This is a genomic window from Streptomyces sp. NBC_01546 (genome assembly GCF_045208355.1).
Classification (GTDB): domain Bacteria; phylum Actinomycetota; class Actinomycetes; order Streptomycetales; family Streptomycetaceae; genus Streptomyces.
On the sequence record NZ_CP109379.1, the window covers coordinates 7,650,310 to 7,874,722 of the forward strand.

212 protein-coding genes and 7 pseudogenes (2 of these 219 running past the window's edge) are annotated in these 224,413 nt (G+C 70.8%); 108 read left to right on the forward strand and 111 right to left on the reverse strand.

Going from position 1 to position 224,413, the window contains the following annotated elements; translation table 11 throughout:
* The 11 genes and pseudogenes from OHA89_RS34860 to OHA89_RS34910 all read right to left on the reverse strand — a co-directional run.
* Window positions 1-313: the 5' end (the start) of a HAMP domain-containing sensor histidine kinase gene (locus OHA89_RS34860; RefSeq protein WP_266611861.1), read on the reverse strand. The gene continues 1,085 nt to the left of window position 1, outside the view; only the first 313 of its 1,398 coding nucleotides appear in the window; it begins with the start codon at window positions 311-313; its stop codon lies off the left edge, out of view.
* Window positions 310-1,008 (reverse strand): response regulator transcription factor, encoded by a 699-nt coding sequence (locus OHA89_RS34865; protein WP_266611863.1) that lies wholly within the window; start codon window positions 1,006-1,008, stop codon window positions 310-312. Before OHA89_RS34865 ends, OHA89_RS34860 begins: the two co-directional genes overlap by 4 nt.
* A 123-nt stretch (window positions 1,009-1,131) precedes the next feature.
* Complete coding sequence (locus tag OHA89_RS34870; protein ID WP_257558584.1) at window positions 1,132-1,743, reverse strand: TetR/AcrR family transcriptional regulator; 612 nt, start codon at window positions 1,741-1,743, stop codon at window positions 1,132-1,134.
* 132 nt (window positions 1,744-1,875) lie between these two features.
* Complete coding sequence (locus OHA89_RS34875) at window positions 1,876-2,736, reverse strand: 3-hydroxybutyryl-CoA dehydrogenase (RefSeq protein ID WP_266611867.1); 861 nt, start codon at window positions 2,734-2,736, stop codon at window positions 1,876-1,878.
* Window positions 2,737-2,819: 83 nt separating this feature from the next.
* Window positions 2,820-3,992, reverse strand: a complete 1,173-nt coding sequence (locus tag OHA89_RS34880; protein ID WP_406367886.1) for an acyl-CoA dehydrogenase family protein — start codon at window positions 3,990-3,992, stop codon at window positions 2,820-2,822.
* A gap of 50 nt (window positions 3,993-4,042) precedes the next feature.
* The gene (locus OHA89_RS34885) at window positions 4,043-5,215 is read right to left on the reverse strand and encodes an acyl-CoA dehydrogenase family protein (protein WP_257558587.1); all 1,173 of its coding nucleotides are present in this window, start codon (window positions 5,213-5,215) and stop codon (window positions 4,043-4,045) included.
* Between the two features lie 102 nt (window positions 5,216-5,317).
* On the reverse strand, window positions 5,318-7,393 hold the full coding sequence (locus OHA89_RS34890) for an acetate--CoA ligase family protein (RefSeq protein WP_406367887.1): 2,076 nt from the start codon (window positions 7,391-7,393) through the stop codon (window positions 5,318-5,320).
* A 1-nt stretch (window position 7,394) separates the two neighbouring features.
* Entirely contained in the window at window positions 7,395-7,586 is a 192-nt protein-coding gene (locus tag OHA89_RS34895; protein WP_266611875.1) for a ferredoxin, read from the reverse strand.
* Window positions 7,583-7,936, reverse strand: coding sequence for an NADH-ubiquinone oxidoreductase-F iron-sulfur binding region domain-containing protein (locus tag OHA89_RS34900; protein WP_406368712.1), 354 nt, complete (start codon window positions 7,934-7,936; stop codon window positions 7,583-7,585). The genes OHA89_RS34895 and OHA89_RS34900 overlap by 4 nt, the downstream gene beginning before the upstream one ends.
* 407 nt (window positions 7,937-8,343) lie before the next feature.
* Window positions 8,344-8,892 (reverse strand): annotated as a pseudogene (locus tag OHA89_RS34905) (Fe-S-binding domain-containing protein); the annotation flags it as partial.
* On the reverse strand, window positions 8,889-9,329 hold the full coding sequence (locus OHA89_RS34910; protein WP_266611880.1) for a hypothetical protein: 441 nt from the start codon (window positions 9,327-9,329) through the stop codon (window positions 8,889-8,891). The pseudogene OHA89_RS34905 and the gene OHA89_RS34910, both read right to left, overlap by 4 nt.
* A 407-nt stretch (window positions 9,330-9,736) precedes the next feature.
* On the opposite strand from OHA89_RS34910, the gene OHA89_RS34915 reads away from it, so the two are divergent.
* The 9 genes from OHA89_RS34915 to OHA89_RS34955 all read left to right on the forward strand — a co-directional run bounded on the left by OHA89_RS34915 (window position 9,737) and on the right by OHA89_RS34955 (window position 19,058).
* A complete protein-coding gene (locus OHA89_RS34915; RefSeq protein ID WP_406367888.1) occupies window positions 9,737-10,936 on the forward strand; it encodes an aromatic ring-hydroxylating dioxygenase subunit alpha in 1,200 nt (399 codons plus the stop codon).
* A gap of 68 nt (window positions 10,937-11,004) precedes the next feature.
* Window positions 11,005-12,135 carry an extracellular solute-binding protein gene (locus OHA89_RS34920; RefSeq protein WP_266611883.1) on the forward strand — a complete coding sequence of 377 codons (1,131 nt, stop codon included), beginning with the start codon at window positions 11,005-11,007 and terminating at the stop codon, window positions 12,133-12,135.
* A 1-nt stretch (window position 12,136) separates the two neighbouring features.
* The gene (locus tag OHA89_RS34925) at window positions 12,137-13,042 is read left to right on the forward strand and encodes an ABC transporter permease (protein WP_266611885.1); all 906 of its coding nucleotides are present in this window, start codon (window positions 12,137-12,139) and stop codon (window positions 13,040-13,042) included.
* Window positions 13,039-13,974 carry an ABC transporter permease gene (locus OHA89_RS34930; protein ID WP_406367889.1) on the forward strand — a complete coding sequence of 312 codons (936 nt, stop codon included), beginning with the start codon at window positions 13,039-13,041 and terminating at the stop codon, window positions 13,972-13,974. The genes OHA89_RS34925 and OHA89_RS34930 overlap by 4 nt, the downstream gene beginning before the upstream one ends.
* A 5-nt stretch (window positions 13,975-13,979) precedes the next feature.
* Window positions 13,980-15,113: an ABC transporter ATP-binding protein gene (locus tag OHA89_RS34935; RefSeq protein ID WP_406368714.1), complete on the forward strand. Its 1,134-nt coding sequence runs from the start codon at window positions 13,980-13,982 to the stop codon at window positions 15,111-15,113.
* 61 nt (window positions 15,114-15,174) lie between these two features.
* Entirely contained in the window at window positions 15,175-16,491 is a 1,317-nt protein-coding gene (locus OHA89_RS34940) for a flavin monoamine oxidase family protein (RefSeq protein ID WP_406367890.1), read from the forward strand.
* Between the two features lie 55 nt (window positions 16,492-16,546).
* The gene (locus tag OHA89_RS34945; RefSeq protein WP_266612587.1) at window positions 16,547-17,884 is read left to right on the forward strand and encodes an aldehyde dehydrogenase family protein; all 1,338 of its coding nucleotides are present in this window, start codon (window positions 16,547-16,549) and stop codon (window positions 17,882-17,884) included.
* A gap of 103 nt (window positions 17,885-17,987) precedes the next feature.
* Window positions 17,988-18,437 carry a hypothetical protein gene (locus tag OHA89_RS34950; RefSeq protein ID WP_406367891.1) on the forward strand — a complete coding sequence of 150 codons (450 nt, stop codon included), beginning with the start codon at window positions 17,988-17,990 and terminating at the stop codon, window positions 18,435-18,437.
* A 105-nt stretch (window positions 18,438-18,542) separates the two neighbouring features.
* Window positions 18,543-19,058 (forward strand): SRPBCC family protein, encoded by a 516-nt coding sequence (locus OHA89_RS34955; protein ID WP_257558599.1) that lies wholly within the window; start codon window positions 18,543-18,545, stop codon window positions 19,056-19,058.
* Window positions 19,059-19,077: 19 nt separating this feature from the next.
* On the opposite strand, the gene OHA89_RS34960 is transcribed toward OHA89_RS34955, so the two are convergent.
* Window positions 19,078-19,443, reverse strand: a complete 366-nt coding sequence (locus tag OHA89_RS34960) for a MerR family transcriptional regulator (protein ID WP_266611892.1) — start codon at window positions 19,441-19,443, stop codon at window positions 19,078-19,080.
* Window positions 19,444-19,637: 194 nt separating this feature from the next.
* Between OHA89_RS34960 and OHA89_RS34965 the strand changes: the two genes are divergently transcribed.
* A complete protein-coding gene (locus tag OHA89_RS34965) occupies window positions 19,638-20,510 on the forward strand; it encodes an enoyl-CoA hydratase/isomerase family protein (protein ID WP_266611893.1) in 873 nt (290 codons plus the stop codon).
* A gap of 220 nt (window positions 20,511-20,730) precedes the next feature.
* Here OHA89_RS34965 and OHA89_RS34970 read toward each other — a convergent pair whose 3' ends face one another.
* Entirely contained in the window at window positions 20,731-20,997 is a 267-nt protein-coding gene (locus OHA89_RS34970; protein WP_215142832.1) for a hypothetical protein, read from the reverse strand.
* Between the two features lie 196 nt (window positions 20,998-21,193).
* Between OHA89_RS34970 and OHA89_RS34975 the strand changes: the two genes are divergently transcribed.
* Window positions 21,194-21,934 carry an intradiol ring-cleavage dioxygenase gene (locus tag OHA89_RS34975; protein ID WP_266611894.1) on the forward strand — a complete coding sequence of 247 codons (741 nt, stop codon included), beginning with the start codon at window positions 21,194-21,196 and terminating at the stop codon, window positions 21,932-21,934.
* A gap of 15 nt (window positions 21,935-21,949) precedes the next feature.
* On the opposite strand, the gene OHA89_RS34980 is transcribed toward OHA89_RS34975, so the two are convergent.
* Window positions 21,950-22,504 (reverse strand): YbaK/EbsC family protein, encoded by a 555-nt coding sequence (locus tag OHA89_RS34980; RefSeq protein WP_406367892.1) that lies wholly within the window; start codon window positions 22,502-22,504, stop codon window positions 21,950-21,952.
* 42 nt (window positions 22,505-22,546) lie between these two features.
* A complete protein-coding gene (locus tag OHA89_RS34985; RefSeq protein WP_266611896.1) occupies window positions 22,547-22,870 on the reverse strand; it encodes a putative quinol monooxygenase in 324 nt (107 codons plus the stop codon).
* A gap of 374 nt (window positions 22,871-23,244) precedes the next feature.
* Between OHA89_RS34985 and OHA89_RS34990 the strand changes: the two genes are divergently transcribed.
* Window positions 23,245-24,459, forward strand: coding sequence for a S8 family peptidase (locus tag OHA89_RS34990; protein ID WP_215142840.1), 1,215 nt, complete (start codon window positions 23,245-23,247; stop codon window positions 24,457-24,459).
* A gap of 132 nt (window positions 24,460-24,591) precedes the next feature.
* On the opposite strand, the gene OHA89_RS34995 is transcribed toward OHA89_RS34990, so the two are convergent.
* The 7 genes from OHA89_RS34995 to OHA89_RS35025 all read right to left on the reverse strand — a co-directional run bounded on the left by OHA89_RS34995 (window position 24,592) and on the right by OHA89_RS35025 (window position 34,571).
* Window positions 24,592-25,569 (reverse strand): ABC transporter substrate-binding protein, encoded by a 978-nt coding sequence (locus OHA89_RS34995; protein ID WP_257559578.1) that lies wholly within the window; start codon window positions 25,567-25,569, stop codon window positions 24,592-24,594.
* 37 nt (window positions 25,570-25,606) lie between these two features.
* Window positions 25,607-27,541 carry an ABC transporter permease subunit gene (locus OHA89_RS35000; RefSeq protein ID WP_406368717.1) on the reverse strand — a complete coding sequence of 645 codons (1,935 nt, stop codon included), beginning with the start codon at window positions 27,539-27,541 and terminating at the stop codon, window positions 25,607-25,609.
* 181 nt (window positions 27,542-27,722) lie between these two features.
* On the reverse strand, window positions 27,723-28,817 hold the full coding sequence (locus OHA89_RS35005) for a glycine betaine/L-proline ABC transporter ATP-binding protein (RefSeq protein ID WP_215142842.1): 1,095 nt from the start codon (window positions 28,815-28,817) through the stop codon (window positions 27,723-27,725).
* Window positions 28,814-30,364 carry a GMC family oxidoreductase gene (locus tag OHA89_RS35010; RefSeq protein WP_406367893.1) on the reverse strand — a complete coding sequence of 517 codons (1,551 nt, stop codon included), beginning with the start codon at window positions 30,362-30,364 and terminating at the stop codon, window positions 28,814-28,816. Before OHA89_RS35010 ends, OHA89_RS35005 begins: the two co-directional genes overlap by 4 nt.
* Before the next feature lie 15 nt (window positions 30,365-30,379).
* The gene (locus OHA89_RS35015) at window positions 30,380-31,864 is read right to left on the reverse strand and encodes an aldehyde dehydrogenase family protein (protein WP_257558607.1); all 1,485 of its coding nucleotides are present in this window, start codon (window positions 31,862-31,864) and stop codon (window positions 30,380-30,382) included.
* Between the two features lie 162 nt (window positions 31,865-32,026).
* Entirely contained in the window at window positions 32,027-33,310 is a 1,284-nt protein-coding gene (locus OHA89_RS35020; protein ID WP_266611897.1) for a ClC family H(+)/Cl(-) exchange transporter, read from the reverse strand.
* A 34-nt stretch (window positions 33,311-33,344) separates the two neighbouring features.
* Entirely contained in the window at window positions 33,345-34,571 is a 1,227-nt protein-coding gene (locus OHA89_RS35025) for an acyltransferase (RefSeq protein ID WP_266611898.1), read from the reverse strand.
* Window positions 34,572-34,910: 339 nt separating this feature from the next.
* Between OHA89_RS35025 and OHA89_RS35030 the strand changes: the two genes are divergently transcribed.
* The gene (locus OHA89_RS35030; protein WP_266611899.1) at window positions 34,911-36,008 is read left to right on the forward strand and encodes a sugar ABC transporter substrate-binding protein; all 1,098 of its coding nucleotides are present in this window, start codon (window positions 34,911-34,913) and stop codon (window positions 36,006-36,008) included.
* A gap of 16 nt (window positions 36,009-36,024) precedes the next feature.
* On the opposite strand, the gene OHA89_RS35035 is transcribed toward OHA89_RS35030, so the two are convergent.
* From OHA89_RS35035 to OHA89_RS35045, 3 genes are all read right to left on the reverse strand, one after another.
* Complete coding sequence (locus OHA89_RS35035; protein WP_257558612.1) at window positions 36,025-36,291, reverse strand: DUF6225 family protein; 267 nt, start codon at window positions 36,289-36,291, stop codon at window positions 36,025-36,027.
* Window positions 36,292-36,353: 62 nt separating this feature from the next.
* Window positions 36,354-36,803 (reverse strand): hypothetical protein, encoded by a 450-nt coding sequence (locus OHA89_RS35040; protein ID WP_266611900.1) that lies wholly within the window; start codon window positions 36,801-36,803, stop codon window positions 36,354-36,356.
* Between the two features lie 144 nt (window positions 36,804-36,947).
* On the reverse strand, window positions 36,948-37,544 hold the full coding sequence (locus OHA89_RS35045) for a TetR/AcrR family transcriptional regulator (RefSeq protein ID WP_266611901.1): 597 nt from the start codon (window positions 37,542-37,544) through the stop codon (window positions 36,948-36,950).
* Window positions 37,545-37,705: 161 nt separating this feature from the next.
* On the opposite strand from OHA89_RS35045, the gene OHA89_RS35050 reads away from it, so the two are divergent.
* Both OHA89_RS35050 and OHA89_RS35055 read left to right on the forward strand, forming a co-directional pair.
* A complete protein-coding gene (locus tag OHA89_RS35050; protein ID WP_406368719.1) occupies window positions 37,706-39,142 on the forward strand; it encodes an amidase in 1,437 nt (478 codons plus the stop codon).
* Window positions 39,143-39,212: 70 nt separating this feature from the next.
* Window positions 39,213-40,091 carry an FkbM family methyltransferase gene (locus tag OHA89_RS35055; protein ID WP_257558615.1) on the forward strand — a complete coding sequence of 293 codons (879 nt, stop codon included), beginning with the start codon at window positions 39,213-39,215 and terminating at the stop codon, window positions 40,089-40,091.
* An 18-nt stretch (window positions 40,092-40,109) separates the two neighbouring features.
* On the opposite strand, the gene OHA89_RS35060 is transcribed toward OHA89_RS35055, so the two are convergent.
* Entirely contained in the window at window positions 40,110-41,078 is a 969-nt protein-coding gene (locus tag OHA89_RS35060; protein WP_406367894.1) for a helix-turn-helix transcriptional regulator, read from the reverse strand.
* A 63-nt stretch (window positions 41,079-41,141) separates the two neighbouring features.
* On the opposite strand from OHA89_RS35060, the gene OHA89_RS35065 reads away from it, so the two are divergent.
* Window positions 41,142-42,287, forward strand: a complete 1,146-nt coding sequence (locus tag OHA89_RS35065; protein WP_406367895.1) for an epoxide hydrolase family protein — start codon at window positions 41,142-41,144, stop codon at window positions 42,285-42,287.
* 25 nt (window positions 42,288-42,312) lie between these two features.
* Here OHA89_RS35065 and OHA89_RS35070 read toward each other — a convergent pair.
* A pseudogene (locus OHA89_RS35070) lies at window positions 42,313-42,643 on the reverse strand (cation:proton antiporter); the annotation flags it as partial.
* Here OHA89_RS35070 and OHA89_RS35075 point away from each other — a divergent pair.
* Window positions 42,594-42,935: pseudogene (locus tag OHA89_RS35075) on the forward strand (LuxR C-terminal-related transcriptional regulator); the annotation flags it as partial. The pseudogenes OHA89_RS35070 and OHA89_RS35075 overlap by 50 nt on opposite strands.
* Before the next feature lie 40 nt (window positions 42,936-42,975).
* On the opposite strand, the gene OHA89_RS35080 reads toward OHA89_RS35075, so the two are convergent.
* Window positions 42,976-43,812, reverse strand: coding sequence for a class II glutamine amidotransferase (locus OHA89_RS35080; RefSeq protein ID WP_257558623.1), 837 nt, complete (start codon window positions 43,810-43,812; stop codon window positions 42,976-42,978).
* 376 nt (window positions 43,813-44,188) lie between these two features.
* Between OHA89_RS35080 and cseB the strand changes: the two genes are divergently transcribed.
* The 4 genes from cseB (at window position 44,189) to OHA89_RS35100 (ending at window position 49,777) form a co-directional block, all read left to right on the forward strand.
* Entirely contained in the window at window positions 44,189-44,938 is a 750-nt protein-coding gene (gene cseB, locus OHA89_RS35085) for a two-component system response regulator CseB (RefSeq protein ID WP_406368721.1), read from the forward strand.
* A 4-nt stretch (window positions 44,939-44,942) separates the two neighbouring features.
* The gene (locus tag OHA89_RS35090) at window positions 44,943-46,211 is read left to right on the forward strand and encodes a HAMP domain-containing sensor histidine kinase (RefSeq protein ID WP_266611905.1); all 1,269 of its coding nucleotides are present in this window, start codon (window positions 44,943-44,945) and stop codon (window positions 46,209-46,211) included.
* Window positions 46,212-46,353: 142 nt separating this feature from the next.
* Window positions 46,354-47,130 carry an ABC transporter ATP-binding protein gene (locus OHA89_RS35095; RefSeq protein WP_406368723.1) on the forward strand — a complete coding sequence of 259 codons (777 nt, stop codon included), beginning with the start codon at window positions 46,354-46,356 and terminating at the stop codon, window positions 47,128-47,130.
* Between the two features lie 109 nt (window positions 47,131-47,239).
* Window positions 47,240-49,777 carry an ABC transporter permease gene (locus OHA89_RS35100; protein ID WP_406367896.1) on the forward strand — a complete coding sequence of 846 codons (2,538 nt, stop codon included), beginning with the start codon at window positions 47,240-47,242 and terminating at the stop codon, window positions 49,775-49,777.
* 50 nt (window positions 49,778-49,827) lie between these two features.
* Here OHA89_RS35100 and OHA89_RS35105 read toward each other — a convergent pair whose 3' ends face one another.
* Window positions 49,828-50,973, reverse strand: a complete 1,146-nt coding sequence (locus OHA89_RS35105; protein WP_406367897.1) for an RNA polymerase sigma factor — start codon at window positions 50,971-50,973, stop codon at window positions 49,828-49,830.
* A 1-nt stretch (window position 50,974) separates the two neighbouring features.
* Window positions 50,975-51,388 (reverse strand): YciI family protein, encoded by a 414-nt coding sequence (locus tag OHA89_RS35110; protein WP_215142874.1) that lies wholly within the window; start codon window positions 51,386-51,388, stop codon window positions 50,975-50,977.
* Window positions 51,389-51,602: 214 nt separating this feature from the next.
* On the opposite strand from OHA89_RS35110, the gene OHA89_RS35115 reads away from it, so the two are divergent.
* Window positions 51,603-53,831: a CHAT domain-containing protein gene (locus tag OHA89_RS35115; protein WP_406367898.1), complete on the forward strand. Its 2,229-nt coding sequence runs from the start codon at window positions 51,603-51,605 to the stop codon at window positions 53,829-53,831.
* Window positions 53,832-53,842: 11 nt separating this feature from the next.
* A complete protein-coding gene (locus tag OHA89_RS35120; protein WP_257558630.1) occupies window positions 53,843-55,270 on the forward strand; it encodes a lipase/acyltransferase domain-containing protein in 1,428 nt (475 codons plus the stop codon).
* Between the two features lie 29 nt (window positions 55,271-55,299).
* On the opposite strand, the gene OHA89_RS35125 is transcribed toward OHA89_RS35120, so the two are convergent.
* Window positions 55,300-57,252 (reverse strand): serine/threonine-protein kinase, encoded by a 1,953-nt coding sequence (locus OHA89_RS35125; protein ID WP_406367899.1) that lies wholly within the window; start codon window positions 57,250-57,252, stop codon window positions 55,300-55,302.
* A gap of 327 nt (window positions 57,253-57,579) precedes the next feature.
* Here OHA89_RS35125 and OHA89_RS35130 point away from each other — a divergent pair, with 327 nt between their 5' ends.
* The 7 genes from OHA89_RS35130 (at window position 57,580) to OHA89_RS35160 (ending at window position 66,762) form a co-directional block, all read left to right on the forward strand.
* Window positions 57,580-60,969 (forward strand): PQQ-binding-like beta-propeller repeat protein, encoded by a 3,390-nt coding sequence (locus OHA89_RS35130; RefSeq protein ID WP_406367900.1) that lies wholly within the window; start codon window positions 57,580-57,582, stop codon window positions 60,967-60,969.
* A 15-nt stretch (window positions 60,970-60,984) separates the two neighbouring features.
* Window positions 60,985-62,271 carry a hypothetical protein gene (locus OHA89_RS35135; protein ID WP_406367901.1) on the forward strand — a complete coding sequence of 429 codons (1,287 nt, stop codon included), beginning with the start codon at window positions 60,985-60,987 and terminating at the stop codon, window positions 62,269-62,271.
* A gap of 146 nt (window positions 62,272-62,417) precedes the next feature.
* Window positions 62,418-63,785, forward strand: a complete 1,368-nt coding sequence (locus OHA89_RS35140; protein ID WP_266611917.1) for a pyridoxal-dependent decarboxylase — start codon at window positions 62,418-62,420, stop codon at window positions 63,783-63,785.
* 92 nt (window positions 63,786-63,877) lie between these two features.
* Window positions 63,878-64,492: a TetR/AcrR family transcriptional regulator gene (locus OHA89_RS35145; protein ID WP_406367902.1), complete on the forward strand. Its 615-nt coding sequence runs from the start codon at window positions 63,878-63,880 to the stop codon at window positions 64,490-64,492.
* The gene (locus OHA89_RS35150) at window positions 64,489-65,400 is read left to right on the forward strand and encodes an SDR family oxidoreductase (RefSeq protein WP_406367903.1); all 912 of its coding nucleotides are present in this window, start codon (window positions 64,489-64,491) and stop codon (window positions 65,398-65,400) included. Before OHA89_RS35145 ends, OHA89_RS35150 begins: the two co-directional genes overlap by 4 nt.
* Before the next feature lie 289 nt (window positions 65,401-65,689).
* Complete coding sequence (locus OHA89_RS35155; RefSeq protein ID WP_266611923.1) at window positions 65,690-66,226, forward strand: hypothetical protein; 537 nt, start codon at window positions 65,690-65,692, stop codon at window positions 66,224-66,226.
* A 182-nt stretch (window positions 66,227-66,408) separates the two neighbouring features.
* Window positions 66,409-66,762 (forward strand): hypothetical protein, encoded by a 354-nt coding sequence (locus tag OHA89_RS35160; RefSeq protein ID WP_406367904.1) that lies wholly within the window; start codon window positions 66,409-66,411, stop codon window positions 66,760-66,762.
* 35 nt (window positions 66,763-66,797) lie between these two features.
* Here OHA89_RS35160 and OHA89_RS35165 read toward each other — a convergent pair whose 3' ends face one another.
* Window positions 66,798-67,061 (reverse strand): YciI family protein, encoded by a 264-nt coding sequence (locus tag OHA89_RS35165; RefSeq protein WP_266611926.1) that lies wholly within the window; start codon window positions 67,059-67,061, stop codon window positions 66,798-66,800.
* A gap of 77 nt (window positions 67,062-67,138) precedes the next feature.
* Here OHA89_RS35165 and OHA89_RS35170 point away from each other — a divergent pair, with 77 nt between their 5' ends.
* Both OHA89_RS35170 and OHA89_RS35175 read left to right on the forward strand, forming a co-directional pair.
* On the forward strand, window positions 67,139-67,819 hold the full coding sequence (locus OHA89_RS35170; protein ID WP_406367905.1) for a Crp/Fnr family transcriptional regulator: 681 nt from the start codon (window positions 67,139-67,141) through the stop codon (window positions 67,817-67,819).
* 493 nt (window positions 67,820-68,312) lie between these two features.
* Window positions 68,313-68,645 carry a hypothetical protein gene (locus OHA89_RS35175; protein ID WP_257558640.1) on the forward strand — a complete coding sequence of 111 codons (333 nt, stop codon included), beginning with the start codon at window positions 68,313-68,315 and terminating at the stop codon, window positions 68,643-68,645.
* Window positions 68,646-68,698: 53 nt separating this feature from the next.
* On the opposite strand, the gene OHA89_RS35180 is transcribed toward OHA89_RS35175, so the two are convergent.
* Both OHA89_RS35180 and OHA89_RS35185 read right to left on the reverse strand, forming a co-directional pair.
* The gene (locus OHA89_RS35180; protein ID WP_266611930.1) at window positions 68,699-69,553 is read right to left on the reverse strand and encodes an alpha/beta fold hydrolase; all 855 of its coding nucleotides are present in this window, start codon (window positions 69,551-69,553) and stop codon (window positions 68,699-68,701) included.
* On the reverse strand, window positions 69,550-70,143 hold the full coding sequence (locus OHA89_RS35185; protein WP_406367906.1) for a TetR/AcrR family transcriptional regulator: 594 nt from the start codon (window positions 70,141-70,143) through the stop codon (window positions 69,550-69,552). The genes OHA89_RS35180 and OHA89_RS35185 overlap by 4 nt, the downstream gene beginning before the upstream one ends.
* A gap of 173 nt (window positions 70,144-70,316) precedes the next feature.
* Between OHA89_RS35185 and OHA89_RS35190 the strand changes: the two genes are divergently transcribed.
* A complete protein-coding gene (locus tag OHA89_RS35190) occupies window positions 70,317-71,402 on the forward strand; it encodes a DUF5954 family protein (protein ID WP_257558645.1) in 1,086 nt (361 codons plus the stop codon).
* Window positions 71,403-71,430: 28 nt separating this feature from the next.
* Here OHA89_RS35190 and ligA read toward each other — a convergent pair whose 3' ends face one another.
* Together ligA and OHA89_RS35200 are read right to left on the reverse strand one after the other, a co-directional pair.
* Window positions 71,431-73,491, reverse strand: a complete 2,061-nt coding sequence (gene ligA / locus OHA89_RS35195) for an NAD-dependent DNA ligase LigA (protein ID WP_266611934.1) — start codon at window positions 73,489-73,491, stop codon at window positions 71,431-71,433.
* 57 nt (window positions 73,492-73,548) lie between these two features.
* On the reverse strand, window positions 73,549-75,168 hold the full coding sequence (locus OHA89_RS35200; RefSeq protein ID WP_406367907.1) for a poly(3-hydroxybutyrate) depolymerase: 1,620 nt from the start codon (window positions 75,166-75,168) through the stop codon (window positions 73,549-73,551).
* A gap of 108 nt (window positions 75,169-75,276) precedes the next feature.
* Here OHA89_RS35200 and OHA89_RS35205 point away from each other — a divergent pair, with 108 nt between their 5' ends.
* The gene (locus OHA89_RS35205; RefSeq protein WP_406367908.1) at window positions 75,277-75,546 is read left to right on the forward strand and encodes a hypothetical protein; all 270 of its coding nucleotides are present in this window, start codon (window positions 75,277-75,279) and stop codon (window positions 75,544-75,546) included.
* Between the two features lie 17 nt (window positions 75,547-75,563).
* On the opposite strand, the gene OHA89_RS35210 is transcribed toward OHA89_RS35205, so the two are convergent.
* The 9 genes from OHA89_RS35210 to OHA89_RS35250 form a co-directional block, all read right to left on the reverse strand.
* Window positions 75,564-76,928 (reverse strand): aldehyde dehydrogenase family protein, encoded by a 1,365-nt coding sequence (locus OHA89_RS35210; protein WP_406367909.1) that lies wholly within the window; start codon window positions 76,926-76,928, stop codon window positions 75,564-75,566.
* 40 nt (window positions 76,929-76,968) lie between these two features.
* Window positions 76,969-78,750 (reverse strand): asparagine synthetase B, encoded by a 1,782-nt coding sequence (locus tag OHA89_RS35215; protein WP_266611942.1) that lies wholly within the window; start codon window positions 78,748-78,750, stop codon window positions 76,969-76,971.
* A gap of 100 nt (window positions 78,751-78,850) precedes the next feature.
* On the reverse strand, window positions 78,851-79,399 hold the full coding sequence (locus tag OHA89_RS35220) for a hypothetical protein (RefSeq protein WP_266611944.1): 549 nt from the start codon (window positions 79,397-79,399) through the stop codon (window positions 78,851-78,853).
* Between the two features lie 43 nt (window positions 79,400-79,442).
* Window positions 79,443-80,321: a hypothetical protein gene (locus OHA89_RS35225; protein ID WP_406367910.1), complete on the reverse strand. Its 879-nt coding sequence runs from the start codon at window positions 80,319-80,321 to the stop codon at window positions 79,443-79,445.
* Window positions 80,318-81,445, reverse strand: coding sequence for a hypothetical protein (locus tag OHA89_RS35230; protein ID WP_266611947.1), 1,128 nt, complete (start codon window positions 81,443-81,445; stop codon window positions 80,318-80,320). Before OHA89_RS35230 ends, OHA89_RS35225 begins: the two co-directional genes overlap by 4 nt.
* The gene (locus OHA89_RS35235) at window positions 81,442-82,515 is read right to left on the reverse strand and encodes a hypothetical protein (RefSeq protein ID WP_406367911.1); all 1,074 of its coding nucleotides are present in this window, start codon (window positions 82,513-82,515) and stop codon (window positions 81,442-81,444) included. Before OHA89_RS35235 ends, OHA89_RS35230 begins: the two co-directional genes overlap by 4 nt.
* Window positions 82,512-83,264 carry a cupin domain-containing protein gene (locus OHA89_RS35240; protein ID WP_266611950.1) on the reverse strand — a complete coding sequence of 251 codons (753 nt, stop codon included), beginning with the start codon at window positions 83,262-83,264 and terminating at the stop codon, window positions 82,512-82,514. Before OHA89_RS35240 ends, OHA89_RS35235 begins: the two co-directional genes overlap by 4 nt.
* A 133-nt stretch (window positions 83,265-83,397) precedes the next feature.
* A complete protein-coding gene (locus OHA89_RS35245; protein ID WP_406367912.1) occupies window positions 83,398-84,639 on the reverse strand; it encodes an MFS transporter in 1,242 nt (413 codons plus the stop codon).
* A 234-nt stretch (window positions 84,640-84,873) separates the two neighbouring features.
* On the reverse strand, window positions 84,874-85,065 hold the full coding sequence (locus tag OHA89_RS35250; RefSeq protein ID WP_406367913.1) for a hypothetical protein: 192 nt from the start codon (window positions 85,063-85,065) through the stop codon (window positions 84,874-84,876).
* Here OHA89_RS35250 and OHA89_RS35255 point away from each other — a divergent pair.
* A complete protein-coding gene (locus tag OHA89_RS35255; protein ID WP_406367914.1) occupies window positions 85,052-85,159 on the forward strand; it encodes a CGNR zinc finger domain-containing protein in 108 nt (35 codons plus the stop codon). The genes OHA89_RS35250 and OHA89_RS35255 overlap by 14 nt on opposite strands.
* 62 nt (window positions 85,160-85,221) lie before the next feature.
* On the opposite strand, the gene OHA89_RS35260 is transcribed toward OHA89_RS35255, so the two are convergent.
* From OHA89_RS35260 to OHA89_RS35270, 3 genes are all read right to left on the reverse strand, one after another.
* The gene (locus tag OHA89_RS35260) at window positions 85,222-85,974 is read right to left on the reverse strand and encodes a sortase domain-bontaining protein (protein ID WP_266611956.1); all 753 of its coding nucleotides are present in this window, start codon (window positions 85,972-85,974) and stop codon (window positions 85,222-85,224) included.
* Window positions 85,975-86,124: 150 nt separating this feature from the next.
* Complete coding sequence (locus OHA89_RS35265; RefSeq protein WP_406367915.1) at window positions 86,125-86,889, reverse strand: CAP domain-containing protein; 765 nt, start codon at window positions 86,887-86,889, stop codon at window positions 86,125-86,127.
* 519 nt (window positions 86,890-87,408) lie between these two features.
* The gene (locus tag OHA89_RS35270; protein WP_406367916.1) at window positions 87,409-88,269 is read right to left on the reverse strand and encodes an arylamine N-acetyltransferase; all 861 of its coding nucleotides are present in this window, start codon (window positions 88,267-88,269) and stop codon (window positions 87,409-87,411) included.
* 109 nt (window positions 88,270-88,378) lie between these two features.
* On the opposite strand from OHA89_RS35270, the gene OHA89_RS35275 reads away from it, so the two are divergent.
* Window positions 88,379-88,732, forward strand: a complete 354-nt coding sequence (locus OHA89_RS35275; protein WP_406367917.1) for a VOC family protein — start codon at window positions 88,379-88,381, stop codon at window positions 88,730-88,732.
* A gap of 18 nt (window positions 88,733-88,750) precedes the next feature.
* On the opposite strand, the gene OHA89_RS35280 is transcribed toward OHA89_RS35275, so the two are convergent.
* The 4 genes from OHA89_RS35280 to OHA89_RS35295 all read right to left on the reverse strand — a co-directional run bounded on the left by OHA89_RS35280 (window position 88,751) and on the right by OHA89_RS35295 (window position 92,603).
* Entirely contained in the window at window positions 88,751-89,407 is a 657-nt protein-coding gene (locus OHA89_RS35280) for a DUF5701 family protein (RefSeq protein ID WP_257558662.1), read from the reverse strand.
* Window positions 89,408-89,569: 162 nt separating this feature from the next.
* A complete protein-coding gene (locus OHA89_RS35285) occupies window positions 89,570-90,316 on the reverse strand; it encodes a cyclopropane-fatty-acyl-phospholipid synthase family protein (protein ID WP_266611964.1) in 747 nt (248 codons plus the stop codon).
* A 347-nt stretch (window positions 90,317-90,663) separates the two neighbouring features.
* On the reverse strand, window positions 90,664-91,740 hold the full coding sequence (locus tag OHA89_RS35290) for an FUSC family protein (protein ID WP_406367918.1): 1,077 nt from the start codon (window positions 91,738-91,740) through the stop codon (window positions 90,664-90,666).
* The gene (locus OHA89_RS35295) at window positions 91,737-92,603 is read right to left on the reverse strand and encodes a class I SAM-dependent methyltransferase (protein ID WP_406367919.1); all 867 of its coding nucleotides are present in this window, start codon (window positions 92,601-92,603) and stop codon (window positions 91,737-91,739) included. Before OHA89_RS35295 ends, OHA89_RS35290 begins: the two co-directional genes overlap by 4 nt.
* A gap of 139 nt (window positions 92,604-92,742) precedes the next feature.
* Between OHA89_RS35295 and OHA89_RS35300 the strand changes: the two genes are divergently transcribed.
* Window positions 92,743-93,540: a VOC family protein gene (locus tag OHA89_RS35300; protein WP_406367920.1), complete on the forward strand. Its 798-nt coding sequence runs from the start codon at window positions 92,743-92,745 to the stop codon at window positions 93,538-93,540.
* 17 nt (window positions 93,541-93,557) lie between these two features.
* Here OHA89_RS35300 and OHA89_RS35305 read toward each other — a convergent pair whose 3' ends face one another.
* Complete coding sequence (locus OHA89_RS35305) at window positions 93,558-94,046, reverse strand: ester cyclase (RefSeq protein ID WP_406367921.1); 489 nt, start codon at window positions 94,044-94,046, stop codon at window positions 93,558-93,560.
* 193 nt (window positions 94,047-94,239) lie between these two features.
* Between OHA89_RS35305 and OHA89_RS35310 the strand changes: the two genes are divergently transcribed.
* Complete coding sequence (locus OHA89_RS35310; RefSeq protein ID WP_406367922.1) at window positions 94,240-94,650, forward strand: hypothetical protein; 411 nt, start codon at window positions 94,240-94,242, stop codon at window positions 94,648-94,650.
* A gap of 168 nt (window positions 94,651-94,818) precedes the next feature.
* Window positions 94,819-95,625: a hypothetical protein gene (locus tag OHA89_RS35315; protein WP_266611972.1), complete on the forward strand. Its 807-nt coding sequence runs from the start codon at window positions 94,819-94,821 to the stop codon at window positions 95,623-95,625.
* A 36-nt stretch (window positions 95,626-95,661) separates the two neighbouring features.
* Here the strand turns inward: OHA89_RS35315 and OHA89_RS35320 are convergent, their stop codons facing one another.
* Window positions 95,662-96,000: a lysine transporter LysE gene (locus OHA89_RS35320; protein ID WP_406367923.1), complete on the reverse strand. Its 339-nt coding sequence runs from the start codon at window positions 95,998-96,000 to the stop codon at window positions 95,662-95,664.
* A 49-nt stretch (window positions 96,001-96,049) separates the two neighbouring features.
* Here OHA89_RS35320 and OHA89_RS35325 point away from each other — a divergent pair, with 49 nt between their 5' ends.
* Window positions 96,050-96,367, forward strand: coding sequence for a YrhB domain-containing protein (locus tag OHA89_RS35325; protein ID WP_266612624.1), 318 nt, complete (start codon window positions 96,050-96,052; stop codon window positions 96,365-96,367).
* Window positions 96,366-96,537, forward strand: a pseudogene (locus OHA89_RS35330) (IS630 family transposase); the annotation flags it as partial. The gene OHA89_RS35325 and the pseudogene OHA89_RS35330, both read left to right, overlap by 2 nt.
* Window positions 96,538-96,583: 46 nt before the next feature.
* On the opposite strand, the gene OHA89_RS35335 reads toward OHA89_RS35330, so the two are convergent.
* Window positions 96,584-97,072, reverse strand: a complete 489-nt coding sequence (locus OHA89_RS35335; RefSeq protein ID WP_266611976.1) for a MarR family winged helix-turn-helix transcriptional regulator — start codon at window positions 97,070-97,072, stop codon at window positions 96,584-96,586.
* A gap of 103 nt (window positions 97,073-97,175) precedes the next feature.
* On the opposite strand from OHA89_RS35335, the gene OHA89_RS35340 reads away from it, so the two are divergent.
* The 3 genes from OHA89_RS35340 to OHA89_RS35350 all read left to right on the forward strand — a co-directional run bounded on the left by OHA89_RS35340 (window position 97,176) and on the right by OHA89_RS35350 (window position 102,831).
* Window positions 97,176-97,559: a hypothetical protein gene (locus OHA89_RS35340; RefSeq protein WP_266611977.1), complete on the forward strand. Its 384-nt coding sequence runs from the start codon at window positions 97,176-97,178 to the stop codon at window positions 97,557-97,559.
* 429 nt (window positions 97,560-97,988) lie between these two features.
* Window positions 97,989-102,014 (forward strand): tetratricopeptide repeat protein, encoded by a 4,026-nt coding sequence (locus OHA89_RS35345; RefSeq protein WP_406367924.1) that lies wholly within the window; start codon window positions 97,989-97,991, stop codon window positions 102,012-102,014.
* Window positions 102,015-102,339: 325 nt separating this feature from the next.
* Window positions 102,340-102,831 (forward strand): hypothetical protein, encoded by a 492-nt coding sequence (locus OHA89_RS35350; protein WP_406367925.1) that lies wholly within the window; start codon window positions 102,340-102,342, stop codon window positions 102,829-102,831.
* Here OHA89_RS35350 and OHA89_RS35355 read toward each other — a convergent pair.
* The 4 genes from OHA89_RS35355 to OHA89_RS35370 form a co-directional block, all read right to left on the reverse strand.
* Window positions 102,774-103,145 carry a peptidase inhibitor family I36 protein gene (locus OHA89_RS35355; RefSeq protein WP_406368725.1) on the reverse strand — a complete coding sequence of 124 codons (372 nt, stop codon included), beginning with the start codon at window positions 103,143-103,145 and terminating at the stop codon, window positions 102,774-102,776. The genes OHA89_RS35350 and OHA89_RS35355 overlap by 58 nt on opposite strands.
* Window positions 103,146-103,147: 2 nt before the next feature.
* Complete coding sequence (locus tag OHA89_RS35360; RefSeq protein ID WP_406367926.1) at window positions 103,148-103,726, reverse strand: hypothetical protein; 579 nt, start codon at window positions 103,724-103,726, stop codon at window positions 103,148-103,150.
* Window positions 103,727-104,064: 338 nt separating this feature from the next.
* Complete coding sequence (locus OHA89_RS35365; RefSeq protein WP_406367927.1) at window positions 104,065-105,186, reverse strand: MBL fold metallo-hydrolase; 1,122 nt, start codon at window positions 105,184-105,186, stop codon at window positions 104,065-104,067.
* A 301-nt stretch (window positions 105,187-105,487) separates the two neighbouring features.
* Window positions 105,488-106,870, reverse strand: coding sequence for a M6 family metalloprotease domain-containing protein (locus OHA89_RS35370; protein ID WP_266611981.1), 1,383 nt, complete (start codon window positions 106,868-106,870; stop codon window positions 105,488-105,490).
* A gap of 222 nt (window positions 106,871-107,092) precedes the next feature.
* Between OHA89_RS35370 and OHA89_RS35375 the strand changes: the two genes are divergently transcribed.
* Entirely contained in the window at window positions 107,093-107,782 is a 690-nt protein-coding gene (locus OHA89_RS35375) for a TetR/AcrR family transcriptional regulator (RefSeq protein WP_266611982.1), read from the forward strand.
* Between the two features lie 58 nt (window positions 107,783-107,840).
* Here OHA89_RS35375 and OHA89_RS35380 read toward each other — a convergent pair whose 3' ends face one another.
* A complete protein-coding gene (locus tag OHA89_RS35380; protein ID WP_266612594.1) occupies window positions 107,841-108,494 on the reverse strand; it encodes a DNA alkylation repair protein in 654 nt (217 codons plus the stop codon).
* Window positions 108,495-108,822: 328 nt separating this feature from the next.
* Between OHA89_RS35380 and OHA89_RS35385 the strand changes: the two genes are divergently transcribed.
* Entirely contained in the window at window positions 108,823-109,827 is a 1,005-nt protein-coding gene (locus OHA89_RS35385) for a BtrH N-terminal domain-containing protein (protein ID WP_266611984.1), read from the forward strand.
* A gap of 80 nt (window positions 109,828-109,907) precedes the next feature.
* Here the strand turns inward: OHA89_RS35385 and OHA89_RS35390 are convergent, their stop codons facing one another.
* Both OHA89_RS35390 and OHA89_RS35395 read right to left on the reverse strand, forming a co-directional pair.
* Window positions 109,908-110,942, reverse strand: a complete 1,035-nt coding sequence (locus tag OHA89_RS35390) for a hypothetical protein (protein ID WP_406367928.1) — start codon at window positions 110,940-110,942, stop codon at window positions 109,908-109,910.
* 91 nt (window positions 110,943-111,033) lie between these two features.
* On the reverse strand, window positions 111,034-112,407 hold the full coding sequence (locus OHA89_RS35395; protein WP_266611987.1) for an FAD-dependent oxidoreductase: 1,374 nt from the start codon (window positions 112,405-112,407) through the stop codon (window positions 111,034-111,036).
* A gap of 178 nt (window positions 112,408-112,585) precedes the next feature.
* On the opposite strand from OHA89_RS35395, the gene OHA89_RS35400 reads away from it, so the two are divergent.
* Window positions 112,586-113,335, forward strand: coding sequence for a dienelactone hydrolase family protein (locus OHA89_RS35400; RefSeq protein WP_406367929.1), 750 nt, complete (start codon window positions 112,586-112,588; stop codon window positions 113,333-113,335).
* 362 nt (window positions 113,336-113,697) lie between these two features.
* Here the strand turns inward: OHA89_RS35400 and OHA89_RS35405 are convergent, their stop codons facing one another.
* On the reverse strand, window positions 113,698-115,371 hold the full coding sequence (locus tag OHA89_RS35405; protein ID WP_406367930.1) for an ABC-F family ATP-binding cassette domain-containing protein: 1,674 nt from the start codon (window positions 115,369-115,371) through the stop codon (window positions 113,698-113,700).
* A 201-nt stretch (window positions 115,372-115,572) separates the two neighbouring features.
* A complete protein-coding gene (locus OHA89_RS35410) occupies window positions 115,573-116,190 on the reverse strand; it encodes a TetR/AcrR family transcriptional regulator (protein ID WP_215140463.1) in 618 nt (205 codons plus the stop codon).
* A 214-nt stretch (window positions 116,191-116,404) separates the two neighbouring features.
* Between OHA89_RS35410 and OHA89_RS35415 the strand changes: the two genes are divergently transcribed.
* The 3 genes from OHA89_RS35415 to OHA89_RS35425 all read left to right on the forward strand — a co-directional run bounded on the left by OHA89_RS35415 (window position 116,405) and on the right by OHA89_RS35425 (window position 121,207).
* Window positions 116,405-117,865: an MFS transporter gene (locus OHA89_RS35415; RefSeq protein ID WP_406367931.1), complete on the forward strand. Its 1,461-nt coding sequence runs from the start codon at window positions 116,405-116,407 to the stop codon at window positions 117,863-117,865.
* A gap of 391 nt (window positions 117,866-118,256) precedes the next feature.
* Window positions 118,257-119,798, forward strand: a complete 1,542-nt coding sequence (locus OHA89_RS35420) for a phospholipase (protein WP_406368727.1) — start codon at window positions 118,257-118,259, stop codon at window positions 119,796-119,798.
* Window positions 119,799-119,923: 125 nt separating this feature from the next.
* Entirely contained in the window at window positions 119,924-121,207 is a 1,284-nt protein-coding gene (locus OHA89_RS35425; protein WP_406367932.1) for an NAD(P)/FAD-dependent oxidoreductase, read from the forward strand.
* A gap of 290 nt (window positions 121,208-121,497) precedes the next feature.
* On the opposite strand, the gene OHA89_RS35430 is transcribed toward OHA89_RS35425, so the two are convergent.
* Entirely contained in the window at window positions 121,498-122,436 is a 939-nt protein-coding gene (locus tag OHA89_RS35430) for a GDSL-type esterase/lipase family protein (protein WP_406367933.1), read from the reverse strand.
* 444 nt (window positions 122,437-122,880) lie between these two features.
* On the opposite strand from OHA89_RS35430, the gene OHA89_RS35435 reads away from it, so the two are divergent.
* Window positions 122,881-123,429: a hypothetical protein gene (locus OHA89_RS35435; protein WP_251064065.1), complete on the forward strand. Its 549-nt coding sequence runs from the start codon at window positions 122,881-122,883 to the stop codon at window positions 123,427-123,429.
* 16 nt (window positions 123,430-123,445) lie between these two features.
* Here OHA89_RS35435 and OHA89_RS35440 read toward each other — a convergent pair whose 3' ends face one another.
* Window positions 123,446-124,627: a serine hydrolase domain-containing protein gene (locus OHA89_RS35440; RefSeq protein ID WP_406367934.1), complete on the reverse strand. Its 1,182-nt coding sequence runs from the start codon at window positions 124,625-124,627 to the stop codon at window positions 123,446-123,448.
* A 235-nt stretch (window positions 124,628-124,862) separates the two neighbouring features.
* Between OHA89_RS35440 and OHA89_RS35445 the strand changes: the two genes are divergently transcribed.
* A complete protein-coding gene (locus OHA89_RS35445) occupies window positions 124,863-126,188 on the forward strand; it encodes a HEAT repeat domain-containing protein (RefSeq protein WP_406367935.1) in 1,326 nt (441 codons plus the stop codon).
* Window positions 126,189-126,248: 60 nt separating this feature from the next.
* On the opposite strand, the gene OHA89_RS35450 is transcribed toward OHA89_RS35445, so the two are convergent.
* Window positions 126,249-126,701, reverse strand: coding sequence for a hypothetical protein (locus OHA89_RS35450; RefSeq protein ID WP_406367936.1), 453 nt, complete (start codon window positions 126,699-126,701; stop codon window positions 126,249-126,251).
* 370 nt (window positions 126,702-127,071) lie between these two features.
* Between OHA89_RS35450 and OHA89_RS35455 the strand changes: the two genes are divergently transcribed.
* Window positions 127,072-127,671, forward strand: coding sequence for an RNA polymerase sigma factor (locus tag OHA89_RS35455; protein ID WP_406367937.1), 600 nt, complete (start codon window positions 127,072-127,074; stop codon window positions 127,669-127,671).
* Window positions 127,672-128,000: 329 nt separating this feature from the next.
* Here OHA89_RS35455 and OHA89_RS35460 read toward each other — a convergent pair whose 3' ends face one another.
* Window positions 128,001-128,441 (reverse strand): DUF2809 domain-containing protein, encoded by a 441-nt coding sequence (locus OHA89_RS35460; protein WP_266612598.1) that lies wholly within the window; start codon window positions 128,439-128,441, stop codon window positions 128,001-128,003.
* A gap of 140 nt (window positions 128,442-128,581) precedes the next feature.
* The gene (locus tag OHA89_RS35465) at window positions 128,582-129,022 is read right to left on the reverse strand and encodes a nuclear transport factor 2 family protein (protein ID WP_266612002.1); all 441 of its coding nucleotides are present in this window, start codon (window positions 129,020-129,022) and stop codon (window positions 128,582-128,584) included.
* 121 nt (window positions 129,023-129,143) lie between these two features.
* Here OHA89_RS35465 and OHA89_RS35470 point away from each other — a divergent pair, with 121 nt between their 5' ends.
* From OHA89_RS35470 to OHA89_RS35485, 4 genes and pseudogenes are all read left to right on the forward strand, one after another.
* The gene (locus OHA89_RS35470; protein ID WP_406367938.1) at window positions 129,144-129,716 is read left to right on the forward strand and encodes a TetR/AcrR family transcriptional regulator; all 573 of its coding nucleotides are present in this window, start codon (window positions 129,144-129,146) and stop codon (window positions 129,714-129,716) included.
* 219 nt (window positions 129,717-129,935) lie between these two features.
* Window positions 129,936-130,652, forward strand: a complete 717-nt coding sequence (locus OHA89_RS35475) for a metalloregulator ArsR/SmtB family transcription factor (protein WP_266612004.1) — start codon at window positions 129,936-129,938, stop codon at window positions 130,650-130,652.
* A 32-nt stretch (window positions 130,653-130,684) separates the two neighbouring features.
* On the forward strand, window positions 130,685-131,239 hold the full coding sequence (locus OHA89_RS35480; protein ID WP_266612005.1) for a DUF3291 domain-containing protein: 555 nt from the start codon (window positions 130,685-130,687) through the stop codon (window positions 131,237-131,239).
* A gap of 60 nt (window positions 131,240-131,299) precedes the next feature.
* A pseudogene (locus OHA89_RS35485) lies at window positions 131,300-131,521 on the forward strand (TipAS antibiotic-recognition domain-containing protein); the annotation flags it as partial.
* Window positions 131,522-131,539: 18 nt separating this feature from the next.
* Here the strand turns inward: OHA89_RS35485 and OHA89_RS35490 are convergent.
* Window positions 131,540-132,319 carry an alpha/beta fold hydrolase gene (locus OHA89_RS35490; RefSeq protein WP_266612006.1) on the reverse strand — a complete coding sequence of 260 codons (780 nt, stop codon included), beginning with the start codon at window positions 132,317-132,319 and terminating at the stop codon, window positions 131,540-131,542.
* A 211-nt stretch (window positions 132,320-132,530) separates the two neighbouring features.
* On the opposite strand from OHA89_RS35490, the gene OHA89_RS35495 reads away from it, so the two are divergent.
* From OHA89_RS35495 to OHA89_RS35520, 6 genes are all read left to right on the forward strand, one after another.
* Window positions 132,531-133,994 (forward strand): amidohydrolase family protein, encoded by a 1,464-nt coding sequence (locus tag OHA89_RS35495; RefSeq protein WP_406367939.1) that lies wholly within the window; start codon window positions 132,531-132,533, stop codon window positions 133,992-133,994.
* A gap of 151 nt (window positions 133,995-134,145) precedes the next feature.
* Window positions 134,146-135,189, forward strand: coding sequence for a hypothetical protein (locus tag OHA89_RS35500; protein ID WP_266612009.1), 1,044 nt, complete (start codon window positions 134,146-134,148; stop codon window positions 135,187-135,189).
* A gap of 144 nt (window positions 135,190-135,333) precedes the next feature.
* The gene (lanKC, locus tag OHA89_RS35505) at window positions 135,334-137,976 is read left to right on the forward strand and encodes a class III lanthionine synthetase LanKC (protein ID WP_266612011.1); all 2,643 of its coding nucleotides are present in this window, start codon (window positions 135,334-135,336) and stop codon (window positions 137,974-137,976) included.
* A complete protein-coding gene (locus OHA89_RS35510) occupies window positions 137,963-138,097 on the forward strand; it encodes a SapB/AmfS family lanthipeptide (RefSeq protein ID WP_257558705.1) in 135 nt (44 codons plus the stop codon). The genes lanKC and OHA89_RS35510 overlap by 14 nt, the downstream gene beginning before the upstream one ends.
* 68 nt (window positions 138,098-138,165) lie before the next feature.
* Window positions 138,166-139,950 (forward strand): ATP-binding cassette domain-containing protein, encoded by a 1,785-nt coding sequence (locus tag OHA89_RS35515; RefSeq protein WP_406367940.1) that lies wholly within the window; start codon window positions 138,166-138,168, stop codon window positions 139,948-139,950.
* Entirely contained in the window at window positions 139,947-141,725 is a 1,779-nt protein-coding gene (locus tag OHA89_RS35520; protein ID WP_406367941.1) for an ATP-binding cassette domain-containing protein, read from the forward strand. The genes OHA89_RS35515 and OHA89_RS35520 overlap by 4 nt, the downstream gene beginning before the upstream one ends.
* Before the next feature lie 34 nt (window positions 141,726-141,759).
* On the opposite strand, the gene OHA89_RS35525 is transcribed toward OHA89_RS35520, so the two are convergent.
* Both OHA89_RS35525 and OHA89_RS35530 read right to left on the reverse strand, forming a co-directional pair.
* The gene (locus tag OHA89_RS35525) at window positions 141,760-142,368 is read right to left on the reverse strand and encodes a response regulator transcription factor (protein ID WP_266612018.1); all 609 of its coding nucleotides are present in this window, start codon (window positions 142,366-142,368) and stop codon (window positions 141,760-141,762) included.
* A 175-nt stretch (window positions 142,369-142,543) separates the two neighbouring features.
* Window positions 142,544-142,993, reverse strand: coding sequence for an SRPBCC family protein (locus tag OHA89_RS35530; protein WP_215140443.1), 450 nt, complete (start codon window positions 142,991-142,993; stop codon window positions 142,544-142,546).
* A 211-nt stretch (window positions 142,994-143,204) separates the two neighbouring features.
* Between OHA89_RS35530 and OHA89_RS35535 the strand changes: the two genes are divergently transcribed.
* The 3 genes from OHA89_RS35535 (at window position 143,205) to OHA89_RS35545 (ending at window position 146,182) form a co-directional block, all read left to right on the forward strand.
* Entirely contained in the window at window positions 143,205-143,633 is a 429-nt protein-coding gene (locus OHA89_RS35535) for a VOC family protein (protein ID WP_266612020.1), read from the forward strand.
* 158 nt (window positions 143,634-143,791) lie between these two features.
* A complete protein-coding gene (locus OHA89_RS35540) occupies window positions 143,792-145,156 on the forward strand; it encodes a PQQ-binding-like beta-propeller repeat protein (protein ID WP_266612021.1) in 1,365 nt (454 codons plus the stop codon).
* Window positions 145,157-145,450: 294 nt separating this feature from the next.
* Window positions 145,451-146,182: a hypothetical protein gene (locus OHA89_RS35545; protein WP_257558711.1), complete on the forward strand. Its 732-nt coding sequence runs from the start codon at window positions 145,451-145,453 to the stop codon at window positions 146,180-146,182.
* A 35-nt stretch (window positions 146,183-146,217) separates the two neighbouring features.
* On the opposite strand, the gene OHA89_RS35550 is transcribed toward OHA89_RS35545, so the two are convergent.
* The 4 genes and pseudogenes from OHA89_RS35550 to OHA89_RS35565 form a co-directional block, all read right to left on the reverse strand.
* Entirely contained in the window at window positions 146,218-146,790 is a 573-nt protein-coding gene (locus OHA89_RS35550) for an NAD-dependent epimerase/dehydratase family protein (RefSeq protein WP_406367942.1), read from the reverse strand.
* 91 nt (window positions 146,791-146,881) lie between these two features.
* Window positions 146,882-147,085: pseudogene (locus OHA89_RS35555) on the reverse strand (NmrA family NAD(P)-binding protein); the annotation flags it as partial.
* Between the two features lie 119 nt (window positions 147,086-147,204).
* Window positions 147,205-147,645 (reverse strand): LysR substrate-binding domain-containing protein, encoded by a 441-nt coding sequence (locus tag OHA89_RS35560; protein WP_406367943.1) that lies wholly within the window; start codon window positions 147,643-147,645, stop codon window positions 147,205-147,207.
* A gap of 174 nt (window positions 147,646-147,819) precedes the next feature.
* Window positions 147,820-148,233: a hypothetical protein gene (locus tag OHA89_RS35565; protein ID WP_266612024.1), complete on the reverse strand. Its 414-nt coding sequence runs from the start codon at window positions 148,231-148,233 to the stop codon at window positions 147,820-147,822.
* 299 nt (window positions 148,234-148,532) lie between these two features.
* Here OHA89_RS35565 and OHA89_RS35570 point away from each other — a divergent pair, with 299 nt between their 5' ends.
* From OHA89_RS35570 to OHA89_RS35590, 5 genes are all read left to right on the forward strand, one after another.
* Window positions 148,533-151,097 carry a molybdopterin-dependent oxidoreductase gene (locus tag OHA89_RS35570; RefSeq protein ID WP_266612025.1) on the forward strand — a complete coding sequence of 855 codons (2,565 nt, stop codon included), beginning with the start codon at window positions 148,533-148,535 and terminating at the stop codon, window positions 151,095-151,097.
* Complete coding sequence (locus tag OHA89_RS35575) at window positions 151,094-152,059, forward strand: xanthine dehydrogenase family protein subunit M (protein WP_257558716.1); 966 nt, start codon at window positions 151,094-151,096, stop codon at window positions 152,057-152,059. Before OHA89_RS35570 ends, OHA89_RS35575 begins: the two co-directional genes overlap by 4 nt.
* 260 nt (window positions 152,060-152,319) lie before the next feature.
* Window positions 152,320-152,973, forward strand: coding sequence for a DUF4360 domain-containing protein (locus OHA89_RS35580; RefSeq protein WP_266612026.1), 654 nt, complete (start codon window positions 152,320-152,322; stop codon window positions 152,971-152,973).
* 59 nt (window positions 152,974-153,032) lie between these two features.
* Window positions 153,033-153,743, forward strand: coding sequence for a DUF4360 domain-containing protein (locus OHA89_RS35585; RefSeq protein ID WP_406367944.1), 711 nt, complete (start codon window positions 153,033-153,035; stop codon window positions 153,741-153,743).
* A gap of 226 nt (window positions 153,744-153,969) precedes the next feature.
* On the forward strand, window positions 153,970-155,205 hold the full coding sequence (locus OHA89_RS35590) for an MFS transporter (protein WP_406367945.1): 1,236 nt from the start codon (window positions 153,970-153,972) through the stop codon (window positions 155,203-155,205).
* A 48-nt stretch (window positions 155,206-155,253) separates the two neighbouring features.
* Here OHA89_RS35590 and OHA89_RS35595 read toward each other — a convergent pair whose 3' ends face one another.
* From OHA89_RS35595 to OHA89_RS35605, 3 genes are all read right to left on the reverse strand, one after another.
* Window positions 155,254-155,637, reverse strand: a complete 384-nt coding sequence (locus OHA89_RS35595; RefSeq protein ID WP_406368730.1) for a VOC family protein — start codon at window positions 155,635-155,637, stop codon at window positions 155,254-155,256.
* A gap of 124 nt (window positions 155,638-155,761) precedes the next feature.
* A complete protein-coding gene (locus OHA89_RS35600) occupies window positions 155,762-156,145 on the reverse strand; it encodes a VOC family protein (RefSeq protein WP_215140432.1) in 384 nt (127 codons plus the stop codon).
* Window positions 156,146-156,321: 176 nt separating this feature from the next.
* Window positions 156,322-157,806, reverse strand: a complete 1,485-nt coding sequence (locus tag OHA89_RS35605) for a hypothetical protein (RefSeq protein ID WP_406367946.1) — start codon at window positions 157,804-157,806, stop codon at window positions 156,322-156,324.
* 169 nt (window positions 157,807-157,975) lie between these two features.
* On the opposite strand from OHA89_RS35605, the gene OHA89_RS35610 reads away from it, so the two are divergent.
* Together OHA89_RS35610 and OHA89_RS35615 are read left to right on the forward strand one after the other, a co-directional pair.
* Entirely contained in the window at window positions 157,976-158,377 is a 402-nt protein-coding gene (locus OHA89_RS35610) for a hypothetical protein (protein ID WP_406367947.1), read from the forward strand.
* A gap of 266 nt (window positions 158,378-158,643) precedes the next feature.
* On the forward strand, window positions 158,644-161,232 hold the full coding sequence (locus tag OHA89_RS35615) for a tetratricopeptide repeat protein (RefSeq protein ID WP_406368732.1): 2,589 nt from the start codon (window positions 158,644-158,646) through the stop codon (window positions 161,230-161,232).
* Window positions 161,233-161,286: 54 nt separating this feature from the next.
* On the opposite strand, the gene OHA89_RS35620 is transcribed toward OHA89_RS35615, so the two are convergent.
* On the reverse strand, window positions 161,287-161,997 hold the full coding sequence (locus tag OHA89_RS35620; protein ID WP_406367948.1) for an MOSC domain-containing protein: 711 nt from the start codon (window positions 161,995-161,997) through the stop codon (window positions 161,287-161,289).
* 83 nt (window positions 161,998-162,080) lie between these two features.
* On the opposite strand from OHA89_RS35620, the gene OHA89_RS35625 reads away from it, so the two are divergent.
* Entirely contained in the window at window positions 162,081-162,728 is a 648-nt protein-coding gene (locus tag OHA89_RS35625; protein WP_406367949.1) for a LysE family translocator, read from the forward strand.
* A 99-nt stretch (window positions 162,729-162,827) separates the two neighbouring features.
* On the opposite strand, the gene OHA89_RS35630 is transcribed toward OHA89_RS35625, so the two are convergent.
* The 3 genes from OHA89_RS35630 to OHA89_RS35640 all read right to left on the reverse strand — a co-directional run bounded on the left by OHA89_RS35630 (window position 162,828) and on the right by OHA89_RS35640 (window position 164,290).
* The gene (locus OHA89_RS35630; protein ID WP_406368734.1) at window positions 162,828-163,403 is read right to left on the reverse strand and encodes a MepB family protein; all 576 of its coding nucleotides are present in this window, start codon (window positions 163,401-163,403) and stop codon (window positions 162,828-162,830) included.
* 264 nt (window positions 163,404-163,667) lie between these two features.
* The gene (locus tag OHA89_RS35635) at window positions 163,668-163,994 is read right to left on the reverse strand and encodes a GYD domain-containing protein (RefSeq protein ID WP_323186062.1); all 327 of its coding nucleotides are present in this window, start codon (window positions 163,992-163,994) and stop codon (window positions 163,668-163,670) included.
* A gap of 95 nt (window positions 163,995-164,089) precedes the next feature.
* Window positions 164,090-164,290 (reverse strand): hypothetical protein, encoded by a 201-nt coding sequence (locus OHA89_RS35640; RefSeq protein ID WP_215140426.1) that lies wholly within the window; start codon window positions 164,288-164,290, stop codon window positions 164,090-164,092.
* Between the two features lie 470 nt (window positions 164,291-164,760).
* On the opposite strand from OHA89_RS35640, the gene OHA89_RS35645 reads away from it, so the two are divergent.
* The 4 genes from OHA89_RS35645 (at window position 164,761) to OHA89_RS35660 (ending at window position 168,959) form a co-directional block, all read left to right on the forward strand.
* Window positions 164,761-164,922, forward strand: a complete 162-nt coding sequence (locus OHA89_RS35645; protein ID WP_257558727.1) for a hydrophobic protein — start codon at window positions 164,761-164,763, stop codon at window positions 164,920-164,922.
* Between the two features lie 105 nt (window positions 164,923-165,027).
* On the forward strand, window positions 165,028-166,662 hold the full coding sequence (locus OHA89_RS35650; protein WP_406367950.1) for an FMN-binding glutamate synthase family protein: 1,635 nt from the start codon (window positions 165,028-165,030) through the stop codon (window positions 166,660-166,662).
* A gap of 48 nt (window positions 166,663-166,710) precedes the next feature.
* On the forward strand, window positions 166,711-168,438 hold the full coding sequence (locus OHA89_RS35655) for a thiamine pyrophosphate-dependent enzyme (RefSeq protein WP_406367951.1): 1,728 nt from the start codon (window positions 166,711-166,713) through the stop codon (window positions 168,436-168,438).
* Between the two features lie 281 nt (window positions 168,439-168,719).
* Window positions 168,720-168,959, forward strand: coding sequence for a hypothetical protein (locus OHA89_RS35660; RefSeq protein WP_257558729.1), 240 nt, complete (start codon window positions 168,720-168,722; stop codon window positions 168,957-168,959).
* 314 nt (window positions 168,960-169,273) lie between these two features.
* On the opposite strand, the gene OHA89_RS35665 is transcribed toward OHA89_RS35660, so the two are convergent.
* The 7 genes and pseudogenes from OHA89_RS35665 to OHA89_RS35695 form a co-directional block, all read right to left on the reverse strand.
* Window positions 169,274-169,855 (reverse strand): DUF2231 domain-containing protein, encoded by a 582-nt coding sequence (locus OHA89_RS35665; RefSeq protein WP_266612049.1) that lies wholly within the window; start codon window positions 169,853-169,855, stop codon window positions 169,274-169,276.
* A gap of 118 nt (window positions 169,856-169,973) precedes the next feature.
* Window positions 169,974-171,563 (reverse strand): phytoene desaturase family protein, encoded by a 1,590-nt coding sequence (locus OHA89_RS35670; protein WP_406367952.1) that lies wholly within the window; start codon window positions 171,561-171,563, stop codon window positions 169,974-169,976.
* Window positions 171,556-172,008 (reverse strand): SRPBCC family protein, encoded by a 453-nt coding sequence (locus OHA89_RS35675; RefSeq protein WP_266612050.1) that lies wholly within the window; start codon window positions 172,006-172,008, stop codon window positions 171,556-171,558. The genes OHA89_RS35670 and OHA89_RS35675 overlap by 8 nt, the downstream gene beginning before the upstream one ends.
* Before the next feature lie 67 nt (window positions 172,009-172,075).
* A complete protein-coding gene (locus OHA89_RS35680; protein ID WP_266612052.1) occupies window positions 172,076-172,405 on the reverse strand; it encodes a Rho termination factor N-terminal domain-containing protein in 330 nt (109 codons plus the stop codon).
* Between the two features lie 468 nt (window positions 172,406-172,873).
* Window positions 172,874-173,748: pseudogene (locus tag OHA89_RS35685) on the reverse strand (IS5 family transposase).
* A gap of 44 nt (window positions 173,749-173,792) precedes the next feature.
* Window positions 173,793-176,297: a CehA/McbA family metallohydrolase gene (locus OHA89_RS35690; protein WP_406367953.1), complete on the reverse strand. Its 2,505-nt coding sequence runs from the start codon at window positions 176,295-176,297 to the stop codon at window positions 173,793-173,795.
* A 191-nt stretch (window positions 176,298-176,488) separates the two neighbouring features.
* The gene (locus OHA89_RS35695; RefSeq protein WP_257558734.1) at window positions 176,489-177,280 is read right to left on the reverse strand and encodes an SDR family oxidoreductase; all 792 of its coding nucleotides are present in this window, start codon (window positions 177,278-177,280) and stop codon (window positions 176,489-176,491) included.
* A gap of 148 nt (window positions 177,281-177,428) precedes the next feature.
* Here OHA89_RS35695 and OHA89_RS35700 point away from each other — a divergent pair, with 148 nt between their 5' ends.
* The 4 genes from OHA89_RS35700 to OHA89_RS35715 all read left to right on the forward strand — a co-directional run bounded on the left by OHA89_RS35700 (window position 177,429) and on the right by OHA89_RS35715 (window position 180,519).
* The gene (locus tag OHA89_RS35700) at window positions 177,429-178,001 is read left to right on the forward strand and encodes a TetR/AcrR family transcriptional regulator (RefSeq protein WP_215140423.1); all 573 of its coding nucleotides are present in this window, start codon (window positions 177,429-177,431) and stop codon (window positions 177,999-178,001) included.
* A 144-nt stretch (window positions 178,002-178,145) separates the two neighbouring features.
* On the forward strand, window positions 178,146-178,904 hold the full coding sequence (locus OHA89_RS35705; RefSeq protein WP_215140422.1) for an SDR family NAD(P)-dependent oxidoreductase: 759 nt from the start codon (window positions 178,146-178,148) through the stop codon (window positions 178,902-178,904).
* 26 nt (window positions 178,905-178,930) lie between these two features.
* Window positions 178,931-179,302, forward strand: a complete 372-nt coding sequence (locus OHA89_RS35710) for a MerR family transcriptional regulator (RefSeq protein ID WP_406367954.1) — start codon at window positions 178,931-178,933, stop codon at window positions 179,300-179,302.
* Window positions 179,303-179,520: 218 nt separating this feature from the next.
* Window positions 179,521-180,519 (forward strand): glutathione S-transferase family protein, encoded by a 999-nt coding sequence (locus tag OHA89_RS35715; RefSeq protein ID WP_406368736.1) that lies wholly within the window; start codon window positions 179,521-179,523, stop codon window positions 180,517-180,519.
* A 28-nt stretch (window positions 180,520-180,547) separates the two neighbouring features.
* On the opposite strand, the gene OHA89_RS35720 is transcribed toward OHA89_RS35715, so the two are convergent.
* On the reverse strand, window positions 180,548-181,048 hold the full coding sequence (locus OHA89_RS35720; RefSeq protein ID WP_406367955.1) for a hemerythrin domain-containing protein: 501 nt from the start codon (window positions 181,046-181,048) through the stop codon (window positions 180,548-180,550).
* Window positions 181,049-181,305: 257 nt separating this feature from the next.
* Window positions 181,306-181,641 carry a helix-turn-helix transcriptional regulator gene (locus tag OHA89_RS35725; protein WP_406367956.1) on the reverse strand — a complete coding sequence of 112 codons (336 nt, stop codon included), beginning with the start codon at window positions 181,639-181,641 and terminating at the stop codon, window positions 181,306-181,308.
* A gap of 124 nt (window positions 181,642-181,765) precedes the next feature.
* On the opposite strand from OHA89_RS35725, the gene OHA89_RS35730 reads away from it, so the two are divergent.
* Window positions 181,766-182,113: an STAS domain-containing protein gene (locus tag OHA89_RS35730; protein WP_215140417.1), complete on the forward strand. Its 348-nt coding sequence runs from the start codon at window positions 181,766-181,768 to the stop codon at window positions 182,111-182,113.
* Here OHA89_RS35730 and OHA89_RS35735 read toward each other — a convergent pair.
* Window positions 182,106-182,711 (reverse strand): GNAT family N-acetyltransferase, encoded by a 606-nt coding sequence (locus OHA89_RS35735; protein ID WP_406367957.1) that lies wholly within the window; start codon window positions 182,709-182,711, stop codon window positions 182,106-182,108. The two genes, OHA89_RS35730 and OHA89_RS35735, sit on opposite strands and share 8 nt — an antisense overlap.
* A gap of 49 nt (window positions 182,712-182,760) precedes the next feature.
* Window positions 182,761-183,819, reverse strand: coding sequence for a polyphosphate kinase 2 (gene ppk2 / locus OHA89_RS35740; RefSeq protein WP_266612066.1), 1,059 nt, complete (start codon window positions 183,817-183,819; stop codon window positions 182,761-182,763).
* A gap of 298 nt (window positions 183,820-184,117) precedes the next feature.
* On the opposite strand from ppk2, the gene OHA89_RS35745 reads away from it, so the two are divergent.
* The 7 genes from OHA89_RS35745 to OHA89_RS35775 all read left to right on the forward strand — a co-directional run bounded on the left by OHA89_RS35745 (window position 184,118) and on the right by OHA89_RS35775 (window position 188,564).
* Window positions 184,118-185,173 (forward strand): YihY/virulence factor BrkB family protein, encoded by a 1,056-nt coding sequence (locus tag OHA89_RS35745; protein ID WP_406367958.1) that lies wholly within the window; start codon window positions 184,118-184,120, stop codon window positions 185,171-185,173.
* Between the two features lie 198 nt (window positions 185,174-185,371).
* Entirely contained in the window at window positions 185,372-185,785 is a 414-nt protein-coding gene (locus OHA89_RS35750) for a phage holin family protein (protein WP_257558743.1), read from the forward strand.
* Window positions 185,782-186,156: a DUF3618 domain-containing protein gene (locus OHA89_RS35755; RefSeq protein WP_406367959.1), complete on the forward strand. Its 375-nt coding sequence runs from the start codon at window positions 185,782-185,784 to the stop codon at window positions 186,154-186,156. Before OHA89_RS35750 ends, OHA89_RS35755 begins: the two co-directional genes overlap by 4 nt.
* On the forward strand, window positions 186,153-186,419 hold the full coding sequence (locus tag OHA89_RS35760; RefSeq protein WP_266612071.1) for a DUF4235 domain-containing protein: 267 nt from the start codon (window positions 186,153-186,155) through the stop codon (window positions 186,417-186,419). Before OHA89_RS35755 ends, OHA89_RS35760 begins: the two co-directional genes overlap by 4 nt.
* 219 nt (window positions 186,420-186,638) lie before the next feature.
* Complete coding sequence (locus tag OHA89_RS35765) at window positions 186,639-187,295, forward strand: HemK2/MTQ2 family protein methyltransferase (RefSeq protein WP_406368738.1); 657 nt, start codon at window positions 186,639-186,641, stop codon at window positions 187,293-187,295.
* Between the two features lie 49 nt (window positions 187,296-187,344).
* Window positions 187,345-187,539, forward strand: a complete 195-nt coding sequence (locus OHA89_RS35770; RefSeq protein WP_406367960.1) for a CDGSH iron-sulfur domain-containing protein — start codon at window positions 187,345-187,347, stop codon at window positions 187,537-187,539.
* Window positions 187,536-188,564, forward strand: a complete 1,029-nt coding sequence (locus OHA89_RS35775; RefSeq protein ID WP_406367961.1) for an iron-containing redox enzyme family protein — start codon at window positions 187,536-187,538, stop codon at window positions 188,562-188,564. Before OHA89_RS35770 ends, OHA89_RS35775 begins: the two co-directional genes overlap by 4 nt.
* Window positions 188,565-188,719: 155 nt before the next feature.
* Here OHA89_RS35775 and OHA89_RS35780 read toward each other — a convergent pair whose 3' ends face one another.
* The 4 genes from OHA89_RS35780 to OHA89_RS35795 form a co-directional block, all read right to left on the reverse strand.
* Window positions 188,720-188,887, reverse strand: a complete 168-nt coding sequence (locus OHA89_RS35780) for a hypothetical protein (RefSeq protein ID WP_406367962.1) — start codon at window positions 188,885-188,887, stop codon at window positions 188,720-188,722.
* A gap of 586 nt (window positions 188,888-189,473) precedes the next feature.
* A complete protein-coding gene (locus OHA89_RS35785) occupies window positions 189,474-189,716 on the reverse strand; it encodes a protealysin inhibitor emfourin (RefSeq protein WP_406367963.1) in 243 nt (80 codons plus the stop codon).
* A 333-nt stretch (window positions 189,717-190,049) separates the two neighbouring features.
* Window positions 190,050-190,475 carry a pyridoxamine 5'-phosphate oxidase family protein gene (locus tag OHA89_RS35790; protein WP_406367964.1) on the reverse strand — a complete coding sequence of 142 codons (426 nt, stop codon included), beginning with the start codon at window positions 190,473-190,475 and terminating at the stop codon, window positions 190,050-190,052.
* 36 nt (window positions 190,476-190,511) lie between these two features.
* On the reverse strand, window positions 190,512-190,820 hold the full coding sequence (locus OHA89_RS35795; protein WP_215140408.1) for a hypothetical protein: 309 nt from the start codon (window positions 190,818-190,820) through the stop codon (window positions 190,512-190,514).
* A gap of 287 nt (window positions 190,821-191,107) precedes the next feature.
* Between OHA89_RS35795 and OHA89_RS35800 the strand changes: the two genes are divergently transcribed.
* The 3 genes from OHA89_RS35800 to OHA89_RS35810 all read left to right on the forward strand — a co-directional run bounded on the left by OHA89_RS35800 (window position 191,108) and on the right by OHA89_RS35810 (window position 193,053).
* The gene (locus OHA89_RS35800; protein WP_406367965.1) at window positions 191,108-191,794 is read left to right on the forward strand and encodes an O-methyltransferase; all 687 of its coding nucleotides are present in this window, start codon (window positions 191,108-191,110) and stop codon (window positions 191,792-191,794) included.
* Window positions 191,795-192,100: 306 nt separating this feature from the next.
* Window positions 192,101-192,493: a YciI family protein gene (locus OHA89_RS35805; protein WP_257558756.1), complete on the forward strand. Its 393-nt coding sequence runs from the start codon at window positions 192,101-192,103 to the stop codon at window positions 192,491-192,493.
* Window positions 192,494-192,810: 317 nt separating this feature from the next.
* Complete coding sequence (locus tag OHA89_RS35810) at window positions 192,811-193,053, forward strand: hypothetical protein (RefSeq protein WP_266612082.1); 243 nt, start codon at window positions 192,811-192,813, stop codon at window positions 193,051-193,053.
* A gap of 228 nt (window positions 193,054-193,281) precedes the next feature.
* Here OHA89_RS35810 and OHA89_RS35815 read toward each other — a convergent pair whose 3' ends face one another.
* Complete coding sequence (locus OHA89_RS35815; protein WP_257558758.1) at window positions 193,282-193,887, reverse strand: hypothetical protein; 606 nt, start codon at window positions 193,885-193,887, stop codon at window positions 193,282-193,284.
* A 717-nt stretch (window positions 193,888-194,604) separates the two neighbouring features.
* The gene (locus OHA89_RS35820) at window positions 194,605-194,820 is read right to left on the reverse strand and encodes a hypothetical protein (RefSeq protein ID WP_215140403.1); all 216 of its coding nucleotides are present in this window, start codon (window positions 194,818-194,820) and stop codon (window positions 194,605-194,607) included.
* Window positions 194,821-195,312: 492 nt separating this feature from the next.
* Between OHA89_RS35820 and OHA89_RS35825 the strand changes: the two genes are divergently transcribed.
* Window positions 195,313-195,888, forward strand: coding sequence for a DUF1062 domain-containing protein (locus OHA89_RS35825; protein WP_406367966.1), 576 nt, complete (start codon window positions 195,313-195,315; stop codon window positions 195,886-195,888).
* Window positions 195,889-195,939: 51 nt separating this feature from the next.
* On the opposite strand, the gene OHA89_RS35830 is transcribed toward OHA89_RS35825, so the two are convergent.
* A complete protein-coding gene (locus OHA89_RS35830; RefSeq protein ID WP_406367967.1) occupies window positions 195,940-196,476 on the reverse strand; it encodes a hypothetical protein in 537 nt (178 codons plus the stop codon).
* Between the two features lie 292 nt (window positions 196,477-196,768).
* On the opposite strand from OHA89_RS35830, the gene OHA89_RS35835 reads away from it, so the two are divergent.
* The gene (locus OHA89_RS35835) at window positions 196,769-200,503 is read left to right on the forward strand and encodes a S8 family peptidase (protein WP_406367968.1); all 3,735 of its coding nucleotides are present in this window, start codon (window positions 196,769-196,771) and stop codon (window positions 200,501-200,503) included.
* A gap of 137 nt (window positions 200,504-200,640) precedes the next feature.
* Window positions 200,641-201,633: a helix-turn-helix domain-containing protein gene (locus OHA89_RS35840; RefSeq protein ID WP_266612086.1), complete on the forward strand. Its 993-nt coding sequence runs from the start codon at window positions 200,641-200,643 to the stop codon at window positions 201,631-201,633.
* A 73-nt stretch (window positions 201,634-201,706) separates the two neighbouring features.
* On the opposite strand, the gene OHA89_RS35845 is transcribed toward OHA89_RS35840, so the two are convergent.
* Entirely contained in the window at window positions 201,707-202,324 is a 618-nt protein-coding gene (locus OHA89_RS35845; protein ID WP_323186046.1) for an ATP-binding protein, read from the reverse strand.
* A gap of 176 nt (window positions 202,325-202,500) precedes the next feature.
* Between OHA89_RS35845 and OHA89_RS35850 the strand changes: the two genes are divergently transcribed.
* From OHA89_RS35850 to OHA89_RS35860, 3 genes are all read left to right on the forward strand, one after another.
* Window positions 202,501-203,100: a TetR/AcrR family transcriptional regulator gene (locus OHA89_RS35850; protein WP_266612088.1), complete on the forward strand. Its 600-nt coding sequence runs from the start codon at window positions 202,501-202,503 to the stop codon at window positions 203,098-203,100.
* 36 nt (window positions 203,101-203,136) lie between these two features.
* Window positions 203,137-203,781 carry a class I SAM-dependent methyltransferase gene (locus OHA89_RS35855; protein ID WP_266612089.1) on the forward strand — a complete coding sequence of 215 codons (645 nt, stop codon included), beginning with the start codon at window positions 203,137-203,139 and terminating at the stop codon, window positions 203,779-203,781.
* 307 nt (window positions 203,782-204,088) lie between these two features.
* The gene (locus tag OHA89_RS35860) at window positions 204,089-204,439 is read left to right on the forward strand and encodes a hypothetical protein (RefSeq protein WP_266612090.1); all 351 of its coding nucleotides are present in this window, start codon (window positions 204,089-204,091) and stop codon (window positions 204,437-204,439) included.
* 52 nt (window positions 204,440-204,491) lie between these two features.
* On the opposite strand, the gene OHA89_RS35865 is transcribed toward OHA89_RS35860, so the two are convergent.
* From OHA89_RS35865 to OHA89_RS35875, 3 genes are all read right to left on the reverse strand, one after another.
* A complete protein-coding gene (locus tag OHA89_RS35865) occupies window positions 204,492-205,583 on the reverse strand; it encodes a hypothetical protein (RefSeq protein ID WP_406367969.1) in 1,092 nt (363 codons plus the stop codon).
* A gap of 152 nt (window positions 205,584-205,735) precedes the next feature.
* On the reverse strand, window positions 205,736-206,431 hold the full coding sequence (locus OHA89_RS35870) for a response regulator transcription factor (RefSeq protein ID WP_257558767.1): 696 nt from the start codon (window positions 206,429-206,431) through the stop codon (window positions 205,736-205,738).
* Window positions 206,432-206,502: 71 nt separating this feature from the next.
* Window positions 206,503-207,696: a sensor histidine kinase gene (locus tag OHA89_RS35875; protein WP_266612093.1), complete on the reverse strand. Its 1,194-nt coding sequence runs from the start codon at window positions 207,694-207,696 to the stop codon at window positions 206,503-206,505.
* A 214-nt stretch (window positions 207,697-207,910) separates the two neighbouring features.
* Between OHA89_RS35875 and OHA89_RS35880 the strand changes: the two genes are divergently transcribed.
* Together OHA89_RS35880 and OHA89_RS35885 are read left to right on the forward strand one after the other, a co-directional pair.
* A complete protein-coding gene (locus OHA89_RS35880; RefSeq protein WP_257558769.1) occupies window positions 207,911-208,339 on the forward strand; it encodes a hypothetical protein in 429 nt (142 codons plus the stop codon).
* A gap of 59 nt (window positions 208,340-208,398) precedes the next feature.
* Window positions 208,399-209,535: a hypothetical protein gene (locus OHA89_RS35885; protein ID WP_406367970.1), complete on the forward strand. Its 1,137-nt coding sequence runs from the start codon at window positions 208,399-208,401 to the stop codon at window positions 209,533-209,535.
* 12 nt (window positions 209,536-209,547) lie between these two features.
* Here OHA89_RS35885 and OHA89_RS35890 read toward each other — a convergent pair whose 3' ends face one another.
* A complete protein-coding gene (locus tag OHA89_RS35890) occupies window positions 209,548-210,123 on the reverse strand; it encodes a GNAT family N-acetyltransferase (protein WP_406367971.1) in 576 nt (191 codons plus the stop codon).
* A 452-nt stretch (window positions 210,124-210,575) separates the two neighbouring features.
* Here OHA89_RS35890 and OHA89_RS35895 point away from each other — a divergent pair, with 452 nt between their 5' ends.
* Entirely contained in the window at window positions 210,576-210,980 is a 405-nt protein-coding gene (locus OHA89_RS35895; RefSeq protein WP_257552628.1) for a transglycosylase SLT domain-containing protein, read from the forward strand.
* 101 nt (window positions 210,981-211,081) lie between these two features.
* Here the strand turns inward: OHA89_RS35895 and OHA89_RS35900 are convergent, their stop codons facing one another.
* Genes OHA89_RS35900 through OHA89_RS35910 form a run of 3 tightly spaced genes read right to left on the reverse strand, consistent with a single transcriptional unit; the run spans window position 211,082 to window position 214,679 of the window.
* The gene (locus OHA89_RS35900; RefSeq protein WP_266612096.1) at window positions 211,082-213,406 is read right to left on the reverse strand and encodes an FtsX-like permease family protein; all 2,325 of its coding nucleotides are present in this window, start codon (window positions 213,404-213,406) and stop codon (window positions 211,082-211,084) included.
* A 2-nt stretch (window positions 213,407-213,408) separates the two neighbouring features.
* Window positions 213,409-214,176, reverse strand: a complete 768-nt coding sequence (locus OHA89_RS35905) for an ABC transporter ATP-binding protein (RefSeq protein ID WP_406367972.1) — start codon at window positions 214,174-214,176, stop codon at window positions 213,409-213,411.
* Window positions 214,173-214,679: a PadR family transcriptional regulator gene (locus OHA89_RS35910; RefSeq protein WP_257558775.1), complete on the reverse strand. Its 507-nt coding sequence runs from the start codon at window positions 214,677-214,679 to the stop codon at window positions 214,173-214,175. The genes OHA89_RS35905 and OHA89_RS35910 overlap by 4 nt, the downstream gene beginning before the upstream one ends.
* Window positions 214,680-214,846: 167 nt before the next feature.
* Between OHA89_RS35910 and OHA89_RS35915 the strand changes: the two genes are divergently transcribed.
* From OHA89_RS35915 to OHA89_RS35935, 5 genes are all read left to right on the forward strand, one after another.
* Complete coding sequence (locus OHA89_RS35915) at window positions 214,847-216,121, forward strand: ABC transporter substrate-binding protein (protein WP_266612099.1); 1,275 nt, start codon at window positions 214,847-214,849, stop codon at window positions 216,119-216,121.
* Between the two features lie 213 nt (window positions 216,122-216,334).
* A complete protein-coding gene (locus OHA89_RS35920; protein ID WP_266612101.1) occupies window positions 216,335-218,017 on the forward strand; it encodes a glycoside hydrolase family 13 protein in 1,683 nt (560 codons plus the stop codon).
* 68 nt (window positions 218,018-218,085) lie between these two features.
* Window positions 218,086-219,417 (forward strand): ABC transporter substrate-binding protein, encoded by a 1,332-nt coding sequence (locus OHA89_RS35925; RefSeq protein WP_406367973.1) that lies wholly within the window; start codon window positions 218,086-218,088, stop codon window positions 219,415-219,417.
* 10 nt (window positions 219,418-219,427) lie between these two features.
* Window positions 219,428-220,759 (forward strand): ABC transporter permease subunit, encoded by a 1,332-nt coding sequence (locus OHA89_RS35930; protein ID WP_266612102.1) that lies wholly within the window; start codon window positions 219,428-219,430, stop codon window positions 220,757-220,759.
* A complete protein-coding gene (locus OHA89_RS35935; RefSeq protein WP_266612103.1) occupies window positions 220,756-221,688 on the forward strand; it encodes a carbohydrate ABC transporter permease in 933 nt (310 codons plus the stop codon). Before OHA89_RS35930 ends, OHA89_RS35935 begins: the two co-directional genes overlap by 4 nt.
* A 95-nt stretch (window positions 221,689-221,783) precedes the next feature.
* On the opposite strand, the gene OHA89_RS35940 is transcribed toward OHA89_RS35935, so the two are convergent.
* Together OHA89_RS35940 and OHA89_RS35945 are read right to left on the reverse strand one after the other, a co-directional pair.
* Window positions 221,784-222,566, reverse strand: coding sequence for an oxidoreductase (locus tag OHA89_RS35940; RefSeq protein WP_266612105.1), 783 nt, complete (start codon window positions 222,564-222,566; stop codon window positions 221,784-221,786).
* A gap of 83 nt (window positions 222,567-222,649) precedes the next feature.
* The gene (locus tag OHA89_RS35945) at window positions 222,650-223,228 is read right to left on the reverse strand and encodes a TetR/AcrR family transcriptional regulator (protein WP_406367974.1); all 579 of its coding nucleotides are present in this window, start codon (window positions 223,226-223,228) and stop codon (window positions 222,650-222,652) included.
* Window positions 223,229-223,596: 368 nt separating this feature from the next.
* On the opposite strand from OHA89_RS35945, the gene OHA89_RS35950 reads away from it, so the two are divergent.
* Window positions 223,597-224,413, forward strand: partial view of an ATP-binding protein gene (locus tag OHA89_RS35950; RefSeq protein WP_406367975.1) — the 5' portion only. It continues 728 nt past the right edge of the window; 817 of the gene's 1,545 nt are visible here — the first part of the coding sequence; it begins with the start codon at window positions 223,597-223,599; the stop codon falls past the right edge of the window.

Genomic DNA, 224,413 nt, shown 5'->3' on the forward strand with positions numbered 1-224,413 from the left:
CCCTGTCGACGGCCGGGGTGGCGGTTCCGCTCACCGTGCCGTCCGGGGCGATGACCGCGAGCTGCACGTTGTTCGGCCCGCCCAGTACCTGGGCGCCGTGGAAAAGAGCCTCGGACAGGGCCGGCAGACGACTGAGCACCGTTGCCTGACGCGTCAGTTGGTCGCGTTCACGCTCCTCCGCACCGTGCGCGGCGGTCTGCCAGGCGACCAGCCCGGTCAGCGCCACCGCGAGCGCCGCCACCACGGTGGTCAGCACCACGATGTTGCGTGCGAGGGAGCCCCGGCGCGGACTGCCGTGCTGGGAGCGGCTCACGTGCCGGGCGCCATCGCGCTGTACCCGACGCCGCGGACCGTACGGATCGGACTCGCGTCGCCGAGCTTGGCGCGCAGCTGCGAGACGAAGACGTCGACCATCCGGGTGTCGCGGTAGCCCGGGTATCCCCACACCTGGGCGAGCAGCTGCTCACGGGTGAACACCTGCCCCACGTGCCGGAGCAGGTGCGCGAGGAGGTTGAACTCGGTGGCGGTGAGCTCGACCGGCTCTCCGTCGCGGCGCACGGTGCGGCTGACCGGGTCCAGGCTGAGCCGGCCGATGCTCTCGGGCGGCCGGCCGGGGAGTTGACCGGTCGGCCCCGCCGCCCTGCGCAGTACGGCCTTGACCCGGGCGACCAGCTCGCGCGGCGAGAACGGCTTGGTCAGATAGTCGTCCGCGCCCAGTTCGAGGCCGAGGATCCGGTCGGCCTCCTCGCCGCGCGCGGTGACCAGCAGCACCGGCGTCCAGTCGCCGGAGTCACGCAGGGCTCGGCAGAAGGCGATTCCGTCCATGCCCGGCAGGCCGATGTCCAGCACGATCGCCACCGGGTGCATCCGCCGCGCGGCCTCGAGCCCGGCGGTCCCGTCGGCCTCGACGTGGACACCGAAGCCCTCGCGCGCCAAGTAGAGCCTTTGCACATCGGAGATGTGGCGCTCGTCCTCGACGATCAGCACGAGGCCCCTGGACTCCGTCATCACTGCCTCTCACGTGCGGCACTCCTCGCCGATGCTAACCGCATCGATCCGGCCTTCCGGTGGGCGCGCCGCCACCCGTACATTCCCCGAACAATGCGCCGGCCGGAGCCGGAGCCGTATCCGTCAGACCGCCGGGAAGACCGGGGCGATCCCCAGGGTGGGCGCGATCGCCTGCCAGATCGTCGACCGGGCCGTGGCCAGGTCGACCCGGGGGTCCTCCAGCATCAGCCGGATGCCGAGGCCGTCGCACAGGGCCAGCACCAACGTGCTGACCGCGGCGACGTCGCAGTCGGTGAACTCGCCGGACCGGATGCCCCGTTCCACGACTCCGCCGACCCACGCGTGCAGCTGGTCGTAGAGGTCGACGGCGAGGTGCCGGGCCGTACCGTCGCGCAGCGCGCGCACCCAGAGCTCCTGCCAGAGCTTCCAGTCCTGGTGGAGCTCCGCGTCCGTGGGCAGCATGCTGTGCACGATGCGGGCCAGGACGACCGCGGCCGGGTCCGTATCGGTGTCGCTGCCGGTGTCCGTACCGGTCTTGGCGAACGAGTGCGTCATCGCCTCGGCGAAGAGCTTCTCGCGGGTGTCGAAGTGGTAGTGCAACAGGGCCTTCGAGACGCCCGCGTGCTCGGCGACCTTGCGCATGCTGACGTGCTCGAAACCGATGTCGGCGATCACTTCGCACGCTGCCGTGAGGATTCGCTCACGCGTTTCGAGTGCGCGCTCGGCCTTGGTCACGTTGGCTGCTCCCCGTGTCGGCGCCCGTTGGGTCGGGTGAATGGGTGATGGGAAAGGCCCCGGCGGCCCCGCCCGCCGGACCACCATCCTCGCGCATGGGGCTTCCGGGCTCCGGCCGTCGGGGGACCGCGGTCAGGGATAGGTGTGGAAACCCCGGCCGGTCTTGCGGCCGAGCAGGCCCGCGTCCACCATCCGGGCCAGCAGCGGCGGCGGGGCGTACAGCGGCTCCCGGTACTCCGCGTACATCGACCGGGCGATGGCCTGGACGGTGTCCAGTCCGATGAGGTCGGCCAGGGCCAGCGGTCCGAGCGGGTGGGCGCAGCCCAGGGTCATGCCCCGGTCGATGTCCTCGGCCGACGCGGCCTGGGACTCGGCCATCCGCACCGCGGCCAGCAGGTACGGCACGAGGAGCGCGTTCACGACGAATCCCGCCCGGTCCCGGGCGCGGACGACCTGCTTGCCCAGGACGTCGGAGGCGAACTCCCGTGCCCGCCGGGCGGTCTCCTCGGCGGTGAGCAGGGACGGCACCAGCTCGACGAGGGGGAGCACGGGGACGGGGTTGAAGAAATGCAGGCCGACCACGTGTTCCGGCCGTGAGGTGGCTGCCGCCAGCCGGATGACCGGGATGGAGGAGGTGTTCGTCGCCAGCACGGCGTCCCTGCGTTGCACCGTCGCGTCGAGCCGGGCGAAGACCTCCAGCTTCGCCCGCTCGTCCTCGGCCACCGCTTCGACGACGAGGTCGCGGTCCGCCATCCGGGTCATGTCCGTGGTCACCACGATCCGGCCCACTGCGGTGTCCCGTTCGGCGTCGGTCAGCTTTCCGGCGGCCGCGGCCCGCGCCAGGGAGCGGGTGATCCGCTCCAGGCCGGCGTCCGCGGCCGTCCGGCTGGTCTCCACCACCAGGACGTCCCGCCCGGCGAGTGCGCAGACCTCGGCGATACCGGAGCCCATCAGACCGCATCCCACGACCCCGACCCGTTCGACATCGGTCATCGGCTTTCCCTTCAGATGGTTCTCGTACGGACGCACGGCGGCGGTCCGGGCCGCGGGCGGGGGCCGGACCGCCGCCGGGACGGTCACACGGACGACGGCATCTGCAGCACGCCCGTGCCGCGCTTGACGAGTTCGCCCGCGACGATCAGGCGCTGGATCTCGGAGGTGCCCTCCCAGATGCGGTCGACGCGCAGTTCGCGGTAGAGACGCTCGACGGGGTACGAGCGGTCGTAGCCGCGGCCCCCGAAGATCTGCAGGCACCGGTCGATGACCCGGCCGGACGCCTCGCTCGCCGACAGCTTGGCGATGGCCGCCTTGGCATGCAGCGTCTTGCGGTCGACCCGGCCCTCGTCGACCTCCCAGGCGACCTGGTGGGTGTAGGCGCGGTTGACGGCGATGTCGACGGCGCAGTCGGCGAGCATGCCCTGGATCAGCTGGAAGTCGGCGATGGGGGAGCCGAACTGGCGGCGCTCCACCGCCCAGTCGCGGGCCAGCTCCAGGGCCCGCTCGGCGGCGCCGGTCGTCCGCGCGGCGATCATCAGCCGTTCCTCGGTGAACCAGGAGCGGGTGATGTCGTAACCGTTGCCCACCTCCCCGAGCACGGCATCCGCGGGGACGTGCACCTCGGTGAAGGTGAACTCGGGGTGCTCGTAGACGAACGTGTGCATCCAGCGGGGCACCCGGGTCATCTCGATGCCCGGCGTGTCCTTGTCGACGAGGAACAGCGTCGGTGCCCCCTCGTCCCCGGCGGCGGCGAGCACGATCATGAAGTCGGCGTGGTCGCCGACGGTGACGAACCACTTCTCGCCGTTCAGCACCCAGCCGTCGGCGGTCCGGGTCGCCGTGGTCCGCAGGCTCTGCGGGTCGGAGCCGGCCTCCGGCTCGCTCACCGCGTAGCAGTCGCGGCGCCGCCCCCGGATCACCGGGACGAGGTACCGCTCGCGCTGCTCCGGCGTGCAGAAGGACAACGCGTTGGCCGGACGCCACACCATGTCCCACAGGGCGCCGGTGAGCCGTCCGAGCTCCGCCTGGACCGTGACCTGCTCCAGGATGGTGAGGCCGGCGCCGCCCCACTCTGCCGGCATGTTGACCGCCTGAAGGCCGCTGTCGAGGACGGCGTCGCGGATCTCGGTGTGGGCCTGCGGGGGCAGGCCGTTGTTCTCCTCGCAGTCGAGCTCGTACTTCATGATGAACTCGGTGAGCGCGCGCGCCGAGTCCCTGAGCTCTTCCTGACGGGCGGTGAGACGGAAGTCCATGTCTGTCCTTGGAATCGTGGTGGAAGGGGCAGGGGGAGCGGAAGGGGTGGTCAGGAGCCGGGGAGCGCGAGGGCCCGGGTGCCGCGCTTGATCAGCTCGTTGGCGATGATCAGGCGCTGGATCTCGGAGGTGCCCTCCCAGATGCGGTCGACGCGCAGTTCGCGGTACATGCGCTCGACGGGGTACGAGCGGTCGTAGCCCCGGCCGCCGAAGATCTGTACGCACCGGTCGATGACCCGTCCGGCGGCCTCGCTCGCCGCGAGCTTCGCCGTCGACGCCTTGGCGTGCAGGGTCTTGGGGTCGGTGTGCGGCTGGTCGGCTTCCCAGGCGACCTGGTGGGTGTAGGCGCGGTTGACGGCGATGTCGACGGCGCAGTCGGCGAGCATGCCCTGGATCAGCTGGAAGTCGGCGATGGGGGAGCCGAACTGGCGGCGCTCCACCGCCCAGTCGCGGGCGAGTTCCAGAGCCCGTTCGGCGGCGCCGACGGTCCGGGCGGCGATCATCAGCCGCTCGTCGGTGAACCACTCCTTGGTCAGCTCGTAGCCGTTGCCGACACCGCCGAGCACGTCCTCGTCGGCGACGAAAACGTCGGCGAAGGTGAATTCGGGGTGCCCGTTCACCGCGGAGTGCATGAACCGGGGGACGCGCGTCATCTCGACACCCGGTGCCTGCTTGTCCACGAAGAACAGCGTCGCGGCCCGCTCGGGGCCCGCATCGGCCTGCACCAGCAGGAAGTCGGCGATGTCCCCGCAGGTCACGAACCACTTCTCGCCACTCAGGAGCCAGCCGCCCTCGGTGCGGGTCGCGGTACTCGTGCACGAGCCGGGGTCGGAGCCCGCACCGGGTTCGGTGACGGCGAACGCGTCGAACCGCTCGCCCCGGATGACGGGCAGGAGGTACTTCTCCCGCTGTGCCGCGGTGCCGTGGGCCAGGACGTTCGCGGGCCGCCAGGGGATGTCCCAGAGGCAGTTGGTGACCTTGCCGAACTCCTCCTCGACGATGACCTGGTCCAGCAGGGACAGGCCGGCTCCGCCCCACTCGGCGGGCATGTTGATCGCGTAGACGCCCGCGTCGATGGCGGCGCGGGTCAGTTCGCGGACCGTCTCGGCGGGCAGCGGGCCGCCCGCCTCCTCGGACTGGTCCTCGTACCTCATCAGCAGCCGCGTGTAGGCGGCGGCGCGGGCCTTGAGGTCGGCCTGCTCGGGTGTGTAGCGGAAGTCCATGGTGTTCTCCGGGACGCGAGGGGTGCGGACGGAAGGGCGTACGGACAGCAGGGGGAAAGGGCAGGGGGGAAAGGGCGGGTGGTACGGGCGGGTGGTACGGGGTCAGCCCAGGACGGCCCGTGCATCCAGGGCCAGGGCGCCGTCCGGACGCACCAGCAGGGGATTGACCTCCAGCTCGGCGATCTCCGGATGTGCGGCGGCCACCGCGGTGATGCGTTCGATGACGGCGGCCGCGGCGGCCACGTCGACGGCCGGCCGCCCGCGGACGCCCGCCAGAAGCGCGGCGGTCCGCAGCCCGCGCAGCAACTCCTCGGCCCGCCGGGCCGGTAGGGGCGCCAGCGCGAAGGCGACGTCGCGCAGGGTCTCGGTGAGGACGCCGCCCAGCCCGACCATCGCCACCGGTCCGAACCGGGGGTCTCGGTTCACGCCCACGATCAGCTCGATGCCGTCCGAGAGGTCGGCCATCGCCTCGACCGAGTAGGCGGGGGCGCCGAGCCGGCCGTGCATGTCCCGGTACGCGGCGAGGAGCGCGTCCCGGCCGGCCAGGCGCAGCGCGACGCCGCCCGCGTCGGACTTGTGCAGGAGGTGCAGGGCCTTGAGCACGTACGGGCCGTCGAACTCCCCTGCCGCGGCCAGCAGTCCGGCCTCGTCGGTGATCTCGCGCGCCGGCGGGAACGGCACCCCGGCGGCGCCGAGCAGCGCGCGCACCCCGTGGTACCCGGCGTCCCGCAGCGGCGCGGCCGGAGCGGGCAGCGCGGGGAGCTGCGGTGTGCCGCCCGCCGCCCGGACGGTCATCGCCGACAGGGCGCGGGCGGCGTCCTCGGTGGCGGCGAAGACCGGTATCCCGGCTTCGGCCAGCACCCGGCAGCTCGGCGACTGCGGATACATGGACTGCACGACCATCGGCTTCGGCGCGACCGCGAGGTGCGTGACGATCTTCCCGGCGGCCCGCGTCTCGCCCTCGGCGAGCACGGAGCCGCCGGCCGGGCTGCCGCCCAGGCCGCCCTCGGAAGCGGCGTACCCGCCGAAGTAGCCCGTCATCAGGACGGCGTCGACCTCGTCGGCGGCGAGGAGCTCCGCGACCGTGTCGGCGTACGAGAGGGGCTGCTGCTCGCCCATCCCCGCCAGGTCGACCGGATTGCCGACCGCGGACTGCTGCCACAGTACGGTCCGCAGCCGCTCCTGCGTGGCCGCGGCGAGTTCGGGTACGTCGAGCCCTGCGTCCTCGGCGGCGTCGGCCGCGATCGCACCGTGGCCGCCGCCGTCGGTGAAGACCGCGGTCCGGCTTCCCTTCGTACGCGGTCCCGGCCGGGCGCTCACGGCCGCCAGTACCACCGTCATCTCCCGTGGCGTACGGACGAGTTCCACGCCCGCGTCGCGGCAGGCGGCGGCCACCACGTCGGCCGAGGTGGTGAGCGCCCCGGTGTGCGACTGGGCGCTGCGGGCGGACGCGGAGCCCCGCCCGGCGGTGAGCAGGACCACGGGCTTGCCCGCCGCGGCGGCGGCCCGGGCGAAGGCCCTGCCGTCGCCGAAGTCCTCGGCGTACACGGCGATCGCCGTGGTGGCCTCGTGGCGGGCGCAGTCCTCGACGAGGTCGACGAGGGTGACGTCGGCCTGGTTGCCGAGGGAGACGAACCGGGAGAAGCCCAGGCCGTGCGGAGCGCCGCGGAGCTGGAGTTCGAGGGCGAGGTTGCCGCTCTGGCTCAGCAGGGCGACGCCGCCGGGAGCGAAGCGGTCCGAGGCGAGGTAGAGCTCGGTCGTGTTGTCGGCGATGCCCAGGCAGTTGGGTCCGACGAGGACGGCTCCGGCTTCCCGGACGCGTGCGACGACCGCGCGTTGCCGGGCCAGTCCCGCCGGGCCGGCCTCGGCGAAACCCGCGGTGATGCCGACGATCGCCTTCGCCCCGCAGGCCAGGGCGTCCTCGACGGCGGCCTCGAAACCGTCGCCCGGGACGGAGATCACCACCAGTTCGACGGGTTCGCCGATCGCGGCGAGGGACGGGGCGGCCGGTCTGCCGAGGACGGTGCCGCCGCGCCGGTTGACCAGGTGCACCGGCCGCCGCCCGTCGGCGCGCAACGCCTGGGAGGCCACCGCGTGGCCGTACTTCGCCGGGTCGTCGCTGGCTCCGACCACGGCGACGGAGCGGGGGTCGAAGAGAGTGGTCAGATCGCGTGCCATGTCACTTCTCCACTCGGAGGGCGGAGTTGGGGCAGCTCTCGGCGCAGGCGCGCGCCGCTTCCTCGGTGCCGGACGGGACGGCGACGGCGATGACCCTCGCGTAGCCCCATTCGTCGAGTTCGACCAGGTCGGGTGCGTGTTCCTGACACAGCCCGTAGCCCTGGCAGCGGGTGGAGTCCAGCAGGAGTTTCACGGTGTTCCTTTCAGGGCGGGCAACGGGGTGCGGGACGAGGCCGCGTCGGCGACCTCCGGTACGGCCACGGCGAGGCGGCGCCCGTGGACGCCCGCGGGCGGGGCGGTGGCGAAGGCAGCGATGCAGCCGGGGCACGGCCCGCCGAGGTGCGACCGGACGAGATCGGGGAAGGCGCGCAGGAGGCTGCCCGCGGTGCCCGCGGCGGCGTCGAGCAGGCCGCAGGCGCCGCGCCCGGGCAGGCCTCGGGACCACCGGTCCAGGTGGGCAAGGGTGTCGGGGCGGCCGTGCCCGCGCAGAGCGCGTGCACGGCGTCGCGGATCGCCGCCGTGCCCGACACGCAGACGCCGCACTGCCGTGCGCTCTCGGCCGCGAGGTGGCCGACGGCGTCCGCGGCGGTGCTCACCGGGCAGGCGCCGGCGGCGAGGAAGCGGATCGCTCCGCAGCCCAGCGCGGTGCCCGCCGCGGCGAGTACGTCGGGGTCGAGGGGGAGGTCCAGGGCCCGGGCGTCGACGAGTCCGCCGAACAGCCCGCCCATCAGGGCCCCGGCCGCGTCCGGGGTGCCGTGAGCCGCCGCCAGGGTGCGCAGGGGGACGCCGTACGGGACTTCGGTGAGCACGGGCGCTCCCCTCCCGCCGGACAGCGTCACCAGGGTGGCGCGGGCGATCCGGTCGCGCAGGTCGGGGCGTGTCGCGGTGAGGGCGATCCGGGCAAGGGTCTCGACGTTGGAGACCAGGGTCGGCGCGCCGCCGACCCCCTGCTCGAAGGGGCGGGGCGGCTTGGCGGTGGGCAGCGCCGGTCCGCCGTCGATCCGGCGGACGACCGCGCTCTCCTCACCGGCGACGTAGGTGTGGGCGGTCTCCACGACCTCGATGGGCAGGTGCGGCTCCCGTTCGGCGAGGGCCCGGCGGACGCGTGCACCCGCTTCCGGGTCCGAGAGGTAGATGTAGCCACGTACGGCGCCGGTGACCGAGGCGGCCCGGACGAGCCCGTCGAGGACCAGATGGGGCCGGGCCCGCAGCAGCCAGCGGTCCTTGACCGAGCCCGGCTCGCCCTCCTCGCCGTTCGCCACCACCACCGGGACGCCGCCGCGCTCGCGGACGGCGCGCAGCTTGACGGCGGCCGGGAAGCCGGCCCCGCCGCGACCGCGCAGACCGGATGCGGCGAGGTGGCGCAGCACCTCCTCCGGGCCGGTGGCGTCGGCGTAGCCGCCGTTGGCGCGGTAGGCATCGGCACTCTCCGTTACGTGGGGTGCCGCTCCGAGTACGGAGCCCGGCGACGGTGCCGTGGGGAATCGGATGGTGGTCATCGGCTGCTCCCTGTCCGGGGGTCGGTGCGCAGGATCCGTACGGCGCCTTCGAGTGCGCTGCGGTCCCTGGCGGTGCGGCCGTATCCCGTTCCCGGGAGGCCGATGAGCATGCGGTGGTGGTCGAGGACCACCTCTCCGGCGAGGAGGGCGGCCGCGCGGTCGCCCGGCTCAGGGCGGGCGGCCACGGCGGTCACCAGCTCGGTGACCTCGGCCAGGTAGCGGAGCCAGCTGTGGCGGCTGCCCCGCAGGATCAGGCGCTCCACGCGGCGCCGCTCGGCGGCCGTCAGCTCGGCCGTCAGCTCTGCCGTCCGTGCTGCCTGTGCGGACTCCGAGTGGGGACGGTGCGAGGAGGCGCGCAGGGCGGCGACCGCTGCGGGCAGTTCCCGCTCGGGTTCGGGAGTGAGCCCGAGCCAGTCCAGACGCCGACGACCGCTCATGCGTGCCTCCGGGAGGGATGGGGTGCCGTGACCGACCGGGTCGGGTGACGGGAGCCGAGGGCGGGGGAGACGGGGATGCCCAGGGGCTCGCCGCAGGGGGACGCCGGGGGGCGTGCGGCAAGGGATGGAGGGGGTGCGGGCCCGGGCGGGTGCCAGGGCGGCGGGCTGCGTCCGGCCAGACAAAAGGTCCAGAAGTGGAGAAACGCCGGTGCAGCGACGAGAATTACGCTAGCTGACCGATCGGTCAGCGTACAAGTCTTGACCCGGCGGAAATCAGCCAGCAATCTGACTGTCCAATCGGTCAGCAAGGTCTCGGCGTCCGCCCCGGCCTGCTGCCCGGTGCTGGGTCGTCTCGACATCGATCGCCGAAACCGATCGCCGCACCGCCGGCACGGAGGAGTCACCCGATGCACTCCAGAGCCCCCGAAAAGCCCCCTATCGAGCAGCCGGTCCAGGACGCCCCCGGGCCCGCCCTGTCAGCCCGCTACTACACCGATCCCGACACGGCCGCCGCCGAGACGAAGCACGTCTTCGCCAAGTCCTGGCAGGTCGTCTGTCACGAGTCCGACCTGCCGAACCCGGGAGCCCGGCTCGCCGCCACGGTCGCGGACCGCGAGGTACTGGTCGTCCGTACCGAGGACGGTGGCCTGGCCGCCCACCTCAACGTGTGCCGCCACCGCGGAACGCGCCTGGTCACCGCCCCCGAAGCGGCCGGCAAGGCGATCCGCTGCCCGTACCACGGCTGGACGTACCGCCTCGACGGAAGCCTGGTCGGCGCCCCGGAGGCACGGCAGATCCCCTGCCTCGACAAGCCCGGGCTCGGTCTGTTCCCGGCCCGCGTCGAATCCTTCCTCGGCTTCGTCTTCGTCAACCTCGACCCCGGCGCCGTACCGCTGGCGAAACAGTGCGCCGGGCTCGCCGAGGCGGTCGGCCATTACGCCGGGGCCGACCTGGTACCGGTCGGCCGCAGCCGGATCCACGACCTGGCCGGGGCCGAAGTGCAGGAGGCCAACTGGAAGGTGGCCGTCGACAACTACCTGGAGGGCTACCACGTCCCGGTGGCCCATCCCGGGCTGATGCGGCTGCTCGACTACCAGGGCTACACCTGCGAGATCGAGGAGTCCTACGCGCTGTTCGCCTCGCCCCTGCGCGACAAGCCGTCCTCGAACTGGGCGGAACGCCTCTACCAGCGCATCGCCGCCCCCATGCCCGGCCTCAACGAGGCCGACCGGCGGGTCTGGCGGTACGCGGTGATCTACCCGAACACCCTGATCGACTTCTACCCCGACCACGTGCTGGCCTGGACCGCGATCCCCACGGCGGTGGACCGGGTGGCCGTACCCGGCGCGTTCTACACCCGGCGCGGTACGGGCCTGCGCACCCGGCTCGCCCGCCGCCTGAACATCCACATCGGCTGGATCACCAACGACGAGGACGCCGAACTCGTCGCCCGCGTGCAGAAGGGGCTCTCCACCCCCGGCTTCGAACCCGGGCCCCTGTCCCGCCGCGAGTCGGCGGTCGGCTGGTTCGCCGGCCGCATCCGGGCCGACCTCGACGCCGGCTCCGACACAGGCTCCGCCTCCGGCTCCGACACCGCCCAGCACTGAACAACGCCCTGACGCACCGTTCGTTCCCCGCCGTCCCCCCCCACGGCCCCCTACGGAGAGGACCCCCGATGTCCCCCGAGGCACACCCCCTGTCCAGACGCTCCTTCCTCCGCGCCGGCACCGCCGCGGCCCTCGGCCTCTCGGTGGCCGGCTGCGGATTCGCATCCGAAGACGACCCGGCCGGCAAGGCCGCCGAGGAGACGCCGATCGACGTCAAGGTCGACGGAGACCTGGTCTATTTCAACTGGGCCGACTTCGTCGATCCGGCCGTCTTCGAAGGCTTCGAGAAGGAGTACGGCGTCAAGGTCGTCCAGTCCAACTTCGACTCCATGGAGGGCATGGCCGCCAAGCTCAACGCCGGAAACCGCTACGACATCATCTTCCCCACGGCGAAGTGGTCGGAGCGGCTCGCAGCCGGAGGCAAGCTGCGCACGATCGACCACGCCCGGCTGAAGAACGCCGAAGCCGTGTTCGGCGGTTACGACTACTTCGCCGACCCCTGGTACGACCCCGGCTCCCGGCACACCGTCCCCTTCACCATGTACAAGACCGGCATCGGCTGGCGCAGGGACCGGCTCGGCGACCTGACCGGATCCTGGGACGACCTGTGGAACGACAAGGCCAAGGGCAAGGTCTTCGTCCTCGACGACCGCGACGAGGTGCTCGGCATGGGCGCGCTCAAGCTCGGCCTCGACGTCACCACCGGCGACCCGAACGACCTCGCACGGGTCACCGACACCCTGCGCTCGCTCCGCCCCCGCCTGCGCGGCTTCTCGAGCGACAGCTACAACAACCTGCTCAACGGCAACGCCGACATGACCCAGGCTTGGAGCGGGGACATGGCCGCCATGCTCGCCCAGGCCGAGGACCCCTCCGTCTTCGGCTTCGAGGTCGCCCGGGAGGGCGCCCCCGTCAACTCCGACTGCTACGCCATTCCCGCCGACGCGCAACACCCCGGCACCGCGATGCTCTTCATCGACTACATGCTCCGCCCGGAGAACGTGAAGAAGAACATCGAGTACATCGGCTACCCGATGCCGGTCCGCGGCAGCGAGGACACCTACAGCGCGCTCGTGGAGCCGTTCCCCCAGTGCCTGGTGACCACGGACGACCTCAAGGACGACCGCTACTTCCGCAACGGCACCGCCAAGGGCGAACAGCACCGCGACGCCGCCTGGACCGACGTGAAGGCCGGCTGACATGGCACGACGCAACCGATCCGGCACGGCCCGTCCGCCGGGCGGGGGACCGGCCGTCTCGGGAGCGAGGCTGTGGACCTGGCTCATGCTCCCCGGCACCCTCTGGATGACCGGGTTCCTCCTCGCCTCCCTCCTCCTGGTGGCCACCCTCGCGTTCGGCACCACCGACCCGCTCGGAAACCCGCGCTTCGGGCTCAACACCGACAACTTCGCCGCACTGGCGGACCCGGCCTACCGCACCGTCCTGCTGCGCTCCCTCGGCTACGCGCTGATCACCTGCCTCATCTGCCTGGCCGTGGCCTACCCGGTCGCCTACGCCATCGCACTGCACGGCGGACGCTTCAAGAACCTGCTGATCGCCGCGATCGTCGTGCCGTTCTTCGCCAACTACCTGGTGCGCATGTACGGCTGGTCCGTCGTCCTCTCCGACGACGGGCCGCTGCTGAAGGCCCTGCGCGCCATCGGCATCGCCGACGACGGCACCAAGATCCTCCAGACCGGGCCGGGCGTCATCGCCGGACTCGTCTACGGCTTCGTCGTCTTCATGATCATCCCGCTGTACGCGGCCATGCAACGCATGGACACCTCGCTCATCGAGGCCGGACGCGACCTCTACGGCGGCCCCTTGCGGACCTTCCTCTTCGTCACCGTCCCCGCCACCCGGCAGGGCGCGGCCGCCGGCTGCGTCCTCGTATTCCTGCCCGCCATGGGCGACTTCGTCAGCGCCCAGCTCATGGGAGGCCCCGACCAGATCATGATCGGCAACCTGATCCAGGACAAGTTCTTCCAGGGCCAGAACTGGCCGCTCGGCTCGGCCCTGACCATGCTGCTGATGGCGGTCCTGCTGTTCGGGATGCTGGGCTATCTGCGGCGCACCCGCAAGGACGAGGCGGAGGCGGTCCGATGACCCTGCGCCCCGCAGCCCAGGCCGACCTCCGGCCGCCGGCCGACCCGGCCGAACACCGCGGGCTCCCGGCCGCCGACGGGACACGGGCGAGGCCCGCCCGCCGGCCGCGCCGCCGCCGACGCGGGGCCGACCGCCGGCCCCGTTTCGCCATCGCCGTCACCGCCGCCTTCTTCGCGCTGCTCTACCTCCCCGTCGGCGTCGTCGTCCTGTTCTCCTTCAACTCGCAGAAGTCCCTCACCGTCTTCGAGGACGTCAGCCTCCGCTGGTACAGCGAGTTCCTCCGCGACGACGTACTCATCGACTCGCTCGGGATGAGCCTGCGGGTGTCCCTGGTCGCCATGGCCGGCTCGCTCGTCCTCGGCGTGGCCCTGGCCCTCGGCCTCGTACGCAACCGGAGCCGCCTCGGCTCCTTCGCGGGCCTGATCATGCTCGTCCCGCTGATCACCCCGGAGATCGTCACCGGCGTCGCGGCGATGATGCTCTTCAAGGGCCTCGGCATCACCCTGTCCACCACCACCGTGATGCTCGCCGAGATCACCTTTTCCATCTCCTACGTGACGGTCATCCTGCGCTCCCGCATCGCGGCCCTCAACCCGGAGGTCGAGGAGGCCGCGATGGACCTCGGCGCCACCCGCCGGCAGGCCCTGTTCCTGGTCACACTGCCCGCGCTGCTCCCCAGCATCCTCGCGTCCGGGGTGCTGATCTTCGCCCTGGTCTTCGACGACTTCGTCCTCGCCTACTTCACCACCGGCGTCGACCCGCAGCCGCTGTCCGTCCGCATCTACTCGGCGATCAGGTTCGGCGTCCAGCCCACCATCAACGCCGTCGGCACCCTGATGCTCGTCGGATCCATCGGCCTCATCGTGCTCGCGCTCGCCATCCCGCGCCTGTTCGGCCGCCGCGGCGGCCTCGATCTTCTCTCAGGGAAGTGACCCCCATGCAGGACCCGCACCCGCACCCGCAGCGGCACCCTCACGCTCACCCCGACCCTCAGCCGCACCCGAATCCCGCCGTCCGGCTCGACCGGGTCAGCAAGCAGTACCCCAACTCCGACGCCTACGCCGTCCACGACGTCACCCTCGACGTCGCCCCGGGCGAGTTCTTCTCCCTCCTCGGCCCGTCCGGCTGCGGCAAGACCACCCTGCTGCGGATGACCGGCGGCTTCGCCGACCCCACGGAAGGCAGCGTCCTGCTCGACGGCCAGGACGTGACCGGCCTCCCGCCCAACAAGCGCAACGTCAACACCGTCTTCCAGAGCTACGCCCTCTTCGACCACCTCTCACTGGCCGACAACGTGGCCTTCGGCCTCAAGCGCAAGGGCGTGGCCCGCCCCGAGATCCGCGAACGGGTCGCCGACATGCTCGACCTCGTCCAGCTCGGGGGACTGGCCGGCCGCAAGCCGCCCACGCTCTCCGGCGGCCAGCGACAGCGCGTCGCCCTCGCCCGCGCCCTGGTCAACCGGCCGCAAGTCCTGCTGCTGGACGAGCCGCTGGCCGCGCTCGACCTCAAACTCCGCCGCCGGATGCAGGTCGAGCTCAAGCAGATCCAGCGCGAGGTCGGCATCACCTTCGTCTTCGTCACCCACGACCAGGACGAGGCCCTGACCATGTCCGACCGCCTCGCGGTCATGAACGAGGGCCGCATCGAGCAGTGCGGCACGCCCGAGGACGTCTACGAGCGCCCGACGAGCAGCTTCGTGGCCTCCTTCATGGGCACCTCCAACCTCGTCCCCGGCACCTACCGCTCGGGCCGGGTCGTCCTCGACCAGGGCCCCGCCCTGCCCGTCGGCCCCCGGTCCGGCGTCCCCGACGGCAGCCGGGTCAGCCTCTCCATCCGCCCCGAGAAGATCTGGCTCTCCGACTTCGAACCGGGCATGGCCCAGGTGAGCGGAGTCGTCCGGGAGACCGTCTACTGCGGCCCGACCACCACCTACCTCATCGAACTGGCCCCCGGAGTCACGGTGTCCGTGCTGGAGCAGAACACCGTCCGCTCCCGCATGGAGGACCGCTGGAGCGGCGGCGAGCAGGTCGAGATCGGCTGGAAGCCCGAGCACTGCCTGGTCCTCGACTGACGCCACGCCCCCGCGCCCCGCCTCCTGCCCCCGCCCCGCACCGACCGAAGGAAGCACCCCCATGAACCACGACGTCATCGTGCTCGGCGCCGGACTGGCCGGTCTCGCCGCCGCGCGCGACCTGGCCGCAGGCGGGGCCGACGTCCTCGTCGTCGAGGCCCGCGACCGGGTCGGCGGACGTGTCGAACAGACCGCCCTTCCCGACGGCCGGCTGGTCCAGCTCGGCGGGGAGGTGGTGGGCCGGGCCCACACCGCCTACACCGCCCTCGCCGCGGAACTGGGCCTCACCCTGGTCCCCAGCTACGTCGCCGAGCCCGGCGCCCTCGTCCGCGCCACCCCCGAAGGAGTCGGTGCCGGAGACCCGCCCCACTGGTTCGGCCCCGGCGACGAAGCCTGCCACGCCAAGGTCACCGCCGCCTTCACCGCGCTCGCCGCCACCGTAGATGCGGCCGACCCCTGGTCCCACCCCGAGGCCACCGCCCTCGACCGGCTCTCCGTCGGCGACTGGCTGCGCTCGCAGGGAGCCACCCAGGCCGTCGTACGTCTCTGGGAGATCGGCCAACTGGCCCTCGCCGACGGCTCCTGCGAACGGACCTCCCTGCTCGCCGCCCTCCGCAAGCACGCCGCCGTACCCGGCACGGGCCACTACGAATACGAGGCCTGGGAAGGCCTGCGATGCGCCGAGGGATCGGCGACCGTGGCCCTGCGCATGGCCGAGGCCCTCGGTGGGCGGATACGTACGGGCTCACCCGTCGAGGCGGTCACGGTACGGCGACCAGGCCGCTGCTCCGTACGCCTGGCGGGCGGCGAGACCCTGACCGCCGACGCCGTGGTCAGCGCGCTCCCGGTCGGCCCGCTCCGCTCGGTCGCCGTCACCGGAGTCTCCGACGAACGCCTCGCCGCACTGCACCGCCAACGCCACGCCCTCGCTGCCAAGTTCACCGCCGCGTACGACAGACCCTTCTGGCGCGACCGAGGCCTCAGCGGCCTCTCCGAATGCGAAGGTGTCCTCGGCAGCACCTGGCCGCAGAGCGAAGGCATCCTCTCCGCCCTCGTCCCGCCCGAGCGCTACGGCGTCCTGCTCGGCATGCCCGCTCCCCTGCGCACCGCCGAACTGCTGGCCGACATCGCGCGCCTCTACGGCGACGAGGCGCACCATCCGCTCGCCACGTACGTACGCCTGTGGGGCACCGACCCGTGGACCCAGGGGTACGTCACCCAGTGGACCCCCGGTGACGTCATGGCCGTCGGCCCCCGGCACGGCACCCACGAACCCCCCTTCTACGTCTGCGGATCCGACCAGTGGGTGGCCGGCTACATGGAAGGCGCCGTACGCACCGGACGCGAGGCCGCCAAGGAGGCGCTGAGCCGTGGCTGACACCCTGTACAACCACATCGGGGGAGTGGACCGTCCCGCCGCCTCGGGCGCGACGATGGCTCTGACCGACCCCGCCACCGGCCGGGTGCACCGCCACGCACCGCGCTCCGGCGCAGCCGACACGGACGCGGCCTGCGCTGCGGCGGCAGCGGCGTACGCGCACTGGTCCACGACCACCCCGGCCGCCCGGCAGCGCGCCCTGCTCGGCATCGCCGACGCCATCGAGGCGCACACGGACGCCTTCGTGGGCGCCGAGACCGGGGACACCGGCAAGCCTGCCGACCAGTTCAGGAACGAGGAACTGCCCGCGATCGTCGACACCGTCCGCTACTTCGCCGGAGCCGCGCGGAACCTCCCGGGCGCCGCCGCGGCCGAGTACACCGAGGGCCGCACCTCCCTGCTGCGCCGCGAACCGGTGGGCGTCTGCGCCCAGATCACCCCTTGGAACTACCCGCTGATGATGGCCGCATGGAAGATCGCCCCGGCGATCGCCGCCGGAAACACCACCGTGCTCAAGCCCGCGGACACCACCCCCTCCTCGTCCGCGCTGCTGGCCCAGATCGCCGCGGAACATCTGCCGCCGGGCGTGCTGAACCTCGTCTGCGGCGACCGAGACACGGGCCGGGCCCTCACCGCCCACCCGGCGGTCGCCCTGATCGCCGTCACCGGCAGCGTCCGCGCCGGCCGGGAGATCGCGGCGGCCGCCGCGGCCGGCCTCAAACGGGTCCACGTGGAACTCGGCGGCAACGCCCCCGTCCAGGTCCACGAGGACGTGGACCTGGAGGCCACCGCCGCAGCCCTCGCCGCCGTCGCCTACTACAACGCCGGCCAGGACTGCACCGCGCCCACCCGGCTCCTGGTCCACCACCGGATCCACGACGCCTTCCTCGCGGCCTTCGCAGCCGAAGCGGCACGGCTCCGTACCGGCGTCGACTTCGGGCCCCTCAACAACGCGGCCCAACTCGCCTCGGTGCAGGCCCTGCTGGACCGCCTGCCGACCCACGCCGAGATCGTCACCGGCGGCAGCCGACTCCCGCGCCCCGGCTTCTTCCACGAGCCCACGGTGGTCGCGGGTGTCCGCCAGGACGACGAGATCGTGCAGGAGGAGATCTTCGGCCCGGTGGTGACCGTCCAGCCCTTCGCCGACGAGGCCGAGGCCCTGTGCCTCGCCAACGGCGTGCGCTTCGGCCTGGCCGCGAGCGTGTGGACCACCGACCACGACCGCGCGATGCGTGCCACCCGCGCCCTCCACACCGGCATCGTCTGGGTGAACACCCACGGCACCACCGTCTCCGAGATGCCGCATGGCGGAGTCAAGCACTCCGGCTACGGCAGTGACCTCTCCCTGTCCGGCCTCCTGGACTACACCCAGGCCAAACACGTCATGCTGTGAGCCCAGGCCGGAATGCCGATGGGTGATCGCCGTGACACGCTGAGACGGGGGACCCCGCCGGTCCCGGCATGTCAGGCCGGCTCTGCAAACCATGGAGATCGACATGGCCAGTGACGCCAGCAGCCCCCGCGCAAGCACCGCACCCCCGAGCCCCTGGCATGCGCCCACATCCGGCACCACCGTCCTGGCAGGTTCCCTGATGATCTTCGGCGGAGCGATGGCGCTCTTCGAAGGGATCGCGGCCCTCGCGAAGGACGACTTGTTCGTCACGACGCGCCACTACGTGTTCGAGTTCAGCCTGACCGGCTGGGGCTGGGTACACCTGATCCTGGGCATCGTCCTCATCCTCGCCGGCTGCGCCGTCCTCGGCAGCGGAGCCCTGTGGGCGCGCTTCTTCGGTGTCGCCGTTGCCGGGCTGGGCGCGATCGCCAACTTCCTGTGGATTCCGTACTACCCCTGGTGGGCCCTGGTGCTGGTCGCCGTCAACCTCTTCGTCGTCTGGGCACTGTGCAAGGGCATGCACCGAGAAGCGGACACGAGCCCGACTGCCTGACCCGGCCGTGGCAGGGGCCGTCCCTCTGGCGACGACCCGAAGTTACCGGGAGGTAGCCACGGGGTGCGCCGGGACGGTAGCGTCGGACGCCGAGAGGGGAGAGCCATGCCTCGTACGTTCACGGTGTCCGACAGCATCGTCGTCCATGTCCGTCCCGCCGACGTCTACCGGCACGTTTCCGATCCCGCGCGGATGGGTGACTGGAGCCCGGAGAACCTCGGCGCCACCGTCCACGGCGGCGCCGCCGGAGAGACCCGCGTCGGGACGGTCTTCGACGGGCGGAACAAGCGCGGGGCCTTCCGATGGACCACTCGGTGCACGGTGACGGCGGTCGAGAAGGACCGGCTGTTCAGGTTCCGGGTGCACGCCATCGGGATCCGGCGTCCGCGGATACCCGGCCCGATCGCCACGTGGGAGTACCGGTTCGAGTCCGTTCCGGAGGGCACCCGGGTGACCGAGACGTGGACCGACGACCGCCGCTCGTGGCCGGACTTCGCGGCCCACGCCTTCGACCGGGTCGCGACGCGGGGACACACCTTCGCCGATTTCCAGCGCAGGAACATCAGCACCACGCTGCGCAACCTCAAGAAGGCCCTGGAGCCGGCGTCCGACAGCGCATGATTCCCTTCCGGCGTGCTCATCAGGGGCAGGGGCGGCCGGTCTGCAGGGTGGTGGCAGCCGCGGTGATGATGGTGTCGAGCCTGTCCCGGGTGCCGGCCAGATTGCCGATCCGGGTGTCGATGCGGTCGCGCTCGGCCGTCAGCCGGTCGAGCAGCTCGGGCGTCACCTCACCGGTCACGACGCACGGCAGCAGTTCCACGATCGACCTGCTCGCCAGCCCTGCCGCGTACAGCTGCTGGATCAGCAGGACGCGGTCGACCGCGCTGTCCGGATAGCGCCGCTGACCGCTGGGGCTGCGTTCGGAGGCGAGCAGGTGCTGCTCTTCGTAGTACCGCAGTGCCCGCACGCTCACGCCTGTCCTGGTGGCGAGTTCCCCGATGCGCATCGCGCCTCCCTTGCCTTGCAGGGTCCGGCAGTTCCTGCCCCTGACGTCAGCGTAAGGGGCGGCCTCCATGGCTGAGACGGTGCCGTGGTCGGCGTGGCGTGCGTCACACCTCCTTGCCTCTGACGTCAGCGTCAGCTTTTAGCGTGATCGGTGGAGGGCCTGCGGGCCGGAGTATCCACCGAGAGAAGGACGAGATGTCGTCGTACGACGAATACACCAGTCTGCGCGTGGCGATCGACGCGGGCGTGGCTCGTGTCACGCTCGACAACCCGCCGGTCAACATGCTCGACACGGCGCTCATCAACGAACTGCACGACTTCGCCGGGGCGGTCCGCGGGGACGATCGGGTGCGCGTGATCGTCGTGCAGAGCGCCGACCCGGACTTCTTCGCCGCCCACGTCGACTTGAGCTTCATGCTCAAGCCGGAGACCTTCGCGGAGCTGGCCAACCCGAACGCCGGCACCGGCGGCGACGAGTCGCTCCTCAACCCCATGCAGAAGCTGATGCTGCGCTTCCGCACGCTGCCGCAGGTGACGATCGCCAAGCTCGCCGGGCGCCTTCGGGGAGGCGGTAACGAGCTGGCGATGGCACTCGACATGCGCTTCGCCGCCACGGGGCGGACATGGCTCGCCCAGCCCGAGACCCGGATGGGCATCATCCCCGGTGGCGGCGGCACCCAGCTGCTGACCCCGCTGGTGGGGCGCGCCAGGGCTCTGGAAGTGATCCTCGGCGGGAACCTGTTCGACGCGGAGCTGGCCGAGCGCTACGGCTGGATCAACCGCACCCTCCCGGCCGAGGAACTCGACGGCTTCGTCGACGCACTCGCGGGGCGCATCGCGGCGCTGCGCCCGGAACAGATCGCCGCGGCCAAGGCGGCGGTCGGGGCCGCATCGACCGGCGGCGGTCAGCTGCTGGAGGGGCTCGCCGAGGAGAGCAAGGCGCTGGCCGGGGTGTACCCGGCTCCGGACGCGGTGGTCGAGCGAATGCGCGCCGCCGTGGAGGCCGGTGCGCAGACCCGCGAAGGCGAACTCGACCTGGAGGCTTCGCTGGACCGCGTTGCCTGGTAGGGCTTCGGCAGCTGCGCGGTGAGTGAGGTGAGTGAGGTGTGCGCCGTCGAACCGGACCACCCCAAGGCCGGCCCGGCCCGCCGTTGCCCGCTGTCGCCCGAGGCCGCCGAACGGGCCCCACGGCCACGGCCGCGGCACCCGCGCCGCAGGGCGTCGGGGGGAGCCGGGAGTCCCGGTCCCTCCTCACCCGTCTCCTGGGCCGTGGCTGCTGAGCGGGTCCTCAGGCCATCTCGTCACGGATCAGGTTGCGGTGCTCCTCGTAGACGAGCCGCGCGTCGTCGTTCGGCAGCGCCGGTGTCGTGAGGCCGCAGGCACAGGTCACCACCGTGAGATCGGACAGAGCGCGCAGGGTGTGCCCCTCGGGGCTGGTCCGGGCCGCCCCCGTCGGCTTCTCGTATCGGAGGTTGTGCGGGTAGTGGGCTGTGCGGACGGCGGCCGGGGAGATGCCGGCGCTGGTGTGGTCGAAGGTGAAGCGGTGCTCGCTCATGGGTCCAGTGTCGTCTGCCGGACGCCGGTAACCTGCGTCCGCGCGGCAGACCGCGAGGCGAGGATCACCGGGCCGGACGCGGAGCGGGAGTGAAGCCGGGCGTGTCGGTGCTGGTCGCAGCCCCCGCGGTCCGGCACGGTGGGCGCGGTCGGTGGCCGTCCGGCGCGACGGCCCCAGGAGCGCGCGAGGGGTTCGCATGACCGAGAACGGCATTTCCCGGACCAGCCGACGCGCGGTACTGCTGGCCGCCGGATCGGCCGGGGTCGCCGCGCTGACGGCGGCCTGTTCGGGCCCGGCGGGCCCCCGGGGGGCAGCCGGACAGGCCTCGGCGCCCGCGCCCCCGGCCGCAACGCAGCCACCGCCCAAGGCGCAGTCACCTTCGCCGTCGGGCAGGAGCACCCCGGGCTGCGTGCTCTCGGTGGAGTCGGGCGCGGGCCCGTACTACCTCGACCTGGACCGGGTCCGGTCGGACGTCACGGAGGGCCGGGACGGTGTGCCGTTCCGGCTGGACCTGACCGTGGTACGGGTGTCGGACGGCTGCCGCCCGGTCGCGGGCGCCGCCGTCGACGTGTGGCACGCCGACGTCTCGGGCGTCTACTCCACCGGCGGGGACACCTTCCTGCGCGGCACGCAGGTCACGGACGCGGCCGGGCGGTGCGCGTTTCGCACGATCGTGCCCGGCTGGTACGCGGGGCTCGCGCCGCACATCCACTTCAAGGTGCGCCCCGACCGCCGCACCGAGACGACCTCGCAGTTCTTCTTCCCCGAGGAACTCCTGCTGAGGGTGTACGCGCTCCAGCCCTACGCCCGCCGCTCCGCGCCGGAGCACCCCAACACCCGCGACAGCCGCTACCGGGAATCCGGCGCCGCGATGACGCTGGCTCCCGCACCCGACGGCGACGGCTACCGGGCCGCGTACACCGTGGGCATCTCCTGAGCCCGGCCCCGCGCGTCAGACCGCGAGGCCTTCGATCAGTTCGGCGCCGGGGAGCTCCGAGAGCAGCTTGCCGGGCGCGATGAGCTTCCCGCGGCGGCGCCCGCTGCCGATCAGGACGTACGGCATGTCGCGTGCGGCCGCGTCCACCAGCAGCGGCCAGTCGTCCGGCAGCCCCAGCGGCGTGATGCCGCCGTACTCCATGCCCGTCAGCTCCACGGCCGTCTCCATCGGGGCGAAGGACACCTTGCGCGCCCCCAGGTGACGCCGGACGGCCCCGTTGACGTCGACCCGGCCGGCGGAGGGCACCAAGCAGGCCGCGAGGGTGGTCTGGCCACCGCGCTTGGCGGCCACCACCACGCAGTTCGCCGACTGGTCCAGCAGCTCCTGCCCGTAGTGCGCGACGAACGCGGCGGTGTCGGCGATGGCCGGGTCGGTGTCCACGTAGAGGATCTGCCCGGCGGGTACGTCTCCCCGCCAGGCGCCGACCGCTCGCGCCACGGGCGCGGTGAGCTCGGCGAGACAGTCGGGGGCGGGGACGGCGTTGTCGAACGGGCCGATGGGAGCACGCATGCCCGCACGCTAACACCGCCCCCAAGGGAGGGGCAGCGGTTGTCAGTCGACCTGCAGCTCGCCCATCCGGCTCCAGCCGGTCGCACCCGCGATGGTGGTGCTGACGATGTCGGGCGTACGGGTGATCAGGGGGCGCATGGTCTCCAGGGCGGTGCGGAAGTGATCGGAGGTCACGTGTGCCTCCGCCGCGTCGTCCTGGAACGCCTCGGTCAGGACGTAGGTGTCCGGCTCCTCCAGGCTGCGGGACCACTCGAACCACAGGTTGCCGGGCTCGGCACGAGTGGCGCGGGTGAACTCCGCTACCTTCTCGGGCCATTGGCCGACGTATTCGGGCTTGACGGGGAATTTCACCACAATGAAGATCATTCGACCATTGTAGGCATGGGTGGGCATGGGGGATCTGCCGGCATGTCCGTGGCTGGTCGTCAGGTCGGCGGCTCGACCTTGCCGACCGGGGCACTGGTACGGCGGACACGTTTTGTTACAGGCGTGTGTTCGCGAATGCATCGGCAAGTGACGCGAATGTGTGGGTGGTTCGAAGAGTGTGGTCATTCCGAGGTGCTGGCGAGGAGGTCTCTTTAAGAAAGCTTGTTGGATAACGCTGACGGGCGGGGCGGCCTTGAATCAACTCCGTTAATCGGTCAGGGTTTCGAGCTGTACCCCCGGAGATTTTCCGGCTCCGGCGGGCTCACGCAACACGCCTTGACGCCCCACACGTCAACACAAGGAGCACTCTCTCCATGTCAACTCACAAGCACGCACGCACCCGTTCACGCGGCTTCCGGGTCCTTGCAGTGGCCACGGGAGTCGCCACTGCAACCGGTGTCTGCATGCTGCTGTCCCCCCTCGCCGGCGCGAACACCCCGGCAGAGGGAACGGTCTACGGGCTCGGCGCACCCGGTGCGCTCAGCGGCAGCTACATCGTCATACTCGACAAGAACGCGGACCAGCAGGCACTCGTCAAGAAGTACGGCGGCGAGCTGAAGCGCACCTACACGTCCGCGGTCAACGGCTTCTCCGCATCCGGGCTTTCGGAGACCGGAGCCAAGCGCCTCGCCGCCGACCCGGCCGTGGGCAAGGTCGTCCAGAACAAGAAGTTCTCCATCAGCAGCACCCAGGACAACCCCCCGTCCTGGGGCCTCGACCGCATCGACCAGACGGCGACCGCCGGGGACAAGAAGTACACGTACCCCGACGCGGGCGGTGAGGGCGTCACGGCGTACGTCATCGACACCGGCGTACGCATCAGCCACAAGGACTTCGGCGGCCGGGCCACGCACGGCTTCGACGCCGTGGACAACGACCAGACCGCCGACGACGGCAACGGACACGGCACGCACGTCGCCGGGACCATCGCGGGCACCTCCCACGGGGTGGCCAAGAAGGCCAAGGTCGTCGCGGTCCGGGTGCTCGACGACAACGGGTCGGGCACCACCGAGCAGGTCGTGGCGGGCATCGACTGGGTGACGAAGAATCACAGCGGGCCCTCGGTGGCCAACATGAGCCTCGGCGGCGGCGCCGACGAGGCGCTGGACGAGGCCGTGCGCCGGTCGATAGCCGCCGGTGTCACCTTCGGCGTCGCGGCGGGCAACGAGTCCTCCGACGCCGGCCAGGGCTCTCCCTCGCGGGTCCCGGAGGCCATCACGGTGGCCTCCAGCACGGCCGACGACTCCCAGTCGTCGTTCTCCAACTTCGGTTCGGTCGTGGACCTCTACGCACCGGGCTCGGACATCACCTCCGCCTGGAACGACAGCGACAGCGGTACGAAGACCATCTCCGGCACCTCGATGGCCACCCCGCACGTGGTCGGTGCCGCGGCCCTCTACCTGGCCGGGCACAAGGACGCCTCGCCCTCGCAGGTCGCTCAGGCCCTGACCACGGGGGCGACCCCGGGGAAGATCAGCAACCCGAGCAGCGGAACCCCGAACAAGCTGCTGAAGGTCTCCGAGAAGTAGCCGCAATCCGCGCGTGAACGCGCCGAGGCCGTCGCACCTTGGGGGAGTGCGGCGGCCTCGGCGTTTCTCAACTCGCGGGCGGCGACGAGCGGTACGTGCCGGCCCGGGGGAGGCGGCGGGGGAGCCGGTGGATCAGCGCACCCACGGCTTCCACACCTGCTCGTTGCGCTCCACCCACTTCTTCGCCGCCTGCTCGGGCGGCAGCTTTTCCTCGGCGATCATCAGGGCCACCTCGTTCTGCTCCTCGACGTTCCAGCGGAACTTCTTCAGGAACTCGGCGGCCTTCCCGCCCGCGTCCGCGAACCGCGTGTTCAGGTACTTCTGCAGCGGCGTGTGGGGATAGGCGCAGGCCACCTTCTCCGGATCGGCGTCGCAGCCCTCCTGGTACTCGGGCAGCTTCACCTCCGTCATCGGGACCCGCTCGAACAGCCACTGCGGCTTGTACCAGTACGTGAGGAACGGCTTGCGCTCCTTCGCGAACTGCCTGATCTGCGTGATCTGCGCGGCCTCGGAGCCGGCGAAGACGACCTCGAAGTCCAGGCCCAGGTTCTTCACCAGCGCCTTGTCGTTCGTGACGTACGACGGGGAGCCGTCCATCAGCTGGCCCTTCCCGCGGCTCTCGGCGGTGCCCAGCTGGTCGGCGTACTTGTCGAGGTTCTTCCAGTCGGTGACGTCCGGATGGGCCTCGGCGAAGTACGTCGGGACGAACCAGCCGATGTGGCCGGTCACGCCCAGGTCGCCGCCCGCGGTGATGGTCTTCTTGTCCTGGACGTACCGCTTCTCCTGCTCCGGGTGGCCCCAGTCCTCCAGGATCGCGTCGACCCGGCCCTGGCTGAGCGCGTCCCACGCGGGGACCTCGTCCACCTGGACGGTGTCGACCCGGTAGCCCAGCTCGTGTTCGAGCAGGTAGGCGGCGACGGCGGTGTTCGCCTGGGCGCCGACCCAGGACTGCACGGAGAGGGTGACGGTCTTCGCGCCCTGCGCGGCGGCGTACGGGGAGGCCTGGCGGGTCATGTCGGCCGCGCCGCAGCCGGTGAGTACGGCGAGAGCGGTCACGGCGGCGAACGCGCCGAGGCGGCGACGGCCGCGCCGCGGACGGTGCCCGTTCATGTCGGTGATCTCGGTGATCTCGGTGATGTCAGGCATGTCAGGCCTCCTTCGCGGGCTGGGTGACCCGGTCGAGCATCAGACCGAGGCAGACGATCGCGGCGCCGGCCACCAGACCGGTGGCCAGGTCGCCCTGGGCGAGGCCGAGCACGACGTCGTAACCGAGCGCGCCACCTCCGACCAGGCCGCCGATGATGACGACGGCGAGCACCAGCACCACTGCCTGGTTCAGGGCCAGCAGCAACGCGGGGCGGGCCAGCGGCAGCTGGACCTGGCGCAGCTGCTGGGACCCGGTGGCGCCGAGGGAACGGGCCGACTCCAGGGCCGCCGGGTTCACCTCGCGCAGCCCCTCGGCGGTGATGCGTACGACGGCGGGCAGCGCGTACACGACGGCGGCGGCCGCGGCCGGCGCACGGCCGACGCCGAACAGCGCGACCACCGGGATGAGGTAGACGAACTGCGGCATCGTCTGGCACACGTCGAGCACCGGACGCAGCAGACGCTGGGCGCGGGCGCTGCGGGCGGCTCCCACGCCGATCGCGAAGCCGAGGACGAGGGTGACGGCGACGGCGGCCAGCACCTGCGAGAGCGTGTCGAGGGAGGGTTCCCACACGCCGAGCACACCGATGGCGGCCAGGGCGAGGACGGCGGTCATCGCGGTGCGCCAGGTACCGGCGAGGAGGCCGAGCGCGCCGACCACCAGCAGGAGCAGCCACCAGGGGGTGGCCTGCAGCCCGGAGCGCAGGGGGTCGAGGATCCAGCCGGTGAAGCGGGCCGCCCAGTCGGCGGTGCCGCCGACCACGGGCACTCCGGAGTACAGGTGATCGGTCATCCAGCCGACCGCCCGGTTGACCGGCTCGGCGATCGGCACGGTCCAGGACTCGGGCCACAGGGACGTGCCCGCCATACGGCCCGCGACGGCGGCGGCGACGGCCGTGAGGACGGTGAGCAGCCGCCCGTACCAGCCCGCGAACACCCGCCGCAGCAGATGCTGCCGGGACGAGTGCGGCGGGCCGATGCCCAGCCGGCTGCCCGCCGCGTCGGCAGTGCGGTCCAGGACCACCGCGAGCAGCACGATGGGGATGCCGGCGGCGAGCGCCGCACCGACGTCAACCGAGGCGAGGGCCTGGTAGACCCGGTCGCCGAGGCCGCCCGCACCGATCACGGAGGCGATGACGGCCATCGACAGCGCCATCATGATGGCCTGGTTGACGCCGAGCAGGATCTGCCGGCGGGCCAGCGGGAGCCGCGCGGTCAGCAGGCGCTGCCGCCCGGTCGCGCCGAGCGAGGCCGCGGCCTCCAGCACCCCGGCGTCGGCCTCGCGCAGGCCCAGTGCCGTGAGCCGGGCCATCGGCGGCGCCGCGTACACCACGGTGGCCAGGACGGCGGCGGGTACGCCGATCCCGAAGACCAGCACCATCGGCAGCAGATACGCGAAGGCGGGCAGCACCTGCATGGTGTCGAGCACCGGGCGCAGCGCCCGGCCGGCCCGCGGCGACAGCCCGGCGGCGAGGCCGAGAAGGGCGCCGACCACGACGGAAGCGGCGACGGCCACGACCATCAGGGCGAGGGTCTGCATCGTCGGCACCCACATGCCGAGCAGCCCGCACACGGCGAAGGCGGCCACGCACGTGACGGCGAGCCGCAGGCCCGCCAGGCGCAGGGCGATGAGGCCGGCCAGGGCGGTGACGCCGGTCCAGCCCGCGGTGAGCAGGACGACGTACACCGCGCGGACGGACACCACCACGGCGTTGCTGACGTGCCCGAAGAAGTAGAGGAACAGCGGGTGGCCGTCCCGGTTGTCGATGATCCAGTCACCGGCCCGGCCGAGCGGCCCGGAGAGGTCGACGGTGAGGGCGCCGGGCCAGCTCCCGGAACCCGGGAAGGCCATCGCGAGCGGGAGCAGCACCACCGCGGCGACGGCGAGGGGCAGGACCCTGCGGCCGGCGCGGTGGTCGAGGAGCAGGGCCTTCAGGCGTCGGACCGGAGTCCTGACGGCGGCGGATCGCGGGCGATCGGGCCGCCCGCCCGAGGGCGACCGCTCCGGCTGTTCGGACCGGCCCCGCTGTCCGGGGTCCCGTACGGGTGTGGTGGTCGTGGTCACCCGCGCCACCTCCAAGTGCCGGGGACGGGGGCAGCGCAGCGGGCACGGCGCGTCATGCCGCCACCCCCCGCCCGGCCGTGGCGGGCAGACCGGCCACCACCGCGAGCAGTCCCGCGTCGTCGACGACGCCCAGGCACCGGCCCTCGTCGACGACCCGCGCCGGGCCACCGCTGCGGGCGACGGCCTCGATGGCTTCCACCACCGTGGTGGCGGGGGTCAGCGCAGGGCCCTGACCGGCCTCGCCGTCCGTGGCGGGGCGCATCGCGCTGCGCACGGTGAGCACCTGCTCGCGCGGCACGTCGCGGACGAAGTCCCGTACGTAGTCGTCGGCGGGCGAGCCCACGATCTCCTCCGGGGTGCCGAGCTGCACGATCCGGCCGTCGCGCATCAGCGCGATCCGGTCGCCCAGGCGCAGCGCCTCGGACAGGTCGTGGGTGATGAAGACCATCGTGCGGCCCTCCTCGTGGTGGAGCCGGGCCACCTCGCCCTGCATCTCCCGGCGGATCAGCGGGTCGAGCGCGCTGAACGGCTCGTCGAACAACAGCACTTCCGGGTCGGCGGCAAGGGCGCGCGCGAGGCCGACCCGCTGCTGCTGGCCGCCGGACAGCTGACCGGGCCGGCGGTCCTCAAGGCCTTCGAGGCCGACCTTGCCGACCATCTCGGCAGCCTTGGCACGCCGGTCGGTACGGCCCATGCCCTGGATCTCCAGGCCGTAGGCAACGTTGTCCAGGACGCTACGGTGCGGCAGCAGGCCGAAATGCTGGAAGACCATGGAGGCGCGGTGGCGGCGCAGTTCGCGCAGCCGGGCCGGGTCCATGGCGAGGACGTCCTCGCCGTCGATGGCGAGGGATCCGGCCGTGGGCTCGATCAGCCGGGTCAGGCAGCGCACCAGGGTGGACTTGCCCGAACCGGACAGGCCCATGACGACGAAGACCTCGCCCTTGCGGACGTCGAAGGTGACGTCGCGGACGGCAGCGGTGCAGCCGGTGCGCTCGCGCAGTTCGGCGGCGGGCAGCGCGGCCTGCTCGGAGCCCGGCACCAGGGCGGCCTTGCGCCGGGGGCCGAAGACCTTCCACAGGCCCTGTACGGAGAACACGGGCGCGGCGCCGGCCTCGGGCACGGCGGACCCGGTATGGGCCGCGGTCACCGGACCTCACCGCCCAGCAGCTCGGCGGCCTTCTCGCCGACCATGAGTACTCCGATCATCGGGTTGACCGCGGGCATCGTCGGGAAGACAGAGGCGTCCGCGATGCGAATGCCGTCGAGGCCCCGCACCTTCAAGTCCGGTCCCACAACAGCTCCTTCGTCATCGACGGCGCCCATCTTGCAGGTGCCGGCCGGGTGGTAGACGGTGTGCGCCACCGAGCGGGCGTACGCGCTCAGCGCCTCGTCGCCGGTGACCTCCGGGCCGGGGCACACCTCGCGCTTGAGCCATCCGGCCAGCGGCTCGGCCGCGGCGATCTCGCGGGCCAGCTTGATGCCGTCCACCAGCGTCCGGCCGTCGTAGTCGTCCTCGTCCGTGAAGTAGCGGAAGTCGAGGGCGGGTTTGACCTCGGGGTCCGCGCTCGTGAGGTAGAGGCGGCCGCGGCTGCGCGGCTTGGGGATGTTGGGGGTCAACGAGACGCCGTGCGCGGGTCGTTCGTACCCCAGCCGCTCCGGGTTGTCGGTGAACGGGATCTGGTAGAAGTGGAACATCAGGTCGGGCCCCGGGGAGTCCGGGTCGCGCCGGACGAACAGTCCCGCGTCGCTGTCCATCGCCGAGTTCTCGGGGATCGGGCCGTTCGTCTCCCAGACGATCACGGACTCCGGATGGTCGAGGAGGTTCTCCCCGACGCCGGGCAGATCGTGGACCGGGGGTATGCCCAGGGCCGCCAGGTCCTCGCGGGGGCCTATGCCGGAGTGCAGCAGCAGGCGCGGGGTGTCCACGGCGCCCGCGCACACCACCACTTCGCGGCGGGCGGTGATCAGCGACTTCGTGCCGTCCGCGGCGCGGACGTGGACGCCGCGCGCCCGGGTGCCGTCCATCTCGAGGCGGTACGCCCAGGTCTCCAGCAGGATCCGCAGGTTGGGCCGGTCGTCCATCACCGGGTGGAGGTACGCCACCGAGGCCGACGAGCGCTTGTTGGTCTCCGGGTGATAGGCGAGGTCGAAGAATCCGGCGCCCTCGTGGAACGGCTTCTGGTTGAAGCCCTCGACACGCGGCACTCCCAGCGCGGTCTGGGCCGCGTCCACGAAGTCACGGGCGATGGCGTTACGGTCCGCCTCGCCGACCGGCACGATGTTGTTGAGGAGCCGGTCGAAGTACGGGTCCATGGCGGCCGCGTGCCACCCCTCGGCGCCCGCGTCCGCCCACTCGTCCCAGTCGTACGGGAGCGGCTTGAAGGCGATGAGGGTGTTGTGCGAGGAGCAGCCGCCCAGGACGCGGGCCCGGCTGTGCCGGATGTGCGAGTTGCCGCGCGGCTGCTCGGTGGTGGGGTAGTCGTAGTCGAGGTCGCCGCCGAGCAGGCCCATCCAGCGGCGCAGCGTGAGCACGTCGGGCCGGTCGACGTCGCTCGGTCCGCCCTCGATGACCGCGACGGTGACGTCCGGGTCCTCGGTCAGGCGGGCAGCGATCACCGAGCCGGCGGTGCCGCCGCCGACGACGACGTAGTCGTACTCGTACTCGGACGCGTTCTGGTTCGTGTCGTTGGTCATGTCTCTCCTACCTCCTCAACCCGCGAACCAGCGCACGGGGCGCGGGGCGAGGTTCTGGTACACGTGCTTGGTCTCGCGGTACTCGGCCAGGCCGGACGGGCCGAGCTCGCGTCCGATGCCGGACTTCCCGAAGCCGCCCCATTCGGCCTGCGGCAGGTACGGGTGGAAGTCGTTGATCCAGACGGTGCCGTGGCGCAGCCGGCCCGCCACCCGGCGCGCGCGGCCCTGGTCCGCGGTCCAGACGCCGCCGGCGAGCCCGTACTCCGTGTCGTTGGCGAGCGCCACGGCCTCGTCCTCGGTGCGGAAGGTCTCGACCGTCAGGACCGGTCCGAAGACTTCCTCGCGCACGACGCGCATGCCGCGGTGGCAGCGGTCGAGGACGGTGGGGCGGTAGAAGAAGCCCGGGCCTTCGGGCCGTTCGCCGCCGGCGCGCAGTACGGCTCCCTCGGCGAGTGCGGAGGCGACGTACGACTCGGTGCGCTCCCGCTGGGCGGCGGAGACCAGCGGGCCGCATTCGACACCCGCGTCGGTGCCGCGGCCGATGCGGATCTTCTCGGCGCGGCGGGCGAGTTCGGCGACGAAGCGCTCGCGCAGCGACTCCTCGATGATCAGGCGCGAGCCGGCCGAGCACACCTGGCCGCTGTGGATGAACGCGGCGTTGAGGGCCTGGTCGACGGCGGTGTCGAAGCCGTCCTCGGTGGCGCAGGCGTCGGCGAAGACGACGTTGGGGTTCTTGCCGCCGAGTTCGAGGGCGACCTTCTTGACCGTGTCGGCGGCCGCGCGCATGACCTTCGTTCCGCTGGTGAGTCCGCCGGTGAAGGACACCAGGTCGACATCGGGATGGGCGGCGAGGCGGGCGCCGACCGGATCACCGGCTCCGGTGACCAGGTTGGCGACTCCGGCGGGCAGACCCGCCTCCGCCAGCAGCTCGATCAGGGCGACGGTGGTCAGCGGGGTGATCTCGCTGGGCTTGATCACGAAGGTGTTGCCCGCGGCCAGCGCCGGGGCGATCTTCCAGCTGGCCTGGAGCAGCGGGTAGTTCCACGGGGTGATCAGGGCGCACACGCCGACCGGCTCGTGGACGACGACGCTGTGGATGTCGGGGGATCCGGCGTCCACGACCCGGCCCGCGCCCTCACCGATGACGAGGTCGGCGAAGTAGCGGAAGGCGTCGACGACGCAGTCCACGTCCACGCGGCCCTCTTCGAGCGTCTTGCCCGCGTCCAGGCTCTCCAGGAGGCCGATGCGCTCGCGGTCACGGTGGAGCAGGTCGGCCGTGCGGCGCAGCAGCGCCGCACGCTCGGCTACCGGGGTGCCCGGCCACGGTCCGCCGTCGAAAGCGGCCCGTGCGGCGCTCACGGCCGCGTCGGTGTCGGCGGTGCCGCCCTCGGCGACCACGGCGAGGACGGAGGCGTCCGCCGGGTCCAGGATCTCCCTGGAAGCTCCCGATGCCGCGGACCGCCATGCTCCGGCTGTGTAGATGGTCTTCTGCTCCGACACGACGCTCTGTACCTCCGGTTCCGTCAGCGCGGCGGACCCGCGGTGACCTGGCAATCTCCGCGCATGCCCCCTGTCCCGGAACTCATGTCCCATCCGGCACTTGAAGTGACTGGAGTCACGCGGGGCCCATGGGCGTCGCGGGCGTGGGCCGGGGCATGGGCCTCAGGAGGATCCCGTCATCCGCAGGCGCAGGCTGTCGTAGATCGGCGGCGTACTCCCCATCCGGTCGGCGGTCAGCGTCGCGGCGAAGCAGACGGTGAGCAGCGGAACGATCAGCGAGGTGGAACCCGTCATCTCGACGGTGAGCACGATGCCGGTGACGGGCGCGCGGACGACCGCGGAGAACAGCGCGGCCATGCCCGTGATCGCGAAGGGCACGGCGGCGGAGCCCGCGTCCGGCAGGAGGGGCAGCGCAAGGCCGTGCACGAGAGCCCCCCACACGGCTCCCAGGGCCAGCAGGGGAGCGAAGAGCCCGCCCGGCGTCCCGGCCGCGTAGCTGAGCGGACCCGCCAGGAACCGCACCACGAGATACCCCGCGAGCACGGTGACCACAGGCATGTCGCCGCCCAGCAGGCGCCCGCTCAGCTGGTCCCCGTCGCCGCCCAGCAGCGGATCGATGGCGAGCAGCAGGCCCACGACGGCACCGATCACGGCCGCCCGAGCGACCGGTCCGACCCGTCTCACGTGATCGCAGAAGGCCAGCATCCCGACGACGAGACGGCTGTAGCCCACCCCCAGGGCGCCCGTGGCCGCGCCGAACAGGAGGAAGACGGGCAGGAGCGCGATCGACGGGGCGGCCATGTCCGGGACCGGGAAGACGGGCCGGCCGCCGAGCATGAGCTGGGAGCAGCCGACGGCCGTCGCGGTGCCGACCAGGGTGAGGAGTACCAGGCGCGGCCTGAACACCTTGGTCACTTCCTCGCAGACGAACACCACTCCCCCGAGGGGTGCGGTGAAGGCCACCGCGAGGCCGGCCCCGGCGAGCGAGGTGTGCAGCAGCCTGATGTCCCGTGCGGTCATCCGCGTACGGCGCCCTGCCTCCGCCCCGATCACCGCACCCATGTGCACCGTCGGGCCCTCCCGCCCGAGCAGCAGGCCCGAGCCCAGGGCGATCACACCGCCCACGAACTTGGCCGGCACGAGCCACAGCGCCCGCGGCGTCGCTTCGGTGCGCCACACGGCCTCGACGTCCTGGATGCCGCTCCCGGCGGCCAAGGGGACCCGCCGGGCGATCGCGCACGCGACAGCGGCACCCGCCGCCGTGACACCCACCGGAAGCAGCCAGGCGAGGCCGCCCAGCCGCTCCGATGCGCTCAGCAGTGAGCCGTACAGGTCCACGGCCCGCACGAGGCACCAGCGGAAGCTCCCCCCGACCAGCCCGACGAGGCAGCCCGCGACCGCCGCGACGAGGTACACGGCCGGCCGGTCACGGGAAGCACCGGGCATGCACAGACCTCCGCCGAGCCGTGGATTGCGTCCGTCAGAGACTGGCCCGCCGCCGACTCGCCGTTTCGGACATCGCGGCGGCCGCGCCGAAACCGTCCCCGACTGGGCCAACCGCGATGCGCTCCGTATCGGGAGCACCGGGTTGGGCGGGGATCTGGCTGAGGGCCGCCGGCCGGCGGGGCGTACCCGACCGGATGTCCTGTACGCCGCGGCGCAGTTGGTCGCGCAGTACGCGGCCCAGCGGGCGCTCGACGAGTCGGTGGATGCCCCAGGCGAGTACCAGCATGAGCGAGGTGACGCCGAGGACGAGCGGGACGGGCCTCACGTCGTTCCGGAAATGATGGATGACGGTCAGCCCGGCCATCATGTGGATCAGATAGAAGGGATAGGTGAGCGCGCCCGCGTGCGGGAGCCAGCGCCACTGGATCCGGTCGAAGGCGCCCAAGGCGATGGCTGCCATGACGAGGAAGCCGATCGTGATGATCACGTGGGCGGGCCAGGCGGGCGTCCGCTCGGTGACGGCACGGCCCAGGCTGGAGACCATCCGGTTGTGCACGTAGTGCTGTGCGAGGAGGAACTGGAGGCCGACGACGGCCCACAGAACGGCATTCGGGCGGAAACGCCGCATGAGATAGAAGGCGATGCCGGCAATGAAGTACGGGGAGTAGGGCGGGACCGCGAAGAAGGACAGTGCGAGGTTGTCCACCGCGGGGGCCACCACCCCGGCCAGAGTCCAGAGTCCGCAGAAGAGCACGCAATTGCGGTAGGTCACGCCGCGTATGACGACGACTGCGAAGAGGACGTAGAACTTGAGCTCGACGAACAGGGTCCAGTACGCGTCGTCGACGTGCGGGACGCCGACGCCGCCCTGGAGCATCGAGAGATTCACCACGACATCTCTGAGTGCCTCCACCGGTCTCACCTCAGGCCAGGCGAAAAGCACGAGAGTGGTGAAGGCGATGCCCGCCCAGTAGGCGGGGAAGAGCCGGGATATCCGCGAGACCGCGAAATCCCCCACGGTCCGGCCCCAGCCGCTCATGCAGATGACGAACCCGCTGACCAGGAAGAAGACCTCGACACCCAGCCAGCCGTAGACGGCGAACGGGCGGGCGCCCGGGAAGACCGTCTCGGTGGGCTCACCCCATCCGCTCTCGAGGACGACGTAGTGGTAGAAGACCACGGAGAGAGCGGCCAGGATCCGTACACCGTCGAGCGCTGCCAAACGCGGGTGCGGCCCGCTCACGGAACTGCCTGCACTCATCGTTCGAAACCGCCCCTCCAGCGCTCGGCGGTCCGGTGACCGCTGTCAGATCTGGGGAACTGTACAGGTGACGCACAGTAAATTCATGGGGAGCGTTGTTGTGCTTTCCACCCCTTCCATGCCGAGGGCGCCGGCCCCTTTTCGCTTCATAAGTTGAAGTGTTGTCGCAGAGTGAATGATGCGGAAAAGGCCCACAAACAACCAGATTGCCTGGATGCGGAGGGTGATGGCAACGTTGCCATCTCGTTAATAGTTCACTTCTTGACGATGGTGCCGGTGCCGAGTTGACTGCCCCTACCTCGGCCGCAACGACACGGCCTCGTCAGGGAGGTTTACATCGTGAACACACATCTGGGTCGCGCCGCCGTTGCCGTTGCTGCTTCCGCGATCGCCGTCTCGCTCACCGCCTGCGGCGCGGAGGAGGCCGACGGGAGACCGGGGGCCAACAGTGACGCGGTCACGGTCGGTCTCCTGCTCCCGGAGAACCAGACCGCGCGCTACGAGAAGTTCGACAAGCCGCTCATCGAGAAGGAAGTCGCCAAACTCACGCGCGGCAAGGGCAAGGTCGTCTACGCGAACGCCAAGCAGGACGCGGCCACCCAGAGCTCCCAGGTCGACATGATGATCACCAACAAGGTGCACGTCCTCATCATCGACGCGGTGGACTCCAAGGCCATCGCCGGATCGGTGCAGAAGGCCAAGGACGCCGGGATCCCGGTCGTCGCCTACGACCGCCTTGCCGAAGGCCCGGTCGACGCCTACACCTCCTTCGACAACGAGGACGTCGGCAAGGTGCAGGGCAAGGCGCTGCTCGAGGCGCTGGGCGACAAGGCCAAGGACGGCCAGATCGTCATGATGAACGGCTCGGTCACCGACCCGAACGCCAAGCTCTTCAAGTCCGGCGCGCACGCCGAGCTCGACGGCAAGGTGAACATCGGCAAGGAGTACGACACCGTCGACTGGAAGCCGGAGAACGCCAACACCAACATGGCGGCCGCGCTCTCGGCCCTCGGCAAGGGCAAGATCGTCGGCGTCTACTCCGCCAACGACGGCATGGCGGGCGGCATCATCACCGCCCTCAAGGCGGCCGGATTGTCCACCCTGCCCCCGGTCACCGGCCAGGATGCCGAACTCGCCGGTGTGCAGCGCATCGTCGCGGGCGACCAGTTCATGACCGTCTACAAGCGGTACGCCCCCGAGGCCGCGGCCGCCGCTGAGATGGCCGTCGCCCTCGCCAAGGGCGAGAAGATCGACGGAATCATCAACCAGCTCGTCGACAGCCCGACCACCAAGCGCGTGCCATCGGTGCTCGTGCCGGGCATCTCGCTGACCAAGGCCAACGTCAAGGCCACGGTGGTCGATGACGGCGTCTACACGGTCGCCGAAATCTGCACCGACAAGCTCAGGGCCGCGTGCGAAGCGATCGGCCTGAACTAGGTCCTGTCGGGCGGGCTCAGTCCATGTCGAGGTAGTACACGCCGGCCTTGGCGTCGGCGAAGAGGGTGAACTGAACCTGCGGCGTGGCGGGGCCGTCGTCGCCGTGGCTCTCCATCTCCACGGGCTCGGCGTCGACGAGTACGAACTCGCCGTACCCCTCGAAGTCCCCCGGCCCGTCGGCGACACCGACGTGGATCGGGGTGTCGTCCGGCAGGTCGGCGAGGACGGAGCGCAGGCGCCCCGCGGTCCAGACGTGGGGCGCGTGTTCGAACGTGTCTGCCATGCGCTGAGGGTAGGGCGGTGGACCGGCGGCCGGGGACGCGCCACGCCAGACAGGGCCCGGCCCTACGCCTTTCGCGCGTACCTGAGCATCACCTCGTACGCCGCGCGGTCCATGCCGTCCGCCTCCACGTCCTCGGGCACCCGGCTGTTGCCCTCCTCCCAGGAGCGGTACCAGTCGTCGCTCTCGCCGGCCCACACGGGCGGCCGTCCCTCACCATCGAATTGGTCGGCGGTCAGGTCGATGACGACCTGACCCTGCCGTGCCCACCCATGGGTGCCTTGCCACTCCCCGGTGCTGGGGGAGTGGCGCTCGGCCGGGACGTACTCCCAGCTGCCCAGTCCTCGATCGCGCAGGTACTGGCACACGAATTCCGAGATCAGCCCACACGTGCCTGACGGGAAACTCACCAGGACAGGGTGGTCGGCGAACTCGCCTGCGGCGAGTGCCTCGTCGAGAGCGCGTCGAAGCCGGTGGGCTTCTTCCCGCAGTTGGCCGGCCTCGTTCAGGGTCACCCGGATACACCCCTTTCAGAGATGAAGCAGAGATCAAGCCATACTGAAGGCCGGCGCCGAAGGGCCGTGGGCAACTCGCCGAGTGGCCGACGCGGGCTCCGACTCGTCCACCGCAGGCAGAATCCGCTTTGACCGGCGCGCTCGTTACCGCTCCCAGAGGTGGGTGAGGTGGGCGTGGAGGACATCCCGTGCCGCTCGCGGGGTGAGGTGGCCGATCAGGACGTGGGCCGTGAGTCCGTCGGCAAGCGCCAGCAGGGTACGGGCCTCCAGGCGCGGGTCGAGCGGCACGGCCCCGTCGGTGTCACCTCCGGCTTCGGAGACGAGACGGGTGAACGCATCCTCCAGAGCGGCGTAGTTCTCCTTCAGGGTCTTGGCGAGCGCCTCGCTGACCGCGGCCTGCGCGACGAACGCGAGCCAGACCCTGGCCTCGGCCCGGTGTTCCTCGCGCAGCAGTGAGATCTCGGTGGCCGCATGGCCCAGGGCCGTGGCGGCCGACTGCGCCGGGCTCCTGACGAGGCGCGCCCGCACGCGCTCGCCGATGCGCTCACCGATGTGTCCGACGGCGAACACGAGCATCTCTTCCTTGGTGCGGAAGCACCGCTGAACGGCGCCCATGGACACATTCGCCCGGGCGGCGACATCACGAAGGGTCACGCCCTCCAGTCCGCGTTCGTCCGCGAGTCGGCAGACGGCCTCCGCGATGAGACGGCGTCGGCCCTCGTGATCCACCTGCCTGGGCATACCCGGTGCCTCCCTGTCGCACGGTCCGCGCTCCCGCAGCGCCTTTATGCGATGCGCTCGTATCGATTCCCAGGTTACAGTTCCGATGCAACTGCATCGGAACGGAGTGGGAACCGCACATGGCACAGCAGCAGGAACAGGAACGTAAAGGGGGCGAGGGCATGCAGGACGACCTCTGGAGGCTGTCGGCCGCCGCGCAGGCGCAGGCGGTACGAAGCGCGGAGATCTCGGCCGTCGAGCTGATCGACAGCCATCTGGAACGCATCGCAGAGGTCAACCCGCAGGTGAACGCGGTCACGCAGCTGATGGCGGAGCGCGCACGCGAGGCCGCGGCACGGACCGACCAGCGGCGGACGGCCGGCGGAACCCTCGGGCCGCTCGCGGGCGTGCCGTTCACGGTGAAGGAGACCACCCCGGTCGAAGGCGCGGCGACCACGTTCGGCTCGGAACGCTTCCGCGCTCTGGTGGCGCCCGCCGACGCGCCGCCGGTGGCGCGCCTGCGGGCAGCGGGTGCCATCCCCATCGGGCACGCCAACATCCCCACCCTCGTGCTGGCGGGCATGCACACGCGCAGCGAACTGTTCGGCGACACGGTCAACCCGTGGGACAGCGCGCGCACTCCGGGCGGCAGCAGCGGCGGCGACGCGGTGGCCGTCGCCACGGGTATGGCCGCGCTCGGGCTCGGCAACGACTCCGGCGGCTCCATCCGCGTCCCGGCCCAGTTCTGCGGCGTGGCAGGGCTGAAACCGACCACCGGGCGCTTCCCGGCCGACCACCGCGTCCTCGGCCCGGACGACCCCGGCCCGGCATCCCAGATGCTGGTCACCGACGGCCCGCTGGCCCGGAGCGTGGGCGACCTGAGGCTGGCGTACGAGGTGCTGGCCGGCACCGATCCGCGCGACCCGAGGGCCGTCCCGGTACCCGCCTACGGCGAGCCGCTACCCGGACCCGTGAAGGTCGCGATGGTGACGGACCCCGGTGGGCACGGCGTCCACCCGACCGTCCGGCGCGCCGTGGAGGCCGCGGCCGACGCCCTTCGCGACGCCGGATACGAGGTGTGCGAGGTGCCGGACGTACCGAGGCTGGACGAGGCCCTCGAGGCGTACGGCCGCATCACCGTCACCGAGTTCGCCCCGAGCTGGCCGGTGGTGCGCACCCTGCTCGGCAAGGGCGGCGACCGCTACATCGCGATGGCCATGGAGCGGACCCCGCCGGCGAGCGCGGACGAGCTCATGAAGCTGATGGGCACGTGGATGAACATCCGCCGCTCGTGGGCCGGATTCCTCGACGCGTACCCGCTGCTGCTCGGCCCGTCGTTCACCGAACCGCCGGTGGAGCCGGGGCTGGAGTCGCGGGACAGGACGGGTCACGACCGGGTGGCCTCGGGAATGCGGCTGTGCACGGTGACCAGCTTCGTGGGCCTGCCGGCCGTGGCGGTACCGACCGGGCTGGCCGACGGGCTCCCCTGCGGAGTGCAGATCGTCGGACGCGCCTTCCGCGAGGACCTGTGCCTGTACGCGGCCCAGGCGATCGAGGACCGACTCGGAGTCCTGACCCCGGTCAACCCGGTACCAGGTGCTCTCCTCCGGGGCGCCTGAGCGTCGATCGGCTCCCGTTGCGGAAAACTGCGTCGAGGGGGACCAGTCCCCGGACACACGGAGAGGGTCCATGACCGTTACCGCCTCAGCCCGTGCCGCTTCACCCCTGCTCGACCTGGTCCGGCCGGCCCGGCCGACCCATGTCGTCGATGTCGGTGCGAACCCGATCGACGGAGACCCGCCGTACCGCGACATGCTGGCGGCCGGCCTGTGCAGAGTGACGGGGTTCGAGCCCCAGCCCGATGCCCTGGACGAGCTGAAACGCCGCAAGGGCCCGCACGAGACCTACCTGCCCGACGCCCTAGGTGACGGCGGAACGCACACCCTCCACGTCGCCGCCACGTCAGGGATGACCAGCCTCTTCCGCCCGGACACGAACAGGCTCGGGCTGTTCAACGGCTTCAGCGAGTGGGGGCGTGTCCGCGAGGAGGTCCAGATCTCCACCCGGCGACTGGACGACGTCGAAGAGGTCGACGCCTTCGACCTGTTGAAGATCGACATCCAGGGGGCCGAGCTGATGGTCTTCGAGGGCGGCCGCCGGAAGCTGGCCGAGGCCGTGGCCGTGCACACCGAGGTCTCCTTCGTCCCGCTGTACGAGAACCAGCCCGTGTTCGGCGATGTGGACCAGGAGCTGCGCGGTCAGGGCTTCATCCCGCACGCCTTCGCGGCGGTCAAGCGCTGGCCGATCGCCCCCGTGGTCTTCGGGGGCGACTTCCGGCAGGCCCGGCACCAGCTCCTGGAAGCCGACGTCGTGTACGTGCGCGACTTCGGACACCCCGAGTCCATGACCGACGAGCAGCTCAAGCAGCTGGCCCTGGTCGCCCACCACGTATACGACTCCACCGACCTGGCCTACCACTGCCTCAGCCAGCTGAGCGTGCGGGGCCTTGCCGTTCCCGACGCGCCGAACCGCTTCCTCGCCGCGCTCGGGTCCGCCAACCGAACGTAGCCAGAGGGTCTCTTCGCCTCAGGGGGCAGGCGGTGTGGAGCGGGCGTAGCGGCCGGCGAGGCGACGGAGGTGAGTGACCAGTTCCGCGGGCTCGGTGACGTCGAAGTCGAAATCGAGCATGCCGAGGTGGACGGCGAGGGTCTGGACCGTGTCGGCGCCGGTGATCAGGACGCAGCTGTCGGCGTCGATGGCTTCGACGGTGCCGACCGCGGGGTTGATCTGCTCGATCACCGCCGTCGCCGGGGCATGGACGGTCACCCGCGCGTGGTGGCGCCAGGCCGCGCCCGACACCCGTTGGGAGACGTACGCCGCGGCGTCGCCGCCGGGCAGTTCGCGCGGGGCGAAGCGCGGTCCGGTCGGGGTGCGGGGCTGGATCCGGTCGACCCTGAAGGTCCGCCAGTCCTCGCGCTCGACGTCCCACGCCACCAGGTACCAGCGGCGCCCCCAGTTCACCGCCCGGTACGGCTCCACGATGCGGCGGGTGGGCGAGCCCGCGTGGTCCAGGTAGTCGAAGCGCAGCCGTTCCCGGTCGCGGCAGGCGGACACCAGGATCGTCAGCACGTCCGCGGACACGGTCGGGGCCGGACGGTCGGCCGGCACGGCCACGGTGTACGCCGTGAGGGTCCGCACCCGTCGGCGCAGCCGCGAGGGCAGTACCTGTTCCAGCTTGGCCAGCGCCCGCAGTGAGGTCTCCTCGGTGCCGGGGACGGCGCCCTGTGCGGCGGTACGCAGCGCGATCGTCACCGCGACGGCCTCCTCGTCGTCGAGCAGCAGCGGGGGCATCGCCGCCCCGGCGCCCAGCCGGTAGCCGCCGGTGGTTCCGCGCGTGGCGTCCACGGGATAGCCGAGCTCGCGCAGCCGTTCTATGTCGTTGCGGACGGTGCGGCCGCTCACCCCGAGGCGCTCGGCCAGTTCGGATCCCGGCCAGGCCCGGGAGGTCTGCAGCAGGGAGAGCAGACGCAGCAAGCGTGCGGAGGTATCGAGCATGAGGACCAGCCTGGCGTGTCATTAGGAACGTATCGTGCCTATATCGAGAATACTGTCTTACCCATGGAGACCAGCAGCAACACAGACGCCCGGATCCACCCGTTCCGCATCGACGTCCCGCAGGACGAGCTCGACGACCTGCGCGACCGGCTGGCACGTACCCGCTGGGGCAGCGAGATCCCCGGAGCCGGCTGGAGCCGGGGCGTGCCCACCGGCTACCTCAAGGTCCTGGCCGCGTACTGGGCCGACGGTTTCGACTGGCGCAAGGCGGAGGCGGAACTCAACGAGTTCCCCCAGTTCACCACCGAGATCGACGGCCAGAACATCCACTTCCTCCACGTCCGTTCGCAGAACCAGGCGGCGCTCCCGCTGCTTCTGCTGCATGACTGGCCCTGCTCGTTCGTGCAGTTCGTCGAGGTCATCCGGCCGCTGACGGAGGACTTCCACGTCATCGTGACCTCCACGCCCGGCACCGGATTCTCCGGTCCGCTCGGCGAGGCCGGCTGGAACACCGGCCGCATCGCGGGCGCGTTCGTCGAGCTGATGGATCGGCTCGGGTACACCTCCTACGGCGTCCAGGGAACGGGCGGCGGCGCCTGGATCGCCGCCGAGATGGGGCGTCAGGCACCCGAGCGGGTCACCGGCATCCACGTCAACGGCCTGGTCACCTTCCCTTCCGGAGACCCGGCCGAATTCGACGGACTGACCGCGTCCGAGCAGGAACGGCTGGCCCGGCTAGAGGACTTCCAGCAGGACAAGATGGGCTTCAACGCCATCCAGTCCACCCGCCCGCAGACCCTCGCCTACGGTCTGCACGACTCGCCGGTCGGCCAACTCGCCTGGATCGCCGAGAAGTTCAAGGAGTGGACGGATCCCGCCGCCGAACTCCCCGAGGACGCCGTGGGCCGCGACCGACTGCTGACCAACGTCAGCGTCTACTGGTTCAGCGGCACGGCCGGCTCCTCCGCGAACCTCTACTACGAGTCGGGCCACGACCCGAGCGCCTGGGCCCCGAAGCCGCGGGGCACCGTCCCGACCGGCGTGGCCGTCGCCCTGCGCACGGACATCGCCATCCGCCGCTTCGCCGAGCGGGACCACAACATCACCCACTGGACCGAGCTGGAGCAGGGCGGCAATTTCCTCGCGCTGGAGCAGCCGGAGGCGTTCGTCACCGAGGTCCGCGCCTTCTTCCGTACGCTCGGCGCCTGACGCCTGCGGGCCCGGGCGGTTCCGCTCACCTTCGGGCGGCCGGGTCCTGGTCCGGTGCCGTCTCAGGGGACTTGGCGGGGGACGGCCCAGCGGCCAGTACGGGCGTGCCGGGGGTGCGGCGACGTCCGATCCAGGCAGCCGCGGGTTCGGTGTAACGGGCGGTCAGCGGGCCGATCACGACGAGGATGAGGACGTAGGCGGTGGCCAGCGGCCCGAGAGCCGGTTCGATGCCGGCGGTCACGGCGAGACCCGGCGATGACGATGGAGAACTCGCCGCGGGCCACGAGGGTGCCCCCGGCTCGCCAGCGGCCCAAGTCGGTCGCCGACCGGGACCTCGTCGAGGCGTGCCGTGCGGCGATCCGGGACGAGCCGTTCATCTACCCCGGTGCCGAGACCACCCTCATCCGCCACTACCTTGACCGCGCCCGCCAAGGGGACCCGCTGCCCGCCCGGGCGATCACCGAGCGCGAGGAGGAGATCCTCAAGCTCGTCGCCGAAGGACACTCCTCGAAGGAGATCGGGGACCCCCTCGTCATCAGCGCGAAAACGGTGGAGTGCCACCGCGCGAACCTGCTCCAGAAGCTGGGGATGCGCGATCGCCTGGAACTGACCCGCTACGCGATCCGGGTCGGCCTGATCGAGCCGTAGCCGACCCGGATGGCGAATGCCGGAACCAGGGTTACGCAGGTTACGCAGCCACCGGCGTGAAGGGGTGGATCGCGTCCGCCCCGGGCTGTACGACGCCGAAGCTGCTCTCCGGTACCTCGTTCCACGCGCCGGGCAGATCGCCGAGGGGTTCGGACACCACCAGGCGGGTCTCGTCGGACACTTCCTGGAGGAACTGCATGTCGGGGTGCAGCTTGCGCAGCGAGTCCACCCGGCTGCTGTAGAAGAGCGACCGAGAGGCGCCCTGGCTGGAGTAGCGGAAGGCCCACACGGTCGTTCCGTCACTGACGGCGACCGTCATCTGCATCGGGAACTCCACGCCGTGCTCGTGGCCGACGCGCTCGATCACCCCCACCATCCTGGCGACGGCGCCCGGCGGGTCCTCCTCCAAGCCGAAGGTGAGCGCGAGGTAGAACATCGTCTCCGAGTCCGTCGTCCCCTCGATCTCGGAGTACAGCGCGGGGTCCACGAGCAGGGTGAGGTCCCGCCGCATGGCGTGGAAGCCGGCGACGGAGCCGTTGTGCATCCACATCCAACGACCGTGCCGGAAGGGATGACAGTTCGTCTGCTGCACCGCGGTACCCGTTGACGCACGTATGTGGGCGAAGAACAACGGGGAGCGGACGTGATCCGCGAGCTCCCGCAGGTTGCGGTTGTTCCAGGCGGGGCCGACGTCCCTGAGGAGCGCCGGGGTGTCGCTGTTCTCGTGTGCGTACCATCCGACACCGAACCCGTCGCCGTTCGTCGTCTCCACACCCAGCTTGGAGTGCAGGCTCTGGTCGATCAGCGAGTGGGCAGGTTTGTACAGAATGGTGTCGAGCAGCATAGGCGTTCCTGAATACGCGAGCCATCGGCACATTGGCGCTCACCTGAGTTCTTCGTTCTGCCGCGCGAATCCGCGGCGCTCGAGCAGCTCGGTCCGACCGGCTGGAAAGCATCCGGACCCGCCGGAATCCCGCTTGTGCCATTCGGCCCCGGATCGGGGGGTGGCACGACTTCGCCCATCACTCTCTGCTCCCATTCTCCGGTCCTCCGCTGGTGATCGCCATGCGGGAGGCGCGGGGCGGTCGTCGAGAGTTTTGTATCGGCCGGGTATCAGCGAGCGCTTGGTTGTCCATCGGATCAGTGGGCCGGGCTGCCGCGCCCGATGTCTGCCATATCGTTTCTTTCGGGTCGCCGTCCCCGCGTGCGTGGACACGGGACCCGTGCCACACGACCGTCCGAACAGGAGTCATCTGCCCGTGTCCCCGTCCACCCCGGCTGCTCCGGCCTCTCCGCGACCTGTTCGCGTGCTGCTGGTGGAGGACGACGACCTGATGCGCCGGTCCTTCACCGTCGCCCTCGAGCGCTACGGCTACCGGATGAAGACCGCGGCCGACGGGCTGGAGGGGCTGGACCTCTTTCGCGACGAAAGCTTCGACCTGCTGATTCTGGATGTGATGCTGCCCGGTCTGGACGGGATCGGCCTGTGCCGCAGAGTCCGGGAGACCAGCCTGGTGCCGGTCCTGATGATGTCCGCTCGCGGAGACGGGCTCGACGTCGTCGCCGGTCTGGAGGCCGGGGCGGACGACTACGTGGTCAAGCCCGTGGACACCTACGTACTCGTGGCACGCATCCGTTCGCTGCTGCGGCGGGCGACGTACGCGCCCGCCCCGGGACCCGGGCCGGCCACCGGCGACGGGCCGGCACCGTCCGAGGGGCAGGTGCTGGTCTTCGGGGACCTGACCATCGACACCGGTGGCCTGGAGGTGTTCGTCTCCGGAAGCCCGGTGGCGCTGACCCCGACCGAACTGAAGCTGCTGCTGGCGTTCGCCGCCCACCCGGGCATCGTGCTGGAGCGGCACACCCTCCTGCGCGACGTCTGGGACTACGGCTGGGACGGCGACAGCCGGGTCGTGGACCTGTGCGTGCAACGGCTGCGCAGCAAGCTGGGCCGGGACCGGATCGAGACGGTCCGCGGCTTCGGCTACAAGCTCAGGCGCTGAGCCGGTGCACCCGTTCCACCGGCTGCGGCCGGCCCGCGTGTCCCTGCGCTGGAAGATCGCCGCCCTGGCCGCGGCCACGGCTTGCCTGGTCGCGGCGGCGGTGGGCGTGCTGGTGCACGTCTGGACCGCGGAGGACATCCGGAACCGGGCCGAAGCACAGGCGTTCAACACCGTGTACTCGGCCATGGACACCTACCGGCGCACCGGAACGCTGGCGGACGGTGCCGAGCTCGATCCGGCCGAGCTGCCCGCCGCACTGCGGCATCCGGCCGACGGCAACCGGCGCACGGCCTATGACGGACGCGTCGACGGAAATCTGGGGCCGGTCGTATGGGCCGCCCAGCGCGTCGGCGGCCCGGACAGTGCGGTGCTCGCCGTCCGGGTCAACATGAGCCCGCAGCTCCACGACCTGCGGCGCCTCGACGCGGTCATGGCGGTGGCCTCCCTGGTCGCACTCGCGGCGGCCACGCCCCTGGCGGTCTACGGGGCCGGGTTGCTGGGACGGCGGCTGCGGCAGGTCTCCGAGACCGCGGGCCGGATCTCCGCCGGGGACCTGGATGCCCGGACCGGGCCCGCCAAGGGCCGCGACGAGGTGGCCGACATCGCCGCCACCGTCGACCTCATGGCCGACAGCCTCAGCCGACGGCTGCGCATCGAGCGCCAGTTCACCGCGGACGTGGCCCACGAGCTGCGCACCCCCGTCGGGGGCCTGCTGGCCGCCACCGACCTGCTGCCGCCCGGTGAGACGGAGGATCTGCTCCGGGCCCGGGTGCGCGACCTGCGCGGCCTGGTCGAGGACCTGCTGGAGATCTCCCGGCTGGACGCCGGCGCCGAACAGCCGGTCCGCGACCGTGTCCCACTGGGCGCGGTCGTCTCCGAGGCCGTGGCGCGCACCGGCCTCGACACGCAGGTCAGCGTCGTCGTCGCCGACGCGCAGGGTGCAGAGACCACGCAGACGGTGGAGACCGACCCGCGCCGCCTCGAACGGATCGTCAGCAACCTCGTCGTCAACGCCCACCGGCACGGAGACACCCCGGTGCAGGTCACGGTCGAGGGCCGTACGGTCGTCGTGCGCGACCACGGCCCCGGCTTCCCCGCGGACCTGCTGCTCGCCGGCCCCCGCCGCTTTCACACGGGCGCGACGGAGCGCGGCTCGGGCCACGGCCTGGGCCTGACCATCGCCCTGGGCCAGGCCCGGCTCCTCGGCGCCGAGCTGCGCCTGGACAACGCCCCGGACGGTGGCGCCGTCGCCACCCTGCGCCTGCCGGCCTGACCCGAGCGTCCGGCCGCTACAGAACCGATACGAAGCGGAGCGGAAGCCCGTACACGCCGGCCCAGGCCCCGATACGTTCCCCGGACACCCTTCGAAGTGCACCTTCCGCACCCGAAGAGGAGTCCCCGTGACCGCCGATCGCATTGACACGCTCGACACGCTCACCCCGTACGCGACGGCCGGGATCGCGGCCGCCGCCACCGACCTGTCGAAGGTCTACGGCAGCGGCGACACCCGTGTCGTCGCCCTGGACCGTGTCAGCATCTCCTTCCGGGAGGGCGAGTTCACCGCGATCATGGGTCCGTCCGGCTGCGGCAAGTCCACCCTGATGCACTGCACGGCCGGGCTCGACTCGTTCAGCTCCGGCTCCGTGCGCATCGGTACCACCGAACTGAGCGCGCTCGACGACCGGCAGCTCACCCAGCTGCGCCGCGACCGCATCGGCTTCATCTTCCAGGCGTTCAACCTGTTGCCGACGCTGACCGCGCTGGAGAACATCACCCTGCCGCTGACCATCGCCGGGCGCCGGCCCGACCGGCAGTGGCTGGACCGAGTGGTCGCCATGGTCGGCCTCTCCCAGCGCCTCGGCCACCGGCCCGGACAGCTGTCCGGCGGGCAGCAGCAGCGCGTCGCGGTGGCCCGCGCCCTGGTTTCCCGTCCCGCGATCATCTTCGGCGACGAGCCCACCGGAAACCTCGACTCCCGCTCCGGCGCCGAAGTCCTCGGCTTCCTGCGCGACTCGGTGCGCGAGCTGGGCCAGACCGTGGTCATGGTCACCCACGACCCCGTCGCCGCCGCCTACGCCGACCGTGTGGTCTTCCTCTCCGACGGCCGCCTGGTCGACGAGATGACGCGTCCCACCCCGGACCGGGTGCTGGACCGGATGAAGGCGTTCGACGCCCGCTCACGCACAAGCTGACCCGCCCGCGCCCGCGCCCGCGCCCGCGCCCGCGCCCGCGCCCTCACCCCGGACCGAACCAGCCACCCGCTCGCATCCGCCGAGCCCGTCTCCCAGGATCCGCACCCCCATGTTCCGTACCGCCCTGCGCAACGTTCTCGCGCACAAGGCCCGCCTGCTGATGACCGCCTTCGCGGTCATGCTCGGCGTCACCTTCATCTCCGGCAGCCTCGTCTTCGGCGACAGCCTGAACCGTGCCGCCACCGCCCGCGCGACCGCCGGCTACGAGCGCATCGCCGTCAGCGTCTTTCCCGAGGGCTCCCGCGGCGGCAGCGGCGGACCGGCCGGAATCGACGCCGGCACCGTGAGCGCCCTCGCCAAGGTCCCCGGCGTCGCAGTCGCCGCGGGACGGGTCGACGGATTCGCCGCCGTCGCCGGCCGCGACGGCCGGCTGATCGGGCACGGCCCGGCCCACCGGGGTGGCAACTTCGCCCCGGGAGCGGATGGCAAGGACCCCGCCTACCGCTTCACCCAGGGTTCCGGCCCGACCGGCAACGGCACGATCGCCCTCGACGAGACCACCGCCGCGAACGGCGGCTACCGCGTCGGCGACACCGTGCGGGTCGGCACCGACCAGGGCGCCGCCTCCTACACCCTCAGCGGGGTCTTCCGCACCGACGGGACCACGCTGCCCGCCGGGGGCAGCCTGACGCTGTTCACCGACGACACCGCCCAGCGCCTCTTCCTCCAGCCCGGCCGCTACCAGAACATCGAACTCACGGCCGCCCCCGACGCTGACGTGCAGCAGCTCCTCACCCGCGTCGAAGCGGTGCTGCCCCAGGGCACCGGCGCAGCCACCGGAGCCCAGCTCGCCCGGATCCAGGCCAACCTCGCCACCAACGACAGCGACACCATGAGCCAGATCCTGCTGGGTTTCGCCGCGGTCGCCCTGTTCGTCGCCACCTTCCTCATCTCCAACACCTTCACCATGCTCGTCGCCCGACGCACCAGGGAACTGGCCCTGATGCGGGCCGTCGGCGCCTCGCGCAAGCAGGTGCGCCGTACCCTGCTGACCGAGTCCCTCCTCGTCGGCGCGGTCGCCTCCGCAGCCGGCCTCGCCGTCGGCACCGGGGTCGCCGCCCTGCTCCAGACACTCTTCGCCCCCGCCGATACCCCGGCCGGCCCGCTGGTGGTCACCCCTGGCACCGTGATCACGTCCATGCTGGTCGGCACGGCCCTGCCCATGGTCGCCGCATGGCTTCCGATCCGCCGGGCCATGGCCATCCCGCCCGTCGCCGCGCTCAGCGCCGCCGAGCCCACGGCCCCCGCGCGCGCCGGCTCGCTGCGCAGCGGCCTCAGCGCCGCGCTGGTGCTCACCGGCACCGCCGCCACCGTGTACGGGGCCCTCACCACGGGGAAGGACGCCCGGACCGTCATCGGCCTCGGCGCGGCCCTCACCCTGACCGGGGCGATCGGCTTCATACCGCTGCTGTCCCGGCCGTTCGTCGCCCTGCTCCAGCCGCTGCTGACCCGCCTCCACCCGGTGTACGGCAACCTCGCCGCCCGCAACACCGTCCGCGACCCGCGCCGCACCGGCGCCACCGCCGCCGCGCTCGCCATCGCCCTGACCCTCGCCTCGGGCCTGTCCGTCCTCGGGGCCTCCGCCTCCCAGTACCTCGACCGCGCGACCACCCACGACTTCACCGCCGACTACCTGGTGAAGCCCGCCGACGGCGCCCTGCGGATGACCCCCGCCACCGCGGAGCCCCTCAGGAAGCTGCCCGGCGTCGCATTCAGCCCGCTCAACCAGTCCACCGAGTACCACCTGGCCGGTACCTCCTCCGTCCTGACCGGCGTCGCCCCCGCCGACATCGGCCGACTGCTGCGGTACGACGTGGTCGAGGGCTCTCTCGACTGCCTCGCCAAGGGCCAGATCGCCGTGGCCGACTTCAAGGCCAGGGCGGCCGGCTGGCACCTCGGTCAGACCCTCCCCCTGAAGCGTCAGGACGACCAGAGCGGCAGCGTCACCATCGGCGCCATCTACCGGGCCGACGAACAGAGCAACCTGCTGCCCAGCATCACCGCACCCGACTCCCTCGTCGCCCGCTACGACTCCAACCCGAACAACGCCGGGATCCTCGTCGCCGCGGACGGCGGACCCGGCCCGGCCGCGCTCGGCAATCTCACCCACGCCCTCGGCGACAACCCCGCACTGGCCGTCCTCGACGAGGCGGACCTCCGCGCCCAGGACAGCAGCGGCATCGGAGACCAGCTCAACGTCTTCTACGCCCTGCTGAGCATGGCCCTGGCGATCGCCGCGCTGGGTATCGCCAACACCCTCGCGATGTCCGTCCTCGAACGCCGCAAGGAGATCGGCACCCTGCGCGCCCTCGGTGTGGATCGCGCCGGCGTGACCCGGATGATCCGCCTGGAGGCCCTGCTCCTCGGCGGGCTCGGCGCGACCCTCGGCACGGTCCTGGGCGTCTTCCTGGGCTGGGCGCTCGGACGCACCCTGCAGGAAAGCGTCGTGGGCTACACGCTGGTGGTTCCCTGGGGGCGCCTCGCCCTCGGCGTGCTCATCGCCCTGGCAGGCGCCCTGGTCGCCTCGCTCTGGCCGGCCCGCAGGGCCGCCCGCGTCGACATTCCCGCAGCGACGGCGGCGCAGTGACCGCTCGCCCGAAGCGGCTCTTCGCAGCTGAGCCCGGGTGAGCCGCCCTTTCAGAGACCCCCGCGGGCGTTGAGCCGGGCGGCCTGGCGCGTCAGGTGGTCGCGCTCGGCGAGGTTGGGTGCCTTTCGGGCCGCCTCGGCGTACAGCCGCGCCGCCGTCGCCAGGTCGCCGTCGCGCTCGTGGAGGTACGCCGCCACCGCGGCATGGCGGGGCAGCGACTCGTCCAGCGCCGCGAGCGCCGTCAGGCCGGCCCGCGGTCCGTCCGCCTCGCCGACGGCCACCGCACGGTTGAGCCGGACGACCGGGCTGTCCGTCAGCCGCGCGAGCTCGTCGTACCACTCGACGATCTGCACCCAGTCGGTCTCCTCGGCGGTGGGCGCGTCCGCGTGGAGTGCCGCGATGGCGGCCTGGGCCTGGAACTCGCCCAGCCGGTCGCGGGCGAGGGCCGCCTGCAGGATCCCGACGCCCTCGGCGATCGACCCGGTGTCCCACCGGCCGCGGTCCTGCTCGGCGAGCGGCACCAGGCTGCCGTCGGGCGCGGTCCGGGCCGCGCGACGGGCATGGTGGAGCAGCATGAGGGCGAGCAGCCCCGCCACCTCGGGGTGGTCGATCGCCGCCGCGAGCTGCCGGGTGAGCCGGATGGCCTCGGCGGCGAGGTCGACGTCGCCGGAGTAGCCCTCGTTGAAGACCAGGTAGAGGACGCGCAGCACGGTGGCGACGTCGCCGGGCTGGTCGAACCGCACGCCGGAGACGGTGCGTTTGGCCCGGCTGATGCGCTGTGCCATGGTCGCCTCGGGCACCAGGTAGGCCTGGGCGATCTGGCGGGTGGTCAGCCCGCCGACGGCGCGCAGCGTGAGCGCGACCGCGGACGACGGCGTCAGGGACGGGTGGGCGCACAGGAAGTAGAGCTGGAGCGTGTCGTCCGCCGCGGGCGCGGGCCCGGGCGCCGGCTCCTCGTCGACGAGGTCCTCACGCCGGCGGCGGGCGGTGTCCGACCGGGTCGCGTCGAGGAACTTGCGCCAGGCCACGGTGACCAGCCAGCCCTTCGGGTCCCGCGGCTGGTCGGCCGGCCAGACGCGGACGGCCTCGACCAGCGCGTCCTGCACGGCATCCTCGGCCGCCGCGAAGTCTGCTCCGCGGCGGACGAGGATCCCGAGCACGCTCGGCGTGAGGCTCCGCAGGAGGGCCTCGTTCATCTCAGTGGCAGTCGGAGATGGTGGGCGGCGCGGCCAGGAACGGGCGCACCTCCAGCCACTCGTGGATCGGCTGCCCGCCCGCCCCGGGGGCGGCCGACAGCTCCCCGGCCAGCTCGACGGCGCGCTCGTAGCTGTCGACGTCGATCACCATCCAGCCGGCGATGAGGTCTTTGGTCTCGGCGAACGGGCCGTCGGTGACCGGCGGCCGCCCCTCGCCGTCGTACCGGACCCACGCCCCCTCGGGGGCGAGCGCCTGCCCGTCGACGAACTCGCCGGTCCCCTCGAGCCGGTCCGCGAAGTCCCGCATGTACTGGACGTGCGCCGAGATCTCCTCCGGCGCCCACTTGTCCATGGGTACGTCGTTGACCGGGGTCGGAGCGCCGCGGTAGTGCTTGAGCAGCAGGTACTTGGCCATGGTGTTTCTCCTCGGTGCTGGTGCGATCCATTGTGGTCGCGTTCACTGCAGGGACGGAGCCGGTCACGCGTTCTCGACATCGCCGCATGAAATCTTTTTTGCTGCCCCCGGGCACCCTCATGGCCGGATGCGGAAACAGTGGGATAATTCTGTTTGGGGAGACAGCTGTGGCGTACGTGAACGAGAAGCTCGGGCGGCTCCAAGGAGGAGCGTGATGGGCACCCCCGCAGCGCGCATCGCTGACCTGCTGGAGGGCGCGACGACGGCTTCCAACCCTCCCGCACGTCCTCCGCCTCCGGTCCCGGAGGAATCACCGCGCACCGACGGCCCGATCGTCAACATCATCGTGATCTGGGGTGACCTCGCGGAGGTCGCCGCCGATCTGCACGTCACCGGGCACTACCAGTCGGTCGTGCCCGCCGCCGCGGAGCTCGCACTGGACCGCGCCATATCCGTCGGCCCCCGTCAGCTCATCACGGAGCACACCAAGCTCGGCTGGGTCGACGCCCAGTTGGGGGAGGTCACGTACTTCCCCTGCAAAGGGGGAGCGGTGCGGTCCGCCGCCGTAGTCGGCATGGGCCCGATGGGCACCCTGACGGAGCGCCGCGCCGTCCAGATGTACGCGTCACTGCTGGGCGAAGCGGTGGCGCTCGGACACGTCGCGACCATGGCGACCGTGCTCATCGGATCGGGCACGGGCAATCTGAGCGTCAATCAGGCGACCCGCGCCCTCGTCAGGGGATTTGCCAGCGCCCTGGCCCCGCTGGGCCCGCCGACACCGCCGCCCCGCCTCACCGAGGTGTACGTCGTGGAGGTCGACCGGCTGCGCGCCGAGCAGCTCCACCTCGCCCTGGCCAAAGCCGCCGCGAAGCTGCCGCAGCTGCGGATCGGCCCGGAGCTGCGCGAGGAGAGCGGCGGCCGGCTGTTCGCACCCTCCGCGGCCGTGTACGCGCTGGCGGCGCTGACCAGGCTCGCCGGGCCGGCGGGCGCGGGCGCCGGCGTTGCCGCCTCGAGCGGCGCCTCCGCCGGCCCGGACCCGCCACCGGCCGAGGAGGAAGCCCTGCGCACGGTACTGGCCGGCTTCGACCCCGATATCCGGGGAAAGATCCGCGAACAACTGGCCCTCCTGGCCGAAGTGCAGCGCACCGACCTGTCCTTGACGGTGGGGCGGTCCGTGGAGGGCCCGGAGGGCTCCGTACCCGTGCGGATGTCCGTCCAGTCGGGCGTCGGCGGCCTGCGCTGGGCGGCGCTGACCGGGCGGGCCACCGTACCGGAACGGCTCGTCCCCGTGGAGATGGGCCTGCTGCGGGAGCTCGTCGACCGGCTGACGGAGCCGAGTGTCGAGGACGCGCGCGAACTGCCCGACCTGCTGTCCCGGTTCGTGGTGCCGCCGGACTTCCAGCGGCTGCTCACCGACGACGCGACGGTGCTGCTGGAACTGGACCGCGACACGGCCTCCGTGCCCTGGGAGTTCCTCGCCGAGATCCAGCAGGCCGGCGGTGAGAGACGCGATCCCCTGGCGATCCGCACCCAGCTGTCCCGGCAACTGCGCACGCCCTACTCGCGCGTGATGAGCGAGGGGCTGTCGGACGGACCGCTGCGCGCCCTGGTGATCGGCGACCCGGGAGACCCGGAGAAGGGCTTCCAGCTGCCGGGAGCCCGCGCCGAGGCCCTCGCCGTCGCCACCCGGCTCAAGGACCTGGGAGTCAAGGTCACCCTCTTCGTGGGCGCGGCGAACTCCGTCCGGCAGCCCGGGGTCGACCCCGCGAGGCGCCTGGACGTCCTGCGGGTCCTGCTGTGCGGGGGCAACCACATCGTCCACTACTGCGGCCACAGCGACTTCGACTTCTCCGGTACGGGACGGCGCTCGGGCTGGGTCTTCGCGGACGGCCTGCTGACCGCCCAGGAACTGGCACTGCTCGAACGGCCGCCCCTCATCGTCGTGGCCAACGCCTGCTACACGGCCCGGCTCGGCGGCTCCACCGGCCCCGGCACGGGTACCGGAACCGGAACCGGTACCGGCCCCGGCACGGGTACCGGCGCGGGCTCCCAGGCCGGACCACCCGGGGTGGCGGACCAGACCCCGTGGGGGAACCCGCAGGCCGCGCTCGTGCCGAGCCTCGCCGACGAGTTCCTCCGCATGGGTGTCGGGCACTACATCGGGGCGGCCTGGCGGATCCCCGACGAACAAGGGGTCACCTTCGCCCAGCAGTTCTACACGCACCTGTTCACGGGCGGGTCGAGCGAGGCGGCGCCGACGGTGGGCAGTGCCGTCCGCACGGCCCGCAGGAAGCTCTACGAGCAGCGTGCCGGGGGACAGCAGGATGCGGACGCCGCGTCGAACGGGCAGCGGTGGAGCGCGTGGGCCGCGTACCAGCACTACGGGGACGCGGCCGACCCGTTCGTGCGACCCGACGCGTCCGACCGACCAGGGGGCAGTTAGGAGGTCCGCTCATGGCCAGGATCCCGATGGCCGACGTCGTCGTACTGCTCCCCGGAATCACCGGGAGCGTGCTGACCAGGAACGGCAAGGACGTATGGGCGCCCTCGCCCTCGGCGGTACTGGGCGCGCTGGCGAGCCTGGGCGGCTCACTGGACTCCCTCGAACTCGGTGAGGACGACTGGCGCGTGGACGACCTCGGCGACGGCGTCGTGGCCGACCGGCTGGTGCCCGACCTCCACACCCTGCCCGGCCTGTGGAAGATCGACGGCTACACGGCGATCGAGAGGTTCCTGCTGGAGCAGTTCGACCTGAAGAAGGGCCAGAACTACTTCCCGTTCCCGTACGACTGGCGGCGCGACAACCGGGCGGCCGCCCGCAGACTCGCCGAACAGAGCACCACCTGGCTTCGCGACTGGCGCGAGGCGAGCGGCAATTCCACGGCCCAACTCGTCCTGATCGGCCACTCGATGGGCGGGCTCGTCTCCCGCTACTTCGTCGAGGCGCTGGGCGGGTGGAAGGACACCCGGGCGATCGTGACCTTCGGCACCCCCTACTACGGCTCGCTCAACGCCGTCGACTTCCTGTGCAACGGCTTCCACAAGCGGATCGGCCCCTTCGAGCACGACCTCACGCGCCTGCTGCGCTCCCTCACCGGCCTGCACCAGCTCGTGCCGGTGTACAAGTGCGTGTACGGGCCGGACGGCCTGGCCGCCGTCCCCGCCAAGGCCGGGCTGCCCGGCTGGCAGCCGCAGTGGAGCAGCCATCTCACCGATTTCTTCGACGAGATGGAGAAGGCCGCCACCGACAACCGGAAGAACCCCGCCTGGGAGTCCAACCAGGTGATCTACCACCCCATCGTCGGCATGGACCAGCCCACCCGGCAGTCGGCCCGGATCACCGACCACACGGTCGAGTCCCTGATGACCCGAGGGGACCTGGACGAAGGCGGCGACGGCACCGTGCCCAAGCTCTCCGCCGCCCTCTCCGGCACCGAGGACGCCCGCACCTTCGTCCCGCAGAAGCACGGGAGCCTGCAGAACCAGGAGGCGATGCTGAGCCACCTGAAGGGCATCCTCCAGTCCCTGCACGATGTCCGCATCGACGACCTGCGCGCCGCCGTGACCTCCTGGTTCAGCTACCTCGGTGACGACCTCTACCTCCTCGACGAACCCGTCGTCTGCGAGATCGGAGCCAACAGCGCCCTCGGCGAGGGCGACCTGCCCGAGGTCGCCGCCCGTCTCTCGGTGACCGGCCGGACCACCGGTCAGACGGTGGTGGACCGCGCGATCACGGTCCCCCGGGAGCGGCAGCGCTTCGACATCGGCGTGCTGCCCCCCGGCACGTACGACCTGCTGATCAGCGCCAGCGCCGACACCGCCCCGCTGTCCGACGTCTTCATCGTCGCGGGCCCGGACGGCACGGACGGCACGGCCGGCTGACCCGGCGGCCGAACCGAGCGGGGCGGACCTCAGCCGCTCCGGTAGAACATCGTGCACAGCAGGACCGAGTTGTCGTCCACCAGCCATGCCATGTATTTCGTCGTGTCGCCCTGGACGCGCTTGCAGTGGTCAGGACTGGCATTCGAGGGCGCCCGGTAGACGCCCGTGACGTGCAGGACGTAGTCGTACTTGACCGGTATCCGCGTTGCCCGGCAGTCCACCAGCGTCATCGCGCCCAGCAGGACCTTTTCGCCCGACTTCTCGCCGAGCAGGCAGAAGCCCACGCGGAAGACGCGTTTGAGGCAGAGGCTGGTGGACCCGTAGCTCCAGTACGACTTGCCGGTGCCGGTGGGGCAGCTGCCGGAGGTGACATCGGTGACCTGGACGTGCGCCTGATCACTCGAACACGACACGGCGCCGGGTGGTTCGTCCACGTTCCACTTGATGTGGCCATCGCCGTAGCCGGTGTCGTAGAGCGTGAGACAGGAACCAGTCCGCACGGCCTTGAACGCCTCTTCGACGCGATCCCGGGTGGGCGAGGGCGTGGGCGAGGGAGTGGGTGATGGCGAGGGCGGTGGCTGGGTGGTCTCGCGCTGGTCGTCGTCCTCGGTGTTGCTCGGCGTGGGTTCGGAGGTGCGGATGGTGCCTCCGCCCTGGGTCCGGGTGTCCGTGGCACCCCCGCCGCCCGAGGTGGTCTGCGCGCTGGAGTACGGACGGTCCGACGAGTCCGAGGCCCCCTTCATCGCCGTCCAGGGCTGCCAGAGGAGAACGGCGACGGCGACGACGACCGCGGCGACGGCCCACCCTCCGGTACGGGGCCGCGGTCCGGCGGGCTGGGGTCCCGGGGGCTGCGGGACGCTCTGGCTGCCCCCGGCGGCATTCCGTTCCCGGCGGGCCCGTTCGCGTGCGGCGGCCTCCGCCAGCCTGCGTACTTCCCCTTCCCTGCGCCGACGGGCCTCCTCGGCCCGCCGTTCCCGCTCCAGGCGCGCGGCCCGCTCCCGGGGCTCGACGAGCGTGGGCGCCGGCGGCGGGAGCGGGCGGGTCGGCCCGTCGCCGGTCACGGTGCGGTCCATGTCGAGCGCGCGCCCGTACGCCTCGTACGCGTTGATGACCGCCGTCCACTCCACCGGCAGCCAGCGCCGCCCCCGGCGGCGCGCGGAGGCCCGGCGGTCCGTCTCCAAGGCGGTCTCCAGGAGGCCGGACAGGGCGGGCCTCTTCTTCGGGTCGACGGCCAGGCACGGTTCGATCAGCGGGACCAGTTCCCGGGGCAGTCGCGCCAGGTCCAGCCTGCCGGCCTGTACGAGGGCCAGCAGGACCATGGGGCTCTCCACCTCAGGGTACGGCGGGCGCCCGACGGCCAGGTGGAAAAGCGTCGCGCCCAGCGAGAAGACGTCCGACGCCTCGGTCGACGGCTCGCCGCGCGCCTGCTCCGGCGAGGTGAAGGCGATGGTGCCCAGGGTGACCGAGGTACGCGTGCGGTCGAAGGCGTGCGAGATGCCGAAGTCGATGAGGAGGGGGCCGGTCAGGGGCAGCAGGATGTTCTGCGGTTTGACGTCCCGATGGACCACTCCCTTGCTGTGCAGCGACATCAACACCTGCACGGCGCCCGCGGCGATGGAGGGCACCCCCCACTCGGCGAGCGGCCCCGCGTCGCGTACCAGGTCGGCGAGCGAGGGCGCCGGCACGTACTGGATGGCCATCCAGGGCCGTTCCGCGTCGGCATCAGCCTCGAGCACCCGGGCCGTGTAGGCGCTGTCGATCCGCTGGGCCAGCTCCACCTCGCGGGTGAACCGCTGACGGTCGACCGAGCTGACCGCGCCCTCGGCGAGCAGCGTCTTCACCGCGACGATCGGACCGCCCGCCGCCGGACGTGCCAGATAGATCCGGCCCATGCCGCCGGAGGCGAGCCGCCACAGCAGGTGATAGCCACCGAGCCGTTGTGGATCGCCGTCACCGAGACGTGTGATTCCAATTCCCGACATCCGCCGTCGTCCCTCCCACGAGCCGTGTGTCGTTCCCCGCCCTGCGCCGGCAGACCGGCCGGACACCACTGATCGTGGTGTACGCCGAGCTCAGTGGACAGGCCAAGGCACCGGCCATGTATGGCCGGTCGTCAGGGCAGGCTCCCCGTGGCCTGCCTCCAGGCTGCCGAGAGGCCCGAGTTGGCCGGGTGAGGGCCTGATGGCACGTCTCAGGCTCCCCGCACGACCCAACGGCCACAATCGGGACGCTGAACACTTGCGGGCGGCTCTGTGAAAGTCGTTCAGGACTGACCGGTAGACGGACACCGGATCATTAGCGTCTGCTGTATGAAGCACATACGCAGAGCAGCCGGGCTCGCCCTCGCGCTGCTGTTCCTCGTGCTGGGCACAGGCGCCCAGACCGCGTTCGCGCATGTCACGCGCGAGCACGCCGAACTCGTGGTCGCACCCGGTGCCGATGTCACCAGCGGCCGCCTCATCGTGCACAACGCCGTCGTCGCTCCCGAGCAGGCCGGTGCGTGGGCGGCCGGGCTGCTCTCGGCCCCGTGCCCGGCCACCGGCTCGGGGGTGCCCGGCGACAACGGCGGCGTGCCCGGCGGCGTCGTCATCGAGCTGGCGTGGAGCTGCCACGTCGACGCGCTCGACCTGAGCCCCCTCATGGACGAGGGCGACCTGACCCAGGTCGTCGTCGAGTTCGACGGCACGGCGGTCGACGCCTCTGCCGCGACCCCGCTCGTCGACGTCCACGGCGCGCACGCCCTGCCCGCCTTCCCCTGGCTCTCCGCCGCGCTGGTCACGGCCGCCGGTGCCGCGGTGCTGCTGGCCGCCCGGGGCCTGCCGTCCCTCGTCCGCGGCGGGCTGCGCCGTACCCGACGGCGCTGGCAGCTGGCGACCGCCGGAGCCGTCGCGCTGTCCTTCCTCGCGCCGCAGGCCGCCTTCGCCGACGACGCCACGGATGCGGCCGGGACCGCCACCGCCGCCGCGACTGTCACCGTCAAGGGCACCGTCTTCAAGGACCGCAACGGCAACGGCCGGCGGGACAAGGGCGAGCCGCCCGTGCCCGGCATCGACGTCAACGACGGCGCCGTGTGGACCACGACCGGCCCCGACGGCTCGTACAGCCTGCAGATCGACCCCAAGCGGCGCGAGACCGACCTCGTCGGCATCGTCTCACCCGACGGATACACGCCGGCGCTGCGCAAGGACTACATCCCGCAGTTCTTCCACAAGGTCCCCGAGACCGGCGGCACGGGCGTCGACTTCGCGCTCGTGCCCGACCGCAACGCCTCGAACCCCAACGAGAAGTGGGTGATGAACTCCGACCCCGAGGTCGGCAACCGCACGGACGACGAGGCCCGCCGCGCGCTGCCCCAGTGGACCGGCCAGGTCCAGGCGATGTCCGAGGTCGACGGCGCGACGATGCAGATCGCGACCGGCGACCTCACCGTCACGGACTACGCCGCCGAGCCGCGCCGCCAGGGCGCGTACGACCTGTTCAGCAAGGGCCTGGAGGAGGGCCGGCTCGGTCACCCCTTCTACCCGGTGATCGGCAACCACGACTTCGGCGGTACGGCGACCTCCCAGGGCTACGCCGGCAGCATGGAGTACTACCGCCGCAACCTCGCCCCCGAGTGGTACAGCTTCGACCGGGGCGGCCGCCACATCGTCGTCCTCGAGGACAACTACGACGCCAGTGGGCTGAAGCCGCAGCTGGAGTGGCTGCGCCAGGACCTCGCCCGGCACGCCGTCGGCAAGCAGGTCTTCGTCTTCGCCCACCGCTCGCTGTTCACCCAGTGGGGCCCGGGCGCCGGCATGCAGCCGACGATCGACGAGCTCGCGAAGTACGACGTGCGGATGGTCGCCGCCGGTCACAACCAGCAGGCGGAATTCCGGCGCGGAGCCTTCAAGCGGTCCGTCGAGGTCAACAACCAGGGCACGTACGGGATCGACGGCGCCCACCCCGACTACAAGGTCCTCGACTTCAGTGCCATCACGGACGATCCGAACACACCGGGCAACGAGGACACCGGCCATGTGTCCGGAATCCACCGGCAGTTCGACATCGACGACGACGCCGCCCTGGTCAGCCCCGCCCAGGGAAGCGTGCACGGCGCCAAGGCCGGAGTGCCCGTCGAGGTGTACGCGGAGGACGACGGCCGTACCCCGGCCAGGGCGGTGCTCACCGTCCGCGACGGCAGCGGTGACCTGGTGAAGCGTGAGGAGGTGCGCTTCGGCCGGGAGGCGTCCCGCCCCGGCATCGAGAACTGCTACACCCCGCCCGGCGGCACGCCGGAGCCCTGCCCCGACGCACGCGGCGCCTGGACACGGGCGAGCGGCACGCTGCGCGGGCTGCGGCCCGGCACCTACACGGCCGAGTCGGTCGCCTACGACACCCGGGGCAAGCAGTTCCCCGTCGTGAAGAACACCTTCGAGGTCGTACGGGACTCCGAACTCGGCGAGCCCAGGACCGGGCAGGACTGGCTGCGGCAGGGCGGCGACGAGGCCGGGCGGTCCGCGAGCGGCGACCAGCCGGGCGCGCAGCTCGACCTCAGGTGGGCCCGCCACACCGGCGAGCAGTTCAACCTCAACGGGTCGGTGGTCGCGGACGGCAAGCTCATCGTCTCGTCCCGCGCCTTCGACTCGCCGTACAGCATGATGCTCGCGTACGACATCGCCTCCGGCCGTGAGCTGTGGCGTACGTACCTGGACGGCGACGCCGAGTCGGCGCCGACGCTCCAGGGCGGCAAGGTCTATCTGACCACCGGCGTCGGCCGGATCCATGCCCTCGACGCGGCGAGCGGCCGCATCGTTTGGCAGGCGATCGACCGCGAGGAAACGCACGGGGACACCGTGCGCCGCTACGGCCGCGCGGGCGGACCCGTCAGCGTCTTCGCCCTCGCGGGCGCGGACCACCGCTCGGTCGCCGTCCACCAGGACGCCTCCACGGTCCGCTGCCGGGACTCCGAGACCGGCGGGATCCTGCCGGGCGGCTTCGGCGCCGCGTTCTCCTGGGGCCAGGCCCACAGCACCGTGATCCGTCAGCCCGGCTCCAACACCGCCTACCTGCACTCCATGTCCAGCAACACCGTCATCGCCATGGACCTCGCGACCTGCACCCAGCTGTGGGTGAAGGACACCGCGGGCGACATCGACAGCCACTCCTCGCCCGTCCTGACCGACCAGGCCGCGGGCGGCGAGGCGAAGCTGGTGACGTTCACGGCCTACGGCGTCCGCGGGCACGACCCGAAGACGGGCGCGGTGACCTGGGAGTCCAAGCTCGGCGGCGGCAGCACCTGCGAGCCGGGGCGCGCCCCGCTCACCAGCCCGGCCGTGTGGGGCGACACCGCCTATGTCGCGGGCCGGGACGGAGTGGTACGCGCCTACGACACGAGCGCGGCCGATCCCTCGAAGCCGGTGTGGGAAGCGAAGTCCGGTTATCTGGCGGGGGAGAGCCCGCTGGACGACAAGTGGCGGGTCGCCATGGGCTGTTCGGCAGGTTCCGGTTCGCCGACGATGAACCCGCTGGTGACGGACTCCCACGTGTACGTCGGGACGTGGGACGGTCGCCTGCTCGTCCTGGACCGAACGAGCGGAGCGCAGGTCGCCTCGTACAACCTCGGCGCGGGAGTGGCCTCGGCCCTCTCCGTGAGCGGTGACTGGGTCTTCGCCCTCACGGACGACGGCACGGTCCACGCGCTCGCCGCCCGCCGGAAGTAGAGGGGGAGCACCAGCGTGCGATCACTCCGCACCGGGGTGCTGCTCCTGCTCGCCGCCGTCCCCGCGCTGCTCCTGGGCAGTGCGGGGACGGCGCAGGCGCACCCCTTCGGAACCCCGCCCGTCGTGAAGGTCGAGGCGGCGGGCACCGCCGTCGACGTGTTCTGGTCCGCGCAGCGGGACGACGTGGCCGTACTGGAGAAGCAGTCCGGTGGTGACGAGGCGGCCTATCTGAGCTCGCACATCGTCGTGCGCCAGGACGGCCACCCGTGCCGTGTGGACCGGGCCGACGGCATGAAGCTCCACTTCGTCTGCGAGCGGACGGTCGAGCGCATCGACCTGACGGTCACGGCGCTGACGGACGCGGACCCGGCGTACCGGACCCTGTCGGTGACGGGCACGGGCTCCGGCGGGCTGCACACTGCGCAGGAGCCCACGCGGACGCTGACTCTGACACCGTCGGGGGCTGGGGCGGCTGCGGGCTCATCGGCTGCTTCGGGCCCGGGGGCCTGGACAACCGACTTGGCTGCGCTGCTGGACCACGGCGCGGCCCTGCCGCTGGCGCTGCTCGTGGCCGCGGCTGTGGGGGCGCTGCACGCCTGCGCGCCGGGGCACGGTAAGTCGCTGGCCGCCGGGTATCTGGTGGGCGGCAGGGGCCGGGCGCGCGATGCGGTGTGGCTGGGTGGGATCGTCGCCGTGATGCACACGTTGTCGGTCGCCACCCTGGCGGTCGGCTGGTGGCTGGCGGCGAACAGCACCCCGGACATCGCGGCGCTCACGGGGTGGCTCCAGCTGATCGCGGCGCTGGTGGTGGCCGGGGCGGGCGTGAGTCTGCTGCTGCGGCATCTGCGTCACCGACAACACCACCATTCCGACCACGATCACGGGCACGACCACGGGCACGACCACGGGCACAGGCACGACCACGATTACGATCACGGGCACAGCCATCACATCCCGGACGCCCCGTCGCTCCTCACCTGGCGAGGCCTCGTGCTGCTCGGCGCATCGGGCGGCCTGCTGCCCTCGCCCTCCGCCTTCCTCGTCCTGCTCACCGGCCTGTTGACCGGCAAGGTCGCCATCGCCCTCGCGATGGTCGCCGCCTTCGGCCTCGGCATGGCGCTGACGCTCACCGGCGTCGGCCTGATCGTGCTGCGCGGCCGGGACGCGCTGCTGGATCGCGTCTCCCGCTCCCGGGCACTGCGGACATGGACCCCGAGGGTTCCCCTCCTCGCGGCCTCGGCGGTGGTGGCCGGAGGGACGGTGGCCTCGGCGGTTGCGGCCGGCCACCTCCTGGCTCCATGATCGCCGCAGCCCTGCGAGTTCCGTGACGTGCCGTTGGCACACGACAGAGGCGCCCCCGTCCGGTCTGAAGCCGGGCGGGGCGCCTTACGTCCCTTCGCGTCTCCCCGCGCTTGCGGGGCGGCGGCGACAGCTTCATAGTCCGAGGTATGGACGCGCGCGAGATGGCGCTCCGACAGGCATACGGCCATGCCGTCCGCTGGCTGGCGAGCCTCTCCGACCGCCGGGTTCCGGCCCGCGCTTCGGTCGAGGAGATCGTGCGTGAGCTCGGTGCCGAGCTTCCCGACGGCCCCAGCAAGGCTGCCGATGTCGTCGACCTGCTGGCCACGGCCTGTGAGCCGGGGCTCACCGCTTTTCCCAGCGGCCGCTTCTACGGGTTCGTGGTCGGTGGCACCGAACCGGCCGCGCTGGCCGCGGACTGGCTGGTCAGCGCCTGGGACCAGAACTGCGTGATGCGCGCCGTCTCGCCCGCGTACGCGGCGGCGGAAGAGATCGCCGGCGCGTGGTTGCTCGATCTGCTCGGCCTGCCGAGCGACAGCGCCGTCGGCTTCACGACAGGTGCCACGATGGCGAACTTCACCTGCCTCGCCGCCGGGCGCGACGCGGTGCTGCGGCGATCGGGCTGGAACGTGGCCCACGACGGACTCGTGGGTGGGCCAGCCGTACGCGTCATCGCCGGCGAGGACCGCCACATGGCCATCGACCTGGCGCTGCGCTACCTCGGACTCGGCAAACCCGAACTGGTGAAGGCGGACGGGCAAGGGCGCGTCGAGCCCGGGGCCCTGCGGCACGCCCTGGCGGCCGGCCGGCAGGGCCCCACGATCGTGATCCTCCAGGCCGGAGACATCCACTCCGGGGCCTTCGACCCCTTCGCCGAGGCGATCGGTGCCGCTCGCGAGGCAGATGCATGGGTGCATGTCGACGGCGCCTTCGGACTGTGGGCGGCCGTCTCCCCGATGTACGCACACCTGATGGCGGGCTGTTCGTACGCCGATTCCTGGGCGACGGATGCCCACAAGACCCTGAACGTCCCGTACGACTGCGGCCTCGCCATCGTGCGCGATCCGTTCGCGATCCGAGCGGCGATGGGCCTGCAGGGGGACTACCTCATCCAGGACGAACAAGGCGACCCCATCGACAAGGTCCCCGAGCTCTCCCGGCGCGGCAGAGCCTTCACCGTGTGGGCCGCGCTCAGATCCCTCGGACGATCAGGCGTGGCCGACCTCGTCGAAGGGCTGTGCCGACACGCCTCCGCGTTCGCCACCGGCATCGCCGCGATCGACGGCGCGACCGTCCTCAACGACGTCGTATTCACTCAGGTCTGCGCCGAGTTCGGCGACGACGAACGCACGGAACGGGTAATCGCCCGGCTGCTCGACGACGGCACGGCGTGGATCAGCGGCTCCACCTGGCACGGCCGGCGTGTCATGCGCATCTCGGTGAGCAACTGGTCGACGACCGACGACGATGTCACGCGCGCGCTCGACGCGATCCGGCGCGCACATCGCTCCGCATAGCCCGTCGGCGGGCCCCGGGCCGGGCTTGCCGAAGGCGCAGGTTCCGCGCTTTAATGAATGAACAAGCATTCATTAATGAGGGAGTGGTGGAGGTGGCACGTCCCCGAGGGATCGAGGATGCGGTGATCCTGCGTGCGGCGGCCGAGGTCATGGGGCAGGTGGGTCCTGGGGGGCTCACGCTGGCTGCCGTGGCGCGTGAGGTGGGGTTGGTGCCCGGCACGCTGGTGCAGCGGTTCGGGTCCAAGCGCGGACTGCTCCTGGCCCTGGCCGATCGGTCCGCCCGGGACGCGAGCGAGATGGCCGGGCGAGCGCGTCAGTCGCACGGATCGGCGCTCGAGGCCCTGGTGGCGCTGGTCGTGGAATCGGCGGGCGAGACGGGCACGCCGGAGAGCTTCGCCAACCATCTGGCGTTCTTGTGCATGGACCTCGCCGATCCGCAGCTCTACGAGCGCGCCCTGGCCGTCCACCATGCCCAGAAACGCGCGGTCGAGGAACTGCTGGCGGACGCGGCCGCCGCCGGCGAGCTGAGCGCCGGGACGGATGTCGCGGCGCTGGCCGGCACCGTACGGGCGATCACCGCCGGTGCGGGTCTGACCTGGGCCCTCGAACGCCAAGGCACCCTCGAGCAGCGGCTCCGGCAGGAGCTCGACACCGTGCTGTCCCCGCATGTCCCGCCCCGCCGTAGCCGCGACCTGGAGGAATCGTGACGCCCGATGCACGCCCGCTGGCCGGGAAGGTGGCCCTGGTCGCAGGCGGCACCCGGGGCGGCGGACGGGGAATCGCCGTCGAGCTCGGCGCCGCCGGTGCGGTGGTGTACGTGACCGGTCGCAGCAGCGCTGCCGGGCGTTCCGGCCTGGACCGCCCGGAGACCATCGAGGAGACCGCTGAGAGGGTCACCGCCGCCGGTGGCCTCGGCATACCCGTCCGCACCGACCACAGCCGTCCCGAGGAGGTCCGGGCCCTGGTGGACCGGATTGCCGCGGAACAGGACGGCCGGCTCGACATCCTGGTCAACTCGGTGTGGGGCGGAGACCCGCTGACTGACTGGGAGCATCCCCTGTGGGAGCAGGATCTGGAGTGCGGGCTCCGTCTGCTGAGGCAGGCGGTGGAGACCCATGTGATCACCAGCCGGTTCGCGCTGCCGCTGCTGGTCGCCCGTAAGAGCGGCCTGGTCGTGGAGGTCACCGACGGCAACACCGCTCGCTATCGCGGCTCGTTCTTCTACGACCTGGCGAAATCCGCCGTGATCCGTCTCGCCATCGCGCAAGCGGCCGAGCTGAAGTCGCACGGCGTCGCGGCCGTGGCGCTCACGCCCGGCTTCCTGCGCTCGGAGGCCATGCTGGAGAACTTCGGCGTCACCGAGACCAACTGGCGCGACGGCGCGGCCCAGGACCCGAACTTCGCCCACTCCGAGACCCCGGCCTACCTGGGCCGGGCAGTCGTCGCGCTGGCCGCGGACCCCCACATCATGGCCAAGACCGGACGGGCCCTGGCCACCTGGGGCCTGTACCAGGAGTACGGATTCACTGACGCCGACGGCACACAACCGGACTTCGCCGCCCACTGGGCCAAGAACCTGGAAGGGCAGTACGGGCCACTCGGAGATCCCCTGTGACACCGGCCGGAGGGCAGTGCGTGACATCGACCGTGTTTCGTATCGGCGGGGATCGATCCGCAGGCGCCGCTCACCGTGGGTATGATCCCCGCAACCGGGGGGGTGGGTGATGAAGCGTGGGCTTCTTGCGAGTGTCGGCGTACTGCTGTTGATGGTGACAGCGTGCACGGAGGCCAGCCCTTCCATCGCTTCCCCTCCCTCCTCCGCGGCTCCCGCTTCTCCCAGTTCTCCCACTTCTGCCGGCTCTCCCGAGGCGCCGGAGCCGCCGGAGCCCGGTCCCGCCTCACCGTTGGGCGCGGCGGCGATCACCTCGCAGGACGGGAAGCTGGTCGAGGCCTTCAGAAAGGGGCCGTTCCCCCCGGGTGAGGCCGCCCCGGCGACGTCCGATGTGGCGGTTCTACGGCGCAACCAGCAGGTCGGTACGGGTGACTTGGCCTGGATGCCAGACGCCAACACATACTGCCTCTTGTCGATCCGCGAGAGGGCGTCGGACCGGCAGTGCTTCGGACTGGCGACGAAGCGGAAGCCGCAGGGATACGTGCACGTGGGCAGAGGCAGACCACACGGCTTCGCCGAACCGGGTCAGATGTGGCTGACCGTCAGCATTGTCGAGAACGCCGGCGGGCCCTTCGCGTACACCGGCGGTACACCGGAGCACGCAACCCCGGTGCAGGAAGCCACGGTGAAATTCCCCTCGGGCCGGACGATGACATTTCTGACGTACGAGTTCCCGGAGGGCCGGAGCATCCCGCCGGACGCTGAGATCTGCAGCACAGGCCGGGCTGTCTGCTTCAAAGCATTCGAACCAACTCCTCAGGGGGAATAGGCAGCTTCAGTCGGCAAAGCCTCGGAAAATCCCATCGGGATCGTCTTTGGTACCCAGGCTCCTGGCCCGCCCCGGTACCCGCCGAGCCGGAAACGGCATGGCCGTCGGGCATGCCGTACCGGTATCGTCCGGTCTCCTGACCAGCCGATTCAGCGGCCTCCGACGTCCAGAGAGCGACTCCCATGACCAGCCGGCAAGCAACGACGACCCTGTGGCGCCCGACCGGCCCCAACGAGCTGGACCTGGTCAGAGAGCTGAACTGGCGTGCTTGGCCGCCTCGTCTGCCGGAGCAGCCGATCTTCTACCCGGTCCTCAACGAGGACTACGCAATCAAGATCGCGAGGGACTGGAACGTGAAGCACGACGGAGCCGGCTTCGTCACCCGGTTCGAGGTCGAGTCCGAGTTCCTGACGCGGTATCCCGTCCAGCAGGCCGGCGGGCAGACGATCCTCGAGCTGTGGGTTCCGGCGGAGGAGCTCGACGCTTTCAACGCCCACATCGTTGGTGAGATAGAACTGGTCCACGAGTTCCACTGAGAGGCGCGGGCGTCGTATCTGATGGTGCGACCAGGTCAGATGTGGCCGACCACCGGTACCCACTCCCGAATGCCTGCGACCGTCACTCCCGGCGTGCGGTAGTATGGATCGGCGTCGAGGATGACCTCCAGCTCGGCGCGCTCCACATCGAACACCAGCAGCGCGCCCGAGTCGTCCCCCCAGGGACCGGCCGCGAGCAGACGCCCCTCCTCGTGGAGCCGGGCAAGGAACGAACGGTGCGCCGGACGTGCGGCGAGGCGTTCCGGGGCAGCGGTGAAGGCCAGCTCGAGGATCATCATGCGGCCGACGGTACGGTCTGACGATGAGGAGTTCAGTATCAGCCGATACATCAGCCCCTTGGCAGGCACTGGCGGCTGTGCCTCTGCTGGCCGCACTGCCTGAAGATCGGCTGCGCGCGCTCTGGTCCCACTCGCTGCCGCGCCGCCACCACGCGGGAGAAGTCATACGCGGTGCCGGCGAGCCGGCCGAGTATCTCCTCCTGCTGCTGCGTGGCCGGGTGTCCGCCGCCACCACCACGGCCGCCGGACGGGTCGTCCGCTTCGGCGACTGGACCGGACCCTGTGCACTGGACAAGGTGGCCGTGATCGATGGCCGCGGGCACACGGCCACTCTCACCGCGGTCACCCACTGCACCGTACGCAGCCTCCCGCGAACCCGGTTCGAAGAACTGGTCGACGACGTGCCCGCAGTACGCCGGCACGTACTGCGCCTGCTCGCCGACCATGCCCGGCAACAACAAGAGCGGTTCGTCGACGCCGTCACGCTTCCCGTCGAGGCCAGGCTGGCGGCCTGGCTCTTGGCGCAAGCGGCCGCATCTCCCCAAGGCGAGGTCGAGCTGTCGGGCACTCAACAGGAACTGGCCGACCTGCTCGGCACGACCCGGGTGACGGTCAACCGCCTGCTCGCCCAGTTGCGCCGCGACGGTTTGGTCGAGGTCTCGCGCCACACCGTCGCAGTGCTCGCACCCGAGCTCCTCGCCCTGCGCGCAACCGAATCGAGCCCGCGCACCTCGTACCGGAGGAACCACATGGGGTAGGGCAGGATCGATTCATCACTGCTCCGTACAGGGCAATCAGGGCAATCAGGGCGGTCGGTGGTTCGCGACGGGGCGGGACAGCGGGCAGGCTCGGGCTGAACCGTTCCCTTCACCAAAGGGCACCGCAGAGCGGGAGGGCTCGCGCGGGCCCTCTGCGGGGTCGATCTCGAGTGGTGAACTCGTCCGAGGCCGCGGGTGGTTCTCATTGCCGTCGCCCGAGTACCTGTTCGGCTGCGGTTAGTGTTAGCCCGTACGAGCGATCTTGGAGAACTGTTCAAAAATGGCAACACCACATCACCCGTCCAGCCACGGTCCTGTGCCGGGCAATCCCTACAGCGCGTCCGGAGAACACGGCTATGCCCCGGCTCCGGGGAACTACGCGCCCGCGCCCGGCGGTTACGCCGGCCCGGCTCCCACGGGCTACGCGCCGCCCGCGCCCGCGTGCCGCGCGTGTGGCGGCCAGGCTGCCGCGAACTTCAAGGTGCGGTCCCACATGGGGATTCTCATCCTGATGAGGTTCGAGCACCTGGACGGGCCGTTCTGCCGGGCCTGCGGCATAGCCGTCGTCCGGCAGATGACCACCAGGACGCTGTGCCTGGGCTGGTGGGGCCCGCTCTCCCTGGTGATCCTCAACCCGTTCACGCTCGTATGGAATCTGTTCGCCTACCTGAAGTACAGCAAGCTTCCCCCGTCGACGCCCGCCCCGGGACGCGCCCACGTTGACACGGGCCCGCCGGTGCTTCGGCGGCCGCAGGCATACGTGGCCCTCATCCCCCTGGCCTGGGCCATCTGGGTCATCTCCCAGATCGTGACTCACTCCACCTGAGCGAGGGCAGATCCGCGCCCGGGCCAAGGGGAACGGCTGCCAGGCCCGCCGGTCTAGGCGCGGAAGGCCTTCCGGAGGAGTTCGCCGGACTCGGCGGGATGCGTGGTCAGGCCGGTGTGCCCGCCGGGGAACTGGAGGAGTTCCGTGCCGAGTCGCTCGGCCAGGAAGGCGGCCGGGCGGTAGGGCAGTTCGCCGCGTGACTCCTGGCCGACGGCGAGTACGAGCCGGTCCGACAGCGCCTCCAGCCGGTGGATGTCCGGGGTGTAGGACATGAAGCCGGGCACGATGCGCCCGACGAAGTACGGCAGGTTGGCCATCGTCCGCTCGGCCCGTGCGGCTGCCTGCGGGGGAAGCGGTGGAAGCGGGGGAAGCTCGATCTCGGGCTTCGGCTCGGTGGTGTCGCCACCGTTCTTCAGGCCCGCAGCGAACACGGCCATCGCCGGCATGAGCCCCTTTGTGCGGAGCGTCTCCTGCACGCGCGCGATGAGCGCGCGATGTTCGGAGGCGTCCGGCAGGACCTCCACCACCGGCGGCTCGTGCGCCACGACGCGTTCGACCCGTTCGGGATGGGCGGTGAGCAGGTGCAGGGCGGCGATCGCGCCCGAACTGGCGCCGAACACCCGGGCGGGCTCACCGGGCGACAGCAGTTCCAGCATCCGGAACGCGTCATCGGCGTGCTCGGCCACCCGCTGCTCGGCCTCGGGGTCGTCCAGCGTGCTTCGGGACATGCCGCGCGGGTCGTAGGTCGCGACGGTGTATTCGGCGGCCAGGCCGTCGGCGACGCCGTCGAAGGAGGCTGCGCCGCCCGCCCCTCCGGGGATCAGCAGCAGGAGCGGGCCCTGGCCGCGCACCTCGTAATGGAGAGTCGCGCCGTTCACACGCAGGCTGCCTATGGTCGGGTCGATCACGAGGAGTCTCCTTCTCGGTACGGGGGCCAGTGCTCCAGGAGGGCGTGCAGGGCGTCGAGGGCGCGGACCCAGGACTGCTGCGGCGAACGCTCGTGTGCGAACCCGCCCGCGGCTTCCAAGGCGACGAACCCGTGGAACGTGCTGCGCAGCAGCCGGACCGCGTCGGTCAGGTCGGGCTCGGCCAGTCCGTACCCGCGCAGCATGCCGTAGGTCAGCTCGACCGCGCGCCGCGGACCGGAAGCTTGTGCGGCCAGCTCGGGGTCGATCCGGATCGGGGTCTGCGTCGCCGTGTAGCGGCCCGGATGCCCGTGGGCGTACTCCCGCCACGCGTTGGCGAACGCGACCAGCGCGTCCTTGCCCGCCCGCCCGGCGGTCGCCTCCGCGATACGGATGGTCTTCTCGTCCGCCGCCAGCAGCGCGATCCGTCCGCGTAGATCCTCCAGGCCGCGGACATGCGTGTACAGGCTCGCATCCTTCACGCCGAGCCGTCGCGCCACCTGCGACATCGTCACCTGGTCGAGCCCGACCTCGTCCGCCAGCTCGGCGCCCGCGATCGTCACCCGCTCCGCCGTCAGCCCTGCCCGCACCATGCACCCTCCCATGATCATTCTAGGAGCTCTAGATATAACCTAGGACCCCTAGGAATGGCAACCGGGGCCGCGTGCGGCGTGACGACGGCGGACCGTGCCACGCGCGGGACCTCAGCGGGTGGGGAATCGGTGAATCCGGGACGGTGGTGTGCCGCCGTCGGCAGGATGGGGGCATGAACCGTGGTGATGTGGGGCCGGGCGGGTCGTGGCCGGTGGTGGTGCGGGTACCTGTGGAGCCGGTGGAAGCCGTGGTGGAAGCCGACGCGGTCGACGCCGTGGCGCGTGCGGGCGATGTGGTGGTGCGTGGCCCCTTGTTCGGGGTGGCGGCGCAGCGGGCCGGGGACGGGCCGCGGTGGCGGGTGGTGCTCGCGGTGACCGCCGGCTGTCCGCAGCTGGCGCGTGACGGGCTGAACTCGCGGTTGTGGTTCCGCGCGAAGGACGAGGCCCAGGACAGGGCGGAACGGCGCGAACTGCTGGCGGCGGTCGCCCGGCTGGAGAGCGAGCGGGTCGACGAGCTCACCGCGGCCGGGACCCGGTACCGGGTCGTGCGGGCCGAGGAGTACGCGGCCGCGGGCCCGGGCGGAATAGAAGAGCCTCGCCCGACCGACCCGGAACCGCCGGTCCCCGACTGGGACCGTGCTTCAAGGGAGTCGGAGGTCGATGACGGCCTGGTCCTGGACCCGGAGGCGCCCCTCACTCCGACCCAGGCTCTGGAGCGGCTGGCACTGCGCGGCCTGTGTTACACCGGTGAGCGATTCCCCGAAGACGTGCGCGCCGACGCGGAGCGGGCGCTGGACACCCATCCGGACGTGCTGCTGCTGCCCCCGACGTTCACGGTCGTGGAGCAGGCTGGCAGCAGCTGGCGGCCGGTCAGCGGGCCGCACGCAACCGCGCATGCCGCCCGCAAGTCTCTGGACTTCTCCCTGACGTGGATGTGGCCGCGTATGCGCGGCCACATTCCCGGCGACGCCGATCCGCGCACCGACGCCCGCACCTGGGAAGCGGGCGGCGGGGCGCCGGCCGGTCCGCGGCCCGCGGAGCTGGCCGCGTATGCCGAGGCCGCGGACACGCTGCGGGTCGGGCGCGTCAACAGGCTGGAATTCCAGGGCACCGTCTACCAGATCGTCCGCACCCGGCGCCTGCTGCGCTGGGGCACCGACGGGCCCGAGGGCCCGCGCCCGTCCGACGTCAACAGCCAGGACCCCGCACGGATCCACCTGGTGCTCGACGAGGACGGCCGCATCGTCCCCGAGGACTGACCAGGAACACAGCGATGCCCCGCAACGGTCAGCCGAGGTAGTCGGCGACGAGTTCGGCGAAGGCCTCGGGGGTGAGGACCGTGACGCCCAGTTCCTCGGCCTTGACGGCCTTGGAGCTCGGCTTCCCGTTCGCCGACGGAGCGCAGACCAGGTAGGTGGTCTTGGAGTTGACACTGCTGCCCGCCCTGCCACCGGCCTTCTCGATCAGCGCGTTCATCTCCGAGCGCCCCATGTTCTCCAGCGGTCCGCTCATCTTGCCGGTGACAACGGCGGTCTTGCCCGCCAGCGGGCCCTCACCGGCCGGCTCGGGCTGCTGCGGTTCATTCATGTTGACCCCGGCTGCGGCGAGCTTGTCGATCACCTGGGCCAGGGAAGCGACCTGTTCGACGATGACCGGAGCCTTCTCCCCGCCGATGCCGTCGACCTCCTGCATCTCGGAAGCGTCAGCCCGCCGGATGGCATCCATCGTGACGAAGTGTGCCGCTATGCGGCGGGACATGCTCCGCCCGGTGCCGAGCACGCCCAGGGCGCAGAAGACGCGGCTGAGCGGACGGGACTTGGCGGCCGCGATCTGTTCGGCCAGCTTCGCTCCGCGCTTGGCACTGCCCGAGGCGGCGGTGAGCCGGTCCTCGGTGAGGGTGAACAGGTCGGCGACATCGGTGACGTCACCGGACTCGATCAGGGCCTTGACGTACGTCTTGCCCAGGCCGTCGATGTCGAGCATGTCGCGCCCGGCGGCGTACTCGATCAGCGCGGGCAGGGCGCAGGCGGTTCCCTTCGCGCAGCGCCACCGCTCCTGGTCCTTGTTGATCTCTCCACCGCAGTTGGGGCATGCCGTGGGCAGCGGCACCTCCTGCGCGCCGTCCGGGCGGCGGCCGATGACGGCGGCCTGGACGCGGGGGATGATGTCGCCGGCCTTGTAGACCGTGACGGTGTCTCCGAGGTGGAGGTCGCGGCGGCGTATGTCGGCCGGGTTGTGGAGGGTGGCCCGGGTGACCGTGGATCCGTCGATGTCCACCGGTTCGAGGATGGCGGTCGGGGCCAGTACGCCGGTACGGCCCACGTCCCAGACCACGTCCTTCAGCACGGTCTGCCGCTCGACGGCCGGGAGCTTGAAGGCGATCGCCCAGTACGGGAACCTGCTGCCGAACCCGGCCGCGGCCTGCTCGGCCGCGTCGTTCGCCTTGATCACGACCCCGTCGATACCGAACGGCAGGCCGGGGCGCAGCGCGGCGATCTCGTCGACCTTCTGCTGCGCCTCGGCGAGGGTTGCCACCACCTGCAGACCGGCGGGCGTGTCGGCCGTGGTCTGTACTCCGGCCTCGGAGACGGCGGCCAGGGCCTCGGCGTGCGTGGCCCCGGAGGGCACGAAGCCGACGCCGTCGAGCTCGACCGCTCCGTACGCCCAGAACGTCATCGCGAGCCGGTAGGGGCGGTCCTTCGCGCGCAAGGTGCCGGCCGTGCCGTTGCGCGGGTTCGCGAAGACCTGCGCGCCGTGTGCGGTGCGGACCTCGTTCGCGGTCTCGAACTGCGCTTGTGTGAACAGGACCTCGCCGCGGACCTCGAACGTGGCCGGCACGGGCAGCCGCTCGGGCAGGCCCTCGATCGAGCCGATGACGTGGCTGACGTCCTCGCCGTGGGTGCCGTTGCCGCGGGTGATGATCTGCTCCAGCCGCCCCGCGCGGTAGCGTGCGGCGACGGCCGCTCCGTCCATCTTCGGCTCGACCGTGAACCCGCCCGTGGGCGCGTGGCCCAGGCGGCGCTGGAGCGAGGCTTCCCAGGCGAGGAGGCCGGCCGGGTCGAAGACGTTGTCGAGGCTGAGCAGTCGCGTGGTGTGCGCTATGTCGCCGACCGGGGCGGCCCCGTCCCCGACCAGACCGGTCGGGGAGTCCTGGGCGACCTCCTCGGGGTGCTCCGCTTCCCAGGCGAGCACGGACAGGCGCAGCCGGTCGTAAGTGGCGTCATCCAGAGAGCTGTTCTCGCCGCCGTAGTACGCCTCGGACGCGTCGCGCAGCTGCTGGAGCGCGGCAGAGTAGTCGGCACGGCTGGACAGGCTGAACAGCGCCTCATCGGCGGAAAGGATCGTCATGAGAGAGATCCTCTCCCAAGGGTCTGACAATGCCCGGCGACGGCGAACGTGCGCCCGCTACCGGTACTCCACGGTCAGAGTGGCCTGCGTGTCCCTGTTGACGAAGAGGTAGGCGGTAGCCGGCTGGTTCTGTTCGAACCGAAGGCGGACCTGGGTCCGTCCGGAACGGTTGATCGCGGCCAGGCCCGCGGCGGACAGGTTTCCGGAGGCTTTGCTGCCGGAGGCGAACGAGCCGATCTCGGCGGTGCCCGCGGCAGTCGTGGCGGCGGCCCAGTCAGCGCTCTCCACCGTGCAGCCGCCGAGGCAGCCGGTGTGGACGTCGACCAGGAGCCGGTTGCCGGCCGGGCTGGCCCAGGGGTCGCCGGATCCGCTGCTCCTCGTCAGGGTCACCCAGGCTCGGGTGATCTCCTTCCCGGAGGGAACGGCGCCGGTGTCGAAGGACAGAACGGTCCGGTTGAACTTGCCGTCGGTGCCCCGTCCCAGGGCCAGGCCGGAGGTTTCCTCCAGGGTGCCGACGGCCGGTCCCGAGCCGTCACCCGCGGCCTTGATGTAGCCGTCCTCGGCGTCCACGCTGGGCAGTGTGACGGTTCCCGTGGGCGGCGGCGTCGAGCCGGTGCCGCCGAGGGCCTTGACCATGCCCATGATGGTCTCGATCTGCTTGCCGCCGTGCCGCGCGTAGTCGGGGTCGCCGAGGTAGCCCCACCAGTTCCAGCAGCCGTTGGGGTTGTCGAGAGTCGTGGTCGCAATGGCCTGCGGGTACAGGACGATCAGGTTGTTGGTGTCGGCGTATTCGTTGAGGTAAGCCCTGTCGATGAACCGGGTGCCGAAGCCCTGGTACGAGTAGCCCTGCTTGCAGCCGTGGAGAGCGACGACCACCTTGCAGGCCGCGCCCCCCGCACAGCTCGTGGGCACGTAGACGAAGCCGTTCTCGTCCATGGAAATCGGTTTGGCGGCGCCGCCGGGCGCGTACTTGTTCTGGTCGAACCGGATCAGGCTGCCACCGAGGTTGCTCGCGGGTGCGCTGACCGAGCCGAGGAGATGTCCCAGGAACTCGCGTTCGGCGTCGATGCCGCAGTTGTTGATCCACGGATTGGCGGTGACGGTGCACGCGTTCGGGCCCAGCGGGCTGATCCAGGCGTGGCCGGCGGCGGTGCTGTTGTTGTAGAGCACGTTGGCGCCGAAGTGCCGGTAGTAGTCGTTCAGCGCGGTGGAGACGGGGCGTTCGACGGTCGAGTCACCGGAACCGCTGAAGACGTAGACGGGGTCGCCGCTCAAGCCGGCCGCGGGGTCGATGGCGCCCTGCGCCGACCAGTTCGTGGTGGTCTGCTTCAGGGTGGCGAGCTGGAGGTCCTGGTAGACCTCCATACAGGCGTTCAGAGCCTTGCCCAGGTCGTTCTGCGCACAGTACTGCGGACCGGAGGCGAAGGCGGCCGAGCCGTCGAACGTACCGGAATAGGCCACATGCAACTGGGTCGCCATGTACCCGCCGGAAGAGACGCCGGCGCTGTAGACGCCGTCGACGTTGTACGTCTTGAGCTCGCCGGTGACGGGCGGAACGGCGGCCGCGGCGGCACTGGCAGCCCCGGCGTCAGCGGAGGCGGGGCCGCCGAGGAGCACGCCGACGCCGAGTAGCAGGGCTGCGGCGGCCCCACCGAGCCTTCCAGGAAATGGATGCACAAACCCTCCACGGGTGTGAAACGGCTCACTGGTTCGGATGGCTGCGACGATAACCTCCGGCCACATCCCTTACGCACGGTGACGCCTGCCACAACAGGGCGCCCGCCTATGGCGGTTGACACCCTGGACGTGGCCCGTCCGGCGGGGGCCCGTCGCCCGGCTCCGCTCCGGGTGGCCTTGAAGTGCCCTGCGGAGGACTGGTGGTTCGCGCCGTGGCCCGGCGGGTCCGGTGCTCGCGGCGGTCCGGGCGTCACCTGGCCCGCCACCCTGGTCGGCCTGGCCACGTATGCGGCCGTTCCCGCCGGGGTGGCCTTGCCCGCCCTGCTCAACGTGGACGTTCCCGGCCGCTGGATCGCCCAGGCCGTCGGGCTGCTGTGAACGCGCGGCGTCCGCCGCTACCGGGTCACCCGTACGGTCACCGTCTTCGGCCGCTGGTACTCGTGCAGCGCCAGGACGCTCAGATCGGTGCCGTGACCGGACGTCCCCCGGCCCCCGTGCGGGAGTTCGGCCGTCTGCACGAGATGGCAGTTGAGCCACGCCTCGCCCGCGTTCAGCCGGGCGACCAGGTCGAGGCCGGTCCCCAGGTCGGTGGTCCACACGCTCGCCGCCAGCGCCTGCGGGACGCTGTTCGCCAGGGCCAGGGCAGCCTCCGTGCTCTCCGCCTGCTGGACGGTGAGGAGGGGCCCGAACACCTCCTCGGTGACCGCCGGGTCGTCGTACGGGAGATCGGCCAGCAGACGGGCCGGGCGCCAGTGTCCCTGCACCCCGCCGGCGTCCTGGGCGATGGCGGCCGCGAAGTTCCGCTTGGCCGCGGAGGAGGCGACCAGACGGTCGTAACGCGCCGCCTGGTCCGCGTTGTTCAGCGGCCCGAAGTCGCGCCCGGCGAGCCGGGAGCCCAGCGCCGCCGCCAGCCCGGCGACGGTGTCCTCGTAGTTCTCCGCGAGGGTGATCACCCGGGCCGGGGCCGCACAGCTCTGGCCCGCGTTGTACGTGGCGGCCTCCGCGAGGGAGGCGCAGGTGTCGGCGGGGGCGTCCGGGAGGACGATCGCCGGTGCGTTGCCGCCCAGTTCCAGGCTGACGCGGCGGGTCCCGGCCCGCGCGGCCACGTCGGCTCCGGCCCGGCCGCTGCCGGTGAACGCGACCATGTCCACCGCCGACTCCACGAGCAGGCGGCCGGTGCGCCGGTCGCCCGGGAGGGACTGGAGCACGCCCGCGCCCAGCGCCAGCGCCGCGTGCTCCGCGAGCAGCTCCAGGCTGTCGGGGGTCGTCTCGGCGGGCTTCGCCACCACCGTGTTGCCCGCCGCGAGGGCCGGCGCGCAGCGCCAGGCGGCCATCAGCAGCGGGTAGTTCCACGGCACGATCACCCCGACCACGCCGATCGGCTCCCAGCGGACCCAGCTCTCGTGGCCCGCCACCAGATGGCCCGAGGCCGGGGCGGTCCGGGCGCGCGCGGCCGTCGCGTAGAACCGGAACAGGTCCGCCACCTGCCCGACCTCGCCCGCCGTCTCCGTCCCGGGCTTGCCGGTCCCGGCCTGCTCGCGGGCCGCGTACTGCTCCGCGTGCTCCTCGATCAGCGCCGCGAGGCGGTCCAGTCGGCGGCCCCGCTCCTTCGGGGTCAGGGCGCTCCAGCCGGGGAGGGCGGCGCGGGCCCCAGCCACTGCGGCCGCCACCTCCCGCTCCCGGGAGAGGGCGGCCGTACCGCGCGCCCGCCCGGTGCGGGGGTCGGTCAACTCGGTCGGTTCGGTGGGTGCGGCGGTCATGGGCGCCTTTCGCGGATCGGGGTTCGGGTTAGACCGGAACTCATACGTCGTACGACCTCAGCCACAGCTCCAGCGTCAGCACCAGCCAGAGCTTGCCGCCCTGGCGGGGCAGCAGCATGCCCTCGCCCTTCAGCCAGGTGCGGATGATTTCCGGGCGGAACAGGCCCCGTTGCCGGGAACGGCGGCCGAGGAGGAGTTCGTGGCCGAGTTCCCGCAGCGGACCGGTCAGCCACTGCTGGACCGGCACGCGCATCCCGCTCTTCGGGCGGTCGACCACGGTGCCCGGCAACAGGTCCCGAACGGCCTCCTTGAGGATCCACTTCTCGGTCGTGCCACGGAGTTTGTAATCCGGCGGGGTGGCGAAGGCGTGGTCGATGACCGACCGGTCGAAGAGCGGGGAGCGGCCCTCCACGCCCTGGGAGGAGGTCAGGCGTTCCACCTTCGTCAGGATGTGGTGCGCCCCCTTGGTCCGCAGGTTGCAGTGGAGCAGGCGGTTGAGGAGGTGCTCCATGGCATACGGACCGCCCGGATCCGGGAGCAGGTACGGCTCCACGTGCCGCTGCGGTCGCGGGGCGTCCCGTAGTGCGTCGAGTGCGGGCGCCGTCAGCAGGACCGGGAGGTCCGTCCAGCATTTGCGGTACGAGCGCAGGTACGCGGTCGCCCGGTCCTCGTCCCAGGGCGTGCCCGGCGTCCGGTGCATCTCCTGCACCAGCATGGGGAGGTTCTTGGGTCCGCCGAAGACGGGGTCGCCGCCCTCGCCGTTGAGGACCACGGAAGCACCGTCCGCGGCCACGGCCTCGGCCAGCATCAGGTTCGGCACCGTCAGCGGGTCGCCCACCGGGCTGTCCAGCAGCGCCGCGGCCTCGGCCAGCCGCGCCGCCACCGCCGCCCCCGAGACGTTCAGGATCCGGTGCCGGGTGTGGCAGTGGGAGGCCACCAGGCCGGAGTAGCCCAGTTCGTTCGGCAGGTCGTCGCCGAAGCTGATCGAGTACGTGTGGACCGGGTGGGAGTGGAGCTTCGCCGCCAGGGCCGTGACGAGGGAGCTGTCGATGCCGCCGGAGAGGAGCACCGCGGCGGGCTCCGCCACGGGCAGCCGGTTCGCCGTGGCCTGCTCCAACAGGGCCCGCAGACCCAGGACATGGCCGGTCGGGTCGGCGGGGCGGGGGTCCTCGATGTGCTCCCGGGGCTCCCAGTGGACCGTCTCGGTGACCCGGCCGTCGCGGGCCAGTCGCAGCACCCGGCCGGGCAGCACCTCGCGGACCCCGGTGAGCAGGGTTTCCTCTCCCGGCAGGTACGCGAAGGTGAGGAAGGAGCGGACTGCCGACAGGTTCATGGACGTGCCGAGGGCCGGCCAGCGGCGCAGTGCCCGTAGCGAGGTCGAGGCGGCCCAGGCGGCGCCGGCCCGCGCGTAGTAGAGGGTACGGGCGCCGACGTGGTCGCGGATCAGGACCAGGTCGGGCCCGTCGAGCACGGCCAGTACGAACATCCCTTCGGCGAGAGCCACTCCGGCCTCGCCGAGCAACGCCCAGCAGTGGAGCAGGAGTTCGCCGTCCGGGCAATCGACGGGCGGCGGCGGAGCGGGGGCCCGGGCCGCGAGGGCGGCGAGCAGCACCGGGCGGTTGTGGAGGGTGACCTCGCCGACCGCGGTGCGTCCGTGCGCCCTGAACGGTCCGGTGGCACGGCCGGGTTCGCCGGTGACGAGGCTCAGCCCGGCGCCCGGTACGTCCACGGGAACGTGTCCCGGTCCGGCGGCGCCCATCGCCTCGAGATGGGCGCGGGCCTGCCCGGTGGTGTCGGCCAGGCAGGCGCAGAAACGTGCCACGGTTGGCTCCTTCCCTTCGTGCTCGCGTACTGCTGCGTGCTGCGTGCTGCGTGCTGCGTGCTGCGTGCTTCGCGCTCCGCGACGCGCTCTGCGCTCTGGCTCAGCCGAAGTCGTCGTCGCTCCAGGCGTCCTCGTCGCCGTCCCAGCCCGCTTCCCAGCTGTCGTCGCCGGAATCCCCGTCACCTCTGGAGTCCCCGCCTCCGCCGTCGCCGCCCGAGGCCGACGAGGCCTGGCTCTGCTCCTGTTGGCGGCGCAGGGCCTCTTCCTCCTCCGCGGTCATGTTCAGCGGCGGGAGATGGGCGGCCGTGATGGCGAGGGTCGCCACCCCCAGACCTGCGAGCAGCACCCCCATCCGGCCGCCGAAGGAACTCCGGTTGACGGTGACCCGCTCTCCGCGCGCCCACACGGTGCGGCCGTAGCCGATGTCCCGGGCGTAGGTGGCGGTGCCGTCGGAGAGGGTGCGTTTGATGACGCGGTTGCCTAGCAGCTCGTCGGTCCCCGAGTCACCCCGGTTGTCGTGCCAGCGCACCAGGTGGGGTCGGCCGGGGGTGCGGCTGCGCCACTCCTGGAGGCCGCCCTCGTATCTGCGGTGGACCGTGCCGTCGGCGAGGAGTTCGTCCGCGTAGCCGATCTCTTGGGGCCGGATCATCGTGTGCGTACCTCGGGTGTGTGGAAGGGGTCGCGGGGGCCGTTCACGCGGTGGGCCAGGTCATGAAGCCGGCGGTGCGCAGACCGTTCAGCTCGCCCCACATGGAGTCGCGGGGCGGCCGCGGACCCCGGGTCAGGCGCAGCACCGTCCGTACGAGCCTGGCCGGCGGTACGGCGGCCACCTGGGCGAACCGGCCCCGCGCCAGCCACGCGGCCTCGCGCGGCCGCAGCGCGGCCGGCCAGTCGGCGCCTGCCGCCGGGCCGGGAGCCGGGCCGCGTCCCGACGGCAGCCGCAGGGCGGCGGCGTGTCGCGGTACGAGGCCCAGGGAGCCGACCCGTACCCCGGGGACGGGGCCGAGCGCGGCTCGTACGCGGGCCGGGAGCTGCACGCCCTCGGGGCTCGCGTCGTGCAGGACGTGCACCGTGGCGCCGTCCGCCCGTTCCAGGGCCGCGAGGAGGAGCGGGGCCAAAGGCAGCGCGTCGGGTGCAGCGAGGACGGGGCAGGCCGCTTCCAGGTGCACGTGGTTGGCGAGCAGCATCGCGGCGATCGAGCGGTCCTGGCAGAGGAGCAGGCGGGGGAGGCCGTAGTCGTACAGGTCCGGTTCGGACGGCCGGGACCGCGCAAGGTCCGCCGGGGTCGCCTGGGGCGGAGCGGACGGCAGGAGGCCCGGTACGGTCTCCCGGCCCCGTGCGTTCAGGGCGCGGGTGAACGAGGGCAGGCGCAGCGCCGGTGGCGGGGTGCCGGGGACGCGGCGCAGGAGCGGCGCGGCCGGGCTGAGGACACGGCAGGTCTCATAGTAGAGCTGACGCTCCGTGAACCGGAGTCCGCCGGGGTCGGCGGCGCGGACGGCGGCCGCGCCGATCGCCAGGTCGAGCAGCCGGGTCGTACGCGTGCTCGTGCCCGTACTCGTGCTCTTGCTCATGCGCTGGGCGTGCCTTTCTTCCCGGAGGTGTCCGCGTCCGCCGCCCCGTCCGTGTCCGGCCAGGTCAGGAAGCCGTACGCCGGGGCGGAGCCGGGCCGTGCCGCGGCCATGGCCACGGCCCGTTCCACCGCCTCCTCGACGACGGTGGCGAGCAGCGGCGGGGGCACGGCCGCGATCGGACTCCAGAACCCCTCGGCCAGCCAGGTGGCCTCCTGCTCGGACAGGCCCGCCACGGCCCGCAGTTCCCCGGCATCCACGGCCAGGACGTGCGAGCCGGCCGTGACGGGCGAGACGCGGTGGATGGCGCCGAGCCGACCCCGGACCGCGGCCACCGGCAGCCCGGCGTCCACCACTGCCCGGTCCGGATGGGCCATGCGCAGGAGCGGTGCCAGCAGCGCCCCCAGTGCGCTCGCGTCGTGCAGTACGACGACCGGGAGCAGGCCCGGCAGGTCCACGAGGGCCTCGTGGGCGGAGCCCGGGTCCGCCTCCACCAGGACCGCCCGCAGCCGCACCGGCAGGTCGTTGGCCTCGAGGAACACCGCGACGGCGTGGTCGGTGCACAGGATCACGGCCCTGGGCCGGGGCGGCCGCGACGCGGCGTACCCGGGGATGCGCGCCGCGTCGTTCACCACACCCGGCGGCAGCCCCCCGTACGCCCTGCGCCAGTCGCCGGTCATCAGCTGCCGGAAGCCCTCCTCGGTGGGGCTGAGGGACGAGCCCGCGGGCCGGGCCCGCTCGTACCGGAAGAGCCCGGGCACCACGAGGACGAAGACGGCGGCGGTCCGGGCCCAGACCGCGGGGGCGCCGCTGCCGAGGACCGCGTACACGAGGAGCCCGGCGCAGACCGTCAGCGCCACGGACCAGCGGATGCCGGGACGGATCCCGCGCGCCTCGCGCGCCCTCCAGGCAATGCTGTACGAACGGGAGCGGTACCAGAGCTGGGTGACGGTCACCTTGAGCCGGCCGCCGTCGGTGAGGGACTCCGCACAGCGGCGAATCCGCAGGTCGTGCATGCCGCGGCCGTGCACCTTGGGGTCCAGGGCGAAGCGGCGGTGGCAGTGGGAGCACACCTGGCCCGTGCGCTCCGTGCGCTTCAGCTCGGTCGAGCAGTTCGGGCAGATCACCGCCCACCCGCCGGATCCGGGCCGTCCGCGGCCGCCCCGGGCCAGGTCATGAAGCCGACCTCCGCGGCGTGGCGCCGTTCGGCGTCGACACTGCGGCCGACCTGTTCGGCGAGCCGGTCGAGTACGGAGAGCAGCCGGACCGGGGGGACACCGACGAGCGGGAACCGCCAGCCCTGCGCCAGCCACTTCAGCTCCTCGGGAGTGAACTCACCGAGGGCGGTGAGCCGTTGCATCTCCGCCGCCGTGGGTTTCCGGGCGGGGTCGCGGTACGCGACGGCCTTCGGCATGCCGCGGACCGTACGCAGCGATACTCCAGCGTCGACCACCGGGCGGCCGGAGCAGGTCTCGCGGAGTTGCCGCAGGAGCAGTTCACCGCGCGCGTCGGCGTTGTGGAGCACCAGGACCGGGCCGCGCGGCGGCAGGGCCGGGAGCAGGGCCGCGACGTGCTCGGGGCCCTGGACGAGGGCGATGCCGTGGCGGTCGGGCAGGCCGTCGGCGGCGAGGAAGGCGGCGATGGAGGGATCGGGACAGACGAGCACGGCGGTCGGCGCAGGCGCGTCGGCCGGCCACCGGGGCCAGGGGTCGCCGCTGTCGTCGACCACGCCGGACGGCAGGTTCCCGTACACCCGCAGCCACTCGGCGAGCGCCTCGGAACGGAAGGCTCCGCGGGTCATGGGCGCGATGCCCCGGCCCGCTCCCCTCCGCCGGGCGATCAGGATGCCGAGCGCGGTGGCCAGCAGGGCTCCGGAGACGTACAGCATGAACGGCAGCCCGCCGAAGATGGCCCAGAGACTGACGAGCACGCCGCCGAAGAGTGCCCCGCCCGCGCATCCGGGTGCGAACTCGCCCTCCCTGAGCCGTTTGCGCGACAGCGCGTACCACAACTGGCCGGGGGTGACCCGGATCCGGCCGTTGTCCGTCAGCCCGTCGGCGATACGGCGCACCCGGAGGTCGCTGAGGCGCAGGGAGTTGGTCTTGGGGTCCAGCGCGTAGCGGCGTTTGCAGTGGCTGCAGATGTTGCCGGTGCGCTCCTTGCGGAGCAGGTTGCGTTCGCAGTGCGGGCAGATCACCGGCGGACCTCCAGAGCCGTCGCCACCCGGCGCAGCCGTGCGGCGAGCCGCTCGCGGACGGTGGTGCCGGAGATTCCGTGGACCCGCTGGGCGCGCTCGATGTCGCGCAGTGCGGCGGCGAGGACCCGGTAGTCGGTGGCGGTCGCGATCGCCGGGGCGCCGCGCCCCGCCGGGCCGGGCAGCAGGGCGCTCGCGGCGGCCCGCTGCTCGGCTTCCGCCGCCGTGATGGCGTAGTCCTCGTGGTCGATCCCGTATCCCGTGTTGGCGGCGAGGATGGTCAGCGGGGCGTCACCCCGGTTCGCGAAGGAGTGCGGCATCATCTCCGGGATGCGGATCAACATGCCCGGCGCGAGCAGGACTTCGGTGACGCGGCCGCGGTCCGGGTCGTGGAGTCCGCAAGCGGCGTGCCCGAGGCTGAGGACGAAGTGCTCGCCCCCGTGCGCGTGCGGGGTGAAGGCGCTGCGCGGGCCCACCACCCCGAGTTTCACGGTGGCGTTGGAGGGCCGCTCGGGCGAGGTGCCGGCGTCGCCCACGAGGTAGTGCGCGAACTGCCCGTCGTCGATGAACCGCAGGAACTCCCGCTCCGGCCCGAGCTCCCGGGACCCCTCCCGGTCGGCCAGCACGATGCCTCCGTCCGGCCTCAGGTGGTAAAGCTCCACCCCGCCCGGCAGCCCGCGCCCGGCGTGGTTGGGCAAGTCCTCGGGTATCTCGCGCGGTCCGGGTGTGCGGTCGTACGGTCGTGCGGCCATCGCGCCTCCCCCTGACGCCCCGCTGTGCGCTCCACGCGCCTCGCACGCGCATGGTAAGGCCCTGATCGCCACCAGCGGGAGCATTCGGAACGTACCCCGTGCAACCGGCAGATGACCGCCCGGGTGCAGAACGTCAGGGCCGGTCCGCAGGGCGGCTGTCGGTTTCTGCCGCCGGGGTGGCCTCGCCGGACGTGGTGTCGGGGGCTGGTGCGGTCCGCCCCTTGCCGCTGATGAGTGGTTTGACCACGAGGAGTTGGGCGGCCGCGAGGGCGAGGCAGAGGCTTGCGGAGCCGGCCCACAGGGCGGCAACGCCGGCGTGTTCGAGTATCTGAGTGGCGGTGACCGGGGCGGCGACCGTGGCAATGCCCCAGCTGATGCCGTACGCGGCCAGGTAGCGGTCGGCGCCGCCGGGCGGCGCCAGGCCCGCCACGACGCTGAAGGCCCGGCCCAGGATGAGCACGTCACCCAGGCTCCATACGGCGGTGGTGATCAGGAACGCGGGCAGGGTGTGGGCCATCGCGTAGCCGACCAGGCCGATCGCCAGCAGGGTGTAGCCGAAGGCCAGGGCCGCGGAGTCGGAGAGCGTGGCGAGGCGGCGCAGGCGCAGGGCGGGTTGAGCCGCGATGACGGTCACGGCCGATGCGGTGAACAGCAGCCCGGCGTCGGCGGGTTCAAGTCCGCGACGGGCGAGGGTCAGCGGCAGTGCCATCATGATCTGCATGTAGACGAGGGCGAAGACGGTGCCGGACGTGAACATGCCCCACAGGGCGCGGTCGCGCCAGGGGCGGGCCTGTTCGCCGTGTTCGCCGTGGCGTACGGCCGGACGGTGACGGTGGTCGGCGGGCAGCGCGATGCGCAGTGCCAGCGCGCAGGCCAGGCAGGTGAGCGCGTCGACGACGAACAGCCAGCGCAGATCCCACCGGCCCAGACCCGCCGCGATCAGGCCGGCGCCCGTGCCGCCGGCGGCGAGCGCGACGTTGAGCAGGCTGTACGCGCGCACCCGCTCGGCGGGACGGACGGCGTCGGCGATCATCGCCTGGCTCGGCGGCTCGTACAGCTCGAAGACCAGGCCGAGCAGGATCGCGAAGACCGCCACCGTGGCCAGAGAGCCGGCGGCGGCGATGCCCAGCTGCGCGAGGGCGCACCCGGTGAGGCCGAGCACGATCGTGCGGCGGCGGCCGAGGCGGGCCGCCAGCCGTCCGCCGGCCAGCCGGGACGGGATCGTCGCGAGGCCGAATGCTGCCGAGAGCACGCCCGCCGTCGTGGTGCTCGCGCCGAAGTCGGTGCTGATCAGGACGGTCAGGAAGGGCAAGGAGAAGGCGCCGAGCCGGTTGATCGCCCGCGCCGTCACCAGCAGCCATACGATCCGCGGCATTGCCGCCCCCTCTCGCGTAACTGTCGAATCGCGTAATGTCAGTCACGGACGCTATCCATCGAAGGAGTGACTGGTCAAGTGATGTTCGACAGTCATGTCGCGGTGCTGCTGGACCAAGCCGTATCGCTCGTGAACACGTTGACCGACGGAGAAGCACGCGGCCGTGCCTACACCGCACCGCGCGGAGCCGAGCTGCCGGACGCGATCGATGCCGCGGTGTCGCGCACCGCGGCATCACTGCCGCGCACCATCGATGCCGTGCAGGCGGAACACCTGGTCAGGACGGCACAGTGCCTGCGTGAGGTCTTCCAGGCCATGCAGGACGGGAGGACGGATGCCGCCGCCGAGACCGTGAACGGGCTGCTGCGCGACAGCGGCGCCCGGCTGGTGCCGGGCCGAGCGCTGCGACCGGGTGTACGTCGACACCTCCCGCAACGCCGCCCGCCAGTTCTGTTCCACCGCCTGCCAGAACCGCACCAAAGCAGCGGCCTTCCGCGCCCGCAAAGACGCCGGCGGCTGACCGGGCGAAGCCGGGCCGGGCACACGCGCTCAGCCGGTGTCCGTTGCCGCCGGTGCGCTGCTTCAGCCGGTGGCCGCGGCCGCGGTTGCGGTCGCGGAGGTCTTGCGGAGGACGCCTATCTTGTCGATGCGGTGCTCGGGGTTCCCCTGAGCGTCGCTCCAGTAGTTCCCCTCGGCGTGGTCCTCCGGCGTGGCGCACGTCGAGAGGGTGATCATGGCCTGGGTGGGGGGCGTCCCGGGGTCGCCCGGGACCGCGGCGCGCTGTTCGCTCAGCGAGCGCTCCGACCGGAAGGACGTCTTGCGGGTCGCCACGATCTCGTACGCGTACACGACGTCACCCACCGTTACGAGGACCTCGTCGCCGTTCTTCAGGGCGGGCACGTCGCGCAGCGGTCCGCCCGCAGACAGGCGGTGCGCCGTGACGAGGAAGTTCCCGACCTGTCCGGGGCCGACTCCGCCCTGCTTCCCGTACGGGCTGGCGGCCACGCCGAGGTCCTGGATGCGGGTACCGGGCGCGTCGTCGGTGGTGCCCTCGTACGGGACCACGCGCAGCCCGGCGATGCCCGCCGAGGCTATGGACAGTGTGGAGACCTGGGGCTGTCCGGTGGCGCCCGGGGAGGGCTCCCGCGCGGCCGTGGGCGACGGGGAGGCCGCGGCAGGGGCGGCCAGGGCCGTGCCGGGCGCCGCTGCCGTCCGCGCCGGGGTCGCCGAGGTCGCCGGACCGGCGGCGGCCTCGGGTGCGCAGGCGGCCAGCAGGGCCGTCGCGGCGGCGGCGAGTACGGCGGCGGTCGCTCGGGGCGGGTAGGTCAGGGGCATGGGCGATTCCGTGTGGCTCGGTCGGCCGTGGTGAGCCGGCCGGGTCGTGCGGAAGCGGGGGGACCCCGTTCGCTCCGACAGAGTGACATACGGAGCAAGCAGTACATAAGCCCCCGGCAAGCCCCCGGCCGGCTGTCCGGGCGGGCCGTGTCAGCGGGCGGCGCCGAAGTCCTGCGTCCAGTAGGAGTTCGGCTGTGCGAGGCCGACGCCGATCTCCTTGAACGCGCAGTTGAGGATGTTCTGCCTGTGCCCGGGGCTGTTCATCCAGCCGGTCATGACCTGCTCGGGGGTGCTGTAGCCGTAGGCGACGTTCTCGCCGTAGGTCATCCAGGCGTAGCCGGCGCGGGTGATGCGCTGGCCCGGGTCCGAGCCGTCGGATCCGGTGTGCGACATGTTGGAGTGCGCGGCCATGTCCTTGCTGTGGTTCAGGGCGGCAGCCGTCAGCTTCTCATTGACGGTGAGCGCCGAACACCCGGCCTTGGCGCGTTCCTTGTTCACGAGAGCCACCACCTCGGCCGCCGGGCCGGAGGGCGCAGCGGTCGGAGTGCTCGGATGCTTCGAGACGACCGGGGGCTTCGGCTGGGCAGGGGCCGGCTTGGCGGGCTGCGTCGCCTTGGGCGGCTCAGTCGCCGGGGCGGACGGCTGTGCCGTCTGCGGAACCTCCGTCGGCGGCGCGGTCGGCTCGGGCGTCCCGATAGGGGTGGCCAGGGGGTCGGCCGGGCTCTCGGTGGGCGCGGTGGGCGAGGGTGCGCTGGGGGAGGGGCGCGCTCCTTGCCACTTGGAGGCCCTCGCCGCAGGCGTCTCCTGGGTGTCCCAGCATGCGATCGCGGCCGTGGGTATGCCGACGATGCCCAGAGTGACGGCAGCGATGGTTATTTTCTTGTAGTGCGTCCTCTTTTTGCGGTGCTTCTGCATGTATGACCTCACTTGGTTTCTGCGAAGCGTCCGGGGCCTGCGCTGCCGGAGCCGCCGGAGCGCCGGGCGGGCCGCCATTCTTAGAAACCCTGGAACGGGCTGACAAGTCTCGCCACCAGCTCGCACGGCGGCGCCGTGCGCCGGGCTTGAAATGGGCGGACAGTCATGCTGGCCGTGAGGTCGGCAGGGCGCCCGAGACACATGACTGGCCGCCAGAAGCGCCTGTGACGTGGCAAGTCGCCGCACGCTGCCCCCATTCCCCGAGAGGTCCATTTCGGAAGAGAGCGGGGAATGTCGATTGTATTTGGACAAATCTCGATATCTCGGCTCGGCATTAGTGGACGTAATGCTTCCGTGATCTTCCGGCCTGCCGTGATTCATGTCACTGTTTCGCGCGGGAACCAAGTGGTGTCGGGGGATTGCCGTGACCCCATTGCCGGACGCGCGCCAAGCCGATCGCACCATCGGCCCAGCGGATGGGCGTGACCGGATAGCGGTCGCGGAGCTCATCACCCGAGATCAGGGTCGAGCGGACGGTGCATCCAGCGTCACACCGTCCGGTACCGCGATGCCGAAGTCGGCGGTCAGCACGCGCACGACTTCGTCGTGACCCGACAGTTCCCGCTCCTTGCGGGAGCCGTCCGAGCCGGTCTCGACGAGGTGGCGGCCACTGAGCGCGAGATGGGCGTCCGGTGTCGTCCGCTGAATGTAGAGGAGGTGGGAGAACGGGGAGCGGGGGTTGGTCGCGATGTGCCAGTTGATGACGTCGAAGTCCGGGGCCTCGTACGGCTCCAGGGTGAACGCGTACTGATCCGTCCACGCGTCGTCCTCGTACGCCTGGAGCACCCACAGCTCCAGCGGCCCGCGGTGCGGCTCGTGGACCAGACGGTGCCGACGGGTCGCGTCCCGGAACTCGGTGTCCGCGACCAGCGGAACCGCTTCGAGCAGCGCGCCGCCCGCGCCGAAGCCGACGTCCGCCAGGTACGGGCCCGGCTCGCCCGGAACGTCGACCAGCAGCAGCATGTGCGTACGCGGCCGGATCGCACCCTTGGCACCCAGCACGACGCGCGCGGCCAGGCGCGTGACGCCGAAACCGAACGCCTCCAGCACGGCGGCCAGCAGGGTGTTGTGCTCGTAGCAGTATCCGCCCCGGCCTCCGCGGACCAGCTTCGCCTCCAGGTCCGGCAGCGCGAGGGAGGGGGCCGAGCCGCCGATCGGTTCCAGGTTCTCGAACGGAATGCCGTACATATGGGCAAGATGCAGCGACCGAAGCGTCGCGGCGTCCGCGCGCCGCTCCCCGGTCCAGCCCGTGCGGGCGAGGTAGGCGTCGAGGTCCAGCTGCGGGGTGGTGGCCTGCGGAGTTTCGTCGTTGCGCGTCATGTCTCCGACCCTACGCAACCGGGAGCGAATCCCCCGCGATCGAGGCGGGGGAAGGCGGGCGATGGTGTGGTGCCGGCCCGCCCGATCGCCGTCCTGGCAGGATGGCGGCATGGAACATGTGCTTGGAATCGGTGGACACTTCATGCGGGCCGCCGACCCTGCGGCCCTGAGCGCGTGGTATCGCGATTGCCTGGGCCTGGACGCCGATGAGAACGGCCTGTGGCATCAGGAAGCCGGGCTGACGGTGTTCGCGACGTTCGAGTCCGAGACCGACTATTTCGGGTCCCGCGCCCAGCAGACCATGCTCAACTTCCGGGTCCGCGACCTGGACGCGATGCTCGCGCAGTTGCGGGCCAAGGGAGCGGACGTGGCCAAGGAAACGCAGGACATGGAGGGCGTCGGTCGATTCGGCTGGGTCACCGATCCTGAGGGCAATCGGATCGAGCTCTGGCAGCCCGCCTGACCTCGCCGCCGAAGTGCCCTATTGCCGACGGCTCGTGGCGGAGGCGAAGCCCAGCCAGGTGTGGCGGTTGCCCCACCAGCACCAGCCGACCTTCGGGGCGTTGCGCCGCTCGGGGCCGTCGCGCCCCGTGCCGTTGCTGATCCAGATCGCCGGGGTGCGGGCGTCCATGGTGCCGTTCGCCTTGCGCAGCCGGGAGCCGATGGTCATGAAGCAGTGGTTGCGCTCGAGAACAGCCGGCTGCTGGAGCACCCAGTGGATGCCTTCGGTGAGCAGCAGCGGAGTACGGCCCTCCTTGGTGAGGGCGGGAAGTGCCTCGTCCGGACTCCAGTTGGCCATGTGGTCGCCGCGGTCGAGGCCGGTGACGAGGTAGAGAGGCGCGTCGGGAAGTTCGACGGTGTCGGGGGCGAAGCGGTCGACGTCGGCCATGTCGGTGACGACGAAGCCGGGCCGGCCGTCGTGGCGGAGCAGCGGCGCGAGGGCGGAGGCCGGTGCGCGGTCCGGGTGCACGGCGAGCAGGGCATCGCCGTCTCCGCGTCCGGCGTCCACGGCGAAGCCGCGCAGCTCGTCGGCGGACATCCCCGCGAGCTCGTGCACCCCGAGCCGGATCAGGTGTTCCGCCTGGGCGGCGAGCGGCGGGAGAGGGCGTACGGCGGCGGTGGCCGATGTATCGGGCAAGACACTCCTCGGTTCGCGGGGTCAACGAGGCGGCCCGCCGGAATGTTCCCCGCGCGGGCGGCGCCGCGACAAGCGAAAGCCGCGACAGGCGACGCCGCCCCCCGGGACGGAACGGCGCCGCACTACGAGCCGCGAGCAGTCGCACGGCACGCCCTCGAATTTTCAGTGGTGGGAGGTAGGGCGCAGGACCAGGCAGACGAAGCCGAAGCTGTCCCGATAGGAACGCAGCCATTCCGAGCGGCGGGTGGTGGCCGTCGAGAGAACTTCGGAACTGTCCGGATCATCAGGATGGTCCAGGGCCCATGCGGCCAGCGACCCCCAGCATGCCCACTCGTACTCGTCCAGCTCCCGGCGGGTGCTGACGTGGCCGTGGACAGTGGTCCACCCGTCAGCGGTCACGCGATCCAGGGTGGTCGCCAGGTCGCTGAGGTCGCCGAGCATCTCAACGGCTTCCGGGGAAGGCTCTCGCTCCCAGAATCCGTCCCCGACCAGGACGCGTCCGCCGGGAGCCAGATGCTTGCGTGCCGCCGCGAGAGTGGGGAGCAGGCCGCCGAAGGCGTGCGTAGCCCCGACGCTGAGCACCAAGTCGAACGGGTGCGCGGAGGTGAAGTCCGCGGCCGGCTGGTGGTGGAGGACCAGGCGTTCCTGTTCCTGGACACCGAGGCTGCTCGCGGCCTCGCGAGCTTGTGCCAGCGCGTCTTCGGAGACGTCGACGCCCTCGGCGCGCAATCGAGGGCCGGAGGCCAGGGCGCGAAGGAGCCACTCTCCTCCTCCGCAGCCGAGATCGAGCACCCGCGCGTCGGGTCGGGAGATTCCGCGCTCGAGCAGTTCGGCCACCGAATCGTCGTCGAGCGGAGACTTAATCGGATGATTGGCATGAGCGATCCTGGACATCTGTTCACGGTTCATCGATGCAGCCTGACACCGACGGAAGGCCGCGCACTTCCATTTTCCGAGACATGGCGGACCAAGAACCCCCAATGCATCAAATCCAGCCGCCTGAGCCGCGCCGCTAGGGGAGCGGGCTGGAGTTGTGTGGCTGCCAGCCGAGTTCGACGGACCGGCGGCATCTGTCGGGGGTGTCGCCGGCGCTGACGAACAGTGCGGTCAGCATGGGCACGCCGTGGTCGAGAGAGTGGTCCGGCAGGGGCCCCGTGGCGACCAGGGACGCGAGGCCGTGCGGCCCTGGGAGAACCCGACCTCCTGGTCGAGATCGAGGCCACCGCGGCCCTCGACTGAAGGTGCTCCGCTCGTCGTCAGGTCGGTGACGGGGTTTCCCCGGTGGGGCGCGATGGCGGGTCGAGGTCGTCGAGGAGTTGCTGGAAAGGCCGGCGGAGGACGACGGCGAGGGGTCGGGAGTCTGCGTCTACGTAGGCGGTCACGTACTCGCGGGCGGGGGTCACGGCGGGTTGCGGATCCCGTCCGGACAGCAGGAGTTCGACGGCCCGCGCGGTGAGTGCGGCCAGTTCGGGGAGTCGGCGTCGGGCCCGGGCGAGCTCGGGAGCGAGGTCTTCCCGGCCGGAGAGCGCGGCGACTTCCCTGGCCAGGGAGGTCAGGTGTGGGGTGAGGCCGTCGGCGGTGGCGATGTTCCGGGCCTGGAGCCGTGCGGTGTCGCGGTGGCGGCGACGCAGGGGGTTGAACCTCATGGCTCGTTCGGCTTCGCGGGCGCGTGCGGCGTTCGCGTGTACCGCTTCGACGTGGGCGTCGACCAGGGTGAGGTTGTCGCGGGCGGCGGATGGGCCGGCGCCCAGGGCCGCCGCGGTGCCGGTGAGGGCCCGGGTCAGGCGCAGACGGCAGTCGTCGGCGATGACCTCCAGGATCCGGTGAGGGTCCGGTGGCCACAGCAGCGGGGCGAGCAGGATCGTCACCGCGGCTCCCGCAACGGTCTCCCATACGCGGTGCAGTGCGTAGGCATCGGGTGAGGTGCTGGCGAAGACCAGGAGCGAGGACGCCGCGACCTGGATGTTCAGCCCACCGCCGACCCGCAGGACCATTCCGACGCCCAGCCCCGCGGCCACCACCAGCGCCAGCGTGGCGGTCGAGGGACTCAGTACGTTCAGGACGGCGATCCCGATCAGTACGCCGGCCACCACGCCGAGGGCCCGCTGGAGCGATGTGCCCAGAGCCGTCATCGGATCGCCGCGCAGGGCCACCAGCGGGACGATTGCCGCGAAGACCGGTGGCTGGTCGGCGCCCAGCCACAGCGCGACCTGCCAGGCGACCGCGACGGTGACCACGATGCGGGCCGCTGCGGGGCCCTCGGTCCGCACGATTTCCCGGGCCCGGAGGGCCCGGCGGTCCCATGGTGCCCGGGCGTCGGCGAGGTCGGTCATCCGCGCCTTTCCGTGAGGTGCCCGTCTTCGCCCGTCGGACGCTCCGGGGTCGGGGCGTCCTCGGCCTTCCACCCCCAGGCCGTGAGCATCCCCGGCGACAATCCGGTGCACCCGGGGGAGTCCAGGTAGCGCACGGCCTCGTCGAGCTGGGCGTCGTCGACCAGGCCCGTCGCCACCATGGCCGCCCGCGCGCGGCCCCAGGTGTCCGCCCAGAACCGGCTGATCGCGCTCCCCGGCAGGAGCGGAGGTACGTGGATCTCTGCCGCCACCGCTTCCAGCCCGGCTGCCTGCAGCAGTTCGGTACGGTGGGTCACCTGCGACACGTCGGTCCCGATGCTGTCGCGCAGCCCTTGCCACATGGCCCGCATGGCGCGGGTGTACGGGGTCACGGGCGCCGAGTCCGTGGTCAGGTCGACCGCGTCGCTGACCACCAGGACCCCGCCCGGGGCGACCAGCCCGGCGAGCCTGGAGACCATCTGCTGTGGGGAGGGCAGGTGCATGAGCACGAACCGGGCGTGGACCAGCCGGAACAGCCCGGGGGAGAAGTCCTCGGAGGTGATGTCCGCCTGGAGAGTGGTGAGTCCGGGCACGGGGTGCGCCGCGAGGAATCGTACGTCGCGGTCCACCGCGAGGACCTGTGCCACTCCTGCCTCGCCGAGCAGCCGCCGCGCCACCGTGCCTGTTCCCGCGCCGACCTCCAGGCAGGTCCAGCCCGGTCCCACGCCCAGTTGCCGCAGCCGGGCCATGGTCGTCTCGTCGTATGCGAGGGCCCCGAGGTCGATACGGTCGTCCTCGCCCCGGTCCTCGGGACGGAAGACCCGCTCTCCGTAACGGCCCTCGTTCGCGGGCCCTGCACCGGCCATGTGGCCATTGTGGCAAGCGGGAGCGGATGCCACATGTCGTGACGCCGGGCCCCGTCGCCACCCGCTGAGCGGTCGACGGGCGACGGGCAGTGTCCGGTGCCAGGCTGAGGTCGTACCGGATCCGCGAAAGGCAATCGTCATGATCACCACTGACTTCGTACCTGGCTCCCCCTGTTGGCTGGACCTCGGAGCCCCCGACGTCCGAGCCGCAGCGGCCTTCTACGGCACCGTGCTCGGATGGGAGTACGAGTCCATGGGCGAGGGGGAGGAGATGGAAGGCGGGATGTTCCGGAAGGACGGGAAGATCGTCGCCGGGCTCGGCAAGCTGACGGAGGAGGGCGCGCGCTCAGCCTGGATGATCTACTTCAGCGTCGCCGACGCGGACTCCGTCACCCAGGCGGTGGAGGGCGCGGGCGGCACGGTTCGGGTGGCTCCGATGGATCTCGAAGGCTGGGGCCGGATGGCGCAGTACAGCGACCCCCTGGGGGGACAGTTCGCCGTGTGGCAGCCGGGAACGGACAACGGCGTCGAGCTCGTGGACGAGCCGGGCTCACTGTGCTGGACCGAGCTGTACACGAGCGACGCCGCGGCCGCGAAGGAGTTCTACGGCGGCGTCCTCGGCTGGCGGTTCAGCGACATGGAGGTGCCCGGCGGCGGGGGCACGTACGCCCTCGTCACCCCCGCCGGTCTTCCCGAGGAACGTATGCACGGCGGAGTCATGGAGATGTCCAAGGAGAACCTCGCCCTCACGAACGGACGGCCGTACTGGCACCCCGTCTTCGCCGTCGCCGACTGCGACGCCGCGGTCGCCAAGGTCACGGAAGGCGGCGGCAGCGTGCAGATGGCACCGCAGGACATGGAAGGCGTCGGCCGGCTCGCCGTCTGCCTCGACCCGTCGAACGCCGACTTCGTGGTCCTCACCCCGCCCCGCAGCTGAGCCCAGGAACGCCCGGGTCAGTGGCCGGCCGGCGCGGGCGAGATCTGCTGCATGAGGCTGATCATGTCCGGAGCGACCCACTCCTCGGCGATCTTGTCGCCCTCGATGCGGTAGATCTCGATGCTCCGGAAGCTGACCGGACGGTCCGTCGCCGCGAACCCTTGGAAGGTGCCCCGGTGCGTTCCGCGGAAGTGGACCCGCACTGCCACCTTGTCGTCGACGCCGAACACGTCCTCGACATCGATCTGCAGGTCAGGGAATCCATCCAACATGGCCCGAGCCCCCAGCCGCCAGGTCTCCCGACCGTGCAACGGGTCGGGAATCCCGGGGACGTTGGCAATGAAGTTCTCCGTCAGCATCTCGACACACGCGTCGAGATCGCCGCTCTCCAGCGTTTTGTAAGCCGTGCGCAGCAGGGCCAGGTTCTTCTCAGTGGTGGTGTCCATCTTGTGTGTCCTCTCCAGGGGGACCGCCCCGACGAGCGCGGCGATCGCTCCGATCTGCATGGCTTTCAGTAGAAACCCTGCCGCCGCGGCAAGGTCAAGATGGGCCCCGAGACGCCCTGCTCTCGTATAGCTACCGCCCCGCAAGGGGGCGGATCGCCCCGGCCGATCGCCCAGTCCCGGAGAAGGACGTAGGGACGTTTGATCACCGCAAAATAGGGGGCGTCGTGTGGATGAGGCCGCTTACCCTCGCCTGGTGCCTCGCCATTTGAAGAAACCCCGCCGCCTGGTCGCCGACGGGCGCGTGTACATGTGGTCGATGCGCCACAGCCACCGAAGGGACCACGACGGCCGGCCCGTCGACTGCCGCCAAACGCTCACCCTGTTCCCGCAGCCGGCCGGCACCGGCGGCCCGCTGCGTATTGTCTTTGCCGCCGAGCCTGGCCGGTACGTCCCGAGCGGGGGACCCTTGGGCTCCGGGGACGTGGGCTTCATCCAGGGCGCAGACCTGAACCTGCACGAGCCGGGCGCCGTCCGGGCCCTGCTCGACGTGGCGCTGGCCCGTGGGTGGCAGCCGGGGGAGCGGCGAGCAGTGGAAGTCGACGGCTGGCACCTGCTGGAGGCGGCGGCCGCCGCGCGAGCCGGGAACGCCACCAGCCCGTCTTGATGTTGGCGAGCGGTCCGTCACGACGATGGAGAGCAGCTGCCCCCATCGCGGTACCCGACGAGGCTGCCCGTGCGGAGCCCCACGAGGCCGCTTCGCAGCTCGTGTCACCCGGGGTGCAATGCTGTCCGGCGGGCGAAGCCAAGGTCGTGGACATATCAAGGAGAGATGATGGCCGGCGTGCGAGTGACGGTCTGCTTGCCGGCCGAGGCGGCGAATGACATCCCGGGGGCGCTCGATGAAGCCCTCGCCCCGTTCTACATCGATACGGATGACAACCCCGTCGACCGCGGCATGTGGGACTCGCGCCGAATCCTGGGCGGCAGTGACGGCACCGGGTTCGCCATCGCCTCCGGGTACGAGAACGACCCGAGGCTCATCCACGACGATCCCTTGTACGACGGCACGCCCTGCCCAAGCGCTCCCGGAGTCAGTGCCGGAGGACCGCGCGCCCTCCTCGACTTCTCCCAACCACTCGCTGCATCCGAGCGTGCGGTCGCTGCCTCCTGGGACCTGTGGCGCCGGCTGACCGCCCTGCATCCTCCGGCCGTAGCGCTCGCGGACTTCGTGGACCGGTGGTGGAACGACCCCACCGCGTTCCCCGACGACCGGTGGGGCGACGAGATGTTCGCCGCCTACCGCAGTCAGCCCCTCATCCGGGCCTTCCTCGGCCACCCGCACAGCCTTGGCTGGGGCTGGCTGCACTTCCCCGACCCGGCGGAGCATCCCGTCATCCACTACGACGGCGACCGCGACACCTATATCCGCGAGTTCACCTCGCCCCACCCCCAGAACACCGACGTCCTCACTCTCGACGGCTGGTGGCTGGAGGGCGGCAGCAACGCCGTGCACGCCACATGCGACCCGAACCTGTGCCCCCACGAACGCCCGGGGCCCGCCGTATGGCCCGGCAGCGAGGCCTATATCGCCACACTGCCCGAGGACACGATCTTGGTCCGGCTGCGCTGCCACGCGTGACGGCGCCATTGAAACTGGCCTTCTTGTGCGCAGAGCTCACAGGCAGTTGCAACCCGTGGCGTAGAACAACAGGAAGACGGCCGTCGCAGCGGTCAGGGTGAAGCCGGTCGTGGTCATGGCGGCGAGGCCCCGACGGCGGCGGCCTTTCGCGGGATCGCGGAAGGTCTTCCAGGCGCCGTGGGCGAGGAAGAGGCCGAGCAGTCCAGCACCCGCGACAGTCAAGCGTGGGCTGAAAGACCAGCTCAGGTAAGCGATCAGAGCCAGGCCGGCGAGCAGGGCACAGGCGAACAGGCTGAGGATCACCTCGGCGACGGCTTCCCCGATCGTCTCCATCAGGAACTCGCCGATAGCCTTCGCTGCCCTGCGGACCCCCACGGCATCCTCCGTCCTCGCGTACGACGCGGTCCCGCGAGGGGGCCTTGGTATGCAGGACCCGCACGAGCCCGGAATGGTTGCCGATATGGAGCGGCACGAACTGGGCTGGCTGGTCAGCTGCCAGCCGCCGGCGTACGCGCGCTCCCGCGACTACCGCGGCATGTTCATCGGCCAAGGTCCTTTCCTCGTCGACGCGCTGGACGGAAGCCCGCACATGGTGCACAGGCAGTTCTGCTGCGACGGACCGGAATGGCCCGACCAGTACCCCGACCAGTACCGGGAGAAGGTTCGGGGCGAGATCCCGCCCTGGGAACTCGACGTCCAGGTGCAGCGCCTCACCGCTCTCGGGGGCAAGGCGGAGGCGTAACCACACGGTGCAGACCCGGGCCCTGCATCCGCTACCTGCGCTGGCGCGACGCCAACGCCCGCCACGGCGACGTACCGGCCGCCCAGCGCCGCGAACGCGCCCGCATCCGCAGTGAGAAGGGCATCCGCTGGGGAGGACGCCCCCTCACCGCGGCGCATGACACCCGGTGAATGCAGCGTGTCCCCGCGTTGGATATCCGCTGCCCGTGGGCTCGCCTCAGCCTTGTTCCTCGCCGCTGACCGCGGCTTCGTACGCGAGCAAAGTATCGACGAACAGCTGCCGCTGATCCGGGGTCAGGGGGGCCAACGCCTTGCGCCATGCGACCGCACCCGGGGCGAGCCAGGCGGTGATCGCGGGTTGCTGGTCGGCCGCGATGCCGATGATCCGACGACGCCGGTCCGCCTCGTCCTCGCGCCGTTCCAGGATCCCCTTCCGGCTCAGGTCGCCGACCAGCAGGCTCACCGTCGTCGGCGCGACCTGCAGTCGGGCCGCCAGCTCGTTCACGGTCATCGGCCCGTCGAAGAGCAGGTAGGAGAGCAGCGAGAGGTGGCGCGGCGCCAGCGCGAAGGACTGCAGTGCCTCGGGCACGGGGATCTTCTTGACCCGGCCCACCATCCGCGGCATGAGCAGCAACAGGGCCCGGACGGCGTCATCGACCTCGTTCTCGCCGCCCTCCGCGGCGTCGAGCGCCTTGGGCCTTGACATGGCACACCCCTCCACAGTTACCTTTGTCTTCAAAGATATTTTGCTTTGCTTTCAAAGCTAGCCGCTCTCCATCATACGTACCGACGTGAACGGAGTTGCCACCATGCCGCACTTCACCGTGCACATCCGCGAAGAAACCCTCGACGGGACGGTAGAACCGAAGCTGATCAGCGCCCTGACCGACGCGGTCGGCGCCGTCTACGGCAAGGAGTTCCGCCGCCTCGTCGGGGTGGACCTGATCGGCATCCCGCAGCACCGCCGGGGCATCGGCGGCAACCCGACCGACAACGATGCACCTCTCGTCACCCTCAGCATGCGCGAGGCCGCGTATCACCTGCCCGAGGTCCCGGACGCTCCCGCCCGCCTAGTCGCCACCACCACCGACGCACTGGCCGACGTGCTCGGCGAGGCCGTCCGCAAGCAGGTCATCGTGACGATCGTCGGCGTCCCCGACGGCCGCACCGGAGTCGCCGGCGCGGTGGCCTGACGCGCGTGCGCGGGCCGGGGCCACCCGCTCCTGCCCGCGCGCACATCGACCTCGAAAAAGCTCAAGCAGAGAAACGCGCCACATAGCCGGAAGCGGGCGGCAACCCGGTGAACCTAACCGGTCGCAGCACTGGCGTTGCAGTTCGGCACGTGAGCTCCCTGCGCTCGCGGGGATGACCCCGATCCTGGGTGGCCAAGACGGCCGCTACCACCACTGGTCCCCGTTCAGAAGCCGGGTCCCGATCAGAGCACGTAGCGGATACCGGAGATGCCCACTGGTAGCCGTCGGCGTGCGGCGATACTGCTGGCAAGCAATTGGAGCCTGAAGCGACGAGCGTGGCAGGCCGAGCCGGGGGTGCACATGGCAGGGTCGGGGCAGCGGAGCCGGTCGCGAGGCGAGCTGATTCGACAGCGATCGCGGTCGCAGTTCGTGGGTCGGCGGGCTCAGTTATCCCTGTTCGCAGAGAACCTGACGAAGGATCCGGAGGCGGCGGAGTTCCTGTTCCATGTGCGCGGAGTGGGCGGGGTCGGCAAGAGCACCCTTGTGCGGCAGTGGCAGCAGGCCGCGCGAGCAGCCGGGGCGGTCACCGCAGTGGTGGACGAGAACGACGTTCACGGCGTGCAGCAGGCTCTGGTGGAGCTGGCGCGGCAGTTGGCGGAAGAGTCCGGGCCCTTCAAGGAGTTCGATCGAGCCGCCGAGCAGTACCGCCGCGAGCAGGAAGCGGCTGCCGAGCCGATGCCGGTTGAGGGTGTGGACCCGGCGGAAGGCGGGGCATCGGTGTCCAGTCGGCTGGTGTCGCAAGCCGCGCTGGGTGCCGTGTCGCTCATCCCGGGCGCCGGGGTGATGACCGCCATGGCGAACCCGGACACCGCCGCTCAGGGACTGGACCGCCTGCGCGCGGGTGTGCGGGGTCGGAGCCGTCGCACACGCGGCGGTGATGCGGTTGGTGTGAGTCGTGCCTTCGTCTCCGAGGTGGGCCGGCTGTGCGACCGGTACCCGTGGGTGGTGCTCTTCCTCGACACGTGGGAGCAGACCGGACGCTACCTGGACGAATGGCTTCGAGAGCTACTGAGCGATGCCTTCGGGTCGCTGCCGGCCAACGTGATCGTGGTGATGGCGGGGCGGGACGAGCTCCGGGAACGGGATTGGGCCGAGCTGCGGGCACAGGTGGCCGACGTACCGCTGGAGGAATTCGACGAGGCCGAGACGAGGGCGCTGCTGGCCGCGAGAGGCGTGACCGAGCCAGAGGTGGCGGAGGCAGTGTGGCAGCTGTCGATGGGGCTGCCCCTCCTGGTGGAACTCTTCGCGCTCACCAAACCCGCGGCTGCCGGAGACGTGGACGCTGGCGGGGACGTGGTGGATGCGGCTGTCGACCGGTTCGTGCAGTGGATCACCAGCACGCAGCAACGCGAGGCGGTCCTGGCGTGCGCGCTGGTACCGCAGCTGAACGAGGACGTGTTCGTCGCCGCCGTGCCTCCCGAGGCGCAAGGGCTGTGGTCGTGGCTGTGTGACCAACCCTTTGTCACCGGCCGTGGGGACTTCAAGCAGTACCACGCCGTGGTGCGCGCCAGCATGGTCCGTCAGCAACGCACCCGATCGCCGCAGCGCTGGGTTGCGGCACATCTTCAACTGGCCGAGGCTCACGCTGGTTGGCGCGCCGCTGCCGAGCAAGGTCTACCCGAAGGGAAGCGGTGGAGTGACGCCAGGTGGCGTCGGCACCACGTTGACGAGACCTACCATCGGCTCTGCGCACAGCCCGCTGCTCATCTGCCGTCAGCCCTGGACGAGGCTGTCCATGCGGCTGGGCGGGATACGGCCGCTCTGCGGCAGTGGGCCGATGCCCTTGATCAGGCAGCGCGAGACACGGCAGATCCCGACCTCGTGTCGTGGGCACGGCGTCTTCAGGACGCGGTCTCAGGTGATGAGCCCGCCATGGCCTCTCTGACAGCGCTGCTCACCCATGGTCGTCTCACCACCACTGCCCGGGCCTGGGCTCACACGTACCGCGGTCGGCACCTTTACCTCGAGGACCGCGATGAGGAAGCCTTGGCAGAACTCGACCGTGCCATCGGCCTAGACCCCCGCAACAGTCGCGCCTGGGCCTACCGGGGAGACTCACACCGCTGGCTGGGTCACACCGAGCAGGCCATCGGCGACCTCTCCACCGCGCTCGCCCTCGACCCTGCTTATGCCTGGGCGCTCGTCACGCGTGGTGAAGCCCACCGGGAGGCCGATCACTACGACGAGGCCATCACAGACCTCACCGCCGCGCTCGCCCTTGACCCCACCCTGTCCTGGGCCCACAGCCAACGCGGTGAAGCCCATCGGCAGGCCGAGCGCTACGACGAGGCCATCGCCGACTTCACCGCCGCGCTCGCCCTTGACCCCACCGACGCCTGGGCACTGGGCTCCCGTGGGCAGGCTCGCTGGCAGGCCGACCGATTCGAGGAGGCCATCACCGATCTCAGCGCCGCACTCGATCTGGACCCCACCGAGACATGGCCACTCGTCGTACGCGGAATGGCACACCGGGACGCCGGCCGCGACGAGGAGGCCATCGCCGACCTGACGGCCGCACTCAACCAGAACCCCACCAACACCCTGGCCATGACGCACCGCGGAATCGCACACCGGGAGGCGGACCGCTGCGATGAAGCCGTCACCGACTTCACTACCGCCCTCGACCTGGACCCCACCAGCGCCTTGGTCCTCACCCAACGCGGAATCGCCCACCTAAAAGCCAGTCGCCACGATGAGGCCATCGCCGACTTCACCGCCGCGCTCGCCCTGGACCCCACCAACTCCTGGACACTGGTCTCGCGCGGAATCACACACCGGGAGTTCGGCCGCTACGAAGAGGCCATCGCCGACTTCACCGCCGCGCTCGCCCTGGACCCGCCCAACGCCGGACTACTCGTCTCACGTGGGATCGCGCATCGCCAGGCCGACCACTACGAGAAGGCCATCACGGACTTCACTGCCGCACTCGCCCTGGACCCCACACTGGCCAGGGCCCTCGTCTTCCGCGCAATGGCACACCGTGACGTCGGCCACGACGCAGAGGCCATCACGGACTTCACTGCGGCACTAGACCTGGACCCCACAGACGAGTTGGTTCTCATGCAACGCGGAATTGCCTACCGCGAGACAGACCGCTACGACGAGGCCATCACCGACTTCACTGCCGCGCTCACGCTGGAACCGGCCAACATCCTGGCGCTCATCTCGCGCGGAATCGCCCACCGGGAGTTCGGTCACCGCGAGGAGGCCATCGTCGACCTCACCGCCGCACTCGACTTGGACCCCACCCGGGTCTCGGCCTACAACCAACGCGGTGAAGCTCATCGGCAGTCCGACCGTTACGAGGAGGCCATCAGCGACTTCACCGCCGCGCTCGCCCTTGACCCCACCGACGCCTGGGCACTGGGCTCCCGTGGACAGGCTCACCGGCAGGCCGGCCGCTTCGAGGAGGCCATCACAGACCTCACTGCCGCGCTCGACCTGGATCCCACCGAGACATGGGCACTCGCCGAACGCGGAATCGCACACCGAGAGGCAGAGCGCTGCGAGGAGGCCATCGTCGATCTCACTGCGGCGCTCAACCAGGACCCCACGCTCGCGGGGGCACTCACGCAACGCGCCATGGCCCATGTGGCACTGGGTCACTTCGACGAGGGCATCGCCGACGTCACAGCGGCGCTCGCCCTGAACCCTGCCAACTCACTGGCGCTGGTGGCACGCGGGTTCGTGTATCAGCAGAGCAGCCGGTACGAGGAGGCCATCGTCGACCTCACCGCGGCACTCAACCTGACCCCCATGCTTGTGCCGGCACTCACGCAACGCGCCATGGCCCATGTGGCACTGGGTCGCTTTGACGAGGGCATCGCCGACGTCACAGCAGCACTCGACCCAGACCCCACCCACGCCTTCGTACTCACACAACGCGGCATATTCCACCGGCAGGCCGGCCAACATGACAAGGCCGTCGCCGACTTCACTGCCGCACTCAACTCGGATCCCACCAATGCCTTGGCACTCCAAGAACGCGCTATCACTGCTCGTCAGATGGGGGACTACGTACAGGCCAGTAATGATCTTGAGCGAGTGCTGGCCGCGGATCCCGACGACACCGAATGTCTCTTCGAGAAGGCGATGCTCGACACAATCCGGTCAGGAATCGATGAGACAAGGGAGCGGTGGGCGGAACTGATCGACCACCCTGGGGGTGTAGCGGCCGACGACACTCCTCTGGTCTTCACCTTGATCCGCGTTCTCATGTTCGAGCAGGAGGACAGTGTCTCGGAGGTAACTGCGCTGTTTCTCTCACGCATCTCGGACCAGGGCACTCTCGCAGACCTTCAGCACTACCTCAGCGAGCTGTCGGCCTTGGATGCTGAGGTCGCGCACCGGGTGCGAGCGTGTCAGCGGATTCTTTCGGAGCACGCAGCCCGATGAAGAAGCTGCCGGCTCGGCCAACGTGGCGGAACAACCCCAGAACGGGGTGTTGACGCGGTGCGTCATGCGCCGTGCACGGTCCTGGCGAGACAGGCTGCATCTGAGACCGGCATCTCACGCTGTCGTTGACAACAGAGGCCCTCGACTTTTGTCCGCGGACAAAAATCGAGGGCCTCTGGGCGTGTCGGACATAACCTACGCCCCCGAGCAGGTCGCCGACCGGCTGAGCGAGGACTGCGGATGCGACCGGGCCGAGGATGCTCAGGTCGAGTAACGGCTCGCCGGGGAGAGCGCCCTGCGGTGGATCGGCAGCGGCCTCGGCGAGTTGGGGCTGGTCGCCGGTGAGCGTGTTGCACCGGCCGCCGCGCGTGCGCTGATGGACGGTCGGGACTGGCGCACCGGTGAGCAGCTCGTCGCCCGCAAGAAGGCCCTCGATCCGCGGGGGAAGGTCGCCGCCCGAGCGCTCGTGGACGCCCTCGCCCAGGCGGCGGCCGAGACCGGGATGACGGTCTCGGAGCCGGGATCACCGGGACCGGCGGCGTCGCGGTCGACGCCGATGGCACTCACCGGATCTGGTTCGACTACGAGCTCGGCCGGTAGTTCGGCGCGTCCGCGAGCGGAGCCGTATCCGGATTGCGGCGAGGGCGTGGGTGCGAGTGGGCACCGGCCGCCCTCGCCGGCAAGGTGGATCGTGCAGATCAGAAGGTCTGCGTGCTGTTCTGCCTCATCGGTCGGATCAATTGCCGGTACGGGCTCGGTTCAGCAGCTCATCGACCAGGTGTGGGAGTCGCCGTTGTCGTTTGCGGCTCCGTTGTAGCCGACCTCCTGGCCAGGGGTCAGGCAGATGGTCATGTGGCCGCCCTGGTGTGCCGCGGAGTACACCTTGACGTGGTCCTTGACACCCGGACCGGAAATGCCGTGGTTGGCCCACGAGGAGTCCTCGTCGGCGATGAAGCTCTCCCACCAGCCGTCATCGCCGGACCAGTTGGCGCGCTGGCCGCCGTAGTTGGCGTCCGTCCAGGCGCAGAAATGTCCGCTGGGGCAGTCGGCCGCGCCAGCCGCAGTGGCGACCGTCAGGGCTCCGGTCATGGCGAGGAGCGCCGCGGCGGCGGACGTGATGATGCGTTGCATGGTCATGAGGGGTGGCGCCTTTCGGTGGGGTCGGTTTCAGATCGGTGGTCGTTCGGTTCTCCGGCTGGGCCCCTAGGGGCCTTTGCGGCGGAGGTCAGGTCGGCGGCGCGCCGCAGGGCGATCGTCCGCAGCTGCCGGTGGGCGGCCAGTTGCTCGCGCCGCTCGGTACGCACCTTGGCCAGCAGGGTGGGCTCCAGGCGGGATTCGACCTCCGCCAGGCCGCTCTCACGGTTGCAGCGGTCGGTGACGGCAGGGTCCGGGTGGTCCGGGCGTGCTCCGGACGGGTTTCCGGCGCAGCGCTTCCAGCGGGCCGTCGCGGCGCGGTGATCGGGGTCGGTCGCCATCCGGGCCTGCGCTTCCGCGCGCAGGTTGTTGACGACCACTTCGGCCTCGAACCACCGCTTCTGATCGCCGTAGAGGACGCGCTGCGCGTTGGCGAGGCAGCCATCCGTGTTGGCGGTGACCGTGTACCCGGTGGGGAGCGTGAGGGCCAGCTCGCGGGGGTCAGTGCCGAAATAGGCGGCTCGGAACCGCTTGTCCTCTGCGGCAGTGGCCTTCGGGCGTTCCCGCGGGGATGGCATGGTCAGCCCCTGCCCGGAAAGACAGCGGGTGGCGAGCACAAGCTGCGCGGACTTGATGAGGTCGTCCTGGGCCTGTTCGCCAGCCGGGATCCCACGATGTGGGGACGCGGTCGGGTGATCGGCGCAGCTCGTCAGCAGCAGGGCCAAGGTTGCGATACAGACGGCGCGGATCAGTCGCAATGGTTCAGCCGACCTGGTGGTCCGCCGTTCCGGCAGCGGCGCCGTCGAGACGCGTGTGCCCCGCGCTGCGACGGTGATGATCTTCCTCACTGCCGGTGAACGAGCGCCGCGGCCGAAGGTCACACCCCCAAGTGCCGTGGCCGAGACGCCGCCAGGGTTCAGCGGTCCCTGCCCTCAGCCTCCAGCGGGGCATCGTGACTGCCGCGGTCGCGGGCATCGGAGCCAGGCCGCGGGGGGACCGGCGCGGGGTTTTGGAACGCGGGCCGGGACCAAGGCGCGTCGACGCCGCCGGACTCCGGCCGTAGCCCGAGCTCGCGGAGCTGGTTGACCGCCATCATGGCGGTGGACATCCTGTTCGGGTTGGCGCCACCGACCCCCAGTTCAGCGATGGCTTCCGCATAGCGGGTGGTGAACGAGCCCGGCCGAACCTGCCTGCCTTCCCTGGTCAGACCGAGTGCCGCAGCCTGCAGGGCGATTGCCTGCTCCAGCAGCCCGTCCAGGTACGACGCCACCTCAGTGCCACGGCGCACGGCGAAGGTGTGCCCGTCGGTGAGGAGCGCGGCTTCTCCCTCCTCGAAGAGGAGAGCGACGGCGCCCAGTACGGTCTGGATCTTGAGCTGGTCGGCGTCAGCCATCGCACCGCAGGGTCCGTTGCCCTCGTCGGACAGGTGGAGGACGCCGCATTCCCTCAGGTGCACGATCACGTGCCCGGCGCAGTGGCCCTGGCTGCGCAGCACGCGGACCGCGCCGTCGGCGAAGGTCCAGCCGGTGAACCGAAGCGAGCCGATCCGAATCCGCTCCAGGGGCCGTTCCTCGTAGGTCCGGGTCGTCGCGCCGAAGGGCCGCATCGGCTGGAAGAGCGACACCACCTGGCCGGCCAGTGCGGGCGACGCGGGCAGCGGCGCCAACCCGGCGATCCGGTCGAAGGACCGCACCCAGTACGACGCCGGGTCCCGCATCTGGTCGAGGTCGAGGGCGGGGACGTAGTGCTCGACCGGCACACCCAGCTCGTCGGCCAGGTCGTTGTTGCCGACGTGGTCAAGATGGCCGTGCGTGGTCAGCGCCAGTGCCCGGGACCAGTGCCCGACCCGGTCGGCCGCCTCCCGCAGTGCCGCGCGGAAGGTCGCGGTGACGCCGGTGTCCACAAGCACCAGGGTGTCGCCGACCCGGTGTACGAGGGCGTTGGCGACGTCGGGCTGATCGTGCTCGACGTCCAGTTCCTGCCCGAGGACCAGCACGGTCCCGTCGTCGATCTCGATCAGGTCACCGAGCGCGGTCATGGACCCTCCCGCGGTCTGGTCCGGGTCCGGCTCGCCGCCGGTGAGCCCTGCCCGCCTCGACGATGTCCACCACGAGTCCCCTACCGACGAGCGTACGCCGCGCCAGGCAGGGTGTCCCCGGGAAGCCTCCGGCCACTGCCCGGATGGTGTGCACACCTGTGGGTGTAGGCGTTCGTACACCCACAGCGGGCGGGGCGGATATGCCTGTGATCCTGAGGAACCTCCACGAACCGTCCTCCGCCCCGGCAGGCGGCGCGGAGGACGGCAGGATCGGAGCGGACGTTCCGGCGATCGGCCGATCTCACTCCATGTGGATGTCGACGGCCATCTCGTCGTCGTCGGGGTTGCCCTCGACCTCGACGGTGACGCCGGACCATCTCCCATCCGGCAGGTTGAGTGCCGGAGTCGTCGATTTGCCGATGGACCTGTTCCCCAGCGAGGGATACAGATCGGTGGAGTCGCCCCGGTTGCCCCGGCCGAAGATCGCGCCCAGGTCGCGTCTGCCGTCGGCCTGCAGGAGCTCGATCGCGAGACGGTCCTCCTCGTCCACATTCGGAATCGCTTCGTCGACCGTGTAGACCGAGATTCCGGCGTCCGGCAGGAACGCGTCCTGTCCTCGGCGGCGCCGGTACTCGACGAGGATGTACTGAGTCTCCGTCATCGTGTCCGCGTTCTGGATGAAGAGCATGTCACCGCCCTCCGCGGCCGGCCGCAGCACCACGTCCTTGCTGGTCTTCGTGATGCGCTTCGGAGAGGCCCAGCCGTGGAACATGCGCAGCATGCCGTTGGGGAACACCGGTGTGAGGCCGAAGTTGCCCCAATTGCCCGCCGCCATGAGGCAGTAGTTGCCGAGGCCGCTGGATTTGGTCGCCTGCAGCCGACCCGTGTCGTAGTAGTCGGCCCAGCGGGCGGCCAAGTGGCCCCACTCGTGGGCGCACAAGCCCATCGCGCAGTCCTCCGGTACCGTGAGGAACGTCTCCACGGCCAGGCCCGGGCCGACGGCGATACCTCCTGGCACGCCCCACTTGAGGCTCCAGATGTCGTCGCGGCTCCTGGTCCTCTCGGCTCCGGACCCCGCGTGCACGATGAACAGCGCAGTGACCGTGTTCTCGTCCATCGCGTCGAACGGTCTGAAGTCGATGCCCTCGGCCTTGGCCAGCTTCACCGCGTCCCGGGCCATGCCCTGCGAGTTGCGGGGGAACCTGCCCTGCCCCGAGTTGCCGTCGGCGTAGAAGGAATGCGGTTGTGGCAGCCGGAACCAGCCGTGGACCTCGCCCTGGATGTCGATGCCTTCGTTGCCGAACGCATCGAAGCTGCTGATCTTGCGGTAGAACTCCCGCATGCTGCCGGTCGGCAAGGAGTTCGTGCTGAACAACAGCTGCTCGTAGTGGCCCGGGCTGTGGCTCGGCTCGTGTGGCTTGTCGGGAAAGTCGACCAGCAGCACGAGCGTATTGACGACACCCCTGAGCTGCTTGTCGGGCCTCGTGATCAATTGCCGCTCCGCAGTCGGTTCGACGCGCACGGCGCCGTCGTCGAGGCCGACGAGCCTTTCAGCTCGCCGGGTGGAGCGCCAGGTGTAGTAGTAGTCCTCGAAGGTGGTGTAACTCGGCAGCCGCCCCGAATCCAGCAGCTGCAGATAGTCGCAATAGAGCTGGGCCAGCGCGTCGGGGGACAGCGGGGCCAAGCAGGGGCCGGTGCAGGAAAGGCGATGTGACAAGGGGGACGTACTCGTGTGTCGCATGGCGACCACTCACTTGCTTGGACGATCACAGAGCACGGTGTGAAAAACCATGCTTAGGGCGTATACGGACGCCATCCGTTTATGCTGTACGTATACAGGCTCCACCCGCGCAATGCCGTCGTCAAGGCGGGGCGGGGCCGGAGCCGGAACTCCGGAGGTGCGGCCATGACTGCCCGCAGTCCGCTCAGCCGCCAGCGCGTCCTCGAAGCAGCGCTCCGCGTGGTGGACGACGAGGGGCTCGATGGTCTGAGCATGCGCCGGGTGGCCGGCGAACTCGGTGTGGAGACCATGGCCCTCTACCGGTACACACCCAGCAAGGACGATCTGCTGGACGGCCTGGTCGAGAACCTGTTCATCGAGCTTGAGCAGGAGCTGGACAGCGCCGCGTCCGCCGTCTCCGTCCTGCGCGACGAGGCCGCGCTCCCTTGGCGCGAGGCGCTCCTGGGCATCGCGCGGGCGATGTACAGGGTGGCTCTCGCTCACCCTCACGTGATTCCGCTGGTGGCCGTACGGCCCTTCACGGTCCCCATGGCCCGCAGGCCCCCCGCGGTGCTACGCGCCCACGAACGTGTGCTCGCCCTCCTGCACACGGCAGGGCTGGATGAGCAGACCACACTCAAGATCTATCGGGCGTTCATCTCCTGGGTCCTGGGTTACATCGTCATCGAGCTGCGCGAGGTCGTGGACAACCCCGACGAACCCGATCCGGCCTTCCGGCTCGGCCTGCACCGTCTCCCGGTCAAGGACTTCCCGCTGCTCCGGTCGCTGGGCCCGGCCCTGGCCGTCCGCGGCGGGGAGGAGCAACTGGCCGCCGGTCTCGACGCACTCCTCGGCCGCTACCTGCCCGGATCCTGATGCCCCGGCCCGGCGCAGCCGGACGCCTGCGGCTGCCCCTGCCCGGGACGCCGCTCGGTCAGGCCGGCGTCGCGTCGTGCTGTCGGCGCACCATCTCGGTGATCCAGGTGGGCGCGAACGGAGACGTGCAGCCCGGGGAGGTCGGGTAGTCCTTGAGTACCTGAAGGCGCTCACCGATGTCGATCGCGCGGGCGCGGTGCTCGGCGTGCTCGATGCCGATCTGGGCAAGGCAGTGGTTCATCGCCCACTGCAGGCGATCCGGGGCGTCTTTCATCTCCGCCTCGATGACGTCGAGCAGTCCTCCGAGGTCGAGGCCCTCGGGCTTCTTCGCCACGCGTTCGGTGGTCAGCGCCCAGCCGGCACTCGCGACCACGGGATCCGGATCGGCGGACCAGGTCAGACGCAGCTCTTCGCAGTGCGGGTTCTTCTTCACCACGTAGTTCACGAGCCAGTCGTGCACCTTGGGTGTGCGCGCCTCGCGCAACATGACGTCCAACTCGTCACGCCCGAACGCCTTCGGGCGGCAGATCAGGAGCGCCAGCAGTCGCGCCGCGGTGTCATCCGTCTCCCAGAGCCGGCACGCCAGTTCCTGCTGCGTCTTCAGCCGCTTCGCGAGCGCGCGCAGCTTGCTCAGGTTCACACCGTGATCGTCACCGTGCTTCTCGTTCACCGCGCGGGCCTTCGGGTCCTCGAGCCCGGCCAGCTCGGCCATCACCTCGGCCAACGCCGTCTCGGCCACCTCAGTCTCCTGTCCATTCGCGTGCGGGATTCAGCCTACGACGGAAGCCGCATTCGGTGTCAGTGGCCCCGCATACGGTCGGCGCATGGATGATCAGCGGAACCCTCTCGCGGCCCCCTGGCCGTCGCGGACCTCGCCAACGAACTCCTCGCCCTCTGGGACCGGCCCCCGATCACCCGGACCGTCGTCGAAGGCGACCTCGGTCCGGTGGCGTAGGCATCGGGGGGCGTCGAGCCGGGTTCGAGGGAGCGGCCGGCGGAGGGCGCGCGGGCGCCGTGGTTTCCGCGGCTAGGCTGACCGCATGACTGTGCTCGTGTACGACGACTTCGGCACCGGACGCCACCGCGAGGCCTCCCTTATTCGGCACGCCTTGGGCAGCGTCCACGACGAGGAGCTCGTGGCCGGCCTCGCCGGGGGGATCGGCTTCATGTATTTCGTGTTCGAGTACGAGGGCCGGCTGCCCATCGTCACGATCGTGGCGCAGGCCCACCCCGAGCCCTGGGTGCAGGTCGCGCTCGGCCGCCTGGGGGTCCCGTACGACGCCACGCGCGCGATGAAGCCCCGCTGGGGCAGGGTCCGTGCCGCGCTCGACGAGGGGCAGCCGGCCTTCTGCGTGGTCGACCGTTCCTCGCTGCCCTGGCACGAGGCCGACCCGGACGCCGAGATGACGGGCGCCGACCCCTACACGGTTGTCATCGCCGGCTACGACGGCGACGACCTGCTGATCGAGGACGGTGCCGAGACGCCGTACCGGATCGACCGCGAGGAGTTCGGTGCTGCCTGGACCGCGCACCGCAAGGGCCGCCACCAGCTGATCGTCCCCACCGGGCCGCCCGAGGGGGAGCCGGATGTGGCAGGGGCGATCGCCTCCACCGTCACGCATCTCACCGGGCCGGTTCTGGGGAACAAGTTCGACGTGAACTTCGGCTTCACCGGGATGGAGAAGCTCGCCGCGCAGCTGCGCGACAGCACCACGAAGGTGGGCTGGGAGCGCCGGTTCGGCAGCTCGCCCGAGGCGTTCAGTGCCGGCACCGGGCGGCTGCATGCCTGCCTGGAGCAGGAGTGGACCGCTCCGGGCGCGACCAGGCCGCTGTACGCGGACTTCCTCGAGCTTGTCGGGCGCCCGGAGGCTGCCGCACTGTTCAGAGAGTCCGCCCGGCATTGGTCGGAGCTGGCCGTGCTGGCCCGGGACGCCGATCCGGATGCCGGCGCCGAGGGGCGGCGGGCGCTCTTCGACGCGTGTGCGGAACGCGTGGACCGCTGCCTGGACCTGGAGCAGCAGGCGGTGCGGGCGCTGCAGAAGTAGCGCCCGTCGCGTGGTCGGGTACCGGGTACCGGGCGTCGTGTCCGAGCGCGGGCCGGTCACGTTCTCTCGTGTCCCGCGGGTCACTTTGGTGCAACGGCTCCCGAGTCCGGCGACTGTTGGAGTCCGGATGCGTCGACCGCCTCGAAGTCCGATCCCTTGAAGCCCTTGAGCGCGTCGAGCTGAGAATTGTCCCAACCGGGGTTTTCTTCACCGGTGATGTACCAGGCCGAGCCGTTGTCCGCGACGATGGCGCCGTACTTCTTGAGCGCTTCGGCCACGGCCTTGGCCTGCGGGGCCAGCTTCGAGGTGTCCACCGAGCTCTTGAGCCGCAGCCGCAGTCCCATGGGAGGCAGCGACTCGTCCGCCGCGGAGCCCGCCTGGTGCCTTGCGGGCCAGACGTAGCTTTGGTCCGAGCGAGGCACGGTCATGCGGATCGCGTGGTCGATTCGCCCGGCCGCCGCCTCGTCGTAGCGCGCCAGACCGGGGAGGACGGCAAGGCCGGCGGCATCGGCCGACGTCCACCCGTCGGGCCGCAGTTCGTGGGTCCGCAGGTCGAAGACCGCGCCCGAGCCGGCGTGCCAGGCGTTGCCGCCTTGCGGCTTCGCGTTCCAGAGCTCGTAGGACTTGCACAGGGCGCGGTCCCAGACGACGACGTGCCGGTCCCCCTCGCTCGCCGGACCGTTCTCGATCTTGGCATTCTGCGGGATCCGGTACCCGGACGTGTCGCTTTCCTCGGCGTAGTCCAGGGTGACCTTCGACTCCGGCACCGTCGCGTCCGAGACGGTGATGGGGATGCCGAAAGGCTCGCCGTCGACGAGCCCCGACCCGAAGTCCGGGTGCAGGGGCTCCGTGGCCCCGATCGAGGAGACGTACTGGGCGGAGCGCGTGTGCACGGGAAGCGTATCCACGGGTGCACGCCAGAAACTGTCCGGCAGCGAGGTCTGGCAGGAATCGTCTTGCGAGCCGGCAGCAACCGGAACAACCGTCGTGGGAAGCGCCCTCGTGTCGGAATCCGTGTACCCGGACAGCAGACACGCGGCGGCAACGGCGGAAACCGTGGCAATGACGGGGATTCGATTACCTGAGCGCAATTCCGCCATGCGCTTCGTCGTCATGGCTTCACCTCATCCGAGCGTTCTCCGAGATGGCGCCGGCTGCTTTCCCTGTGAGCCTCTTCCCAGCGTAGGCACGTTCCCGCCGCAGCGCTCAGACTGGGATGAGCGCATCCCACTGATCGCGGGTCGGGCCGTCGTGCTGTGGCGAGAAGTCCGGGCGGGCAGCCAGCCAGGCGGTGACGTGTCGGTCCACTTCGTCGGTGCCGTACGCGTCGGGGGCCGGTCGCAGGAGATGGCGTACCTGGGCTCGGGCTCTCATGACGACGGGATCGTCGAAGGCGCAGGCGCCCAGGGCGGCAGCCCGCCGGTCTGAGAGGGGTGCGCTCTCGGCGAGACGTTGCTCGTTGGCGCGGTCGGCCGTCACCTGAGCTTCGAACAACGGGCGGAGGGCCTGCGCCGTCCAGGTGTGGTAGCCGACGGGGTCCGCGGCGATCTGGTCGGCATGGGTGGCGATCTGCTGGGCGGCGCGCAGGCCGAGGGCCGCGCCATGGCCCGAGGTGGGGTTGGTGTGGATCAGGCTGTCCCCGGCGTTGACCAGGCCGGCGACGATGGGTCCGTCATCGTCGGCGAGGGCGGTCCAGCGGTTGTCCAGACCGGCCATCGCCAGGACGGCCGACTGTGGTTCGGGGGCCAGGTCGAGCCAGGCGGCGGTGGCGGGGAAGCGGCGGGCGGCGGCCTCGAACACGGCGGGGTCGGTGAGTGCGCCGCGGGTCGGATCAGCCGTGGAGAGCACCAGGTGCAGCGCGAAGGTGTCGTTGTCGGAAGGGAAGACGCCGGCGAGCGCGAACGGCGCGGCCGAGCCGGTCTTCACCCGTCCCGGGTCACGCGGGCCCTCGGCCCGCAGCCGGTACCAGCGGCACAGATAAGCGATCCCGGTGCGGTGGCTGTCGACCAGGGGCGGGCGGCAGCCGGCCGCGATCAGCCAGGCGGGAACCGGCGAGCGCCGACCGGACGCATCGACGACCAGGTCCGCCTGGTGTGTTTCGGCGCCCACCTGTACGCCGGTGACCCGGGCGGGGCGGTCCTCCCCGAGGGTGAGGCCGCCCACCCGGCAGCCTTGCCGCACATCGACGGTGCGTTCCCGCCGCACAGCCGCGGCCAAGGCGGCCTCCAGCACGATGCGGCGGGTGCGCAGGGTCACCAGGTCCTCATCACCGGCCCGATGCGGCGGATGTTCGCCGAACCAGTCGAAGTCGTGGTACTCCCGGGCTCCGCGCGCCAGTAGGTCCGCGTAGACATCAGGGGTCTCGGTGCGCAACACGGTGCGCACGGGTGCGAGGAAGGAGTGGGGCTGGATGGCCTGCGGGACCCGGGGCCTGGTCCAGTGGAAGAAGTCCCGGTTCAGGTCCTCTCCGGCCTGCCGCGCGTCCTGCTCGAACAACGTGACCGTGTGGCCCCGCCGGCCAAGCATGAGCGCCGTACCCAGCCCACTGATACCCCCACCGATGACCGCAACCCGCGCCACTGAACTCCCCTTCGCGTCGTGTTGCGGAACGAGCCTACTGCTTGGCGATCTTCGGTTGAGCAACGGGGTCGTCCGTCGGAATGCGGAGGCGGGTGCTCCGAACTGGGCCTCTGGGTATATGAGTTGGTCCGTTCGGCGAGAGGCTGTGTACTGGCACCAGCCAAAGGAAAGGAAGATCTTGCCCACCAAGACACTGCAGATTCCCACCACGGACGGCCAGGCCGACGCGTTCGCCGCCTTCCCCGCCCGTGGCGAGCGGCACCCGGGGGTGCTGCTGTACCCGGACGCCTTCGGCGTGCGGCCCGTGCTGAGGGAGATGGCCCGCGAACTGGCCGAGCACGGCTACTACGTCCTCGTCCCCAACCTCTACTACCGGCACGGCCCGGCACCGGTGATCGAACTTCCCGAGCACATCGGAGAAGAGGTCCGGCCCGCGGTCTTCGCCCAGTTGATGCCGTTGGTCGAGGCGCACACCACCGAACGCGCCCTGCGCGACGCCGACGCCTACCTCAGGTTCCTCACCACCCAGCCCGAGGTCAGCGCCGGACCGGTCGCCGCGATCGGCTACTGTATGGGCGCCGGCTTGGCGATGCGCACCGCAGCGGCCCACCCCGACCAGGTGGCCGCCGTCGCCGGATTCCACCCCAGCCCCCTCGTCACCGACGCGCCCGACAGCCCGCACCGCCTCGTCCCCAAGCTCACGGCCCAAGTCCACGTCGGCCTCGCCGAAAACGACATGTCGCCCGAGGGCATCAGCGAGCTCAACCAAGCCCTGGACGCCGCAGGTGTCGGCTACACCTGCGAGGTATACCCCGGCACCATCCACGGCTTCACCATGGCCGACACCGACGCCTTCAACCCCTCCGCACTGCAGCGCCACTGGGACCGCCTGCTCCCCCTCCTCGACCGCGCCCTGACCAATCGCTGAAGCGCAGGAGATCGAGCGGTAGTTGTCACCGGCGTCGGGTTGCCGACGGGCCGTGGTCCGCTCTGTGAGGAGCGTGGTGTTGGCCACCGCACCGGCACCGAGGTTGATCACCCGGCTGCCGGTGCGCAGCGCGTCGGGCGAGGAACGCTGTCCGGTCGCTCATGGACAGCCGCTCCCAGTGGTCGTGGAGAGTCATGGGCCCAACCTGGTCGGCGGGCACCGGGCCGGCGTGCTGGGCCGGGGGCCCGGGAGGTGGCGACGTCATGCCGGGACAACCCGTCGGCTGGGCCTGGGGTAACGCGCGCCGGGGAACCACCGGGCCGCCGCCTTCACCGGCCCCGGCAAGATCCGAAAGACATGCCCTAGACGTGTCGTACCGAGCCCGCCACCGGGGAGCCCGCGCGGAGCTCCAGTCCGGGGCCGGTGAAGGCCGAGCGGAAGCGGCGGTCGTGGGAGACAGCGACCACCGCGCCCCGGAAGGCAGCCAGGGCCTCCTCGAGTTCCTCGACCAGCGCCGGGGACACGTGGTTGGTCGGCTCGTCCAGTACGAGCAGTCCGGCGGGGCGCGTCACGAGCCGGGCCAGCTCCAGCCGGCGGCGCTGGCCGACCGAGAGCGCGGCCACGGGCACGTGCAGATCCTCCGCGCGGAACAGCCCGAGGCCGAGGAGCTCGTCGGCGTACTCCTCCGGATCGCCGGGACGTCCGGCCGCGAAGCCGTGCAGCAGCGGGTGCCGGCCCGGGTCGAAAGCGACCTCCTGCGGGAGGTAGCCGACGGACGTCCCGCACCGCACCGTGCCCCGGTCCGGGGCGAGTTCACCGGCGAGCACCCGCAGCAGCGTGGACTTGCCGGCCCCGTTCGGACCCGAGACCAGCAGCCGGGCCCCCGGCCCGATCGCCAGCTCCGGTACGGCCAGACGCCCGCCGACCCGAACGTCGGCCAGTTCCGCCACGAAGGCCGTGTCCTCCGGCAGGGTCCCGCCGTCCTCGTCGATCCGCGCGGTGAACCGCAGCGGCTCGGGCGGCTCCGCGACCGGTTCGCGCAGCAGTTGGTCCAGATGCCGTCGGGCTGCTCTGACCTGCCCGGACAACTTGGCCTCGTGCGAGCGGCGGTGCTTTCCGAAGCCCTGCTTGGGGTCCTTGCCCGAGGCGGCCAGGCGGTGCCCGGCAGCTTCGACGAGACTCCGCGTCCGGGTGACTTCCCCGAGGTACTCCTGGTGACGCTGCTCGCGCGCCCGGCGGGCCGCGGCCCGGGCGGTCCGGTAGCCCGCCCAGCCGTCCCCGTACCGCGTGACGGTCCGCAGATCGCGGTCGACCTCCAGTACGGTCGTCGCCACGGCTTCCACGAACGCGCGGTCGTGCGTGATGACGACCAACGTGCCCCGGTCCGCGCGGAGTCGCTCCGCCAGCCAGGCCACGGCCGGTTCGTCGAGGTGGTTGGTCGGCTCGTCCAGCAGCAGCAGTTCCGGGGCCGCGCCGAGTACGCAGGCGAGGGCGAGCCGGGACTGCTCGCCGCCGGAGAGCGAACCGAGGGTCCGTTCGCGGCCGAGGTGTCCGATGCCGAGGCCGTGCAGGGCCGCGTCGGTCCGGGCGTCGGCCGAGTAGCCGTCGCGGGCCTCGTAGGCGGTGACCAGGTCTCCGTACGCGTCGAGTTCGGCGGGCCCGGCTTCGGCGAGCGCGGCCTCGGCGGTGCGGATGCGGCGCTCCAGGGTCCGTAGCTCGTGCAGGGCGGCGTCGACGGCGTCCTGCACGGTGCGGTCCGGCCCGAGGTCGAGGGTCTGCGCGAGGTGACCGACGCCGCCGGGGAAGCTGCGGACGATCTGGCCGTGGTCGGGTGTCTCGGCCCCGGCGATCAGCCGCATGAGGGTCGACTTGCCGGAGCCGTTCTCGCCGATGACGGCGGCCTTCTCGCCGGGGCGCAGGGTGAACGAGACCAGGTCGAGGACGACACGGTCGCCGTACGCCTTCGAGACGTCGCTGAGGGCGAGCTGCGAGACGGGCGTGGTGGAGGTGAAGGCGGTGGGGCGGGTCGGGCGCATGGGAGTCCTCTGAGGGCGTGAACCTGCTTTCTGGTGAGGGGCAGCACGAACCGGCCGCACGGCGGCTCGACCGGATCGCGCGACGGATCAGAGGAAGAGGTAGTGCACGCACATGGGACCAGCGTACTGCGGCCCGAACCGTCTCGTCTCGCTGTTTTCCCGCGCGAGGCGCCTTCCCGTCCCGCGGCACCGCCGGCCGGGTCAGGTCTGATGCCTGCGGAGCAGCGGGGGAGCGGGGTTCGGCAGGGGGGTGGCCGCGGCGGGGGTCAGGCCGTCCAAGACCAGGGTCACGTAGCGCCGCCAGCCGCCCTCGGACGGATCCATGGTCCACAGCACGCTCACGAGCATGCCCATGACCCGCTTCAGGTCGTCGGGTACGAGATCCTCGCGGATCACTCCGGCCTGCTGGCCCCGGGTCACCAACGGGTCGAGCGCGTCGAAGAAACGGGCGCTGGTCTCCGCCGTGAAGATCCCGGCATTCCGTGCGGCCGTGAGTACGTGGTGCTCGTCCGCCGCCGACGTCAGGGCGGCTTCGATCACGGCGGTCAGTCCGCGGCGCGGATCCTCGTCGTCGAGGGCGCGGTCGATGACGGGGAGGACCTGCTGGTTGAACTGCTGGTCCAGCACCGCCCGCAGGAGGGCCGCCTTGTCCGGGAACCGGCGGAAGAGCGTCGCGATCCCCACGCCCGCCCGCCGGGCGATCTCGTCGAGCGGCGCGTCGGGTCCCTGCTCGGCGTAGACGTCGCGTGCCGCTCGCACGATCTTCTCTGCGTTGCGCAGGGCGTCGGCGCGCAGTGGCCTGGGGGTATCGGTGGGCACAACCCAAGCCTAACAACTGATAGCCGACCCTTAGTTCGAGTTGACACTCCGCGAGCCATGAAGTGATAGTTGGCTACTGAATAGGGGTGCGCTCATTCGCGTCACCTCTTGCCGCCTCCGCCGTCCCACCGCACCACGCCACACGCACCACGCACCCCCCGCGCCACCGTCCCCGGACGGCGGGGCGACCGACCCACGCCCTTAGGGACCCTCCATGCCTCAGCCGTCCGCGGCTCCACACACCGGCAAAGTGATCGCTACGCTCGCACTGGCGGGGGTCACCGCGGCCGTCATGCAGACCTTGGTCACTCCGCTCCTGGCCGACCTGCCGAAGCTCCTCCACACCACCTCCTCCAACTCCGCGTGGGTCGTCACCGCCACCCTCCTGGTCGCAGGCGTGTGCGTTCCCATCAGCGGGCGTCTGGGCGACATGATCGGCAAGCGCCGCATGCTCCTGGCCTGCGCGGTGCCGCTCATCGTCGGATCGGTGGTGTGCGCGCTGTCGAGCAGCGTCGTCCCGATGATCGTCGGCCGCGGCCTGCAGGGCATCGGCATGGGCATGATCCCCCTGGGGATAGCCCTGCTCCGCGACATCGTGCCGGCCGAGAAGCTCAGCTCCTCCATCGCCCTGGTGAGCGCCTCCATGGGCATCGGCGGCGGAATCGGGCTCCCGCTCTCCGCGGCGGTCGCGCAGTACGCCGACTGGCGCTTCCTGTTCTGGGGAGCCGCAGGGCTTGCGGCCGGTGTCGCCGTCATGATCATTGCCTTCGTCCCCGATGTCCCGGCCGGCGCCAAGGGGCAGCGCTTCGACTTCGTCGGCGCGCTGGGCCTGGCCGTGGGCCTGGTGTGTCTGCTGCTCGCCGTCTCCAAGGGGGCCGACTGGGGCTGGGGCTCGGCCACCATTCTCGGACTGTTCGCCGGTGCCGCCGTTGTCCTGGCCGCCTGGGGATGGTTCGAGTGGCGCACCACCGACCCGCTGGTGGACCTGCGCACCACCGTCCGTCCGCGCGTGCTGCTGACGAACCTCGCATCGGTCTTCATCGGCTTCGGCATGTACGCGAGCATGCTGGTCGTCCCGCAGCTGCTCCAGTACCCCGAGGCCACCGGCTTCGGCCTGGGCCAGTCCATGCTGGCGGCGGGCCTGTGGATGTTGCCCGGCGGCCTGATGATGATGGTCGTGTCCCCGCTCGGGGGCAGGCTCACCAACGCCCGCGGGCCGAAGGTCACGCTCGTCTGTGGCGCGCTCGTCCTGGCCGCGGGCTACGGCGCCTCGCTGCTGCTGGCCGGCACGGCCCCGGGGCTCATGGTCGCCGCCATGGTCATCAACAGTGGTGTCGCCCTCGCCTACGGAGCCATGCCGGCCCTGATCATGGGTGCGGTGCCCCTTGCGGAGACCGGCGCCGCCAACGGCTTCAACACGCTCATGCGCTCTCTGGGCACCTCGGTCGGCGCCGCCGTCGTCGGCGTGGTCCTGGCCCAGATGACCACCTCGGTCGGCGCTTTCACCTTCACCTCCGAGAGCGGTTTCCGGACCGGCCTGCTGCTGGGAGGCTGCCTCGCACTGGTCTCCGGGGCTGTCGCCGCCCTCATCCCCGCTCCCCGGGACGAACAGCGGACTTCGCAGGACCCGGCAGGACCGGCGACGGAAACCGCCCGCGTGGCCGCGAACAAGTAGCGGCATCGGCGGCCGGGGGGCGGTTGCCTTCGCTTCCGAGCCGGGCCGGGCCTCACCGCAGCGCGGGCCGTCACCAACCGGTGGCGGCCCGCGCGGTTGTGTTCCCGGCCACCCAGGTTGATGTGTGCAATGCCGCCCACTCGCCGCAATTCGTCACGAAGTGCGACATGGAATATCTGGCCGAATCCGATATCCGAGGTGATTGTGTCGCCTATCGGGCTGATAGCTTCCGCGAGTTGATCTTGCCTGTCACCCCGTCAGGTCCCGTCAAGGGCGGACGCGGTGACGGCCACCCCTCTCGCAAGGAACCACATTGATCCGCCCCACACCTCTTCGGCCCACCCGTCTCACCCGTCTCACGTCCCGAGCCGCAGCCACCGCCTCCCTCTTGGTGCTGCTGCCTGCCGTCCCAGCCGCTGCTGCCGGAACTCCGCACCTCGACTCCGTCGAGCAGGAACTCCGCCGGGTCTCGCCCGGCCTCGAGGGCCGCGTCTGGGAACGAACCGCCGGCAACGCCCTGGACGCCTCCACGCCCGGCGGCGGCGACTGGCTGCTCCAGACCCCCGGTTGCTGGGGCGACAGCGCGTGCACCGAGCGGCTCGGTACGGAACGCCTGCTGTCGAAGATCTCCGAGAACGTCGCCCAGGCGAAGCAGACCGTCGACATATCCACTCTGGCACCGTTCCCGAACGGCGCGTTCCAGGACGCTCTCGTCTCCGGACTGAAGGCGTCGTCGGCCCGGGGCAACAAGATCAAGGTGCGTGTCCTCGTGGGCGCCGCGCCCATCTATCACCTGGGCGTGGTGCCGTCGAAGTACCGGGACGAACTCGTCGCGAGGCTCGGTGACGACGCCCGGAACATCGACCTCAACGTCGCTTCGATGACGACCTCGAAGACCGCGTTCTCCTGGAACCACTCCAAGATCCTCCTGGTCGACGGCCAGTCGGTGGTCACGGGCGGGATCAACAGCTGGAAGGACGACTACCTGGAAACCGGACACCCGGTGGCCGACGTCGACCTGGCGCTCAAGGGACCGGGCGCCGCCTCGGCGGGCCGCTACCTCGACGAGTTGTGGTCCTGGACCTGCCAGAACAAGAGCAACATCGCCAGCGTCTGGTTCGCCTCCTCCAACGGCGCCGCCTGCATGCCGTCGATGCCGAAGGCCGCCGTGGCCCCGGCTCCCCAGGGCGACGTGCCCGTCATCGCCGTGGGCGGGCTCGGAGTGGGCATCCTGCGCAACGACCCCGTCTCGGCCTTCCGGCCCCAGCTGCCCACCGCACCCGACACCAAGTGCGTCGTCGGGCTCCACGACAACACCAACGCCGACCGCGACTACGACACGGTCAACCCGGAGGAGAGCGCGCTGCGGACGCTGATCTCCACCGCCGGCCGGCACATCGAGATCTCCCAGCAGGACGTCAACGCGACCTGCCCGCCGCTGCCGCGCTACGACATCCGCGTGTACGACGCTCTCGCCGCCAAGCTGGCAGCCGGGGTGAAGGTCCGCATCGTGGTCAGCGATCCCGCCAACCGGGGCGCCGTCGGCAGCGGGGGCTACTCCCAGATCAAGTCCCTCGCCGAGGTCAGCGACACCCTCCGCGACCGTCTGGCCCTGCTCACCGGCGACCGGGGCACGGCGCGCACGACGATGTGCGCGAACCTCCAGCTGGCCACCTTCCGCAGCTCGTCCGCGCCGACCTGGGCCGACGGCCACCCGTACGCCCAGCACCACAAGGTGGTCGCGGTGGACGACTCGACGTTCTACCTCGGCTCGAAGAACCTATACCCCGCCTGGCTCCAGGACTTCGGTTACGTGGTCGAGAGCCCCGACGCCGCCCGGCAGCTCACGACCCAGCTGCTGGACCCGCAGTGGCAGTACTCCCGCCGGACCGCCACCGTCGACTACGAGCAGGGCATCTGCCCCACCGCCTGACCCGACCGGCCTGATCACGCATCAGCCGATCCACGGCTCTCTACAATTGGTCATGTGCCTGACAGCAGTGGCGCACTGCACCACTCCCGCGAACGGCACCACACCCCCAAGGGAGCGATCAGCACATGACCAAGCCTGAGAGCGCGGGATACGACTACGACGTCATCATCAGCGGGGCCGGCCTCGCCGGCAGCGCCGCGGCGATCCTGCTGGCTCGACGCGGTGTCCGCGTCGCACTGCTGGAACGCCGCTCGGACCCCGAAGCGTACAAGGTGCTGTGCACCCACTCCCTCACGGCCAACGCCTACCCGGTGCTGGACGAACTCGGCCTCGTCCCCGCGCTCGAGAAGGCGGGAGCAGTTCGCAACCAGGCCCGCTGGTACACCCGTTGGGGATGGATCGAGCCGAGGGCCGCGCCGGCGGGCCCCGAGCTGCCGTACGGGTACAACATTCGGCGCAGCACCCTCGACCCGTTGATCAGGTCCCATGCGGTGGAAACTCCCGGCGTCGATCTGTTCCTCGGTCACCATGTGAGCGGGCTGGTCCGGGAAGCCGGGCGAACCGTGGGGGTGCGCGCGTCGACACCACAGGGCGAGCGCGAGATCCGGGCCCGCCTGGTGGTCGGCGCCGATGGCAAGGACTCGGCCGTGGCGAAGCTCGCCGGGGTGCCTGCCCGGCAGTACGAGAACGCGCGGTTCGGCTATCTCGCGCACTTCCGGAACCTTCCGCTGCCCGGCGGGATCAGTCACGCCTGGTTCCTCGAGCCCGACATGGCGTACGCGTTCCCGAACGACGACGGGGTGACGGTCCTTGCGGTACTTCCGGAGAAGAAGCGGCTGCCGGCCTTCCGGGAAGACCTGGAGGGCAGCTTCCTCGAATTCGTCCGCGCCCTGCCCGAGGCACCGCTCATCGACTCCGCCGAACGCATCACGAAGATCATCGGCACTGTCGACTACCCGCTCCACAGCCGCAAGCCGACCGCACCGGGCGTCGCGCTCATCGGCGATGCCGCCCTGACCGGCGACCCCCTGTGGGGAGTGGGATGCGGGTGGGCTCTGCAGTCCGCGCAATGGCTGGCCGAGGCGGTCGCCCCGGCCGCAACCGGTCGGGGCGACCTCGACAGGTCGCTCGTGGTGTACGCACGCAGGCACCGGCGCCGGCTGCGAGGTCACCAGTACCTGGCCGCCGACTTCGCCAAGGCCCGCCCCTTCAATCCCATGGAGCGGCTCATGTTCTCGGCGGCAGCGCGCGATGAGTCGGCGGCGCGGCACATGCATCTGTTCGGATCCCGCCTGATCGGTCCGCTGCGATTCTTGAACCCCGCGGCACTGGCCAAGGCCGCGGCCGTCAACATCAGGCACCGCGGGGCGACTCCACCGGCCGCGCACCATTCACACACAGAGTCATGACCACCGGAGCCGGGCTCCTTGGGCTGCTGCTACTCCGGCTGCGTCACCGTCAGCGACCAACGGACGTTCTGCGCCGACGCGTCGACCACGATCGTGAAGTCCCCCGGCCGCACGACGCCCGCGTCACTCCTCCGCCCACACCAGCCCGTCGGGCCCGGGGTGCGGGAGCACCCCCCCCGTCCGACGCGGCGGCGGGCATGGCACTCCCCAGGCCGGCCGCCCCAAGGGCCGTCAGACCCGCGCGCCGTGTGGAGGAGCCTCGGCCTCAAAGGCCCGGCCCGTTGCCAGGCTCAGCGACCAAGGGCGTTGAGGTACCGATGGAGCGCCCGGTGCCCTTCGGGGGTGGGGTGCAGGCCGTCGACGAGCAGTTCGGTGTGCTCACGCAGCGGCTCCCACATGTCGAGGTGGTCGACGTGGTTCTCGTCGCACCAGGTCCGTATGGACGCGCGCAGGGCCAGCGCTCGCTCCTCGGTGAATCGCAGGCCCTCGTAGTCGCGGGTGCGTTCCTCATCGACCCATGTCGGCCCCGCGACGACGAGTCGCGCGTTGTGACTCAGGGCCGTGGCAGCCAGCGAGTCGAGGCTGTCCGCGATGTGCGCCAGCCCGTCGCGATGACTCGGCGGGACGGCCAGCGGCAGGGCCGAGTCGTTGATACCAGCGGCCACAAGGACGGTGTCGGGTCGGCGAGGAGCCAGCAGCGCGGGTGTCTGCTCGCTGACATCGATCAGGGTGCTGCCGGGGATGGCCAGGTTGAAGACCCGGTGTTCAGCCTCGTTACCCGCGATGTGGGTAGCCGCCAGACGGGCAGCCCACCCTCCCTGCGGATCACAGCGTCCGTAGGCGATGCTGTCGCCCACGATCACGATGCGCGCTGCCGAGCGCAGCGGCTTCGCATCCACGTAGGCCCAGGCGCTCTCCCCGGAGGAAAGGAGCACCCGTCGGCGGACGTAGTCGTCGACTTCGTAGGCATCGGCAGCGGCGAGGTCCTGGTCGGTGAGGCGCAGGACGGCGCCCTCGACCACGGCGCCGAACTTGCGCTCCAAGGTCAGATGCACGTCAAGGCCGCTGGCGGCGATCACGGACTGGTCGGTGATCGGCAGGGGTCTGGTCGCATGGCCGGCCAGCGACGCCGAAGAACTGGGCACGGCTTGACCGAAGAGAGCGGTCTGGACCCGCTCGTCCATCAGCGTGCCGAAGGAGAACAGGTTGTGGGGGCGTGACTCGGACACCGCGGGCTACGTGGCCTTTCTTCAAGGATTGATCAGATCACCCTAACGGCCGACCCCGGCCCCCGAACCAGCCCTCCGGCGGTGGGCGGACGCTGCGACGTGCGAGGGCCTCGGTCGCCGGCCAGTAGCAGCACGGCCCGCATCGGCACCAGACAACAGCTCCGTTCCCCAGCCACATGCGACCTGGTGCCATCAAAAGGCACGACACGGGATCGTTTGACCGCCTGGATGTGGTGGCATGTCGTTGACACCTGCCGAACGGCGTGCGACAAAGACTGCAGGGCGTGTTCGGCAACTGTCCCCTCGTCTGAGGTGCGCTTCTCCTCGTGACCGGGCCGCCAGTAGGTGCCGGTGCCGGGGCCGGGTGAAAATCACTGTCCTCCACCTGAGGCTTGTCGAACAGGCACACCACCCCATATGTGAACGGACAACTCTGCCTTGACCATGATTCCCGGATCCCGTGTCCCGGGGCGGACCTGGACGGTCCGTCTGACCGGCCACGGCGACCACACCGTCTCCGTCACCTGCAGCACCGAGGCGTGCCGCATGCCGCCCCGGTCCAAGGACGCGACGGCCATGCGACGGTTCGCCGCCGAACACGCCCGCGCGCATGCCCGCCTCGCCACTGTCCGCCCCAACGCCGCGTGTGCCTGCGGGGCCGCCGAATGCGGATTCCACGACGACACCCGAGCCTCCTGTCATGGTGCGCCGCTGCTCGTCCTCATCCACAACCCGGTCGTCGGCCAAGTCTGGACCCTCGCCGAGATCTGTCAGGCCTGCGCACCCCTGATCTCCCACACCACCGTCCTCGGCCGCGCCGAGCGCCCGACGGCCACTCGAGCCTCCGCGGGGTCGGCCCCCGCTTCGTCACTCCCCGCGGTGCCTGCCCCGGCACGCGTGGCTGTGGCCGGCGGCTTCTCGTCCCCCGAAGCCGCTCCCGAAGCAGTCGCCCGCCGCCGCCCGCACCGCGGCGGCCCCCGACGCGCCCGCTGAAGAGGACGTGTGCGGCTCAGCCTGCGGGGGCCGGTGCGGGGCAGTACTCGGCTTCCATGATGCTGGTCGGGGAGCCCACGCTCCAGTCCCCGTTGCGGTTGTAGGCGAGCTGGTGGCGGCCGTCCTCGGTGGTGACGGCCAGGGACGTCGACCCCACCATGCCTCCGCCGTGGCCCCAGACCGTCGTGCCGCAGCTCGTCCGGAGCTTTGTGATGCCGAGCCCGTAGGACATGTCGGGGCGTTGGGGGGTCGAAACGGTGGTCTTCATGGCCTTGAGCTGTTTCGGCGGCAGCAGCTCGCCGCGCAGCAGCGCGCTGTAGAACCGGTTCAGGTCGCCGGTGGTGGAGATGATGTCGCCATCGGCCCAGCCCTGCGACCCGTTCATCTCGGTGACGTCGTCGATCCGGTCGGGTGCCGACTCGAAGAGCTTGGAGTAGCTGCGGCTGCTGGGCCGGGGCATGTGGATGCTGTTGCCCGGGTTGGAGGTGGCCCTCAGACCCAGCGGTTTGATGATGCGGCTGCGGACCTCTTCCTCGTACGTCCGCCCGCCCACCTTTTCCATGATCAACCCGGCCAGGATGTAGTTCGTGTTGGAGTACGAGAACTCTTCACCGGGCGTGAACAACGGCTCGTGGGAGAGCGCCACCTTCACATGCTTCTCGGGCGGCAGGGTGTCGTAGCGGTGCTTGAGGTAGCCCTCACCCCGCATGTACGTCTCGAGGTACTCCTCGTCGGCCAGATAGTCGAAGAGCCCCGACGTGTGGTTGAGGAGCTGACGTACGGTGATCTTGCCGCCGTCGTTGCCGTTGCCCTGTACCAGGCCGGGCAGATGGAGCTCCACGGTGTCGTCGAGGTCGAGTTTCCCCTCCGCCTCCATCTGGAGCAGGACGGTCGCCACGAACGTCTTGGTGATACTGCCGATCCGGAATCGGTCGTTCGTGCCGCGCGGCGCGCCGGTTGTCAGGTTGCCTACACCCGACGTCGACTTCCAGATGCCGTTGGCGTCGCGTACCTGGGCCGTGATGCCGGGGATGCCGCCCTTCACCTCCGCGTCCATCGCACGCCGGGTCGCCTCGTGCCCCGCCGTCGAGGGCGCGGTGTCCGACGATGCCTGGGCGGGGACCGCGAAGGCGGTGGCCGCCATCGCGGCCGCCGCGAGACCGACCGCGCCGACCCGTGCGGTCTTCCGTAACGTCATGTGTGCTCCTTACCGTCTCGGTGCTCGGTTGTATTCGCGCGGTTCCCCTGGAACCGGTGGGGTCCGCTGTCACAAAAGACCGCAAACGATCACCGGATGGTTGAGCGAACCTCAGGATTGGCTCCGCCACTCACCTTGCGTCCGGCGTACCCCGTTCCCTCGACGAGCCGGCCCACCGGGCGCCGAGGCCTTGTCGTCGATGGGTGTGTCAGTGGCGCTGGATAGGGTGCGCGCCATGGACAGGGAACAGGTGGTCGAGGAGCTCACCGGCTCCTGGGAGGCGACGCGGCCGGTGCGGGACGCGCTGGTGCGACGTGGCGCCGAGGTCGTGGGGCCGGTGCTGGAGGTGCTCTGCGACGAGCGGTCGCCGGTGGAGTTGACGGTCTCCTCGGACGTGTTGTGCCGGATCGGGCATCACGCACTTCTGCCCCTGGCCGGGGCCATCGCGTCAGCGGATTCACCCGAGGTCGCGCGCAGGGCCGGCTACGCGCTGGGACGGCTTCAGGTGCACGATCCGGCGGTCTACCTTCCCTTGCTCACCCACCCGCATCCCAAGGTCCGTGCCGGCGCGCTCCTCGCTTTCCAACGCCTGGGCGAAACCGCGCTGGCTTTCGCCGACCGGCTGACACCGTCACTGGGCGATGCGGACACGGAAGTCCGCCGGCGGGCCGTCTGGGCGTTCGAGGCGATCGGAGGTGCGGCGGTTCCGGTACTGCGACGCCTTCGCCGGTCGCCTGCTCCGGCGCCGCGGCTGCGGGCCGGTGCGCTGGAGGCTCTCGCGGCCATCGGGGGACCGACTGCCCTGGACGAACCGGACCGGAACGCAGTTCGCCGACTGACTCGGATCAAGCAGATCGGCGAGGTGCCGGAAGGTATGCATCTGTGCGGTTCCTGGTACGCGGTGCCCACAGCGGACCGACGTGCGGTCCTGGAGGTCTTCGACCTGGGTGCGGGGGAGCCGGTCACCGTACGGACGGGGGCTGCCGCCTGGAACCATGATCACCACGTCTGGAGCGGTCGCGGTCACCACGCGTGCGCGCGGGTCTTCGTCAGCCCCGTGCTCGACGGCTTCACGCTCGTGTTCGGCGACTCCTCCCAGGACACGCACCGCATCGAGGACGGAGGCGGCGGCGGCCGCGACGAGGCCAGGGAACGCGTCGTACGAGAACGGTGCGCTGACCTGAGCCGCCGGTTCGGGGCCGCGCAGTGGTACGGGACGAGCTGCGGCGACGGCTGGACTGCCTGGTGCGTCGCCGAGGACGGTGAAGTGGTCCGCTACTACGACGCGTACGACGCGGAAGAGACCGGCGACGACGGACCCGGACACCCGGCAGAGGCCGGCTACCTGCTGCCGCACGAGGGCGGCTTCCCGGAGGACGCCTTCGACGGGGACAACCTGATCGCGATCCCCGACACTTGTTACGCCGTCGACATCGCCGCACGGCTGTCGGTCGACCCGGCATCGATCGGGGCCACGACACGGGTCAGGGGCCACGGCTTGCTCGCCCTGACCGCATGCGGCCGCGAACAGGGGCACCCCGCGGGTGCACTGCCCGTCTGAGCCTCCGAACCGGGGCGTACTCCGTGCGCCCCGGCCCGCCGGTTCAGAACGTTCAGGCGCTCAGGTCTGGCATTGCTTGGTGGACGCGGGAGACCAGCCGCTCCAGGCAGCGCCGTCGGCCCGAGCATGTACTCGGATCTCGACCTTCACGGGGCCGCATACCCGGGTCGTGCTACCCACTTCGACAGGGCCGATGGCCTCGCCGGCCCGGACGTAGGAGCGACCGCTGCCCACTTTCTCCCAGTGACCACCGTCGACCACACGGAAGAACGCCTCGTAGGAGACGTTCAGTCCCTTGGTTCCGGTGTTACGCGCCTTGATGTGCGCCGTGATCTCTCGACTGGGGAACTCGCCGACAGATCCCCGCTGGGCACTGATGCAGCCATTGATGGCGACACGGCCGGTCGATGTACCTCCGCCGCACGCGATTGCCGCAGCGTGAGCGTTGGCCGGGATGGTCATCATGGTCAGCGCGGCTGCGCCCAGGATCGTTCCGGTACGCCTCAAATACAACGTTCCATACCCTTCTTTGAGCCCGTTTCTCTGAACAGACCACGGCTCGCCTTGGGGTACGACGTCTCATCGAGTTTTTCGCCCAAATGGGTGCAGGTGGTGGCGTAGGTGGCCGGTGATGGGACGGGTGCGCTCACGTTCACAGAAAACTTCGGCCAGAGGTGAATCCTTTCCGGACCTCCCCGCCTCTTGTCTGTGTACCGGCCGAACGGGCCGACAGAACCCGGAGGAACACACATGATGGTCGCTGGCCTCGTAGTGATCGGAGCCCTGCTCGTGGGCGCGTGCAGCTGGCATCTGATGCGGCGTTACAAGAGCCGAAGCTGACCAGTGCCTGCGCCGGGAGGCGCCTTCCGGGAGTGTGTAGCAGATGAACCAACGTTTCACCTGGCCGGACGAGCGGCTGATCAGGGCCGCTCAGGACGGCGACGTCACTTCGCTCACCACCGTCGTCATGGAATCCCAGCCTCATGTGCGCAGGTTCGCCATATCGCTCTGCGCCTCGCCGCAGGACGCGGAGGACGCGGCGCAGGAGGCCCTGATCATCCTCTACCGGAAGATCGGCACCTTGCGGGCCACTGGCGCGCTTGCCTCATGGATGTTCCGGATCGTGCGCAACGAATGCCTACGGCAGGTACGGCTGCTCGTCTCGCGGAGCGATGAGGCGTCGGCCGGACCGGACGGTTCCGCGGAACCGTCCGCCGAGGACGCGGTGCTGCACAGGCTGGAAGCGGAGCGGATCGCGGCTGCGGTCAGTTCCCTTCCCAGTGACCAGCGGCAGGTCCTGATCCTGCGCGACGTACAGGGCCTGCCCGGCAGGACCGTCGCCCATTCGCTCGGTCTGAGCAACGCCGCGATGAAATCTCGGCTGCACAGAGCACGTGCGGCACTGCGCCACTCTCTGGCAGTGACCGACCAAGCACCCGATCAAGCCATCGCCCAACCAGTCGGAGGAGACTCACGACCGTGAACACCCTGAACACCGTGAAGCCCGCGCAGGGCGCGCAGGCCGCGAAGGCCCGGGCCATCACACAGTCCGCAGCGCCCGAGATGAACTTCGCCAGCAAGTCCGTCCCGCGCCACCTGGGGCGCGGCGCCATCGGATTCGGGCTGATCATCGGCTCGATCGCCCTGGTGCCCGTCGTCGGCCCGGTCACCCTGCTGGCGGCCCCGTTGGCCCTGATCGCCTTCCGCGGCTGCCCCACCTGCTGGATGGTCGGCCTGGCGCAGACCATCTCCCGGGGCCGTCTGGAGCGCCAGTGTGTGGACGGCGTCTGCACCCTCACCAAGGCGCACCAGTCAGCGGTGGCCACGGACGAGCCGAGGTCCGACACTGTGCCTGGTCGTGACCACGGTGTGGATGAGCCATCCGGCCGCCGCGCCGACTGCGTACCAGAGCAGGTCGGGTGGGTTGAAGGTGGAACCGAGCGCCAAGCGGGCGACGGTACTGCGCTCGGAGAGCTCCGCCGGGACGCCACTGAGCTGTAGGAACTCGACCACCCAACTGACGGCCAGCGCACATCCGGCGGCTTTCAGGGGTGTCACGCGGGGCGCGGCCAAGACGGCAAGAGCGAGGAGCAGGACGGTGTACAGGGCGTCTCCGCCGTACTTGGCCACGCTCCCCGCCGCCACGGCCCTGAGCCCCAGCCCCACGCCGACGATCACCACCGCGGCACCCGCTGCCGCCAGACGGGTCCGTACCGGGTCGGCGGCGGAACGGTCACGGGTTCCGGGTATCAGGGGCACGGGGTCATCCTGCCGGAGACCTGGTGCTCGCCCGTGCTCGCCCCGCCCGATGCAAACCGGCCAGCCTCCCTCCAACGCGAGTCGGCCGCTTGGCGTGACGGACCGAGGTCATCGAGGTCAAGACCGCACTGGTGCTACTTGCCGTCCAGCGCCTCCACCAGCTGAGGCAGGTTGCCGCCGGCCACGATGAGGGCAAGGTGGTCATGGTAGTCCCGGCTGCTGACGATCAGGCCGTCGCGGACTCGCAGCACCTGGATGTTGGCGGCCTCGAAGGTCCGCCCGGTCACCCGGTGGTGCACCTGGTAGTCGAACTCGGCGACGACCACCTCGGCGTCGTCGGTTTCCCGGACGACCACGTTCAGCGGGGTCAGCTCCACGGGCGAACTTGCGGAGACTTGAGCGAACCGCTCCCTGAGTGCGGCCCGCCCCTCGACCCGGCGCGGACCGACCGGCTCGAAGACGGTCTCCACCACGGCGTCCTCGGCGTAGAGCTCGGCCAGTTCCGTGAACCGTCCCGCGCCGATGCCCTCGATCAGCTTCTGGAAGACTTCGCGCGGTGACAGCGTTTCAGGCATGCCAAACCTCCGGTGGGATCCACGGCTAGAATCGGACTGGGAACTCCGTTTTCACGATACGGACTGGATAGTCCGGTTGTCCAGGGTGGCTCTGCCGTCGACGGCGAAAGGTGGGACAGGGATGGGTGGCGCTCAGGAGCGCCCGCTGCGGGCTGACGCGGCCCGCAACCGGGCCAGGCTGCTGGATGTCGCCACGGAGGTGTTCACCACCCGCGGCGTGGGCGTGCCGACCGAGGAGATCGCCCGGATCGCCGGGGTCGGAGTCGGCACGCTCTTCAGGCACTTCCCGACCAAGGAGGCGCTGCTGGAGGCGGTGATGGTGCGCAGACTGGAGGAAATGGCGGCCCGGACCGCTCAGTTGGCGGCAGAGTCCGGTCCCGCCGAAGCCTTCTTCGCATGCTTCCGCCTGGTGGTGGAACAGTCCGAGGGGAAAAACGAGTTCGCCCAGGCTCTCGCGGTGGCCGGGGTGGACGTGCATGCGTCCCTGCAGGAGCCGACCATGGAGATCCAGGCCCGGCTGGCCGATCTGCTGGCCGGGGCACAGCGGGCTGGCGCGGTCCGCCCGGAGCTGGGCCTGCCGGAGTTCATCGCCCTCCTGGCCGGCACCGGCAGGGCGATGGAACAGCTCGAAGCGGATCCGGCACCCCGGGAGCGGATCTTCGAGGTGGTCTTCGACGGACTACGGCCACGCTGAACCGAAGGCGCGCAATCCGTACTTGTTCGGGCGCACCGACGAGTACGTCGACACCAACCACTTCCGGAGGCTTCAACTCACGAGGTCGCACCAGAACGAGACGGTTGCCTTGGGGTCCCACGCCTCGTCCTGACGGTCCAAGCCAGGGCCACCGAGCTCCTGCGCCTCGCAGGCACCCGTCTTTCTATCGCCAACCTGTGTTGTTCCTAGAATGGCCGCGTGGAGGATATCGATGCGATCGCGGTGTTGCAGGACCGGGTGCGGCGGCGCCTGTATGAGTACGTGGCCGCGCAGGGCCGTGAGGTCGGCCGCAACGAGGCCGCCGAGGCGGTCGGGGTGGCGCGCACGCTCGCTGCGCACCATCTGGACAGGCTGACCGAGGCGGGGCTGCTGGAGAGCGGCAGTCGTCGCCTGACGGGCCGCTCGGGGCCGGGGGCGGGGCGTCCCGCCAAGGTGTACACGCGGGCGCGCGCCGAGCGTTCGGTGTCGCTGCCCGCCCGCGACTACCGCACCGCCGCTGAGCTGCTCGCCGAGGCCGCCGAGCAGGCCGGGCTGGACGCCGGGCTCTGCGCGGCCGCGCGCCGCCGGGGTGAGGCCCTTCGCGGCTCGGCGGAGCCCTGTGGCGGCCTCGAAGAGGCCATGGAGATGCTGGCCGCCCGCGGCTACGAACCGCACCTTGAAGGTGTCGAGGGCGCCGAGGGCGTTCAGGGCGCCGGAGGCGCCGAGGGGGCGACCGGGGCGGCCGGACCCGTCGTCCGTATGCGCAACTGCCCCTTTCATGCTGTCGCCGAACGCTTCCCGCCCCTCGTCTGCGGCATGAATCTCGCGCTGCTGGAGGGGCTGCTCGGTGCGGACGGCCCCGTCCGCGCCCGTATGGACGCCAGGCCGGGGGAGTGCTGCGTGGTGGTCGAGACTTCTAAAAACAATGATGATTGACATAGAAAAGTGAGTCGTGCTGGGATGGGTCCATGACCGCATCCACGCGTGCCGCCCACCTCGCCCAACTCAACGTCGCCACACTCCTCTACCCCTTCGACGACCCGCGCATGGCGCCCTTCGTCGAGATGCTCGATCCGGTCAACTCCGCAGCCGATGGCACGCCCGGTTTCGTATGGCGGCTCGCGGAGGAGGGGGAGGCCGACGCCACCGGCCTGCGCCCGGCGGGCGAGGACGTCATCGTCAACCTGTCGGTGTGGGAGACCCAGGAGGCTCTGTGGGACTTCGCCTACCGCAGCGGGCACCTGGAGGTGATGCGGCGGCGCCGCGAATGGTTCGAACGGCACGTCGAGGCGCACCTGGTGCTCTGGTGGGTCCCCGCCGGTCACCTCCCGACCGCCGACGAGGCCCTGGAGCGGCTGGCGGACCTGCAGGCGCACGGGCCGTCCCCGCGCGCGTTCACCTTTGCCTCCTCCTACACCGCCGCCGAGGCCGCCCAGCACCTTCAGGCAGTGCCGCCGGCGCAGCCTGAGCAGGCCGCCCGGAGCGCGCGGTTGACGTCGGCCGGGGACTCGCCGGCGGTCTGAAGCAAGGACGTTCAGCCCAGCAGGGCGACGAAGTCGGGTGAGTCCGGGTTCGGGGGCCGCGGGTCACCGGGCAACGACGCCGAGCCCGTGCAGGCCGAGATCGGCGCCCAGTACGGGGCGCTCACCGAGCTGCGCGCCGTGTCCGCCGAGGAGTACCGCGCGATCGGGCGCTCCTGTGTGGACAACGAGGCCTGGCGCGCCGCGTACGAGGCGATCACCCCGGGCCTGGCCGCGTACCAGCGCGACGCCATCGAGGCCTACGCCACGTCGAGGCTGAGCTGACGCCGAGCCTGTTTCGGGTCAGCTCGAGCGCTCGACGCGCGCGAGCCAGTCAGTGAGGAGGGCGCGCAGGAGTTCCGGTTGCTCGTGGGGCAGAGCGTGTCCCGCGTCGTCGGCCACGGCGAGCGAGGCGTGCGGGTAGTGGTCGACCAGGTCGGTCGCGGCGGCATATCCGACGGTCGAGTCCAGCCGCCCTGCCACGACCACTGTCGGCCCCGCGTAAGCCGGCGCGTGATCGGGAGTCAGCGTCCATCGTTCGCCGATTCGCTCGAGCGCTGCCTGGTCGACGAGCGCGGCGGCTGGGGCGACGTAGCGTTCGTACCGTTCGAGCATCTCCGGGGTCTGGATCACGAAGTAGCTCCGGAAGACGTCGTCGCCGATCTCACCCGATCCGGCGACGACGCGGTGCTCCGGCACGTCGCGCAGTTCTGGCAACAACGGACAGACGAGCGCCAGCCCGGCGACCTGCGCCGGGCGTCTCGCGGCCATCGCCTGCGCGTAGTACGCGCCCGCCGAGTGGCCGACGAGGAGGTGCGCGCTCCCGCCAGTGACCTCGTCGGCGAAGTCGAGCAGTGTGTCGAGGACGTCGTCGGCGCTGCGCAGCGTTTCGGGAGCGATTGTCCGGCCCATTCCGGGGAGGTCGGGATAGATCCGCCGCAGCCCCGCAACGCCGTCGAAAACCAGCTCGAAGCAAGCCTCGGCCTCGCGGTGGTCGACGCCGGCGCCATGGAGTACCAGTACGGGTCGACCGGTCCCGTACTCCACGTAGTGGACCACCACCTGGCCCACTCGGATCTCCATCCCCGCAGGCTACCCGCGCAGGGGCGACTGAAGGATGAGTACGTGCCGACGACGTTCTCGAAGCCAGCCGATTTCTACAAAATGTTGACGCGCCTCTATCGGAAATCCCGCCGCCTGACGGACGATCCAGGTACCCTCCCCGCTTTTCGTCTGACGTCTCGTCGGCGCAGGGAAGGGCGAGCCCACCCCGGCCGTTGGGAGGCAACACGACATGGACCCGCTCCGTGAACGTCCCGGCACCGCCTCAGACGCAGCGCATGCAGCCCCGCACCCTGATCCCCGGCCCGCGCCGCCCAGCCGCCGCGGCGTACTGGCCGGCCTGGGCATGGCCGCGGCCGTGCCCTTGGTCCTCGGCGCCGGTCGTACGCAGCCGCGAGGGGGAACCCCGACGGGCCGGGCCGCGGTGCTCAGGAACGCCGCACTCGTGCTCACCATGGACCGCGCCCTCGGCGAAGGCCCGCTGGGCGCCGTGGAGCAGGCGGACGTCCTCATGCGCGACGGTCTCATCTCGGCAGTCGGCAAGCGGCTGCCGGCCCCGCCCGGCACCCAGGTGATCGATGCCGCCGGGAAACTGGTGATGCCGGGGTTCGTGGACGTCCACACGCACCTGTGGCAGTCGTCGATGCGAGGCGGCTGCGCGGACCGTGACCTCTTCGGATGGCTGGCCGACTGCAATTGGCGGACGTTCTCCCGGATCGCACCGGCGGACATGTACCGCTTCGTCCGCCTCGGCGCCCTCGACTCCCTGCAGTCCGGTGTGACCACGCTCGTCGACTGGGTGGACGCCATCCCGTACGACACCACGGTCCAGTACGTACGGGCCCTGGCCGATACGGGGGTGCGCTTCGCCTACGCCATGTTCCAGGCCGAGCGGGATGCCACGCTGATCACCCGGGCGAAGCGGGAACTCATCGACCCGGTGCCGCTCGCCTCGGCGCAGGTCGCCACGCACGCGGCGCGGGCCATCCAGGGCCTCAACCGAGTTCACTGGGAGATCGCCCAGGATCTCGGCGTCATGCTCAACAGCCATGTCCTCGAACGCGGCGAACAGCGGGCGGACGACCCGATCGGCACCCTGACGGACATCGGCGCGCTGGGCCCGCGACTGCTGATGAACCACGCGATCCACCTGACCGACGACGAGCTGGCCGCTGTCGCCTCGCACGACGTGAGGGTCTCGCACTGCCCGCTCAGCAACATGCGGCTCGCCTCGGGGATCATGCGGCTGCCGGACTTCGGCCGACGGGGTGTCAAGGTCGGGCTCGGCCAGGACGGCGGCACCAACGACACCTCGGACTTCTTCGCCCTCATGAAGACGGCCGTCGGCCTGCAGCGGGTTCGCGCCCAGGAGACGTCGGTGTTCCCCCAGATCCACGACGTGCTGCGGATCGCCACGCTGGGCGGAGCCGAAGCGATCGGCATGGCCGACACCGTCGGGTCGCTGACGCCCGGCAAGTGCGCCGACGTCATCGTGATCGACCCCGCCGCGCTCAACTTCGCGCCTCGGTTCGACTGGATCAACCAGATCGTGCTCAACGGCCGACCGGAGAACGTCCACGCGGTCTTCGTGAACGGCCGGCCGCTCAAACTCAACGGACGCCTCGTCGACGTGGACCCCGGTCGGGTCGTACACGAAGCGGAAGCCGCGGCCGCGCGACTTCGGGCCGTCTCCTGAACCCGATTCCCCGGGTCAGGCCATCAGGGAGGGTGCGGTGCGGTCCGGTTCGGTCCGGTCCGGTGCGGCGATGTAAATGGCAAATCTCCTTACGGCTGACGTGTCCGCGACGACAATGAGGTCTTCGGGTGTGGCTACGGGGGGACGGCGCATGGTCGAGCAGGTATTAGCGATCTTCACTCAGATGGCCGGAGGAACGGCCGCGGTGGTCGGGGCAGAAGTGGGCCATGCCGTCTCGGCCATCGTGCGCGATCGTCTGGGGACGACCGAACAGGGTCGCGCGGCGATCAGCACTGTGGAGACCAGCCCCACCGACCCGGCGGCCGTCGAGCAGTTGCGGGACCTCGTCGAGTCGGAGATGGCCGCCGATCCGCGCTTCGCCGAGCGGATTGCCCTGGCCCTCGCGGGTCCGCCTCCCGCTTCCGCGCCTCGCATCAACACGGGCATTTCGTTCGACAACAGCCCGGTACGGGGCCGCCCCATCATTTCCATGGCCGGAGTGACGGTCAGCAATACCCGCAACGTTCGTTTCTCCCTGCTCGCCGCAGCTCTCGTGCTGGTCGCGCTGCTTGCCTTGGGCCTCTACGGCGGCACGCAGCTCTTCAACGGCGACGATTCCCCGGCACAGGGTGGAGCCGGGTCCCAAAACTCCGCCACGGCCATCAAGGACGCGGCGCTGGCCAAGACGATCCCTCCCGGTATGGACAGCCTGCCGACCGGCTGGAGCGTCGGCTCGGGCTATCCCAAAGAGTTTCGCTGCGGGGGAATGCCCGCGAAGTGCCGAGACGCGCTGCTCGACATCCAGACGTCCTACACCCCGGGCTTCTACTTCGATCAGGCACAGATCGAAGTGGTGACCTATCCGAGCGTCGAAGCGGCGACCGTCGGATACGCCGAAATCAAGCGAGAAAACGCGGACTTCGGATCCACCCCGACGCCGGTGGCCATGTCGAACACGGGCGGAGACGAGTCCGCCGCAGTCGAATGGGCCAACAGTCCGACGCCCGGCATTACCGAGGCGACCGGCGCGTTCGCGGTCGTCAGGGTGGGGACGGTCGTCATCAATGTCGTCATGATGGACGAGGGCGCCGGCGGCACAGACCTCGGCATCCTCCAGTCCTTCGCCGCGACCGCGACCGCCCGCGCCCAGCAGGCACAGAACGGTCAGGCTCCCAGCGCCGTCATGACGAAGTAGACAGCGGTGCCAAACCCGGTGCCATCCGGTGAGGAATCCCTCGTGACTCGTGAGTACTGCACACCCCGTCAGTGACAGCGGTGACTGTCGCCGCGTCCGCCGGGCGTGACACGGTCGGGTCTGCCACCGACCGAGGGAGCAGGTGTGAACAAGGGGTACGCCGCCTTCTGCGACTCCGACCGCTGGTTCTACGACGCGCCGTACCGGCGGGTCGGTGAGAGCTATGCGGCCGCCCTCGCCCCCGTCCCGCCGGGGTGGCGCTCGCACCGGAGCGGCGACTGGCTCGCGCTGCGTCCCGTCGGCGCCGAACTGCCCGCGCAGGGCTGGAAGATCCACGTCTCGGCCACGCTCGACAACGCCGAGTCGGTGCTGACGACGGTGTACGAGTACTGCACCGCCCGAGGCATCGCCTTCAAGTTCATACCGAGCCGGTACCTGTTACACCTGCGCAACGCCAAGTACGCCGACCGCGCGGCGAGCGGGAAGTTCATCACCGTCTACCCGGCCGACGAGCAGCAGTGCGGCCGGATCGCGGAGGACCTCGACGCCTCGCTGGCGGGAGCGGCCGGCCCGTACATCCTCAGCGATCTGCGCTGGGCCGCCGGACCGGTCCACCTGCGCTACGGCAGTTTCACCCTGCGGCACTGCTACGACGAGCACGGCGCACTGGTCCCGGCCATCGAGGCCCCCGACGGGCGGCTCGTACCGGACCGGCGCGGACCGGCCTTCCAGCCGCCCGAATGGCTCGAACTGCCCGACTTCCTGAAGCCGCACCTCGCAGCGCGCTCCGCGGTCACCCTGACCGGCGTCCCCTTCACGGTGGAGCGGGCGCTGCACTTCTCCAACGGTGGCGGCGTCTACCTCGGGAAGGACAGCCGCACCGGCGAGGCCGTGGTCCTCAAGGAGGCCCGGCCGTACGCCGGGCTCGCCGCCGACGGCGCCGACGCCGTGACCCGGCTGCACCGCGAACAGGCCGCACTGGAACGGCTGACGGGCCTGGGCTGCGTCCCGGAGGTCCGCGGCACGTTCACCGTCGGCGACCACCACTTCCTGGTGCTGGAACACCTTGCCGGCAAACCGCTCAACACCTACTTCGCCCGCCGCCACCCGCTGATCGAGGCAGATCCCGACCCGGCGGAGCTCGCCTCGTACACCGAGTGGGCCCTCACCATCCACCGGCGGGTCACGGAGGCCGTCGACGCCGTGCACGCCCGCGGCGTGGTCTTCAACGACCTCCACCTCTTCAACATCATGGTGGCGGAGGACGAGACGGGCGAACCCTCCGTCGCGCTGCTGGACTTCGAAGCCGCCGCGCACGTGGACGAGGGGCTGCGGCAGACCGTGGCCAACCCCGCCTTCGTCGCACCGGCCGAGCGTCGCGGGTTCTCCGTCGACCGCTACGCCCTTGCCTGCCTGCGGCTCGCCCTGTTCCTCCCGTTGACCAGCCTGCTCGTCCTGGACCGGGCCAAGGCCGCACACCTGGCGGCCGTGGCTGCCGAACAGTTCCCCGTGCCGCGGCGGTTCCTCGACGAGGCCGTCGAGGAGATCCTGTCCGGCGTCCCGCAGGGCGCACCGGGCGGCCGCGTGCCCGCACCGGCCGGGCCGTACCTGCCCGTCGAGCCACGGGAATGGCCGGCCGCCCGTACCTCGATGACCGCGGCGCTGCGCGCGAGTGCCACCCCGGACCGCGAGGACCGCCTCGTCCCGGGCGACATCGCCCAGTTCGCGACCGCCGGGGGAGGGATCGGCTTCGGCTACGGGGTCGCCGGAGTGCTCCACGCCCTCGCCGAGACCGGTGCCGAACCCTGGCCCGAGGCCGAGGAATGGCTCCTCGGCCGCACCGCGGAACCGGCTTCCGGCACTCCGCTCGGCTTCTACGACGGCCTGGCCGGCACGGCCTGGACGCTGCACCGGCTCGGACACCACGACCGTGCACTCGCCCTCGCCGACCTGCTGCTGCACCAGCCGTGGGAGAGCGCGGGCCCCGACCTGCACAGCGGACTCGCCGGCATCGGCCTCGCCCTGGACGCGCTCGGCACCGCGAGCGGCGAGAGCGAGCTGCACGCCGCGGCCCTGCGCTGCGCCGAACTGATCGCCCGGCCGGAGCATCGGCCCACCCGCGCGGGACTGCTGTACGGCAACTCCGGCCCCGCCCTGCTCCTCGTGCGGCTGTACGAGCGCACCGGCGACAAGGAACTGCTGATCCAGGCCGCCCACGCACTCCACCGCGACCTCGACCGCTGCGTCACCAGCGCGTACGGCACCCTCCAGGTGAACGAGGGCTGGCGCACCATGCCGTACCTCGGCGAGGGCAGCGTCGGCATCGGCATGGTGCTCGACGACTGGCTGGAGCACGGTCCCGACGAGCGCTTCGAACAGGCCCGGCGCGAGATCGTACGGGCGGCGCAGGCGACCTTCTACGCCCAGCCCGGGCTGCTGCGCGGCGCCGCCGGGATGATCCTCCACCTGGCCCGGACCACCACGCCGGGCCCGGGCACCGGCCCCCAGGCCATCGCCCGCCAGATCGACGCACTGGCCCGGCACGCCGTGCCGTACCAGGGGCATCTGGCCTTCCCGGGCGAGCAGATGATGCGGCTGTCCATGGACCTCGCCACGGGCACGGCCGGCGCTCTCCTCGCCCTCGGCAGCGCGGCGCCCGGCGGGCGCGCGCACCTGCCGTTCCTCCCGCCGCTGCGCGAGCGCGGCGCCCCCAAGCCGGTCCCACCCGGGGCCGTGACCCATCGCACCACTCGAGAGAAGAAGAGGAACCGACATGACGCTTCTTGACCTGCAGTCGATGGAGACCCCGAAGGAAGAGTCCACCGAGGCCGCGATGACGGGCGGCGGCAGCCGGGCCAGCCTGCTGCTCTGCGGTGACAGCAGCCTGAGCCTCACGACCTGTCACTGATTCAGGTCACCTCGGGCCCGGGCGGTTCGCCGCCCGGGCCCGCACCACATCACTGGAGGCATCCGCCGATGAGGTCCCCCGACGCGGCGGTCCACACACCCGAGACGCAGACCGTGGAACGCGGCGCCGACCGGGCGCTCGTGGCAGCGGCGCGGCACAGCGGCGGGCGCACCGCCGCCGTCCTCGGATGCGCGCTGACGGCCGCCGCGGCAGCACTCGCAGAACCCGCCGTCCTCGGCCACACCCTCGACCTGCTGCTCCGCAAAGACCCGTCGGGCCCCGCCTGGACACTGCTGTGCGCCGCGGTCATCGCGGCCGAAGTGGTGCTGGACGCCGCCGCCGCACGGCTGACCGGTGAGGTGGACGGCCGCTCCACCGCCCGACTGCGCAGGCTCGGGCTGGCCCGGCTGCTGCGGACGGCCCCGCACCATGCGGCATGCTACGCACCCGGCGAAACCGCCGCGCGGCTGACCGCACACGCCACCGAGGCCGGGAAGGTCCCGGCCGCCGTCGCGCACGCCGTCGCCGCACTGCTGCCGCCGATCGGCGCGGTGGCCGCGCTCTTCCTCATCGACCTGTGGACGGCGCTCGCCTTCGTCATGGGCGTTCCGTTGCTGGTGCTCCTGCTGCGGGCCTTCGCCCGCGACACCCTCGGCAGTGTCGCCCGCTACCAGCAGGTGCAGCTCGCGACCGCCGGCCGCCTCGTCGAGGCACTGGCCGGGGCGCGCACGATCGCCGCCGCCGGTACCGCCGACCGCGAACGCGCGCGGATCCTCGCGCAGTTGCCGGAGCTCGGCACCGAGGGCAGACGAATGTGGCAGGTCTACGGTGGCACGACGGCCCGGTCCGCGGTCCTCATGCCGATGCTCCTGTACGCGGTGCTCGCCGTCGGCGGCATACGCCTGTCGGCCGGGGCCATCGGGGTCGGCGCACTCCTCGCCGCCTTGCGGTACGCCGGCCTCGCGGCCGGGGTCGGCGCCGTGACCGGCGGACTGGCCGCCGTGGTCCGGGGCCGGGCGGCCGCCCGGAAGACCGCCGCCCTCCTGGCTCTGCCCGTACTCGACCACGGCCGGTCGGAGCTGCCGGAAGGCGGCCCCGGCACCCTGGAACTGCGCGACGTCCGGGTCGTACGCGGCGGATCGACGGTCCTGGACGACATCAGCCTGGTGATCCCCGGAGGCAGCACGGTGGCGGTCGTGGGCCGCTCCGGCTCCGGCAAGACGCTGTTCGCCGCCGTGGCAGGCCGGCTCACCGACCCCGACGCGGGCCTGGTCCTGCTGGACGGCGTACCCCTGCGGGAGGTGCCCGCCGAAGCGCTGCGCCGCGAGGTCGGGTACGCCTTCGACCGGCCCGCGCTGCTCGGGGACACGGTCGCCGACGCGATCGGGTTCGGTGCCGGTCCGGACCCCGGCCCGGAAGCGGTCCGCGTCGCGGCCCGGGCCGCCGGCGCCGACCTGTTCGTACGGCGCCTGCCCCACGGGTACGGCACGTGCCTCGCCGACGCCCCGATGTCCGGCGGTGAGGTCCAACGCCTCGGGCTGGCCCGGGCGTTCTGCCACGCGGGCCGGCTCCTCGTGATGGACGACGCCACCTCCAGCCTCGACACCGTCACGGCCCGCGAGGTGGAGCGGGCGCTCGCCCACGAGGTCCGGCCCGGCACGCGGATCGTGGTCGCGCACCGCCTCTCCTCCGCCGTCCGCGCCGACCTCGTCGTATGGCTCGACGACGGGCGGGTGCGGGCGGCCGGCACCCACGGCGAGCTGTGGCAGCACGAGCCCGACTACCGGGCGGTGTTCGCCGCCGACGCGAAGCCGGCACCCGAAGGGGAACCGGCGACGGAGGCGGCCCGATGAGCGAAAGCGAGGCCTGGCGTCGGGTCGCCCCCGAGGGCCGGCGGTTCCTGCGTGGCCGCAAGGGCGCTTTGGGGCGGCTGGCGGCATGGTCGCTCCTCGAGTCCGCGCACACGTTCCTCGGCGGCTACGGCGTGGCCCGCGCCCTTGACGACGGCTTCCTCGCAGGCCGTACCGCCACCGGTCTCGCCTGGCTGGCCGCAGCCGGAGCCGGAGCAGTGCTCGGCGGGTTCGCGCTCCGCGGTGTGTTCGCCGGACTCGCGGACCTCGTGGAGCCGCTGCGCGACGGCCTGGTGCGGCGGTCGGTACGGCAGGCACTGGACCGCGCGGTCGTCGACCCGGCGCGCGCTCCCGACGCGGGCGCGGTGTCCCGGCTGACCCAGCAGACGGAAATGGCCCGGGACTCCTTCGCCGGGCTGGTACTGACGGTGCGTTCGTTCGTGTTCACCGCCGTGGGCGCGTTCGCGGGCATGGCGGCCCTGGCTCCCGTGCTGCTGCTGATCGTGCTGCCCCCGCTGCTGCTGGGCGTGGCCGCCTTCCTGGCCACGCTCCGACCCATGGCATCCGTACAACGCCTGTCCCTGGACACCGACGAGGCGCTGTCGGACCGGGTGGCGGCGCTGGGGGAGGGCCTGCGCGACATCGTCGCCTGCGGCGGACAGGCGGCGGCGGAAGCCCGGGTCGAGCCCCTGATCGCCACCCAGGAGCGGCTGGCCCGCAGGCTCGCGCGCTGGGCGGCCCTGCGCACGCTGGCCCTGGGTACGGCGGGCCGGCTGCCCGTGATCGCACTGCTCGCCGCGACGCCCTGGCTGCTCGGGCACGGAATCACCGCCGGTGCGCTGGCCGGCGGCCTCATGTACGTGGTGCAGGCGTTGCTGCCGGCCCTGAACTCCCTGATGACGGCACTGGGTTCCGCAGGCACCCGCCTCCTGGTGGTGCTCGAACGCTTCTGCGACCCGTTGTCGCCGGCCCCGGACCACGGCCGCGCGACGAAGCCGCGGGGGAGCGTCGTCCACACCGGCCGGCGGACCGCCGCCGCAGCCGAGCTCCGGGGCGTCACCTTTGCCTACGGCCCCGGGGCGGCTCCCGTACTCGACGCCCTCGACCTGGTGGTGCGGCCGGGGGAGCACCTCGCCGTGGTCGGGCCGAGCGGCATCGGCAAGTCCACGCTCACCGCGCTGCTCGCCGGGATGCTGTCACCCGACGCGGGTACGGTCCTCGTCGCCGGTGCGGCCGCCCGCCGGGAACCGGGTGCGACGGGACCGGACCCGCGGCGGACCCTGCTGCCGCAGCAGGCGTACGTGTTCACCGGCACCGTGCGGGAGAACCTGACGCATCTGTCCCCGGGCCCTGGAGCCACCGGGCCCGGGGATGCGGATGCCCAGGTGCGGCGCGCCGTCAGCGCCCTGGGGCTGGAAGACCTGGTGGAACGGCTGGGCGGCCTGGACGCCGAGGTGTCCCCCCGACTGCTGTCCCGGGGCGAGAGCCAGCACCTGGCACTCGCCGCCGCCTACCTCTCGACGGCCCCGCTGCTGCTGCTCGACGAGGCCACCTGCCACCTGGACCCGCGCACGGAGGAGCGTGCCGAACGGGCCCTCGCGGCCCGGCCCGGCACGCTCGTCGTCGTGGCACACCGCGTCTCGTCCGCTGCCCGCGCCGACCGGGTCCTCGTCCTCGACGGGACCCGGGCCGTGTGCGGCACGCATGCGGAACTCCCGGCCAGGTCGGCCCTGTACCGCGATCTGGTGGGGAGGTGGAACGGCACCTCGGACGAGTGACGCGCCTGCCGTGCCCGGCCGCGGCGGCCGCCGATCAGACCCAGCCCGCCCGCCGGGAAATACGGATCGCGTCGATGAGATTGCGGGCACCGGTCTTACGGGTCGCCGCGGCCATGTAGTTGCGTACCGTCCCGCTCGCCAGGTGCAGCGTGCGGGCGATCTCGGGGATGGAATCGCCCTCCGCGGCCCGGGCCAGCACACTGAGTTCCCGAGGGCTCAGCGGTACGGGGTCGGCCTCCATGAAGGCGGAAGCCAGCGAGGCGTCGATGAACCGTTCCCCCGCGGCCACCTTCCGGACCGCCCGTACCAGCCGTCCCGGCGAGCCGTCCTTGTCGACATAGCCGCGGGCCTCGGCCCGGAAGGCCCGGTGCAGGGAACCGGGTGCGCCGATCGAGGCGAGTACCAGGACCGGAGACGGGGACGTGAGGACCTGGCCGTCCGCGCCTCCGTTGTCGGCCAGGACGGCCGTCGCCCCCGGACAATCGAGGTCGACGACCGTCACGTCTGGTCGTAAGGACTCGGCCTGGCGTACCGCGGTCCGCCAGCCTGCCGATGTGACCTCGAAGGGCCCTTCCGATCTCAGCAGGGCGGCCAGTGCCGATCGGACCAGGCTGACACTGTGCAGGACGAGGACCTTCGTCATCGCGTGCTCTCCTCGGTTGACGAACCAACGGCACCACACGGGTGCCCCCGTACAGGGGTGATGGAACGTCACTGCGGGGGGCGCGGAGGGGCGTACGGACAACTTGGCCGAGATACCCAGGGATTTCGCTTCCCTTAGGCGGGTTACCCCCTTGAGAGCGAGCCGTCCCGCCCTGTCAGACCTCGCCGCGCCAGGCCCCCGTCTCGACCCCACGCGACTCGATGAACAGCTTGAACCGCTTCAGATCACCCACCACCTGACGCTTGACGAAGCCGAGCTTGTCGGCGGCCGTTTCGGCCAGGCCGTCGGGCACCCAGTTCATGTGCAGGACGACCTTGGTGGTGGTCGCGTCGATCGGCTGGAAGGTGACTATCCCGGCCTGGCGGGCCTCCCCGCCGACCGTCATCCACGCGACGCGCCGATCCGGGAGCTGCTCGGTGATCCGTGCGTCGAACTCGCGCTGGACACCGTTCACGTTCGTCACCCAGTGCGTGAGCGTGTCCGTGCGCTGCTCGATGCGTTCGACCCCCTCCATGAAGGCGGGGAACTCCTCGAACTGCGTCCACTGGTTGTAGGCCGTGCTCACGGGGACGTTGACCTCGACATACTCCTCGACGTGCGACATGCGCACCCCTTTCGTGTCGTCGGCAGCCCCGCACCCTGAGGTGCGGGTCGTCCGTCAGGACGTCTCGAGGCGCGGTTGCCCGCCCCTGAGGGCCACATGCGCGGGGGACGCCGACGATCGGAAGGCGCTGCACCGTACGGGAGGAGCCGGCCAACCGGCTCGCGGGCCGTACGGTGCGTGTACGGGCGACGACGCAGGGCACACGCGGTCCATGACGGTCCCCAAGACAAGCGTTCTCATCCTGGACTGCGCCGAACCCGAGCCTCTGGCACGGTTCTACGCGGAACTGCTCGGCGCCACGGCGGGTCCGGCGACCGGCGACGGGGAGCTGTTCCTCGTCACCGGCCGCACCGGCACGGTGCTCGGCGTCCGCCGCGATCCCCACCACGCGCCGCCGAGCTGGCCGCTGCCGGAGGAGTCCCAACAGGCCCATCTGCGGATCCTGGTGGCGGCGGACTCCCTCGACGAAGCCGAGCGCGAGGCCGTGGTCCTCGGGGCGCGCCCGGTGGCGGCGGAGGAGGACGGCACCCGGCTGGACAACCGCACGACGCTGCGCCGGTTCACCGACCCCGCGGGGCACTCGTTCGTCATTGCGGCCGTACGGGAGGACCCCACCCCGCTCACAGGATGGCGGCCATGACGGACCAAACGACCTGGCTTGCTGCCACTCAAATGGCCGCCGTTCACGGGAGGTTTTGAGCTACTCGATCTCTCATCCGTCACGATTCGGCGGCCCGGACCGGTGGGAGGCAGGGCACGGCTTACGGTGGTCCCTCGTGTACGGCGGGGGGAGCCGTGGTGAAGCGAGGTGTCCGTGCGGGGCTGGCAGGGCCGGCGCTCGTCGCCGCCCTGGCGGGATGTTTCGGACCGCAGCCGCCGATGTTCGACGACGGCAGGTCCGAGCGGGTCGTGTCCTGGCGCGGCGGACTTCCGGTGGCGCCGGGCGCGGACGGCACCTGGGTCCTGCACCAGGACTCCACCGGCATCTTCGGGCAGGGAACGAAGCTGGCCCGTTTCCCCGACCGGCCGGCCGGTGAGGCGCCGGCCGCTGCCGGCGGGCGCAAGGACGGCGAAGTTCCGGGCTGGACCGTCGAGTTGCCGCCTGAGTTCGCACTCACCTCGAAGGTCCCCGGGTCACCGAACTCGGCCGTCTCCGACCCCGGCAGCGGCTCCATGGTGGTGCTGGTCGGAGGCCGCCCCGGCCGGACGGGGCCCACGGACGTGGCCCGCGTCGACACCGAGCACGGAACCCTCGCCTGGCGGCACGAACTGGCGGACGGCGCCCTGGTCTCCTACTCCAGCGAGGGCTCGAGCTCAGTGCTCGTGGAGGCCGCCTGCGCCCCGGACGGCTGCCGGGTCACGGGGTGGGACCCGTGGTCCGGGCAGCAACGGTGGGAGCGTACGGAGCCGGGAGCCACGTCGGTACTGGACGGCTGCGGCCGCGACGCCGTCTTCCGTAATGCCCACCGGTGCGAGACCTACCTGGTGTCGGGCGAGCGGATGTCCCGGGTGAACCCGGAGACGGGCGAACCGCACTGGGTGGAAGGGCTGCGCTTGCCCGAGGGCCGGATCGACCGGGTGGGTCTCCAGGCCGACGACCGGCTGATCGTGGTGACCGCGCCGGCGGAGGACGACTGCCGGGCCGCGGTGGTGGGGAGCGCCGTCACCTCCGGGACGGGCGACGAGGGCTGGCGCCTTGACGTCACCTGGGATCAGCCCGAATCCGCCCGTGACCCGGCGACCGGATGCCGCTGGGACCGCACAGTGCCGCTCGACGCCGGGTTCAGGCTTGTGGTCCCGGATGCCCAGGGGGCCTACGTCCTCAACCCGTACTTCGGCACCCTGCGACCCGTTTCGCGCCTGGCCCCGGGCGAATACCCGGTCCCCGACGCGGGGCGGACGATCGTTCGCGCGCCCGGCCGGGCCGACCGCGACCTGAACGACCCGGCCAGTCCGGTGCGCCCGTCCGGCCTCGGGCCCGAGGCCGTTGTGGTCGGCGAGGGCTTCTGGCAGGACGGGCGGCAGCTGTACCTGTACGGCCGGGACGGCCGGATGCTGTGGCGAACCGAGTCCGCGTGCCGGGCGAACCTCACTCGGAACGGCGCACTGCGCTACTGCGACGGGGGCGAACTCGTCCTCCTCAGTCCGGTCGCCCGCAAGTGACCGACGGGCCCGTGTCCCAGAGCTACCTGCCCACCCCAGCAGGTCCCAGGTCTCGTCCACGCGGGTAACAACGCATGACGTCCGCGCGCGGCTACGACGGTCGGCTGCAGCTCCGTGTCCTGGGCTGCTTGGATGCCAGTGGTCAGCGCGCGAGGGTGGGCCGGTGGGCGGAGATCAGTGCCGACCACCTGGGCTGCGGCGCCGGGGAGCACAGCCCGGCCGTCGGGCGTTGGACCATGGAAGGGAGCGATCTCGTTGGACACACTGCACTACCCGAGCGATGAAGAGGATCTGATGAGCGCGGCTGACGAGGGACGGCAGTGGCCGGACGAGGCCAGTGTCGACAACGCGAGGACGACGCTGCTGCAGCTCCTCGCGCGGACGGGGGTCCCTTCCGGTGATGCGCGGCAACTGATCGGGCTCCTGGAGGCGGGAGCACTGGCTCTCGCGCACGAGGAGCTGAGCGGCGGGGCCCGGAGCGCGCCGGGGGACAAGGGCGAGGCGTACGAGGCGGGCCGGCTCGACGGTGCCGGGGGCCTCCTGGAGGAGCTCGGCGCCATCGCCGAGCGGACCCTGCTGCGGGTCGTGGGGGAAGACGGGCAGCAGGGCCCGGCCGGGGAGCGTCCGCGGGCCGGGCGTATGGAGGTGGAGCGGGCGCGGGTGGCGGTCACACCTCTGTACCTGTCGTTCACCGCGGTCTCGGAGCTGGATCCGGAGGTGACCGACGAGGTGCTCACCGCGGTCCTCGGCACGATGAGCCTCCGGCAGCGGGCCAGGTACGCCGGGCGGCTGACGGAGTTCGCCGCAGCCCACCGGGCCAGGCTGGAGCGGCTGTTCGCGGCGTACGGACCGGGCAGCGCCATCAGGGTGCACGGCCGCTATTCGCTCCTCCACTCCGCCACGAGCATCGCCGTGCTGGAGCGGCTCGTCGCCGCGCCGCAGGAGCTGCGCGAGGAGTGGGACGCCGCGGAGCTGCCGCCGGCGTGGCTGGACGGGCTCATGACGGCCTGGAACGCCCCGGCCTGACCTCGTCCGGGGCAGGCACCGCTTGCCCTGCTGGTTCAGCCCTGGGCCAGTTCGGCCAAGGCCTCGAGGCGGGTGGGCGTCCAGCCGAGCTCGCGGCGCGCCTTGGCGCCACTGAACTGCTGGTCGAGGGCGAACGCCTCGGCGATCGGGCCCATTCGCTGCACTGCCTCCTCGAGGGTCAGGGAGTCGATCCTCCCGGGGCACCCGGCGGCCTGGCCGAGGGCTCGGGTGACGTACGTCAGCGCAGGGTTCTGGCCGCTGACCCCGGCGTAGACAGAACCGGCCGGGGCGTTCAGGGCCAGGACGTACAGCTCGGCGATGTCGTCGACGTGGACCAGCGCCCAGTGGTTGGAGCCGTCGCCGATGCAGGGCACGGCACCTGCGGTCCGTCCCGGCTCGACGAAGAACGACTGCACCAGTCCGCCGGAGCGGCCGTAGACCAGCCCCGGCATCACCACCACCGGGCGCTCTCCGGTGGCGGCCCGGGCGAGCACCCGCTTCTCGTTCTCCAGCCGCCAAGCGGTGAGGCGCGGCGGGCTCAGCGGAGCGTCCTCGTCGACGACCCCGTCGGTGTCGCCGTACACCCACACCCCCGCCCGTGTGCACATAGGGGCCCCTTCCCACGCCGTCCTGCAGCGCCTCCGCCGCTGCGCGGTCGACGTCCGCGGTGCCCTCGGCGTAGTCCACCCCGAGGTGGATGACCCCGTCGGCCGCGCGGGCCGCCTCATGGAGGACATCGGTGTCGGTGAGCGCCCCCGCAACCGGGGTGGCACCAAGGTCCGACACGGTGCGCGCCGCATGCTCGCTGCGCGCCAGCGCCGTCACGCCGATGCCGTGCGCGGTCAGTGCCCGGATGGTGGAGCGGCCGATGTAGCCGGAGCCACCTGTGATGAAGATCTGCATCGCACTCACGGTCCTTGTCGATCGAGGACGGCGAGGGACTTCCGCCGCTCCTCCACCCTGGCCCCGCGCGGAGGCCGGCGTCCAAGACCTCTTCTGTCAGCGGTGATGTCCCCAGGGCATCAGTACTGGGCAGCGGCGATGTCGGCGAACTCCGGGCGCAGAGGGGAGCGGCGGCCGGCGCTCCAGGCAAGGCAGACCTCGCCCGGGCCGATGTCGTCGATGGGCACGTGCGCGACATCGGTATGGGTGTAGTAGGCCGCGGTGGACAGGGGAAGGACGAGGACGCCCCCGGACGTCGCGACGTGTTCCAGCTTCTCCTCGACGGTGGCGAACGAGGGCGGCGGCCCGGCCCCCACGCCACCGGAACGCTCGGGAAGGTCACGCCACTCGGGGACCGCGTCGGGGTCCTGCAGCAGCCGCTCGGGCACCAGATCCGCGATGACGATGGACTCCTTGCCCGCCAGCCGGTGGTCCGCCGGCAGTACGGCGACACGGGGCTCCCGGAAGAGCGGGCGCAGCTCCAGGCCGCGACGCTCGACGGGCAGCCGTACGAAGCTCACGTCGAGAAGGCCCTCGTGCACCCCGCGGCCCGCCCGAAGTGCAACTCCTCGGCCACGACCACGAAGTAGCGCATCTTGCGCAGATCGACATCCACGACATCTCCCACCGTGCCGACGCCATGTCCCAGCCTAGTTCCAGAGGCACTGCCTGCTGCCGTTCGACGGCAGTCCGGGTCAGGGCATCTCGTCGGGGTCGCAGCTGGCCCGGCGCAGCCCGATCGTGCGCAGGGCCCGCATCAGGGCTTCGGAGTCTCCGTCGCGCACGATGTGGACGGCTCCCTCGGCCGCGAGGCCCGACACCGCCCGGGGCACGCGGGCGGCGGCCGTCCGCAGTACCACCGCGCTCGGGGGATCCAGGGCCCGCACCCCGTGGAACACGCGCAGGACGTCCGGATCCGTGTCGAGACTGTCGAGTCCCGCGGGCAGGGACAGGACAGTGATATCGGGCAGAAGGACCCGGGCGTGGGCCAGAGCGACGGCGGGATCGTGAGCATGCGAGACCACCCGGAAATGCGGGTTGCGCTGAATACCGGAGCGCAGCAGCTCCAACTGCTCGCCATCGGGCACGCCGACCACCAAAACCGTCATCACCTGCTCCATCCTGCGTTCCGGCACACCGCGAGGCGACCCGGGACCCCGGCGCCGTGGATGCGCACGGATGGCGGGGAGAAGCGGGTCCGGTTCGTGAGGACGGCCGAGGGCCTGGTCCGGGGTACCTGTCCCGGCCGCAGCGGATGACGAGCGGACGCGGCCATGACGGCTGCGCAGGCGGGGGCGCGTCAGCCGGGCGCGGCCGAACTGCGCCGACCCCGGGAGCGGGATATCAAGGAGCGTGAAGGTGAGCGCGAGGCCCGGCGGTCGCCACCCCACGGCTAAGGAGCAGTCTCGTGGAGTTCGAGGTCAATGGCGTCCGGCACGAGGTGGACGTGGACGACGACCCGGCCGCCGTGGAGGTGGTGCGCGACCGGCTGGGTCTGACCGGCACCAAGCTGGTCTGCGCGGGCGGGGTGTGCGGGGCCTGCACGATCCAGGTCGACGGTGAGCCCCGGGTGTCCTGCCTGACGCCGGCGGTCGGGCTGGCCGGCCGGCGCGTGACGACGGTGGAGGGCCTGTCCGGACACCCGGTGGCGCGTGCCTTCGCCGGCGAGGACGCCCTCCAGTGCGGCTACTGCACCCCGGGGTTCGTGGTCGAGGCGGCGGCGTTCTTCGAGCGGTGGCGGGCCGCGCACGGCCGCACCCGGCCAGGGCGGGAGCAGATCGCGGACGCGCTGGCGGGCCACCTGTGCCGCTGCGGCGCCTACGAGGGGATCTTCAGCGCGGTGGCCGCGGCCTGTGCGGGCGACTACGACACACCGCCGGCCGCTGGGCAGGCGCCGGCGGTCCCGCGTACCGAGGCCCCGGACAAGATCGACGGATCGGCCCGGTACACCACGGACCTGCACCCCGACGGCCTGCTGGAGGGGGTGATCATCCGCTCGCCGCACGCGCACGCACACGTACGCTCCCTGGAGGCCGGAGACCATCCGCTGGTGCCGCTGCTGCCTCCCGACGGCGTGGTGCGGTACGTCGGGCAGCCGGTGGCCGCGGTCGCGGCGCCGGACCGGGCCTCCGCACGAGCGGCCGCGGCGCGGGTCACGGTGGACTACGAGGTGCTGCCGGCAGCCCTCGACGTACGCCAGGCCCGGACCGGCGAGGGCCCCTTGGTCTACGAGGACAAAGCGGCGCGCAAGCGGGCTCCGGGGTCCGGCGAGACCCCCCAGCTGGTGCCCGCCCGCTGGCGCGGCAACCTGCGGGGCCCGTCCGCCATGAGCAAGCGCCCCGCCACGGCCGTGCGCCGTATCACCGAGGCCCGGGCCCGGAATCCCGAGCGGGTGGTGGAGGGCGTGTTCACCACCGCCGCGCAGACCCATACCCCGCTCGAACCGCATGCCTGCCTGGCCCAGTGGGTCGACGGCACCCTCCACCTGGAGGTGTCCACGCAGTCGGTGAAGCACACCGCCGAGCTCGCAGCCGAGCGCTTCGGCCTGCCCGTCGAACGGGTGGTGGCGAGGGCCGTCCACGTAGGCGGCGGTTTCGGCTGCAAGATGGGGCTGACCTCCGATGTCGTCGCCGCGGTGGAGCTGGCCCGGCTGCACGGCGCCCCGGTGCGGGTGGTGCTGGACAGGGACGAGGAGCTCACCGACGGCGGATACCGGCCCGGCACCCGGATCCGGCTGGCGATGGTCGCGGACGCGGCCGGCGATCTGAGTGCGCTGGCCATGGACGCGGACACCGACGGCGGGGTGTCGGTGGGCGGCACCGTGGCGGCACTCGCCCGCTTCATGTACGGCAAGGCCCCGCGCCGGCTCCGCGACTTCGACACGGTCACCCACCGACCTCCGGGCGCCCCGTTCCGCGGCCCGGGCGGACCCACGATGTGCTGGGCCCTGGAGCAGGCCGTCGACGAGATGGCCCACCGGCTCGGCCAGGACCCGATCGCCCTGCGCCGCCGCTGGGACGGCAACCTCAAACGGCACGCCCTGTACGACCGGGCCGCCTCGCTTCCGGTCTGGTCGGGCCCCCGCGGCGGAACCGGGCGCTTCCGCCGCGGCGTCGGCGTCGCGTCGGCCAACTGGCTGTACTTCCTCGATCCCGTCACCGAGGTCGAGCTCACCGTCGAGGACGGGGTCGTCGTCGCCCGCTGCGCCGTGCAGGACATGGGCACGGGCTCGCGGACCGTGCTGCGCCGGGCCGTCGCCGAGGGGCTCGGCGTGCCGGAGGGGAGGGTGCGTGCCGAGGTCGGCCGGAGCGATGCCGTCCACGGTCCCACCTCCGGCGGCAGCCGCACCACGCCCTCCATCGTGCCCGCCGCCGCGGACGCCGCCGTCCGGCTGCGCGACGCGCTCGGCGGCGGTGACGTCGCCGCCCGGCTCGACGCGGCGCACGGCGTACGGGTGACCGGTCGGCGCCCCCGCGACCGCCGGGGCTTCGTGAGCCCCTTCACCCTGGGCGGTGTGGCGATCGGCCGCGGCTTCACCGGATCGGTGCAGGTCGCCGAGGTCGAGGTGGACACGCGGCTCGGCCGGATCCGCCCGCTGCGCGTGTGGAGCGGCATTTCCGCGGGCCGCATCCACGAGGACCGGCTGGCGCGGAGCCAGTGCGAGGGCGCCGTCGTACAGGGCGTCGGCTACGCCCTGTACGAGGAGCGGCGCACCGACCCGGTCACCGGTCGGGTGCTGACCGAGAACCTGGAGGACTACCGCATCCCGGGGATCGGCGACACCCCCGAGATCACCATCCACTTCCATCAGGAGGGCTTCGAGCACGTCCCCGGCGGCGGTGTCGGCCTCGGCGAGATCGCCACCCTGCCCACCGCGGCGTGCCTGGCCAACGCGGTCCACGACGCGACCGGCTGGCGCCCGTACGACATGCCCATCCGCCCCGACCGGCTCCTGGAAGGACTGGGTACGTGAGCACCGAGCCCGCCCTCACCGACCTCTCGGCCGCCGTCCTGGCCCGCGGCGGGGAGCTGCGCGCCGGTGGCACCGACACCACCGCCCGGCAGCGCAGCGGCCTCTCACCCGGGCCGTTCACCGACCTGGGCGGCGCCGGCCACCTGCGCGGCACCACGCCGCTACCCGGCGGCGGGCTGCGGATCGGCGCCCTGACCACCCTCGCCGCGCTGGCCGCCGATCCGCAGGTGCGCGCCGGCTGGCCGGCCCTCGCGCTGTCGGCCGGGACCGCGGCCACTCCGCAGATCCGCGCCGCCGGCACCCTGGGCGGCAACCTGTTGCAGCGCAACCGCTGTTGGTACTACCGCAACCCGCACGTCAGCTGCCTCCAGAAGGGCGGCACCGGCTGCCCCGCGCGCGAGGGCGACCACCACTTCGGCGTGGTCAGCGGAGACGGCCCCTGCATCACTCCGCACCCGTCCACGCTCGCGATGGCCCTGCTCACCTACGACGCCGAGGCCGAGGTCCACGGCGAATCCCCGCGCAGCGTCGCCGACTTGTACGGGGACGGCGACCGGCTCTTCCACACCGACCACCTGCTGCCGCCGGACCGCATCCTCACCGCCGTCCGGCTGCCCGCGCCCCTGCCCGGCGAACGCGCCGCCTGTCACCGGGCCACCAGCCGGGCCCACGCCGAATGGCCCCTGGTCGAGGCCACCGCCCGGCTCGCGCTCGACGGCGCCACCATCACGCACGCCGCCGTCGCGGCGGGCGGGGTGGCGCGCGTCCCGCTGCGGCTTACGGAGGTGGAGGCCGCCCTGATCGGCCGGGAGGCCACCCCCGGAGTCCTCGCCGCAGCGGCCGCGACGGTACTCGCCCGCTGTCGGCCGCTGCCGCAGACCGGCTACAAGGCCACGCTGTTCAGCGACACCGTCCTGGAAGTCCTGGAACAGGCCGCCGGCCAGGCTGTCGCCGACCAGTAACCTCCCTGGGTTCGGCGGAACGGGCGGGGAAACCGGACATCGTCAAGGTCCGTCCTGACCGCTTCGCATGGCTGGGGCGGTGATGCCGGGCTGATGGGCGGCGTGCGGCGGGGTGCGGGGGATCGCGGTATCCGGCCAGGGGTGTGGTGGGGAATGCGGTGGGCGCGTGTTGGCCGTATCGCGTCCTCCCGCCCCGCAGCGCTTGTGATGGCATGTCCATGGCGAATGCTTTACCCCTCCGAATGAATGGAGAACCGGATATGCCGCTCCGCAGAATGGCCGTCGGTGCCGCGATCGCGGTGTTGTCGGCCGTGGTCGCCCCCGCGCAGGCCCAGGCCGATTCCCCCGCTATTCCGCCGCCCGGCCGCATTACGGTCGACGTGGTCGGGGTCAACGGATCGGGCTGCCCCCAGGGGACCGCGGAGGTCGCCGCCGCCTCCGACAACACGGCGTTCACCGTCACCTACAGCAACTACCTCGCGCAGACGGGAGCCGGCTCCGGCGGCACCGAGTTCCGCAAGAACTGCCAGCTGGCCCTGCGGATCCACGTGCCCCAGGGGTTCACGTACGCCATCGCCCGCGCGGACTACCGCGGCTTCGCCCACCTCCAGCGCGGCGCCTATGGCCAGGAGCGCGCGAACTACTACTTCCAGGGCGCCGCCCAGACGGCCCGTACGACCCACCAGTTCAACGGCCCCTTCACGGACAACTGGCAGGCCGGCGACCAGACCGAGTACGCCGACCTGGTCTGGGCCCCCTGCGGCGAGGAGCGCAACCTCAACGTCAACACCGAACTGCGGGTCTACGCGGGCACGTCGAGCCCGCAGGCGCTGAGCTTCATGAGCATGGACTCGACGGACGGCAGCGTCAGCACCGTCTACCACTTCGAGTGGAAGGAATGCCCCGCGGCCTGACGCGGACGCGTGAGCGCGAGAGCGCTGGAAACCCGACCCGACGGCCAGGAGTGACAACGATGTCTCACCTCTTGTCCCACAACCGCACCGGTACTCGCACCCGTACCCGCATCCGCACCCGCGGCCTGCTCATCGGTGGTGCGGCCGCCGCCCTGATCACCGCCTCGACGCCCGCCGTGTCCGCAGGCCCGATCACCGCCCCGCCCGACAAGATCGTGATCGAACTCGCCACCGTGAACGGCTCCGGCTGCCGCGAAGGCACGGCCGAGGTGGCCGTCGCCCCGGACAACACCGCCTTCACGGTCACCTACAGCGAGTACCTCGCCCAGGTCGGCCCCGGCGCCCCGCCGACCGCCTTCCGCAAGAACTGCCAGCTCAATCTCCGCGTCCACGTGCCCTCCGGCTTCACCTACGCCATCGTGCAGGCCGATTACCGCGGATTCGCATTCCTCCAGCCCGGCGCGTGGGGCCAGGAAAAGGCGAACTACTACTTCCAGGGAATGTCGCAGACATCCCAGCGGACCCACCAGTTCAACGGCCCGCTCAACGACAATTGGCAGACGAGCGACAAGACGGAATACGCCGACCTGGTCTGGGCCCCGTGCGGTGAAAAGCGCAACTTCAACATCAATACCGAACTGCGCGTGAACGCCGGCACGTCCAACCCGCAGACGTCCACGAGCTTCATGGCCATGGACTCCACCGACACCAGCGTCAGCACCCTCTACCACCTCGCCTGGCAGGTGTGCCCCAACCCGAAGAAGGCGTAGCGCAAGAAGAGGGGGTGCGGGCCGGGACCGGACGGTTTCCGGCCCGCACCCCTTCCGCGCCAAGGCTGCTGTCCAAGCGGCCCTCGTCCTGCACCTCAAAGCCGCCACGCAGTGAGGTCCGCGCAGGTTGCACGGCTCGTTTTCCCGCAACTCTCTTGCTATTGCGAGTAACAGGCAGAAAGCTTGCTCAGTGCTTACTGTCGACCCCGGGAAGCGGAGCCTCGTCATGCCCGAACTGCTGCCGGATACCGGCCCACAGCGTGCCCTCGCCGCCTCGAACTTCGTCTACACCGTCGGCAGTGGCCTCTATCTGACCGCCGGGGTCCTCTACTTCACCGAGGCGGTCCACCTTCCGGCAGCCCAGGTGGGCCTCGGACTTGGCATCGCCGGTGTCGTCTCGCTGGCCGTGGGCATCGCTGTCGGCCATCTCGCGGACCGGCGCGGAGCACGCGGCGTCTACGCGATCACCCTCGTCGTCCAGGCGCTGGCCACTGCCGGCTTCGTACTGGCGGACAGCTTCTGGCTGTTCGTCCTCGCGGTAGGAACGGCCACCGGCGCCAAAGCAGCCGGATTGGCCGCACGCAGTCCGCTCATCAGGCACTACGGAGGCGATCGACCGCAGGCGTTCCGCGCCTATCTCCGCGCCGTGACCAACGTGGGCATCTCCCTCGGCGCCCTGCTGGCGGGCTGGGCCGTGCAGGTGGGCACCCTCCCCGCCTACCAACTCCTCGTCATCGGCAACGCGGTCGCCTTCGCGGCTTCCTCAGCGATCCTGATCCGCCTGCCGCCGGTCACACCTGTCCCCACCGTCGGCGGCCCGCGCTGGATCGCCCTGCGGGACCGCCCCTACCTCCTGCTCACCGCTCTCGACGGCATCATGGCCGTCCAGTTCAAGGTGCTCACGGTGGCCATCCCGCTCTGGCTGGTCACGGCCACCACCGCCCCGCGCTGGCTCATCTCGGGCACCATGCTCATCAACACCGTCATCGTCATCGCGTTCCAGATACGAGCCAGCCGCAGCATCGATTCCCCGGGGGCCGGAGGAGCTGCCTACCGCCGAGCGGGTGTGGCCTTCCTCGTCTCCTGCTCGCTGATCTCGCTGTCCGCGGGGATACCGGCGTGGGCCGCGGCCACGCTCCTCATGACCGCGATGGTGATCCACACGATCGGCGAGCTGTGGCACTCCGCCGCAGGCTTCGAAGTGTCCTTCGCCCTCGCCCCGCAGCACGCCACCGGCCAGTACCTCGGAGTGTTCGGCCTGGGCGCCGGACTGGCCGAAGCCCTCGGGCCGGCCCTGCTCATCTCTCTCTGCATCACCTGGGGCCGCCCCGGGTGGTACGTCGCAGGAGTGCTGTTCACCGTGACGGGTCTGGCAGCACCACTCGCCGTCCGCTGGGCGCAACGCCACCAGCACGCTCAGCAGACACACCCAGAAGTCGCGTGGAAGGCAGCAGCCGTCTGAAGGGACCGAACGGTGTCGTACGAAACCGGCCAGGACGGCGCGTCGGCGTCAGGAATTCGTGGCGGCTCGGTCGGACTCACTGCGCAGAACGCAGAATTCGTTGCCCTCGGGATCAGCAAGGATCGCCCAGCCTGAACCATCGGGATTCCGGTGATCAGCGACAAAGGTGGCTCCGAGGCCCAGTAGCCGGTCCAGCTCCTGATCCCGCGAGGTCTCAGGGCGCAAACACAGATGGATCCGATTCTTGATCGTCTTGGCCTCGGGCACCTGGTTGAAGTACAGCACTGGGCCCTCCGCCAGCAGCACCTGAGTCTCCCGGTCACCCGGTCTGACATCCGGATGCATCGGACGGCCCGTCACACTGCTCCAGAATCGGGCCAGCTCATAGGCATCCGCACAGTCAATCGCCACGTTCTGCAAAACCGAAACCATGCGCCCCAGCCTTCCTGATTTCCACTCCAGACGCCACTGAGCTGCACTCATCGTTCGCGGACACCGCTCAGGCCCCTGGCAGCAGTCTCGATACACGCCCTGGAAGGCTCGATGTGGCGGGACGTCAGATGGGCTTCAGCTGAGTGCGCAAGAGGCAGAACTCGTTGCCCTCGGGGTCGGCCAGGACATGCCAGCTCTCTTCTCCGGTCTGGCCGATGTCGACAGGCACGGCGCCCAGTGCGAGCAGCCTGGCCAGCTCGGCGTCCTGGTCGCGGTCGGTGGCGTTGACGTCGATGTGGATCGGGAGCTTCCCGACCCGGGGGTCGCGGCCCGCGTTGAGGACGAGCGTTGGCTGTGCTCCGCCGAATCCGACGCCGGGCGGGCCGATTTGGATGCTGCCGTCACTTTCTCGAGCCAGCTCGACGTAGCCGAGGACATCGCACCAGAATGCGGCCAGCCGGCCTGCGTCTTCTGCGTCGATGACGAGTTCGCTGATTCGGGATGCCATGGAGCGAGGATAGGTGCGCCGGCCCGGCCCCGGCACGGTCCGACCCGCACGATCCAGTGGGCCACCTGTCCGATGACCCGGACGAAGTTGTCTTGCCCACGAGCAACTGCACCGCCCGACGCGGTTGCTCGGACCGGCTACGGCCACCATCCTCACACCTGCCGCTCCGGCGGCTCTCAGCGCACGACGCCCGCGACGTCGAGCAGTTGGTGCATGAGCTCGGCGGGCAGTGCGGGGTTGGCGGCCGCCGTTCGCGGCATTCCGTCACCGCCGAGCAGTTCGATGAGCCTTGGGCCCGGCAGGCGCGGGTCGGCCGCTGCACGGCAGCGCACCATGCCTTCCGTGTCGTGGGAGAGCCCTTCGACGAGTTCCGGTTCGGCCTGCGGGTCGAAGAGGGCGGCATACCGCAGACGGTGGTTCGGGTCGTCCGCGAACCGGGCCAGACCGGGACGCACGAAGTTGCGGCGGTACGCGAGCATGCCCCAGCTCAGCCCGTTCCAGTCGGCGAACATCTCCACGAGCAGCTCGTGCGGTGCGTGGTCGTTCTCGCAGAGCATCAGCCTGACGTAGTAGTCGTCGTCGGCTGCCAACCGCGCGATCACGTCGGCGGGCAGCTCCGGTGCGCATGTGACGCCCCGGCGCAGCAGGATGTGGCTGGAGGCCGCGATCTCGCGCAGCGCATCCGGGTCACCGAAGCTCTCCTCCACCCAAGCCGGCACCGGATGGCGGCCCACGGGCACGGTGTAATCGATTGCCGTCCGCTGCTCCTCGGTCACATCCGCGCGAAGGGACACGGCGAGACGGACGGAGGGCTCGGGGTCGGCGGCCAGCGCGAGGGCGAGTGCGGTGGGTACGTGTGGGTTGCGGGCGGCCCCGTCCCGCAGCCAACTGTCCTCGTGGGTCGCGAGGAGCGCGGCCAGGGCCGTGTCGACGGGTGCGGTCAACGCGGCGTCGCGGCGGCGGCGTTCGTCCGCCTCGGCGAGGAAGTCCTCGACCGTCGTCGGCAGGGGGACCTCGACGTGAGTGGCGCGTTCGACCGCCTGGCGCACCTGGGGATCGGGGTCGGCCTCGACCGCGGCCCGGACCTCCGGGCGCAGCCTGGGCCAGCTCCCGGAGCAGATGGCGGCGGCCCGGACGCGGGGGTCTGGATCCTCGGTCAGCGAGAGCAGCGTTTCGTCCGGCAGGCCGGGCAGTCCGGCGGCGGCGAAGAACCGCAGCCGGGCCTCCGGGCCGGTGGTGAGCCGTACGGTCACCTCTGTCGGCAGTTCGACGCCGTACTCAAGCGCCATCCCCACCGCGACGCGTCGCACCTTTGGGTCTGGATCCTCAGCCAGCACGGCGAGCGCATTCGGAGGCAGGTGCGGATTCCTGGCGAGGATCTCACGGACCTGCGGGTCGGGGTGCGCGACGGCGGCCATCGCCATCTCGGGCGACAACTTCCGGTAGGCGAGCCAGTATCGGGCGTCCGGCAGCGGGTCGATCGTGAACACGCGGCGCAGTACCTCCTCCGGTGCCGCGCTGTTCACGGCGAGCCCCGCGATCCACTCTGCATGCAGATCGGTGTCGGCCTCGAGCAGCCGCAGGGCATCGGCGCGGTCCGCGTCCGTCGCCTCCGACACGCCGAACGCGACGCGCGTCAGCTGATCATCTTTGTGTGCCATGAAGCGATCTTCTCAAGCGCCGGTACACAGGTGGCTGCCCTCCTTCGGTATCCGGGTCCCCACCGCCTCCGACTCGAGCTACCGTCCCAATGAGGCCATCTGACGGCCTTTGGACATACGAGGCGGGGGGCTGGAGATGTCAGGACTTTTAGGGCCAGGACGGGTTGCCGTGTGGGTCGTTGCGGTGCTCGCGGGCGTTCTTGCTGTCGGGCTGATCGGGGTCGCAGCGCTGGTGGATCTCGAAACGGGGGACCGGACAGCGAGCATCGTCGGGGCGGTGGTCAGCCTGGCCGGTCTGGTCGTGGCGGTGATCGCCCTCGCGCAAACCTCCAGCGGGAGCGGCAGCGGAGGCGGTCGCCGGGTGCGGGCCGGGCGAGGCGGGGTCGCCGCCGGCGGTGATCTGACCGGTAACGCCATCGGTCGAGGTTCCACAGTCGTCGGACCGCAGAGCGCAACCAGGGCAGGTGGCCTCAGGGGACGCGCAGCCGATGTGGACGCCGGCCGCGACGGGGTCGCTGCGGCCGGTGATGTGCGGGACAACGCTCTCGGCGACGACAGTGAGCGCCGATGAGTCCCTTCTGGCAGCTGCGCCGCAGGAAGCAGGCGGTCGCCCGCGTAGCGGAACCGTCTGCTTGCCAACGGAGCGCGCAGCCGGAAGGGGAGTCGCCTGAGCGCTCGTTGCACGTGGACGTGCGTGAGGGGGGTGTGGGAGCAGGTGGGGACGCAACGCACAACGCGGTCGGCGAGAACAGCCGGGTCTACGACAAACGGCGATACGAGTACCACGTACACCCTGCAGCGGCAGACACAGTGCGGTGGCCGCTGGAAGTCGGCTCCGTGCCGGCGTTGGCGTCGGCGTTCCAGCCCCGCTCCGCGCTGCGGGAGCGGGTCGACGCCGCCCGCTCGTCAGGGAATGCTGCGGTGCTGACACAGGTATTGTCCGGCGGCGGCGGTGTTGGGAAGTCCCAGCTGGCTGCGTCCTACGCGGCCGAGGCCCTCGGCGATGGCACCGATCTGGTGTTGTGGGTGCCCGCGACCGAGGTGCAGCAGGTCATCGCCCTCTACGCCCAGGCCGCGGTCCAAGTGGCTGCTCCGGGCGCGGTCGGTATCAACCCCGAGGATGACGCCCGGGCGTTCATGGCGTGGCTGGCGACCACGCCCCGCCGGTGGCTGGTCGTCCTCGACGGCATCGCCGACCCGTCGGGTATGGACGGGTGGTGGCCCGCGAGTCGGAGTGACGGCGGATGGGTTCTGGCCACCACCCGCCTTCAGGACGCCCGTATCACCGGCGGCGGTCGACGCCGTGTCAACGTCGACGTCTACACCGCCGCTGAAGCCCTCGCCTACCTCCAGGTCCGGCTCGCCGACGACGATGCCGGCCATCTCCTCGACACCGCAGCCGGGGACCTGGCCGAGGCGCTCGGGTATCTGCCGCTCGCTCTCGGGCACGCCGCCGCCTACATGATCAACGAAGACCTGAACTGCGCCGACTATCTGGTCCGCTTCACCGACCGCCGGCGCCAGCTCGACCACGTGCTGCCCCCGACGGCCGACACGGAGGGCTACGGCCGACAGGTGGCCGCGACTCTCCTGCTCTCCCTCGACGCCGCCCAACGCACCGAACCCGCAGGCCTCGCCGAGCCGGCCCTGCGCCTCGCCGCGCTCCTCGACCCCGCCGGCCACCCACACACCCTGTGGGTCACTCCCGACATCTGCGACTACCTCACCCAACACCGCACCCGCCCCGCCGAGACCGCCGAGACCACCAAAATCCCGCAGGATCCCGTCACACCGGAGCAGGCCCGAGCCTCTCTGCGCACCCTCCACCAGTACGCACTGCTCAACGTCGACACCCGCCGCGAACACCGCGCCGTGCGCATCCACGCCCTCACCGCCCGAGCCGCCCGCGAAACCACGCCCGCGGCAGACCTCACGACCCTGGCGACCACCGCAGCGGGAGCCCTCCTGCGCATCTGGCCGGATGTCGACCAGCATCACCCTGCCCTGGCCGCAGCACTGCGGACGAACACCGACGTTCTCGCTGACCACGCAGGCGACCACCTTTGGCAGCCGGAAGCGAATTGGGTGCTCTTCCGCGCCGGCCGCAGCCTTTTCGAATCCGGCCTCACCACAGCCTCCACCGCCTACTGCCAGCGCGTGGCCTCCGATGCCGAGCATTTCCTCGGACCGGAGCATCCCGACGTCCTGACCGCCCGGGGCAACCTTGCGGTCTGTTACAGCCAAGCCGGACGCACCGAGGAGGCCATTGCCCTGGAGGAGCGGGTTCTCACCGATTCCCGGCGCGTCCTCGGCCCCGAACATCCGGACACCCTGGCCGCCCGGGCCAACCTCGCCACGTCTTACGCGGAGGCCGGGCGCACCACCGCCTCCATCCCCCTGCTGGAGCAGGTACTCGCCGACCGGGTGCGAATCATCGGGCCCGACCATCCCAGCACGCTGACCACCCGGGGCAACCTGGCCGCTTCATACAAGCAGGTCGGACGTATCGCCGAGGCCATCACCCTGGAGAAGCAGGTCATCATGGATTGCACGCGCATCCTCGGCCCGGACCACCCCACCACCCTGGGCGCCCAGGCGAGCCTCGCCGTGTCCTACGGGGAGGTCGGACGCACAAACGAGGCCATCACCATCGAGGAGAGGGTCCTGGCCGATAGCAAGCGCACACTCGGCCCCGAACACCCCCAGACCCTCACAGTCGCAGCCAATCTCGCTGCTTCCTACTCACAGGCCGGACGTACGAAACAGGCCATCGCCATTGAGGAGACGGTTGTCGCTGCCCGCGAACGGGTCCTGGGTTGCGAGCACCCTGACACCCTCACGGCTCGTTCCAATCTCGCCAGTTCCTACTCACAGGCCGGACGTACGAAACAGGCCATCGCCATTGAGGAGACGGTTGTCGCTGCCCGCGAACGGGTCCTGGGTTGCGAGCACCCTGACACCCTCACGGCTCGTTCCAATCTCGCCAGTTCCTACTCACAGGTCGGACGGACGAACGAGGCCATCACCATCGAGGAGAGAGTCCTGGCGGACAGCGAGCGCATCCTCGGCCCCGAACACCCGCACACCCTCAAAGCGGCAGCCAATCTCGCCTTCTCGTACGAGCAGGGTGGGCGGACGAATGAGGCCATCGCCATTGAGGAGAGGGTCGTCGCTGCGCGCGAACGGGTCCTGGGTTCCGAGCACCCTGACACCCTCATGGCTCGATCCAACCTCGCAGTCTCCTACTGGCAGGCCGGATGGAGGAGAAAACCCTTGGCCATCCTGGAAAGTGTGCTGGCGGACAGCGAGCGCGTCCTCGGCCCCGAACACCCCAACACCCTCAAGGCGCGTGCCAACTTTGCAACCGTCGACCGACGGTCACGCCGTGGCCGGGCTCGACGAACCCGTTGGCGGCCCTGGCGGTAGGTGTGGTGTCGTACGGGACTGACGAGCGACTGAGTCGCGTGGCAGTGGCCCTCGTCAGATGAGAGCGACAGTGTCCCCGGAACTTACCGTGCCGGGCACCACCACTGTGGCCAGGGCATCCAGCCGGGCGTGATGAGCCTTCGCGATGACTCGCAGCACCAGCGGGGAATGAGGCAGGTCCTGCTGGGCCTCATTGGTCATGACACACCGCTCGCTGGAGCGCACGAACTCCACACAAAGGGCAGCCCCGATCCACGCCTTGCATCCGAACCACTCGTCCTCGACGAAGGGACGGGTACCCGGTGGGGTCCGAACGAGGAGATTCGGCCGGAAGCGCCGTTCGTCGACCGGAACACCGGGAACGGCCGCGCGCACCCAGTCGAGGGTGGCTGTAGTCAGGATGCTGAGCGGAAGCTGGTCGAAGTGCGAGACCTCTTGCTCGCGGGTCAGTTCGACGTCCTGTCGGCCAAGGTATCGGCGAAGGTGGGTAGTTGGATCCGCAACGGTCACGCCGTGCGGATCCAGCAGTTCGGGCTGCTCCATCCCGTCCGGGTAGCGGGAGCGCAACTGCAGCAGGCCGGGCATCCGGCGGAATCTTCGGGTGTTCTTCCCCGAGCCGAACTTGCCCTTGCTGTCGCGCACCGCGAAGAGGCGGTCGCCGACCAGGCCGCGGGAGTCGACATCCGCTTGCTGCAGTTGTTCGCCTCCCGTCGACTTGATCGGATACCGCCATATGCGCTCGACCGTTCCTATGGTGTACGTCATTCAGTAGACGTTACAAGAGCTTTCCTGCCCGATTTCGGGCAGCAAATGGGAAGTTGGCCATGCTGGCGTTACAGTGGTCACTCATGATCACTGCCTCCGCTCTGGGGTCCTTCGCGCTGATCGTGGGACTCCTCACCCTCACACCCGGCCTCGACACCGCCCTCGTACTGCGCACCGCCGCACTGGGTCACAACAGTTGCGCCTGGGGCGTCGTCCTCGGAATCCAGACCGGCACCCTCGCCTGGGGAGTGCTCAGTTCGCTCGGCATCACCGCAGTACTGACCGCCTCCCACCTCGCCTACTCGATACTCCGTTGGGCAGGGGCCGTGTATCTGGTCTGGGTGGGAAGCCGGATCGTGGTGGCGACCCTGCGCCGGCGGGCTCGGGCGGATCTCGCCCGGGCCGAGGACGCGCACGAACCGGATGCCGACGGCGGCTTCGGGAGCGGCTGGCGCCGGGGCGCTCTGACGAACCTGCTCAACCCCAAGGTGGGTGCCTTCTACATGGCTGTCCTGCCGCAATTCATTCCGGTAGGCGCCCCGCACCTGACGACCGGGACCCTGCTGGCCGGCGTGCACATCCTGCTGGGCTTGCTCTGGTCGGGCGTGCTGATTGCATTCGCCCAGGTGCTCCGCGGCAGCCTTCGACGCCCCCCGGTACGCCGGATCCTCGACCGGATCAGCGGCACGGTCATCGCGGGCTTCGGCGTGCACCTCGCTCTTGGCGACTGAACATCATCGCGGTGCGCGGCCCGTGCCGCGCGTCCGCCGCGGCTACGTGCCTCAGCCCGCGATTGCCCAGACGAGGCACCTGTTTGCGGTCAAGCAACGTCATCGCTGCCCACGGGGGTGATAGAGCGCGTGGGCGCGGGGGATGTCGACGGGCTCGTCTTCGGGTAGCTGGAGCCAGTGTTCCACCTGCCAGGTCTGGGTGCTTCGGGCTTGGCGGTTGGTGGTGGTCACCCACGGCGGATAGACGCGGAATGCCCGTTTCCCGCCGGAGCCGTTCGTCGACACGATGTCCCGTTCACGGAGCACGTCTCGAGGGAACACGAACTGCCCGAACTGTTCGTCCTCGCAGGTACTGATGACGAACAAGTCAACGGGATCCTCGGCATCGAAGGGCTGGATCGGCCCGCTTGCCGACCTCTTCCACACCGTGACGAACTGGCCGAGCTTCGTCGGGGTCGTCTTGGCTGCGCGGAACCTGACCGAGAGGCCGTCCAACGTGAACTCGCATGCCCCGTACTCGGCGCTCTCCGCTTCGGGCATCGGCTGTGAGCACGTGAACCCACTCGGGTCATACGCCAGCCTCTTCGCTCTCAGCAGGTCAGCGGGGATTCCCGGCTTGAGTGACCAAGGCCCAGGATCACGTGCGCCGAACACCGAAGAGACCTCACGTTCCATCGACATTCCCGCATCCTGTCAGATTTCGAACGCGTGAACGAATTAAGCTCACCGGGCCGGCCTCTCTGGCGGCGAGCAGGGGTACGGCCGTGCCGTCGGTGCGGCTCCCGCGCACGGCTACCAGGCGCTGCGCGAGCAGGACGCCGTTGCAGTGGCGGCGGCCTCGGACGCGGCGCGGGTCTCTGCAGGCGGGCACCGAAGTGCGACGCCCTCGCGGTGGCACACGAGGGCGTCGATCATGGAGGAACTCATCGGTCTGGACCGCTACGCGCCCGGCGCCCGGTACTGGACTCGCTCGGCCTTGCGCAGGGCATCCATGGTTTCATCGATGGTCAGGAGAACCGTAGTCTCGAACGAGCTGAGCGCGCCGCCTCCGCTGATCGCCAGCGCCACCGCGGCCATGGACACGTTGTCGGGGGCCTCCCACAGGTTGTAGCCGTCGTGCGTGCCGAAGGCGTACCAGAAGCCGTGGAGCTTCCCGCCGACGGACTCGATGTACGCCTGAGCGGCCTTCGCGCGGTCCTCGGGGCGGACGATCAGCCTCGCCCAAGTCTCCGGTGTGTAGCTGAACCTCGATAGGTAGAGCGGCATCATGTCTCCCTTTCGTCGCTCGTTCCCGGGGCCGGGGAAGCAGCGCAAAGCAACGCCCCTTGCCGGACGGCAAAGGGCGTTGCGGGGCGCCACCGTCAGTTGTTGGAGCCGACCGTGTTGTCGTGGCCTGCGTTGAACACGTCGTCCGCCGCGAACTGGAGCCAGTCGCCGAAGACGAACGTGTACGAGGGCTCAGGCTGGAAGTTGACATTCACGTCGGCGCTGGCGGCGGACGCACCGCCGAGGATGACGACGCCGGCAGCGAGGATGGTGACGAGAGAGCGCACAGATCGCACGAATCCACCTTTTTCGAGTGGGTAAGGAACACCCTCGAAGGTAGGGAGGGGTCGCCTCGACGTCTCGCCGCCTGCCCGCACACAGGCAACTTCAAGCCGAATGGCCGAGCGCGCCGTCGGTAGCGCGGCCTGCCGTTGCTGGGATCCCGGCCCGGGGTCCGGTAGACCGCCGTCTGGCCCGATCCCCGCGACGACCTCGTCACCACGCTGGTCAACAACGTGTACACCTCGCTGGCCGACACCGTGGACGCCGCGTGGGGCGCCGCCCCGGACGCGGCGCACCGCGTATGTACCGGCATCACCGCCCTCGCGGCCGGCGCCTGGCCGCACCCCGAACACCTCCACGCCGAGCCGAGCGGCTGCCCGCCCTGCGGAATCCCTGAGCGCGTATCCAGAGTTTCAGCGATGTGTGAATTCGGGCGTGTGGGCGGGCGGGGTCGGGGCACAAGGGATTTCAGAGGTTGATAATCATGGTTCCCTTGCTTCTCGTTCTACTGCTGGTCCTGATTCTCTTCGGTGCGGGTTTTGCGCTGAAGGTCCTGTGGTGGGTCGCAATCTTCGTGCTGGTGCTGTGGCTGATCGGTTTCGTCGCCCGCCCCAAGAGCGGAAGCGGCCGCTGGTACCGCTGGTAGAGGGCCCGGGTGAAACCCGAATGTCGGGGGCATGTGGACCAGCGCCGGGACGTACCCCTAATGAATGAAGCGTCGAGGGCGGGCCGGCCGGAGTCCAGGCCGAAAATGAAAGAGGGACGGCCGAATGGCGGCCGGACTTCGGGACACAAGCGCGATGTGCTGAAATTACTCGTGGTAGCTGTCCTCGGCTCGCTCACGGTGGGCGCTGTCGCCGCCGCCGTCCTGGTCTCGCCCTGGTGGTCGGCTGCGGCCGCTCCCCTGCTTCTCCTCGCGCTGGTCGCCGTCCACGACCTCGTGCAACGACGGCATTCCGTTCTGCGGAACTACCCGCTGCTCGGACACCTGCGCTTCGCGCTGGAGGCGCTGCGGCCGGAGCTCCAGCAGTACTTCATCGAGCGGAACTTCGATGGCCGCCCCTTCGACCGTGACACCCGCAGCATCGTCTACGAACGCGCCAAGGGCACCGACGCGGAGGAGCCGTTCGGCACCGAGCTCGACCTCTACCGGGTCGGCAGCGAGTACCTCGTCCCGTCCATGGCCCCCCGACCGGTGAGCATCATCCCTCCCCGGGTCCGCATCGGCGGACCCGACTGCACCCGGCCCTACGACATGGCTCTGCTCAACGTCTCGGCGATGAGCTTCGGCTCGCTGTCGGCCAATGCCGTGGTCGCCCTCAACGCCGGCGCGGAGCTGGGCGGCTTCGCCCATGACACCGGCGAGGGCGGCCTGTCGGAGTACCACCTGCGCCCGGGCGGGGACCTTGTGTGGGAGATCGGCACCGGATACTTCGGCTGCAGGACGGACGACGGTGACTTCGACGAGCGGCAGTTCGCCGAGAAAGCGGCCCACGAGCACGTGAAGTGCGTGTCGCTGAAGATCAGCCAGGGCGCCAAACCCGGCATCGGAGGCGTCCTGCCGGGTGCCAAGGTGAACGCGGAGATAGCGAAGGTCCGCGGGGTCCCGCAGGGGCAGACCGTGATCTCGCCGCCTTTCCACCGCGTGTACTCCACACCGCGCGAGCTCGTGCGCTTCCTGGCACGGATGCGCGAGCTCACCGACGGGAAGCCCGTCGGGTTCAAGCTGTGCGTCGGATCGCGCCGTGAGTTCCTCGCCGTGTGCAAGGCCATGCTCGAGGAGGGCAGCACCCCGGACTTCATCGTCGTCGACGGCGCGGAGGGCGGTACGGGCGCGGCGCCGATGGAGTTCGCGGACAACGTCGGCCTGCCGCTCGGCGAGGGGCTGATGGTCGTGCACAACGCCCTCTTGGGCAGCGGGCTGCGCGAACGGATCCGGATCGGGGCCAGCGGCAAGGTCGCCACCGGCAGCGACCTCGTCAAACGCCTGCTCCAGGGAGCCGACTACACCAACGCCGCCCGCGCCATGATGTTCGCGATCGGATGCATCCAGGCCCAGCGTTGCCACACCAACACCTGTCCGGTCGGGGTGGCCACCCAGGACGAGCGGCGCGCCCGCGCCGTCGACATCGCGGACAAGTCGCAGCGCGTACGGCGCTACCAGCAGGCCACGGTCGAGAGCGCCCTCCAGATCATGGCCTCGATGGGGGTCGACGACGCGCGCGGGTTGCGACCCCACATGCTTCTCCAACGGGTGGACCCGCACACCGTCCGTTCCTATGCCGAACTCCACACGTGGCTCACCCCGGGACAGCTGCTCGCATCGGCGCCCGCCGACTGGGCATCCGACTGGCAAGCGGCCGACCCGGACCGCTTCACCCACTGAACCCGGCACCCGCACCGAGGGAGCCGCACCGGACCGAGGGGTACTGCTGTGGCACGCACCGTCGCCCACGTCATCGTCGGCGCACTCAAGGAACTCGGCGTCCAGCACGTCTTCGGAGTCGTCGGAGACGCCTTGAACCCACTGACCGATGCGATCCGCACCACGGACGACCTGGACTGGGTCGGCTGTCGGCACGAGGAGGCTGCGGCCTTCGCGGCCGGAGCGCAGTCGCAGCTCTCAGGCACCCTCGGCGTGTGCATGGGCACGGTCGGACCGGGCTCCGTCCACCTCCTCAACGGGCTTTACGACGCAGCCAAGAGCCGCGCCCCCGTCCTCGCCATCTGCGGTCAGGTGCCCCTCGCCGAGATCGGCAGCGACTACTTCCAGGAAGTCGACAACGACCTGCTCTTCCGCGACGTGGCCGTCTACCGCGCAACCGTCACCTCCCCGGAGCAGATGCCGCGAATGCTGGAGTCCGCCGTACGCGCTGCTGTCGGCCAGGGCGGAGTGGCCGTCCTGACCGTGCCCGGCGACTTGGGCGATCAAGAGCTGGGCGACGACCGTCCCACGCGGTTCGCCCTCGACCGCGCCGTTACGCGCCCGGACGATCCGGCCGTCGCCGAGGCCGCCGAACTCCTGAACTCCGCCTCCCGCGTCACCCTGCTCGTGGGCCGCGGAGCCCGCGAGGCCCGCGCCGAAGTACTCCGTACCGCAGAGCTGCTCGCCGCACCCATGGTGCTCACTCTCAAGGCGAAGGAGGGCTTCGAGGACGACAACGCCTTCCAGGTGGGCCAGACCGGTCTGATAGGCAACCCTGCGGCCGCCCACGCGCTCGACCACGGCGACGCGCTTCTCATGCTGGGCACCGACTTCCCCTACCGCGACTGGTATCCGAAGGACTGCAAGGTCGTCCAGATCGACACCCGCGAGGAGCACCTGGGCCGCCGGGTGCCCCTGGACGTGGGTTTGGCCGGGGACGTGGGGGCAACGCTGCGGGCCCTGCTGCCGCTCCTGAAGGAGGCACCCGACCGGGCCCACCTGAAGGATGCGCGGGAACGGTTCGCGCACTGGCAGGAAGGACAGCAGCGCCTGGCCGACCCGAATCACGAACGCCGCTGGACCGGCAAGCTGCGGGCGGCCCTGGACAACAGGGACCACGAGATCCGCCCCGAAGCCCTGGCCGCCGCAGTGGACACGTACGCAGCCGAGGACGCCGTCTTCACCTCCGACACCGGCATGGCGACCGTCTGGCTCTCCCGTTTCGTCACCATGCGCGGCAGCCGGCGCCTGATCGGCTCGTACAACCTCGGCTCGATGGCCAACGCCATGCCCCAGGCCCTCGGAGCACAACTCTGGGCACCCGACCGCCAGATCGTCGCCTTCTGCGGTGACGGCGGCCTGAGCATGCTGCTGGGCGACCTCATGACGATCAAGACCTACCAACTGCCGGTGAAGCTCGTCGTCTTCGACAACCGCCGCCTGGGCATGGTCAAGCTCGAACAGGAGCAGGCCGGTCTGCCCGAGTTCGGCACGCAACTCGACAACCCCGACTTCGCCGCGGTGGCCGCCGCACTCGGCCTCACCGGCATTCGCGTCACCGACCCGGCTGATCTGCACGACAGCGTGCGCAGGGCGTTCGAGACTCCGGGCCCGGTCCTGCTGGACGTCCTGACCAACCCCGAGGAGGTGGCCGTGCCCGGGAAGCCGGCCGTGAGCCAAGGGTGGGGCTTCGCCATCGCCAAGATCAGGGAGGTCCTTCCGAGCGGGGAAGGCTGACGAGCGGCGCCAGCGGGTTCAAGGACTCGTCGTGCCGGGTGCCGGCGGGGCCGGACGGGACGAGACGGTGCTGGAACGCGCGGACCGGCAGTGGCAGGAGCTCATCGAGTTGGGCCGCGCGCCGGACCACCACAGCCCTCGTTCTGCTGCCGGCCACCTGCACCGCGGCCCTGCGGATTCAGGGCGCCCCGCCCCTGCGGGAGGAACGATGGTGGATGAATCGTCTGAATGGGGCGGGGCGGGGTAGTCGCTGGAGACGAATACCACCGGAGGAGGCCAAGATGACGGCTCACGAGAAATCCCGGCGTCACCCGCGTACCACCCCGTCCGAGGCAGTAGGCGAGAGCGGGGACCGCGAGGCCCGCCAGCAGGCGGACGACGCCGTCGTCCGGCGTTCGGGCGACGGCGAGGCGGATGCTGGAGGCCACGCGGCCAAGCGCCAGCGCCCGGGCATCGGCCGCGAGGAACAGGCCCGCCCGGACCCGGCCGTCCGGCGGCGGTCGGGCAGCGAGGACCACTGAGAACGGCGAGAAGCAGTTCGCCCTGCCCACAGTCCCGGTCGGTGACTGCGGCTCACCGAACGGAATGACCTGAATGCGTACCGCAGCGGCCAGGGCCGCGGGGGTGGCCACCCTCGCATCCGGTGTAGCGGTCGCTTGCCGCCCCGGGTTGCGGGCGCCCCCAGCGGTCAGCCCCAGCAGGGTTCCTCCGCACTGCTCATCCGCGCCCTGGGAGTCCGGGACGCGGCCATCGGCGCCGTGACGGTGAGGGTTCCTGCGGATGCGGCGCTGCGTACTGCCGTCCTGTGCCGGGTTTGCGGTCGATGCGGGAGACTTCAGGTTGCGGGAAGCGCTCCGACCGCCTGACGATAGGCCACGTGCCCGCCGAGCGCACCGCTCACGGCGACTGCCGTCAGCCCGCCCCATGACCACAGCCTGCCCTTCGCCGAGTGACTGCGCAGCCGTGCCGTGAGGGACGCGGTGTAGCAGGCCACCGCAGCCACGTTCGTGACCGCGTGGGCCAGTCCGACCCGCGCCTGCGCGGGCGGCAGGTCCGCCCAGTCCGCCCAGCCGGCGATCGCTGCCGGGGCGACCCCGGCCAAGCCGACTGCCGTGAGGGTGGTGGCCGCGCGCTGCGCTCCCGGTACGACGTCCAGCACCGCGGCCGACAGCCAGCAGCCGATCGGCACCTGCACCAGAACCGGATGCAGAGGATGGCCCAGCGGCCTGCCACGCAGCAGATCGCGTGCCTCGCCCAACGGGAGCGAGCGGATTCCCCGCTGGAGGATCCGGATCGCGGGGTCGGCCGCCGTCGTGCGTTCGATACGGTCGAGGGCCGTCAGCCACCATGCCGAAGCAGTCTCCAGGGCCGAGGTTTGCTTGGTCTCCGGCGAGGTGTAGCGCGCGTATGCGTTCATGCACAACGCCTACCCGGCATTGCGCCGCCATCCCGCCGGAGCCTCGACAGCACCCGAACGGCCTGCCCAAGGAGTCACGGGCGGGGGTGCTGCTGTTCCGGCTCCTCTCGGGCGTCTGTCAGATGCGCTGGGCGCGGTGGAGGAGGGTGTGGAGTCCATGGGGTCGCAGGGCGGCTCGAGCTGCGTTCGCGCCTGGGGCACCGTGGACGCCGCCGCCGGGGTGGGCGGCCGCAGAGGCGAGGTAGAGGCGCTTGACGGGCGTCTCGGGCCTGCCGGTGCCGGGGGTGGGACGGAAGATCGCCTGCTGGTGGAGGGCGGCGGTGCCGTTGTTGATGGCTCCGTTGTGGAGATTCTCGTTCATGGCCTGGAGAGTGGTGGGGGCCAGGATGCGGCGGGCGCCGATCAGCTTGCGGAAGCCGGGTGCGAACCGTTCCACCTGTGCTTCGATGCGGTCGGCCATGACCTCTTGTTCGCGGGCGTCCCAGCGGCCGGTGATGTGGTCGGGTCCCGCGTCGGAGGCAATGTGCTGGGGGAGGTGGGTGTAGGCCCACGCCGATTCCGTGCCGGCCGGTGAGCGGCTGGGATCCGCCGTGGTCATCTGGCCGAACAGGGCGAACGGCTCGTCGGGAACCTGTCCCATGGCGATCTGCGCGGCGAACCGGGTCATGCCGTCGATGCCGTCGGCCACGTGGACCGTCCCCGCCCCGGAGGCTTGCGGCGCAGACCACGGCACCGGGCCGGTAAGTGCCCAGTCGACCTTGAACGTCGCGAAGTCCCACTGGAAGCGTTCCAGGTCCCTCAGGAGGCGGGACGGAAGGTGTTCTTCACCCACGAGGCCGCGGTACAGGGACGGTGCGGACACGTCCGCCAGCACGGCGCGCCGCGCGCCGACGGTCTCGCCTCCGGCCGTCCGGACCGCCACTGCCGCGCCGCCCCGGACGACGACGGACACGACACGTTCTCCGCAGCGCACGACGCCTCCGCGGCGCTGGAGACGGCTCACGAGTGCCGCGGTCAGGGCGCCGGCCCCGCCGACGGGGACCGGGAAGCCGTGACTCTGTCCGAGCATCGACATCAGCCAGCCGAATGCTCCGCTGCCCACAGCCTCAGGGGCCAGATCGGCGTGCAGGGCGTTGCCGGCCAGAAGGAGCCGCCCGCCCTCGCCCTTGAACTCCTCCTCGCCCAGGCGGCGCACCGGCAGGGCCAGGTTCCGGGCCAGCCGCAGCCCGCCTGAGGTACGGAGCTTGGCTGCCAGGCGGAGTCCGGCCCGGACCGGGGGGAACGGGGTGAACAGGCTCTGCACCAGGCCCGGGCCGACACGGCTCCACGCGTCGTACATGTCCCGCCAGGCGTCCGCGTCGGCTCCCGCGAATTCCGCCAGTCCGGCCGCGGTCTGCTCCACGCGGCGCTCCAGCACCGCGCACCTGCCGTCCCGCAGGGGGTGGGCCAGTACGGACGGGGCGTGGCTCCACCGCAGGCCCTCGGCGGGGAGGTCGAGACGCGCGAGGACCGGGGAGGCGGCGGCGAGCGGGTAAAAGGCGCTGAAGAGATCCGAGACGTAGTCGGGGTGGACGCCCCGGTCGCTGCGGACCGCGCCTCCGGGCTCCGGCTGTGCCTCCAGAACTTCCACGCTCCAGCCGGCGTCGACCAGGAGGTTCGCGGCCACCAGCCCGTTGGGGCCCGCGCCGATCACCACCGCGTCAGGCACGGAGGGTCCCGGTGCGGTTCTGTTCCACGACCCGGGCCAGGCGGGCCAGCATGCCGCGGTGCCGGAGCTGGAGCAGCGCTTCGCTCGCGGGGTTGTGGAGCGCACCACCGATGCCGCGCAGGGGATGCTCGTCGCAGACGACCAGGGTCTCTTCGCCCCACGGCCGGAGCTGAAAGAAGATCCGCGCGGTGCCCAGCGCCTCGAACGAGGCCTCCAGCTCCAGCTCCCTGCCGGGTTCCCGGTGGCGGACGGTCGTCACACCGTCGGTCGACCAGGGACCCAGCCGCAGCGTGTAGCGGAGCCGGGAACCGACCTCCGGCCAGGCCTCGTCGAGGGGTGCGGACTCGGACGGCCCCACCACCCACTCCCCGTACCGGGTCGGATCGGCGAGCACCGCCCACACCGCGTGCGGGGGACGACGAATCAACTGATGGCGGACGGCCATGAGAGGAGTCCTCCTGCCGGGGTGGACGGAGAGCGGCGTAGCAGCGTCGTGCGGACCTTGCCCGAGATCAGTGGCCGATGGCGTTCTGGAGCTGCTGCTTGGTCATGCTCGAGCGGCCCTCGATCCCGCGCTTCTTCGCTTCCTGGTAGAGCTCGTCCTTGGTACGCCCGGACGAGGTGCCGCCGCCATGAGACTTCGCGCCACCGCGTTGAGAGGTCGACTTTCCCTGCGTGGAGCTGCGGCCGGCGGTCTTGCTCTCTCCCGACCGCGCGCGTTCCTTGTTCACCGTGCGAGAAGCCATCTCCGTCGCGCGGCTCTCGGACATGCCGCGCTGCTTCCCGGACTCCTTGATGTGCTCGTACTGACGCTCGCGCTTGGGACTGGATCCTCGGGGCACGACGGAACCCTTCGTCGACGACGGTGTCAAGGTCATGGTGCGCGGACTCGAACCACCGCGCACCTCACGGCCGCGGCTCCGTTGCCCGTTCGGCGCTGAACTGCGCCGGCCGGACAACCGCTGAGCCAAAGACCTCGTGCCTTCGGATGCACGCCTCCGAGACCCTCACAGGTAGGCAATCTCCCGCTGGTCTGTCCGGGCGCTCTTCGCGGGCCCGCGACCTGCGAAGAACGCCCGGACGGGGTTAGGGTCTGTTGGGGCCCAGCAGATCACCGAGCCGTCATCGTCGAGCTGCCCCATGAACCACTCATCGTCGTCTCTCACGAGGCGCAACTCGTGGAACGCGAGAATTACATCGGGCCGGAGCGGGGCGGCGCTTGGGTCGCCGGAAAGAGCGCGCACGCGTTCGATCGTCCATCCGTCAGGGAGTCCTGAGTTCACCGGCTCATGGTCTCAACAGGAGGCCTGTCACAGCCACTCGTTAAGGACTGCGACCAGCACGGTCGCTTCGTAGCGGACGGCGAGCTTGTCGTATCTGGTGGCGACCGCGCGGTGGCGCTTGAGCCGGTTGATGCCGCACTCGACCGCGTGCCGCTGCTTGTAGCCGGCCTTGTCGAACTTCGGCGGCCGACCGCCTCGCGAGCCCCGGTTCCGCCGGTTGCGGACGCGGTCCGCAGGTACTGGGATCGTCGTCTTGATACCGCGTCTACGCAGGTAGGCGCGGTTCTTGCGGGAGTCGTATGCCTTGTCGGCCCGCACCCGGTCCGGTCGCTTGCGCGGCCGCCCCAGGCCCAGCCGCGGCACCCTGATCGCTTCCAGGACAGGCTCGAACTGCGGGGGAGTCACCTCGCTGACCGGCCGTGATCACCACCGACAGTGGCTGCTGCCCCTGCTCGACTGCCAGGTGGATTTGCTGGTCAGGCCGCCCCGGGACCGGCCGAGCCCATGATCGGCCGGCTCGACGAAGATCCCGCCGGGCGGCTCCTTTTGGAAATCCCCCTTTTCACCGCCCCGGCGGCGTGCAGGTGAGCTCGGCAGCCCGTGTGATCAACGTTCGCGTCCCAGGTGATCAGACCCTTCGCGTCCGCCTCGGCCTGGAGCTGGGTGATGATCCGGGCCCGGGTCCCGTCCCGCTGCCGGCGCCGGAACAGGTCATAGGCCCGGTCCCACGGACCATAGCGTTCCGGCACGACATGCCACGGGGCACCGGTCAGTGTCCGCCACCATATGCCGTCCATCAGCTGCCGCCGCGTCCACACCTGCGGCCGACCAGGCTTGATACCCCGCGGCAGCAACGGCTCAAGCCGAGCCCACTGGCCGTTCGTCAGGTCTCCACGTCCCACGAGACGTGATCATGAACGAACAAGATCCACTCTCGCAACAGACCCTAGCCGGCGCTGATGGCCGTCACGTGCGTGGTGCCGTCGTGCAGCGCGGTGATGCGGACCTGCCCCGCGGGGAAGGGGTCCCTCCCGTTCGGGCCGGGTATGTGTGCGAACGGCGTCCAGGAGCCGTCCGGATTCCTGACGTTGTGCCAGATCCGCCCGTCGAGCCCGACCGCCACGACCTGGGCGGAGCCGTCGGGCGTCCCCGTGATGCCGATGGCACTGGCCCCCATGGTGGCGGTGGTGACGCCCCGCGGGGGCCGGAACCCGGTCCAGGAGCCGTCGGGCCGCCGCTGCTGGTGGTACACCATCCCGTCGAGCCCGATGGCGAGGACCTGGGAGGATCCGTCGGGCATTCCGGTGATCGCCAGGGCAGGGCCGGAGAACGTCGGGGCCCCGTTGTAGCCGGCCATGCGCCCCCAGGGCGTCCACGTACCGGAACGCCCGCGAACGCAGTGGTACATGGCACCGTCCGTGCCGTAACTGACCAGCTGGGCGGACCCGTCGGGCATGGCGGTGATCGACACCTTCGTCGCACCCCACCCGCTCTTCGCGGTGAAGCCGGGCAGGGCCCGGAATCCGGGCAGCGCCCCGTCGGCGCGGCGCTGCTGGTGGAAGGCCGTGCCGTCCATGGCCGTCACCACGATCTGGCAGGTGCCGTCGGGGAAGGCCGCGATGTCCGCCTCCCGGACGGTGAATCCGGCAGAGCCGTCCGGTCCCGCGACGCGCTGCCAGGGCCGGAGCGTGGCCGAACCCCGTACGGCGGTCAGCCACAGACCGTTGTCGGGCGCGATGCCCAGCACCACGACCGAGCCGTCCGCCATGCCGGCCACGGCGCTCTGAACCCCCGCGAACGAGCCGGAGCCCGAGCCGGAGCCGGAGCCGGAGCCCGAGCCCGAGCCGGATCCGGCGACGGCGGCACCCGGCAGCGGACGCATGCTGCTCCACGACCCGTCCGGGCGGCGCTCGGTGTGGAAGAGCGCCCGCCGCTCGACGTCGTACGGGGGCAGTTGCGCGGAGTAGAACCACACCGGGTTGGTGATGGCGACCAACTGGTCCAGCGTGGTGGAGGCGGGCTTGGGACGGCGCACCTCGGCCCGGGCGAACATGGACGCCTTGCCCCAGCCTCGCCAGCGCAGCTGCCCCCTGCCACTGTCGTCGATGCACGTGGCGGCCATGATGCCCCACTCGGTGTACAGCGTGGCGATGCTGTCCGGGGCGCCCGTCACGTCCAAGGTCACGTCGACGGCGTCGAAGAACGACAGGGGCAGTTCCTCACCGGGTCCCGCGACCGCTCCGCCGGCGCGGGCGGTGAAGTCCACGGTCACGGCCGCGGATTCGACGGCGTACGACCGGCCCAGGCGCAGTGCGTCCAGCACGGCGGGGGTCGACAGGCTGCTGGCGCGCACCACGTTGTGTGGCCGGCCGACGGCGTCCGCGGGGCTGTGGGCGTCGCTGTTGCCGACGGCGGCGACCCGCTTGCCGAGGCTGAGCATGACGTGCCAGGCGGCGATGTTGGCCGCGTCGTCGAGGGTCCACGGTCCGTTCCACACCTCCAGCGCGTCCACGCGGTCGAGGCCGAACTCCCAGAAGGATCCCGGCGCCGGGGTGAGCGGATGGGCGGCGATCGTGAGTCCGCCCAGACTGTGCACGCGCCGGGCGTGGCCGTCGAACACCCCCTGGTCCGCGGGTCCGTAGCGCCAGTCCACCCATTCGCCCTGCGGCAGGCCGACGGCCAGCCAGTGGCCGTGGCGGGTGGTGACCTCCTCGGCGTTGATGACCAGCAGGTCGGTCGGGATGTTGCCGTGCCATGTCACGCCGGTGGAGCTGGTGTTGTGGTCGGAGGTGGCGATGAAGTGCAGCCCCTCCTGGCGGGCGGCGGCGACGATCTCGTCCACCGTGCGCTTCCCGTCGGAGTGCACGCTGTGCAGGTGCAGGTCGCCCCGGTACCAGCCGGGCCCGCGCCCCGTCACCGAGGCCGGCAGGATGTCGTACGGGGTCCGGGGCAGCGGGTCGCCGAGGTGCAGGGTGACGTCGACCTGCCAGGCCATGCCGCCGGTGGCGCCGACCATCGGCCCCAGGATGACGGACCAGCTGCCGGGCTCGACGGGCCCGGGCACGTAGCCGGGAGTGGCGTCCGCCGCGGAGAGGGTGAACCCGGACCGTTCGCCGCCCGACCAGCCGCGGAACCCGGACGGGCCGAAGATGCCCAGGTCCAGGATGCCGGCGGCGGCGTCGTGGGAGGTGGAGACGGAGATCCGTTGCACTCCGGCGGGGACGTCGAAGGCGACGTACGCCCACTGGTCGTTGCCGTACGGGGAGTGGCCCCGGTAGGTGGTGGTCACCGCGTCGGATCCCTGGCTCCTGGTCGCGGCGTGCGCGATCGGTGCGGGAACGAGCGCGGCGGCTCCGCCCGCGGCCAGCAGGGCCGCTAACCGGAGCAGGGACCTGCGCTCGACACCCGGGCCGGGGTCGGGCGCGTCATTCGGGAGGTGTTCACTCGGCACAGCAGTGCTCTCCGTTCACGTGAGGTGGCGTGGAAGGCGTGCGGGTGCGAGGACGTCCCGGTGCGAGGGCGTCTGTGTTCGGGCGGGCGCGGTCGGATCCGCACGAGGGCGGGGGAGTCGGGGGCGACCGGCGGTCCCGCCCGCCGGCGCGGAACCGGCAGCGTGGGACCGCCGGCGCGGGGTCGGCCGGCCTAACGGCGTGAGCGCTGGGCCTCGACGATCTGTCGCACGGGGCCGTCGACGTCCGCCCGGGCCTGGACCCGCTCGGCGAACCCGGGGAACTGCCCGGCGATGGCGCTCAGCAGCCGCAGCTCCAGAGGCGCGACGTTGACCTCGCACCGGTCGCGGCGGACGGCGCGTACGACGCCATCGGCGACCTGGCCGGGTGTGACGGTCCTGATGCCGTTCGGCGTGGCGGCACCGGTGGCCGCGAACATCCCGGCGTCGCGGACGAAGCCGGGCTGGACCAGGGACACCCCCACCCCCGTGCCCCTGAGCTCCTGGCGCAGGGCGAGGGCGAATCCGCGCAGCCCGAACTTCGTCGCGTTGTACAGGGAGGTCGACTTGGTGGCCGCCTTGCCGGAGATGGAACCGACCAGCACGATGTGGCCGCGGCCGCGGGGCACCATGTGCGCCGCGAACAGCCGGGACAGCAGGACGGGCGCGCGCAGGTTGACGTCGAGGGCACGGTCGAGCTGCTCCTCGGTGTAGTCCAGGAGGTCGCCGCTGGCGGGCAGGGCGGCGTTCGCGACGAGGACGTCCGCCTCGGCGCAGGTCTCGGCGAGGCGGACGACGTCGGACCGGACGGCCAGATCGGCGACCACGGTGCGGGCGTTGCAGGTGTCCGCGATCGCCTTGACGGCTTCCTCCCGCCGCCCGGTGACCGTGAGGCGGGCCCCTTGCGCGGTCAGGCGCGCGGCCAGGGCGGAGCCGATGCCTCCGGTGGCCCCGGTGAGCAGAACGTTCGATCCGGATATGTCCATGACAGCTCCACAACTCCCGTGCAATGGCCCTCTGTTGTTCGTTCGAACGAACAGTAGGGATCGCTCCGCCCCCTGTCCACACCCCGGACGCCCCAACTCCCCGGCCCTGCCCGGGCGGACGTGTTGGCCGATGGTGCAGAATGCCGCCATGCCCCATGCTTCCGACACCCGCCAGAGCATCATCGACGCCGTGCTGCGGATCATCGGGCAGGACGGCATCGCCGCCGTCACCAACCGGCGGATCGCCAAGGAGGCCGGAGTCTCCCTCGGTTCTGTCACCTACCACTTCGCCACCCAGCACGAGCTGCTGCGCGAGAGCCTGCTGCACTTCGTGGCCGAGGAGACGCGGCACTTCACCGCGCTCGCCGACGCATGCTCCGACGAGCAGTTCGACATCGGACAGGCGGCCGAGGTGGTGGCGCAGGTCGCGGGCGGCAACGCCTTCGACAGCCGCCACATCGCGCCCTTCGAGCTGTACGTCCAGGCCGGCCGCGACGAACGGCTGCGTGCCGCCGCGGCCGAGTGCTTCGCCGCCTACGACTTGCTGGCCACCCGGATCCTGACCCAGCTCGGCGTACCGGACCCCGAACGCCTGGCCGCCGCGGCTGTTGCCCTGGTCTTCGGACAGCAACTGCGCCGCCTGGCCACGGGCGCCCCCGCCGAGGACCTGGTCGACACCCTGCTGGTCCTCACGAAGCTGACCCCGACGCAGACCCCGTAGGCGCCGGCGGCTCACCAGGCATTCCGGCTCTTCGCCACGGCCAAGAGCATCACCACGGTCGTGGCCGGGCTGCGCGCGCGGCGGTGGCCGACGCGACCTCGACCTTGACCTTGCCACTGGCGGCAGGGTTGCACGATCACCGGCATGAACAGCACCGCATCGCAGAGCAGCAGGATCGTCGTCGTCACCGGAGCCGGCACGGGAATCGGCCGGGCCACCGCCCGCGCCTTTGCCGCCGACGGCGACCACGTAGTCGCGATCGGGCGGCGGGCCGAGCCGCTCAAGGAGACTGCGTCCGGGCACGACCGGATCACGCCGCTGGCCGCCGACATCACCGCCGAGGGCGAGCCCGGCCGGATCATCCAGGCCGTGCTGGAGGTACACGGCCGACTGGACGTGTTGGTCAACAACGCCGGCATCGTGCGCGGCGGCGCCCTCGGCACGCTGACGCCGGAGATGATCACGGCTCAGCTCGCCACCAACCTCGTCGCCCCCATCCTGCTGGCCCAGGCCGCGCTGCCGCCCCTGGAGACGGCGGGAGGGGTGATCGTCAACGTCAGTACGTCGGTGGGGCAGCGGGCTTGGCCCGGCAGCTCGGTCTACGCGGCGACCAAGACCGCCCTGGAGCTGCTGACCCGCAGCTGGGCGGTCGAGCTGGCACCCCGTGGGGTCCGGGTGGTGGCGGTCGCCCCCGGCGCGATCGACACCCCCATCGGCGAGCACCAGGGCCTGACGCCGGAGCGTATGGCCGCAGTGCGGGACTGGCAGCTGGCGCACACCCCGCTGGCCCGGATCGGCCGTCCCGAGGAGGTGGCCTGGGCGATCACCCAGCTTGCCGCACCAGCCGCATCGTTCGTCACCGGAGTGGTACTCCCCGTCGACGGCGGGGCCGTCGTCGCGTGATAGAAGTGGCCCCGGGGGTGGGGTCCGTGCGGATCGGTGAACTGGCCAGGGCAACTGGGACGACCGCTCGTGCGCTGCGGCACTACGAGCAGGCCGGGCTGATCTCCTCCGAGCGGGCCTGCAACGGCTACCGCATCTACGACGAAAAGGCGCTGGTGCGGGTCCGCAACATCCGCCATTTGCTGACCGCCGGGCTCACCTTGGACGACGTGCGGGTGTTCCTTCCGTGCCTGGACGGCGATGTGGCTGCCGCACCGCCCTCGGGCGGGGGCCTGCGGGTCGCGCTGGAACGGCTGGCGGTCCTCAACGAACGGATCGCCGCCCAGACCGAGGCCCGCGACCGGCTGGAAACCGCGCTCCGGGAGAAGACCGGCGACCGGATCCGCCCAGTCGTCTGACCAGTTGTCGCACGCGGATTCCTGGCACCTCGACTACTCATGCCCGTTGCGCACAGGTCCGCACCTGCCACACCCCGTCGTCGGCCGGTGCACCGGGGGGCCCGACTCAGACCGTCCCGGTCCCCGTCCGGGGGAGAGGGGCCGCAGCGCCGGCCCGCCGGACGAAACACCGGATGGGTCTCCCGGCCGACAGCGGGTAGGCGCCGGGGGTGAACTATGTGAGCCCCGGCAAGGGGTACTCCCGTGACAGCCGGTACATCACCACCCGGATCACCGCCGACGTGCGCGACGGCTACCCGGTAGAGTCCGGCCGCTACCGCCTGGTGGTCAGCCGAGCCTGTCCGTGGGCGAGCCGGGCGGTGATCGTACGGCGGCTTCTCGGGCTGGAGGAGGCGCTTCCGATGGCCGTCGCCGGGCCTGTGCACGACGAGCGCAGCTGGAGCTTCGACCTCGATCCCGGCGGGCGTGACCCGGTGCTCGGCATCGAGCGGCTCCGGGACGCCTACCTCGCGCGCGACCCCGGCTATGACCGGGGCATCACGGTGCCGGCCATCGTGGACGTCCCGAGCGGGAAGGTAGTGACCAACGACTTCGCGCGGATCACGGTCGACATGTCGCTGGAGTGGACGCCGTACCATCGCCCAGGGGCTCCGGAACTGTATCCGCCGGCACTCCGGCCGCAGATCGACGCCGTGAACGAACTGGTCTACCGGGACGTCAACAACGCCGTCTACGAAGCCGGGTTCGCCGGCAGCCAGGAGGCGTACGCCGACGCGTACGCGCGGTTGTTCGCCCGGCTCGACTGGCTGCACGCCCGGCTCGAACGGGCCCGTTACCTCGTCGGCGACACCATCACCGAAGCGGACGTACGGCTGTTCACCACGCTCGTACGCTTCGACGCCGTCTATCACGGCCACTTCAAATGCAACCGGTACAAGCTGAGCGAGATGCCGGTGCTCTGGGCGTACGCGCGGGACCTGTTCCAGACACCCGGCTTCGGCGACACCGTCGACTTCGACCACATCAAGCGGCACTACTACCTGGTGCACACCGACATCAACCCCACGGGGATCATGCCGGTGGGCCCCGACCTGGCTGGCTGGCTCGCTCCGCACGGCCGCGCCGTCCTGGGCGGCCGCCCCTTCGGCGACGGCACCGCACCCGGGCCCGTCGCTGCCGGGGAAGCCGTACCGGCCGATCACACCCCGCTCTCCTGAACGCCCGCCGCTCCTGCGCGCTCCTGCGTCAGCCGCCCACGATCCTGCGCACGTTCTCGATGCTGCCGCAGTCCGACGCCAGCTGATTCTCGCGTTCCCGCAGGAACGCGCTGCCCAGCTCGGCCCGGCGCTCGTCGGAGACGTTTTCCCTGGCACCGTTGAGGATCGTCCGCTCCTCCTCGTCCACGTGGTGGGAGACCGCCTTGACGAGGTCCTCCAGCCGCGCGTCCCACTCGTCGGAACCGACGTCGTCCACTTCCAGCAGCGCCAGCAGTGCCTCGTTGCCCTCGGCGTGTTCCTCCTTGCCGTGTTCCACTTCCTCGTTGTCGACGTCCTTGAAGCGTTTGAGAGCTCCGTAGACTTCGGATTCCTCCGCCTCGCCGTGCGCGATGAGCAGGGCCGAGAACTTTTCCAGTGCTCCCGCACGGTCGGCCTCGACGCTCCGCATGCGGCGGAACAGTTCCTCCATGGTGCGGTGGTCCTTGAGGATCACCTCGACGACGTCCTGGTCCTTCCCCTCGCCCGCCATACCGCTCGCCTCCTCCATCGGGGTTACCCGTCATCTGGCGCGTGCTCACTGACAGGGCGGCTGAAACCCCCGGCACGCCCGCCGCTCGCCGGCCCGCGCAATGCGGCGGGCAGGCCGTCGTGGGTGGCCCGGGCCGGCGGACCGCGGGCGTGCCACCGGCGTTCGACCCGAACACCCTGCGCCATCACCCGGCCCATTTCCGTGATCCGCGCAGGAGACCTTCACTGCCCCGGGTGACGAGCATGTGCGGCGCGGACTCACCGTGGGGACTGTGTGTTCTCGGCGGGTTGCTCGGCGGGTTCCTCGGCGAAGAGGGCGAGGAGGTCTGCGATGTCGCGTCCCGCTTCGGCGGGGTGGCGGAACTTCGCGCCGGGGGTGATCCGGTAGTGGTTGCGGCGCCCTTCTCGTGCCCGGCTGAGGTACCCGCCCTCCTCCAGGTCCGCGACGATCGATTGCACCGTCCGCTCGGTCAGCAGGCAGGTCTCGGCCACCTCTCGCACGCGCGCGCCGGGGTTGCGGGCGAGGGTCAGGAGAACCCGTGCGTGGCTGGTCAGGAAGGTCCATGGTGCCTTGGGAAGTGGTTCGTCTCCCATACCTCCAGGATGCCCAAACTTGGTACATACGTCCTGTTTTTCACGTAATTCTTGACGTGTGTCGGGGTGGGTGCCGACGATGCTGGTACAAGGGAGTAGTGGACGGACGAGCGGGGAGGTAGCGATGACCGGGACCATGGACAGCGCCCACCTCGATACCGACGCCGACCGCCTGCAGGTCTCCGTTGCTCCCGGACCGTACGGGTCGGCCCATGTCACCGTCAGTGGTGAGGTCGACCTCCACGACGCCGGCGATCTGCGCGGCGCCCTCCTGACCGCCGTCACCACCTACCGGGGCGCCATCACCGTTGACCTCCACCAGGTCACCTTCTGCGACTGCGCCGGCCTCAATGCCCTCCTGAGCGCCCGCAACACCGCCGAACAAGCCCACCGTTCCCTGCGCGTCACCGCCACCAGCCACACCGTGGAAAGACTCCTCCAGATCACCGAGACCCGCTGCTACCTCACGTGATCGGGCCGGTCGAAGCCCGTGATCTCCCTGATGGGGGCCCGTATCCCCGAATTGCCGTCGATGCCGGGCCGCCAGGACCCGTTCGGTCCATGGAGTACATGACCTGCTCCGCGCCCCACTCCACGAACGCGTCGACCAGTCGCATCCCGATGGACTCAAGCAACCGGCGTGAACGCTCGTTGGCCTTCTGGGTGACGGCGACGACCTCAGACTGCTGGGATGTGACTTTGTCCAGCGCCCAGGACATCGCGGCGACGACCGCCTCACGGCCATACCCACAGCCCCAGTGCTCTGGCAGCAGCTGATACGACACCTCCGTCCGGCCGCCTCGGCGCGAGCAAGGTTCCACCGACACCAGACCGACCATGGACATGTCCGTGGCCAGGACCACGCTGAACGCACCGAAAGCCGCGACGCACCCCTCCTCGCGGGCCTGAAGGGTCTCCCCGGTCACGGGCCCGCCGAGATAGCGGCGCACCTCGGTGTCCGTCCAGAGCCGCGACAGGGCGGCGACGTCACTGCGCTCAATGGGGCGCAGGACAAGTCGGTCCGTCCTGAGCGAAACGGGCCAAAGGTCAGGGTTCGATGACGAAGACATGCCACTAGCTCTCGATGGACAGCCCGGACTCGGCCGTGGACTCGGCCGTCTACGGACCGTTACTCGTCCCGTCTTGGGGGTGCCGGGGCCGACCGGAGCCGCGCGGTTGCGGGCTTGACCAGCGCGGCCCTGCGGCGTGCTGCGGGTGGGGATGCAGGCCGGGGCCGAGGGGCGGGCCGGCCAGGGGAGTGGGTGAGAGGTCGGTGGGCTCCTCACCCGGTTCCAGGAGCGTGTCGGCGACGCCCACTATGAGCGGGTCGGGGCGGCCCACCGCCGCTTCGTCCTTCCGGTCGTAGTCGATGCGCCACAGAAGGCTGCGGATCGCCTCCAGCCGGCCGCGCCGCTTGTCGTTGCTCTTGACCACCGTCCATGGCGCGTGGCCGGTGTCGGTCGCACGGAACATCGCGACCTTCGCGCTGGTGTACGCGTCCCACAGGTCCAACGAGGCCAGGTCGGTCGGCGATAGCTTCCACTGCCGCACCGGATCGACCCGGCGGATCGCGAAGCGGGTGCGCTGCTCGCCGCGGGAGACCGAGAACCAGAACTTCACGAGCAGGATCCCGTCCTCCACGAGCATCGCTTCGAAGGCCGGGCACTGCCGCAGGAACAGCTCGTACTGCTCCTGGGTGCAAAAACCCATGACCTTCTCGACGCCGGCGCGGTTGTACCAGGAACGGTCGAAGAAGACGATCTCACCGGCTGCCGGCAGATGAGCGACGTACCGCTGGAAGTACCACTCTCCCGCCTCCCGCTCGGTCGGCTGGTCCAGAGCGACGATCCGTGCCCCACGGGGGTTGAGCCGCTCCGTGAACCGCTGGATCGTGCCGCCCTTGCCCGCCGCGTCCCTGCCCTCACAGATCACCACCAGCCGGGATCTGGTGTCCTTGACCCAGCGCTGCAGCTTCAAGAGCTCGATCTGCAGGATCCGCTTGGTGCGTTCGTACTCCCCCCGCCTGATCTTGCGGTCGTACGGGTAATTCTCCTGCCACGTACGGATCGGAGCGCCGGACGAGTCCAGCAGCACGGGCTGCTCCGGCCGGCGGTCATCCACGCTCAGCCCCTTCAGCAGAGCCTCGGCCTCTGACCGCCGGCCCGCTTCGTCTTCCATGCCACGCCACTACCCATGGAACACATCCGGATGCCCGAGACCGCCATGGCGCAGCGCGAGCGGCCGTGCCGCAGATTCCGTGACTCAGCGCGGTTTCCAGTGACCGGCCCTGTCAGTGGACCGGCCCCAGCAAGCCCACGGCGAGGCCGCCGACGCGACCATGCCGGACTCGGACGACGTGCTCCTGCTCTGCGGACCAGGCTTCGCAGCCCCGCCACCGCAGGGCCGGTCGTCGCGCCCATCTGCCACCCCGTGGACATGACCGCATGAGTGGCGCCGGCGTGGAAAGCCGCCAGGTATGACACGCCTACCGAACCTACCGAACCAAGGCCAGGGCAGCGACGGTGACCATGCCGACACCGAACGGAACGCCGACGCGGGGCCGGACGAGCAGATCGAGAAGCGGGCCCCGGACCAGCCCTCGGACCTGTCCACACGTTCCTGGAGGGCAGTACTGCGCGGCACGGTCAGGGAGTTCCGGAACGACGAGCTGGCCGATCGCGCCGCGGCCCTGACCTACTACGGCGTACTCGCGCTCTTCCCCGCCCTCCTGGTTCTCGTGTCCGTGCTGGGCCTGGCCGGTGAGTCGACGACCCAGCGGGTCTTGGACAACGTGCAGCAGCTGACTCCCGGCTCCGCCCGGGACGTGATCAAAGACGCGGTCGAGCAGCTGCAGGGCCGCAGCGGCGTCGGATCGCTGATGGCGATCGTCGGCCTCGTCGTGGCGCTGTGGTCCGCCTCCGGCTACGTGGCCGCGTTCATCCGTTCCGCGAACGCCGTCTACGACATGCCCGAAGGCCGCCCGGTGTGGAAGGTGCTGCCGCTGCGCCTGGCGCTCACCGTCACGCTGATGGTCCTCGCGTGTGGCAGTGCGCTGATCATCGTCTTCACCGGCAGCCTGGCGCGGAAAGTGGGCACCGCCCTGGGAATCGGTGACAGTGCGTTGACGGTGTGGTCGATCGCGAAATGGCCGGTCCTGGTCGTCCTCGTCACGATCATGATCGCGCTCCTGTACTGGGCCGCACCGAACGCCAAGGGCCGCGGATTCAGGTGGCTGACGCCAGGCAGTCTCCTGGCTCTGATGATCTGGATGCTCGCTTCGGCCGGATTCGCTTTCTACGTGGCGAACTTCGCCTCCTACAACAAGACCTACGGCACCGTCGCGGGTGTCATCGTCTTCCTGGTCTGGCTGTGGATCACCAACCTTGCGATTCTCCTCGGACTGGAATTCGACGCGGAACTGGCCCGCCAGCGCGCGATCGCCGGAGGGCTGCCCAAGGACGAGGAGCCCTATGTCCGTCCCCGTGACACCCGCGCGTGGAGCGACCAGGACCGCCGCCGCTTGGAGCAGTGACCGCGTATGGACCGCTTGGCCGGCAAGAGTGAACGGCTTGAGCATCCCGGGTGTTCTGCTGCTGCGCCGCTGTGTGGGCAGAAGCATCTGCTTGTGGCGTGGGTGCTCGGTCGTTTATCGGGTAGGCGCGCCACGACAACGGCGTGCGCATCGTAAAGGTCGTAAAGGATCGTAAAGGTCGTAAAGGGGAGACTCTGCATGAGCACGGTAGAGCGGCAGACCCGCATCCCCGATGAATCCGTGAGCGTGCTGGTTTCGCGCGCTTCCCAGCAAATTTCGGAGCTGGTCCGCGAGGAGATACAGCTGGCCCGGGCAGAAATGGCTCAGAAGGGGAAACGCTTCGGGAAGGGCGGCGGCCTCTTCGGCGCGGCGGGCCTGATCGGAATCCTGGCAGCTCAGGCCCTGATTGCAACCTGCATCGCCGCCCTCGCGTTGGTACTCCCAGTGTGGGCATCGGCCCTGATCCTCACGGCGGCACTGGCGGTGGTTGCTGCAGTGACTGCTATGGCCGGGAAGAAGCAAATCGCCGATGCCGGCGCCCCCGTCCCGGAGCAGACCATCGACAGCGTCAAGGCCGACCTGGCCGAGATCAAGGAGAAGGGGCAGCGATGACGAACGAACCCCGAACCAATATCGGCTCGCCCACCCCCGATGAGCTGCGCGAGGAGATAGAGCGCACCCGCGACGAACTCGGGCAGACGGTGGAGGCGCTGGCGGGCAAGGCCGACGTCACGGCACAGGCGAAGGAGAAGACATCCGCTGTCAGAGAACGGGCCGCCGAGAAGACCGCCCTGGTTGCCGACCAGATCCGCGTGAAGACCCAGTATGCCGCGCAGCTGGTGAAGGACACGACACCCGAGCCGGTTCTCGACAATCTAGGCCAGGTCGCGAGGGCGGGACGCGCCAACCGCAAGCCGCTGCTCGTTGCCGGCGCTGTTCTGGTCGTCTTCCTGCTGGTGCGGCGCAGCCGCCTAGGCCGATGAAAGCGTCCAAGATCGCCTACAAGCCGGTCGGTCTGGCTCTGGGCGCCTTCAGCGGCATGATCGCGGCGGCAGCGTTCAAGCAGGTGTGGAAGATCGCCGAAGGCGAAGGCGACGCCCCCAGCGCTACGGACGAAGACCGGTCCTGGAAGCAGATCCTGATCGCCGCCGCTGTCCAGGGCGCGATCTTCGCCGTGGTCAAGGCCGCTGTCGACCGCGCGGGTGCCGTGGCCACGCGTCGTGTGACGGGCACCTGGCCGGGCTGACCCGCCGTGATGCCGGCCGACGCCCTTCCCGAGCTGATCGGCACGCCCCCACCACCGGGCACGGGGGCCAGGGGCCCCTGGAGATCGACGAAAATTTGGATGGGACGCTTCGCCTGGGGTAGTCGCAGGACGTCGGTCAATGACCGCGGTCCCGTCCGCTGGGCCGCATTCGAAACCCGGAGGTGCGCGGTGTCCAGTACGGCTCTGTCCTTGCCCGCGCTGCCAGTCGGCCTGCTGGCCTTGCCGGGCGTCTACCAGCCACAGGCGGACACCCTTCTCCTCGCGGAGGCGCTCGCCCAGGAGGAGCTCGGGCCGCGGACTGACGCGCTGGAGATCGGTACGGGCACCGGTGCGCTGGCGCTGCATGCCGCCGGCCGGAGAGCCCGGGTCACGGCGGTCGACGTCTCCTGGCCCGCTGTGGTCACGGCGCGGTTGAACGCACTGCGTCTGCGGCTGCCCTTGCGTGTCCTGCACGGCGACTTCGCGGCACGCACCGCGGGTGACTGCTTCGACCTGGTCGTCACGAATCCGCCATACGTCCCCGCCCCGGGGGTCCGGCTCCCCTCGCACGGGCCGGAGCGGGCCTGGGACGCCGGCCCCGACGGGCGCGGGGTCATCAACCGGGTCTGCGCCACTGCCCCGGCCCTGCTGCGTCCGGGGGGTGTCCTGCTCATGGTGCACTCGGGGATGTGCGGGGCCGAGGAGACGCTCGACCGCCTGACCGGGGTGGGGCTGGCCGCAGAGGTCACGGCGACGGCCGCGGTGCCGTGGGGCCCCGTGCTGCGTTCGCGACGGTCGTGGCTGGAGCAGCAGGGTCTGGCGGTAGAAGCCGATGAGTGGGAAGAGCTGGTGATCATCCGTGCCCAGTCCCTCTGACCGCGGCCCGCGCTCGGCTTCCACGGCGGCGCCCGTCCGCCGGGTGTCCGTGGATCCGCTGGGCCCGGTCCTGGTCGAGGGGCCGGTCGAGATCGTCCTGGACGACGGGACGGTCGCCCGCTCGGACCGCTTCATGGTCGCGGTGTGCACCTGCCGCCGCAGCCGTATTTACCCCTGGTGCGACACCAGCCACCGCCACCGCGAGCGAGCCGACTCGCCGCCCGAGGACAGGACCCCGAGATGATCCCTCACAGCCCGGGAGCGACGGCGACCGCCGCCGGCCCCCGCCTCGTCGAGGAGCGGGGCGAGTTGTCCGGGGCCGTGACACAGGCCCTGCAGTCGGGCGGCCCTCCGGTGTACGCCACCGGGTCCGTGCTGAGGGCGGCCCCGTGGGGTGAGGACCTCCAGCTCGCGCTTTACCTGCTGTACGAACTGCACTACCGCGGCTTCGACGGCGTGGACGACGGGCGGGAATGGGATCCGGACCTGCTGCGGCTGCGCCAAGCCCTGGAAACCCGCGTCCTCTCCGCCTTGCGCGCAGAGCTGTCCGACGCTCCCCGGTCGGTCGAGGAGGCATTCTCCCCGCTCCTTGTCGAGCCTGTTGACCTCTCCGGGAGCCTCAGCCACCATCTCGAAACCGACGGCGCCCTGTGGCAGTTGCGTGAGTACGCGGCCCTTCGCTCCCTCTACCACCTCAAGGAGGCGGACCCGCACGCCTGGGTGATCCCCCGGCTCACAGGACGGGCCAAGGCTGCCATGGTCGCCATTGAGTACGACGAGTTCGGCGCCGGCCGCGCCGACCGCATCCACGCACAGCTCTTCGCGGACCTCCTGACCGACCTCGGGCTTGATCCCGCGTACGGCTGCTACCTGGACCGGGCCCCGGCACCCCTGCTTGCGACCGTGAACCTGATGTCCCTATTCGGTCTCCACCGCGCCCTGCGCGGCGCTCTCGTCGGCCACTTCGCCTGCGTGGAGGTCACCTCGTCGCCCGGGTCCAGGCGCCTGGCCAGGGCGCTGCGGCGCTGCGGGGCCGGTCCGGCGGCCGAACATTTCTACGCCGAGCACGTGGAGGCCGACGCCGTCCACGAACAGGTTGTCCGCCACGAGGTCATCGGGGGCCTGCTGGCGGACGAGCCCCGCCTCGAGGCGGACATCGCCTTCGGGTGCGCGGCGACGGTCCTGCTGGAGGACCGCCTTGCGACTCACATCCGGGAGGCCTGGGATCAGGGGCGTAGCGCGTTGCGTCGGCCCCTGCCGGGGCCGTGAGGGGCGGCCTCCGTGGCCACGGCAGCGGCGCGTCGGCCTCAGGCACGGCGCGCCGCTGTCGTGCACCGCCTGTCATGGACGCCGCGCGGGTCAGGGAGTCGCCCGGGGGGACCGCTGACGTCAGCGGGGCGCAGCGCGGTGGTCGCGTTGCTCGATCAGTCGCGCTCGCGCTCGCGCTCGCGCTCGCGCTCGTGGTCGTCGACGGCGGCGGCTTCACGCCGTGATGTGGAGATCCGGGTCTGCGACGTGAACGCCGACCTCGACGTGGTGCTGCTGCTCACCGCATTGGTGCGGGGTCTGGCCACCACGCTGCTGCTCGACATAGGGGACGAGCGGCCGCCGCCCGACGTGCCGACCCGGCGCCTGCACGCTCCCCACCGGCTCGCCGCCCGGAACGGGCCGGCGGGCGAAGGCCTCGATCCCGCGCGAGGGGAGTACGTACCGGCCGTGACGCTGGCAGAACGGCTCCTGGCCCGTGCCGCGCCCTGGCTGGCCTCGAGTTCGTGGAGGAGCTGTTCCACCGGATGCGGTGCTCCGGAGGCGGGGCCGCCCGTCAGCGCGCGGCGTATCTGCGGCGGGGCGCCAAGTCGAGGCCCTCGCCGAGCTGTGTGCCCGCACCATGGACGCCTCGCCCCCGCGCGACCGCACGACCACCGAGGTGGTGCTCCCGGACGTTGCGCGGCTCATCGGCCTTGCCGAGGGACTCCAGGATCCCGCTCTGGTGCTGCCCCCTCGGCCCCGACGGCCGGCTTTAGCGACTTTCAGGTCCGACACGTCGGCAGCCGGTTCGTCGACCCGGTGGGACGGCCGCGCGGTGATGTCAACGGTGCGCTGCTCCTGGTGGCAACTGCTGTCCTGGGTGAACACGGTCACCCAACGTTTAGGGCCCTCCCTACGGTGTGAGGCCCGTCAGGCGCCTTCGTCGAGGACGGTGCGGATCAGTGTTCGTTGGGCGTCGGAGAGGCAGGGGTCCTGGAGGTCGAGCACCTCGTTGTCGACGGTGATCCGGTAGTGGAAGCCGTCGGCCACGGGGGCGACGGCCTGTTGCGCGAGTTCCTCCAGATCCGCCGCGTCCGCGCGGCCCGAGGTGTTGAGTGCGCGGAGCTTCTCGAAGCCGGCGAAGCCTCCGGAGCGGGTGACCGTGATCAGCATGGCTGTACCTTCCTGTTCCTGGTGGTGTCACAGGGTCTGCACGTCGCAGCCATTGCGCGGATGCCCCGAACACCAGCCCGCTGTCACAGAACCGGGTCTCGGCGGTACGAACGTCCGGAAAGCGCCGCTGCGTGGCCGACCCGTCGTCGGCGGCCCGGACGGAGGGCCGCGAGGTCCGCGACCATCGCCATACGGAAGCAGGGGTGGTTGTCACCGGACTTTGGACTCCGTGAACATCGGCCGACTGGGATGCCGCCCTCCCTGTCCCGCGGCGGGAAAGGGGCTCATCGAGGCGGCGGAGCAGCACCCCAGCCAGCCCATTCTGGCGGCCGTCTACACCTGGCCGAGGTCCGAACTCACCCATCGTGACGGACGCATGTGGATCACGACCTGCTCGCCGTGGTTCTTGCACGCGTCGTCGACGTAGTCGTCCACCTTCGCAGCCGGTAGGTACCGCGAGGAGATCCACACCAGTTGCTCGCGCACCGCCGGTACGGTCGAGACGACCGGGCCTTCGACCGACACGTACCGGATCGTCGGCTCTACGCGGTCGACCATCAGGCTGAACCGGCCTGCGGACTCGATCAGTTCGGCCTTGCGGGAGTCGCGGCCGGTCATGATCCAGATGTCGCCGCCGGGGGAGTAGTGGTACCAGATCGGTACCGTCAGCGGTGCGCGGTCACCGCCCGCGCTCACGGAGAGGGCGGCGATGTGGGGTTCGGCGAGGAACTGCTCCCGCTCGGTCCGGGACAGTGCCATGGCATCCTCCTTCAGGATGGAAGGCGTACTCCGTTCTCAGAACTGACCGTCGACACCTGTGACCGCCGGAGGTCCCAAGGGCGCGTCCTTCTCCGAGAACCCCAGCTCCTCGAGGGCGCCGGCCGTAAGGCGGACGGCGTCGTCCTCGGCCGTTGCCCGGTCCGGTGCCTCGACTTCGAGCCGGACGGAAAAGGTGCCGTCCTCGTGGACCGTCAGCAGTTCCACGTCTTCGGTCTCGCTCAGGTCGGTGTGGTGCGAAGCCAGGCTCCTCGCCAGTTCGGACCGTGCTGCATCGTCGGCGTCCCTCAGGAACGTGCCGGGCACGGTGATGACGTAGGTGGTCACTGCTGCCTCCTGTCGGCTGGCAAAGGCTGGGCCTCGTTGTGGGATGCCCTGCTGTCGCGCTTCAAACCCCCTCAAGCTCGACAGATCAGACTGCCGGGTGCCGCCCGGCAGCCCCGCCGCGGCGTGTTTGGCTGCTGGCAGTGACGATCACTGCCGACATGCCACCGCCAACTATGGACGAGCTCGTCAGGCTGTGGCTGCCGCTAGTTCACGGCTGGAACTTGTACCAGGACTCATTGTGAGCCTGTACCCGGGCGCCAGAAGGACCACCTGGAAGAGGACGTGAAATGGACCGGTTGGACGCTGCCGGCGGGTCGGAAGCGGAGTCGAGTGTCAGTCTGACCTTCGATGGGGAGATGTCGGCGTCAGAGGTCGAGCGGATCAAGCGCAGCCTGGGTGCCCGCACTGCTTTGCAAGTGCCCACCGCCGTGAGCGCCGCCTACGGGCGGGCGCGGCGGGTGGGCTTCGCCAAGTCCTCCCGTCCCGAGGTGGGCGCGTTGATGGCCGTGCTGGCGGCAGCGGTTCCTGCCGGCGGGCGCATTCTCGAGCTGGGTACAGGAGCCGGTGTCGGACTCGCATGGGTCGCACACGGGCTGCGCAGCCGCAGCGACGTCGAGGTGGTCAGTGTCGAGGTCGACAGGAACATGTCCGAGCTGGTGTCGAGTGCGGGCTGGCCTGACTGGGTGTCATTGGTCGTCGGCGATGCCCGGGAGGTCATCCCGACCCTGGGAACCTTCGACCTGACGTTCCTGGACATCCCGGGAGAGTTGAAGGCCTCGGTGCTTGATGACGCCATCACCGCGTTGAGGCCCGGTGGGCAGTTGCTCATCGACGACATGAACCCGTACTGGCGCAAGTTTCGCAAACCCATCGATGGATGCGATCCCGAGCAACTGCTCGAAGACCCTCGCGTGGTGTGCGCCCTGCTCCAGTACTCGAGCGGGATGATTCTCGTCTCGCGCCTGCGTGACTGACACCGAGGCACGGAACTACCTGGTCGTCAGAGGTGGCGGCGGGCTCGCGGGTGCGTACTCGACCGTCGGTCCGGCGCACCTGCCGGGCGCGGGTACCCGGACGATTCTTTGAGTGCACGGCCCTTCGGAAGCATTCAGCGTGTTCGCCGGTGCGCCCCTCGGCTCGGCGCTGATCGCCTTCGGGGGTGTCCCTCGGCTGGTTCCACCGATTTGGTGCTGGGGGCGCCGATGAGTTTTGTGGCGCCGGGCTGTCTACCTCTTTGTAAGCGCGAGAAGCCCAGCAACCGCCCCGGAAGGGTGAGGAACATGAAGTACATGATCCAGATGAACGTGCCTGCCGATCAGTGGGACGCCATCATGTCGTCGTACTCCAAGGACGACATGGAGGCCATGTTCGCCCACATGGGCGCCCTCAACGATGACCTCACCTCCGCTGGCGAATGGGTCGAGGGACAGGGCCTCGGCGGCCCCTCACTGGTCAAGACGGTGCGGGCCGGAAGCGACGGCCGGCCGCAGGTCACCGACGGGCCGGCTCAGGCGGGACACATCCTGGCCGGGTACTGGGTGGTCGACGTCAAGAGCGAGGACCGGGCCCTGGAGATCGCCGCACGCGCGTCGGCGTGCCCCGGACCGGGCGGGAAGCCTGGCAACGACCCGGTCGAAGTACACCCGATCCCCGAGGGCCCGACGGAGGCCTGAGCCGACAGATCGCGTCCACGGCAGTGCCCGGCCACGGGCCGGCCCCGGCGAGCCGGACCGGACGGACTGAGAGCGCGGGTGTTGTCGGTCGGCGCGGGACGGGTGGGTGTTCAGGGGCCGGAAAGGGCGATCAGCCGGCGCCGCAGTACGGCGGCGCCGGACACGGCCGGTCGTCTTCGTCGGCATGCGATTCCGGCGGCCGAGGGCAGTTACGGAGCCATCGGAGTGAGTCTGCGTTCCCTACAGCCTCATCTTGATGTTGCACCGGCTGACGCGCACATCTGCCATCGCGTCTTCGAGGAATCCTTAGGAGAGCCATGCGTATCCGTTCTGCTCTGACCACGTCTGTCCTGGCTGCGGGCGTCCTGCTGGGTGGCGCCGGCGCCGCCCTGGCCAACGACGGTGTCGACATCGACTACTTCTCCGGCGGCCACAAGGCCTTCTCGTCCAACTGTTCCTCCCTTGCGGCCGTTCCGGCGGTGCTCGGCCCCGTGTACACCTCGACCTGCGCGACGGAGGGCGAGAAGGAGTGGGCCGAGGCCGGTCACCTGGGCGCCTAGTAACAACTGGGTAGTGTCTCAAGGGCGGTTGCCGACGACGGCAACCGCCCTTGCGGCGTCTCCGCGCTCAGGGGCCGCTGCACACGCCGGCCTGACCACCCGACCCCGCAGAGGTCCCGGGCCGCCGGGTCACGGCACTGGGGACCCCAGGCCCGCGCCTGCCCCCTTGCGATGACGCTCAGTCCCCGCCGCCGTCACTGCAAGCCGACGGGGCATCAACGGCAGCCTTCAGGGGCTCAGACCGGCCTGCCTGAGCGCCACCCGGGACAGGTCACCGATGACGCTTTCGTCTCCCCGGCGCCAGGCATCGGCGAGACCCCCGGGCGGAACGGAGACCGCGGCGAGGTCTGCCACCGGCCCGGTCAGGGCACGCAGTGCAAGCAGATCAGCACCGCCGGGAGCGTCGACAAGGCCTCGGATCAGAGCACTGCGCCGGATCCAGCGCACGCGCGGGGGAAGCCAGAGGGCCAGTACGAACGCCACCGAGGTGACGATCAGAGCGAATGCGGTCAGGTTGGCCAAACGGCCGACGATGTCCTGCATCGACTGCCCGGCATCGGAGAGCCCGTTGCTGGCCTCGGCGGCGGACTGCAGCGGCTTCTTCAGGATGCCCCCGACCAGCGGCACGTTCGAGGCCGCATTCCCCGCATCGTTGAGGCCGGAGGCGAGACTGCCGCCCGCGTCCTCCACCTTCCGCCCCGGCTCGGCCAGCAGCATGATCCCATTGCGGACAGCCAGCGCGAACCTCACTGCGGCCACCACCAGGACCACGGCGACAAGGTCAGCGAGCACCTGTCGGCAACGACGTGCTCGAGTCTGGGCGTAAAGGCGCATCTGCTTGCTCCTGTTCCGGCGACGTCAACGGACAAGACCGGTCTCCAACCGGGTGAGGCGCGACAGCCGTGACGGCACACCACGGTCCACCGCCCGACCGTACGTGGCATCTGCCCCGTCCAGGCAGGCGTCTTCACATGTCGACTTCACCGGCTCTCTGGGGCGGAGGCTCTCTCGACCTCTGTCGAAGACCGGTCTCTCGGGCCGGCGGCGGGTCGAGGGCAGGCACGGCACCCTCACCCTTCCCGGCTCACGTGACGGGCTGTCAGGACTCGGTCGCCACCCTGCGTGGCGGGGAGGGCTGGGCAGCTGGGGGCCCGGTGTGGACAGTTGACCAGGGGGCGGCGTCTGAGGACCAGGTCGCCGCCGTGATTCCCTCGCGAGGGCGCAGTACGCAGGGCAGGGCCCTTGGCCGGGTCGGGTGCATGGCAGGACCCGGTCGAGTGACTACGGGCCCGGCAGGGGCCTTCGTGCTTGGGCGTGGACGGTGTCCTGACCGGGCGCCGCAGACGCTACCGCTCCTCGCTCGCGACGCATGCCCGTCGGCGACGCGCGCTTGTTCTACGCACCGTCCATGACGACGGCTCTCTCTGGGGTGCCTGGCCGTGGGGATTACTGGTTCAACGAGGCCGGCGACCAGGACGGTCCCAACGGCCGCCTCCACACCTGATGAGCGCCGAGGCGGGCCCTGCGGGATCTGTTCGCGAGCCGAACGGCCTACTCCGTGAGTCGTTCCACCACCCGACGGGCAGCCTCCTGCTCGGCAGCCGGTGGCGACAGCTCGTCCAGGGTGTCGAGGTCGGTGTCCTGTTCGAGTTCCTTCTCCCACGCAGCGGCGAGCCGCTCCTGCTCCCCGCGCTCCTGGCGGCCCAGAGCCTCCCGGGTGGTCGGATCGAGAGCCGCCAGAAAGCGTTCAACCACGTCCGAGGACATCCGGTACTCCTTGTCGTTGGGGAAAGGGCGGATACGCGACAGTGCCGTGTCCAGCATGCGAAGCGCCGCCCGACGAGGGGGTCAGGCACGGCCAGGGACTGACCCGAATGGGCGCCACAATGGCCGGGCCGCCTTGGGGAAGCCGACGAGTGCCGGTGGAGGTGGTCATTTCCATCCACTTCGCTGTGGCAGGCCCCTGCGTCTCTAGCCCTCGGGGCACAGCCCGTGCAACGGCCCGTTGGATCGGGCGCTAGGGGATGTCCGGGGGGCGAGGGTGGTGCGGGCGCTCGCCGCGCGGCGTCGCCACCCGCCCGAAAACCAGTGGAGCCGCACTCCCGTGTGCCGTTACCGTGCTCCCGCCCGCAGTCACCCTGTCAAGGACGTGCCGTTGTACACCAAGTGAGACCCCCCGAGCGCTGATCCGTCGCGCGTCGCACCTGTGCGACGTGCTCCTTTTCGCTGCGGTCTTCTCACTGGAACCGGTGTATTTCTGTGTCCAAAACCTGGGTGGTCGTGCCCACCTGCCTGCCAATAGTTCTCCGCCGTTGCCACAGGTGCGCCTCCGGGCGCTTCCGGGCGAACGGCAAATTCCGCGTCAACGCGAACCACAAGCTCCTCGACGCCTGGCTCCTCGCACTGTGCACCGAGTGCGGGGACACCACCAAACTCACCGTCCTGGAGCGGATGAACGTGCGTTCCGTACGACCCGAGCTCCTGAACCTGATGCACGATAATGACCCCGGCCTGGCAGCCGAACTGCTCCAGGACCCGGTCGTACGGCGCCGCAATCGCATCGCCCTCGACTGGGACAACGCATGGCGCCTCGACAGCGGCGCGCCGGATCAGCCGCGTCAACCGCATCAACCGCATCAGCCGGAGGGTGAGGCGATCGAGGTATCGGTCCGCTTTGCGGCGCGGATTCCTGTGCGGCCGATGCGACTGATCGCCGAAGGTTTCGGCCTCTCGCGTGCCGAGGTCGAAAGACTGCTCGCCGAGGGGAACCTCGTGTCGACAGTCCGCCTGAGCGGCAAGCTCTCGGGTGACTTCACCTTCATGCTCAAGCGCTGAGTCCGTCCGGCCCGGGGCCTGTCCGGCAGTATCCGATCCGCCGGACAGGCCCTAGCCCCGCGGCGCCCGGGTCGCTTCTGCGCGTCGGAAGGCCTCGTCGCAGGTCCGGCCGGAGCGGGTCGCCACCAGCGAGAGCTTGTCGACGAGGCCGCCGTTGGTGAACTCCAGGCGCCAGGATCCGCTGGTCAGCGCCACCGCCGGAACGGGCTCGCCGTGGCGGGCCGTGACCTGCCAGCCGCGTTCTTCCAGGGCGGTTTCGAGGGCCGCCAGCCGGCCGTCGTCGGCGGGGCCGTCGCCCGTCCAGTCCGCGATGCAGTCGGCGAGCTCACCCTCCTCGGCGGGGGACGGGGCGTCCGGTGTGAGCCCGGCGGCGGTGGCGGCGGCGGCGAGTTCCGCCGCGACCGTGTCGCGCGAGGGGTCTCCGCCTGCGCGGGCCGGGGCCTTCGCGCCCGCAGGTTCCCGGACCCAGCCGTCGCGGCCGTCATCCTCGGCCGAAGCCAGCACGACCCCGCCGACGACGAGGGTGCCCGCGAGCGCCGCGACCCCTGCCACGGCCGCCCACACGGCTACGCCCTTGCTCCTGCTCACGTTCGTCCCCCGCACTCATGTGGCCCGCAGCCGGGACGTCGTGCTCCGGCGGCCGGTCACAGGTTAGGGGGGTGGGCCTGGGCTGACCATGGTGGCCTGTGCCCTGTCACCCGGGCGGTGAGCGGTCGGCAAGGGTCGGCTTCGCGCTGCACATGCCGGCTGAATGCCTACGTGCGGAACGTGTGGCCTTGCGCGGATTCGCGCGGTTCACGGCTGGCAAGTCCTTGCCATGGCGAGGACTTGCCGTCAGCAGGTCTTCACGTCGGCGTTCCTGGGCCGATAGACCCATGGCATGTTCTCCCCCTCTCAGGCTTCCGCCTTCCGGCGCAGGCGTTGGCAGCTGATCTCGGCCGCCACCGTGGTGCCGCTGCTGGCGTCGGGGCTCGCAGTCATGCAAGCGCCCGCTCAAGCCGCTCCGAGCAAGCCCACCGTTCCAGCCAAGCCCTCGGCGACCCACAAGGTCACCCTGGTCACCGGCGACGTCGTCACGGTCACCACGATGGCCGACGGCAAGCAGATCGCCGACGTCGACCGGCCGGACAGCGCCGTCGGCGGCGTCAAGGTCCAGGAGATCAAGGGTGACCTGTTCGTCATCCCGGACGAGGCGGCGCCGCTGCTGGGCGCGGACAAGCTGGACCGGCGGCTGTTCAACGTCACCGACCTGATCGAGATGGGCTACGACGACGCGAAGACGGCCGCTGTGCCGCTGATCGCGACCTACGCCCAGTCGAAGTCCCGCTCGGCCGCCCCGCCGACGGCCCCACGGGGCAGCAAGCTGACCCGCGACCTCAAGGGCATCCGCGGTGCCGCGCTCAGCACCGAGAAGCGGCAGGCCCGCACCTTCTGGACCACCGTCGCGCCGCAGGGCAGCGCGACATTGGGCGCGGACGTGGCGAAGCTGTGGCTCGACGGTCGGGTGAAGGCCAGCCTCAAGGAGAGCGTGCCGCTGATCGGCGCGCCCGAGGCATGGGCGGCCGGGTACACCGGCAAGGGCGTCAAGGTCGCGGTGCTCGACACCGGCATCGACGTCAACCACCCCGACTTCGCGGGCCTGATCGACGGCACGGCCAGCTTCGTGCCGGGAGAGGCCGTCACCGACGTCAACGGGCACGGTACGCACGTCGCCGGCACGATCGTCGGCTCGGGCGCCGCGTCCGGCGGTGACAACAAGGGTGTCGCCCCCGGCGCCGACCTGGTCGTCGGCAAGGTGCTCGGCGGCGCGGAGGGCTACGGCCAGGACTCCTGGGTCATGGCCGGCATGCAGTGGGCCGCCGAGACCGGTGCGGACGTCGTCAACATGAGCCTCGGCGACTCCTACCCGACGGACGGCAGCGACCCGATGTCGCAGACCGTGGACGCGCTGTCCGCGCAGTACGGCACGCTGTTCGTCATTGCCGCCGGCAACGCCGGCCCGGAGAGCATATCCGCCCCGGGTGCGGCCGCCTCGGCGCTGACCGTGGCCGCCACGGACAAGCAGGACCAGCTCGCGTCCTTCTCCAGCACCGGCCCGCTGGCCTACTCCGGCGCCATGAAGCCGGACATCGCGGCGCCCGGCGTGGACATCACCGCGGCCCGCTCCCAGGAGATGACCGACGGTGGCGCGGGCCTGTACCGCACCCTCAGCGGCACCTCGATGGCCACCCCGCACGTGGTCGGCGCCGCGGCGATCCTGGCCCAGCAGCACCCGGACTGGACCGGCGCCCAGCTCAAGGAACACCTGATGAGCACCGCGAAGGACCTGCACGACCGGTACTCGCCGTACGAGGTCGGCGCCGGCCGCCTCGACGTGGCCGCCGCCGTGCGCACCACCGTCCGCAGCACCGGATCGCTCTTCTTCGGCAACTACACATGGCCGCACGAGCCGAGCGACGTCGCCGTCACGAAGGACCTGACCTTCACCAACTCCGGTTCCACCGAAGTCAGGCTGAACCTGGCGCTGACCAACGACGGCGGCCCGTTCACGCTGCGAGCCACCACCGTGACCGTCCCCGCGGGCGGCACCGCCGCCGTCCCGGTGACCAGTGACCCGCAAACCGCCTCGGCCGGCCGGCACGTCGGCTACGTGACAGGCACCGACGCGACCACCGGGAAGCCGGTGACCCGCACCTCCGTGGCGCTGCTCAAGGAGGAGGAGCGCTACGACCTGAACATCAAACTGGTCGGCCGTGACGGCAAGCCCGCCGCGGGCTGGGCCACGGTCAACCTGGCCGGCGACTTCTGGCCGTGGAACGTCTACGTCGACGGCTCGACGACCATGCGCATGGCACCCGGCCAGTACACCGTCGCGGCGTACCTCGACGTGGCCGGCGAGAAGGCGGACCGCTCGGGTCTGGCCGTGCTGGTCCAACCGGAGACCTTGCTCAAGGACCGCCCCGTGGACGTGGTGCTGGATGCGAGCAAGGCACGGCTGCTGCAGACGGAGGCGCCGCAGCGCACCGAGGACCGCCAGCGCAAGGTCGACTTCAACGTCCACTACAAGGGCCTCGACCCGTACATGGACTACCGCAGCGCGTACGTGCTGCCGCTGACGTACGACGATGTCTACATCGCGCCGACGGAGCCCATGAAGCAGGGCGAGTTCATGCTGACCACCCGCTGGCGCAAGGGCGAGCCGCAGCTCAGCCTGAGCGCGCTGGGCGGTCGGCTCCAGTACGAGGCCCTGGTACAGGCGGGCAGCGCCCTGGGCACCGCCACGGACAAGCTGGACGTCGTCTACGCGGGCAACGGCGCGGCGGCCGCGTACAAGAAGGCCGGAGCCAAGGGCAAGGCCGCCGTCATCGAGCGCAGCGACGAGGTATCGCCGCAGGAGCGCACCCAGGCGGCCGTCGCGGCCGGTGCGAAGGCGCTGATCGTGGTCAACGACGGTGCCGGCGCCCTGATCGAGTACGTCGGCGAGTCGACCATCCCGGTCGCCACCGTGCACCGCGACGCGGGGAAGACCCTTGTCTCGATGGCCAAAGCAGGGAAGTTCCAGCTGACCGCGAAGCAGACCGAGTACACGCCGTTCGTCTACGACCTGACCCGGGAGTACCCCGGCCAGGTTCCGGACCGGGCCCTGGTCTACAAGCCGGCCAACGGTGACCTCGCCCGGATCGACGCCCGCTACTACTCGGCCACCGACGGCGGGCCGGCGGAAGGCTACCGCTCCGACTTCACCCTCAGCCCGTCGTTCAACTTCGCCGAGCGCGAGTGGCACCCGGGCACCCGCACCGAATGGGTGACCCCGGGCCAGGTCTGGCGGGAGTTCCACACGCAGGGCGTCGACGGAGCCCTGCCGTGGTCGATGGTCTCGGGCGACAACACGTACGCCAAGGGCAGCACCACCCGTCTGGACTGGTTCGCCCCGGCGACCCGGCCCGGCCAGGGCGAGTCCTTCGGCGTGTACAACTCCCGCTGGCAGAACTACATGACCTGGAACGTGCAGGCGTGGGCCTCCGCCAGCGACAACATGCGGCTGGGCGGCTTCCTGCCGTGGGGTGAGACGCCCTCCCACCTGCAGGTCTTCCAGGGCGCCACGCTGATCCACGACAACCCGGTCAGCGGGGACATGCAGTGGCAGGAGGTGCCGGCGGGCAATCTGCCCTACCGCGCCGTGCTCGGTGTGGAGCGGCCCGGTGACGTCTTCCGGCTGTCGACGCGCACCCACACCGAGTGGACGTTCATGTCCGACACCGTCGACTCGGACTTCTTCGAGCGGTTCTCGGTGCTGAACCTGGACTACAAGCTGGAGTCGGACCTGCACGGCGACGTCAAGGCCAACGCGACCCAGGAGATCGCGCTCAAGCCGGTGTCGATGGACGGCGGCACCGTGCCGGGCAAGGTCACCACGGTCAAGCTGGACGTCTCGTACGACGACGGCGCCACCTGGCAGAAGGTGACCCTGACCGAGGACGCCCACGGCTCCTGGACAGGTGCGTTCAGGACGGCGAAGAAGCCCGGCGGCTTCGTCTCGGTCCGCGCGAGCGCCGAAACGGACCGCGGCTTCAGCGTCAAGAACGAGATCATCCGGGCGTACGGCCTGCGATGAACCGCACTGTCGGGTCCCGGGGAGGCGACTCCCCGGGACCCTTCCCGTCAGACCTGCTCCCAGCAGGGACTGTTCAGGGACTGCCGCCATGGCGCATACTCTCCCCGCTGCGGCAAGAGGAAGAGAGCCGGTCGCCGATGCTGGATGTTCTGGGCCTCGAACCCGATGACGAGCGCGTCTACCGGGCGCTGCTCGGACGGCCGAATTCCACCGCGAAGCTGCTGTCGGACCTTCTCGTCGTATCGCAAGCCGACGTGGACAAGGCTTTGTCCCGCCTGGTCACGTGGGGACTGGTGACCAGGTCGGCGGACGAGCAGTTCACCGCCGCCCCGCCGGCCATGGCGCTCGGCGCTCTCATCAGCCAGCGGCGGGACGGGCTGCGCATGGCCGAGCAGGCACTGGTGAGCTTCGCCGAGGAACACCGGGCGGCGATGACCGGGAGCAGCATCAACGATCTGATCGAGGTCGTCACGGGCGTCGACGCCATCCGTCATCGCTTCCTGCAGGTGCAGCAGGCAGCCCGCACCCAGGTCCGCACCTTCATCACCGCACCGTTCGTGGCCGTGCCGCCCGACGAGAACACGGCCGAACCCGTGGCCATCGGCCGCGGCGTGCACTTCCGGGCGGTACTGGACCGGGCCGTGCTGGCAGAGCCGGGCATCATCACCGATGCGATCCGTTCGCTGAACAACGGCGTGCAACTCCGTGTCGCCGACCACCTGCCGATGAAACTCGTGCTGGCCGACGCCGACCTCGGCCTTGTCCCGCTCGCGGTCACACCGGACGGCGAACCCGGTGCCGTGCTGTTGCACCGCAGCGGTCTGTTGGACGCGTTGGACGCGCTGTTCGAGACGGTATGGCGCACCGCCCACCCGCTCGAGCTGTCGGGCGCCGGCGGAGAAGCCGAAACCACCGTCGAGGTCGGTCCGGAAGGCCCGACCGACCTTGACCGCAGGATCCTCGCGCTGCTTCTGGCCGGCCTGACCGACCCGACGGCCGCGACACAGCTTGGTCTGTCGCCGCGTACGCTGCACCGACGCCTGCGCCACCTCATGGACATAGCCGGAGTTCGGACCCGGATGCAGCTTGGCGGATACGCCATCCGACACGGCTGGGTAGAGCATCACTGAAGGTCCTACGCCGGTTCCCGTTCCGGTTCCGGTGAGGCATCCGGGTGCGTCACATCGGCGGCGCCGGGGACGCCTAGTGTGCCTGGTCGTGACCGGGGTTGGGGACGGCCAGTTCGAACCAAGTCGTTTTGCCGGTGGTCGTGCGATCGCTGCCCCAGTCCTGGGCCAGGGCGTCGACGAGTTCGATGCCACGTCCGCTTTCGGCATCGATGCCGGCGGTGCGGGGGACGGGGCCGGTCGCGCTGCCGTCCTCCACCTCGCAGCGCAGGACGGCACCGTGCACGCGCAGATTGACCCGGACCGGGCCGTGAGCATGGCGCAAAGCGTTTGTGACCAGTTCGCTGACCAGGAGCCGAGAGGCGTCGGTCACTTCGTGAAGTCCCCAGGAGGACAGCTGGGCTGTAAGGACTCGCCGGGCATGGCCGACCGAGGCCGGTTCACGAGCCACGGGCCAGGACGTGTCCCATATGCCGGCACAGATGGGCGAGGCGCCGTACGGGGCCAGGGCTCGCGACCACAGTGCCATCTGCCGTGCGACCCAGGAGGCGCGGGTACGACCGTCAACGCACTGCCCGCCGCGCGCGAAATCCGGCAGGACCGACCCGCTCCGGCAGGTCTGTCGGCGGAGGCGAAGCCCGCCGGACCGCCCGTCACTGTGTGCTGCGAGAAGGCCGACGTCCTGGGCGGCCATGCTGATCACTCCGTTCGGTTGGCTTGATGGAGGCCTCACGCCTCGTGCTGTCGGTGTCACCGACCGCGTTCATGTAGCGCTCGCTACAACACCAAATATACATGAAGCGGGTGCTACAGTAAATACCTCCTATATCCGACATTCGGGGTTGGCGGCTTCAGAGGCGGGCGATCGGCATGGGACGGGCGGCTGACCTGGGGAAACGGGCAGATTTGCTGCGCCGGGTCCGCGAGTACGTGATCTGCAACGGGCTGGCGGACCTGTCCCTCCGCCCACTCGCCAAGGCGCTGGGCACCAGCGACCGCATGCTCCTCTACTACTTCGGCAGCAAAGATCGGCTGGTCGCCGAAGCGCTGGCCCAGGACGAAGGGAGACCGCTGTTGTTCTTGCGGCAGGCGCTCGACAGCGCAGGCGCACCTGCGGATGCCGCGGGCATGCGGCTCGTCATTGAAGAGCTGTGGAGTCAGTTCACGGCTCCGGAGCGCCGTGACGTCCTCCCCGTCACTTTCGAGGTGATGACGGCCAGCGTGCTCAACCCCAGACGGTACGGCCCGGTCATGCGCAACCTCCTCGCCGAATGGAGGCGCCTGCTCGCTTCCGCGTTCGCCGGTCTCGGAATGTCTGACGAAAGGGCCGTTGCCGAGGCCGGGCTCCTGGTCGATGCCACCCTGGGGCTGCTCCACGCGCCGCTCGCCGACGGCGATTGGGACCAGGCGACAGCAGCCTTCCAGACACTGCTCGACCGCCTCGAACCCGCCTGGCAAGCCGTCGAGTGACCTACGGACCCGGGGAGCGCTCTAGTGTCGTCCCCTGTGACCGAACTTCCCTCGCACCTTCGTGTGACAGTAGATGCCTACGACGCCGTCGCCGTTCACTACGCAGATTTCACCCGTAATGGGCTCGACTGCCTTCCGCTGGATCGCGCGGTTATCGCAGCGTTCGCCGAGCTCGCGCGATCCACAGATGCCGGGCCCGTCGCCGAGCTGGGATGTGGCCCTGGATATGTGACGGCGCACCTGCGGGGCCTGGAACTGGACGCTTTCGGCGTCGACCTCTCGCCGGTGATGATCGACCTTGCCCGCGAGGCATACCCTGACCTGCGGTTCGAGGTCGGCTCGATGGACGCCCTGGACCTGGCCGACGGCGAGCTCGGCGGCATCGTGTCCTGGTACTCGGTTATCCATGCTCCGCCGCAGGAAATACCGTCGTACTTCGCCGAGTTCCGCCGGGTTCTGACCCTGGGTGGCACCCTCCTGCTTGCCTTCTTCGAGTCTGAGGGCGGGCCGGTGGAGGCGTTCGACCACAAGGTGGTGACGGCCTACCGATGGCCGATCGACGACCTCGCAGGGCTGGCCGGCGAGGCCGGGTTCGTCGAAGTCGGCCGGATGCTGCGCGAGCCCCTCGAAGGGGAGCGGTATCGCCGGGGTCATCTGTTGCTGCGGGCCCAGGATCGGTAGCAGCCTCGCACGAGCGCCGCCGTCGGCCGGGCCACGGTCATCGCGGACGGCGGCGGCGTCCCCACCTCTCCGGCTCGGAGAACGCTCTTGCCGACCCGCACATCAAGATGCCGCTGCTCAGGTGGCTGCGAGCGGTTGAAATCGTCCCGAGTGGCAAACCCCTCCGGGGGCGGCGGTACGACGTACCCCAACACCTCACACCAGAAGCGAGCGAGGCGCTTGCCATCGCACTTGGCACGGGCGGTGTCACGTGTAGCTTGTTGTCCCGATCTGCGCGGAAGCACGGCTGCATACTTCGTGGGACAACGTGGGTCCGGTCTCGGTGGTCCGGCGCCTGGCGGGCCGACTGCTCGACAACACGACCCTCACCCCCGACCGGCTCGCCCGGATGACTGATCCGCAGCTGTGGTCCGCTTTGGACTCCTGCGCCGCCACGCGAGCGGAGAGCGCCATGATCCGTTACGAGCTGCACCGGTTGAAGGTCATGGTCGGACATGATCCCGGGGATCGTTCCGGTTGGGACTTCTCCCTGCGCAAGATCTACAGCTCCGCGCCGCTGGTGGAGGGGCGGCCGATTGAGGTGTCCGCGCCCGAGCTGGCGGCTGAGTTGGGTGCGCTGAAGTCGCTGTCCACCAACTTCCACGTCTGGTGGAGCTGACTGCCGGCGTCAAGAGGACGGTCCGTAGTCTGGATACGCGGTGCGGGCGGGCCTACTTGGGAGTGCCTTCGGCGGAAAGCACGGGCGGGTTCAGGCAGTTGCACCCCACCACGTCAGCGGGACCCTGCACCGGTACCTCGAACGTCGCGGTCACGCCGCGCCGCACATCGGTACTCAGCCACCACTTGTAGCCGCCGCCCAGCAACTGGTCCGTCCGGCGGCTCGCAGCATCCTCACTGCCGTACTTGAACGACGTGGTCGGGCCGGACTTCCCCTCGCGGTGATCGGTCCGGACGAACGAGCACGTGACGAGCGCCTTCCCGTCCGCCAGCCGCAGCACCGGCAGCTCGGGACCCGTGACCTCGAAGGCGTACCGCTGCCGGAGATCGCCCTTCCACACCTTCCTCTTGTCCTCGTCGTTGTAGGAGTTCACGACCTCGCCCGTCAGCTTGCCCGGTACGAAGTACTCGCTCTCGGGCTCCCCGTTCGGTGCCGTGAAGGTCAGGTACTCCGCGTACTGGCCGCACACGCGCCGGTCGGCCGCCGCGGTGGGGGAAAGCGTCACGGCGCCGGCGGGTTCCCGGGCCGGAGCGGCGATCGGCGCGTCGCGCACATCGAAGCCGTAGGCGCCGTACCCACGGTCCTCGAATTCCTCCGGCGGAAGCTGCGGAGCGGGCCGGTCGGTCGCCCATGTCCTGGCAGCGGCCTTCCAGGGGGCGCCGGGCTCCGCCTGGACGAAGTAGTACAGCCCGGCCGCCCGGTCCTTCTCCGCCTTCTCCGTCATGCGGAAGAGCACGGCGAACGAACGGGGATATCCAGGCTGGTCCCGTTCTGTGGGGATCAGGTACTCGAGCCGGTACATCCCCTTTTCCGCGTTGCGCACGAGGTTGTCAGGCCACCGTCCCAGCTTGAGCTGCGCAGCGCTCTCCTGGAGCAGGGACCCGGTCTGCAGGCTCGCCAAGGTGTTCTCGTCCCGTGCGGACGCGGTCTGCCGGAACCCCCGCTTGAGGACCTCGTCGGCCTGGTCCCAACTGATCACCGTCGGGACCGGCGGGGCAAGAGAAGCCGGCTCGGCCTTCTTCCCCTCGACCTTCGCCGGGGTACACGCCGCCAGCACCACGCACCCGGCGATCGCCGCGACCACCACTGTCCGTCCACGCCACCGATCAGACAGAAACCCGACCACCACTGCACATCCCCCACAAAAAAGACCCATACCTGGAACAGGTACCGATCAGATCACGCCACCGCAGGTCCGGATGCAGCGCCCCCGGCACCAGTGACCGGCGGCCGTGTCTAGATGCGGGCCGCGTCCATCGGCTCCGCGTCCGTCCGGCCCGGGGAGGCGAGCCCCGACTCGTAGGCCACGACGACGGCCTGAGCCCTGCTGCGCAGGTCCAGCTTGGTCATCGTGTGGTGGAGGTGCGTCTTGACGGTCGCCTCCGACACCACGAGGGCCGCGGCTATCTCCTCGTTGTTCATGCCCTTGGCGACCAGCTCCAGCACCTCCACCTCACGCGAGGTGAGCTGGTCGAGCACCGTCCGCCGGAGGGGCCGGGCCGCGCTCTTCGGCGCGTACGCCTCGATCAGGCGGCGGGTCACGGTGGGCGCGAAGAACATGTCCCCGGCGGCGAGGACGGCCACGGCGTTCAGCAGGCGCTCCGGCGGCATGTCCTTGAGCAGGAAGCCGCTGCATCCGATCCGCAGGGCGGCGTAGATGTACTCGTCCTCGTCGAAAGTGGTCAGCACGGCCACGCGGGGCGGCGGCGTGAGGCCGAGCTCGAGGATGCTCTCGGCCGCGGCCAGCCCGCTCATCCCCGGCATCCGGATGTCCATGAGGACCACGTCGGGGCGGTGGAGCTCGGCCGCGAGCACCGCGCCCTCGCCGTCGGCGGCCTCCGTGACGGTCCCGGTCCCGGGCGCCGCACGTAAGAGCGCGGCGATCCCACCTCGGATGAGGTCCTGGTCGTCCACGACAAGGATGTTGATCACAGGAGCCCCCCGGCGGTCGGCCTTCGTTCGCGGTCGTTGCACGTAATGCAGTGGTCCTGCGGCCCTCACCGTCACCGCCGGGCCGCCGATAGCGGCAGTACAAGACGCACCTCGAACCCGCCCCCCGGCCGCGCACCCGCGCTCAGCACACCGTCCCAGATCTTGACGCGCTCATGCAATCCAAGGAGGCCCAGGCGCGATCCCGTGTTCGGTACGGCCGAATCGTTGCCGTGCCCGCCGCCCTGCCCGCTGCCGTGCCCGTCGTCGCGGACGGTGATCAGGAGCCGGTCGCTCAGGTAGCGGATGCGGATCTCGGCCCGGGTGGCCCCCGCGTGCTTGACGACATTGGTCAGCGATTCCTGCACCACCCGATAGGCACACAGTTCCAGCCCCGGCCCGAGCGGCCGCACCACACCCTCCGTACGCGTCCGCACCCTGACGCCGGCCGCCTCCACCCGTTCGGTCAGTTCGGGAATGCGGTCGATGCCCGGCAGCGGCCGCAGTGGCGGCGCATCGCTCTCCCCCTCGGGGCCGACCCTCAACACGCCGAGCAGCCGGCGCAGTTCATCCAGGGCGTCCCGGCCCGCGCCCGCCACCGCGTCCAAGGCGGCCTGTGCGGTGGGCGGATCGGAGGAGTACACGTAGCGGGCCAGGCCCGACTGGACCGTGATCACCGCCATCTGCTGCGCGAGGACGTCGTGCAGCTCCCGGGCGATCCGGATCCGCTCGTCCACCACTGCCCGGCCGGCCTCCTCCTCCTGCGCCCGGGCCAGCCGCACCGTGAGCCGCGCGAGGTCCGCATTGCGCTGCGCCAGGGTGCGCTGGTTCGTGCCGAGGATCAGCGCGACCGCAGGCACGACCACCGCCTGCATGCTCGCGAGGAGCAGCGACAGCCCGCCCTGCAGCCCGCTGTACAGGACGACCGCCCCCGTCAGCACCCCCGCGGCCCTCGACACGCGCGGGGCGCGCTGCGCCGCGAGGTTCACCAGAGCGATCACCGGCACCCAGAAGTTCAGCGAGGGCGGGTGGCCGAGCGCGAGGTAGCAGCCGTATCCCAGACAGGAGGCGAGGAGCACCGCGACCGGCAGGTCGCGCCGGAGCGTGAGGGTGAGCGCCGTTGCCACGGTCAGCAGGTACGCCGATCCGTCGAACGGAAGCCACCGGTCCGGGGGGTACTGCGCACCCGCCACACATCCTGCCGCCGCGACGACCACGCCGAGCACGATGTCGGCGGCTCTCCGGGCGGCGGCTGGATTTATGTGCACCGAGGAATGTTAGGACCGCCGCGGTGCCGCGTCTTCAACCCGTCGGTTGAGAAGGGTTCAGCCCGGTGGCCGAGGCCGGGTCCCGTCCACCACCTCTGGTGGGGGGAGGAGTTCAACACCTCGTCGGTCGATCGGCGACGGCCGCGGACCGTAGTTTCCTCTCGTCCCAGCCGCTCGCCCCTTCCCGGGGCGCCGTTCCACCGGAGAAATTTCGATGATGACTGCTTCCGTCCGGGCCCGCACCGTCGCCGTGGCCGTGGGGGTGGGCCTCGCGGCCACCCTCCTGGCCACGCAGAGCGCGTCCGCCGACTCCAAGTACAACTCCTGCACCAAGAGCACCGGGGTCCTCAGCATCGGCACGGAGTACGACCAGGGCACCCAGAACACCGTCTACGTGAAGAACGTCAGCTTCACCATCGAGCGCAACGGCAACCCGCACAACAACGTCTATCTGCGGGTCCGCAAGGGGAACGGAACCGACGTCTGGGCCTGGACCAGCGGGGACAACGTCCGCGGCGGTCAGACCCGCACGTTCACCGTCAACAAGCGGATCTCCAAGGTGGACAAGCCGTACTTCAAGGGGCACGCGGACTTCGACTCGCGACTGCGCGACGAGAGCTGCGCCGCATACATCAACTACTGACCGGAGGCGGCCGGGCGGTCTCCCGCCCGGCCGCACCTGTTGCGAGGGAGCCGATCGAGTTGCGTACCCGACGATGGCCGGCCGGCCTGCTGGTGCTCGCGGTGGCGGGCGTCATCCTGGCCGCGTTCTGGGGCCCTCGGGCCCAGTCCGGCCCGAGCGGCCGGCCCGCGGCCGCCACCGGCCCGTTCACCGCGCCCGTGATCCTGTCCGCGGACACCCACGGCGCGATCCTCCTCGACCGTGACCGCGGGGAACTCGTGGGCGTCCGCGCCGATGGCAGCGTCCGCTGGCGCGACCGCGAAATGGCCTCCCGGCCGTACGTCTCCTGCCTTGCGCAGTGCCCCGACGCGGTCGGTTCCGGCTCCGCGGACGAGACCCCCGCGTCCTCCGTGGTGTGGCACTTGGGCGACGAGCTCCGTACCGACACGGGCCGCACCGACCTGGTGCTCTGGGCCGCCTCCCCCGAGGACGCGCTCGTCCTCAGTCCCCAGGGCGCGGGCGGCCATCTGCTCCGACTGCCCGGCCGGCAGGGACCGCCCGAGCCGGTCGAGGGCACCGACCCCCAGCTGTTCACGTCCGGCGACGGCAGTCGCGCGGTGCTGGCGTTCCGGTCACCGGGCACCCGCTACCACCCGCTCGAACGGCGCGACGGCGGCTGGAGCGCAGGCCCGGCCGTGGAGGCCGCGGCGAGCAGCGCCTGCCTGGACCGTACGGGAGAACGGGCCCTCCTCGTCGGCGACCACACCACCTCGCTCGCCGAAGGCCCGGCCGCGCGGCCCCGAGAGCTGGCCGTCCCTCGCGGCGGGTTGTGCGCCCTCCTCGGCGCGCAGGCGCTCACGCAGCGTTTCACCAGCGACCCCGAGCACGGCACCAGAACGACGACGCAGGTCTACTCCCTCGACGGCACGCTCCGATGGGAGCGCGCGGACACGGGCTTCCATCCCGCCCGCTGGGACACCGAGTCGGGCCTGCTCGCGCTGGCGACCGACACCGCCCTGAACCTGATCGACTCCCACGGCACGACAGTGGACACGGGGCCACCCGCCGCCGACGTCTTCCTGGCCGCCCCCGGCTGCCTCCTCGTCCTGGACCCGGACCTGCACCCGCACGCCCGCCGCCTGACCGCCCCCGGCGAGGGCCCGTCGCCGTGCGGCAGCTGGGAGCGGGCGACGGAGCCGACCGCCGCCGAACTCTGACCTGCTACCTGCTCAGCCGAACGGGGCCGTGTCCCGCCGCGTGGTGCAGCCCGTGGGTATCTTGCGGGAGGTCCGGTACAGCACGCACCGGCGAAGCGGTCCTTCGGGCACGCTCGGATCCTCGAAGTCGTCGGCCGGGTTCCGGGTCATGCCGATCCGGCGCATCACTGCCTGCGAACGAAGGTTGTTGACGGTCGTCGACGCAATGATCTCCGGCAGCCCGAGGACCTCGAAGCCGAAGGACAGGCAGGCCAGGGCGGCCTCGGTGGCGTAACCGTGACCCCACGCCGAACGCGTCAGCCGCCATCCGATGTCCACCCCCGGGAACGGCATGTCCTCGTCCACCTCGTCCAAGCCGGCGCGGCCGAGGAACTCACCGGTCTCCCGTGACTCGAGCGCCCACCACCCGAAACCTCGCTCGTCGAAGTCGGACTGCATGAGTGCCACCGCGGCATCGCTTTGCTCCCGCGTCAGCAGTGCCCCCAGGTGTTCTCGGACTTCGGGATCGGCGTTCATCGCCGCCCACGGTTCGAGATCGGACTCCTGCCACCGGCGCAGCAGAAGACGATCGGTACGCAGTTCTGGCATGCCGGCCAGCTAACGCCATCACGATCAGGGTGTCGATCGGTTATTTCGAACCCTGTTCCTGGGCGATTCGGATATGCGGACGGCCCTCTCGAAGGGGTACGAGCGATGACACTCGGTGAGATTCGGGGGCCCTGGAGGTGACTCGCCCCATAGGACCCACGTCACGTACGAACCGGGCTAGTAGCTTCCCAACGCCCGATCCCGCTGCCTGACACCGGCTCCCACCTGCACGGATCCGTCCGGGTCTGCCGTGGGGTCGTCGGTCCCTGACTGCGAGGGCTCCTAGTAGGAGGGGTCGTTGCGAGGGCCCCGGGGGGTCTGTAGAACTGGATGAGTCGCAGGGCGGCAGGGGTTGTTCACCCGCCGCCGACGAATCCCTCTCCTTCGCGTGAGTGGCTCACGCATGCTTCGGCGTGCCGCGACCGTCCTTGTTCCCTTCGGAAGGTCAATCCGTGTCCAACGCTGTCATCCGCCGCATCGCCGCTTCCAAGAAGACCCTCGCGGGTACCGTCCTCGCCCTGGGCGTCGCCGGTTCCATGCTGGCCGCGGTTCCCGCGCAGGCCGCCCCGTCGAGTGCCAAGGCGATCGCCCAGCAGATGATCAAGGACCCGGCCCAGTTCGCCGCCTTCGACAAGATCATCTCGCACGAGAGCGGCTGGGACTACACCGCCACGAACTCCTCTTCCGGTGCGTACGGCCTGGTCCAGGCCCTGCCGGCCTCGAAGATGGCCTCGGCGGGCTCGGACTGGAAGACCAACCCGGCCACCCAGATCAAGTGGGGCCTGGACTACATGAACGAGCGCTACGGCAGCCCCGTCGACGCCTGGAACTTCTGGTCCGCCAACCACTGGTACTAAGCCACCAGCGGCAGAGCAGACCCACACAGCAGACATACGAAAACGCCCGGCCGGGACATCCCCGCCGGGCGTCTTTGCGTATGCGGCCGCCCCGCTCGCCGTCAGAGCGTCTCGCTCAGCGAGTCCGCCAGCCGCCGCCGTGCCGCCCGTGTCGCCGGCAGTGTCGCCGCCCCCACCGCCCCCAGCACGGCCCCGACGATCACCGTCAGCAGCACTGGCAACGGCGGAAGGTGGGCGATCCCCGCGCCGATCCCGCTCGACGCGCCCTGTGTGTCCACCAGCCAGCCGCCGGACAGTGCACCCACCGTCGTCCCGACCAGCGCGGATACGAACGCGGTCAGACCGGCGGCCGTCACGATCATCGCCCCGATCTGCCGAGGCGTGAGTCCGATCGCTTTCAGCGCGAGCAGGTCCCGGCCCCGGTCGCGCACGCCCGTGCCGATCAGCGTCAGAAGCTCGGTCAGCCCGATCAGTGCCAGCACCGCGATCAGAGCGGCGATCACTCCGCGTGCCGGTTCCAGCCGGTCGGCCGGATTGGGCGTCTCCCGGATCTCCAGCGTTCCACCTGTCGCCGTGGTGAGTGCGCCGCTCACCGCCCGGGGGTCCGCCCCCTCGCGCAGCACCAGGGCATGGAACTCTGGTCGCAGCCGCGGATCGCGCTCCCGCAGCGCGTCGATGGTCGTGGTGACCACCCGGCCGCCGGATTCGGGTTCGATGGTGCGGCCGACCAGGTGCAGGATCTGAGGCCGTCCCTCGACGGTCATCCTTACCCAGTCGCCGATCCGCACCCCGAGCAGATCCAGCAGCCCCTGCCCGGCCACTGCCTCGTCCGGACCACTGACCGCGCGCCCTTCCACCACAGCGGAGGGATACGGGTGCTGGGCCGTACCCAGCCCGCGGAGCGTGATGGTGCCGGTCTGCCCCGGTACGAGCGCCGCCATCTCCGCGCCCGGATGGACCGTGGCGATGTCCGGGATCGCCTCGAGGGTCTTCTCCAGCTCCGCGTCGGACGACCCGGCGCGCTGTTCGGCCCGTACGGTCAGGGCCGCGGGCAGGCCCATCTGCGCGGGCCGGCTCCGGAACTGGTCCAGGGTCGACCAGGCGACGAGCGCGACCGTGATGAGCATCAGCGGCAGGGCCAGCCGGGCCACCGATACGAGCGTCTGGCCGCGTCGCGGGAACGCCGCGCGCCAACCCAGGACCAGGGCCGGAGGGACCCGTACCCCGAGGGCCCGCCTGCCGAGCGCGGTCATCGGCGCGGCGGACGGCAGTGCCGCCCGTGCCACCGGCACCGGTGGCACCCGTCCGGCCCGCCAGGCCGAGAGCGCGGTGGCAGCCGCGATCAGCAGCACCGCGCCGCAGGGGACGCCGATCATCAGCGCGGTGTGGCCGGGCAGGTCCTGCCACACCGCCGCCGCCTCCCCGATCCGCCCCGGTATCCGGGCTCCCAGCAGGGCGATCGCCGCCGTGCCGAGGGCAACGCCGAGGAGCGCGAAAGCCAGGTGCTGTACGAGGAAGCCGCGGGTCACCTGGCCGGGGGTGAAGCCGACCGCCTTGAGGATGGCGATGTCCCTCAGCTGGCCGCGGACCCGCGCGCCGACCGCTCCCGCCGCGGCCAGCGCCGCCGTCAGCAGCGCACCGAGCCCGAAGACGGCGAACAACTGCCCGAGGAGCCGGTCGTCGCCGCCCGCCTCGGCCCGGGCCTGCTGCCACTTGGTGACGCCGGCCACCCGGTCGGCACCGAGCACGGTCACGGCGCGCTGGACCATGAAGTCGGTGTCGTCCGGATCCTCCAGGCGCAGCCCCACGCTCTGCCCGGTGTCTTCCCGTGCGATCTCGTCCAAGGTGGGGGAGAGCACCCAGCCGATTCCGGGTCCGCCGCCCGGCTGGTAGCGGGGCTCGGCCGCCTCGGCGATCCCGCTCACCCGCAGCGCGTGCGGGGCACCGTCCGGCCCCGTGACCTGGACCGTGTCGCCCGGCTCCGCCCACAGCGCCTGCGCGACCGAGGATTCCAGTACGACGGTGCCTGCCGGGGCGCCGCCGTCGGTCGCGGCGAGCCAGCTGCCCGCGGTGACGAGCGGCCGCCCTGTCTCCGGTGGCGTCGCCATGGCCGCGCGCAGTGTCACCCCGGCCCGCGCGCCGCGCGACTCGACGGTCGTCGCCGCCGTGCGGAAGGGCCCGGAGACCGCGGCGACCCCGTCCACGCCGGACAGGGCGTCCGTGTCCGCCCCGGCGCGGGTGTGCAGCCAGATGTGCGCGCCCTGGGACTGGTTGAAGATCCGCTGCCAGGGATTGGCGGCGTAGCTGAACAGTGCGCCGGCCAGCAGGAGCGAGGCGATGATCCCGGCGCTGGCCAGTACGACGAAGAGGGCTTCGCCGCGGCGTGCGCGGAAGTCGGCGTGCGCCCAGCGCAGAGTGGCCCGCACGGTCACTCCTTCAGTTCGAGTACGCCGCGGACGCCGCCGGCCGGCGAGCGGCGCCCGTCGCCGAGCTGCGCGTCGTCGGCTATGCGCCCGTCGAAGAAGCTGATGACGCGGTCGGCGGCACTGGCCATCCGGGCGTCATGGGTGACCATCATGATCGTCTGGCCGCGCTGGTGGAACCGGGAGAGCAGCCGCAGCACCTCGCGGGTGCCCTTGCTGTCGAGGCTGCCGGCCGGTTCGTCGGCGAGCAGCAGTGCGGGATGGTTGACCAGCGCGCGGGCGAGCGCCACCCGCTGCTGTTCGCCGCCGGACAGTTCGCCGGGCATCGACCGCTCCCGGCCTTCGAGGCCGAGTTCGGCGAGCAGTTCGGCGCGGGATTCGCGGGCGGCCTTCGGGGAGGCGCCGGTGAGCAGGGCGGGCAGTTCGACGTTGTCGGCGACGGTCAGGTTGGAGACAAGGTTGAAGAACTGGAAGACGACGCCGATGCTGCGGCGCCTGAGGACGGCCCAGCGGGCCTCGCTGTACTCGTCGACCCGCTCTCCGCCGAGCCACAACTTCCCGCTGTCGGGCTGCTGGAGGCCGCCGATGAGATGGAGCAGCGTGGACTTCCCGGCTCCCGACGGCCCGGTGATCGCGACGAACTCGCCCGGCTGGACGGACAGGTCCACCCCGCGCACGGCGTGCACCGGAACGCCCTCGCCGTTGTGCGTCTTGGTCAGGCCCTCGGCGCGCACGATGGGCACGGCAGGAGCGGTGGTGGCGTCGTTGCTCATTCCAGCTCCTCCTGACAGCGTTCCAGCCAGTCGAGGTCGGCCTGCAGGTGCAGCATGGCGCCTTCGATCAGCAGTTGGGAGATCTTGTTGTCGCGGTCTTCCGCTGCTGCCAGCTTGGACAGGTCCCGCATGGTGTTGAGGTATTGCCGCCGCTGCTTGTTGATCAGTGCGACAGGGTCGGCCAGACCCGACCGCGGTGCGAGTGCGAGCTTCATGAAGAACTCGTCCCGTACCCGGGGCTCCTCCGCGGTGTCCTCGAACCAGGCCAGCACGGCCTCGCGCCCGGCGTCCGTCAGCCTGTACGTGCGCTTGTTGGGCCGGCCCGACTGCTCGACGTCCTCGCCCTCGATCAGGCCGCTCTTCTCCAGCCGGCCGAGGGTGACGTAGATCTGGCCGACGTTGGGCTGAGGGTACGCGGAGCCCAGGAGCTTCTCAAGGTCCTGCTTCAGCTCGTAACCGTGCGCAGGGCTACGGGTGAGGAGCGCAAGGAGCGCCAGCCGCACTGGCTCCCCTCCTTCCCGCTCCGTAGCCAACGGTTCACTCGACACCGGACCGGATGGCATCCGCGTCCGGCTCGTCTGCCTGGACGTCTAGTATCGCCCATGCCTAACGGGTATATATAGGCCGCGATGGTCGGCGGCGCAGCCGGATCGTGCACTGGGAGGAATCTATGCGGTGGATGCGTGCCGCGGGTAGAGCTCTCCTGGTCGCGGCGGTGGTGCTGGCGGGCTACGCCGGTTTCGGCGTCCGCGCCGACGCGGGGGTGGCCTCCGACGGCCGCGGCCCCCTGACACTCGTGACGGCGGGCGATCTGACCGGCTACCTCTCCCCGTTGCTCGAGGACTGGAACGACGGCCACCCCGACGAGCGCGTCACGCTCGTCGAACTGCCCGACTCGGCCGACGAGACGAGGGCCCAGATGATCAGCGAGCTGCGATCGGGCCGTGGCCGGTTCGACGTGCTGAACATCGACGTGGCCTGGACGTCCGAGTTCGCGGCTGCCGGATGGATCTCCCCGCTCGAGCGTGACCGCTTTCCGCTGGACACCTTCCTGCAGCCGGTCGTCGACACCGCGACCTTCGACGGCCGGCTGTACGCGGTCCCGTACGTCACGAACGCGGGACTGCTCTACTACCGCAAGGACATCCTCGACCGGGAGGGCGAGGAACCGCCGCGTACCTGGGCCGAACTGGCCCGACAGGCCCGCACGATCGCCCCGAAGTACGGACTGGACGGCTATGCCGGCCAGTTCCTGCCGTACGAAGGGCTCACCGTCAACGTCACCGAGGCCGTGCACTCGGCGGGCGGTTCGATCCTGCGCGACGACGGCGCCCGGGTGACCGTGGACTCCGAGGCCGCGCGCGCCGGACTGCGGTTCCTCGCGGACGGCGTGCGGGACGGCTGGATCTCCCGTGACGCGCTCGGCTACAAGGAGGAGGAGTCCCGGCAGGCGTTCCAGGACGGCCGGCTGCTCTTCCTCCGGAACTGGCCGTACGTGTACGCGGACGCGAGCGCGGACGGGTCGAAGATCGCGGGCAGGTTCGGCGCCGTGCCGCTGCCCGGACGCGACGGGCCCGGCACGAGCGTGCTGGGTGGCTCCAACCTCGCCGTCGGCAGCAACTCGCGCCACCAGGCGTCGGCGGCCGATCTGATCTCCTACCTGACCAGTGAACGGGTCCAGCGGCAGGTGCTCACCGAGGGCTCGCTGCCGCCGGTGCGCGCCGCGCTGTACGAGGACCCCGAGCTGATCCGGGCGCATCCGTACCTGCCCACGCTCCGGCAGAGCGTGCTGTCGGCGGTACCGCGGCCGAAGAGTCCGCGCTACGACCAGGTGAGCCTCGCCGTGCAGGCGGTGGCGCAGGACGTGATGGCGCTGCGCCAGACACCCGAGCAGGCAGTGGCGCGGCTTGCGCGCGAACTCGGGGCCATCTCCCGCAAGGGCTGATCGCACTTCTCCGTCTCCTCTGAGGGCCTCTACTTACATGTTAAGTAGAGGCCCTCAGTCGTGCATGCGGATATTCAGCACAAACCACCCCAACTTTTAGTTGTTTCTGGACACATCGTTGACACCTTCCCGTCGCTGCTACTTAACATGCATGCATAACAGCGCACCTGATCCAGGGCGCTCTCGCATTCAGCAGAAACAGGTCGACGCGAGATGCTCAGCACCCTTCCGGCCGGCACCGGCCACCCCTCCCGCACCGCCACCGCACCGGACTCCTGGTGGCGCGACGCGGTGATCTACCAGGTCTACGTCCGCAGCTTCCTCGACAGCACCGGGGACGGCGTCGGCGACCTGGCCGGCGTACGGGCCGGGCTTCCCTACCTGCGGAAGCTCGGTGTCGACGGCATCTGGCTCAGCCCCTTCTACCCGTCGCCGCAGCACGACCACGGCTACGACGTCGCCGACTACTGCGGTGTCGACCCCGTCTACGGCGACCTCGCCGAGTTCGACCGGCTGGTGTCCGACGCCCGCCGGCTCGGGCTCAAGCTGCTGCTCGACATCGTCCCCAACCACTGCTCCAGCGAGCACCCCTGGTTCCGCGAAGCGCTCACGGCCGCACCGGGCAGCGCACCGCGCTCCCGCTTCCACTTCGCGCCCGGCCGCGGCCCGGACGGGGCGCAGCCGCCCAACAACTGGCACGCCATGTTCGGCGGGCCCGCCTGGAGCCGGACGACCGAGCCCGACGGCACCCCCGGAGAGTGGTACCTGCACCTCTTCACGCCCGAGCAGCCCGACCTGAACTGGCGCGACCCGGCCGTGGGCGATGACTTCGAGCGGGTGCTTCGCTTCTGGTTGGACCGGGGTGTCGACGGGTTCCGCATCGACGTCGCCGCCGGGTTGTTCAAGCACCCCGAGCTGCCCGACTCGGACGACCCCGGAGCCGACGAACGGGCCCGCGACGCCGTCAACCAGCTGGCCTGGAACCAGCCCGAGGTCCACGACGTGTGGCGCCGCTGGCGCTCGGTGTGTGAGGAGTACACCGCCCGCGACGGCCACGAGCGGCTGCTGGTCGGCGAGGTGTCCGTGCCGACCGCCCGCCAGCACGCCGAGTACGTCCGCCCCGACGAACTGCACCAGGCGTTCTTCTTCGACCTGCTCAGCGCACCCTGGGACGCGGATGCCTTCCGTGCGACGATCACCGAGGCGATGCGCGACATCGCAGGCACCGGCTCCACCGTCACCTGGGTGCTCAACAACCACGACCAGGTCCGCACGGTCACCCGTTACGCGGGCGAGCCAGGGGTGGAAGGCAGTGGACTGGGAGCCGCCCGCGCCCGCGCCGCAGCCCTCCTGATGCTCGCCCTGCCCGGCGCCGCCTACGTCTACCAGGGTGAGGAGCTCGGCCTCCCCGAGGTCCTCGACCTGCCTGACGAGGTCCTCACCGACCCGATCTTCCACCGCACGGGCAGTCGCAAGCACGTCCGGGACGGCTGCCGCGTGCCCCTGCCCTGGTCCGGGCACGCTTCCCCGTTCGGCTTCAGCCAGGAAGCGGCCGACGCCAAGCCGTGGCTGCCGCAGCCCGAGTGGTTCGCCGAGCACGCCACCGACCGCGCCCTGGCGGACACCCGCTCCTTCTGGCACCTCTACCGCGACGGACTCCAGCTGCGGCGCACCCTGCCGCAGCTCGGCGACGGCACCCTCCGCTGGCTGGACGCGCCTGCGCAGGTGCTGGCGATCGTCCGCGGCGAGGGCCTGATCTGCGCGGTGAACTTCGGCACGGAGCCGGTGCCGGCCCCGGTCCCCGGGACTCCGCTGCTCGCCAGCGGACCCTGCCCCGACGGTGTGCTTCCCGCGGCAACCGCCGCCTGGTGGACGGGCGAGTGCCCTGCCCCGTGACCCCGAGTAGCTCCGCCCCAGGCCCCTCCCACCCCGCAGCCCCGGACTTCCTCGAAAAGGACCTCATCATGCGACGAACCAGCAAGACGACCCGACGGACCGCGGCCTCCGCCACGGCGGCCCTGGCTCTCACCCTCGGTGCCACTGCCTGCGGCGGCACCACCGGACCCGCGAGCGGCGGTGAACTGGCCGGTCAGACCGTGACCGTGGCAGGCGTCTGGACCGGCACCGAGCAGAAGAACTTCAAGAAGGTCCTCGACGCCTTCACCAAGAAGACCGGCGCCACGACTGCCTTCGTCCCCTCCGGCGACAACGTCTCCACCTTCGTCGGAAGCAAGATCGAGGGCGGCAACGCGCCCGACGTGGTGATGGTCCCCCAGGTGGGCGTGCTCCAGCAGTTCGCCAAGGAGGGCTGGCTCCAGCCGCTGTCCGACCAGGCCGCCAAGACGGCCGACTCCACGCTCGCCCCGGTGTGGAAGAACTACGGCACCGTCGGCGGCACGTACTACGGCCTCTACGTCAAGGCCGCCCACAAGTCCACCATCTGGTACGCCCCGGAGACCTTCACCCAGGCCGGCGTCAGCGAGCCCAAGAGCTACGCCGACCTGCTGAAGGCCGGCCACACCCTCGCCGACTCCGGCCGCCCGGCCTTCGCCATAGCCGGCGAGGACGGCTGGACCCTCACCGACTGGTTCGAGAACATCTACCTCTCCCAGGCCGGGCCGGAGAAGTACGACCAGCTCGCCCAGCACAAGCTCAAGTGGACCGACGACAGCGTCGTCAAAGCCCTGACCACCCTCGGGGAACTCTTCAAGGACAACCGGCTCGTCGCAGGCGGCGCCCAGACCGCGCTGGGCACCGACTTCCCGAAGTCGGTCGAGCAGGTCTTCGGCGCCGAGCCCAAGGCGGCCATGGTCTACGAGGGAGACTTCGTCGGCGGGGTCGCCAAGGACCAGTTCGGCAAGCAGCCCGGCAAGGACGCCAAGTTCCTTCCGTTCCCCGCAGTGGACGGCGGCAAGGCGCCCGTCGTCAGCGGTGGTGACGCGGCCGTCGTCCTCAAGCAGGGGAAGAACAGCAAGGCCGGCATGAAGCTCGTCGAGTACCTGGCCGGGCCCGAGGCGGCCGAGATCTGGGCCGGCGCGGGCGGCTTCCTGTCCCCGAGCATCCGGGTCGACATGGCCGCGTACGGCGACCCCGTCACCCGCAGCACCGCCGAGTCGCTCATCGCGGCGGGCGACTCGATCCGCTTCGACATGTCGGACCAGGCCCCGGCCGCGTTCGGCGGCACCAAGGGCGCGGGGGAGTGGAAGCTCCTCCAGGACTTCCTGCGCGACCCGTCGGACCCCCAGGGCACGGCCGCGAAGCTCGAGGCCGAGGCCGCCAAGGCCTACGGGAACTGAGGCGGCTCCCATGGCTGACACCGTGACCACCCGCGTTGCCGCCGACGGGCGGCGCCGGGCTCACCGAAAGAAGCGCCGCCTCGCGGTCGTCTTCGTCCTGCCGGCCCTGCTGCTGCTCGGCGCGCTGGTCGTCTACCCCGTCCTCTTCTCCTTCGGCCGCAGTCTCTTCGACGCCAGCGGTGACCGCTTCGTCGGAGCCGGGAACTACGCGGCGATCATCCACGACCCGGCCACGCTCAAGGCGATCCGCAACAGCACCATCTGGGTCGTCGTCGCCCCGACCCTGCTGACCGGACTGGGGCTGCTCCTCGCCGTACTCACCGAAAAGGTGCGCTGGGCGACCGCGTTCAAGCTGGTGCTCTTCCTGCCGATGGCTGTGTCGTTCCTCGCCGCGGGCATCATCTTCCGGCTCGCCTACGAACAGGACCCGGACCGGGGCGTGCTCAACGCCGCTGTCGTCGGCGTCCACGACACCTTCGACGACGCTGCCGCCTACCCGACGGCCCGTGCCCGAGAGGGCCAAGGCCTGACCGGTAGGGCGGGCGGCCCGTACAGCACCGAGGAGACCGTACGTCCCGGCCGCTCGGTAAGCCTCGGGTTCGTCGGGGTGGCAGGCGACGCGATGCCCGCCGGCGCGAAGGCCGCGGCCGCGGCGGCGCCCGGCACACAGGAGATCGGGGGAGTCGTCTACCTCGACTTCGCCCCCGGCGGCGCCGGCACACCGGGCAAGGTCGACCCGGGCGAGAAGGGGCTGCCCGGCATGACGGTCGAGGCCGTACGGGACGGCCGGGTGGCCGCGACCGCCACCACAGCCGACGACGGGTCCTTCCGCTTCACCGGGCTGGCCGACGGCGATTACACCGTCTCGCTGCCCGCGGCCAACTTCGAAGCCCCCTACAAGGGGGTGAACTGGCTCGGTCCGGCGCTGGTGACCCCGGCCATCATCGGGGCCTACCTGTGGGTGTGGACCGGCTTCGCGATGGTCCTGATCGGCGCCGGCCTCGCGGCCATCCCACGCGACGCGCTGGAGGCCGCACGGATGGACGGTGCCACCGAGGGCCAGATATTCCGCAAGATCACCGTGCCGCTGCTGGCACCGGTACTCACCGTCGTCTTCGTGACCCTGGTGATCAACGTGATGAAGGTCTTCGACCTCGTCTACATCATCGCGCCCGGACCCGTACAGGAAGAGGCGAACGTGCTGGCCACCCGCATGTGGCTGGTCTCCTTCGGCGGCGGCAACGACCAGGGGCTCGGCAGCGCGCTCAGCGTGGTGCTCCTCCTGCTGGTCGTCCCGGCGATGATCTTCAACATCCGGCGTTTCCGAAGGAGTGGAGCATGAGCGGCCACAGCACCATCGAGCGCCGACCGTCCCGGCGGGCGGCGCCGGTCCGGCCCGTCCCCGCCCCGTCCGCGCCCAGGCCGCGGCGCGGGAGCCGGGTGTCGCGCCTGCTGAGCAACTCCGCCGTCCAGGGCGTGCTGATCTTGGCCGCACTCGTATGGATCACCCCCCTGGCGGGCCTGTTCCTGTCCTCGATGCGCTCCGAGCGGGACAACGCCTCCGGCGGCTGGTGGACCGCGCTGGCCGATCCGTCCCAGCTGTCCCTGGACAACTACACCGCCTTGCTGAAGGACTCCGGCATCGCGGCGGCCTTCGGGAACACCCTCCTGATATCCGTGCCCACCACCGTCCTGGTGGTCGCCATCGCGTCACTCGCCGGATACGCCTTCGCGTGGCTGGACTTCCCGGGCCGGGACGGCATCTTCCTGGTGGTCGTCGGACTGCTGGTGGTACCGGTGCAGATCGGGCTGCTGCCCGTGGCCAAACTCTTCGGCGCGGTGGGGCTGTTCGGCACGATCGCGGGCGTCGTCCTCTTCCACGTCGCCTACGGGCTGCCGTTCGCGATCTTCCTGCTGCGCAACTACTTCGCCGAGATACCGCGCGAAATGCTGGAAGCCGCGCGGATGGACGGCGGCAGCGAGTGGCGGATCTTCTCCCGCCTCGTGCTGCCGCTCGGCCGTCCGGCCATCGCGAGCCTGGCGATCTTCCAGTTCCTCTGGGTCTGGAACGACATGCTCGTGGCGCTGCTCTTCGCGGACAGCGAGTCCCAGCCGCTCACGGTCGCGCTGCAGTCCCAGATGCGGCAGTTCGGAAGCAACATCGGAGTTCTCGCGCCGGGGGCGTTCCTGTCCCTGGTGGTCCCGCTGATCGTCTTCTTCGCCTTCCAGCGGCACTTCGTCCAGGGCGTGATGGCGGGCTCGGTGAAATAGCCGCCCCCGCCCCCGCCTTCCGCCAGACCGCAGGCCTGCTGCCGGTGAGCCCGTCGTGGCACACCGGCAGCAGGCTCCCGGCACCCGGAGCGCCGTCACACCGTCTTGATGCCGCCGCCGTCAACGACGTAGTCGGCGCCGGTGATGCTTGCCGCGCGGTCCGAGGCGAGGAACGCGACGACAGCCGCGACCTCGTCGGGTTCGGCCATGCGGCCGGTGGTCATGCCCATCGCCGCGGGCACCCCGGACACGAAGTCGCGGTGCCCGACGCCATTCGCCTCGGCGAGGCGGGCGCCGAAGCTGTCGTCGTCCTCCCACATGCCGGTACGTGTCGGGCCGGGGGAGACCGTGTTCACGCGGACGCCCTGGGGGCCGAACTCCTCGGACAGTGCCTTGCCGAACGCATTGAGGCCGGCCTTCGCGGCGCCGTACTCGATCGGGCCCGTGCCCGGCAGGCGCGCGGTCATAGACGAGATGTTCACCACCGAACCGCGGCGTTCCAGGATGCTCGGCAGCAGTCGGCGGGTGACCCGGACCGTGGCGAACAGGTTGACTTCGAAGCTCTGCGCCCACAGGGCGTCGTCGGTCGCGAGGAAGCCTTGCAGGTTGAACGTGTCTCCGCCGCCCAGGTTGTTGACCAGGATGTCCACGCCGCCGAGTTCTGCGAGCGACTGCGCCCCCAACTCCTCTGCGCCTTCCGGTGTACTCAGGTCGACCGCGACCGGGTGGGCACCGGACTCCTTCAGTTCGGCGGTGATCGTGCGGGCCGCGCCGACCACGCGGACCCCCTCGGCGACGAGCTGCCGCGTGATCGCGAGGCCGACACCTCGGCTGGCCCCGGTGACGACCGCGGTCTTCCCGGCGAGATTGAGCTCCATGCCAGACTCCTTCTCCTTGCGGATTTTGAACTACAGGTACAAAATAAGTCCACAAAAAAGGGCCGCCGGCCGGCAGGGTCGAACTACAACGACCCCATCGCCGCGTCCACGACCCGCCTCAACTGCGTGGCATCCTCGGCGGTCTTCGCCAGCACCCGCATACCGATGACCGTCGCGAGCAGCCAGGAGGCCACCGCGGCCGCGTCGCGATCACCGTCGATCTCGCCGGCTCGCTGGCCTTCCTCGACGGTCGCCCGGAACGCGCTCTCCGTACGCGCGAACATCTTGCGCACGGTGTCGGCCGTCTCGGCGTCCGAGGAAGCCGACTCGGCGGCGGTGTTGACCGCCATGCAGCCGCGTCGATCCGGGTCGCCCAAGTCGAGCTCGACCAGCGCCTCCAGTGCGCCGCGCAAGCGGGCCTTCGCCGAGCCGGGATGGTCAAGGAGTGCTGCCAGCCACGCGGCCTGTGAGTCGCGGTAGCGTGCAAGCGCCAGTTCGAACAACGCGTGCTTGCTGCCGAAGGCGTTGTACAGACTGCCCTTGCCGATGCCGATCTCGTCCACGAGGTCCTGAGGCGTCGTCGCTGCGTACCCCTTGCGCCAGAACACGTCCATCGCGCGCTCCACCGCCACGTCCGGATCGAACTGCTTCGGTCTGCCCATGGTGCCACCGTAACAGTATTTTTGACCTTGAGGTCAAGTAACTGTCACCCCGGTCTGTCGTGGGTGCTCCTAGCGCTTTTCCGTCCGGGACGCCACTTCCGAACAGAGCGATGCGGCCGGAACCGATCGGAACGTGAGTGCGAGTTTCCTCGCCGGGAACGGGGCGACACGCCATTGACCTCCCCCTACAGCGCCGCTCACCGTGGGCGGGCTCCCGCCGGTGGCGGAATCAGGCGCTATCGATGGCGCATAACGGTTCCTCCGGTCCGATGAACTCCAACGAAACCGCGCATGCGGGCAGTTGGGCGTAGTTATGCTCCCGCCCACCGATCAGAAGGTCCCAGTTTTCCGATAGTTCGAGGACGCCGATGGAGCAAAAAGACATTCCACCCGAAACCGCCCACGCTGAGGGGGGAACGAGCCGGACGCTGCCCGCGATCGCGGCCGTGGCCGCCGTCTGCCTGGTCGGGGCGCTTGCCTCCTCCTCGGAACCGGTGGGCACCGCCCTGATCGCCGCAGGCGCCGCTTGCACCGCCGCGGTGTTCGTCGAAGCGGTACGGCGCGGCCGCGCGCTCGCCGCCCGCAGTGCCCAGGTCGTGGCTCTCCAGCATGTCCTGTCCCGGCAGGAAGCCGAGGCGGTCCGACTCTCCGCGGCGGTGCTGCCCGAGGCCATCGAGCGACTGCGCAAGGGCGAGCTGGCCGAAGAGGTGTTGACCTCCCTGGGAGGGCGCGGCGGACACGGCAGCCGCTGGGGAGACGACGCGGCCCTGACCCCGCGCTTCAGAGCCGCCCTGCAGGCCGTGCTGGCCCACGTCATCGACGCGGTCGACAACGAGGAGAGTCTTCGCGACTCGGCGCAGCGGGCCTTCGTGAACGTCGCCCGCCGCGTGCAGGCGATCGTCCATCAGCAGGCCCACGAGATGCGCGAGATGGAGGACCGGCACGGCCGCAACCCGGACGTGTTCGGCGACCTTCTGCGACTGGACCACGGCACCGCCCTGATCGGCAGGCTCGCCGACTCCATCTCGGTCCTCGGCGGTGCGCGCCCCGGCCGCCAGTGGAGCAGGGCCGTCACCTTGTACAGCGTGATGCGCGGCGCGATGTCGAGGATCATCGACTACCAGCGGGTGGAACTCCACTCGGTCTCCGAGGTCGCCGTCGTCGGCCCGATCGTGGAGCCGCTGA

Excerpts from the sequence above, each read along its gene's own strand:
- OHA89_RS35650 (WP_406367950.1), top strand. The coding sequence starts at position 165,028 with ATGAAAGAGGGACGGCCGAATGGCGGCCGGACTTCGGGACACAAGCGC.
- OHA89_RS35675 (WP_266612050.1), bottom strand. The coding sequence starts at position 172,008 with ATGGCCGTCCGCCATCAGTTGATTCGTCGTCCCCCGCACGCGGTGTGG.
- OHA89_RS35340 (WP_266611977.1), top strand. The coding sequence starts at position 97,176 with ATGCCGCACTTCACCGTGCACATCCGCGAAGAAACCCTCGACGGGACG.
- OHA89_RS35390 (WP_406367928.1), bottom strand. The coding sequence starts at position 110,942 with ATGACGACGAAGCGCATGGCGGAATTGCGCTCAGGTAATCGAATCCCC.
- OHA89_RS35175 (WP_257558640.1), top strand. The coding sequence starts at position 68,313 with ATGGGGATTCTCATCCTGATGAGGTTCGAGCACCTGGACGGGCCGTTC.
- OHA89_RS35240 (WP_266611950.1), bottom strand. The coding sequence starts at position 83,264 with ATGGCCGCACGACCGTACGACCGCACACCCGGACCGCGCGAGATACCC.
- OHA89_RS35385 (WP_266611984.1), top strand. The coding sequence starts at position 108,823 with ATGACTGTGCTCGTGTACGACGACTTCGGCACCGGACGCCACCGCGAG.
- OHA89_RS34970 (WP_215142832.1), bottom strand. The coding sequence starts at position 20,997 with ATGAGCGAGCACCGCTTCACCTTCGACCACACCAGCGCCGGCATCTCC.
- OHA89_RS35940 (WP_266612105.1), bottom strand. The coding sequence starts at position 222,566 with ATGGAGCTCAATCTCGCCGGGAAGACCGCGGTCGTCACCGGGGCCAGC.
- OHA89_RS35285 (WP_266611964.1), bottom strand. The coding sequence starts at position 90,316 with ATGAACCGTGAACAGATGTCCAGGATCGCTCATGCCAATCATCCGATT.
- OHA89_RS34875 (WP_266611867.1), bottom strand. The coding sequence starts at position 2,736 with ATGACCGATGTCGAACGGGTCGGGGTCGTGGGATGCGGTCTGATGGGC.
- OHA89_RS35645 (WP_257558727.1), top strand. The coding sequence starts at position 164,761 with ATGGTTCCCTTGCTTCTCGTTCTACTGCTGGTCCTGATTCTCTTCGGT.
- OHA89_RS34985 (WP_266611896.1), bottom strand. The coding sequence starts at position 22,870 with ATGATCTTCATTGTGGTGAAATTCCCCGTCAAGCCCGAATACGTCGGC.
- OHA89_RS35260 (WP_266611956.1), bottom strand. The coding sequence starts at position 85,974 with ATGCCCCTGACCTACCCGCCCCGAGCGACCGCCGCCGTACTCGCCGCC.
- OHA89_RS35305 (WP_406367921.1), bottom strand. The coding sequence starts at position 94,046 with ATGCAGATCGGAGCGATCGCCGCGCTCGTCGGGGCGGTCCCCCTGGAG.
- OHA89_RS34950 (WP_406367891.1), top strand. The coding sequence starts at position 17,988 with ATGGCCAGTGACGCCAGCAGCCCCCGCGCAAGCACCGCACCCCCGAGC.
- ppk2 (WP_266612066.1), bottom strand. The coding sequence starts at position 183,819 with ATGGAAGACGAAGCGGGCCGGCGGTCAGAGGCCGAGGCTCTGCTGAAG.
- OHA89_RS35840 (WP_266612086.1), top strand. The coding sequence starts at position 200,641 with ATGCTGGATGTTCTGGGCCTCGAACCCGATGACGAGCGCGTCTACCGG.
- OHA89_RS35905 (WP_406367972.1), bottom strand. The coding sequence starts at position 214,176 with ATGAGCAACGACGCCACCACCGCTCCTGCCGTGCCCATCGTGCGCGCC.
- OHA89_RS35705 (WP_215140422.1), top strand. The coding sequence starts at position 178,146 with ATGAACAGCACCGCATCGCAGAGCAGCAGGATCGTCGTCGTCACCGGA.
- OHA89_RS35010 (WP_406367893.1), bottom strand. The coding sequence starts at position 30,364 with ATGACCAACGACACGAACCAGAACGCGTCCGAGTACGAGTACGACTAC.
- OHA89_RS35045 (WP_266611901.1), bottom strand. The coding sequence starts at position 37,544 with ATGCCCAGGCAGGTGGATCACGAGGGCCGACGCCGTCTCATCGCGGAG.
- OHA89_RS35880 (WP_257558769.1), top strand. The coding sequence starts at position 207,911 with ATGATGACTGCTTCCGTCCGGGCCCGCACCGTCGCCGTGGCCGTGGGG.
- OHA89_RS35720 (WP_406367955.1), bottom strand. The coding sequence starts at position 181,048 with ATGGCGGGCGAGGGGAAGGACCAGGACGTCGTCGAGGTGATCCTCAAG.
- OHA89_RS35600 (WP_215140432.1), bottom strand. The coding sequence starts at position 156,145 with ATGGCATCCCGAATCAGCGAACTCGTCATCGACGCAGAAGACGCAGGC.
- OHA89_RS35300 (WP_406367920.1), top strand. The coding sequence starts at position 92,743 with ATGATCACCACTGACTTCGTACCTGGCTCCCCCTGTTGGCTGGACCTC.
- OHA89_RS35245 (WP_406367912.1), bottom strand. The coding sequence starts at position 84,639 with ATGCCGCGGATCGTATGGCTGCTGGTGACGGCGCGGGCGATCAACCGG.
- OHA89_RS35630 (WP_406368734.1), bottom strand. The coding sequence starts at position 163,403 with ATGGAACGTGAGGTCTCTTCGGTGTTCGGCGCACGTGATCCTGGGCCT.
- OHA89_RS35190 (WP_257558645.1), top strand. The coding sequence starts at position 70,317 with ATGAACCGTGGTGATGTGGGGCCGGGCGGGTCGTGGCCGGTGGTGGTG.
- OHA89_RS35290 (WP_406367918.1), bottom strand. The coding sequence starts at position 91,740 with ATGACCGACCTCGCCGACGCCCGGGCACCATGGGACCGCCGGGCCCTC.
- OHA89_RS35530 (WP_215140443.1), bottom strand. The coding sequence starts at position 142,993 with ATGTCGCACGTCGAGGAGTATGTCGAGGTCAACGTCCCCGTGAGCACG.
- OHA89_RS35820 (WP_215140403.1), bottom strand. The coding sequence starts at position 194,820 with ATGTCCTCGGACGTGGTTGAACGCTTTCTGGCGGCTCTCGATCCGACC.
- OHA89_RS35060 (WP_406367894.1), bottom strand. The coding sequence starts at position 41,078 with ATGCTCGATACCTCCGCACGCTTGCTGCGTCTGCTCTCCCTGCTGCAG.
- OHA89_RS35735 (WP_406367957.1), bottom strand. The coding sequence starts at position 182,711 with ATGTCTTCGTCATCGAACCCTGACCTTTGGCCCGTTTCGCTCAGGACG.
- OHA89_RS35100 (WP_406367896.1), top strand. The coding sequence starts at position 47,240 with ATGTTCCGTACCGCCCTGCGCAACGTTCTCGCGCACAAGGCCCGCCTG.
- OHA89_RS35920 (WP_266612101.1), top strand. The coding sequence starts at position 216,335 with ATGCTCAGCACCCTTCCGGCCGGCACCGGCCACCCCTCCCGCACCGCC.
- OHA89_RS35050 (WP_406368719.1), top strand. The coding sequence starts at position 37,706 with ATGCAGGACGACCTCTGGAGGCTGTCGGCCGCCGCGCAGGCGCAGGCG.
- OHA89_RS35790 (WP_406367964.1), bottom strand. The coding sequence starts at position 190,475 with ATGGCACTGTCCCGGACCGAGCGGGAGCAGTTCCTCGCCGAACCCCAC.
- OHA89_RS35595 (WP_406368730.1), bottom strand. The coding sequence starts at position 155,637 with ATGGTTTCGGTTTTGCAGAACGTGGCGATTGACTGTGCGGATGCCTAT.
- OHA89_RS35515 (WP_406367940.1), top strand. The coding sequence starts at position 138,166 with ATGAGGTCCCCCGACGCGGCGGTCCACACACCCGAGACGCAGACCGTG.
- OHA89_RS35775 (WP_406367961.1), top strand. The coding sequence starts at position 187,536 with ATGATCCCTCACAGCCCGGGAGCGACGGCGACCGCCGCCGGCCCCCGC.
- OHA89_RS35470 (WP_406367938.1), top strand. The coding sequence starts at position 129,144 with ATGGGTGGCGCTCAGGAGCGCCCGCTGCGGGCTGACGCGGCCCGCAAC.
- OHA89_RS34975 (WP_266611894.1), top strand. The coding sequence starts at position 21,194 with ATGACCGAGAACGGCATTTCCCGGACCAGCCGACGCGCGGTACTGCTG.
- OHA89_RS35130 (WP_406367900.1), top strand. The coding sequence starts at position 57,580 with ATGAAGCACATACGCAGAGCAGCCGGGCTCGCCCTCGCGCTGCTGTTC.
- OHA89_RS35295 (WP_406367919.1), bottom strand. The coding sequence starts at position 92,603 with ATGGCCGGTGCAGGGCCCGCGAACGAGGGCCGTTACGGAGAGCGGGTC.
- OHA89_RS35265 (WP_406367915.1), bottom strand. The coding sequence starts at position 86,889 with ATGCAGAAGCACCGCAAAAAGAGGACGCACTACAAGAAAATAACCATC.
- ligA (WP_266611934.1), bottom strand. The coding sequence starts at position 73,491 with ATGACGATCCTTTCCGCCGATGAGGCGCTGTTCAGCCTGTCCAGCCGT.
- OHA89_RS35545 (WP_257558711.1), top strand. The coding sequence starts at position 145,451 with ATGAGCGCGGCTGACGAGGGACGGCAGTGGCCGGACGAGGCCAGTGTC.
- OHA89_RS35835 (WP_406367968.1), top strand. The coding sequence starts at position 196,769 with ATGTTCTCCCCCTCTCAGGCTTCCGCCTTCCGGCGCAGGCGTTGGCAG.
- OHA89_RS35065 (WP_406367895.1), top strand. The coding sequence starts at position 41,142 with ATGGAGACCAGCAGCAACACAGACGCCCGGATCCACCCGTTCCGCATC.
- OHA89_RS35185 (WP_406367906.1), bottom strand. The coding sequence starts at position 70,143 with ATGGTGCGGGCAGGGCTGACGGCGGAGCGGGTGACGATCGCGGGCGCC.
- OHA89_RS35270 (WP_406367916.1), bottom strand. The coding sequence starts at position 88,269 with ATGACGCGCAACGACGAAACTCCGCAGGCCACCACCCCGCAGCTGGAC.
- OHA89_RS35165 (WP_266611926.1), bottom strand. The coding sequence starts at position 67,061 with ATGATGATCCTCGAGCTGGCCTTCACCGCTGCCCCGGAACGCCTCGCC.
- OHA89_RS35660 (WP_257558729.1), top strand. The coding sequence starts at position 168,720 with ATGACGGCTCACGAGAAATCCCGGCGTCACCCGCGTACCACCCCGTCC.
- OHA89_RS35125 (WP_406367899.1), bottom strand. The coding sequence starts at position 57,252 with ATGTCGGGAATTGGAATCACACGTCTCGGTGACGGCGATCCACAACGG.
- OHA89_RS35455 (WP_406367937.1), top strand. The coding sequence starts at position 127,072 with ATGAACCAACGTTTCACCTGGCCGGACGAGCGGCTGATCAGGGCCGCT.
- OHA89_RS35730 (WP_215140417.1), top strand. The coding sequence starts at position 181,766 with ATGACCGGGACCATGGACAGCGCCCACCTCGATACCGACGCCGACCGC.
- OHA89_RS35780 (WP_406367962.1), bottom strand. The coding sequence starts at position 188,887 with ATGTCGAGCAGCAGCGTGGTGGCCAGACCCCGCACCAATGCGGTGAGC.
- OHA89_RS35945 (WP_406367974.1), bottom strand. The coding sequence starts at position 223,228 with ATGGGCAGACCGAAGCAGTTCGATCCGGACGTGGCGGTGGAGCGCGCG.
- OHA89_RS34880 (WP_406367886.1), bottom strand. The coding sequence starts at position 3,992 with ATGGACTTCCGTCTCACCGCCCGTCAGGAAGAGCTCAGGGACTCGGCG.
- OHA89_RS34940 (WP_406367890.1), top strand. The coding sequence starts at position 15,175 with ATGAACCACGACGTCATCGTGCTCGGCGCCGGACTGGCCGGTCTCGCC.
- OHA89_RS35415 (WP_406367931.1), top strand. The coding sequence starts at position 116,405 with ATGCCTCAGCCGTCCGCGGCTCCACACACCGGCAAAGTGATCGCTACG.
- OHA89_RS35815 (WP_257558758.1), bottom strand. The coding sequence starts at position 193,887 with ATGCGCCTTTACGCCCAGACTCGAGCACGTCGTTGCCGACAGGTGCTC.
- OHA89_RS35365 (WP_406367927.1), bottom strand. The coding sequence starts at position 105,186 with ATGACCGCGCTCGGTGACCTGATCGAGATCGACGACGGGACCGTGCTG.
- OHA89_RS35405 (WP_406367930.1), bottom strand. The coding sequence starts at position 115,371 with ATGCGCCCGACCCGCCCCACCGCCTTCACCTCCACCACGCCCGTCTCG.
- OHA89_RS35700 (WP_215140423.1), top strand. The coding sequence starts at position 177,429 with ATGCCCCATGCTTCCGACACCCGCCAGAGCATCATCGACGCCGTGCTG.
- OHA89_RS35810 (WP_266612082.1), top strand. The coding sequence starts at position 192,811 with ATGCGTATCCGTTCTGCTCTGACCACGTCTGTCCTGGCTGCGGGCGTC.
- OHA89_RS35315 (WP_266611972.1), top strand. The coding sequence starts at position 94,819 with ATGGCCGGCGTGCGAGTGACGGTCTGCTTGCCGGCCGAGGCGGCGAAT.
- OHA89_RS35360 (WP_406367926.1), bottom strand. The coding sequence starts at position 103,726 with ATGCCATCCCCGCGGGAACGCCCGAAGGCCACTGCCGCAGAGGACAAG.
- OHA89_RS35525 (WP_266612018.1), bottom strand. The coding sequence starts at position 142,368 with ATGACGAAGGTCCTCGTCCTGCACAGTGTCAGCCTGGTCCGATCGGCA.
- OHA89_RS35425 (WP_406367932.1), top strand. The coding sequence starts at position 119,924 with ATGACCAAGCCTGAGAGCGCGGGATACGACTACGACGTCATCATCAGC.
- OHA89_RS35110 (WP_215142874.1), bottom strand. The coding sequence starts at position 51,388 with ATGGCCAAGTACCTGCTGCTCAAGCACTACCGCGGCGCTCCGACCCCG.
- OHA89_RS34960 (WP_266611892.1), bottom strand. The coding sequence starts at position 19,443 with ATGCGCATCGGGGAACTCGCCACCAGGACAGGCGTGAGCGTGCGGGCA.
- OHA89_RS34910 (WP_266611880.1), bottom strand. The coding sequence starts at position 9,329 with ATGAGCGGTCGTCGGCGTCTGGACTGGCTCGGGCTCACTCCCGAACCC.
- OHA89_RS35890 (WP_406367971.1), bottom strand. The coding sequence starts at position 210,123 with ATGCCAGAACTGCGTACCGATCGTCTTCTGCTGCGCCGGTGGCAGGAG.
- OHA89_RS35375 (WP_266611982.1), top strand. The coding sequence starts at position 107,093 with ATGACTGCCCGCAGTCCGCTCAGCCGCCAGCGCGTCCTCGAAGCAGCG.
- OHA89_RS35755 (WP_406367959.1), top strand. The coding sequence starts at position 185,782 with ATGACGAACGAACCCCGAACCAATATCGGCTCGCCCACCCCCGATGAG.
- OHA89_RS35205 (WP_406367908.1), top strand. The coding sequence starts at position 75,277 with ATGGCGGTTGACACCCTGGACGTGGCCCGTCCGGCGGGGGCCCGTCGC.
- OHA89_RS35695 (WP_257558734.1), bottom strand. The coding sequence starts at position 177,280 with ATGGACATATCCGGATCGAACGTTCTGCTCACCGGGGCCACCGGAGGC.
- OHA89_RS35120 (WP_257558630.1), top strand. The coding sequence starts at position 53,843 with ATGGCCAGGATCCCGATGGCCGACGTCGTCGTACTGCTCCCCGGAATC.
- OHA89_RS35325 (WP_266612624.1), top strand. The coding sequence starts at position 96,050 with ATGCAGGACCCGCACGAGCCCGGAATGGTTGCCGATATGGAGCGGCAC.
- OHA89_RS35495 (WP_406367939.1), top strand. The coding sequence starts at position 132,531 with ATGGACCCGCTCCGTGAACGTCCCGGCACCGCCTCAGACGCAGCGCAT.
- OHA89_RS35785 (WP_406367963.1), bottom strand. The coding sequence starts at position 189,716 with ATGCTGATCACGGTCACCCGCTCCGGAGGCTTCGCCGGCTTCGAGAAG.
- OHA89_RS35275 (WP_406367917.1), top strand. The coding sequence starts at position 88,379 with ATGGAACATGTGCTTGGAATCGGTGGACACTTCATGCGGGCCGCCGAC.
- OHA89_RS35490 (WP_266612006.1), bottom strand. The coding sequence starts at position 132,319 with ATGGAGATCCGAGTGGGCCAGGTGGTGGTCCACTACGTGGAGTACGGG.
- OHA89_RS35535 (WP_266612020.1), top strand. The coding sequence starts at position 143,205 with ATGACGGTCCCCAAGACAAGCGTTCTCATCCTGGACTGCGCCGAACCC.
- OHA89_RS35760 (WP_266612071.1), top strand. The coding sequence starts at position 186,153 with ATGAAAGCGTCCAAGATCGCCTACAAGCCGGTCGGTCTGGCTCTGGGC.
- OHA89_RS35745 (WP_406367958.1), top strand. The coding sequence starts at position 184,118 with ATGACACGCCTACCGAACCTACCGAACCAAGGCCAGGGCAGCGACGGT.
- OHA89_RS35925 (WP_406367973.1), top strand. The coding sequence starts at position 218,086 with ATGCGACGAACCAGCAAGACGACCCGACGGACCGCGGCCTCCGCCACG.
- OHA89_RS34990 (WP_215142840.1), top strand. The coding sequence starts at position 23,245 with ATGTCAACTCACAAGCACGCACGCACCCGTTCACGCGGCTTCCGGGTC.
- OHA89_RS35055 (WP_257558615.1), top strand. The coding sequence starts at position 39,213 with ATGACCGTTACCGCCTCAGCCCGTGCCGCTTCACCCCTGCTCGACCTG.
- OHA89_RS34885 (WP_257558587.1), bottom strand. The coding sequence starts at position 5,215 with ATGGACTTCCGCTACACACCCGAGCAGGCCGACCTCAAGGCCCGCGCC.
- OHA89_RS35335 (WP_266611976.1), bottom strand. The coding sequence starts at position 97,072 with ATGTCAAGGCCCAAGGCGCTCGACGCCGCGGAGGGCGGCGAGAACGAG.
- OHA89_RS35435 (WP_251064065.1), top strand. The coding sequence starts at position 122,881 with ATGATTCCCGGATCCCGTGTCCCGGGGCGGACCTGGACGGTCCGTCTG.
- OHA89_RS35105 (WP_406367897.1), bottom strand. The coding sequence starts at position 50,973 with ATGAACGAGGCCCTCCTGCGGAGCCTCACGCCGAGCGTGCTCGGGATC.
- OHA89_RS35590 (WP_406367945.1), top strand. The coding sequence starts at position 153,970 with ATGCCCGAACTGCTGCCGGATACCGGCCCACAGCGTGCCCTCGCCGCC.
- OHA89_RS35140 (WP_266611917.1), top strand. The coding sequence starts at position 62,418 with ATGGACGCGCGCGAGATGGCGCTCCGACAGGCATACGGCCATGCCGTC.
- OHA89_RS34915 (WP_406367888.1), top strand. The coding sequence starts at position 9,737 with ATGCACTCCAGAGCCCCCGAAAAGCCCCCTATCGAGCAGCCGGTCCAG.
- OHA89_RS34965 (WP_266611893.1), top strand. The coding sequence starts at position 19,638 with ATGTCGTCGTACGACGAATACACCAGTCTGCGCGTGGCGATCGACGCG.
- OHA89_RS34980 (WP_406367892.1), bottom strand. The coding sequence starts at position 22,504 with ATGCGTGCTCCCATCGGCCCGTTCGACAACGCCGTCCCCGCCCCCGAC.
- OHA89_RS35465 (WP_266612002.1), bottom strand. The coding sequence starts at position 129,022 with ATGCCTGAAACGCTGTCACCGCGCGAAGTCTTCCAGAAGCTGATCGAG.
- OHA89_RS35845 (WP_323186046.1), bottom strand. The coding sequence starts at position 202,324 with ATGGCCGCCCAGGACGTCGGCCTTCTCGCAGCACACAGTGACGGGCGG.
- OHA89_RS35355 (WP_406368725.1), bottom strand. The coding sequence starts at position 103,145 with ATGCAACGCATCATCACGTCCGCCGCCGCGGCGCTCCTCGCCATGACC.
- OHA89_RS34935 (WP_406368714.1), top strand. The coding sequence starts at position 13,980 with ATGCAGGACCCGCACCCGCACCCGCAGCGGCACCCTCACGCTCACCCC.
- OHA89_RS35035 (WP_257558612.1), bottom strand. The coding sequence starts at position 36,291 with ATGGCAGACACGTTCGAACACGCGCCCCACGTCTGGACCGCGGGGCGC.
- OHA89_RS35020 (WP_266611897.1), bottom strand. The coding sequence starts at position 33,310 with ATGCCCGGTGCTTCCCGTGACCGGCCGGCCGTGTACCTCGTCGCGGCG.
- OHA89_RS35620 (WP_406367948.1), bottom strand. The coding sequence starts at position 161,997 with ATGACGTACACCATAGGAACGGTCGAGCGCATATGGCGGTATCCGATC.
- OHA89_RS34930 (WP_406367889.1), top strand. The coding sequence starts at position 13,039 with ATGACCCTGCGCCCCGCAGCCCAGGCCGACCTCCGGCCGCCGGCCGAC.
- OHA89_RS35080 (WP_257558623.1), bottom strand. The coding sequence starts at position 43,812 with ATGTGCCGATGGCTCGCGTATTCAGGAACGCCTATGCTGCTCGACACC.
- OHA89_RS35565 (WP_266612024.1), bottom strand. The coding sequence starts at position 148,233 with ATGACGGTTTTGGTGGTCGGCGTGCCCGATGGCGAGCAGTTGGAGCTG.
- OHA89_RS35605 (WP_406367946.1), bottom strand. The coding sequence starts at position 157,806 with ATGGCACACAAAGATGATCAGCTGACGCGCGTCGCGTTCGGCGTGTCG.
- OHA89_RS35510 (WP_257558705.1), top strand. The coding sequence starts at position 137,963 with ATGACGCTTCTTGACCTGCAGTCGATGGAGACCCCGAAGGAAGAGTCC.
- OHA89_RS35025 (WP_266611898.1), bottom strand. The coding sequence starts at position 34,571 with ATGAGTGCAGGCAGTTCCGTGAGCGGGCCGCACCCGCGTTTGGCAGCG.
- OHA89_RS35115 (WP_406367898.1), top strand. The coding sequence starts at position 51,603 with ATGGGCACCCCCGCAGCGCGCATCGCTGACCTGCTGGAGGGCGCGACG.
- OHA89_RS34945 (WP_266612587.1), top strand. The coding sequence starts at position 16,547 with ATGGCTCTGACCGACCCCGCCACCGGCCGGGTGCACCGCCACGCACCG.
- OHA89_RS35750 (WP_257558743.1), top strand. The coding sequence starts at position 185,372 with ATGAGCACGGTAGAGCGGCAGACCCGCATCCCCGATGAATCCGTGAGC.
- OHA89_RS35440 (WP_406367934.1), bottom strand. The coding sequence starts at position 124,627 with ATGACGTTACGGAAGACCGCACGGGTCGGCGCGGTCGGTCTCGCGGCG.
- OHA89_RS35520 (WP_406367941.1), top strand. The coding sequence starts at position 139,947 with ATGAGCGAAAGCGAGGCCTGGCGTCGGGTCGCCCCCGAGGGCCGGCGG.
- OHA89_RS35550 (WP_406367942.1), bottom strand. The coding sequence starts at position 146,790 with ATGTGCACACGGGCGGGGGTGTGGGTGTACGGCGACACCGACGGGGTC.
- OHA89_RS35445 (WP_406367935.1), top strand. The coding sequence starts at position 124,863 with ATGGACAGGGAACAGGTGGTCGAGGAGCTCACCGGCTCCTGGGAGGCG.
- OHA89_RS35625 (WP_406367949.1), top strand. The coding sequence starts at position 162,081 with ATGATCACTGCCTCCGCTCTGGGGTCCTTCGCGCTGATCGTGGGACTC.
- OHA89_RS34920 (WP_266611883.1), top strand. The coding sequence starts at position 11,005 with ATGTCCCCCGAGGCACACCCCCTGTCCAGACGCTCCTTCCTCCGCGCC.
- OHA89_RS35220 (WP_266611944.1), bottom strand. The coding sequence starts at position 79,399 with ATGATCCGGCCCCAAGAGATCGGCTACGCGGACGAACTCCTCGCCGAC.
- OHA89_RS35850 (WP_266612088.1), top strand. The coding sequence starts at position 202,501 with ATGGGACGGGCGGCTGACCTGGGGAAACGGGCAGATTTGCTGCGCCGG.
- OHA89_RS34925 (WP_266611885.1), top strand. The coding sequence starts at position 12,137 with ATGGCACGACGCAACCGATCCGGCACGGCCCGTCCGCCGGGCGGGGGA.
- OHA89_RS35930 (WP_266612102.1), top strand. The coding sequence starts at position 219,428 with ATGGCTGACACCGTGACCACCCGCGTTGCCGCCGACGGGCGGCGCCGG.
- OHA89_RS35805 (WP_257558756.1), top strand. The coding sequence starts at position 192,101 with ATGAAGTACATGATCCAGATGAACGTGCCTGCCGATCAGTGGGACGCC.
- OHA89_RS35500 (WP_266612009.1), top strand. The coding sequence starts at position 134,146 with ATGGTCGAGCAGGTATTAGCGATCTTCACTCAGATGGCCGGAGGAACG.
- OHA89_RS35915 (WP_266612099.1), top strand. The coding sequence starts at position 214,847 with ATGCGGTGGATGCGTGCCGCGGGTAGAGCTCTCCTGGTCGCGGCGGTG.
- OHA89_RS35160 (WP_406367904.1), top strand. The coding sequence starts at position 66,409 with ATGACCAGCCGGCAAGCAACGACGACCCTGTGGCGCCCGACCGGCCCC.
- OHA89_RS35935 (WP_266612103.1), top strand. The coding sequence starts at position 220,756 with ATGAGCGGCCACAGCACCATCGAGCGCCGACCGTCCCGGCGGGCGGCG.
- OHA89_RS34890 (WP_406367887.1), bottom strand. The coding sequence starts at position 7,393 with ATGGCACGCGATCTGACCACTCTCTTCGACCCCCGCTCCGTCGCCGTG.
- OHA89_RS35725 (WP_406367956.1), bottom strand. The coding sequence starts at position 181,641 with ATGGGAGACGAACCACTTCCCAAGGCACCATGGACCTTCCTGACCAGC.
- OHA89_RS34865 (WP_266611863.1), bottom strand. The coding sequence starts at position 1,008 with ATGACGGAGTCCAGGGGCCTCGTGCTGATCGTCGAGGACGAGCGCCAC.
- OHA89_RS34955 (WP_257558599.1), top strand. The coding sequence starts at position 18,543 with ATGCCTCGTACGTTCACGGTGTCCGACAGCATCGTCGTCCATGTCCGT.
- OHA89_RS35585 (WP_406367944.1), top strand. The coding sequence starts at position 153,033 with ATGTCTCACCTCTTGTCCCACAACCGCACCGGTACTCGCACCCGTACC.
- OHA89_RS35635 (WP_323186062.1), bottom strand. The coding sequence starts at position 163,994 with ATGCCGCTCTACCTATCGAGGTTCAGCTACACACCGGAGACTTGGGCG.
- OHA89_RS34995 (WP_257559578.1), bottom strand. The coding sequence starts at position 25,569 with ATGAACGGGCACCGTCCGCGGCGCGGCCGTCGCCGCCTCGGCGCGTTC.
- OHA89_RS35210 (WP_406367909.1), bottom strand. The coding sequence starts at position 76,928 with ATGACCGCCGCACCCACCGAACCGACCGAGTTGACCGACCCCCGCACC.
- OHA89_RS35665 (WP_266612049.1), bottom strand. The coding sequence starts at position 169,855 with ATGAACGCATACGCGCGCTACACCTCGCCGGAGACCAAGCAAACCTCG.
- OHA89_RS35480 (WP_266612005.1), top strand. The coding sequence starts at position 130,685 with ATGACCGCATCCACGCGTGCCGCCCACCTCGCCCAACTCAACGTCGCC.
- OHA89_RS35580 (WP_266612026.1), top strand. The coding sequence starts at position 152,320 with ATGCCGCTCCGCAGAATGGCCGTCGGTGCCGCGATCGCGGTGTTGTCG.
- OHA89_RS35800 (WP_406367965.1), top strand. The coding sequence starts at position 191,108 with ATGGACCGGTTGGACGCTGCCGGCGGGTCGGAAGCGGAGTCGAGTGTC.
- OHA89_RS35380 (WP_266612594.1), bottom strand. The coding sequence starts at position 108,494 with ATGGCCGAGCTGGCCGGGCTCGAGGACCCGAAGGCCCGCGCGGTGAAC.
- OHA89_RS35225 (WP_406367910.1), bottom strand. The coding sequence starts at position 80,321 with ATGAGCAAGAGCACGAGTACGGGCACGAGCACGCGTACGACCCGGCTG.